Below are 227228 nucleotides of genomic sequence, written 5' to 3' on the forward strand. Positions count from 1 at the left end.
CGACGGCCGGCCGTTTCCGGTGCGATGCCACCGCCGGTAGATCCCCATGCGCACCTCCACCTCCGCCGTGCTGCTCTCCCCGCTCGCCGCGCTCGCCGCGCTGAACCTGTTCCTCGCCGACGTCCGCGACGGGCTTGGGCCGTTTCTCGGCGTGTTCCTGCAGGAAAAGGGCTGGGGACCGGCGGAGATCGGGCTGGTGATGACGCTGGGCGGGCTGGTCGGCATGGCCGCGACCATGCCGATGGGGGCGCTGGTCGATGCCAGCCGCGCCAAGCGGGCGATCATCGTCATCGGTTCGGCGGCGATCCTTGCGGCATCGCTAACCATCCTCGCCGTGCCGTATTTCGCAGCGGTGGCGGCGGCGCAGGCGGTGAACGGCGTCGCTGCCGCCGCGCTGCTTCCGGCCATTGCCGGCCTCACCCTCGGCCTGGTCGGCCCCGCCGGCTTCGATCACCAGCTTGGGCGCAACGAGGCGTTCAACCATGCCGGCAACATCCTCGCCGCCGTGCTGGCCGGCGTGCTCGGCTGGTGGTTCGGCCTGCCGGCGGTGTTCGCGCTGCTGGGCGCCATGGCGCTGCTCGGCGCGCTGTCGGCTCTGGCGATCCCGGCGGCGGCCATCGACCACGAGGCGGCGCGCGGCGGCAGCGGCGCGGAGGTGGCGAAGGGGCATGAGAGTGTCGGCAAGCTGTTGCGGGAACCTGCGCTGGTGACGGCGGCCATCACCTTCGGCCTGTTTCATCTCGGCAATGCGGCGATGCTGCCGCTGTTCGGGCAGGCGATGGTGGCGACCGCAGGCGCCGACCCCAGCGGCCTCACCGCCGCGACCGTGGTGGTGGCGCAGGGTACGATGATCCCGATGGCGCTGGTCGCGGCATGGTTGGGCCAGCGCAGTGGCTACCGGCTGGTGCTGCTGCTCGCCCTCGCGGCGCTGCCGATCCGTGGTGTCATCGCGGCGGCGGCGGTGCATTACGGCGCCGCCTGGGCGTTGATCCCGGTGCAGATGCTGGACGGTGTCGGCGCCGGCCTGCTGGGCGTCGCGACGCCCGGGTTGGTGGCGCGCATCCTCGCTGGATCCGGCCGGTTCAATCTCGGCCTCGGCTTCGCGATGACGGCGCAGGGCATCGGCGCCTCGCTCTCGACCCTGCTCGGCGGGGTGGTGGCGCAGCGTCTCGGCTACCCCGCAGCCTTCCTCGCCTTGGGCGGCGTGGCAGTGCTGGCGGCGGGCGCTTATCTGATCGGTGGCTGCCCCGGTGGCACCGCGCCGAGGCGTCCCGTCGCAGGGTCCGGCACAGCGGCGGCAGCGGCCTGAGCAAAATCCGCGTTTGATCCGGCGCAACGCCCTTCCGTTGCCGTTTCGCCACACTACATGAGGACAGACGGATTGCCGCAACGGGGTCCGTTACGGCGGCCGGGATACGGGCGCCGTCGTCCCGAATGACCGTTCGCGCCTTCATGGGCGGACGGGGGGCCAGGAGGCAACGCGAAATGAATTTCGAAATCTACACCGAGCGCGCGCGCGGATTCGTCCAGTCCGCCCAGTCGCTTGCCCTGCGTGAGGGCAACCAGCAATTCACCCCCGAGCACCTGCTGAAGGTTCTGCTCGACGATCCGGAAGGTCTCTGTGCCGGGCTGATCACCCGCAGCGGCGGCGATCCGCGTATCGTGCTGGCCGACACCGAGGCGGCGCTGAAGAAGCTGCCCAAGGTGCAGGGCTCCGGCGCGGGCCAGGTCTATCTCGCCCCCGCCATGGCGCGCGTGTTCGAGGCCGCCGAGCAGGCGGCAAAGAAGGCCGGCGACGGTTATGTCACCGTCGAGCGCCTGCTCCTCGCGCTGGCACTGGAAAAGGACAGCGAGGCGGGAAAGATTCTCGCCAAGGCTGGCGCCACGCCGCAGAAGATCAACACCGCCATCGAGGCGCTGCGCAGGGGCCGCACGGCCGACAGTGCCACGGCGGAGAACGCCTATGACGCGCTGAAGAAATATGCCCGCGACCTCACCGAGGCGGCGCGCGAGGGCAAGCTTGACCCGGTGATCGGCCGCGACGAGGAAATCCGCCGCACCATTCAGGTTCTCTCCCGCCGCACCAAGAATAACCCGGTGCTGATCGGCGAGCCCGGCGTCGGCAAGACCGCTATCGTCGAAGGCCTCGCCCTGCGCATCGTCGATGGCGATGTTCCGGAGAGCTTGAAGGACAAGCAGCTGCTCGCCCTCGACATGGGCTCGCTCATCGCCGGCGCGAAATATCGCGGCGAGTTCGAGGAGCGGCTGAAGAGCGTGCTCTCCGAGGTCGAGGCGGCCGAGGGCGGCATCATCCTGTTCATCGACGAGATGCACACGCTGGTCGGCGCCGGCAAGACCGATGGCGCCATGGACGCGTCCAACCTGCTCAAGCCGGCGCTGGCGCGCGGCGAGCTGCACTGCGTCGGCGCCACCACGCTCGACGAATACCGCAAGCATGTGGAGAAGGACGCGGCGCTTGCCCGTCGCTTCCAGCCCGTCTTCGTCTCCGAGCCGACGGTGGAGGACACGGTGTCCATCCTGCGCGGCATCAAGGAGAAGTACGAGCTGCACCACGGCGTGCGCATCACCGATAGCGCGCTGGTGGCGGCGGCGACGCTGTCCAACCGCTACATCACCGACCGTTTCCTGCCCGACAAGGCGATCGACCTCGTCGACGAGGCGGCGTCGCGCCTGCGCATGCAGGTCGATTCCAAGCCCGAGGAACTCGACAATATCGACCGCGAGATCGTGCGCCTCCGCATCGAGCAGGAGGCGCTGAAGAAGGAGAGCGACGCCGCTTCCAAGGACCGGCTGAAGAAGCTGGAGAAGGAGCTCGCCAATCTGGAGGAGCAGTCGGCGTCCATCACCTCGCGCTGGAAGGCGGAGAAGGAGAAGCTCGGCGACGCGCAGAAGATCAAGAGCGAGCTGGAGAAGGCCCGCGCCGATCTCGCCATCGCCCAGCGCTCGGGCGAGTACCAGAAGGCGGGCGAACTCGCCTATGGCACCATTCCGGCGCTGGAGAAGAAGCTCGCCGCCATCGAGGCGAAGGACACCGCTGCCGAGGTGAAGGCTGGCGCGATGGTGGAAGAGGCGGTGACGCCCGACCACATAGCTGGTGTCGTCTCGCGCTGGACCGGCGTTCCCGTCGACAAGATGCTGGAAGGCGAGAAGGAGAAACTGCTGCGCATGGAGGACATGCTCTCCAAGCGCGTGGTCGGCCAGAAGGAGGCCGTGGAAGCCGTCTCGACCGCGGTTCGCCGCGCGCGGGCTGGGCTTCAGGACCCGCACCGGCCGATCGGCTCCTTCATCTTCCTCGGCCCCACCGGCGTCGGCAAGACCGAGTTGACCAAGGCGCTGGCGTCGTTCCTGTTCGACGACGACACGGCGCTGGTGCGCCTCGACATGTCGGAATACATGGAGAAGCACTCGGTTGCCCGCCTCATCGGCGCGCCTCCCGGCTATGTCGGCTATGAGGAGGGCGGCGCGCTCACCGAGGCGGTGCGGCGCCGGCCTTATCAGGTCGTGCTGTTTGACGAGATCGAGAAGGCGCATCCGGACGTGTTCAACGTCCTCCTGCAGGTGCTCGATGACGGGCGGCTGACGGACGGGCAGGGCCGCACGGTCGACTTCCGCAACACGCTGATCATCATGACCTCGAATCTCGGGGCCGAATATCTGGTGAATCAGCCCGACGGACAGGACAGCGAGGCAGTGCGCGAGGAAGTGATGGCGGTGGTGCGTGCGCATTTCCGGCCGGAATTCCTCAACCGTGTCGACGAGATCGTCCTGTTCCACCGGCTGCGCCGGGAGCAGATGGGCGCCATCGTCGATATCCAGGCCAAGCGGCTGGAGAAGCTGCTGGAGGAGCGCAAGATCGCGCTGGAGATCACCCCCGAGGCGCGGGACTTCCTGGCCGACAAGGGCTACGACCCGGCCTATGGTGCCCGCCCGCTCAAGCGGGTCATGCAGAAGCTGCTGCAGGATCCGCTAGCCGGCCGCATCCTTGCCGGCACCGTAAAGGATGGCGATGTCGTTCGGGTCGAGCGCGGGGCGAACGAGCTTCTGTTCGACACCCGCCCGCGTAATGTGGACGAAGCGGCCTAACGGCCGCCACACGCCTCATCATCCTGTAGAAAGACCGAAGGGCCCTCTCGCGGGGGCCCTTCTTTCATCCGGGGAGGGGTCGCGATGCCGATGCCGATGGAGTTGCAGCACGCATCCGACGAGTTCGAGCGTTTCCTCGCCGATGCCCGCGATTTCTCCGGGCTCGCCACCCGCAACCAGACCTACACCATGGTTGAAGGCGTGCTGCTGACCTTTCGCCGCCGGCTGGAGGTGCAGCAGGCGCTCGATTTCGCCGATGTGCTGCCGCCGCTGCTGCGCGCCATCTTCGTTTCCGGTTGGGATGTCTCGGAGCCGGTGCGGCCCTTTGCCGACCGGGCGGCGCTGACGCGAGAAGTGCAGGCTCTGCGGCAGCACCATAATTTTGCGCCCGGCAACTGCCTGTCCGATGTCGCCTGGGCGCTGCGCCGTCATGTCGACGCAGAAGCGTTCGACCGGGTGGTGGCCACGTTGCCGGAGGGCGCGGCGGATTATTGGCAGGCGTGAGGCGAGGTGCGCCGGCCAAGCTACGCCAACCAAGCAAAAGGGCGCCGTAGGGCGCCCTTCTTCATGAGATGGCGGCGGCAGGACGGGGGCTCAACTCCGTGCCAGCAGCGCGTCGAGTTCGGGGCGGAAGGCGCCGGAGATTTCCGGGTTGTCGAGCGCGTAGGCGACATTGGCCATGAGGAAGCCGAGCTTCGAGCCGCAGTCGTAGATCGCGCCGTCGAAGGTGACGCTGTAGAAATCCTGCGTCTGGGCCAACTTCAGCATGGAATCGGTGAGCTGGATCTCGTTGCCGGCGCCGCGCTCCTGAGTGGCGAGCAGATCGAAGATTTCCGGCTGCAGGATGTAGCGGCCGGAAATGGCGAGGTTCGAGGGAGCGACCTCCTTCTTCGGCTTCTCGACCATCCGGGCGATCTTATGCACGCCGTCGGCCATCTCCTCACCGAGGCCAACAATGCCGTATTGGTCCGTCTGCTCCGGCGGCACCTCATAGACCGCGATGTGGTTGCCGCCGCCGGTGCGCCGGTAGGCTTCCGCCATCTGGCCGAGGCAACCCTTGCCGTTGGACGGCTTGTGCAGCATGTCCGGCAGCAGCAGGGCGAAAGGCTCGTTGCCGATAATATCGCGGGCGCACCACACCGCGTGGCCGAGGCCGAGCGGGAGCTGCTGGCGGGTGAAGCTGGTGGCGCCGGGACCCATGGTCTCCTCGCGCAGCAATTCCAGCATCTTGAGCTTGCCGCGCTCCTGCAGCGTGTCTTCCAGTTCGTATTGCCGGTCGAAATGGTCCTCGATCACGCCCTTGTTGCGGCCGGTGACGAAGACGATGTGCTCGATGCCGGCGGCGCGCGCCTCGTCCACCACATGCTGAACGACGGGCCGGTCCACCACCGTGAGCATTTCCTTCGGCACCGCCTTGGTGGCGGGCAGAAAGCGCGTGCCGAGGCCGGCGACGGGGAGGATCGCTTTGCGAATAGGTTTTACCATCGGGGGAATATGCCGCTCTTGATGACGCAGGTTCAGGCAGACGGGCGAACTCGTAGCGCAACGAACTTAACGCTTCGCTCCTGTCAATGCACCGGCGGGTTAACGCGGAGGTGGCGGAATAGGTTCCGCGGTGGTCACATCCGCGAAAGAGCCGGGATGCCGCAGCGGAAAGTGACGCCGCGTTAACATCACCGAAACCATGCGGCTGGCCTAATCATCGCCGGTTTCCGCGTTAGGGTAGCGTCATGGTTCATCGCACGGCCTCCGACCGGGGGTATGCCGGCCGCGCGGCTGGCGTCGCCATCGTCTGCTTCGGGCTCGCCGGCTGCGCCGGCGGCGACGACATTACCGGCGCGCTATCCGCGCCGCCGGCCGCCTATGCCAGTGCGGCGCCCGCTCGGCCGGCGCCCACGCGCCCGCAGGTGCGAGCGGAGGCGGCTCCCGCCGCACCGGCCGCCACTGCCAGCCATCCCGACATGACCCCGGCCGCGCTGGCGCGCGACGAGGCGAATTTCAGCCGCTGCATCGCCGCGCTGGAACCGAAGGCGCGTGCCGCCGGTGTCTCCGCCGCCGGGTTCCGCCGCTATACGGCGGGGCTGAAGCCCGACATGGGCATCATGGAGAAGCTGCAGACCCAGCCCGAATTCAGCCGCACCGCCGGCGACTATGTCGACATGCTGGTTTCCGAAACCCGCATCCGCAAAGGCCGCGAGGCGATGGCGCAGAACGCGGCGGTGTTCGCCGAAGTTGAGCGCCGCTACGGCGTCGATCGCTATGTCGTCGCCGCCATCTGGGGCATCGAGACCAATTACGGCAGCGCGCGCGGCTCCTACCCGGTGCTTCAGGCGACCGGTACGCTGGCCTGCGTCGGTCGCCGCAAGGCTTATTTCCGCGACGAATTTGTCGCCGCCCTGCGCATCGTCGATCGCGGCGACATTCCCGAGAGCCATTTGCGCGGCTCCTGGGCCGGCGCGTTCGGTCTCACCCAGTTCATGCCGACCGCCTTTCAGCGCGATGCGGTGGATTTCGACGGTGACGGGCACCGCAACGTGGTCGATTCGGTTGCCGACGCGATGGGCTCTACCGCCAACAAACTGAAGCGCGGCGGCTGGCAGGCGGGCCGCAGCTGGGGCTATGAGGTCGTGCTGCCGCGCCGCTTTGACTATCTGCTGGCCGACAAGAACATCCGCAAGCCGATGCGGGAATGGGCGGCGCTCGGCATTCACCGGCCGGACGGGCGGGCGATGCCACCGGGCAACGAGATGGCCTATCTGCTGCTGCCCGCAGGGGCCAAGGGGCCGGCCTTCCTGATGACGGACAATTTCAAGGCCATTCTCAGCTACAACCCGGCGGATGCCTATGCGCTCGCCATCGGCCATCTTGCCGACCGGTTGCGCGGCGGCGGGCCTTTTGTCCAACCCTGGCCGGAGCAACGCGCGCTCTCGCGCAATGAGCGCTCGGAGCTGCAGCAGCGCCTTGCCTCGCGCGGCTACAATGTCGGCACGCCCGATGGCGCGATCGGCGCGCAGACGCGGGCGGCCGTCCGCGATTATCAGGTCGCGGTCGGCCTGCCGCCTGACGGAATGGCCAGCGGCGAGGTGCTGGATAGCCTGCGCGGTGGCTCCTGATACCGGAACCGGGTCGGAGGGTCTTGAATCAGCCGCGATAATGGGCCACCCGTTCTGGGTGTCACCATTGGGAAATCGGCGCATGGGCCGCAGGCTCGGCTATCGGATCGGAGCGAAGGCGCTGGCGTCGGCCGGGCTGCTTCTGGCCGGCTGCGCTTTGGCCCAGGCGCAAAGCGACTGGTTCCGCCCGCCGGCCGATGTCGGCCAGCCCTCGGCCCGGCCCTCGCAACAACAACAGCAGCGGGCCCGTCCGCAACAGCAGCAGGCGCGCCCGCAGCAGCGCGGCGCACCGCCGCAAGCCGCCGCGCCGAGCCGTTCCTGGTCGCCCTTCCAGCCGCTGATCAACCTGTTCGGCGGCAATGACGCCCGCCCCCGGCGGATGATGCCCGCGGAACCGCAATTCGCGCCGCCCCCGCCCGTGGTGGCGCAGCCACCGGCGGAGCCGCGCGGCAAGGTCTACGCCGCCGCCGGCGAGGCGCGGTCAGCGTCCGACAAGGTGAAGGAAGTCGTGCTGGTGTTCGGCGACGAGCAGGCCGGCACGCTCGCGCAGGGGCTGGCGGATGCCTTCGCTGCCGACCGCGAGAGCGCGGCGGTCGTCGGCCGAACGGAAGCCGGCGCCGGCTTCGCCCCGGGGCGCACGGTGGATCTTCTCGCCGTCGCGCGGCAATTGCCCACGGGCAATGATCAGGCCGACGCCATCGTTGTCCTGGCCGGCGCCAATGATCTGGAGCCGATCACCGATGCGGCGGGGGTGAGGGCCGAACTGTTCGACGAGCGCTGGCGCGAGCTCTATTCCCGCCGCGTCGAGGATTTCCTGCTGGCACTCAAGCTGCAGCGCCGCAACGTGGTCGTAGTCGGTCTGCCGCCGGTGGAAGACAGCATGCGCAGCGAGCAGATCGCCCGCTACAACGCGCTGCTGAAGGAGATGGTGGAGCGCAACGGCTTCATCTTCGTCGACGCTACCGACGGCTTCGTCGACGAGAACGGCAAGTTCATGATGTCCGGCCCGGCGGTGGATGGTCAGCGCCGGCGCCTGCGCACCGCCGACGGTGTCGGCTTCACCCGCGCCGGCGCGCGCAAGCTGGCCTTCTTCGTCGACCAGAAGCTCGACGATCTGCTTTCGGGGCAGGATGTTCCGGCTGCTGCGGCCGACCCGGCGGACACGAGGCCCTCCATCATTATGCTGACCGGCGGCCCGCCGGCCGGCAATGCGCGCAGCCTCGCCGGGGCGCCGGCGCTGGCCGCAGGCAACGATGTCCGCCGCGCCGCCATGGCGGAGGAGGCCAAGCCGGAGCCGGCCAGTGCTCTGGTCGAGGGCACGGCGCCGCCAGCGGTGGCTGGCCGCACGGACGATTTCCGCTGGCCGCCGGGCCAGCCGGTGGAACCGCTGGTTCCCGCCATGCCGCAGGCCCCGCTTCCGGGAGCGGCCCCGTCGCCTTAGAGCCTGATCCGATCAGGTTGAGGCAACCTGATCGGTAAAACGTGCCCTAGCCCGTCCGGACATGAAAAAGCCGGGCGCGAGGCCCGGCTTTGCGTTCTTGCGGGTGATCACTCTCAGCGCGGCAGGACGGAGCTGCCCATCAGGAACGTGTCGATCGACTGCGCCGCCTGGCGACCTTCGCGGATCGCCCATACGACGAGAGACTGGCCACGGCGCATATCCCCGGCAGCGAACAGCTTCGGCACGCTGGTGGCGTAGTCGAGATCGGTCGCTGCCACATTGCCGCGCTTGTCGATTGCGAGCCCCTCCTGCTCCAGCATGCCTTCGCGCACCGGATGGACGAAGCCGAGAGCAATGAAGACGAGATCCGCCTTGATCAGGAACTCGGTGCCGGCGATCGGCTGGCGCTTGGCGTCGACACGGGCGCACTTCACCGCGGTGACATGGCCCTTCTTGCCCTCGATACCGAGGGTCGCGGCGGCGAATTCGCGCTCGGCGCCTTCGGCCTGCGAGGAAGAGGTGCGGAACTTGGTCGGCCAATAGGGCCACACCGCCAGCTTGTCTTCCTTCAACGGCGGCACCGGGCGGATGTCGAGCTGGTGCACCGACAGCGCGCCCTGGCGGAAGGCGGTTCCGACGCAGTCGGAAGCGGTGTCGCCGCCGCCGATCACCACCACATGCTTGCCGGCGGCGAGGATGGGCTGCTCGCGCGACACATCCTCATGGCCGACGCGGCGGTTCTGCTGCACCAGATAGGGCATGGCGTAATGCACGCCTTCCAACTCCTGGCCGGGCAGGGCCGGGTTGCGCGGAGCTTCCGAGCCGCCGCACATCAGCACCGCATCATGGCCTTCCAGCAGTTCGTCGAGCGGCGTGGTGACGCCGACATTGACGTTATAATGGAAGGTCACGCCTTCGCCCTGCATCTGGGCGACGCGGCGGTCGATATAGTGCTTTTCCATCTTGAAGTCGGGAATGCCGTAGCGCAGCAGGCCACCGGCCTTGGGCTCGCGCTCATAGACATGCACCTCATGGCCGGCGCGGGCGAGCTGCTGCGCGGCGGCGAGGCCGGCCGGGCCGGAGCCGACCACGGCGACCTTCTTGCCGGTCTTGTGCGCGGCCGGCTCGGGCTTGATCCAGCCCGCCTTCCACGCCTTGTCGGCGATCGCCTGCTCGACGGTCTTGATGGTGACCGGCACGTCCTCGAGGTTTAGCGTGCAGGCTTCCTCGCAGGGGGCGGGGCAGATGCGGCCGGTGAATTCGGGGAAGTTGTTGGTGGAGTGGAGGTTGCGCGCCGCCTCTTCCCAATTGCCGTGATAGACGAGGTCGTTCCAGTCCGGGATTTGGTTGTGCACCGGGCAGCCATTCGGCCCATGGCAGAACGGCACGCCGCAATCCATGCAGCGCGAGGCCTGGTTGGCGACCTCGGCGTCCGGCAGCGGCAGGGTGAACTCGCGGAAATGGCGAATGCGGTCGGAGGCGGGCTGATATTTCGCCTCGCGCCGATCGATTTCGAGAAAGCCCGTAACCTTGCCCATTGCGCCCTCTTTCGCGGAGCACCGCCACCTTGGAGGCATTCCACCCCCCGGTGCAGATACATCAAACATGCCAGTTGGAAAATGGCGGCGCGGCACCGTACCGCGCCGCGACCGAGCCGCGGCCCTCCCGAAGGGCCGGTCCCGCCGGAAGCTCCGGCAGGTGCGGGCAGACCTATTCGGCTGCCTGCAGGCCGCGCATTTTCTCCATTTCGCGCAGCGCCCGCTGATACTCGACGGGCATCACCTTGACGAACTTGCCGCGATAATCGGCCCAGTTGTCGAGGATCGCCTGCGCCCGCGCCGAGCCCGTATAGTGCAGGTGCTTGGCAATCAGCTGATGCAGGCGCTCCTCGTCGTGGTGGCCCATATCCGCCATGATGTCGATGCGGCCCTTGAATTCCAGGTCACCACCATGGTGGTGCAGGCGCTCCAGCAGGTCCTCTTCCTCTTCCACCGGTTCGAGATCGACCATGGAGAGGTTGCAGCGCTTCTTGAAGGTACCGTCCTCGTCCAGCACATAGGCGACGCCGCCGGACATGCCGGCCGCGAAATTGCGCCCGGTCTGGCCGATGACGACGACCACGCCGCCGGTCATGTATTCGCAGCCATGGTCGCCCGTGCCTTCGACCACCGCGATGGCGCCCGAATTGCGCACGGCGAAACGCTCGCCGGCGACGCCGCGGAAATAGACCTCGCCCGAGGTGGCGCCGTAGAGCACCGTGTTGCCGACGATGATCGACTGTTCCGGCACGATGGCGCTGTCCGCCGCCGGCATCACCACGATCCGTCCGCCCGAGAGGCCCTTGCCGACATAGTCGTTGGCTTCGCCGACAAGCGTCATGGCGACACCGGTGGCGAGGAAGGCGCCGAAGGCCTGGCCGGCGGTGCCTGTCAGATGGATGTTGATCGTGTCGTCCGGCAGGCCGGCATCGCCGTAGCGCTTGGCCACCTCGCCCGAGAGCATGGCGCCGACCGAGCGGTTGATGCTCTTGATCTCGCTGTGGATCACGACCTTCTCGCCGCTCTCCAGCGCCGGCATGGCCTGGTGGATCAGCGTGCGGTCGAGCACATGCTCGATCGGATGGTTTTGCCGCTCGGTGTGGTAGATCGCGACCTCGGGGCCGACCTGCGGCTTGGCGAAGATGCGGCTGAAGTCGAGACCCTTGGCCTTCCAGTGCTCGATCGCCTCGCGCTGGTCGAGCCAGTCGGAGCGGCCGATCAGCTCGTTGAAGGTGCGCACGCCGAGGGCCGCCATGAACTCGCGCACTTCCTCGGCGACGAAGAAGAAGTAGTTGATGACGTGCTCGGGCGTGCCCTTGAAGCGCTTGCGGAGCACCGGGTCCTGGGTGGCGACGCCCACCGGGCAGGTGTTGAGGTGGCACTTGCGCATCATGATGCAACCGGCCGCGATCAGCGGCGCGGTGGAGAAGGCGAAATCATCCGCCCCCAGCATGGCGCCGATCACCACGTCGCGACCGGTCCGCAGGCCACCATCGACCTGCAGAGCGATGCGTCCGCGCAGATTGTTTAGCACCAGCGTCTGGTGCGCTTCCGCGAGGCCCATCTCCCAGGGCGAGCCGGCATGCTTGATGGCGGTGAGCGGGGAGGCGCCCGTGCCGCCCTCGAAGCCGGAGACGGTGATGTGGTCGGCGCGCGCCTTGGCGACGCCGGCCGCGACCGTGCCGACGCCCACCTCGGACACCAGCTTCACCGAGATGTCGGCTTCCGGGTTGACGTTCTTCAGGTCGTAGATGAGCTGCGCCAGATCTTCGATCGAGTAGATGTCATGGTGCGGCGGCGGCGAGATGAGGCCGACGCCCGGGGTGGAGTGGCGCACCTTGGCGATGACCGCATCCACCTTGTGACCGGGCAGCTGGCCGCCTTCGCCGGGCTTGGCCCCCTGCGCCATCTTGATCTGGATCATGTCGGCATTGACGAGGTAGTCCGCCGTGACGCCGAAGCGGCCCGACGCCACCTGCTTGATCGCCGAGCGCATGGAATCGCCGTTGGGCAGCGGCTTGAAGCGCGTCGCCTCCTCGCCACCCTCGCCGGTGTTCGACTTGCCGCCGATGCGGTTCATCGCGATGGCGAGCGTGGTGTGCGCCTCGCGCGAGATGGAGCCGAACGACATCGCCCCGGTGACGAAACGCTTGACGATCTCGGCCACCGGCTCGACCTCGTCGACCGCGATCGGCGCACGGCCGAGCTCGCCGGCCTCGCGGATGCGGAACAGCGAGCGGATGTTCAGCGTCTTGGCGCCGGCCTCGTTCACCAGCTGGGCGAAATGGCGGTACTTGTCCTGCGCGTTGCCGCGCACCGCATGCTGCAGCACTGCGACCGTCTCGGGGTCCCAGGCGTGCTCCTCGCCGCGCAGGCGGAAGGCGTAGTCGCCGCCGACATCGAGCGAGGTGCGGTAGACCGGCGCGTCGCTGAAGGCGTCGCGGTGGCGCATGGCGGTTTCTTCGGCGATCTCGGCAAGGCCGATGCCGCCGACCGAGGAGGCGGTGCCGAAGAAATAGCGGTCGACAACCTCCTGGTTGAGGCCGACGGCGTCAAAGATCTGCGCGCCGCAATAGGACTGGTAGGTCGAGATGCCCATCTTGGACATGACCTTGAGCAGACCCTTGTCGATCGACTTGATGTAGCGCTTGACGATTTCGTACTCGTCGACCTCCTCGGGGATGTCGACGCGCATGTCGATCATCGTCTCGAAGGCGAGATAGGGGTTGATCGCCTCGGCGCCGTAACCGGCGAGACAGGCGAAATGGTGCACCTCGCGCGCCTCGCCCGTCTCGACGACGAGACCGACCGAGGTGCGCAGGCCCTTGCGGATCAGGTGATGATGCACCGCCGCCGTCGCCAGCAGCGAGGGAATCGGGATGCGGTCCGGCCCGACGAGGCGGTCGGAGAGGATGATGATGTTGTAGCCGCCATGCACCGCCGCCTCGGCGCGCTCGCACAGCCGCTCCACCGCATCGCCCATGCCCGCCGCGCCCTTGTCGGAGGGGTAGGTGATGTCGAGCGTGCGGGTGTCGAAGCGCTCCTCCATGAAGCCGATGGAGCGGATCTTCTCCAGGTCCTCATTGGTCAGGATCGGCTGGCGCACTTCCAGCCGCTTGCGGCGGGAATTGCCTTCGAGGTCGAAGATGTTCGGCCGCGGCCCGATGAAGGAGACGAGGCTCATCACCAATTCCTCGCGGATCGGGTCGATCGGCGGGTTGGTGACCTGGGCGAAGTTCTGCTTGAAATAGGTGAACAGCGACTTCGACTTCTTCGACAGCGGCGAGATCGGCGTGTCGGTGCCCATGGAGCCGACCGCTTCCTGGCCGGTGGTCGCCATCGGCGCCATCAGCAGCTTGAGGTCTTCCTGGGTGTAGCCGAAGGCCTGCTGGCGATCGAGCAGCGACACGTCGGTGCGGACCTCGCGCGCTTCCACCGAGCGCAGCTCCTCCAGCACCAGCTGGGTGCGCTGCAGCCACTCCTTATAGGGGTGCGCCTTGGCAAGCGTGGTCTTCACCTCCTCGTCGGGGACGAGGCGGCCTTCTTCCAGGTCGACCAGCAGCATCCGGCCCGGCTGCAGGCGCCACTTGGTGACGATCTCGCTTTCGGGGAAGGTGAGCACGCCCATTTCCGAGGCGAGGACGATCTTGTCGTCCTTGGTGACGAGATAGCGCGCCGGGCGCAGGCCGTTGCGATCCAGCGTGGCGACGATCTGGCGCCCGTCGGTGGCGACGATGGCGGCAGGCCCGTCCCACGGCTCCATCATGGCGGCGTGGTACTCGTAGAAGGCGCGGCGTTCCTCGTTCATCAGCGGGTTGCCGGCCCAGGCTTCGGGCACCAGCATCATCGCCGCGTGCGGCAGCTCGTAGCCGCCCTGAATCAGGAATTCGAGCGCGTTGTCGAAGCACGCCGTGTCCGACTGGCCCTCATAGGAGATCGGCCAGAGCTTGGAGATGTCGTTGCCGAACAGCTCGCTGTCGACGGAAGCCTGGCGGGCCGCCATCCAGTTCACATTGCCGCGCAGCGTGTTGATTTCGCCATTATGCGCGACCATCCGGTAGGGATGGGCGAGCGACCAGGCGGGGAAGGTGTTGGTCGAGAAACGCTGATGCACGAGGGCGACCGCGCTCTCGAACTCCGGGTCGTGCAGGTCGGCATAGTAGGCGCCGAGCTGGTCGGCGTTGAACATGCCCTTATAGACGATGGTGCGGCAGGACAGCGACACGACATAATAGCCGGCCGTGCGCGGGTCCTTGGCGTCGTAGACCGCGTTGGAGATCACCTTGCGCAGGATGAACAGCCGGCGCTCGAAGTCGTCCTCGCTGGCGATCGCCTCGGCGCGGCCGATGAAAACCTGCACATGACGCGGTTCGGTCGGGAGGACAGTGTGGCCGAGCGAGGAATTGTCGGTCGGCACGTCGCGCCAGCCGAGCAGCACCTGGCCCTCTTCCGCCACCACGCGCTCCATGGTGGTGCGGATGATCTCCCGCCCCTCGGCGTCCTGTGGCATGAAGATGTGGCCGACCGCGTAATGGCCGGGCGCAGGCAGCGTGAAGCCGAGCTTCTCCGCCTCCTTGGCGAAGAAGCGGTGCGGCAGCTGCACCAGCATGCCGGCGCCGTCGCCGGCGCGCGGGTCCGCGCCCACCGCGCCGCGATGTTCGAGGTTGAGCAGGATCTTCAGCCCATCCTGGACGATCTGATGCGACTTGCGGCCCTTGATGTCGGCAATGAAGCCGACGCCGCAGGAATCCTTCTCGTGGCGCGGGTCATAGAGCCCTTGCGCGGCCGGGAGGCCCGGGTCGATGTGGGAAATGGATTTGGTGGCACGATCCGCCGCGGCCGGACGAACCGGAGCCTCGTGGACAACGTGCGCGGCGGAGCCGCCCCATTCCTCATTCATTCCCGTCACTCCCTCAAGGGTCGCTTTGATGTCCGGCGCCGAAACGGACTGTTCCCGCGGGGCGCTCTCCCGCAAGGCGTTCCCGCTCGCCGAACTACGCTAGCATCCGCCGTGCCACGCCCTCAGAAGGGCTGGGCCGCGAATTATAGGACAGCATACCTGCCCTATCAACCGCGAAGATGCCAGAATTGACGCGCGCGCACAAGCGCCGCGCGCGTCTTGGCCGGCGCGTTTTTTCACTCTTCTTGCGAAGCGTGCGCGCCGGGCGAAACGAACGGTAAGGCGCCCGGCCTTCGCGCGCAACGCCATTGCGCTTGAAGGTCACCCTTGCCGCCGGCTTGGCCGCGAGGTCGGGCAGGGGAGGAGACATGGGCCAAGGTCTTGCCGATGCCGCATTTTGCGGCTTCGTTGACCGCTCGCCCTTCCGCTTCGGAGATGTCCATGCCGATGCCCTGCGCGCCGACCGCCCGCTTGCCCCGGCGCCTCGCGGCGGCCGTGCCGGTGATGGCCGGCCTGTGCACCCTCATCAGCCTGCCCGCGCAGGCGCAGATGTATGTCCGGCCCTATGGCGGGGTCTATGTGGAGCGCTATTACGGTCCACCGCCGGCCTATTACCCGCCGCCCCCGGTCTATTATCCCCCGCCTGCCGCCTATCCGCCCCCACCGCCGGTTTATCAGGCGCCGGGTCGCTTCCCCTTCGCCGATGTCGCGCCGATGCTGCGTTCCATGGGCATGAGCGCCATCGGCCGCCCGCGCGTCGACGGCAACACCTATCTCGTCGATGCCACCGCGCGCTCGGGGGCGCGCATGCGCGTGCGTATCGATGCCTATAGCGGCGAGGTGATCGCCATGCACGAGATCGGGCAGGGGCCGGTTGGGGGCGCGCCGTCCGCACCTGTTCGTCAGGCGCTGCCGGCGGTGGCGCCGTTGCCGCCCGCACGGCCGCCGGAACTCGCCGCCATTCCGGCGCCGGAGCCTTCGGCCGAAGCGACGCCCACCGCCGCGCCGGATTCCTCGCCGTCGCCCGCTCCGGCGGCACCGGAGCCGGCAGCCAATGCGACGACGCCCGCGTCTCCCTCCGCTGCGACGGGTGCGAGCGAGCCGGCTCCGGGCGCCGCCAGCCCGGTGCGGATCATCCCTGGGACCGCCGTCCCGCCGAGCGCCATGCCCGCCGCAACGGCATCGACTGCGGCTCCCGCGGCCGCACCGCCCGCCGAACCGGCTAAGGCTGCCGCCGCAACGCCCGCCATTCCCCCCGCCGGCAGCGGCACGGGAACCGGCGTCGGGACCGGCAGTACCGTGCCGGCTGGTACCGCCTCGGTCTATGCCCGCGGCGCCTCGGGCAAGCCGGCGCCGACGGAGGACTGAGCTTCCGCCCACAACGCAAAGGGCGCCCCGGTGGTCCGCCGGGGCGCCCTTTTCTGTCAGATGGAGAGCCGGATCGCCGCTGCGGGGACGGTCCTCACCCGCAGCAGGCCGTCGGCTTCGCTAGTGTGGCGTCCGCCTCACGCGGCGTTCACCTCACGCGGCTTGGGCCTCGCTGGCTTTCGCCTCGCTGGTCTTGGCCTCGATCACGCGCGGCGCGCTGGCGCCGGTCGCGATGGGAATGGTGCGGGGCTTCATCGCCTCGGGAATCTCGCGCACCAGTTCCACATGCAGCAGGCCGTTGGCGAGGCTGGCGCCGCGCACTTCCACATGGTCGGCGAGCTGGAAGCGGCGCTCGAAGGCGCGGGCCGCGATGCCCTGATAGAGCACGTCGGACGGCTTGCCGGCCTCGACCTTGCGATCGCCGCGAATGGACAGGCCATTCTCCTTCACCTCGATGGACAGATCGTCCGCGGTGAAGCCGGCGACGGCGACGGTGATGCGATAGGCGTTCTCGCCGGTGCGCTCGATATTATAGGGCGGATAGGTGGGGGCGGTGTCGACGCTGTTCACCTGGTCCAGCAGCGAGAACAGGCGGTCAAAGCCGACGGTCGAACGGTGCAGGGGGGTAAGGTCAAACGTACGCATGGCATATCCTCACGTTAAGCGACATGCAGAAGGGTCCTCTCAATTGAGCCGAACCCGGTTCACGTACCGCCTTCTGGCCGGTACAACAGCGAGATAGGAAAGGCTTGGCGGCGCGCAAGAGCCGCGCGGCGAAATCGGCGGCGCGTCGGTCGCGGCCGGTGCGCGTTGCACCTGAACGAGGGATGAACGAGGGGCTTGGACCCTATTCAGTGCCGGCTGGTTAAGGGATCGAAGGTCGGTACCAATCCGATCGAGGGGTGTGTGGAGTGAGGACGCGGGCACCGGTGGCGCTGGCCGTCGCCGTGGGACTGCTGGTCGGGATGCTTCCCCCGCTGCTGCCGGGGAGCATGACCGCGTTCGCCCAGAATTATCGTCCGCCGCCGGGGCCCTATGCGCCGGGACCGGGCCCCTACGCGCCCTATGACGCGCCGCCCGGCGGCCGGGCGGGCGGGCCGGTCGATGCCGACGCGGCGGTGCGGATGCTGAGCGCGCGCGGCTTTTCCAACATTTCCGTGATCCGTCGGCGTGGGGCCACCATTCTTCTGGAAGCGAATGGCCCGCGCGGGGAGCGCGTGCAGGTGGTGGTGGACGGCGCGTCCGGCGCCATCAGCGGCATGAAAGTGATCGGCTTCGGCGACAAGCGCTATTGAGATGCGCCACGACCCGGCCGGCCTGACGTGGCGGCGCTTTGCGCGCTTTTGCGCCTTTGCCCGGTGCCGGGGCTTCGCTATAAGCCGCAGGGGCAAAAACCAGCGCGCGGCGACATGAGCTTCAAACCCGTTCTCTATTCGACCCGGGATAATCCGGTGCCGGAAGGTGCCCTGTGTGGCGCCGCCACCGCCACGGACGGGATTCGGCTGCGCTTCGCCCGCTGGATGCCGGAGCGCGCGCCGTGTCACGGCACGGTCTGCGTCTTCCCCGGCCGCACCGAGAAGATCGAGAAATATTTCGAGACGGTACGCGACCTGCTGCGCCGTGGCTTCGCGGTGGCCGCGCTCGACTGGCGCGGGCAGGGCGGTTCACAGCGGCTGCTGTCCAACCCGATGAAGGGCCATATCAAGGACTTCGCGGACTATCAGCTCGACATTGAGGCGCTGCTGCGTGAGGTGGTGCTGCCGGATATGCCGGGACCCTGTTTCGCCCTTGCCCATTCCATGGGCGCGGCGATCCTGCTCGATCATGCACGCCGGGGCGGGCAGTCCTTCGAGCGGATGTTCCTGGTCGCGCCCATGCTCGACCTCTCGCTGCTGAAGCACGATGTCGCGGCGCGGCGCATCGCCCGCACCCTGTCGCGCCTCGGCCTCTCGCGCGCCTATGTGCCGACCCGCAAGGTGCGGCCGCTGCACGAGGTGCATTTCGAGGGTAACCGCCTCACCTCCGACGCCACGCGCTTCGCCCGCAACCTCACCATATCCATGGAGCACCCACAGCTGGAAGTCGGCCCCCCGACCATCGGCTGGGTGAAGGCCGCCTTCGACCTGATGGAAACGCTGGCCGACCCGGCCTCGGCGCGGGCAATCCGGCAGCCGCTGCTGATGGTGGGCGCGGGCGCGGACAAGATCGTCTCCACGCCGAGCATCGAGCATCTCGGCACCCGGCTGATCGCCGGGGCCCACATCATCATTCCCGGTGCGCGACACGAATTGCTGCAGGAGCGCGACCTGTTCCGCGAGCCGTTGCTCGCCGCCTTCGACGCCTTCATTCCCGGCAGCGCGGCCGCTTAAAGCCGCGCTGCAGAAGCTCAGCCGCGGTTGAGCACGCTCAGCGCTTCTTCATGCAGGCGGCGGTCGCCCGAGGCGACGACGCGTCCGCCGGAGAGGTCCGAGCCGCCCTCCCAATTGGTGACGATGCCGCCCGCGCCCTGAACGATCGGGGTGAGGGGGAGAATGTCAAAATCGTTCAGATTGGTCTCGATGACGAGATCGACATGGCCGGCGGCCAGCATGCAATAGGCATAGCAGTCGCCGCCATAGCGCGGCAGCCGCACGCGCTTCTCGACTTCCGTGTAGAGGGCGCGGTTGCCTTCCTCCATCAGCAGCGGGCTCGTGGTCATCATGACGGCCTCGCCCAGGGAGGCGCAGGAGCGGACGGTAAGCCGGCGGTCGCCGGCCGGGCCGCGATAGCGCGCCTGCGCGCCGTCGCCGGTGAAGCGCTCGCGGATGAAGGGCTGGTGCATCATGCCAAAGACCGGCTCGCCCTGCCGGCACAAGCCGATCAGCGTGCCCCAGGCTGGCATGCCGCTGATGAAGGACTTTGTGCCGTCGATGGGGTCGAGCACCCAGACATAATCGGCATCGAGGCCCTCATCGGGAAACTCCTCGCCGCGCACGCCATGGCTGGGAAAGGTGCGGCGGATGAGGGTCCGCATCGCCTGCTCGGCGGCGCGGTCGGCGGCAGTGACGGGATCGAACACCGCGCCGCGGCTCTTGTCCTCGACACCCAGGGCGGTGCGGAAGAAGGGCAGGATGGCCTGCCCGGACACGGTGGCGAGTTCGTCGACGAAGCTCTCGAAATCCACCGCGCCCATCTTATCCTGCCCCTGCTGCTGCCCTTCCGGCCCGTTCCGTCCGGCGCTCCTCACTTCCTACCGGGCAGCGCAGGGATCGGCAATTGCCCTATGCGTGGCGCGGGGGGCGGATGCCGCCGCGACCCCTGCGCGAACTGAGGGGCGTCCCTCAATTTTGCTCCGCGCCAAGCGCATGGCTGCCATTCCGGCAGGGTCAAGAAATGGGCAATTCCGTCGTTGCACCGGAGAAGCGAACCTGCCATATTATTGCAGCGCGGTAGAGCGATTGGCGTCGCCTTACCGCCGCCCTCCTTGGGCGTTTCCTCCCTAGACTTGGGCCGCTCCGGCAACGTGAGCGGCCCCTTTCTTTTCCGCCATCTTCCTGAAAATAAATCACATTTTCGGCGACCAGGGCGCGCCGTGCAGATCCGCATGGGGTGGGTCCTCGCGTCCGAGGCCGTGTTCAGGGCGATGACAGGCGGTGCTCAAAAGCACCGCGTGCCGATTCCGGCGCCAGGCGCGCTGAGTGCGCGATTGTCATCATTTGAGCGCCTGCGACCAATTGCCAGTTTCGTTTCTTTCGTTTCGCCGTTGTCACGGCGGCGTCGCAGGTCTATGTTTATTGCGTTGCGGCGGCGTGATTGGCGTCACGCTGCCGCCGCCCTCCTTGGGCGTTTCCTCCCTAGACTTGGGCCGCTTGCGCGCTGCGTAAGCGGCCTCTTTCTTTTCAGCGCCCGCGCAGTCCCGCCGTGGTGAACGGGGCAGGGCAGGTGTGCGATGAGGCTCACCTTCATACCGGCCGAGCACGGCGGCAATCCCGGCCTCAACGTCTCTCTCTTGATGGCAGTGGAGCCGCAACCTGATGAGGGCACCCCTCTTCCTGTCGCATAGCCCGTCTGCCCCGAGCATTCGACGGGATCGGGCATCCGGGTCTCCCCCGGCCGCGCGCAATGTGGCGACGGCTCCGCGACACGTCGTCTCGCAGGTCACGGGCGGGGAAGAGGAGGTCGCGCAGGGCTGCTCCTGGCTGACGGCCTTGAGCCAAGCGGGAAGCCGGAAAGACCGCCCGGTGGGTGATTCCGCTACTCCGTATCACCAGCCGTGCGCCGGGCCTCAAAACGGAAGCGGGCGCTGACGTGCCGCGACCCCCCGGTCGGCTCCGTCAACGCCCGGCAGGGCGCCAAGCGCTCCTGAAAGGTAAATTGATACGGCGAATTGCGGTATTAATGTCACACCGCTCACGTCACCGTATTTGGTATGCCAGAAACTGACGGGGCTTGCCTTGATTATTCCGCAATGCACCTACATCTTGCACTCGCACGCAGCGATTGGCGTCGCTCCGTGCAGCCCTCCTTGGGCGTTTCCTCCCTAGACTTGGGCCGCTTGCGCGCTGCGTAAGCGGCCTCTTTCTTTTGCGCCGGACGAAGACGCCTGCCGTGGCTTCTGCCATCTTGCCGGTCATCCCGTCGCGGTTCCGTGGTCTCTCTGGGAGAGCCCTCTGTCCTTTCGGACCGACCTTTCCCCCCGCTTTTTCAGCGGCTTTGACCGAACAATCGGTGGTGGATTTCAGCCCGGAACCGAGCGTGCAGAATTGGTATAGCTCGCATGTTTAAAATGCAAGGCTCTGCGATGAGGTTTTTTACGTCGCCCCATCAAAAATTTGAAACGTCTCATCAGTGAATTGAAAAATAAGGGTTATTCCGCCGCGGTGCGCAGGGGCGCGAGGTCGAGATGCGGTATCTCGGTCAGCGCGAGCGCGACTTCGAGTAGATCGTTCTGCACGATCTCGAAATTCTCGGAGGGTTCGTAGGTCGCCTCGCGCATATAGAGCGCGCGGTTGATCTCGATCTGCACCGCATGCATCCCGGAGGCCGGGTTGCCGTAATGCTCGGTGATGAAGCCGCCGGCATAAGGCTTGTTGCGCACAACGCTGTAGCCGCGCCGGCGCAACTCGGCTTCGATCGTGTCGGGAATGATGCCGGCGCAGCTCGTGCCGTAGCGGTCGCCGAGCACGATGTCGATGCGCCCGTCCCGCTGGCAGCCGGACGGCATGGAGTGGCAATCCACCAGAACGGCGACGCCGAAGCTGCGCTGCATCTGCGCCATCAGTTGCCGCAGCGAGCGGTGATAGGGCTTGTAGAGCGATTCGATGCGGGCGATCGCCTCGTCCACCGGAATGCGCCGGCCATAGATTTCCTGCGCCTCGCCGACGATGCGGGCGATGGTGCCGAGCCCGCCGGCCACCCGCATGGAGCGCGTATTGGCGTAAGCAGGCAGGCGACCCTCGAACATGCGGGGGTCCAGCTCATAGGGCTCGCGATTCACGTCGAGATAGCAGCGCGGGAAATGCGCCCGCATGAAGCCCATGCCGAATCGGGTCACCTCGGCGAACAGACGGTCGACGAAGCTGTCCTCCGAGCGGCGCAGCACCGGCAGATCGAGCCGCGACTGGCTGACGAAGGCGCGGGGATAGACGATGCCGCTATGGGGCGAATTGAACAGGAACGGGGCACGAAGCGCGGCCGGCTGGACGATCTCGAAGGCGGGGTCGATCGTCTCGGCAATGACGGCCATCATTCCTCAATCCGCTTCCGGCCCCACCGCGCGCGGGCCTAGGCTCCGTCTCTAACATGGCGCATGGCGGGGCGGAATGCGCCCGCGCGCGGGCGCGCCGGTTTTTGCGCACACGTCCGCGCGAGGGAAAGGGGGGCGCGTTCACGATGTGCTAAGGGGCGCTGGAGTACCCAAGGAGAACGTGTACGCGGCGCGGTGCGCGTGTCGGTTCGCCCGATGCTCGCCATGGCCGCCTCAGGACAATCAGGATGCCCGGGATGCTCAAGATCCTGCTCGCCGAAGACGATAATGACATGCGCCGCTTTCTGGTGAAGGCGCTGCAGAATGCCGGCTATGAGGTCGCCGACTTCGACAATGGCCGCTCCGCCTATGACCGGCTGCGCGAGGAGCCGTTCGAGCTTCTCCTCACCGACATCGTCATGCCGGAGATGGACGGAATCGAACTCGCCCGCCGCGCCACCGATCTCGACCCGGATATCAAGGTGATGTTCATCACCGGATTCGCCGCCGTCGCGCTCAATGCCGACAGCCAGGCGCCGAAAGATGCGAAGGTGCTTTCCAAGCCCTTCCATCTTCGCGATCTCGTCAACGAAGTCGGCAAGATGCTGGCGGCCTGACGCTCGCCCGATCGGTGGGGAAGGGTGGCGTCATCCACAGCCACCATTCCCCGCTTGCACCAAGCCGGGCTTCTGGTTATAGGGGAGCCCCGCTCGCAAGAGACCACGGAATGGGCGCGTAGCTCAGCGGGAGAGCACCTCGTTGACATCGAGGGGGTCACAGGTTCAATCCCTGTCGCGCCCACCATTCCTTCTCGCCAGACACTGACAGCCCAGAACGGCCCGGCTCACTCCTGCCGTCGGTTTGCCGAGTCCCGCTGCCGCGCGAATGGATTGCGCCTCCCTCCGCGCCGCTTCTTCTGCCCATCGCCCCGCTCGTAGGACCGCTGCGCCGCGCAACGGCGATAAGTCGCGTGCGATTGCCTTACGTCACGCGCGTGAAAAGTGCGTCCATTCTGGAGGGAATTTCACCCCCATTTTGGAACAGCTTTCCGCCGGCCGCCGCTCACCAAAGCTTGTCGCCCCGCGTGAGCAGGGAGTACCAAAACACCGTGTGCGGAACTGGCGGGCGCATCAGCGATGGTCGCGGCGCGGTGGGTGTCATCCGCCTGTCCGCAAGGCTTTGCATCATCGGTGAGCGGCCGCTGAGCCTACCGGCTGTATGATCGGCAAGCCCCATGAAAGGGGTGAGTCCGGCATGTTGGCGGTATCATAATAGTCATTCCGATATGGGGCTGAGAAGACATCATGACTCGTCTGAATTGGGTAAAGGCGCGCAGCGGCTGCGCGGCGTTGGCGATTGCGGTGGCGCTGGCGTGGGGGGCGGCGGGCTTTGGCGGCGCCTTCGCGGCTGACGCGACCGGCCCGGGTTCGCTGGATAAGAGCTTCGGGGCCGGCACGGCCGATGGCACGCCGGACGGCGTCTCCAGCACCTCGCTGGGTGAAGGCGACGACATCGCCAACGGGATCGCCACCACGCCGGACGGCAAGGTCGTCGTCGTCGGCAACCGCAACAATGGCAAGAGCAACGACATCGTCGTGCTGCGCTACGCCAAGGACGGCGCGCTGGATGCCAGCTTCGGCAAGGCCAATGATGGCACGCCGGACGGCGTGGTCAGCCTCTCGCTCGGTGACGGCGATGACTTTGCCACCGACGTGGCGGTGCAGGGCGACGGCAAGATCGTGGTGGCGGGCTATCATCAGGAAGGCGCCAGCACCAACATTGCCGTGCTGCGGCTCAACACCGACGGCACGCTCGACTCCAGCTTCGGCAAGGCTAATGACGGCACGCCGGATGGCGTGGTCAACATCTCGCTGGGCGATGGCAACGACATCGCCAACGCGGTGGGCCTGACCGCCGATGGCAAGATCGTTATCGCCGGCGCCACGGTCGCCAAGGACGGCACGTCCAATATCGTCATTGGCCGCTTGAACGCGGATGGGACGGCGGACGCCAAGTTCGGCGTCGGTGGCCGCGACGGCACCCCGGACGGCTTCACGGCTGTCTCGCTCGGCGACGGCAATGATGTCGGCGAAGACCTCGCCGTGGCTCAGGACGGCAAGATCGTCGTCGTTGGCACCCATGGGCCGAAGGGCAACACCAACATCGCCGTGCTGCGCTTCACCGCCGATGGCACGCTGGACCCCACCTTCGGCAAGGCCAATGACGGCACGCCGGACGGCGTCGCCAGCTACACGCTGGGCGAAGGCTCGGACGAAGCGAATGCGGTGGCGCTCACCGCCGATGGCAAGATCGTTGTCGCCGGCGACTCCGTCACCAAGGACGGCAGCACCAATGTCATCGTCGCCCGCCTCAACGCCGACGGGTCGCTGGACGAGGCCTTCGGCGTCTCCGAAGACGGCACGCCCAACGGTTTCGTTGCCACGTCGCTCGGCGCCGGCAACGACTACGCGACCGATGTGACGATGGACAAGAACGGGAACATCGTCGTCGCCGGCTATCACCAGGAGGGCAACAGCACCAACATCGCGGTGCTGCGCTACAATCCGAAGGGCGAACTGGACGAGGCCTTCGGCACCGCCAATGACGGCACGCCGAACGGCATCGTCAACCTCTCGCTCGGCGATGGCGACGACATGGCGAGCGGCGTGGTGATGGAGGCCGATGCGCTCATCGTCGTCGGTGGGGTCACCACCGCCAAGGATGGCAGCAAGAACATCGCCGTGGTGCGGCTGCTCGGCCAGTAGGGACAGCGGACGCAAAATCGGGTGTCCCTCACGAAAGCGCCCCGGCCTCCGTCACGGAGCGCCGGGGCGCTGTCATTTTCTGCCTCGCGCGGGCCGCTCAGCCGACGCTTTCGTCCAGCAGCCCATTGGCCTCGCACCACCAGCGGAAGGCGTTCGCGGCCTCGATCAGGTCTTCCTCGCGATGGGCGCCCTGCAGGCGGCGGATCATCCCCTCATAGTCGCCTTCGGGATGCGGGTTGTGTTCGGCGAAGACCAGCGCCTCGTCGAGCGTGCGGATCACCAACCCTTCGGCCTCGTCCTTAAGGCGCAGGGGCGGGGTGAAGGCGGCGGCGGTGGAAGAAGTGATCACCATGGCGTCCTCCGTGGAGTCGGCGAACAACGGCCGGACGCGCGACAGGTTCCCCGCGCGTCGGGGTGTGTCGCGCGACGAGCAATTTGTCGATCGTCGCCGCCTCTATTGGAAACTATTTTCGAGGCTGCGTGTTGTCCGGCCAGAACATCGTTTCTTGAGGAGGTCAACATGACGAAAACTCGGATGAGTTCGGTCGGCGTTGCCGCTCTGGTGGCTGCTGGCCTTGTTTTCGCGGCGGTGCCTGCCAGTGCCACGTCGGTCGGTCCCCGCGACACGGCGCGTTTCGGCGACAACCCCGACCGCACCCAGGTGCGCGAGCATGAGCGCGTGCGCAAGCAGCAGGTGCGCCAGACGGAAGGCCAGTCCAAGACGCGTGCGTTCTTCGGCCCGCTCTACGAGGGCAAGAATTCGCCCTGGCAGAAGATGAAGCGCACTTTCGACTGACCGTGCCGATCCCAAATGGACCTAAACTGAGCGCCCCCGTGGCGCTCTTTTTTTGTCAGGGCCATTCCGCCGAATTCACATTCGGCGGAATGGCCCTAATTTCATGATTATACGCAATTCCTACCGCAAAACCGCTACGCATTTTTGCGGGAATTGCTCCTAGGAGCAGCCGCTGTTCGCCGGCCGGGGCTCCGGCGCCCCCCAGTCATTGGACGGCAAATTGGCATAGGGCTCGGCGAAATACTGCCGCACCACCTCGAACCGGCTGGGCACGGTATCTTCCGGCCGGTCATAGGTGAGGATCCAGAAGAAATTGTAGTTGCTGTCCGGCCAGGTCTTCGGCACGCCGCCCTTGACCCCCTTCACTTGGTCGAGATGCAGCAGCTGGCGCAGCGTCACTTGCTCGCCGGCGAACTCAGTCTCCAGCGCCGCGCTGGCGATGTGGAAATGCTCCCACACCATCACCACCGTCTTTCCGTGCCAGCGCGGATTCGTCAGCAGATCGCGCGCCACGTCGCGGTTGACCACGTTCAGCTTCGAATTGAAGTAGCGATTGTTGCGGATCGGCACATAGCCGATCGGCGGCGCGGTGAGGGGCATGTCCCAGGCACGGGCAATGGGCCGGGCGGTCTCCACCGTGTGCAGCGTCATGGCGAGGATGGCGGCGGGCGGGTCGTTGCGGATCAGGCTCATCGGACTGGTCGGGCTCAGATATTGCGCCGCCAGCGCCTGTGCGCGTTCCTTCCCGAGGCCGCAGAGGGTCAGCGCCGTGTGTTTCTCGCCATGCCGCACGATCACGATCCGGCGGGGCGCCGCCTCGGCCAAGGCGGTACCGAGAGTGGTGAGCAGGGTCAGGCAGGCGAGAATTCGGAGCAGCGGTCGCATTTCTTCCTCGGGGCGCGCAGGTTCAGGAGAGAATGCCGCGCCTTGGCGGCGCTGCCAATTCGCAACGGGATGGTTGATAGCCCGCCAAGGCACACGATATCACTGCCACCTCGCCTTACCCGCCGGAGTGACCATGCAGCGCCGTTTCGATTCCTTCGCCTTCGCGCCCCGTTCGCCGGAGGCGTCCGCCGCCGCCCTTGGCTCCCTCCCGCAATGGGACCTGTCGGATCTCTATCCGGCGATGGATTCGCCCGAACTCGCGGCCGACCTCGCCGCGGTCGCCACCGAGTCGGCGGTTTTCGAGGAAGCCTATAAGGGCAAGCTGGCTGAGGTGCTCGACGGCGCGGATGCCGGCGGACAGATGGCGCTGATCATCGCCCGCTACGAGAAAATCGAGGACCGGCTCGGCCGGCTCTATTCCTATGCCGGCCTCGTCTATTCCGGCGACACGACCGATCCCGTGCGGGCCAAATTCTATGGCGACGTGCAGGAAAAGCTCACCGACGCATCGACGCATCTGCTGTTCTTCACGCTGGAGCTGAACCGGCTCGACGATGCCAAGATGGAATCGGCGCTCGCCGACCCGGCCTTCGCCAAGTACCGGCCGTGGATCGAGGATGTGCGGGCGGAGAAGCCCTACCAGCTGGAAGACCGCATCGAGCATCTGTTCCATGAAAAGGGCGTCACCGGCCGTGGCGCCTGGAACCGGCTGTTTGATGAGACCATCGCCGGGCTGCGCTTCGAGGTCGGCGGCGAGAGCCTGCCGCTGGAGCAGACGCTGAACTTCCTCGCCGAGCCGGAAGAGGAAAAGCGCCGCATGGGCGCCGAGGCGCTGGCCAAGGTGTTCGGCGATAATCTGCGGCTGTTCACCCTCATCACCAATACGCTGGCCAAGGACAAGGAAATCTCCGACCGCTGGCGCGGCTTCGAGGACATCGCGGATTCCCGCCATCTCGCCAACCGCGTCGAGCGCGAAGTGGTCGACGCGCTGGTGTCCTCGGTCCACGCCGCCTATCCGCGCCTGGCCCATCGCTATTACAAGCTGAAGGCCAAGTGGTTCGGCAAGGAGAAGCTGGAATATTGGGACCGCAACGCGCCGCTGCCCAAGGTGGAGACGCGTCCTATCGGCTGGGACGAGGCGCGCGATACCGTGCTCGGCGCCTATTCCACCTTCTCCCCGCGCATGGCCGACATCGCCCGCGACTTCTTCGACAAGAGCTGGATCGACGCCGGGGTGCGCCCGGGCAAGGCCACGGGCGCCTTCGCCCACCCCACCGTGCCCTCCGCCCACCCCTATGTGCTGCTCAACTATATGGGCAAGCCGCGCGACGTGATGACGCTCGCCCATGAACTGGGCCATGGCGTGCACCAGGTGCTGGCGGCGCCGAACGGTGCGCTGATGGCACCGACCCCGCTCACCCTGGCGGAGACCGCCTCGGTGTTCGGCGAAATGCTCACCTTCCGCCGCCTGCTGGCGGCGGCGCCGGATGCGCGCGCCCGCAAGGCGATGCTGGCCTCGAAGGTGGAGGACATGATCAACACGGTGGTGCGGCAGATCGCCTTCTACACCTTCGAGCGCCGCATCCACACCGAGCGCAAGAATGGCGAGCTGACCGCCGAACGCATCTGCGCCATCTGGATGGAAGTTCAGTCGGAGAGCCTGGGCGAGGCCATCCATCTCGGACCCGGTTATGAAAATTACTGGGTCTATATCGGCCACTTCATCCATTCGCCGTTCTATGTCTACGCCTATGCCTTCGGCGACTGCCTGGTGAACTCGCTCTACGCGGTCTATGAGAACGCCCAGGAGGGCTTCGCCGAGCGCTATCTCGCCATGCTGGCGGCGGGTGGCACCAAGCATCACTCGGAACTGCTCAAGCCCTTCGGCCTCGACGCCCGCGATTCCGCCTTCTGGCAGACCGGTCTCGGCCTCATCGAGCGCATGATCGGCGAGCTGGAAGCGATGGAAGAGGCGTGAGCTCGCCTTGGATCATTTCACCGTTTAACGGAAACAGTGAAATGATCTAATTCTTTGTTTTGGCGCGTTTTCTTCACGCGAACCGGTATCCACTTCGCTCGAAAACGCTCGAGCCGGCGCTGCGGATCAACGCGCCGGCTGTTCCGATATCGGCGCGGCCGTGCGCTGCCGCGCCGGATCGCCCGACATCCGCACGCCGCTCAGGCTCCAGGAGGGCGGCGCGCCGAAGGTGTGGCGGAAAGCGCGGGTGAAATGGGCCTGGTCACAGAAGCCTGCCTCGTGCGCAGCGGCCGTCAGGCGGCTGCCGCTCGCGACGGCCCCGATCGCCAGCCGCAGGCGCCGCCACGCCCGGTAGCGGCGATAGGGCACGCCGACCTCCCGCGTGAACAGATGCTGGAAATGATGCGCGGACAGTCCCACCCGTGCACAGGCGTCGGCGACGCCGGGCCAGTCATCCGCTTCGTCGAGCGAGGCCATGATGCGCGCGATGCGCGGGTCGAGCGGGCGCCGCGCCCGTCGCACGCCGAAGCCGAGAAAATCGTCCAGCGCCTCGCCGGCCCAGTCGGCGCTGTCGGCATCCTCCCAGAGCGCGCGTAGCGGCGCGCATTCGCCAGCGGCTCCCAGAAGGGCGCCGCCGCTTTCTTCCGCGTTGCCGGTCAGCGCCGCCAGGCAGGCGGGTCCCGCCAGCGAGGGCTCGATGTACAGCACGCCGATTGGCTGCCCGCCGACGTCGAGCTCATGCACCATCCCGGCCGGGATCATCGCCGTGCGTGCCCGCCGCCAATCGCCGCCCGCGAGCCGCAGAGCGAAATCGCCATAGATGCCAGCGAGAAACACCGGCGCGCCGTGCTGGTGCGGGGCGTTGTAGGTGAGCGGCCCGATGAAGCAGGTGCGCGTCGTGTCGAGATGCCAGAGCGGCCCGGCCGCCAGCCGGGCAGGGGCGGGCGGCGCACGTTCATACAAGCGATCCGGCGGGGCCATGGGTAGCCTCCTCAACGCTGCGCGCCCGACGCGGCCATTTGAACATCAAAAAAGGCCCGCCGCGAAGCCGGCCCGGAGGACGCCCATGCCCAGCCTTTCCACGCCCCCCGCCCGCCAAGGGCTCGCCTTGTCGCGTCGCCAGACGCTCGCCGCCGCCCTCGGCCTCGTTGCCGCCCCGGCGCTGCTGCGGGCCACGCCGGGGCGCGCCGCCGCGCCGGAGCTTGGGCCCTCGACACCCAGCTTCCAGCGCTTCCGGCTCGGTAGCTTCGAGGTGACCAGCCTGCTCGACGCCAGCGTCATGATCGACGGGCCATGGCCCATCGTCGGCGAGGACCGGTTGGCGGGAGAGGTCGAATCGCTGATGGCGGCGAACCTGCTGCCGGAAAAACGCTTCCGCCCCGGCTTCTCGCCCACGCTGGTCAACACGGGCCGCGAACTGGTGCTGTTCGATGCCGGCAATGGCGCCGATGGCTTCGTCCCGCCCCCTGCGGGCGGCCAGCTGATGAAATCGCTCGTCGCGGCAGGCTATGCTCCCGAGCAGGTGGACGTAGTGGTGATCACCCACGCCCATCCCGACCATGTCGGTGGCTTGATGAACGAGGGCAAGCCGACCTTCCCGAACGCCCGCTATGTCATCGGTGCCACCGAATTCGATTTCTGGAAGAGCGACAAGCCGCTGGCGGCGCCGAAGGAAAGCAACGAATACGGCTCCGCCGTCGTGTTTCGCTCGCATGTTCTGCCGCTGGCCGACAAGACGCGTTTCCTCGCGGCGGACGGTGAGGTGCTGCCCGGCATTCGCGCGGTGGCGGCGCATGGGCACACGCCCGGGCATCTCGCCTTCCATGTCGAAAGCGGGGGCAAGCGCCTGCTGGTGTGGGGCGACTGCGCCCACCATGAGGTGGCCTCGCTGGCGCGGCCGGACTGGCACGCGCTGTTCGACCAGGACAAGGAAGCGGGCGCCGCCACGCGGCGGAAAATCTACGACATGGTCGCGACGGACCGCGTGCTGGTGGCGGCCTATCACACCTCCTTCCCCTCGCTCGGCTATGTCGAGCGGCGGGGCGAGGGGTATCGCTGGCTGCCGATCACCTATCAGCTGGCCGAGTGAGGGCACGTGGGGCCGCAGGGCCTTTCCGGCGAACACGGGTTCACCGGAATGGGGCTCGGTTTTCGCCCTTACGGCCGGGCGGCGATGTAGCGCTGTTCCTGGGTGAGGCCGGCATAGCCATAGGCGTCGCCGCGCGCTTCCACCACATGCACATAGCTTTCCGCGTGAAGGGGCCCGAGCATGTCGCCGAAGGCGGCGAAGATCTCGGCGATGAAGGCCGCCTTCTCGTCCTTGGTGTTTGTCCCCTCGGTCACGCGGATATCGAGCCAGAAGCCGGACAGGCCGGCGTCGGCGAGGCTGCGTCCCGCGCAGAACCACTGCTCCGGGTCGGCGCGCTGCACCAGCACCGCGGTGAGTGCCGGGTCCTTGCCGAGCCGCTGCTGCGCGAGCTGCGACGCGCGAGCGGCGAGGGCGGCGTCCAGCCCGGCGGCGGGAGCGGCGGTGGCGTACTTTATCTGGATCATCGGCATGGCGCGTCTCCTGGCAACATTGTGCGGAGACTCGTAGCGCGTCGAGATGCATGATAAAATGATATCATTGAATATATCAGTGATAACATATCATCATGACTGAGCGGCCCCTCGACCTCGAACTGGTTCGCGCTTTTGTCCATGTCGCCGAACTGTCCAGCTTCACCCGCGCGGCGGAGGCGCTGGGTGTCACGCAGGCCGGGGTGAGTCTGAAGCTGCGCAAGCTGGAAGACCGGCTCGGCCGCACCCTGCTGGAACGCACGCCGCGTCTGGTCCGGCTCACCGCGGATGGGTCGGCCTTCCTGGAGCGGGCGCGCCGCCTGCTGGCGGCGGATCGCGACGCGCGGCTGTGGGACGCGGCGCCGTCGCGGCGTCTACGACTGGGCATCAGCGATCACGTCACCGGCGACACGCTGCCCGGCCTGTTGCGGCGGCTGGCGGCGGCGAGTCCCGGCCTCGTCTTCGACATCCGCATGGGCTTTTCGCGGCTCCTGCTGGATGCCTTCGACGCCGGCGATCTCGACGCCGTGGTGGTACGGCGCGAGGGCGACCGGCGCGACGGTCAGATGCTGCGGCAGGATCGCTATGGCTGGTTTGCCGGCCCCGGCTGGCACGCCGATGACGGCCACCTGCCGCTCGCCCTGCTGGCGGCGCCCTGCGGCGTGCGTGCGGCCGCCATCGCCGCGCTCGATTCGGCTGGTATCGGCTGGCGCGAAGCCTTCACGGGCGGCAGTGTGTCCTCGGTCGCTGCGGCGGTGGCGGCGGGGCTTGCCGTCGCGCCCATGGCGGCCCATCTCGCGCCGGCGGGCAGCGTCGAGATCGGCCCGGCGCTGAAACTACCCGTTCTGCCGGCCGCGACCGTCATGCTGGTCGCCCGTGCTGGCGACGCGCCGGTGAAAACCGCGCTCCGCGAACTCGCCGCCTTCCTCCGGGCGTGAGGCGGCACAGCCACCAAAAACGAAAAAGGCCGGTCGAGCGACCGGCCTTGAACATTGCGCGGAATGCTGTGGATCAGGAGCGCCGCTTGGGGCGCAGGCGCACCACCACGTCCACACGCGCGACCTCATAGCCTTCCGGCGGTTCGGGAATCCGCTCCACCTCGACCGAGGCGCTGGGAATGTCGACGAGGTTGTTCTCGCCTTCGAGGAAGAAGTGATGGTGGTCCGACGGGTTGGTGTCGAAATAGGTCTTCGAGCCATCCACCGCCAATTCGCGCAGCAGGCCCACCTCGGTGAACTGGTGCAGCGTGTTGTAGACCGTGGCCAGCGACACCGGGAAGCGCGCCTTGATCGCCTCTTCATGCAGGATTTCCGCCGAGACGTGACGGTCGCCCTTGGCGAAGAGCAGCCAGCCGAGCGCGAGGCGCTGGCGGGTGGGGCGCAGGCCGACATCGCGCAGCATGTGGCGCACATCGTGGAACGGGCAGCCGGTGCGGCCCGCGCCGTCACGCAGCTTGGCGACCGGCAGCACGGGACCGTCCTCTTCCACCACCATGCGGGAGAAGGCTACGTTCTGGGGGCGAAAAACTTCGCTCATCTCGTCTTCCGAACCATCGTTACCGCCTTTCCCCCGAAGGGAGAGACAAGGTCGATCCGCAACTCCGGCCCCGCCACACGCTTCCTGGCAAGGCCGGAAGCGGGCACAGGGCACCTTTTTCACTTGGCATTATATCGGTACGGTGACCGCCGGGGCAATATCGGGCGGAATAATCGTAACAGTTCCAATCTGTGGCGCGTTCGGCGCAGCCTTCGCACGCGCCTGCGCCGGAGGGGACCTCTGCCACTTTCCGGCGCGGCGGTGCACGGGTATTGTCATAGGGATGACATTTTCGGCATAGCCGCAGGCGGCCGGCCGGCTTTGAGCGCGCGGGGCGCTGTGATAGGAAGCGCCCTGCGTCAGGTGGCCGGGCCGGAGAGTGCCCGCGCGTGCCGCACAAAACCGGCGGCTGCGGGCCGCTCAAGGCATGGAAACAGCAAGCGTGGGTAATACCGAGACGATGGTCGAGCGGCAGACGAGCTTCACTTACGAGGAACTGCTCGCGTGCGGGCGCGGAGAGCTTTTCGGGCCGGGCAACGCGCAGCTTCCCGCTCCGCCCATGCTGATGTTCGACCGCATCACCGAGATTTCCGAGGATGGCGGCCCCAACGGCAAGGGCCATGTGCGGGCTGAACTCGACATCAAGCCTGACCTCTGGTTCTTCGGCTGCCACTTCATCGGCGATCCGGTCATGCCCGGCTGCCTGGGCCTCGATGCGCTGTGGCAGCTGGTAGGCTTCCATCTTGGCTGGCTCGGTTCTCCCGGTCGCGGGCGGGCGCTCGGTGCTGGCGAGATCAAGTTCTCCGGTCAGGTGCTGCCCTCGGTGAAGAAGGTCGTGTACGGCATCGACTTCAAGCGCGTGATGCGCTCCAAGCTGGTGCTCGGCATTGCCGATGGCTGGCTGGAGGCCGATGGCGAGGTGATCTATCGCGCGAGCGACCTGAAGGTCGGCCTGTTCCAGTCCTGACCCGCGCGCCCTTGCGGCGCCATCCGGGCGGGGCCATCTCGCCTGTCTCGATCCTCTCGCGTGCTTTGAAGGAAAGGAAGCCTATGCGCCGTGTTGTCGTAACCGGAATGGGCATCGTCTCGTCCATAGGCAACTCCACCCAGGAGGTGCTGGCTTCCCTGCGCGAGGGCAAGAGCGGCATCCGCCGGGCCGACGCCTATGCCGAACTCGGCTTCCGCAGCCAGGTGCACGGCGCGCCGCAGCTCGATGCCAGCGAGGTGGTGGATCGCCGCGCCATGCGATTCCACGGCGGCGGCACGGCGTGGAACCATGTCGCCATGGATCAGGCGATCCGCGACGCGGGCCTCGAAGAGCACGAGATTTCCAACGAGCGCACCGGGCTCATCATGGGCTCGGGCGGCTCTTCCACCCGTACCATCGTCGAGGCCGCGGACATCACCCGCAAGAACACCAGCCCGAAGCGCGTCGGCCCCTTCGCCGTGCCGAAGGCGATGGGCTCCACGGCGTCGGCCACGCTCTCGACCTGGTTCAAGATCAAGGGGTTGAGCTATTCGATCTCGGCCGCCTGCGCGACCACCAATATCTGCATCGGCAACGCCGCCGAGATGATCCAGTACGGCAAGCAGGACATCATGTTCGCTGGCGGCTGCGAGGATCTCGACTGGACGCTGTCCTGCCTGTTCGACGCCATGGGCGCCATGTCGTCGGATTATAATGACCGCCCGGCTGTCGCCTCGCGCCCCTATGACAAGAATCGCGACGGCTTCGTCATTTCCGGCGGCGCCGGCGTGCTGGTGCTGGAAGAGCTGGAGCACGCCAAGGCGCGCGGCGCGCGTATCTATGGCGAGATCGTCGGCTATGGCGCCACCTCGGACGGCGCCGACATGGTCGCCCCTTCCGGCGAGGGCGCGGCCCGCGCGATGAAGCTGGCCCTCTCCGGCGTGAAGGGGGGGATCGATTACATCAACCCGCACGCCACCTCGACCCCGATCGGCGATCTCAAGGAGATCGAGGCGATCCGCGCCGTATTCGGCGACAAGGCGCCGCCGATCTCGGCCACCAAGTCGCTCACCGGCCATTCCCAGGGCGCGACCGGCGTGCATGAGGCGATCTACTCCATCCTGATGATGCAGAACGGCTTCATCTCGGCGAGCGCCCATATTGACGAAATCGACCCGGCCTTCGCCGACATGCCGATCGTGCGCGAGCGCGTCGACAATGCGCGGCTGGAGCGGGTGCTTTCCAACGGCTTCGGCTTCGGCGGGGCCAATGCGGTGCTGGTGTTCCAGCATCCCGAGGCGTGATCGAGGCGGCGGGGCGGAAGGAACCACAAGCATGAGCCTGACGCAGGGCACTTCCCCTCAGGGCAACCTGATGCAGGGCAAACGCGGCCTCATCATGGGTGTCGCCAATGATCATTCCATCGCCTGGGGCATCGCCCGGACCTTGGCCGCGCAAGGGGCGGAACTCGCTTTTACCTATCAGGGCGAGGCGCTCGGGCGCCGCGTGAAGCCGCTGGCCGAGAGCCTCGGCAGCGACACGCTGCTGGCCTGTGATGTCGAGGATCTGGCCTCGGTCGACGCACTTTTCGCGGCGCTGAAGGAGAAATGGGGGAAGCTCGACTTCCTCGTGCACGCCATCGGCTTTTCCGACAAGAACGAGCTGAAGGGCCTCTACGCCGACACCACACGGGCGAACTTCACTCGCACCATGGTGATTTCGTGCTTCTCCTTCACCGAAATCGCCAAGCGCGCCGCGCCGCTGATGACGGAAGGTGGCTCGCTGGTCACGCTCACCTATGGTGGCTCGACGCGGGTGATGCCGAATTACAATGTGATGGGCGTGGCCAAGGCGGCACTGGAGGCGAGCGTGCGCTACCTCGCCGCCGATTACGGGCCGCAGGGCGTGCGGGTGAACGCGATTTCCGCCGGGCCGATCCGCACCTTGGCCGGTGCGGGCATCGCCGATGCGCGGCTGATGTTCAACTACCAGAAGCGCCACGCCCCGCTGCGTCGCACGGTGTCCATCGATGAGGTGGGCGGCGCTGCCCTGTACCTGCTCTCGGACCTTTCAACCGGCGTGACCGGCGAGGTGCATTTCGTCGATTCCGGCTACAACATCATTTCGATGCCACACCCGGACGCGCTGAAGACCATTGAGGACGCCGTCGAGCGTGCGACCGGCGAGGCCGCCGAGTAGGCGCCTTATCGCTCTTGATGAGAACAGGCCCGGCCACGCGCCGGGCCTTTGCGTTTCACGCCCGCAGCGCCACACGGTAGGGGTGGGCGGGATAGACGCCGAGAATCCGCACTTCCTTGGAGAAGAAGGACAGTTCTTCCAGCGCCAGCTTGAGGTTGGCGTCCTCGGGGTGGCCGTCGACATCGGCATAGAACTGGGTGGCGAAGAATTCGCCGTCGAGCTGATAGGATTCCAGCTTGGTCATGTTCACGCCATTGGTGGCGAAGCCGCCCATCGCCTTGTACAGCGCCGCCGGCACGTTGCGCACCCGGAACACGAAGGTGGTGACGGTCGGCCCGTTATTCGCCGGCGCCCAGTCGCCATCCTTGGCGAGGATGACGAAGCGGGTGGTGTTGTGCGCCTCGTCCTCGATGTTCTCGGCGATGATGTCGAGGCCGTAGATCTCGGCGGCGAGGCGGGAGGCGATGGCGGCGCGGCTCGGGTCCTGCGCTTCCGCCACCAGCCGGGCCGAGCCGGCGGTGTCGGCGCCGACAATGGCCTTGAGCCCCAGCTTGCGGATGATGTTGCGGCACTGGCCGAGCGCCATCACGTGGCTTTCCGCCGACTTCACCGTCGCCAGCGTGGCGCCGGGAATGGCCATCAGCTGATGGGAGAGCGGCAGGAAGAACTCGCCGATGATGGTGAGGCCGGACGTCGGCATCAGGTGGTGAATATCCGCCACCCGCCCGGCGACCGAGTTTTCGATCGGGATCATGCCGAGATCGGCCTCGCCATTCTGCAGCGCGGCGAACGCGTCCTCGAAGGTGGCGCAGGGCACGGCCTCGTGGGTGGGATAGACCTCGCGGCAGGCGATATGCGAGTTCGCGCCCGGCTCGCCCTGGAAGACGATGGTGCGGCGGGTCGTCATGGCAGCGTCCTTCACGTTGATTCGCGCGCGAGCATGAGGCGCGCCTTTTCGAGATCGTCCGGCGTGTCGACACCGAGCGGCACCGTGTCGACGATGGCGACATCGATCCGCATGCCTGCTTCCAGCGCGCGCAGTTGCTCCAGCTTCTCGCGGCTCTCCAACGGCGAGGGCGGCAGCGCGACGAAGCGCTCAAGGGCGCGGCGGCGATAGGCGTAGAGGCCGATATGGTGGAACAGCGGGCCCTCGCCATAGGGCGCGGTGGCGCGGGTGAAATAGAGCGCGCGCAGCCGCGCGGCGCTGAGCGGGCTGCCCACCGCCTTCACCACATTCGGGTTGATGCGCTCGCCCGCCTCGGTGATCTCGGCGGCCAGCGTGCCGATATCCACAGCCGGATCGTCGAGCAGATCGAGCGCGGCACGGATGAGGGCGGGGTCGATGGTCGGCAGGTCGCCCTGCACATTGACGATGCGGGCGACCCGGCCTTCCGGGTCGATGCGCCCGAGCGCCTCGAAGATTCGGTCCGAGCCGCTGGCATGGTCGGCGCGGGTCATCGCCACCTCGAAGCCGGCCTTTTCCACGGCGGCGCGCACGCCCTCATCGTCGGTCGCCACCACCACGCGGCCGATCTGCGCCGCGGCGGAACGCCGCGCCACCTCGACGATCATCGGGCGGCCTCCGAGATCGGCGAGCGGCTTTCCCGGCAGCCGGGTCGAAGCCATGCGGGCTGGAATAAGAATAACTGTGTCCTGCGAGGACATTCGGGAGCCCCGTCATCGTGCTAGAAGGTGCCGGCGCCCCTCGCAGAGTGGCGAAACGTAGCACCGCAGCGCGCTTATACGGGTTGCACGTCAACCGTCAAAATGATTAGTTCCCGCGCGCCATTGGCGGTCGCAAGCGAGCGCTGATACATTGCGCGCGGGGTATCGGCAGGCCAGCCGGATGGTCGCGGTGCCGGGTGAGGGAGCGAATATTTCGATGGACAGCTTCGAGCTGAACAAGGTTGCTGGTGCGGTCCTGGGCGTGCTCACGTTCACGCTCGGTCTGAATGTGTTCGCCGACATTCTGTTCTCCAGCCACGGGCCTGAGAAGGCCGGCTACGAGATCGCCGTGCAGGAGGAAATGACCGGCGAGGCACAGGCCGCGCCGGCCGCCGTTCCGCTTGCGCAGCTGCTCGCCGCCGCCAGCCCGGAGAAGGGCGAGGCTCAGGCCAAGAAGTGCGCCGCCTGCCACAATTTCGTGGAAGGTGCCGGCGCCAAGGTCGGTCCGGACCTCTATGGCATTGTCGGCCGCCCGGTCGGTGGCGTCGAGGGCTTCGCCTATTCCGCGGCGATGAAGGCCCATGGCGGCAACTGGACGTTCGAGGACCTCAGCGACTTCATCAAGAATCCGAAGGCCGACATTCCCGGCACGGCGATGGGCTTTGCCGGTATCGCCAAGGACACCGACCGCGCCGACCTGATCGCCTATCTCAACACGCTCTCGCACAGCCCGCTGCCGCTGCCCTCGCCGGAGGCGACGCCCGCCGCTGCCGAGCCCGCCGCCACCCAGCCGGCGTCCGGCGAGACGGGCGGCAATGTTCCGCCGCCGGCTGGCTCCGCCGCGCCCGCCACCACCGTTCCGGCTCCTGCGCCCGCCGCTCCGGCACCTGAGGCGACCCCGGCTCCGGCCGCTCCGGCCCCGGCTGCTCCTGCTCCCGAAGCAGCGCCTGCGGCTCCGGCGGCGCCCGCTCCGGCGGAACCGGCTCCGGCCCAGCCCGCTCCGGCGGCGCCGGCCACGCCCTGAGATACGCGCCCCACGGGGCGCGGCTTTCACGATCACGTCAGGCCGGCGGCGCTTTGCGTCGCCGGCCTTATTCTTTTCCGGACTGGCCTCTTCTTATTCGCAGCCACTGTTCATAATCCGTCGCGAGGGTCGGATCGGCCCCACCTTCAGACGTGCCAGAGGGATGAATGCGCATGACCCGTCTCCGCCGCTCCGACCGCCCCGCCGCTCCCGGCTGGCGTCCCCCGGCATGGAGCGGCACGATGACCCGGTCGCTCGCGCTCGCTCTGCTCGGCATCGGCCTCGCCGGTCCCGTACTGGCGCAGGAGGTGGCGCCCGCCGCCCCGGCCGCCTTCGCCCAGGGGGCGGGCGAATGGAAGCACGGCCTCTCGCTGATGGGCGAGCCGAAATACCCGGCCGGCTTCAAGCATTTTGACTATGTAAATCCGAATGCGCCGAAGACCGGCCTCGTGAGGCAGTCCGTCGATGGCACCTTCGATTCGCTGAACGACATCATCCCGCGTGGCGCGGCGGCGGCTGGGCTGCAGCTCATCTACGACACGCTGATGAGCCCGGCCTATGACGAGGTGGCCACGGAATACGGCCTCATCGCCGAGAGTGTGCGCTATCCCGCCGACTTCTCGTCCGTCACCTATCGCCTGCGCCCGGAGGCAAAGTGGCATGACGGCCAGCCGATCACCGCCGAGGATGTGGTGTGGTCGTTCGAGCAGATGACCAAGAACAACCCGCGCCAAGCCTATTACTACAGCCATGTGAAGGGCGCCGCCGTCACCGGCGAGCGCGAGGTGACCTTCACCTTCGACCAGGCGGGCAACCGCGAACTGCCGCAGATCGTCGGTCAGCTGCGGGTGATGCCGAAGCACTGGTGGACGGCGAACGGTCCAGACGGCAAGCCGCGCGACATCAGCCAGGGCACGCTGGAAGTGCCGCTCGGCTCCGGCCCTTACAAGGTCAAGCAGGTGCAGCCGGGCCGTTCCATCTCGTTCGAGCGCGTGCCGGATTATTGGGGCAAGGACCTGCCGGTGAACATCGGCACCGACAATTTCGCCGAGCAGCGCTACGAGTATTTCCGCGATTCGACGGTGGAGCTCGAAGCCTTCAAGGGCGACCAGTATGATTTCCGCATCGAGACCTCGGCCAAGGACTGGGCCACCGCCTATAATTTTCCGGCGGTGAAGGAAGGCAAGGTTATCCTTGAGGAGTTCCCCAACCGCTCCTTCGGTTCGATGCAGGCGTTCATCCCCAATCTGCGGCGCGAGAAGTTCCAGGACCAGCGCGTTCGGCGGGCGCTGAACTTTGCGCTCGATTTCGAGGGCATGAACCGCACGCTGTTCTTCGGCCAGTACAAGCGCACGTCGAGCTATTTCCAGAACACCGAGCTCGCCTCTTCGGGCCTGCCGACCGGCAAGGAGCTGGAGATTCTGGAGAGCGTCCGCGACAAGATTCCCGAAAGCGTGTTCACCAAGCCTTATGAGAACCCGCCCTCGGGCAGCGAGGGCATTCGCCGCTCCAATCTGCGCGAGGCGGCGCAGCTTCTGCGCGCAGCCGGCTATGAAGTGAAGGACGGCAAGCTGGTGAACGCCAAGGGCGAGCCCTTCACGCTTGAGATTCTGATCGGCAACCCGGCCTTCGAGCGCGTCGCCCTGTTCTACAAGCCGTCGCTGGAACGGCTCGGGATTACCGTCACTGTCCGTCAGGTCGACACGTCGCAGTACATCAACCGCACCCGCGCCCGCGATTACGACATGATCATCACCGGCTGGGGACAGTCGTTGTCGCCCGGCAATGAGCAGCGCGACTTCTGGGGTTCCAGCGCTGCTGACCGCGAGGGATCGGGCAACCACGCCGGCATCAAGGACCCCGGCATCGACGCGCTGATCGAGAAGGTGATCTACGCCAAGGACCGCGAGGAACTGGTCGCCGCCACCCATGCGCTGGACCGGGTGCTGCTGGCGCATGACTATGTCATTCCCAGCTGGAACTACCCCAACACCCGCACGGCGCGCTGGAACCGCTTCAGCCATCCCGAGAACATGCCGGAATATGGCGGCGACGCCTTCCCCACCATCTGGTGGTGGGACGCGGAGAAGGCGGCCAAGACCGGGGCGGCGCGATGAGCGGGCCGCTGCCGGCCTCACTCTCCCGTCGGGCCCTGCTGACCATTGGCGCCGGTACGGCCGTGCTGCCCTGGCTGGGTCATCGGGTGGCGGCGCAGCCGGCGCCCGGCGCGCCGAGCGCGTCCAGTGCCTCATCGGCCTCCACCCTCGGGCCGGAGCGCCATGGCCTCTCCATTTTCGGCGATCTGAAGTACTCCGCCGATTTCGCCCATTTCGACTATGTCGACCCCGCCGCGCCCAAGGGCGGCACGTTCTCGCAGATCGGCCCCACCATCGCCTTCAACCAGTCGTTCCAGACCTTCAACACGCTGAACGGCTATATCCTGAAAGGCGATGCCGCCCAGGGCGTCGAACTGCTCTTCGACACGCTGATGGCGCGCGCCTATGACGAGCCGGACGCGCTCTACGGGCTGGTGGCGCAGAGCGTCGCCGTGTCGGAGGAGGGCACACTCTACCGCTTCCGCCTTCGCCCGCAGGCGCGCTTCCATGACGGCTCGAAGCTCACCGCCGAGGATGTCGCTTTCTCGCTCACCCTGCTGAAGGAAAAGGGCCATCCCGTCATCGGGCAGAATCTGCGTGATCTCGTGAGCGCGCAGGCGGAGGGCGATGAGGTCGCCGTGCTGCGGTTCGCGCCGACGCGAGCGCGCGATGTGCCGCTGTTCGCCGCTTCGCTGCCGATCTTCTCCAAGGCCTATTACAGCGCCCATGCCTTCGACGCGAGCACGCTGGACGTGCCGCTCGGTTCCGGCCCCTACCGGGTCGGCCCATTCGAGGTCGGCCGTTACATCGAGTATCGCCGTGACCCCGACTATTGGGGCAACGAACTGCCGGTGAATGTCGGGGTGAACAATTTCGACGTGCTGCGCTACGAGTATTTCCGCGACCGCGAGGTCGGCTTCGAGGCGTTCAAGGCGCGGGCCTACCTTTTCCGGCAGGAGTTCACCGCGCGCAGCTGGGCCACGGGCTATAATTTCCCGGCGCTGAACGAGGGCAAGGTGAAGCGCGAGATACTACCCGACCGCACGCCCTCGGGGGCGCAGGGCTGGTTCCTCAATCTGCGCCGGCCGAAATTCGCCGATCCGCGCGTGCGCGAGGCGCTGTCCTACGCCTTCGATTTCGAGTGGACCAACAAGAACCTGATGTTCGATGCGTATAAGCGCACGACTTCCTTCTTCGAGAATTCCGACCTGGAGGCGGAAGGCCCGGCCGGCCCGGACGAATTGGCGCTGATCGAGCGCATCGCCGGCCAGCTGACACCCGAGGACATCGCCGTGCTCAAGGCCCCGCCCTGGAGCCCGCCGGTCTCCGACGGCTCCGGCCAGGACCGCGCTTTGCTGCGCAAGGGCACGCAGCTGCTGCGCGAGGCCGGCTGGAGCATCCAGGGCGGTCGGCTGGTGGACGGCCAGGGCAATGGGCTTTCCATCGAATTTCTCGACGACGAGAACGGGCTGGAACGCCACACCGCGCCCTTCATCAAGAATCTCAAGCTGCTCGGCATCGAAGCGCATTTCCGCCTGGTCGATTCGCCGCAATATCAGCGCCGGCTCAACGATTTCGACTTCGACACCACGGTGCGGCGCTTCTCCGTTTCCACCGTGCCGGGCGAATCGCTGCGCAATTATTTCGGCTCGGCGGCGGCCTCCATTCCGGGCTCCAACAACCTCTCCGGCATCGCCGATCCGGTGGTCGATCTGCTGATCGAGGAAGTGATCGCGGCGCCGACGCGCGACCAGTTGCGCACCGCTTGCCGCGTGCTCGACCGGCGCCTGCGCGCCGGGCGCTACTGGGTGCCGCAATGGTACTCGGCCGAGTTTCGCATCGCCTTCTGGGACGAGTTCGGCTGGCCGAGCGCGCCGCGCCCGACTTATGCCCGCGCCATCCCGGACATCTGGTCGCCACGGATGCGGTCGGCCGGGTGAGCCTGCCATACCCATGGTCGCGCATGAACGGACGTTAAGTTGACGCGGCCCCGGCCGCCCGCCACCTTGGACCCGCCTCGCGGAGAAACCCGACCGAATGCTCGCCTATATCGTCCGACGCATCGCGCTGATGGTGCCGACCGTGATCGGCATCATGCTGATTTCCTTCGTGGTGGTGCAATTTGCGCCCGGTGGGCCGGTGGAGCGGATGATCGCCGAACTGACGGGGCAGGGGAGTTCGGCCACCGCCCGCATCTCCGGCAGCGGCGGCGATTTCGGCGGCATGCCGCAGAGTGCGCCGGGTGGGGATCCCGTCTCCTCGAAATATCGCGGCGCGCAGGGGCTGGACCCCGCTTTCATCAAGGAACTGGAACGGCAATTCGGCTTCGACAAGCCGGCGCATGAGCGCTTCTTCAAGATGATGTGGGACTATGCCCGCTTCGATTTCGGCCGGTCCTATTTCCGCGATGTCTCGGTGGTCGACCTCGTCATCGAGAAAATGCCGGTGTCGATTTCGCTCGGCCTGTGGATGATGCTGATCAGCTACGGCATTTCCATCCCGCTGGGCATTGCCAAAGCCGTGCGCGACGGCTCGCGCTTCGATATGTGGACCTCGGCGGTCATCGTGGTGGGCTATGCGATACCGGGCTTCCTGTTCGCCATCCTGCTGGTCATCCTGTTCGCCGGTGGCTCGTTCTTCTCATGGTTTCCGCTACGCGGGCTGACCTCCGACAATTGGGAGCAGCTTTCGCTGACCGGAAAGATCCTCGATTATTTCTGGCACTTGGCCTTGCCCATCACCGCCATGGTGCTCGGGGCCTTCGCTACCACCGCCTTGCTGACCAAGAATTCCTTCCTCGACGAGATCAGGAAGCAATATGTCGTTACCGCGCGGATGAAGGGGCTCTCCGAACGGCGCGTGCTTTACGGCCACGTGTTCCGTAACGCGATGCTGATCGTCATTGCCGGCTTTCCCGGCGCCTTCGTCGGGGCCTTCTTCACCGGCTCGCTGCTGATCGAGACCATCTTCTCCCTCGACGGTCTCGGACTTCTCGGTTTCGAGAGCGTGCTCAACCGCGACTATCCCGTGGTGTTCGCCAATCTCTACATTTTCTCGCTGGTGGGGCTGGTGGTGAACCTCATTTCCGACCTCACCTACACCTGGGTCGATCCGCGCATCGACTTCGACACGCGGGACGTCTGAACATGGACGCCAACGCCGCCGTGCCGACCGAGACCGCCGCCCCCGCCGTGCCGCGCCGCCCGTGGCTGTCGCCGCTGAACCAGCGCCGCCTCGCCAATTTCAAGCGCAACCGGCGCGGCTGGTGGAGTTTCTGGATCTTCTCCGTGCTGTTCATCCTCAGCCTCGGCGCGGAGTTCATCGCCAACGATAAGCCGTTCCTGGTGGAATATGACGGCGGCTATTATTTCCCCGGCCTCGTCGCCTACCCTGAGACCACCTTCGGCGGCGATTTCGAAACCGAGGCGGACTACCGCGACCCCTATCTGCAGAATCTGATCCGAGAGAAGGGCGGCTGGATGGTGTGGCCGCCGATCCGCTACTCCTACTCCACCCATAATCTCGACCTGCCGACGCCGGCCCCTTCGCCCCCGACCTGGATGCTGACGGAGGCGCAATGCGCGCCTGTCGTGGAGAAGCTCGGCCGCACCGGCGGCTGCGACGCGCTGGAGTGGAACTGGCTCGGCACGGACGATCAGGGCCGCGACGTGCTGGCCCGGCTGATCTACGGCTTCCGGCTGTCGGTGCTGTTCGGCCTGATCCTCACGCTGATCTCGTCCGTCGTCGGCGTGGCGGCGGGCGCGGTGCAGGGCTATTTCGGCGGATGGACCGACCTGATCTTCCAGCGGTTCATCGAGATATGGACCGCCATTCCGGCTCTCTATCTGCTGCTCATCATCTCCTCCATCCTCGCCCCTGGCTTCTGGGTGCTGCTCGGCATTCTGCTGCTGTTTTCCTGGGTGGCGCTGGTGGGGCTGGTGCGGGCGGAGTTCCTGCGCGCGCGCAATTTCGAATATGTGCAGGCGGCGCGGGCGCTCGGCGTTTCCAACGCGGTGCTGATGTGGCGGCATATGCTGCCCAACGCGATGGTGGCGACGCTGACCATGCTGCCCTTCATCGTCTCCTCCTCGGTGATGACGCTTACCGCGCTGGACTTCCTAGGCTTTGGCCTGCCGCCCGGCTCGCCTTCGCTCGGGGAGTTGCTGGCGCAGGGCAAGGCCAATGTGCAGGCGCCCTGGCTTGGTCTCACCGGCTTCTTCACCCTTGCCATCATGCTGAGTCTGCTCATCTTCATCGGCGAAGCCGTGCGCGACGCCTTCGACCCGCGGAAGACCTTCCAGTGAGCGAAACGCCGTTGAACGAGGCCCCCCTTCTTTCTGTCCGCGATCTCTCCGTTGCCTTCGCCCAGGGCGGGCGGTCGACGCTGGCGGTGGATCGCGTGTCTTTCGATGTCCGCCGCGGCGAGACGGTGGCACTGGTGGGCGAGAGCGGCTCGGGCAAGTCGGTTACCGCGCTCTCCATCCTCAAGCTGCTGCAATATCCCGCCGCCAGCCACCCCTCCGGCGAGGTGGTGTTCCAAGGCGAGAATTTGCTCGCGATGGAGGAGCGCGAGATCCGCCGGGTACGCGGCAACGACATCACCATGGTGTTCCAGGAACCCATGAGCTCACTCAACCCGCTGCACACGGTGGAACAGCAGATCGCCGAAATCCTGTTCCTGCATCGCGGCATGCGCGGTCCGGCGGCGCGGGCGCGGGTGATCGAACTGCTCACCGAGGTCGGCATTCCCCAACCCGAGACGCGGCTCGGCTCCTATCCGCACCAGCTCTCCGGCGGCCAGCGCCAGCGTGTGATGATCGCCATGGCGCTCGCCAATGAGCCGAAGCTGCTCATCGCCGATGAGCCCACCACCGCGCTCGATGTGACCGTGCAGGCACAGATCCTCAAGCTGTTGAAAGAGCTGCAGCGCCGGCTCGGCATGGCCATGCTGTTCATCACCCATGATCTCGGCATCGTGCGCAAGATCGCCGACCGGGTCTGCGTGATGAATCACGGCCGCATCGTCGAGGAGGGGCTCGTTGGCGAACTCTTCGCCCATCCCCGCCATCCCTATACGCAGGCGCTGATCGCCGCCCAGCCGCGCGGCAACCCCGCCTCACCACATCCCGAGGCGCCGGTGGTGCTGGAGACCACGGGCCTGAAGGTCTGGTTTCCGATCAAGGCCGGGGTGATGCGCCGCACCGTCGGCCACATCAAGGCGGTGGACGGCATTTCGGTGGAGATCCGGCGCGGGGAGACGCTGGGCGTGGTGGGCGAGAGCGGCTCGGGCAAGACCACACTCGGCCTCGCTCTGCTGCGGCTGATTTCCAGCGAGGGGCCGATCGTGTTCATGGGCGATCCCATCGACCGGCTCGGTTTCAAGCAGATGCGCGCCCGCCGGCAGGCGATGCAGGTGGTGTTCCAGGATCCGTTCGGCTCGCTCAGCCCCCGCATGTCGGTGGCCGACATCATCGGCGAGGGGCTGCGCGTGCACCACCCGAGGCTGTCTGCCGACGAGCGCGACGCCCGCGTCGTCGCGGCGCTCACCGATGTGGGCCTGGATCCCGAGGCGCGCCACCGGTACCCCCACGAATTCTCCGGCGGTCAGCGCCAGCGCATCGCCATTGCCCGCGCCATCGTGTTGGAGCCCTCCTTCGTCGTGCTGGACGAGCCGACCAGCGCGCTCGACATGATCGTCCAGGCGCAGATCGTCGACCTTCTGCGCGATCTGCAGACGCGGCGCGGCCTGACCTATCTGTTCATCAGCCATGATCTGCGCGTCGTCGCGGCTCTGGCCTCGCGGGTCATGGTGATGAAGGGCGGCGTGGTGGTGGAGGAGGGGCCGGCGGCCGAGCTGTTTGCCCAGCCGAAGACCGCTTACACCCGGGCCCTGTTCGCCGCGGCCTTCGACATGGAGACGGCGCCGCTATGAGCGGGAGAGCCAAGGCCGACCACCTCGCGGATCGGTCCATCGCCCTCGACCTGACCGAGCCGGAGAATGTGGGGACGGGCTTCCGGCCGTATCACCGTTTCATCGCCACCTTTGCCGGCGCGGGTGGGGCGCCGCTGCGCCAACGGCGGGACATTCTGCGCGTCGGGCCGGTTGTCGGCGTGCTGGCCTATGATCCCACGGCGGCGTGCTTCGTGCTGATCCGCCAGTTTCGCCTGGGGGCAGAGCTGGCGACCGGGCAGGGGGAGTTGGTGGAGATCGCCGCCGGCCTCATCGATCCCGGCGAGGATGCGGAAGCGGCGGCTCGGCGCGAATGCATGGAAGAGATCGGCGTCGTCCCGCGTGCCCTGCTGCCGATGGCGCGCTTCCTCCCCAGCCCCGGCGTGACGGACGAGCACGCCACGATCTATCTCGGGCTGGTCGATTCGGCCGATGTGCCCGACATCGCCGGCGAGCCGGGCGAGACCGAGCTGACCCTGCCGTTTCTGGTGCCGGTGGACGAGGCGCTGGCGGCGCTTTCCGCCCCGGCTCCCGCCCCCGTCGCCAATTGCTTCGTGCTGATCGCCCTGCAATGGTTCGCGCTGAACCGGGCGCGGGTGGAGGCCTTCGTGGCGGCGAACGTGCTCTAGAGACGGCGGACGCTGCGCAGCGGTGTGCCACTGGCCTCGATGCGGGCAAGCGCCGGTGCCAGTGGTTCGCGCACCACGGACATGAAATGCGCGGTGGCGTGCAGCAGCGTCGCGCTATCCTCGACAAGGCCGACATGGCCGGGCCAGTAGAGCAGATCGCCGCGCCGCAGCGCGCCGAGATCGCCGGAGAATGCCACTTCAACCCCTACCGCTTTTTCCTGCATGTCGGTGTCGCGCGGGCAGGCATGGCCGCAGGCGGTGAGCGCCGCCTGCACGAGGCCGGAACAGTCCAGCCCCAGGCTGGAGCGCCCGCCCCAGAGATAGGCGGCGCCGAGATAGCGGGCGGCCACCGAGACAATATCCGCCTCGAAGGCATCGACCGGGGCGAGATGGTCGGCGAAGACGAAGCCGCCCTCGGCCGTTACCGCGAAACGCTCCCGCGTGCCCACGATGACGAGACGGCTGCCGAAGGACAGCAGGTCGATCGGCGGCAGCTTGATCGAGGGGCCGGGAAACACCGGCGTGCGCAGCGCGCTCACCTTATGCGTCGGCGCCGGGCCGGCTGGCGCGAGCGCCTCGGACGGCAGCCAGCCGACATAGGAATCCGCGTCGAGCTGGGCCCAGGCCCAGCCCTCTGCGGTGGTCTCATAGACGGTCACCGCCTCGCCATGGAGCGCTTCCGTCACCAGCGGCGCCAGCGGGTCGGGCGTGGCGCGCACCGGTGCGGTCGGGTGGACGATGCGGCCGGCTGTGCCCTCGACGAAGCGCTCCGCCGTCACCACGCCCTGGAGATGGCGCGCGGCGAGGTCGGGCCGGGCAGGGGTCAGGCGGGGATCGAAGGTCACAGGGCGCTCCTGCGCGAGGTGAGGCGAGGTTCAGCGTGGCAGGCCACGGGCGGTGGCGACGACGAGATCGCCGAGCCGTTCGAGATAGAGCGCGCCTTCCACCGTACGCTGGATGATGACATTGCGTCGATCCGCCTCGTCCCGCCGGCGGGAGACAAGACGCAGCTGGCCCATCGTGTCGAGCGCGCGGGTGATGACGGGCTTGGTGACGCCCAGCCGGGCGGCGAGCCCGCGTACCGTATGCGGCGGCGCTTCCAGATAGACGCTGAGCAGGATCGCGAGTTGGCGCTGGCTGAGATCGGGCGCGTCGTCGCGCACCTGCGCGAGGGAAAGCTCGTGCAGGAGACGCAACGCCTGCGATGGACGCAGCTCGACCGCCATTGGCCTGTCCCCGGATCCGCAATCGTTACGGCTGCGGATTGTTCCGGACTATGGCGGCTCGGCGCCGAAGAAACCATTAACACCCGCGCGAGCGGCGTTCCGATTCTACCGCAGCGTCAGCCGTAGCGCTCGGCCAGCAGAGCGTCGAGGGCGCGGATGGTCTGCGCCTCGCCGCCTTCCGGTCGGCCGGGGCGAGAGGAGGGGTTCCAGGCGAAGATGTCGAGGTGCAGCCACGCACCGGCGCGAGAGACGAAGCGCTGCAGAAACAGCGCGGCGGTGATCGAGCCGGCGAAGCCGCTGCCGGGGGCGTTGTTCAGATCGGCGATCTTGCTGTCGAGCATCGAGGCATAGGGCTGCCACAGTGGCATCCGCCAGGACGGGTCGGCCTCCGCCGCGCCGTGACGGGCAAGGTCGGCGGCCAGCGGCTCGTCATCGGTATAGGCCGGCGGCAGCTGCGGCCCCAGCGCGACGCGGGCGGCGCCGGTGAGGGTGGCGAAGTCGATCAGCAGTTCAGGTGCTTCCTCATCGGCCAGGCTGAGCGCGTCGGCGAGGATCAGCCGGCCTTCGGCGTCGGTGTTGCCGATTTCGACAGTGAGGCCCTTGCGCGAGGGGAATACGTCGCCGGGGCGGAAGGCGGAACCGTCAATGGCGTTCTCCACCGCGGCCACGATCAGCCGCAGACGCACCTTGAGACCGCGCGCCATGATCATCTGCGCGAGGCCAATGGCGTTGGCGGCACCGCCCATGTCCTTCTTCATCAGCAGCATGCCGCTCGACGGCTTGATATCGAGCCCGCCCGTGTCGAAGGCGACGCCCTTGCCGACCAGCGTCACCTTGGGTGCGCTCGGGTCGCCCCAGGAAAGGTCGATGAGGCGGGGCGCGCGCGGGGAGGCACGGCCGACGGCGTGGACAAGCGGGAAATTGGCGGCCAGCAGGTCGTCGCCGGTGGTCACCTTCACCTGCCCGCCAAAGCGCGAAGCGAGGGTGCGCACCGCCGCCTCGATTTCGGCGGGGCCGAGGTCGTTGGCGGGGGTGTTGACGAGGTCGCGGGTCAGCGTCACCGCCTCGGCGGTGCGGCGCAGATAGGCCTCGTCGGCACCCTCAGGCACCACGAGCCGCACATCGGCGCCCGCGCGCTTGCCGTAGCGGGTGAAGCGATAGCCGCCGAGCAGGAAGCCGAGGGCCGCCAGCCGGGGATCGACGGGGGCATGGGCGATGGCATAGTCGCCGGCTGGCAGCGCCGTGGCGAGCTTGCCGAAGCTCAGCGGGTCGCGCGGGGCGCCGTCGCAGCCGAACAGCACGCCAGCGATGGCACCATCAGCGGCCGGCAGCACCAAGAGCGATCCGGCCTCGGCCTTGAAGCCCGTGGTCTCGCCGAAGGCGAGCGCCGGCGCCGGCAGGCCGCTTGCGACCTCGCGCCAGTTTTGCGGCGTGACGCACCAGATCGGACGGGGAGTGCGTGCCTCGTCGGCACGGATCAGCTGGGCGCCCATTGCGTGTACTCTCCTGAAGAAGGTCAGGCGACGGCGAGTTCGAACGCGCCGTTTTCAATGAGATAGACCGCCCCCTGGCGCACCGGCAGCTCCACCGCCTGGCTAGGCGGCATGCCGGCGAAGGCGTGCAGCATGGCGCGCACCACGCCGCCATGGGTCACCACCACCGCATCGCCGGTGAGTTCGGCGACGGCTTCCAGCACCCGCGTCGAAAGCTCGGCATAGCTCTCGCCACCGGGGGGAGAGAAATTCCACGGGTCGGCATCGCGGGCGGCGAGGCTCACCGGGTCGCGCCGGCGCAGTTCCGGCCAGGTGGAACCTTCCCAGCGGCCGAAGGTGATCTCGCGCAGACGGGCATCGCGGCGGAAGGCATCCGGCGGCAGGCCGAGTTCGGCACGCAGGATCGCCATGGTCTGCGCGGCACGGCTGAGCGGGCTCGCGACGAAGTCGAGATGACGCGCGCCGCCGCTGAGACGTTCCACCACCCGCGCCGTCTCCGCCGCCTGCTCGCGGCCGAGGTCGTTCAGCGGGATGTCATGCGAGCCTTGAAGGCGGCCGGCGAGATTCCAGTCGGTCTCGCCATGCCGAACGAGAAAGATGCGTCGGGTCATTTGGAAGGCAGGCTCACCACATGCGTGTAGCTGATCCGCTTGAACGGGTAGGAAACCCGCAGCGTCACCGTGGAGCCGGCGGGCGCGCGGCCCTTGGCCGTGACCAGCACGCCGCCCACGGTGCGACCCACGCAGCGATGCGAGCCGCCATCGACGCCGGTGGCGGTGAACTTGCCGATGCTGAAGTTCAGCTTCACGCCGGGTGGGGCGGAGAGCACCTTCACCTGCGGGGCCTGCGTCATCTGGCACAGCGAATCGGCCGAGCCGGCGGCGAACAGCACCGGTCCCTGGCGACCGCCGGTGAGATAGCCGCGCCGATCCCGGTCGTCGCGTCCGTCGCTGGGGCTGACATAGCCGGGGAAGATGGCGCCGCCGAAGCCGAAAATCCGGTTCATCAGCGGGTATTGCTGGAAGGTCGGCGGCACGCCGCTGTCCTGCGCATCCGGCGGGGGAATATAGGGCAGGTTCGAGAGCCCCGAGCCCGGAGGCGGGTTGACGATGATGGGGCCGGACTGCGCCGCTGCCGGCTGCAGGCCGGCCAGAGCGAGCACCAATGCCCCCGCCGCCAGAGCGGGCAAGGCGTTGCGGCGGAAGAGCGATATCAGGCGGGCCTTCATCATGGCGCGTGCTCCGCTGGGGGGTCGGCTCAGTCCCGGTCGAGGGTGAGGTCGGGCGCGTCCGGGTTTTTCATGCCGACGATATGATAGCCGGCATCGACGTGATGCACCTCGCCGGTGACGGCGCGGCCGAGATCGGAGAGCAGATACATCCCCGTATCGCCCACTTCGTCGATGGTGACGGTGCGGCGCAACGGGGCATTAAGCTCGTTCCACTTCAGGATATAGCGGAAATCGCCGATGCCGGAGGCCGCCAGCGTCTTGATGGGGCCGGCGGAAATGGCGTTGACGCGAATGTTCTTCGGGCCGAGATCGGCGGCGAGATAGCGCACGCTCGCCTCCAGCGCGGCCTTGGCGACGCCCATCACATTGTAATGCGGCATCCACTTCTCGGCGCCGTAATAGGTGAGGGTGAGCATGGAGCCGCCATTGGTCATCAGCTTCTCCGCGCGCTGGGCGACGGCGGTGAAGCTGTAGCAGGAGATCAGCATGGTTTTGCTGAAATTCTCCGCCGTGGTGTCGACATAGCGGCCGTCGAGCTCGTTCTTGTCCGAGAAGGCGATGGCATGGACGAGGAAGTCCAGCCCGCCGAGCTGACGCTCCGTCTCAGCGAAGACCGCGTCGATGGTGGCGGGGTCGGTGACGTCGCAATGGCCGACAATGGCCGCGTCGAGCTCGGCGGCGAGCGGCTCGACACGCTTGCGCAGTGGTTCGCCCTGATAGGTGAGGGCGAGTGTCGCCCCCTGCGCGTGGGCCGCCTTCGCAATGCCCCAGGCAATGGAGCGATTATTCGCCACTCCCATCACCAGGCCGCGCTTGCCGCTCATCAATCCGCCCGATGCCATGCTCGTCACGATGCTCCGTACCGTTGCCCGTCTTTCCGGGCGCAGGTTCCTATCGCACAGCAGCAAGACCCGCTCAAGCGAGCGGTCGCGCGCGAGGGGGACGCGCAGGCGGCGGAACTCAGCCCGCGCCGTCGCGCCGCTTGCGCATCAGCTCTTCCAGCTGCGGGTCCGGCGCCTCGGGGAGCATGATCCGCATGGTGGCGAGCAGATCGCCAAAGCCGCCATCCGCCTTTGGCAGGCCCTTGCCGCGCAGGCGGAAGGTGCGGCCCGACTGGGTATGCGCGGGCACGCTGAGCGAGACCTCGCCGCCCAGCGTCGGCACCCGCACCTTGCCGCCCAGCACCGCATCGGCGAGCGGCAGCGCCACATCTGTGCGCAAATCCGTGCCCTCGATGCGGAAATGCCGGTGCGGGGCATAGGCCACCACCACATAGGCATCGCCCGGCGCGCCACCGAAGGGGCTCGGTTCGCCCTGGCCCTTCAGCCGCATGCGGTGACCTTCGACGGCCCCGGCCGGAATCTTCACCTCGACGGTGCGGCCGTTGGGAAGATGCACCTTCACCGATCCGCCTTCGACGATGCGCTCCAGCGCCACCGGCACGGTGATGTCGACATCGCCGCCGCGCGGCGTCTCTCCGCCCGTGCCGCGTCCCCGGCCGCGCCCGCCAAGGCCGCCGAGAATGTCGGCGATCACGTCGTCGAAGCCGCCGGCATCATGCGGGCCATGGCCGGAGCGGCGGGCGCCCTCGGGGCCGAACGAGAAGCTCTCATAGGCGGCGTCGCCCGGCGGGGGGCGACGGAAGCCGCGCCCGAAGCCGCCGCCGGGGAAGCCCTCGAAGCCGCGTGGCTTGCCTTCGGCGTCGATCTCGCCACGGTCGAACTGGCCGCGCTTCTCCACATCGGAAAGGATTTCGTGCGCGGCGTTCAGCTCGGCGAATTGATCCTGCGCCTTCGGGTTGTCCTTGTTGGCGTCGGGATGCAGCTTCTTGGCGAGCTTGCGGAAGGCTCGCTTGATTTCGTTCTGGTCGGCGTTACGGGCCACGCCGAGAATGTCATAGGGATCGCGCATGAATGGTAATCTCGTCCGGCGGTTCCGGCTTCCCTCCATGTAGGGAGGGTGTTGCGGGGATGCAACGGCTCCGCGGGCCCGCAGGTGCAGAGATCGCCGCGCGAATGGCTCAGCGGTCGAGCAGGCGGGCCTGGTCGACCTTCCAACCGCTTTTGCCGGCGCGGCAGGCCTCGCCCTGCAGCCAGTCTTCCTGTTTCTCGCGCACGAAGCTCATGAGGAATTCGCGGCATTTGCCGTCGTCGCCGGTGGCGCCGAGCGGCGTCACCGTGCCGCGCGTGGCGCTGGCATAGTTCTCCCAGGGCACGCTGGGGGCAGCCTGCTTCTCGTGCAGCGCCTCGGCGAGGGCGGTGCGGGCGGCGGCCCAGTCATCGGGGGCGATGCCTTTCGGTACCGGCTCGCGGGCATAGGCGCTGGGCGCCACCGAGCCGGTCGCCAGCGTGTCGAGGTCTGGCCCGGTGGAACAGCCGGCGACGAGAAGTGCCGCGCCGACCAAAGTCAGCACGCTGGGTGCTGTGCGGAATGATGCCGGAAGCGTATATGGAGGACGCGCGCTGTCCCTTTCGCGCGCCGCCTGCTCTCGCCACCTGTGGAACGTTTCCATGGGTCCCGTACTCGACCGTCCGAAGTTGTCGTTATGGAAGCGTCCGAACAGTTAACATCCGGTGATTTCACCGCGGCCACCGAGCCTTTCCTGCTGTTCGAGGAATGGTTTGCGCAGGCGAAGGAGAGCGAACCCAACGACCCCAACGCCATGGCGCTCGCCACCGTGGACGCCGACGGCCTGCCGGATGTGCGCATGGTGCTGCTGAACCAGCGCGACGCGCGCGGCTTCGTTTTCTTCACCAATACCGGCAGTGCCAAGGGCCGCGAGCTTGCCGCCATGCCCAAGGCGGCGGTGGTGTTTCACTGGAAGTCGCTGCGCCGCCAGGTGCGCGTGCGCGGCCCGGTGGAGCAGGTGAGCGAGGCGGAGGCCGACGCCTATTTCGCCTCCCGTCCGCGCCTGTCGCAGATCGGTGCCTGGGCGAGCCAGCAGTCGCGGCCGATGGAAGGGCGCTTTTCCCTGGAGACGGCGGTGGCGAAAGTGACGGCGCAATATGCGCTGGGCACGGTGCCGCGCCCGCCGCACTGGACCGGCTTTCGCATCCGCCCCCTGCAAATCGAATTCTGGCATGACCGGCCGTTCCGCCTGCATGATCGGGTCGTCTTCGCGCGCGAGACGGCCGAGGCGCCGGAATGGACCAAGACGCGACTTTACCCCTGATCGGCCTTTCCCTGGCGGCCTTGTCCCCTGACACCGCCCCGTCGCTGAGCTAGACATCGCCCATGAACAACCAGCCTCGCCGCACTCTCCTGCTCACCGGCGCCTCCCGCGGCATCGGCCACGCCACCGTCAAGCGGTTCTCCGCCGCCGGATGGCGCGTCATCACCTGTTCGCGCCACGCCTTCCCGGAAAATTGCCCCTGGGAGATGGGGCCGGAAGACCACATCCAGGTCGACCTCTCCGACCCCGCCGACACGCTGCGGGCGGTGGAGGAAATCAAGAACCGCCTGCCCGATGGCCAGCTCCACGCGCTGGTGAACAATGCCGGCATCTCGCCCAAGGGCGCGGGTGGGGCGCGGCTCGGCACGCTGAACACGCCGGAGGAAGACTGGCGGCGCGTGTTCCAGGTGAATTTCTTCGCCCCCATCCTGCTGGCGCGCGGCCTGCTGGAAGAACTGAAGCGCACCCATGGCGCGGTGGTGAATGTCACCTCCATCGCCGGCTCGCGGGTGCATCCCTTCGCCGGGGCGGCCTATGCGACCTCCAAGGCGGCGCTGGCCGGCCTGACGCGCGAAATGGCGGCTGATTTCGGCCCGCTCGGGGTGCGGGTCAACGCCATCGCTCCCGGCGAGATCGACACCTCGATCCTCTCGCCCGGCACGGAGAAGCTGGTGGAGCAGATCCCCATGCAGCGGCTCGGCACGCCCGACGAGGTGGCCAAGATCATCTATGTGCTGTGCACCGAGACCTCGTCCTATCTGAACGGCGCGGAAATCCACATCAATGGCGGCCAGCACGTCTGAGCCGTGCCGGACATCGCGTCATCCCGGAAGGCGCTCGCCTGTCCGGGATGACGGCGCTACAGCCAGCGCTTCCACTTGAAGAACAGATACGGCACCACCGCCGCCGCGAGCATCCCCGCCAGCGCCAGCGGGTAGCCCCAGCGCTCATCCAGCTCCGGCATGTGCTGGAAGTTCATGCCGTAGACGGAGGCGATCAGCGTCGGCGGCATCAGCACCACCGAGAGCACCGCGAAAATCTTGATGATGTTGTTCTGCTCGATGCCGACCATACCGAGCGTGGCGTCGAGCAGGAAGGTGATCTTGTTGCCGAGATAGGAAACGTGGTCGTTCAGCGAGCCGACGTCGCGCTGCATGCTTTTCAAGAGCGCGCGCTGCTCCTTGTCGAATCGCTGCGCCTCGCCCTCGGTGGACAGGAAGGTGACGAGGCGGCCCATCGACACGAGGCTCTCGCGCACCTTGGAGGCCAGATCGCCGCGCCGCCCCAATAGTTTCAATATGGTGCGGAAGCGCCGGCTGTCGCTCGGCCGGTCCGTCGCCTCCTCGAACACCTGGCGCGACACGGCGTCGATATCGCTCGACAGGCGCTCGATGATGTCGGCGGCGCGGTCGATGATAGTGTCGAGCATGATCAGCAGCAGCCGGTCGCCGCGCGTGCCGGGCGGGCATGCGCGATCAAGCTTGGCCACGACGAGGCGGAACGGCGTCGGCTCGTCATAGCGCACGGTGGTGAGCCGGTTGCCGGCGAGGATGAACGAGATTTCGGCTAGGGAAGGGCGTTCGCCGTCGCTGTTGCAGACGATGGCGCCGGTCATGTAGCGCGCGCCGTTCTCCACCCGCAGGCGGCTCGACGGCTCGATCTCGACCATTTCCTCCCGCGTGGGCACGGAAAGGCCGAGCGCCTGCTCGATGATCCGGTCCTCGCCCTCGCAGGGGCGGAACAGGTCGACCCAGACGGCGTCCGCCGGCATGTCATCCACGGTCCGTACGGAAACAGGGGCGAGCAGTCCGTCACGGACGCAATAGGCGGTGATCATGGCTCCTCCGGCACGGTCGCGGCGGCGCCGACCATGCTCTGGATCGCAAATAGATGCCAGCCGGCCCTCCGCGAAAGGCGCAGGGCCGCACCATAGCCGTCATCGCGGCGCGAATCAGGCGAGCCTGTCCGAGCCGGGCGCGCATCTGCGCAGCCCGGAGAGGGCGGTTCGTCGTTCAGCGTCTCTGGGGGAAGAGGCGGCCTCAGGCCGCGAAATATTCTACGTCGCGAAGCGTGACGATTTTGGCTTCCGCATCATCGGTCCGCGCCGCGCCCGAAACGGGGGCATCGGATACCGTCTTCTTGGAGGAGGCGTAGCGGGCCGCAGCGGCAACCGCGGAAATGCCGATCTCGCGCCAATGTGCGCTCTGTTCCGCGCGGTCCCAGCGTTCGCTCGGTCGGGATTCGGGAGCGCGGCTCTGTTGGGCCGGGCTTTCTTCGTCGGTAGACATGACACTCTCCAGGTTGAACTTCCCGCCGTTGCGGGGCGGATGCCGACGAAGTGGGCGTCGACTGCGTCAAAAATATGCAAAGTCGCGGTCGGAGATAAGGCCTCTTGGCGCTTAGCCGGCTTCATCCCGGCATTTTGGACCTCTTCCAACGGAAGTGATGTTTTTCCGCAACAACTTATGGCGACGAACCGGTGGCAGTCATGTGGCCCCTTCAAGGCGGGTCCTACATGGGTTAATCGACGGACAGCGAGCGATTTGACGCGCATGGCGCGTGGCGGGATTCGGAGCTTTGGATATGGTTTTGCGCGGGGCGGCGGTGGTCCTGTTGGCGGTTCTTCTGGCGGCGTGCAGCAATGCGCAGCGGCAGCCGGCTCCTGAGGCGTCGCTGACGCCGCGGGACAAGAAGTTGCTGGCGGACGCACCCTACAAGAAGGTTCAGCCGCCGGAGATGTATCAGCGCGCGATCGTCGACTACGCCGGCACCGAGAAGCCAGGCACGATCGTCGTCGATACCGACAAGAAGTTCCTCTATCTGGTCGAGGACAACGGCAAGGCGATCCGCTACGGCGTGACCGTCGGCGAAGAAGGCCTCGCCTTCAAGGGTGAAGCCAAGGTGGGCCGCAAGGCCGAATGGCCGACCTGGACCCCGACCCCGGAAATCAAGCAGCGCCTCGCCGGCATTCCGAACTTCGTCGGTCCGGGCCCGCACAATCCGATGGGTGCCCGCGCCCTCTATCTCTACCAGGGCAACAAGGACACGCTGTTCCGCATCCACGGCACCAACCAGCCGGAATACATCGGCTGGGCCATTTCCTCGGGCTGCATCCGCATGCTCAACGAGGACGTGATCGACCTCTATACCCGCGTGCCGCAGGGCGCGAACGTCGTCGTTCTCTGACGAACGCGATGGGTTCACATGAAAAGGGCGCTGCCGCTGGCAGCGCCCTTTTTGTTTGTCGGTGCGGTGCTTGAGGAGCTTACCGCCCGCCATTGCATCGGGAAGGGCAGGGCCCCGGCGCTCGGCCGGGGCCGCGTTACGTCAGGCCGCCAGCAGGTTCTCGCGCACGGCGTAGTCCAGCGTCTTGTCGAGCGCGCGGGTGAGGCGGTCGAACAATTCGTCGATCTCCGCCGGGGAGATGACCAGCGGCGGGCAGATGGTGACGGCGTCGCCGAACACGTTGCGCAGGATCAGCCCTTCCTGCTGGCAGAACGCGACGCATTTGGCCGCCATGCCGAGCTTGGGGTCGAACTGGCGCTTGGTCTTCTTGTCCGCCACCAATTCGACGGCGCCCACCAGACCCTTGCCGCGCGCCTCGCCCACCAGCGGGTGATCTTCCAGCGCGGCACGGCGCGCGTCGAACTGCGGGATCTTCGCCCGCACCCGCTCGAAAATGCTCTCGCGCTCGTAGATTTCCAGCGTCTTCACCGCCACGGCCGCGGCCACCGGGTGACCGGAATAGGTGTAGCCATGGCCGAAGCTGCCGAGCTTGCTGCTCTCGGTGAGCATCGCCTCATACATCAGTTCGGGCACCATCACCGCGCCGATCGGCTGGTACGCCGAAGACAGAGCCTTGGCGACCGAGATCGAATCGGGCCGCATCTCCATCGCTTCGCTGCCGAAGGCGGTGCCGAGACGGCCGAAGCCGGTGATGACCTCGTCGCCGATGAAGAACACGTCGTACTTTTTCAGCACGGCCTGAATCTTCGGGTAGTAGGTCGCCGGCGGCACGATCACCCCGCCCGCGCCCATGACCGGCTCGGCGATGAAGGCGGCGACCGTCTCCGGTCCCTCGGCGATGATGAGGGCTTCGAGATCGGCGGCGAGGCGGGTGGCGAAGTCCGCCTCGCTCTCGCCCGGCTCGGCCAGACGATAATGGTGCGGCGCAGTTGTGTGGCGCACGCCAGCAATCGGCAGGTCGAAATCATTATGGTTGCCGGCGAGGCCGGTCAGCGAGGCGGAGGCGATGGTGACGCCGTGATAGCCGCGCATGCGGGCGATGATCTTCTTCTTCTTCGGCCGGCCGAGCGCATTGTTCATGTACCAGACCAGCTTCATCTGGGTGTCGTTCGCCTCGGAGCCGGACGAGGTGAAGAACACCTTGGAGATCGGCACGGGGGCGATCTCCTTGAGCTTTTCCGCCAGTTCGATCGCGGGGTCGTGGCTTTTGCCGCCGAAAATGTGGGTGAAGGGCAGTTTGCGCATCTGCGTCGCCGCCGCCTCGACAAGTTCTTCATTGCCGTAGCCGAGCGCCGTGCACCAGAGACCGGCCATGCCTTCAAGATAGGGCTTGCCGTCGACATCGTGCACCCACACGCCCTTGCCGCGCTCCAGGATCAGCGGCCCGGTCTCGCGCACGGCGACAAGGTTGGTATAGGGATGAATCAGCGTCTCGACGTCGCGAGCCTGAAGATTGGTAAGCATGGCAGCTACTCCGCCGGCCGGGTGGAACCGGCCCCACCCTAGAGCGGCGACGCGCGCGCCGGAAGCCGGCCCTTGGTCGGAACCCCCGACCTATTGACTTGTGCCGGGGTTTTCGCGCCCGTTGGCAGCGGGCGACGCCTCCTCATCCGCCCCTTCCGTAGCGTCCGTCGCGGCGGGCGCGTCCGGCTTGCGCGGCGGGCTCGGGACCTTGGCCGTCGTTTCGGCCACCGCCCATTGGCAAAGCACGGCCCCGCTACGCCGCTCGGCCCGATCCACATGCAGATGCTGCTCGTGATAGCCGTCCGAGCCGGGGCCGAGGATGGTGGTGAAGTCGGCGCAGGCGCTGGCCTTGATCCGTTCCTGGAAGGCCACGGGCATGGCCGAGTCGCCGCTGCCGGGCGCCGGCGTGCCGATGACGAAGCGCCGCCCGTCTTTCAGCACATAGCCCCGCGTGTCCATCGCATTGCCGCGCCCGTGCTCGCTGGTGCGGGCGCCGACAACACGGTTGCGCGGGCGGCATTGCTGCGAGCCGGCGACGAGCACCGTGTCGAGCGGCGCGCCGAGCGTTGCCACCGCAGGCTCGATTCCGTCGCGGACCCAGTGCGCCACGGCGGCAGCCATTTCGCAGCGCAGCGTCGCCGCCGGCTCCAGCTTCACCAGCCGCCCGTCCTTCATCCGTACGGCCGAGAGGGAAACGCCCCGGTCCACCGTGCAGGCGGTGTTGGTGGCGGTCACTGCTACGGGCGTGAACACGCCGAGCGATTCGTTCGAGAGTTCCGGGCAGATAGTGGGCTCCGGCGCGGTTGCCGACGGCTCGGGGGCGGCCGTCGGCGCGGCTGGAGCCGGCGGCGGCAGGGCGGCAAGGCGCGGCTCGGGAGATGGCGGGGGCAGGGGAACGGGAGCCGTCCCTACCGTCGCCTCGTCCGTCGCCGCCTTCTCCGCCGGTGGCTCGGGCGCGGCAGTTGGGGATTCCGGGACGGGCGGCTCTGCCGGCGCGGGTATCGCCGCCGCTGTCTCGGCGGTGGGTGCAGGCTCCGTCGGCGCGCCGCCTCGCTCTGGGCGGGGATCGCGCGGGGGTGAGGCGGGCGCCACCGCCACCGGGGCCAAGGGCTCGGCAATCTCCGGGTTGGCCTCAGGCGTCGACGCCGGGGGCTCGGCGGCGATGTCCTGCGGGCGCGGCGGCGGCAGGGGAATCGCCGGCGCCTTGGGTCGCGTCGCGTTGCGCGCGCGGGCCGGCCGGTCCGGTGCCACCCCCAGCCAGTCACCGAGCTGGCGATTGACCGCCGTGCCGGCCTCGTCAATCGAGCGCTTGAGTTCCTGCACCGGCTCGGCGGCCAGTGGCGCGGCGCCGACGGCCAGCAGGGCGAGCCCTGCGAGGCTGGACAGGGCGCTGCGGGGAGCGGATGGGAGCCGGGGAAAATCCATGCTATCAGGCCTCCATTGTCGGCTTGCCTGCCCGGACGAACTGGATTGCGACAGACTGTGAACGCTCCTCGCGGCATTCTGTTCGACAAGGATGGTACTCTTGTCGACTTCGACCACACCTGGGGACCGGCCGCCGGTGCGGTGATGCGGCGTCTGGCCGGTGAAGAGGGCCCGACGCTGGAACGGCTGTTCGACGCGAGCCATTATGTCGCCGAGGAGCGGCGCTTCCTTCAGACCTCGCCGCTCATCGCCGGGTCCTCGCGCCAATATGGGCCGCTCTGGGCCGACATTCTGGCGCGGGCAGCCGATGCAGCCTTCTATGAACAGGTCGATCACCTGTTCTGCGAGGAAGGCGCGCGCTACCTCACCCCCATCGGCCGTCCTGCCGACACGCTGGCACGGCTGCATGCGGTGGGGTTGCCCCTCGGCATCGCCACCAATGACGCGGAGCCCAATGCGCGGCTGCAGGCCGATCGGCTCGGCCTCTCGCCCTATCTCAGCGCGGTGTATGGGCATGATTCGGGTTATGGCTCGAAGCCCAACCCCGGCATGATCGACGCCTTCGCCGCGCTCACCGGCCTGCCGGCTTCCGCCATCGCGCTGGTCGGCGACACCCGGCACGATCTTGAGACAGCGCGGGCGGCGGGGGCGATGGCGATCCTTGTGCGCTGCGGGCCCGCGCCGGTGGACGACTTCGCGCATGAGGCCGATCTGGTGGTCGATTCGGTGGAGGATCTGGCCGCGCTGTTCCTCGGTGCGCACGCGGCCGGGCCGGCGGTGGCCTGAGACGGGCGGGGGAGGGGCAGCGATGATCCGCCGGAGGCTCTACATCGAGGAACGTATGTCGCGGCTCGCCGTATGGAGCCTGCGCGCCGCCATCTTCGCCTTCCCCGTCACCTTCATCGGCGCCGCGCTGTTTGCCACCGAGACCTTGGATTTCCGCAGCGCGCTCTACACCGTGCTGGCTGGCGTCGCCGTGGCGGTGCTCGCGCTGGTGCTTGCGCTGGCGGGCTTCGTGGTGATCTGGAACGACGGGCTGAAAGGGCTGTGGCGGGTGATCGGCGCGGCGGCGCTCGCGCTGGTGCTGATCATGCCGACAGCGACCGTTGCCGCGCTCGGCATGGGTGTGCGCAACCTGCCGGACGTGACCACCGACACCGAGGACCCGCCGTCCTTCGTCACCCTCGGCACGGTGCGCTCGCGCGCCGCCAACAGCCTCGCCTATCCCGGCGACCGCATGGCGGCACTGCAACTGGACCTTTATCCCGGCATCAAGCCAATGAGCTTCGACGCGCCGCCGGAGGAAATCTACCGCGGCCTGCTGGCGCTGGCGAAGCGGCACAAATGGCTGGTGGTCGAGGCGGTGCCGCCGCGCGACGGGCGCGACGGACGGCTGGAAGCGGTGGCGCGCAGCCTGCCCTTTGGCCTGCGCGACGATCTCGTCATCCGCATCCGCCCCATCGCCACGGGCACGCGGGTCGATATCCGCTCCGCCGCGCGCAGCGGCGACGCCGATTTCGGCTCCAATGCACGGCGCATTTCCCAGCTTTTCGCAGAACTCGCCGACCAGCAGGGCCGACCGCTGCGCCGCTGACGCCTTGGCGGCTCAGGGCAGTCGGTAGAGGCCGGCGAGCACAGCCGGGCCGTCGGTCAGCACGTCGCCGCGTTCCACCAAATCTTCGAGATGCGCCAGGGTGGAGAGCCCCGCCGCGCCGGCGAGCCGGGGATCGAGGCCGAAATAGATCGCCCGCACAATGTCCGGGATGGCGCGCGGCCCCCGCTCCAGCGCCCGCAGGATGGCGGTTTCGCGCGCCAGCCGGTGGCGCAGGAAGCGCTCGACGAAAGCCGGCCCCTGGGTGATGACGCCGCCATGGCCTGGGAAATAGAGCGTCTCCGGCCGCTCCCCCAGCCGCCGCAGCGAGTGCATATAGTCGTTCATCGAACCGTCCGGCGGCGCCACCACCGTGGTCGACCAGCCCATCACATGGTCGCCGACAAAGATCGCCGCGGCCTGTTCCAGCACGAAGGCCATGTGATTGGCGGTGTGGCCCGGCGTGGCCAGCGCGGCGAGCGTCCAGCCGGCGCCTTCCACCCGTGCGCCGTCGGCCAGCGCCACATCGGGGAGAAAGCCCCGGTCGCCGGCCGCGTCGAGCGTGCCGATCTCCTGCGCGTGCAGCGGGCGGGCGGCGCGATGCGGGCCTTCGGCATAGGTCGGCGCACCCGTCGCCGCCTGCAGCGCCGCCAGCGCCCCGCTATGGTCGCGATGGGTGTGGGTGAGGAAGAGATGCGTCACCGTCTCCGCCTCCACCGCCGCTAGCACGGCGGTGACATGCGAGGCGTCGTCCGGCCCGGGGTCGATGACCGCCACCTCGCTGCGTCCGACGATATAGGTGCAGGTGCCGGTGAAGGTGAACGGCCCGGGATTGGGGGCAAGCACGCGGCGCACGCCCGGCGCCACCTCTTCCACAACGCCCGGCACGGCGGTGAAGCGCCGCTCGAAGGGAATGTCGTCCGCCATGCTGAGCCTCCGGCTGCCGCGCTGTGCCTCTTGGGGCATTGCGTTTGCACGCCGGCCCCGGCACGTCTATTCAGCTACTGCGCGGACTGCCTATCGCAAGGGTGAGGGATGGACAAACTGCTCGACGGCTATCACCGCTTCCGTGCCACCGGCTGGCCGGAGCGCAAGGCGCTTTTTGAACGGCTCGCGGCTCTGGGGCAGAAACCACAGACGCTGGTCATCGCCTGTTCCGACAGCCGCGTCGACCCGTCCATGATCTTCGACGCCGGGCCGGGCGAATTGTTCGTCGTGCGCAACGTTGCCAATCTGGTGCCGGCCTATTCGACGCCGGATCACCAGCACCACGGCACCAGCGCCGCCATTGAGTTCGCCGTCCGCGTGCTTGAGGTGCGGGAGATCGTCGTGCTCGGCCATGCGCTGTGCGGCGGCGCCGGGGCGCTGATCGACGGGGCCCCGCCGCAGGCGCAGGATTTTCTGCCCGATTGGATCCGCATCGGCGGGCCGGCGCGCGACATCGCCCTCAATCTCAGCGACGATCCGGCGGAGCGGCGGACCATTGTCGAGTATCAGTGCGTCAAGCTTTCCCTGCGCAATCTCGCGACCTTCCCCTGGGTACGGGAGCGGCTCGACGATGGGCGGCTGGCCCTGCAAGGCGCCTATTTCGCCGTTGCCACCGGCGTTCTGGAGCGGCTGGGTCCGGACGGCACCTTCGCCCCCGCCTGATACTTTCGGTTGAGACGCCCGGAACTTCCACCCCGCACCCGCGTTTGGCGCTCGACCGGCGATGCTGGTCCATCAGCCAAAAGGCGGGAGGATGTGCCGTGGGACTGCTCTCAAAAGACATAAGGTCGCTTGACGATCTCCTCATCCAGGGGCTCGGCGAGCTTCTCTACACCGAGCGCCGGATTGCCAAGACGCTCGCGGCGCTGGCCGGCAAGGTTTCCGATCCGGCGCTGCGCCGCGATCTCGAAGACGGCCTTGCCGCCAGCACCAGTAATATCGCGCAGATCGAGGAAGTCTGCCGCCGCCGCGACTGCCGCCCGCATGTCGCGGAATCCCCAGCGATCGACGGCATCTTCATCAGCGCGGAAGAGTTGGCCGGCGAGATCGACGACGATCATGTGCTCGACATCGCCATCGCCGGCGCCGTGCAGGCGGCTGCGGCCTATACCGCCGCGCGCTATGCCGGCCTCATTGCCAGCCTGGCGGGCGTCGGCCGGACGGATTGCTGCCGCCTGCTGCAGGCCGGGCTGGCCCATCACCAGCGCGTCGCCGACATGCTGCGCCTGCTCGCCGAGAAGCGCCTCAATCCCCGCGCCTTGGGTCGCGGCGGGCGCGGGCCGCTCCCGGTGGCGATCGCCAGCTGAACGGCAGCGATCCGCAAGCCTATCGAAGGGCCTGCCGGCACGCCTCGGCGAGCCGGCCGGGATCAGCGGCCAGCGCCTCCACCGCAACCCAGCGATTCCAGTCGGCGGCCAGGCTCCAGCCCGGCCGGCCGACATAGGCCAGCGGCAGCCGGTAATGCAGCACGGCCCGCGGCTTCACCTTGCCGCTGATGCGGTGCCCGATGGCCGGGAACAGCTCCAGGAACAGCGGCAGCAGATCCAGCGAGCGCTTGCGCGTTGGATTGGCCGCGACATAGTCGGCGCAGAGCGTGGCGAGGTCGGGCCGGTAGTCGGCTGAAAGGACCCGCCTGATATAGTCAGCGGGGTAGGGCGGCGGCGCGTGTAAGCGCATCAGCCGGCTCGTCAGTGTCGCTTGGCGCAAGGCCGGCTCGCTCACCAGATAGGCCTGCAGCAGCCGCAGCAGCGTCCCGGCATCGGTGGCTTCCGGCATGACGTTGAAATGCAGGCCGAGCGAATCGGTGAGGATCACCGCTTCACCCCCCGCTCCTGCTGCGCGCAGCGCCTGAACCACCCCATCCAATTCGCAGAGCCTCTCCACCGGCAAGGGCCCGGTGATGAGTTCGCGCGGCACGAGCGGGCTCACCACCGCGCCGAGCCAGAGCGAGAGCGGCCCCAGTCGCCGACCCGGACCCTCGCGTCCGGGATGGACATGGCGCACGTCGAGTTCGATGCCGAGATCGCCGAGCCGTGAACCCCTGAGTTGGAAGGCGTGCGGGTCTTCCTCCTCCACCGTGCCGCCGATGACGGCGCTGAGGCACTGCGCCGCCCCGTGCTCGGACAGGCGGGTGAATTCGATCTCGATACCCACGAGCCGCGCGCGGCCGTCGCGGGTCAGCGGCGCGGGCAGGGGCTGAAAAAGCGGGGAAGGTGCGCTCACGCGCGGCACCAGGGCAGTTGGCTCATCAGCCGCATATGGTGAAGAACCGCGCCGTGTCCAGACGCTGCGGTCGCTCCGTCCGAGCGTCCTGCCCAGCGTCGGTGCTTGCACGGGCGAGACATCACCACCGACGACGCGTCAGGCCCGCGCAAGCCTTGCGGTCGACCTTTGGGAAGGGGGCGAGGTGTGAGCGCCATTGCATGCTGGCTCCCGCCTCGCCGCATCGCCTCCCACTGTCCGCATCAGCATCCAGCCCACTCCCCGGACGGCCGACAAGCGGCCGCTCGTCATGGCCCCAGAGCCGGAGACCTCGAATGAACGTGAAGAACCTCGCGATCCGCACCAAGATCATGCTGGCATTTGGGCTTGTCCTCATTGCCAGCCTCGTCACCGGCGGAGTTATCCTGAAGGCCGAAACGACGGTCAGCCAGAATGTCGGCTGGACCGTCCACACTTATGAGGTGCTGGACCGTGTCGACGCGATGCTGGCCGCTATGGTCGATCAGGAAACCGGCCTCCGCGGTTATCTCATCACCGGCAAGGATGGCAATCTCGATCCGCTCCGGGCCGGTGAAAGCGCTTTTGTCACCAACTGGAAGGAAGCGAAGTCGCTGACCAGCGACAATCCCGTCCAGCAGCAGCGGCTCGATGCCATCCGCCAGCAGGTCGAGGCCTGGCAGCGCGATGTGTCGGCCTATGCCGTCAATCTCATGAAGGCGGGGCAGGTTGAGGCCGCCCGCGAGGTGGAATATGCCGGCAAGGGCAAGGCCTATTTCGACAAGATCCGTGGCCTTGTCGCCGAGTTGAGCCAAGCCGAGGCGTCCTTGCTCACCGTCCGCCAGGATGACATGCGCGCGGCCGAGTGGATGATCATGATCGCCGTCGGGGTGTCGGTGTTGGTCATCGTTCTCATCGGCGCCGGCGCGGCCTTCACTCTCAACAAGCTGATCGCGTTGCCGATCCGGGCGACGGTGACCAGCATGGAGCGCATTCGCGGCGGCGACTTCGCCACCGCTGTCGATTACACCGAGCGCAAGGACGAGATCGGTGCCATGAGCAACGCGCTGCTCGCTTTCCGCGACAGCCTCGCCCAGGCCGAAGCCGCCCGTCGCGAGGCGACCGCCCGCGCCGAAGCCGAGCGTGCGGCGATGGCCCGGCGCGACCGGCTGGCGCAATCCTTCGTCGCCAATATGGAAAGCATCGTCAATCAGGTCGCTTCCTCCTCCAGCGAGGTGTCGGTGGCGGCGCGCAACCTCTCGGACACGGCCGAGGAAACCTCGCGCCAGGCCGTGGCGGTGACCAATGCGGCGGCGGAAGCCTCTACCAATGTGCAGACGGTGGCCAGCGCGACGGAGGAGATGAGCTCGTCCATCAGCGAAATCGGCTCCCAGGTCACGCAGGCCGCCGCCTTCGCGGCGTCCGGCTCGGACGAAGTCACCCGCGCCGCCGGCGAGATCCGCGAGCTGTCCGAAGCCGCCAGCAAGATCGGCGAAGTCGTTAACCTCATCACCGACATCGCCGCCCAGACCAACCTTCTCGCGCTCAACGCCACGATCGAGGCGGCCCGGGCGGGCGAGGCGGGCCGCGGCTTCGCGGTGGTGGCACAGGAGGTCAAGCAACTCGCCGAGCAGACCGCCCGTGCGACACAGGAAATCGGCGTGAAGGTGCAGGGCATCCAGCAATCGACCAGCCGCACCGTCGGCTCGATCGAGAGGATCGTCGGTACCATCACGCAGATCCGCGACGTCACCACCGCCATCGCCACGGCGGTGGAAGAGCAGGCCGCCGCCACCCGCGAGATCGCCAGCAACACGCATATGGCGGCCAGCGGTACCGGCGCCGTGAACGACAACATGGCCGGCGTCGGTCGCTCAGCCGAGATGACGGGCGCAGCGTCGACCCAGCTCTCCTCGCTGTCGACGTCGCTGTCCTCGCGCGCTGGCGACCTGCAGCGCGAAGTCGCCGAGTTCGTCCAGAACCTGCGTGCGGGCTGAAGGTTCGGCCGGAAGCGGGGCCGCACACGCTGCGGCCCCGGACGGGCCGGGTGCCGTCCCCGCCTCATGCGCGCTTGACCCGCGCGGCCAGAGCGTTCACGAGGGCGGAAGAGGCGCGGGTGGTGAGGCGGCTGGGGGCCTTGAAGGCCCCCTTCGGCGTGTCGCAACGGGCAAGCGCGCTTCAGGTGCGCCGCTGGGCGCCTCGGCTTGATCTGTCAGCGTCCGTTCCGCAGCGAGGGGTCCCACCAAATGTCCACCACCTACTATGTCGTGCTGTCCTTCGTCGCCAATGAGGAAGGCGACCTCATCCCCGAAGAGCCGCGCGAGGCGCAGAGCCGGGGGCAGGCGGAAGCCATGGCACGCGCGCTCAAGGGCCAGAAGGCCGGCGTGGTCGCTTTTTCGCGGACGGGGGATCCGAATACCGGGGATTTTCAGCCGGCGGTCGAGATCGTGCGTTACGGCCTCGTGCCGGACGACCTCGAATAAGGGCTTAGGTTTCTCTGCGCTCTTGGGAGCGCGTCTCTCAAGGGCCCTGGTGCGCCCATGTCCCAAGACATTGATATGTCTCGGGTCCGCGTGGTCGGAGTGGCAGGATTTGAACCTGCGACCCCCTCGTCCCGAACGAGGTGCGCTACCAGGCTGCGCTACACTCCGCCGCGGCGCGCAGCCTGTAACATGGCAATGAGCCGCCCGGCAAGGGCCCCACCACCACTTGCACAGCGAGCAGTGGATAAGCCTGTTGTGGCCGGCGGATGCGTCGAGGTTGAAAGCGGCGTCAAGCTGTGGCTATGTCCGCCCCCACGGAACGCGCCGATAGCGGCGCGACCATTGGGGCGTCGCCAAGCGGTAAGGCAGGGGATTTTGATTCCCCCATGCGGAGGTTCGAATCCTCCCGCCCCAGCCAACAATCTCTTTAAAATCAAAGAGCTGCATTCTCGGCACGGCAGGCATTCGCGAAAAGAAAGCTCGCCGATCCCGGTTCCCACACCCTCTTCCGCCCCGCCGAAGCCGCCGACGCGCTCTGCGTCCCTAGGCCGATGAGGGTCTAACGATGGCGGCCCTTACCTTCATCGGTGCCCTCGTGGTAGCCCTGCTGATCGCCCGTGGTCCTACGTCATGGTTCGATGCCAAGCGTAAAGGAGAAACCGAATGACCCGCGTCGTCTCCCTCGTCACAGGCGGCATCGCGCTCTTGCTCGGCCTCACCCTATTGTTGGGCGGTTGGTATACGATCGATCAGCGCGAGCGTGGCGTCATCCTGCGTAATGGCGCCTTTATCGGCGAGGCAGCGCCGGGCCTGCATTTCAAGCTGCCACTGGTGGACAGTGTCGTTACGGTGCCGCTTGAAACACAGGTCATCAAATACGAGCAGCTGCCCGCCTATTCCCGAGATCAGCAGCCGGCCGAAATCGATCTGTCGGTCATCTATCGGGTGCCTTCGACCGAGGTGGCGGATCTCTACAGCCGCTTCGGCGACACCCAGCGTGTCGCGGATCGCATCATCACACCCAAGGTCAAAGAGCAGGTCAAGAATGTCTTCGGCCGCTACAATGCCGTGACCGCCATTCAGGAGCGAACCCGTCTGAATGCGGACATAGCTGCCGCCGTGCACGAAGGCATCCGCTCGCTCGATGCGCCCGTAACCATCGAGGCCGTCCAGATCGAAAACATCGATTTCAGCGACGCCTACGAGAAGTCAATCGAGCAGCGCATGCTGGCAGAAGTCGAGGTTCAGAAGCTCCGCCAGAATGCCGAGCGCGAGAAGGTGCAGGCCGAGATCGTCGTGACGCAGGCTCACGCCTCCGCCGACGCCGTTCGCGCCGCCGCCCAGGCGGAAGCTGACGCCATACGCCTTCGTGGCGAGGCCGAAGCGCTCGCCATCCGCGCCAAGGGGGACGCCGTGCGCGACAACCCCCACCTTGTGCCGCTCACCACGGCCGAGAAGTGGGACGGAAAGCTGCCGGCCACCATGCCGCCCGGCTCAACGGTGCCCTTCCTGTCTCTTCAGGCGCAGCCATGATCGAGACGCGCAAGCGTACCGACCCGCCCCACAACGCCGCCGGAGCCAGAGCTAGCTCCAGTGACCCGGGCGATCAGGCTGGTCTCGATTGACGGGGGTCTGTTCCAGACTGCGAGCCACAAAAGCGCGCCTCTATCTCGCCGGCCTCGAAGTCTCTCGCTCTGACGCCGTCGCCGAGGGCGGGCGGTTGAACGGCCCTCGCCTAGGGCGCCGGCGCGGAGAGCCTTCCGCTCGGCGTTCGTTGTCCCGCCAGGCCGACGCTGGCTCGCGGAACTCAGACGGCGCATAGCGGCGCTGACCCTAAAGGCTACTCCGCGAAACCGGAACAGGCTCCAGCTGGAAAGCAGGAGCCTGTCACCCGTGTCCCCGCCGGCCCTCCTTTCCGCCTGCGTAATGGCGGCAGTCGGGGCCGGCGGGGGGGCATGGTTCTTCCGCTAACCGCCGCTCATCCCGCCTGCGTTTCCGCGATCTGCGCCATTCCGTCCGATTGCCGTTCGAAAAGGCGCCGGTAGCGACCGCCCCGACGCGCCAGCAGATCGTCATGCCGTCCATCCTCAAGAATGCGGCCATGTTCGAAGACCAGGATGCGGTCCATCGCCCGCACCGTGGAAAGCCGGTGCGCGATGACGATGGCGGTGCGCCCCTGCATCAGCCGCTCCATCGCCTGCTGGATCGCCGCTTCCGATTCCGAATCGAGGCTGGAGGTCGCCTCGTCCAGAATGAGGATCGGCGCGTCGGCCAGGAAGGCGCGGGCGATCGCCACGCGCTGGCGCTCGCCGCCGGAGAGCTTCACGCCCCGTTCGCCGACCAGCGTGCGATAGCCCTTCGGCAGTCGCACGATGAAATCATGCGCATTGGCGAGTCGCGCCGCGCGCTCGATCTCCGCTTCGGTGGCGCCGGGCCGGGCATAGGCGATGTTCTCCGCCAGCGTGCGGTGGAACAGGATCGGCTCTTGCTGCACGATGGCGATCTGCTGGCGCAGAGAGGCCTGCGCCACCTCGCGCACATCGTGCCCGTCAATCGCCACCCGGCCGCCGGTGACATCGTAGAGCCGCTGCAGCAGCTTGACGAAGGTGGTCTTGCCCGAGCCGGACGGGCCGACAAGGCCCACGCGTTGCCCCGCGGGGATCACCACATCCAGCCCGTCGAACAGCGGCGCGGCGTGCCGTCCATAATGGAAGGTGACGTTCTCGAAGCGCACCTCGCCGCCGCGCACCGCCAGGGGCTGCGCCGCGTCGCGGTCGGCGACCCCGGCCGTGAGGGCGTGCAGGTCGACCATCTCCTCCATGTCGTTCACTGCCCGCTGGAGATTGTGCACATGCTGGCCGATCTCGCGGAGATAGCCGTGCAGCACGAAATAGGTGGTGAGCACATAGGTCACGTCGCCCGGCGTGGCGCGCCCCTGCCACCACAGCCACAGCGCCGTGGCGGTGACAGTGGTGCGCACCAGCCAGAGCAGGGCGAACTCGCTGCTGGCGCTCCAGGTCGACAGCATCCAGGTGCGCCGCACCCGCCGGCGCCAGCGCGTGACCACGGCGCCGAGCCGCTCGTCCTCGCGCGCCTCGGCGCCGAACGCCTTCACCACCTGGTTGGCGCCGAGCGTGTCGGAGAGGATGCCACCAATGCGGGTGTCCCAGGCGTTGGATAGCCGCGCCGCCGGCGCGACGACGCGGGTCGCCAGCAGGACGGTGAGCGCGCCATAGGCCAGCGCGCCCGCCGCCATCACCAGCCCCATCACCGGCCAGTGCAGCATCAGCAGCAGCACCGTGCCAGTCAAAACCACTACGGAGGGCAGCAGCGAGAGCAGAAGCACGTCGTTGATGACGTCGAGCGCCCACATGCCGCGAGTGATCTTGCGCACGGTGGAGCCGGCGAAGCTGTTGGCGTGCCAGTCGCTGGAAAAGCGCTGCACGCGGTGGAAGGCCTCGCGCACCACATCCGACATGATGCCCAGCGTCAGCGGTACCACGCCCCACCAGGCGAGATGGCGCAGCAGCACCATGACGAGGCCGAGCCCCGCCATCATGACAAAGGCATGCAGCGCGGCGGGCGCCTCGCTCTTGCCGGCGGTGAGGGCGTCGATCAGCCGGCCGGCATAGAGCGGCACGAAAATCTCGGTCAGCGTTGCCAGCACGATGGCCACACCGATGCCGGCCGCCATGGGCCAGCGGCGCGCCCAGTGACGGAAGGTGAAGGCGAGCACATTGCGCAGCGCGTCGCTGCCGCGTTCAATCGGGAATGACATGGGAAATGCAGGCGCGACAGGCGCGCCTCTCCTGCGAACGGAAATCAGTTCAGAGCGGGAAATAGGTGATGGAGCGGCGGGGGAGCGCGGCTCCTCAGCCTGCCGAACTAGCCGTGCCGGATCACAGCCGGGGTGGGCCGACGAAACAAAATAGTCATGCGCGCCCCTCCCTGGTTCGCAGTGTCACTGTCCGCATCAATACCATGATCTGCCGGCGCGGACAATCGAGCGGGGAGGGGGGCTTCAGCGCACGCGGGCAATGGCGTGGCGGGCGAGCAGATCCGCAGCCAACTGGAGCAGATCCGCCGCCAGCGTCGCCCGCTCCACCTCGAACTCGTCGAGCAGCGTGTCGATGATGTCGGCCATGGAACGTGTGCCGTCCATCAGCGCGACCGCGCTACGCGCCGTCTCGTTCATCTCTGTCGCCTCGTCGCCGGCGGTGTGCGCCGCAACGGCCTTGAACACGGCGGTCTCATCAAGATCGGCACCGTCCGCCTGCGCCGTGCCGTGGTCGCCCGCCTGCCCGTGCACATAGCTCACGCCCTGCGGCGCCAGATCGCCGAAGCGGGCGTCCCGCTCGGGGGCTGCCAGCCGACGCTTGATGCGGTGATCGTCGGTCGCCCGGAGCTTGCCGGTGGGAGACTGGCCCTGCAGGTAGAAGCGCTGCCATTTCTGCGTCTGCGCCTCCGGGTCCTGCTGCGCCAGCTTCCGGTTGAAGGCGAGGCGGGAGTCCCGCCAGCTGGCATATTCCCGCTCCAGATCGGGGTCGGACGCCAGCGGGCGCAGGCGCGGCGTCACATCCTCAAGCGCCACGCTGGGCCAGAGGCTCAAGAAGCAGAACGGCTCTCCGGCCGCGAAGCGCACGCTGCCGGGCTGGAGAAAGCGCCAGTTCATGGTGAAGGTGAAGGGTGCCCAGTTGGTCTCGACGATGCCGTCGAGCGGCGCAATACCGGCCTTCATGCGGTTGGGCGATCCGCGGCACCAGATCACCCAGTCCGGGTCGGTGCGGAAGAGGTAGCCGGTCTGAAAGGTGAGGATGCCGGAGCCGAAATGCGACGACGCATAGGCGGGCACGCTGCCATCGTCGGCACGGACGACGATATCCTCCAGGCTGGCGCCGCCATTCCAGCTCGCGGTCAGGTCGACGGGATTGATGAGTTCCCAGCCGGAGGCATTGGCGATGGAGAGCGGCGTGCAGCGATAGGCGAAGCGGTCCGGCGTGCCGTCCATCCAGTCGCGTTCGGAGGCGCCGGGAACGATGAGCGGCGGGTCCTTGAATAGGGGATAGCAGTCGAGACGCAGCCTAGCCATGTCCGCGTTTCCATGTCAGCCGGCCCGTGAGACGTACATGCCGCTATGAGGTGACGCGCATAAGCAAAAGGCCCATCCCGCCAAGGATGGGCCTGCACGTTCTGAAGCGCAAACACGCGTGGCGCTTACGCCCGCACGTCTAGCCTCACGGCGGCGGCGGCGGAGGAGGAGGCGCCGGCGGCACAAACGGCACTCCGGACACCGGGATAACCGGCGCAGGCGCCGATGCTGAACTCAGCCGAACGGTCTGCATGACCGCTGGCGGCACGTATGGTTTCTTCATTCACTCCCCCAGTTCCGACTTAACTCGCAACATTCATTCACATGTCATTGGCCAATTACGGTGTCAACGATCTCTGAGGCGGAGGTGCGGGGCGGCACGACATCGACGACACAGTGCGATTTTGCTGACACAGCCGTCGTCGTCGCTGTGCGAGAAAGGGAGGCCATGCGCCCCCGGACCGGTGCCCTGGCGCGAAACTGCGCGCGTTGCCAATGCCGCCCATGATGCGGCGCAGAGGTCGAATAATTCGTCAGAAAAAAGGCATCTCAGGCGCCTGTCGTGCCAGAGATGCCCATTTGATAGCAGGACGACAAAGCGCGGTGCGAAAACGCGCGCGCTCCGGCGCTCAGGTCGGCGGCACGAGCGGCGCCCCGGACACCGGGACTACCGGAACGGGTTCTGACGCGGAGGTCAAACGAACCGTCTTCGTGACCGTCGGCGACACATATGTCTTCTTCATTCCCAACCCCAATTTAGAATTAAATCGCAACAATCATTCACATGTCATCGCCCAATTGGGGTGTCAACGCTGCCCAAAAGGGGAAGCAGTGGGCAGAGCGAAGTCGGTGCCTCGCGTCACATTGTCGACACAGCCATTCGGCCCGCCGGTGTGAAATAGGGGGGCCGGGATCGCTCGCAGCGGAAGCAACACATTCGCTTGCGAACTCCGCGCAGGATCTGCGGTCGGAACTGCGTGCCAATCGGGATAGAAGTATCCCCGGCGCCTGACACGTCGGGGATGAGATGTGATCGCGGAGACGGCAACGCGCGGCGTGGAGCGCCTGCGCTCGGATCCTTAGCCTGCCGGTACGACTGGCGCGCCTGACACCGGGACAACGGGATCGACGCCCGACGCATCACTGCTGGGGTAGCGTGTCAACCGACTCCGGAGACGCGCACGGTGGCCCGTTCGCATTTGCAGTTCGACACTACCCAGCCTCTGGTGCGTGTGCCCCGCGCGTGGCATGTGAGACCGCTCAACGTGTCGCCACACGCTGGCGGGGAGGACGAATTGGAATTGGACTGTGTGCTTCGCGTTTCCCCGCTCGCCAGCTTCCAGCCGCTCGGTGACAGCGCCGTCGTGCTGCGAATCGACAGTGGCCAGCTGTACTCGGCGAATACCACGGCGCAGGCGCTGCTCTCCGCCATGGATGGGGAGCGCACCCTGGCCGACATCGCCTCCCTCCTCATGGACGGTTTCGACGTGGACCGCGATGTTCTGGAGCGGGATCTGCTTGCCCTGAGTCGGCAGCTTCTGGACGACGGCATCGTAGAGCAGGTGCCCTCCGCGTCATGACCCGGGAGGCGCTGCGTCGACGGCTGTGGTGGGAGGCGCGCTCGCTGCCGCTTCGGGTGCTGGGCCGGGACTTCGCCGGTCTGCTGGCACTCGCGAATCGCCCGCTCCGCAACATTGACGCGCAGGGCCTGCCGGTGACGGAGATCGTCGCCGCCGTGGTCGCGGCGACGCGGCGGCCGTGGATGATGCGCGACCGGCGTTGCCTGCGGCAGGGGCTTCTGGCCTTCCGCGCCCTTCACAGTGCCGGCCACCGGCCAGCCCTGCATTTCGGCGTCGACGCGGCAGGCCTGAAGGCCCCGGATGGCGTGGTGCATTGCTGGATCGTGATCGGCGACGAGGTCGTTCTCAACCCTCCCAACCCGGGAATGACGACGGTCTTCATCCATTCCTTGCCGGACGTGGGTTGATGCACAGGCTCTGCTTTGCCCTTGGCGCGGAGAACTGGGTGGTCGAAGGTTCCGATGCCTGCCTGCTTCCACCCCTGCGCGCCCTTCTTAACGGGCTTGAACGGGACCCTGCCGGGGCCGCGCCGCCGACATGGCGCCTGGAACGCGGTCGACCCGACAGCGCTGGAGCGCAGGGGCTTGTGCTGCACGAAGGGCAGATGGAAACCGGCTCCCTTTTCCGGCTGTTTGAGACGCCCGACGCGCTCGTCCTGCTTTGCGGGAGCGAACTGCGTATCGAGGCCGATCGCGCGGGTGGCACGGGGCGTGCGATGGTCGCCCCCGGCAGTGAGAGATTGCTGATGGGCCAGGCCGGCGTCTTCATGATGGCGGCTGCGCTCGACAGCGTGGGGCAGCAGCTCGTCCATGCCGCCGCTCTGGTGCGGCCCGGCGGGGCCGGGGCCATTCTGCTGGCGGCGCCGAGCGGGGCGGGGAAGACCACAACGGCGCTCGCTCTGGCCCAACAGGGGTTCGGCCTGATGTCCGATGATGGCGCAGTGCTCTGTCCCGGTGCCGGGGCGTGGACATATGGGGCCTTCCCCGCCGTCCCAAAGTCCACCGGGCGACGGCCGCACTGTTGCCCGCGCTTGCGTCAGGCCTTGGCGGCGACTGGGACTCCGCCGGCGAGCAGCCGCTCGACCTCGCGCCCATCAGCGGGCTCGGCGTGGCGCCGCCCGGCCACGTGCTGCCATTGGAAGCGCTTGTCTGGCTGGGTGGGCGCCGGGCGGGGGGCACGCGCTGCGAGCCGATGGCCCGCGACGTTTTTCTCTCCGGCTTTGCGGCCGACAATCTCAATCGCGCGACGACCGGCGTGCCCCAGCACCAGTTGAGGCGATTCGTGGCCATGAGCCGGGCGGTCGGCCATGCGCCCACCTATGAGCTGCGGGTGGGCGACGATCTCGCCGATGTCGGCGAGGCGCTTCGGCAGGGGCTCGCACAGGCATGAGCCGCACTCCGCTCTGCCCCACTCATGCCCGCTGGCTGCTCGCCCTATCCGACCCTGAGGGGCCGGGTCCGGATCTGTCGACCCTTCCTCCCGCCGCCGTGCCGCAACTGCTGGCGGCGGCGCGAGCACACCTCGTGCTGCCGGTCCTGTGGCGCCGCCTGCGCGACATGCGGACGGCGGAAACCGCGGTGGCGCTCGATAAGGCGCATCGGGAATTGGAACTACTCACCGCCCACGGCCTGCTGCTGACGCATTATGCCGGCCGCATCGCCGCAGGCTTGGCGCCCGCGCAGGTGCGTTTCGCCATCGTCAAGGGCCGCGCCTTCGCGGCGCTCTACCCGCATGCCTCCGACCGGCCCTTCACCGACATCGATATGCTGGTGCAGCCCGAGGACCGGGCGATGGTCGAGGCGACGCTCGAGGCGCTGGATTTCGTGCCGGCTCCGCGCAAGACCATCGACCATTCGGCCGCCTATGGCGAATTCAAATGGACCGCCCGTCAGGCTCCGAATGTGCTGGTCGAGGTTCACCTGAACCTCGTGCATTATCCGCTGCTGCGCCGCACCGTGTCCCTGTCGCTGGACGACCTCGCCGCCTTCGGCGGCGCCGAGGCGCCGGCTGGCCGGCTCATGGTCGCCGTGGCTCATGCGGCCGCCGGCCACAAATTTCACGCGCTGCGGCTCATCGTCGACGTGCTGCAGGCCGCGCGGGCGATGGAGGTGCAGACGGCGCAGGCCTTTGCCGAAACGGCCGTGCGACGGGGCTGGGCGCTGGAGGCCGGCATCGCGCTCGATCTTGCCGCGCGGCTTTATGGCGATGCGCGGACCGCCTCTATCGCAACCCTCCTGCCGTCGACGCCTGCGCGCGCGCTTGCCGCCCGTCTGCTGTCGGAGACGGCGATCCTCGACGCCCCGCAGCATGGCATCGCCTCCCGTCTCCGCCGCACCCTGGTGCGCGGGCTGCAACATGTGCGGCCGGCGCGCCGGCAATGACGGCGGGCATGCGGCCCGTCAGCCGCCCGACCCGTCGCCGGTGATGGAGACGGTCGCCGTCAGCCCGGCGACGAGGGTGATGCCGGCCGGCACAGGATCGAGTACCACGCGCACAGGGACGCGCTGGGCCAGGCGGACCCAGGTGAAGACCGGATTCACCGTGGCGAGGCCGGAACCGTCGGGCTGCGCGTTGGGCACCGCGATGCCGCGCCCGACGCCCGTGACCTTGCCGCTCAACGTGCCGGGATAGGCCATCAGCGCCACCCGCGCCGTATCCCCGACATGGACGCCACTCAGCACCGATTCCTCGAAATAGGCGTCGACCCAGAAGCTGTCGCTGTCCACCACCGACAGCGCGCGCTGGCCGCTGGTGGCATAGTCGCCGGGCTGGACGAGGAGATTGGTGACGTAGCCATTGACCGGCGCGACGATCCGCGTGCGGCTGAGATTGAGCCGCGCCTGGTCGCGATTGGCCAGTGCCTGCTGATAGGCGCCCTGCGCCATTTCGGCGGCGGCGGCAAAGGCCTGCTGCTCCTCCTTGGACACGGCGAGGGCATCGAGATCGGCGCGCCGCTGCGCCTGCGCCTGCTTGTTGTCGAGATCGGCCTTGGCCCGGGTCACGGCGGCGTCGGCATTGGCCAGCGCGATCTGGTAGTCGTCGGGCTCGATCACCATGAGAACATCGCCCTTGTGCACGAACTGGTCGTCCTTGACCGGCATCTCGACGATGCGGCCGGAGACCTGCGGGGTCACCGTCACCACATAGGCGCGCACCGTGCCGTCGCGCGTCCACGGGGTATCCATATAGGTCCGCCAGGTCCACCAGCCGAGCAAGCCTGCGGCGGCGAGGGCGCAGAGCGTGAGCCCCACAGAGAGCAGGGCGCGAAAGGTCGACGGCCGCTCTGCGGCCGGGGTGAGCATGGTCATGGCCGTGGCCCCACAGAAAGGACGATGAGCGAAAGCAGGATGATGTAGATGCAGAGGTTGAACAGGCCGGGGTGCCAGACACGGCGCGGCAGGCTGAAATGATTGGCGATCCGGCTGAGCGGAAAGGTCGCCACCCAGGCCGCCAGCATCATCACGGCGAAGGGGGCGACATAGACCCCGAGAATGTCGATTTCTCTGAACATGTCGTTCGGCCCTTTCAGAGCAATGGGAATCGGCTGGCCGGCGAGGCAAGCAGCGCAGCGTGCAGGTCGAGCGTGTCGAGGATCACCTCGACTGCGGCACGCGCCTTCAGTTGCTGCGGGGCCGAGGTGCCGTCCGTGGGTGTGCCGGCGAGATCGTCCCGCTGGCTCAAGGTCAGCAATGTCGTCCGTGCCGTGCCGAGGCGCCCGGTCGCGAGCGCGTCAAGCGCCTCCGTCAATGCCGGCCCCGCCAGAGAGCGCGGCGCCAGCGCCCGGAGTTGCAGGACGACCTGCCCGAGGGCGAGCAGCGCCATAAGGCTTCCGGCCTGCTCCGGCGTCGCCTGCGGCGGCAGCGCTTCGGCCCGCCGGGTTAGCCGGGCGGTCCAGCGCAGGGCGGTGGTCGCGCCGGGGGAGCGGGGGAGGCGGCGGAAGTCGCGCAGCGAAAGGTCGATGAGCCGGCAGGCGCGCAGCTGTGGCGGGACCATCGGCAGAATGGTGAAGAACAGCGTACCGATGACCGTGCCGGTGACGATCGCCAGAGCGAGGTTGAAATAGGCGGCGGCGTCGTAGCTTGTCGGATTGCCCACCCCTAGCAGCGGCAGCGCAGCGATGGACATGCCGAGAAAGGCGACATTGTGCCAGCTGCCCGCCTGCATCACGCCGAGCGGAACGTAGAGCAGGAACAGCAGGGTCAGTAGGGCGGGGAAAGTCGAGAGGCCCGGCAGCACGGCGAAATAGAGCACGCCGCCTAGCGCCACCATCGCGGCCGCTCCCATCGCGTAATCCTTGGCGAAGGCGCGCGCCTGGTCGCCGAAAGAACCGAAGATCAGCGTGCCGGCGGCGGCGAAGACGATGGCGAAGGCGCCGTTCGGCCAGGCCGACACCACCCAGAAGGCCGAGGTGAGCAGCACTGTGAGGAAGACGCGCAGCCCGTTCAGCAGCGCCGGCAGCGGGTCGGCGATCACGAAGGGGCGGCGTGGCGGCGCGAGGCGCGGGCTGTTGGGTTCCCCTAGCAGGAGGATGGCGTCCGCGAGGCCGGCGAGGCCGTCGACGACCTCGCGCGTGGCATCGAGCGCGATGCGTCCGGCGCCGTCGCGGGCCGGAAGCGTGTCAAGCTGTGCCGCGACCTCCTCGGCCGCCTGCCGCAGCTGCCGGGGGGCGTGGTCGAGCTGTGCCGGGTCGAGGCGTTCCAGCAGCGGGACCAGATGGGCGCGCAGCGGCGCGCGGCTCGGGCGGTGAAGGGTGAGATGCGCGCCGGCATTGCGCCAGCCGACGAGCGCGCCGACCAGCCCGTCCATCATCCGCTGCAGATTGCCGGCGCGCGAGCGCAGATAGGAGGATTCGCCGATGGCGGCGTCGATCTGCGTGTGCAGCAGGCCGAGGCTGCGCGTGAGAGCGCGGCGCCTGGCCACGAGGTCGGGGGGCTCGCCTCCCTGCTGCAGGGTCGCGAGGAAGCCGTCCCTGAGTTGCTCCGCCGTGCCGCGCAGCGTGCCGGCCAGTTGCCGGCGCGCCGCGCCGAAATCGGTCAGCACCATCACCAAGCCGGCCGAGGCGATACCGATGCAGATCTCACCGACTCGGATGACGGCGAGAAAGAACGCGGTGTCCGGATTCGCCAGCGTGTCGGCGAAGATGATCACCGCGGTGATGCCGGAGAGCGCCGCCGCATAGGAGGCGAAATTGCGCAGCAACACCACCGCGACCCCGCACAGGCCGCACCAGAGGGCGAGGCAGAACAGCAGCGCGTCGCGTTGCTGTGGAAACACCGCCAGCATCGCCACCATCATCAGCCCGCCGACAATGGTGCCAATGGCGCGGAAGCGGCCCTTCTGCAGCGAGGCGCCGAGATTGGGCTGGCAGACGATGGCCGCCGTGGTCGCCGCCCAGAACGAGTTCTGCAGTTCGAGATAATAGGTGATGTACAGCGCGAGGCTGACCGAGGTGGCGAGGCGCAGCCCGAAGAGAAGGCGCGGCCGAAACGGGGCGACGAACGACCGTGCCGCCGCCAGAGCGAGTTGCGGACTGCCGAGATTCAGCGCCGGTGCATCGTGAACGTCGCTCATCGTATCGCCTGCCGGGAAAGTGGATGAGCCCAGCATAGGCGGTGCGTCGGCGGCGAAAATTATACGCCCGTTCCAGCCTCTAGCGCTTTGGTATGGCCCGCATTTCCCGCTCGCTGCACGCGAAAAAGCGGCGATGCCCGCGAAGGCATCGCCGCTCATCCGTCACGTCATCTGCGGTTCGCTCAGGCCTGGATGAAGGCGAGCAGGTCCGGATTGATGACATCGGCATGGGTGGTGAGCATGCCGTGCGGGAAGCCCGGATAGGTCTTCAGCGTGCCGTTCTGCACCAGCTTCACCGAGAGATGGGCGGAGTTGCCGATCGGCACGATCTGGTCGTCCTCGCCATGCATCACCAGCACCGGCACGCTGATGGCCTTGAGATCTTCCGTCTGGTCGGTCTCGGAGAAGGCCTTGATGCCTTCATAATGCGCCTTGGCGCTGCCCATCATGCCCTGGCGCCACCAATTATTGATCGCGCCCTGCGAGACCTGCGCACCCTCGCGGTTGAAGCCATAGAACGGGCCGGAGGCGACATCGAGGAAGAACTGCGCGCGGTTGGCGGCGAGCGCGGAGCGGAAGCCGTCGAACACTTCGATCGGCAGGCCGCCGGGATAGGCTTCGGTCTTGGCCATGATCGGGGGAACGGCGGAGACCAGCACCGCCTTGGCCACCCGGCCCTGCGGCTCGCCGAACTTGGCGACATAGCGCGCCACCTGGCCGCCGCCGGTGGAATGGCCGATATGCACCGCGTTCTTCAGGTCGAGATGCTCCACCACCGCCGAGACATCGGCGGCGTAGTGGTCCATGTCGTGGCCTTCGCTGACCTGAGCCGAGCGGCCATGGCCGCGCCGGTCGCTGGCGACGACGCGGAAGCCCTTGCCGAGGAAATACAGCATCTGCGCGTCCCAGTCGTCGGAGGACAGCGGCCAGCCATGATGAAACACGATGGGCTGGGCGTCCTTCGGACCCCAATCCTTGAAGAAGATCTCAACGCCGTCCTTGGTCGTGACGTAACCCATAGCGCTATTCCTTTGATGGAGGGGTGGAACCAGTCTCTTCCTGCGCTTCCGGGGAAGGCGCGGGAAACTCGTGATGCGCGGCCGACATCCGTGAAGCGCCGTTGCATCGTCCGCGATAATATATAGCGCGATATATTTTTTCGTGAAAGCACGAAAGGCGGGCGCAGGCGCCTTTTTGTGTGTGCATGCCTGCATGGCAGATATGCGTGGCGGTTTCGCGAAACCGCCGGCCGGTCAGGTGGCACCGGCAGGGGCGGCAAGCAGGGCGTGCGTCAGAAGCCGATGGCGGCGCGCGTCTCGGTTGCCGCCGCACGGCCCGGCCAGCCGGCGGCCATGAGGGCGAGCGGGGGGTGGGCCCCGTGGTCGCGGCGCGTCGCGGCCTCGGCCTTTTGCGCCTTGAACCGTCGGGCTTCGGCCACCCGCCAGTGGCGCGGCGTGTCACCCGCAACACGTTTGAACACCGTGGTGAAATGCGCCTGCGTTTGGAAGCCGACCGCGAGGGCGATGTCGATCACACGCTGGTTGGTGCCCGCCAGCAGCTCCTGGGCGGCTTCAATCCGGCAGCGCAGCAGATAGTCATGCGGGCGCAGGCCGGTGGCGAGACGGAACTGAGCGGCGAAATGCATCCGGCTCAGCCCGGCGGCGCCGGCCATGTCGGCGAGGGTGATCCGCTCGCCAATATTCATCTTCACATACTCAACGACGCGCTTGAGACGCCATTTCGGCAGTGCCGACTTGACCCGCGCATTACGGTCAATGGCGGTGATCGCGCCGTCTGCTTCCTGAAGGCGTTCTGCGCTCTCGCAATACACGCCGCTGTCGGTGGTGTTCGCTGCGGGGGAATGCATCTGAAATCCTCTCAAGATCATCAGGCAATTCGATGAGTTGAGAGTAGACGGCTGGACGCCAGACAAAATCGTACCAGCGTTTCGTTCGCTATGCTCTTGGGTGTCCGCTCTCATACCTTGGTATGTACGGCGAGCCACCCGGATATACCGAAGGGGGCATCGGCCCGAGGGAACCGCGCCGGTGAGGGATAGACTATAAAAGTACCTCCGAACCAAGGAGCTGCGCGCGGGAGGATGAGGGAGGACGCGCCGCATCGGCGCTGGACCGTGCGAACAGGATAGCTTTAATCAGCCCCTTCAACCGTCATGCGCCGTCTGACGGAACGTCAGGGCGGTGGAGGAACGAGGCGGCATGACGGGAAAATCACCGTATTTCTTTCCAGCTCTGGCCGCTGTCATGGCAGCGCCGATCTTCGCCGTCGACACGCTGACCCCGCTCGATACCGCCATCGCCGTTCTCTACGTCGCCGTCATCATGCCGTCGGCGCATTTCCTCGGCCGTCGCGGCGTGCTGGCCGTCTCGGGCACCTGCATCGCGCTGACGCTCACCAGTTTCGTCATCGTACATCAGGACGATTGGGAGGGGTCGGCGCTGGTGCGGCTGATCGTCAGCCTGTCCGCCATCCTCATCACCAGCCTGCTCACCTTGCGCAACCAGCAGGTGACCTCGGCGCTGCGGGAGCAGGCGAACCTCCTCAATCTCACCCACGACGCCATCTTCGTGCGCGATCTCGCCGACAGGATCACCTACTGGAACCACGGCGCCGAGGAGCTCTATGGCTGGAGCCGGGCGGAGGCGCTGGGCCAGACGGCCGCCAGCCTGCTGCGCACCCGCTTTCCCGACACGCCGGCGCGCATCCACGCGGCGCTACTGGCGGACTCGCAATGGGCGGGCGAGCTGACCCATTTCAAGCGCGATGGTGCGCAGGTCACCGTGCTCAGCCGATGGTCGTTGCAACGCGACAAATCCGGCCGCCCGGTTGCTGTTATGGAGACCAATAACGACATCACCGAACGCAAACGCTCCGAAGCCATGCTGCAAAAGGCCCAGACCGAGCTTGCCCATGCCGCGCGCGTGGCGACCATGGGCGAACTTACCGCCTCCATTGCCCATGAGGTGAACCAGCCGCTTGCCGCCGTCGTCACCAATGGCGAGGCGTGCCTGCGCTGGCTGGGGCGCGAGGTCCCGGACCTTGGTGAGGCCCGTGCCTCGGTGGAGCGCATGATCAGCAACGGACGGCGCGCCAGCAATGTGATTGCCCGGCTGCGGGCGCTGGCCCGGCGCGACGATCCTGATCATGTCGCGCTCAACCTCAACGACATCGTCGAGGACGCGCTGACGCTGGTGGAGCGGGAGGCGGATTCGCACCACATCGCCGTCCAGCTCGACCTCCAGCGCGCGCTGCCGGATGTCTCCGGCGACCGCGTACAGTTGCAGCAGGTGGTCATCAACCTGATGATGAATGCCATACAGGCCATGGCCGGCGTCTCCGGCCGGGCGCGGCGCCTCGCGGTCACGACCCGGCAGGAGGGTGTGGCCGGCGGGGCCGGCTGCGTGGCGGTGGAGGTGCGCGACACCGGCATCGGCGTGGACGAGGCGGGCGCGGAGCATTTGTTTACCGCCTTCTACAGTACGAAGAAGGAGGGTCTCGGCATGGGACTGTCGATCTGCCGCTCGATCATCGAGGCCCATGGCGGGCGCATCGCCTTCGCCGCCAATCCCGATCACGGGATGAATTTCACCGTCAAGCTGCCCGCACTGAAGGAGCCGGCGCCGTGATTTCCCATACCTCGTCCAGTCGCACTCCGGCCGCCGCGCCCGCGCCCACGGTGATTGTCGTCGATGACGACGAGGCGTTGCGCGAGGCGCTGAGCAGCCTGTTCCGCTCGGTGGGACTGCGGGTCGAGCTTTATGGTTCGGCGGCGGAACTGCTCGCCGCCAAGCCGCCCGCCGCGCCGCGCTGCCTGGTGCTCGACATCCGCCTGCCAGGGGTGAGCGGGCTGGACTTCCAGGCCCAGATCGCCGCTTCGCCTATGAACATGCCGATCATCTTCATGACCGGCCACGGCGATATTCCGATGACGGTGCGGGCGATGAAGGCGGGCGCGGTGGACTTTCTCACCAAGCCGTTCCGAGACCAAGACATGCTCGATGCGGTCGCGACGGCGCTGGAGCATGACCGCCGGCAGAGCGAGGCCGACAAGGCGGCGACCGACATACGCGCGCTGTACCAGTCGCTCACCGCCCGTGAGAAGGAAGTGATGGCGCTCGTCACCTCCGGGCTGATGAACAAGCAGGTGGCGGCGCAGATCAATCTGTCCGAGATCACCGTAAAGATCCACCGCGGCCATGTGATGCGCAAAATGAACGCTAAGTCTTTGGCGGATCTGGTGCGGATGGCCGAAGCGCTCGGCCTTGGCATCACAAAGGCTTAAATTGCAAACCTCCGTATGATTTGCATCCCGGACCTTTCGCGCCATCCTTCAGGGAACGCGCCAAGGCGTGCCGCTTTGACCGCGAAAGGAATGCCCCCGTGTCTGAAGTTCCGATGATCGCCATCGTCGATGATGATGAGTCGGTTCGCGTGGCCACCTCCAGCCTTGTCCGGTCCTTCGGCTTCAAGACGACGGTGTTCGCGTCGGCGGAAGATTTTCTCGCCTCGCCGACAATGCCGCGCACCGCCTGCCTCGTCACCGATGTACAGATGCCGACCATGAGCGGCATCGAACTGTTTGAAGCGTTGCGGGCGCGGGGCGTTGGCCTTCCCGTGATCTTCATCACCAGCTTCCCGGAGGAGCGGGTGAAGCGGCGTGCGGAGGAGGCGGGCGCCGCCGGCTTCCTCGCCAAGCCCTTCGACGCCGACACCATCATGGGCTGCGTGTTCGAAGCCCTCAAGGGCCAGCCTCTCCCACGCTAGAGCCGGTCCACCGTCACCGTTCAAGCCGACAAGACGAGCGCCGCCTCGGGGCGCATGCTGACGCTTGTCCTGTTTTCGACCCCATGCGCCCCCGCACCGAGCCTCAGGAGCCTGTTATGGACATCGAAGCTATCAAGAAGCGCCGCCTCGCCCCGCTGGGGACTCCCACCGCGCTGCCCTCCAACGCCGTCGCCGACATCGCCGCCGCGCTGACCACGCTGCTGGCCGACGTGTTCACGCTCTACATCAAGACCAAGAACTTCCACTGGCACCTCTCGGGCCCGCACTTCCGCGATTACCATCTCATGCTCGACGAGCAGGGCGACCAGCTCTTCGCCATGACCGACGACATCGCCGAGCGCGCGCGCAAGCTCGGCGGCGTCACGCTGCGTTCGGTCGGCCACATCGCCCGGCTGTCGCGGCTCGACGACAATGACGCCGATTTCGTCACCGCCCAGGACATGCTGGCCGAACTGTGCAGCGACAACATCGCGCTCGCCGGCTTCCTGCGCGCCACCCACACGCTGTGCGACGAGCATGGCGATGTCGCCAGCGCCAGCCTGATCGAGAACTGGATCGACGAGACCGAGCGCCGGACCTGGTTCCTCTACGAATCCGGCCGCCACGACGAGGCGCGGGGCTGAGCCGCCGCGCCCCACCTGCTTCCTCCCCGAAGACCCACCTGGCCGTCGCTGTGCCGCAGCGGCGGCCGCTTCTTGTCGGCACTGGGCCGCACGGTGCTGGCGCCGGCCGGATCGAACCAACATCGCCGGCAGCCGTTTTCCGCCGGGAGATTGCCGGCAGAAGGAGGCGTTGGCGTGAGCGATTATGATTTCTACTACTGGCCGCTGCCGTTTCGCGGCCAGTTCATCCGGGCGCTTCTGGCCCATGCCGGCAAGAGCTGGGACGAGCACGGGGCGGAGGAGATCGAAGCGCTGATGCAGCGTGATCCGACTGACCAGCCCATCGCCTTCATGGGACCGCCGGTGCTCATCGAGCGCGCCACTGGCCTTGCTTTGTCGCAGATGCCCGCCATCGCGATCTATCTCGGCGAGAGTCTCGGCCTGATCGCCGACGATCCCGCCCGGCGGGCGCTGACAGCGAAAGTGGTCAACGATGCCAATGACGTGCTGGACGAGGTGACGCTGGACGGCGGTCGGCAGATGTGGACGCGCGAGCGTTGGGAGGCTTTCATTCCCCGGCTCGTTCATTGGATGCGGATCGGCGAGGCGATCGGCCGGCGTCACGGCCTGACGGCGGACCGAGGCACGCTGCTCGGCACCCCGGAGCCCGGCGTCGCCGACATTGTCACCAGCACGCTGTGGTGCACCATGGGCGAGCGCTTTCCCGCCATTGACGCGCTGCTGGAAGAGAACGCGCCACGACTCGCCGGCCTGACGCGGCGCGTTGCCGCCATCCCCGCGCTCGTCGCGCTTCGCGAGCGCTCGCGCCAGCTCTATGGCGATGCCTATTGCGGCGGCGAGATCGAAAAATCGCTGCGGCAGGTGCTGGGTGCCCCTATTGACGGTTCCTGACCGTGAGGGCGCGGCTCAGCCGAGCTTGCGCAGCAGCCGCAGCGCTTCCACGCGTTCGCTCGGTGTTAGCGGCTCAAGCGTGGCGGCGCTGATCTCCTCGGCCACTTGAATCGCGACATCGGCGACCGCGCGGCCACGGCCGGAGAGGTCGAGGGTGCGGCGGCGGCGGTCGCTCGGATCGTCGGTTATGGCGAGCAGCGCGCGCGCCTCCAGCCGGTCGACCACGCCCTTGATGGTGGCGGCATCGAGATGGATCAGCCGCCCGAGGTGGTTCTGCGAGCACGGACCAATCTCGCGCAGCTTGGCGAGGGCGGCGAATTGCGGCGGCGTCAGCCCTTCGACCATGCGCGCCGCGAACAGGGCGGTGTGGCGTTGACTGGCGACGCGGATAAGAAAGCCGATCTGTGCGTCGACCTGATAGGCGGCGCCGGGTCCGATGCTGGCGCTGTCCGCGCCCTCGCTGCTCATGACGATGCCCCCCTCTGATACCGTCGTTGCATCAGAGCACAGCCCGGCCACCGTGCAAGAGAAAATTGTGCGTATAGAAGCACTCGCGCGACAGTGGGGCGGCCTATGGCGGTGGCGCCGACGGCGATCCGCGCAGTTCGCCCTGCTCGATCCGCAGAACCCGGTCGCAGAGCCCGGCGCACAGGTCGGAATTTTCCTCGCAGATCAGCAGCGCCAGGCCCGCCGTCTTCAGCCGCGCGAGCGCCCGGCCCATCTGCTCGACCACGATCGGTGCCACCCCTTCGGAGGGCTCGTCGAGCAGCAGCAGCGCCGGGTTGCCGATCAGCGCGCGGGCCACGGCTAGCATTTGCTGTTCGCCGCCCGACATCTGCCCGCCGCGCCGCTCGCGCATCTCGCCGAGCTGCGGGAACAGCTCGAACACAGCGTCCATCGTCCACGCGTGGCCATCGGCGCCGGGCAGAGGCGGGCGGCGGCCGAGATCGAGATTTTCCCGCACCGTGAGCTCGGTGAAGATGCGGCGATCCTCCGGCACATAGCCGATGCCGAGGCGGGCGATGGCGTGGGTCGGCCGTGCGGTAAGGTCAGCGCCGCCGAAGCTCAGCCGGCGTGCCCGCCGCCGCACGAAGCCCATGATCGCCTTGAGCGTGGTCGACTTGCCGGCGCCGTTGCGTCCGACCAGCGCGACGGCTTCGCCGGGAGCTACCTGCAAGGATAGGCCAAACAGGATCTGCGCCTCGCCATACCAGGCGTCGAGGCCTTCCATCTCCAGAAGCGGCGCGAACGTGCTCATGGCGCCTCGCTTGAAGCGGGCGTGACACCCCCGAGATAGGCGGCGCGCACCGCCGGGTCGTTACGCACCTCGTCGACGCTGCCATTGGCGATCAGCCGCCCGCGCGCCAGCACCACTACGCGGTCGGCATAGCCGAACACCACATCCATGGCGTGCTCGGTGAACAGCACGGCGAGGTCCCGCGCCCGGGTGAGGTCGCGCACCAACGCGATCATCGCCTGCCGCTCCTCGCCCGACATGCCGGCGGTGGGCTCGTCCATCAGCAAGAGGGTGGGGTTGCCGGCCAGCGCCATGGCGAGTTCGAGCCGCTTCACATCGCCATAGGCGAGGGCGGCGGCCGGGCGTTCGGCCTGCGCGGCCATGCCGGTCTGTTCCAGCAGTGCCAGCGCCTCCTCGCGCGCCATGCGATGGGCCGGCGCCCACAGGCGAAACACCTGCCCGCGGGCGGCGATCAGCGCCATCTGCACATTCTCCCGCACCGTCATCGAGCCGAACACGCTGGCGACCTGGAAGGTGCGGCCGACGCCCAGCCGGGCGATGCGGCACGGGGGAAGGCCGGTGATGGCGCGGCCCTTGAGCCGCACCTCGCCGGCATCCGGCCGCAGCTGGCCATTGACGATGTTGAAGCAGGTGGATTTGCCGGCGCCGTTCGGGCCGATCAGCGCCAGCAATTCGCCGGGCGCGATGGCAAAGCTCACCCCGTCCAGCGCCCGCACGCCGCCATAATGCTTTGTCAGCGCTGAGACTTCCAGAACAGGCGTGCCCACGCTCATGGCGCGCTCCGCACGCGGCGCAGCCCGCCGGCGAGACCCGCCGGGAAGGCGAGAACGAGGCCTAGTATCAGCAGGCCAAGCAGGCCGCGCCAATAGGGGCTCTCGCGCATCACCATGTCCTGCAGCAGCGTCAGGCCGCCAGCGCCGAGCAGCGGGCCCATCAGGCTGTGCACGCCGCCGAGCAGCACCATCACCAGCCCGTCGATCGAGCGCCCGACCGAGATCGCCTCCGGCGAGATCGAGCCCTTGGCGAAGGCGAACAGCCCGCCCGCCGCCCCGCACAGCGTGCCGGCGACAGTGAAGGCGAGCCAGCGCACCTTTTCCACCGCGATTCCAGAGGCTTCCGCCCGCAGTCGCGAATCCCGCGCCGCCCGCAAGGCGAGGCCGAGCGGGGCGAAGACGAGGCGGCGGAGAAGCACGAGGCCGAGCACGGTGACCGCCAAGGCGGCGAGATAGAGCCCGTTGGCGCTGTCGAAGGGCGGGTTCGGCCACACGCCGAACAGCCCGTTGGAGCCGCCGGTGACCTCTTCCCATTGATGCGCGATCGACCAGACGATCTGGGCGAAGGCGAGGGTGAGCATGGCGAAATACACGCCCTCCAGCCGCACGCAGAACCAGCCGAACAGCACGGCCCCAGCAGAAGCGCTAACGATTCCAACGGCTAAGGCGAGTGGCGTCGGCAGGCCGAGCACGGTCGCGGCATAGGCGGTGCCATAGGCGCCGAGGCCGAAATAGGCGGCGTGGCCGAAGGAGGCGAGGCCGCCCGGCCCCATGAGCAGGTGCAGCGAGGCGGCGAACAGCGCCGCGATCACCAGGTCGAGCGCCAGCACCGGCGCGTAGCTCGACACCAGCCCGAACAGCGGCACGGCGGCGAACAGCACCAGTGCCGCCACCACGACAAGTCGACTACGCTGTCCCAGCGGGGTGAGCGGCGCCTCTATTTCGCTACGCCGGGCGGCGGGCGGCAGCGGCCGACCGAACAGGCCGTGCGGGCGCACCACCAGCACCACAGCCATGACCAGGAATTCCGCCACCAGGGTCAGGCGCGACATGTTGAAGGTGAACCCGGCCACCTCCACAACACCTAGTGCGGTGCACAGCGCCTTCACCTCCGCCACCAGCAGGGCGGCGAGATAGGCGCCGCGGATCGACCCCAGTCCGCCGATCACCACCACCACGAAGGCGTCGCCCAGAACCGAGAGGTCGAGCGCGAGATTCGCCGGCTCGCGCGCCATCTGCAGCGCCCCGCCGAAGCCGGCGATGCCGGTGCCGAGGGCGAAGACGGCGGTGAACAGCACCGCCTCGTTGATGCCGAGCGCGGCGACCATTTCGCGGTCCTGCGTCGCCGCCCGCACCAGCCGGCCGAAACGGGTGCGCGTGAGTACGATGTGGAGGACGATGAGGACGATGGGACCGATGAGAGCGAGAAAAATGTCGTAATCCGGCAGCCGGCGGCCGAGGAGCTCGACCGTCCCCGTCAGCCCCGGCGCGCGCGGGCCGAGAATGTCCTCCGGCCCCCACAAAGCGAGGGTGACGTCGCTGAGGATCAGCAGCAGGGCGAAGGTGGCGAGCAGCTGGTAGAGTTCCGGCGCGGCGTAGATGCGGCGCAGCAGCAGCACCTCCACCAGCGCGCCCAGCGCCGCCGTGATCAGCGCGGCGCCGAGGATCGCGCCCCAGAAGCCGAGCGCATCGCCGAAGACCTCACCGAGCCGGGGCGCCAGCGACACCGCAAGGTGCAACCCCAGCATGTAGAAGGAGCCATGCGCCATATTGACGATGCGGGTGACGCCGAAAATGATCGACAGCCCCGCCGCGACGAGGAACAGGCCGGAGGCCGAGGCGAAGCCGTTGACCGCCTGGAACAGCAGCTGTTCGAACGTCATCGCCTGTTTCCGCCCGCCGCGCTAATTCGCCGCCGGGCGCAGCTTCGAGACTTCGGCGTCCGAGGGCAGGACGCTTGCGCCGTCGATATAGACGGGATCGACCATCACCCCGCGCCCGTCCTTCACCGCCAGCGTGCCGACAAAGGCGCCCATTGTCGCCTGGTGGTCGCTGGCGCGGTAGGTGAAGGGGCCGAACGGCCCGTCCACTTCCAGTCCCTCGAACGCCGCGACAAGCTTCTCGCTGTCGGTGCTGCCGGCCTTGGCGAGGCCGGCGGCGAGCGACTTGATGGTGGCGTAGCCGACGATGGAACCGAGGCGGGGATAGTCGCCATAGGCGGCGCGATAGGCGTCGAGGAACGCCTGGTGCTCGGGAATGGTGATGGCGTACCAGGGATAGCCGGTGACCACCCATCCGGTCGGCGCCTCGTCCTTCAGCGGGTCGAGATATTCCGGCTCGCCCGACAGCAGGCTGACGACGAAAGTGCCGTCCAGCGCCTTGCGGGTATTGGCCTCGCGCACGAAGCGGGCGAGGTCGGCGGCGAACAGCACGTTGAACACCGCGTCGGGCTTGGCGTCGGCGATCGCCTGCGCCACCGGGCCGGCGTCGATCTTGCCGAGCGGGGTCGCCTGCTCGGCGACGAATTCCACATCCGGCTGCGCCGCCTTCAGCAGGGTCTTGAAGGTCTGCGCGGCGGACTGGCCATACTCGTAATTGGGGTAGACGAGCGCCCAGCGCTTGCGGTTGGCCTTCACCGCCTCCGGCATCAGCATCGCCACCTGCATGTAGGTGGAGGGGCGCAGGCGGAACGTGTAGCGGTTGCCGTCCGCCCAGGTCAGCTTGTCGGTCAGCGGTTCGGCGGCGAGGAAGAACACCTTGCGCCGCTTGGCCAGTTCCGCCACCGCCAGCCCGACATGGGAGAGGAAGGTGCCTGTCAGCAGGTCCACCTTGTCGCGGGTCAGCAATTCGGTGGCGACGCGCACCGCGTCGCCGGGATTGCCGCCATCGTCGCGCGAGATCAGTTCAAGCGGCCGCCCGAGCACGCCGCCGGCGTCGTTGACCTGCTTCAGCGCCAGTTCCATGCCCTTGCGATAGGGGTCGAGGAAGGCGGCCTGCGCCTTGTAGCTGTTGAGTTCGCCGATGCGGATCGGCTCCGCCGCGCCGGCCGGCAGAGCCGGCAGCAGCGCGAGGGCGGCGAGGGCGATCAGCGCCGCGCGCCGGCGCAGGAGGGGCGCCGAGGTGAACGGCGCGGCCTTGTGGGGGCGCATCGGAAAACTCCGAGTGGAACGAGGAGGGGAGCCGGGGGCGATTTGCGCCTAACCTACCGCCTTGCGGCGCAGGGTCCAGCCCCGCGCCGTCAAGGGGATTAAGGACCGACCTCGACTTCCGCCTCCTGCAGCCGGCTGCGGCGCGAGGCGATGAGCGCGCCGCCGGCGATGAGCGCGGCGCCGGCCAGCGTGCTCAGCGCGGGAATCTCGCTGAACGCCACCAGCCCGATCACCAGCGCCCACAGGAAGGCGGTGTATTCGAACACGCCGAGCCGGCTCGCATCCGCCCGCCCATAGGCCCAGGCCATGCACAAATGCCCGGCGGTGCCGAGCACGCCGATGAGCACGAACAGCCCGAATTCCCCCGTCGACACCGGCACCCATTGCCAGGCGCCGAGCGGCGTCACCAGCGCGCAGGCGAAGACGTTCTGCAACAGCACGATGGTGGTGATCGGGTCGCGCGCGGCGCGGCTCTTCAGCGTCACCATGGCCAGCGCATAGGTCAGCGCCGACACCAGCGCCGAGAGAATGCCCCAGCCATTGGCGAGGCTGCCGCCGGCGCTCATGTCCAGCTCGTTCCACAGCACCACCAGCACGCCCGCAAAGCCGAGGCCGAGCGCCAGCAGGATCGATTTGCCCGGCCGCTCGCCGAGGAACAGGGCGGCGAACAGGGCGATGAACAGCGGCGAGGTGAAGGAGAGCGCCAGCGCCACGGCGAGCTGCAGCACGGAGAGCGAATAGAAGAAGGTCAGGGCGGTGATCGACACCAGCACCGAGCGCCACAGATGCGGCCGCAGCATCGCCGGGCCGGGCAGGGGGGTGCGGCAGGCGAAGAACACCGCGCCCGCGGCCAAAGCGCCGATGGCGTAGCGCAGCATGGCGATCTGCCCGGTGCCGTGGCTGGCGGCGACATATTTGATGATGCCGTCCATGATCGACAGGATGCCGATGGCGGTGATGGTCACCAGAGCGGGGCCGTTGAGCACGGCGCGCTTGAAGGTTGCCTGCAACATGAGAGTCAGCCTTCGCCCGTCGCGGCCGCCGCAAGGGGCAGGCGGTAGAGATATTCCCAGGTGGCGGAAAGGTCGTGGCACTCGCGCGCCGCGCCATGCCGGGTGAAGCCGCAGCGCTCATAGAAGCGGTGGGCATCGGTGAAGCGCGTGTCGGTCCACAGCCGGATTTCCGGCGCATCGGCGGCGTGGGCGGCGGCGAGGGCGGTGTCGAACAGGGCCCGGGCGATGCCCCGGCGCCGGGCGGCGCGGGCGACATAGACCTTGAAGATCTCCTGCCCGCCGGCCGGGGCGTCGGTGTCGCGGGTGGGGGCCAGCGCCATCGAGCCGATGACGCCTTCCGGCCCTTGCGCCACCCAGATGGTGCCGCCGCGCCCGGCGAAATGGCTGGCGATGGCGTCGAGTTCGGGAAATTCGGCGGCGCGGTCGAACACGCAGCCCTCATATTCGGCGAAGGCGGCGGCGATGAGCACGGCAATGGCATCGCCATCCGCGTCGCTCGCCGGCCGGATCAGGAAATCGGTCACGTCACTCACTCCGGCCCGGCGCGGTCCATTTTCTCGCCGGGTAAGGCTGGGAGAGTTCGACGGCGGGGCGCGGGCGGACTATGTTCGGCTCGTCTTCTGGCGTAAAGACCATTCATTATGCCCGATACATGGATCTGAAATGGCGGGCTGGTGCTTAACCGCTGCTATCCGCCTGTTTGGCCTTCCGTTCCGGAGTGCTCGATGAACCTGCCCCGCCCTGTTCTCCGCCTGGCTTCGGCCGCCGCTCTCGCCGCCCTGCTGGCCGGCTGCGCCTCCGCGCCGTCGCCGCAGCCGATCGAGCCGCCGCGCCCGCAGTTCACCTCGCCGATCACGGCGCAGCAGGTGGAAGGCAAATGGGGGCTGGCCGCCTATCACCGGCCGGAGGACGCGGCGCGCACCGAGGCGCAGGCCCGCCAGGGCTGCCGGCAGCCCTATGTCATCAATATCGGCCCGTCGGGCGGGTTCATGATGTATCTCGCCGACGATTCGTCCCCCTCCGAGGTGGTGTCGAAACAGGTGGGCAACGGCCCGATCTATATCGGCCTGCCGGACGAGCCGCCGGGCGCGCGCTCCGACCGCGAAGTGGTGCGCTTCGACGGGCAGGTGCTGGTGCTCAAATGGCTCGACCCGGAAGTCGCCGGCCGCTACGGCACCATGGTCTATGTCCGCTGCCCGGCGTGAGCGGGCGGGGCTGATTCGCCGCCGCGGGTAGCCGCCCGCGCAGGGCTGGGTTGCTCGCGGCTCCCGGCCGGCGGCTTGGAGGCGCGGGGCCTCTCCGCTATGGTCCGGCCCGATTTCGGATCGAACGCGGGAGCCGCGCAGCCATGGCGGGCGACACACAAATGCTTGGCGACACACAGCAAGGCGCCGACACGCATTTCGGCTTCCGCACCGTGCCGCTGGAAGCCAAGCAGCGCATGGTCGACGAGGTGTTCCACTCGGTGGCGCGCCGCTACGACCTGATGAACGACCTCATGTCGATGGGCCTGCACCGCGTGTGGAAGGACCTGCTGGTCTCGCGCCTGCGCCCGCCCAAGAGCGAGCGCGCCTTCCGCCTGCTCGATGTCGCCGGCGGCACGGGCGATGTCTCCTTCCGCACGGTCGAGGCCGGCGGGCCGGGCACCAGCGCCGTCGTCGCCGACATCAATGGCGGCATGCTCGGCGTCGGGCGGGAGCGGGCGCAGGGGCTCGGCCTTGCCGAACGGGTGGAGTTCGTCGAGGCCAACGCTGAGTCGCTGCCCTTCGCCGACAAGAGCTTCGACGCCGCCACCGTCGCCTTCGGCATCCGCAACGTGCCGCGGATGGACAAGGCGCTTGCCGAGATGCGGCGCGTGCTGAAGCCCGGCGGGCGCTGCTTCGTGCTGGAATTCTCCCGCGTCGACGTGCCGGGGCTGGACGCCATTTACGACGCCTATTCGTTCAAGCTGATCCCCGGCATGGGCAAGCTGGTGACGGGCGACGCCGAGTCCTACCAGTACCTCGTCGAATCGATCCGCAAATTCCCCCCGCCGGAAGCCTTCGCCGATCTGATGCGCGGGGCGGGGTTCCGGCGCGTGGCGTGGCAGCCGCTGACCGGCGGCATCGTCGCGCTGCATTCCGGCGTGCGGATCTAGCGCCGTGGCCACTCCCCTCGGCGATTATCTGCGCCTCGCCCGTGCCGGCTTCGTGATGGCGCGCGAGGGCGTCGCCTCGCGCATCGACCCCGGCGTGCGCCCGCCCGGCTCCGAGCCGCTGTTCGCGCTCGCCGGGCTGATCGCGCGGCGGGGGCCGGCCTCCAGCGCCGCCCGGCTCGGCGCCGCGCTGTCGCGGCTCGGCCCGTCCTATGTGAAGCTCGGCCAGTTCCTCGCCACGCGGCCGGATGTGGTCGGCCCGCAGCTGGCGCGGGACCTGGAACTGCTGCAGGACCGCATGCCGCCCTTTCCGCAGGCGGTGGCGGAGGCGACCATCGCCCGCACCTTCGACCGGCCGGTGCGGGACGTTTATGCCCGGCTCGACCCGCCGCTGGCCGCCGCCTCGATCGCGCAGGTGCATCAGGGCGAGGTGATCGACCCCGACGGCACCGCCCGCCGCGTCGCGGTGAAGGTGCTGCGCCCGGACGTGCAGCGCCGCTTCCGCATCGACCTCTCCTCCTTCTATCGCGCCGCGCGGCTCGGCGAGAGCACCTCGCCGGAGGGCAAGCGGCTGCGGCTGGTGGCGGTGGTCGACACGCTGGCGCGCTCGGTGTCGATGGAGATGGATTTGCGGCTGGAAGCCGCCGCCATGTCCGAACTGGCGCAGAACACCGGCGAGGACGAGGATTTCCGCGTGCCGGCGGTCGACTGGGACCGCACCGGGCGCGAGGTGCTGACCACGGAATGGGTCGACGGCATCAAGCTGAACAATCTGGCGGCGCTGCGCGACGCCGGCCACGACCTGCCGCGCCTCGGCCGGATCGTCATGCAGTCCTTCCTGCGGCACGCGCTGCGCGACGGCTTCTTCCACGCCGACATGCACCCGGGCAATCTGTTCGTCGATGCCGACGGCAAGCTGGTGGCGGTGGATTGCGGCATTATGGGCCGGCTCGGGCAAAAGGAGCGGCGCTTCCTCGCGGAAATCCTGTTCGGCTTCATCACCCGCGACTGGCTGCGCACGGCGCAGGTGCATTTCGAGGCCGGCTACGTGCCGCCGCACCATTCGGTGGAGGATTTCGCCCAGGCGATCCGCGCCATTGGCGAGCCGATCTATTCGCGCCGCGCCGACCAGATTTCCATGGCCAAGCTGCTGACGCTGCTGTTCGAGGTCACAGCGCTGTTCGACATGCAGACGCGGCCGGAGCTGCTGCTCCTGCAGAAGACCATGGTGGTGGTGGAAGGCGTCGCCCGCAGCCTCGACCCGCAGCTCGACATGTGGAAGACCGCCGAACCGGTGGTCCGGGCCTGGATCGAGCGCAATCTCGGCCCTGCCGGGCGGATCGAGGAAGTGGCGGTCGGCATCGGGGCGGTGGGCCGCTCGCTGCAGACGCTGCCGGAACTCATCGCCCATGGCCAGCGCATCGCCGTGCAGCTCGACGCCGCCACGCGCGACGGGCTCACCCTCTCGCCCGCCAGCACCGAGGCCATCGGCCGCGCCGAGGGGAGGGGCAATCGCTGGGTCGCCGGGGCGCTGTGGGCGATCGCGGCGCTGCTGCTGGCGCAGATGCTGTTCTGAGGGCGATCGTCCAGCAGAATTGTGGTTCTAGGATACTGCAACTTAAGAGTGCGCGGCGCGCCGTAATGGTGTAATGGTACTCTCCGCAACCTTTGCGGGGAGATATGCCATGCGTGCCCTTACCATGCTGTGCCTCGCCGGAGCGGTCGGCCTCGCCACCGCCGCCGCGCAATATGCCTACAGCCAGTCGTCCTATGTGCCGGCGGCGCAGTTCTGCGCCAATGACACCAGCGCGCCCTGCTCCATCATCCCGGCCTATATCGGGACCGACAAGATGCTCGCGAACAGCGTTGGCTATAACGGCATCATCGGCGGGCTTCCCACCAGCGCTGCCAGTGATCCGCAGACGCCGTTCGACAACATGTCGTGGCAGAGCTTTGTCGGGCTGAACTGGATGATAAATATGGAATCTGCCCCCGCCGCTGCGGGCCTCGCCGCCGGCGGCGTGCGCGTGTGGCAGAGCTGGCTGAAGGTGAACCAGGTGTTCGGCAATTCGCCGGAGCAGGCCACCTGCGCTAATAAGTCGGGCCTGCCGGTCATTTCCATCGGCAGCGACGGCAATGGCAACCCTTCGCAGAAGAACGACGACTATTACCAAGCGTCCACCGATGTGCCGCTGATCGACATCAACGGCAATTGGACGCTCTATGAGCGGCGGCTGAACTTCATCGAGCTCGCTTATCTCAAAGCTCCCAACGGCAATCTGAACAACACCCTGACAACTGTCCAGGGCCAGACGAATTTTGTCGCTGCCGGACAGACCGTCGCCTTTCCCGCCGTTTCAACCGCTCCGGTCGGGGTGCACGGCGCGATGGAGCTGAAGATCGCCTGGCGCATTCTTGGGCCGAATGACGACGCCGGCCGCTACATCAGCCAGAACGTGCTGCTGGCGGTGGCGCCGGACCTGGTAAGCGGCACGCAACAGATCTGCGCCGAAGTGACGGTCGGCATGGTCGGCATGCACATCATCCAGCGCAACATCGCCAATACTAAGAACGCCGCCCTGCTGCCGGAATGGATCTGGTCGACCTTCGAGCATGTCGACAACGCGCCGCTGGCGGCAACGACCTGCGATCCGGCCGCTCCGGTCGGCTGCGTGAACCTGAATCAGCCCTCCTGTGGCGCGGCGGCGGCGGGAAGCGGGGTCGGCTCCTATTTCGTGCCATCCACCAGCGCGGCGACCAATGTGGCGCCCGCCCCTTCGGCCTCGACCCCCAATTTCCGCTGGAACCCGGTCCAGCCCTACGCCAAGGGTTATGCGCAGCCGGTGAGCGTGGGGACGCAGACGCTGTATTCCGGCCCGCAGGTCGTTCGTTGCTGGCAAATCTATGCTCTCACCGTCGCGCTCAACGCCCAATGGCAGAATGCGCTCGCCGGTTCGCCGCTGGCCAATTACCAGCTGGTCGGCACCCAGTGGGGCGCCCCTATTGACGGCCGGGTCGCCCCTTACCCCAACGACGCCGTGCCCGGCCTGCTCTCCAACGCGACGCTGGAAACTTACATCCAGAACAACGCCCAGCCGACCGCCTCCGGCGGCGTGGGCTCCTGCATTGGCTGCCACCGCGGGGCGACGCTGGTGGACAACAAGACGCCGTCCGATTTCAGCTTCCTGCCGAGCCTTGCCGCAGGTACACCGACGCGGTTTCAGTTCGCGCAGTAAGGCGCGCACCCGTCGCCGGTGTCCTACTGCCGGCGGCGGGCATTCAGCATGTTCGCGGTTGCCCTTCGGCCGAATCGGCGTTTGGCTGTATGAACGCCCGACCTCCCGCTCCGGGCCTTCGGGAAACGCCATGCTCGCCAACAAGCGCCTTCTGCTCATCATCGGCGGCGGTATCGCCGCCTATAAGAGCCTCGACCTGATCCGCCGGCTAAAGCAGCGCGGCGCGGCGGTACGCGTGGTGATGACATCCGCCGCGCAGCATTTCATCACCCCGCTGGCCGCCGGCGCGCTTTCCCATGACACGGTGTTCACCGAGCTGTTCGACCGCGAGGCGGAGCAGGATGTCGGCCACATCCGCCTCTCGCGCGAGGCCGATCTCGTCATCGTCGCCCCCGCCACCGCCGATCTGATGGCCAAGATGGCGCATGGCCTCGCCGATGACCTCGCTTCCGCCGTGCTGCTGGCCAATACCCGCCCGGTGCTGCTCGCCCCGGCGATGAACCCGGCCATGTGGGCGAACCCCGCCACCCGCCGCAACGCGGCGCAGCTCGCCGCCGACGGGGTGCGCTTCGTCGGGCCGAACGCTGGTGCCATGGCCGAGCGCGGCGAGGACGGGGCGGGCCGCATGGCCGAGCCGCTGGAAATCGCCGCCGCCGCCGAGGCGATGCTGGCCGGCGATGGCCCGCTCACCGGGCGGCATGTGCTGGTGACCTCAGGCCCGACGCATGAGCCGATCGACCCGGTGCGCTATATCGCCAACCGCTCCTCCGGCAAGCAGGGCCACGCCATCGCCGCCGCCGCCGCGCAGGCCGGGGCGCGGGTGACGCTGGTGAGCGGTCCGGTGAACCTGCCCGACCCCGCCGGCGTCGATGTCCGCCGGGTGGAAAGCGCCCGCGAGATGCTGGCGGCGGTGGAAGCCGCGCTGCCGGCCGATGTCGCCATCTTCGCCGCCGCCGTGGCGGACTGGCGCGCCGCGCGTGAGGCGAGCGAGAAGATGAAGAAGGATGGCGGCGCCCTGCCGCCGCTGGCGCTGACCGAAAACCCCGACATTCTCGCCACCATCGCGCAGCGGGGGGAGGGGCGCCCCGGCCTCGTGATCGGCTTCGCGGCGGAGACGCAGAATGTGGTGGCGTATGCTGAGGCCAAGCGCGCCCGCAAGGGCTGCGACTGGATCGTCGCCAATGACGTGTCCGCCCAGAGCGGCATTCCCGGCGGGGTGATGGGCGGGGACAGCAACGAAGTCCACCTCATCACCGAGGCCGGGGTGGAGGCGTGGCCGCCGGCCTCCAAGAGCGAGGTGGCCGCGCGCCTCATTGCCCGAATCATCGCCGCCACCGGCCCTGAGGAGACCGCCCCGTGAGTCTCGCTGTCACCGTCCGCATCCTCCCCCATGGCGAGGGCCTGCCGCTGCCCGCCTATGCGACGCCGGGCGCCGCCGGGCTCGACCTGATGGCGGCGCTGCCGGAGGGGGAAGCGCTGACGCTCGCCCCGCTCGCCCGCGCGGCGGTGCCGACCGGGCTGGCGCTGGCCTTGCCGGAAGGCTTCGAGGCGCAGGTGCGCCCGCGCTCCGGGCTGGCGCTGAAACAGGGGCTGACGGTGCTGAACGCGCCGGGCACGGTCGATTCCGACTATCGCGGCGAGGTGAAGGTGATCCTGGTCAATCTCGGCACGGAGCCGGTGGTGCTGGAGCGCGGCCAGCGCATCGCGCAGATGGTGGTGGCGCCGGTCACGCGCATTCATCTCGTCGAGACCGGGAAATTCGACGAAACAACGCGCGGAGATGGTGGATTTGGCTCGACGGGGCTCGACGGCCGGCAAATATCGCGCTAGCCAAGAGCCATGCCGCGCCTCTCCGATAAAAGTCTCCTCGCCATCGCCGCCGTCGTCGACGTGGCGCTGCACGCCCGTGGCGCGCCGGTGGCGGCCAAGGCGCTTGCCGCGCGGCACGAATTGCCGCCGCGCCATCTGGAGCCGGTGCTGCAGGCGCTCGTCCATGCCGGCGTGCTCAAAGGCGTGCGCGGCCCGCGCGGGGGCTATGAACTCGCCCGCGAGCGCCGGCGCATCACCGTGGCCGAAGTGGTCCGCGTGGTCGAGGCGGAAGGGGAGGAGGCGCTGGAAGGCTTCCCGCCCATCGTCCGCGACATCGTCCAGCCGGCGGTGGCCGAGGCCGAGCGCGCCTTCGAGACCGCGCTGGAAGGGGTGACGGTGGAAGACCTCTGCCGCGCCGCCGCGCAGAACACGCTGCGCAAGGGCCTGCCGGAAGGCATAGATTTCACAATTTAGTCTTGTTCAAAATTTGTTTCCTCGACTTGGCAACGTGAATATGGTAGCGCTGCCGGCGACAGGCGTCTGTTGAAGAACGTTCGTCCGAGAACAATTCGCCAATGACGAGCCGTGCCATGTGCCGGCCCGCTTGCTGGAGGCACCCATGGCCGAGACCGCTCCCACCACCACCGCCACCACCGCTGACAAGCCGGGCCGCGGGCGGGTCTATTCCTCGATCACCGAGACCATCGGCGACACGCCACTGGTTCAGCTGAACCGGCTGCCGGCCGAGCGGGGGGTAAAGGCGCGCATTCTCGCCAAGCTCGAATTCTTCAACCCGATCGGCTCGGTCAAGGACCGCATCGGCGTCTCCATGATCGAGGCGCTGGAAGAAGCCGGCGTCATCAAGGCCGGCACTGTGCTGGTCGAGCCGACCTCGGGCAATACCGGCATCGCGCTCGCCTTCGTCGCCGCCGCGCGCGGCTACCGGCTGATCCTCGTCATGCCGGAATCCATGTCGGTGGAGCGCCGCAAGATGCTGGCGCTGCTCGGTGCCGAGCTGGTGCTGACCCCGGCGGCGCAGGGCATGCGCGGCGCGGTGGCGCGGGCGGAAGAGCTGGTGAAGGAACTGCCGGACGCCATCATTCCCCAGCAGTTCCGCAACCCGGCCAACCCGGCCGTGCACCGCCGCACCACGGCGGAAGAGATCTGGAACGATACGGACGGCGCGGTCGACATCGTCATTTCCGGCGTCGGCACCGGCGGCACCATCACCGGCCTCGGCCAGGTGCTCAAGCCCCGCAAGCCGGGCCTGCGTCTCGTCGCGGTCGAGCCCGAGGACAGCCCGGTGCTGTCCGGCGGCCAGCCCGGCCCGCACAAGATCCAGGGCATCGGCGCCGGCTTCGTGCCGGACGTGCTCGACCGTTCCGTCATCGACGAGGTGGTGACCGTCGGCAACCAGACCGCCTTCGAGACCGCCCGCGCCATTGCCCGGCTGGAAGGCATCCCGGTCGGCATCTCCTCCGGCGCGGCCATCGCGGCGGCGCTGGAAGTGGGCGCGCGGCCGGAGAATGAGGGCAAGACCATCGTGGTCATCATTCCCTCCTTCGCCGAGCGCTATCTTTCTACCGCCCTGTTCGAGGGACTTTGACCCGCCGCCACGCCTTGGCCTGTATAGGCCGCCTCCGGCCCTTCTAGAGCACACCCGGCTTCGCTAAAGTCGCGGTGATTCGATGCCCCGCCACGTGCGGGGCGTCTGCCGGAGGTCGGCACGCGGCGAGGGGGAGACGGGCGCGGATGGCGCATCCGGCCGACAACGGCGGGACGGGAGACGACGGGCGCCGCGACGTGCGGGCCGGCTCGCTTTCGCGCCCCTGGCGCCGGCAGCTGCGCCGCCTTGTCCGCCGCTCCGCGCGTCGCATGGCGGCACTGCCCGCTGCGTCCCTTGCCCGCCTCGCGGTTCTCGCCGCCGCCACCCTTGCCGGCGGCGCGCTCGCTTTGTCCGGGGCGCGCGCCTATGCCCAGCCCGCCGGCGACGGCGTGTTCGCCGTTCTCGCTGTGCAGGACCCCAGCGCCCTGATCGGCCTCGCCCTCGTGGTCGGCCTCATCGTCTTCGCCGCCACCACCGCCATCGTGCATCTGCGTTACCGCCGGCAGTCGCTGCTGCGCGAGGCGGAAGCCTATGGCGAGATCGCCCGGCTGGAAGCGCAGATCGACGAGGCGCGCGCGCTGCTGATGGCGGAGCCGCAGATCGTCGTGGTCTGGCGCGATCCCGCCGGCGAGCCGGAAATCATCGGCAATACCCCCGCCTTCACCGGCGTGGTCGCGCCCGCCCGTATCCTCGCCTTCGGCTCCTGGCTGGTGCCGGCGGCGGCGGGCGAGATCGAGGCGGCGGTGGACCGGCTGAGGGCGCGCGGCACGCCGCTCACCGCCACGCTGGCGACGCAGGACGGGCGCTTTGTCGAGGCGGAGGGGCGCCCCGTCGGCTCGGCCGTGGTGCTGCGCCTGCGCGACATTACCGGCGTGCGGCTGGACCAGGCGCGGCTCGAAGTCGCCTATCGCGCCCTCGACGACGAGAGCACGGCGCTGCGGGCTCTGCTCGACGCGCTGCCGGCCCCCGTCTGGGTCGGCGGCGAGGACGGCAAGCTGCGCTGGAGCAATGCCGCCTATGCCCATGCGGTGGAAGCGCGGGACGGGCACGACGCGGCCGCGCGTGACCTCTGGCTGCTCGACCAGCAGAGCCGGGCCAAGGCGCAGAAGCTGCACGCGGCCAGCCTGCCGTTCAAGGCGCGCCAGCCGGTGGTGATCGCCGGCACCCGGCAGGTGCGCGATGTGTTGGAAGTGCCGGTCGGCGGCGGCGCCGCCGGCATCGCGCTCGACGCCACCGAGGCGGAAACGGTGCGGGCCGAACTTGCCCATGTCATCGGTGCGCATCGCCGCACGCTGGACCAGCTCGCCACCGCTGTGGCCATTTTCGGCAAGGACCAGCGGCTGGTGTTCCACAATGCCGCCTATGCCAGCCTGTTCGAACTCGACGCCGCCTTTCTCGACGACCGCCCGACCGATGGCGCGGTGCTCGACCGGCTGCGCGCGGCGCGGCGCCTGCCGGAACAGGCGGATTTCCGCGTCTGGCGCGAAGACCTGCACGCCGCCTACCGCGCCATCGAGCCGCGCGAGCACTGGTGGCACCTGCCGGGCGGGCGCACGCTGCGCGTCGTCACCGCCCCGAACCCGGAAGGCGGCGTCACCTATCTGTTCGACGAGGTGACCGAGCGCCTCGCGCTGGAAAGCCGCTTCAACTCGCTCACCCGCATCCAGAGCGAGACGCTGGATGCGCTCGCCGAGGCGGTGGCGGTGTTCGGCAGCGATGGCCGGCTCGGCCTGTCCAATTCCGCCTTCCAGCGGCTCTGGCGGCTCGACAAGGCCGGGCTCGGCGCCCACCCGCATATCGACTCGGTGGCCGAAGCCTGCCGCCGCCTGACCGCCGACAGCACCGCCTGGCGCAAGCTGCGCGCCGCCGTCACCGGCATAGACGCGCGAGTGCCGACCGAATTCCGCCTGGAGCGCAGCGACGGCATCATTCTCGACGGCTCCACCCAGCCGTTGCCGGATGGCGGCACGCTGGTGACGCTGCGCGACATCACCGACAGCGTGCAGGTGGAGCGCGCGCTGGTGGAGCGCAACGAGGCGCTGGTCGCCGCCGACCACCTCAAGAGCACCTTTGTCGGCCATGTCTCCTACGAGCTGCGCTCACCGCTGACCACCATCATCGGCTTCGCCCAGCTGCTGGACGACACCGGCATCGGCCCGCTCAACCCGAAGCAGCGCGCCTATGTGAACCACATCACCGAGAGCAGCGCGGCGCTGCTCGCCATCATCAACGACATTCTCGACCTCGCCACCATCGACGCCGGCGCGATGACGCTCGAACTCACTGATGTCGATCTGCGCGCGGCGATGGAGGCGGCGGCGGAAGGGGTGCGCGACCGCCTTGCCGAGGGCGACATCCGCCTGTCCATCGAGCTGCCGCCCGCCGCCGGCACCTTCCGCGCCGACGCCAAGCGGGTGCGGCAGGTGCTGTACAATCTGCTGTCCAATGCCGTCGGCTTCGCGCCGGAGGGCTCCACCGTCACGCTCGCCGCCGAGCGGCGGGACGACAAGGTGGTGTTCCGCGTGCGCGACATGGGACCGGGCGTCCCGCCGGAAATCGGCGCGCGGGTGTTCGACCGCTTCGAGAGCCACACCGCCGGCTCGCGTCATCGCGGCGTCGGGCTCGGCCTGTCCATCGTGCGCTCGCTGGTGGCGCTGCATGGCGGTACGGTGAGCCTCAGCGCGGCGCCGGGCGGGGGCACGCTGGTGACCTGCATCTTCCCGCGCGCGGCGGATGCGGGCCGGGACGCGGCGGAGTAGGGCGATGATCGACAGCCGCAACACGGGTTCCGTTCCCACCTCGCCGGTGGCGCATTGGGACGTGGTGCTGCCGGACGAGACCGCCACCGGGCGCCTCGCCATGGACCTCGCCGCCCTGCTGCGGCCGGGCGATCTGGTGACGCTGGGTGGCGATCTCGGCGCCGGCAAGACCACGCTGGCGCGGGCGATCATCCGGGAACTGGCGGGCGACCCGAGCCTCGAAGTGCCGAGCCCGACCTTCACCCTGCTGCAGGCCTATGACCTGCCGCGCCACCGCGTGGTGCATGCCGACCTCTACCGGCTGGGCGATTCCTCCGAGCTCGACGAACTCGGCTGGAGCGAGCAGACCGACGGGGCGGTGACGCTGGTGGAATGGGCCGAGCGCGCGGAAGGCGCCGTGCTGCGGCCGGACCGGATGGAAGTCCACATCACCCTGCCCACCGAGGGCGCGGAGAAGATGCGCCGGGTGCGCCTGCTCGGCTATGGCCGCATGGCGGGCGCTCTCTACCGCATGAAGGCGATCCGGGCGCTGATCGACCAGGTCGGCTTCGGCCCGGCGCAGCGCCGCTTCCTGCAGGGGGACGCCTCCGCCCGCTCCTATGAGCGGCTGATCGGCGCCAAGCGCAACGCCGTGCTGATGAATTCCCCGCGCCGGCCAGACGGCCCGCCGGTGCATAACGGCAAGCCCTACAGCGCCATCGCCCATCTCGCCGAGGATGTGAAGCCCTTTGTCGCCATGGCGCGGGCACTCAGGGCGCGCGGCTTCTCCGCGCCGGCGATCTATGGCGGCGATCTCGATGCCGGGCTTTTGGTGATCGAGGATCTCGGCCATGAGGGCGTGCTCGACGGCACGCCGCCCGCCCCGGTGCCGGAGCGCTACGAGCTGGCGGTGGACGTGCTGGCGGCCCTGCACGCGCAGGACCTGCCTTCGACCGTCGCCGTCACCACCGGCCTCGACCACCACATACCGCCCTATGATCTCGACGCGCTGCTGATCGAGGTCGAGTTGCTGCTCGACTGGTATCTGCCGCATTCCGGCGGAAGGCTGTCGCCCGATGCCCGCCGCTCCTTCCGCCAGCTATGGACGGCGGCGCTGGCGCCGTCGCTGGCGCAGAAGCCGGTATGGGTGCTGCGCGACTACCATTCGCCGAACCTGATGTGGCTGCCCCAGCGCGCCGGGCTGGCGCGGGTCGGGCTGCTGGATTTCCAGGACGCGGTGATGGGCCCGCCGGCCTATGATGTCGTCTCGTTGGCGCAGGACGCGCGGGTCGATGTGCCGGAAGCGCTCGAACTCGCGCTGCTCTCGCGCTATGTGAAGGCGCGGCGCACCGCCGATCCCAGCTTCGATACCAAGGGCTTCGCTGCCTCCTATGCGGTGATGGGGGCGCAGCGCGCCACCAAGATCCTCGGCATCTTCACCCGGCTGAACCAGCGCGACCGCAAGCCGGTCTATCTCAAGCACCTGCCGCGCATCTGGAACTATCTGGAACGCTGCCTGTCCTTCCCCGAGCTGGGCGGACTGGCGAGCTGGTACAAGGACCATGTGACCGCGCCCGGCGCCTCGCGGCTGCCGCCCGGCGTGCGCCCGGCGGTGTTCCCGGTCGCCAAGCCAGCGGCAACGCCTGCTGCCACGCCTGCGCCCGCTTCCACTCCGCCGAATGAGTCCGGCCGTTCATGACCGACATCACCACCGCCATGGTGCTCGCCGCCGGCCTCGGCACGCGCATGCGCCCGATCACCGACCGCCTGCCCAAGCCGATGGTCGAGGTCGGCGGGCGGGCGATGATCGACTTCGCGCTGGACAGCCTGGCGGACGCCGGCGTGACCACCGCCGTGGTCAATCTCCACGCCCATGCCGACCTTTTGCAGCGCCATCTACAAGGGCGCACCCGCCCGCGCATCGTGCTGTCCGACGAGCGCGGCGAGTTGCTGGAAACCGGCGGCGGCATCCGCAACGCGCTGCCATTGCTGGGCGACGCACCCTTCTTCGTGATGAACGCCGACACGGTGTGGATCGAGGGCATCCGCCCCAATCTGCGCAGTCTCGCCAACCGCTTCGACCCGCGGGAGATGGACATCTGCCTGCTGCTCGCCCCGGCGGCGACCTCGATCGGCTATGACGGGCGCGGCGATTTCCTCATGGACGGTCTCGGCCGGCTCACCCCGCGCCCGGAGCGACTCACCGTGCCTTTCGTCTATGCTGGCGCGGCGGTGGTGGCGCCCGCCCTGTTCGAGGACGCGCCGCAGGGGGCGTTCTCGCTGAACCGGCTGTTCCGCCGCGCCGCCGAGGCCGGCCGGCTGTTCGGCCAGCGCATGGAAGGGGTGTGGATGCATGTCGGCACGCCGGAGGCCATCGCCGAGGCCGAAGAGGCCATTGCCCGTTCCAAGGACTGAGCGCATGGCGGCCTCCCGAGGCGCGCGCTCATGAGCACGGACGCGCCGCGCCGCCATCCCCGGCTGTTCTCGATTCCCTCCTCCGCGCCCTTCGTCGCGGTGCTGGCCGACGCGTTGCTCGACGGTGTGCTGGTGGAGGGCTTCGCCCCGCGCGGCGATCCGCTGCGTCTTGCCACCGCCACCGTCTATCTGCCGACCCGCCGCGCCGGACGCCTGCTGGCCGAGGCGCTGCGCCAGCGCATGGGGGCGGGGGTGACGCTGCTGCCGCGCATCGTGCCGGTCGGCGATGTCGACGAGGACGCGCTGGCCTTCGCCGAGACCTTCACCGATCCGCCGCGCGCCGTGCCGCCGACCACCCGCCGGCTGGCGCTGGCGAGCCTGATCCGGCTGTGGCGGCGGGCGCTGGCCGGCGATGACGGGCGCACCGCCGTCGCCGCCGGGCCGGGGGCGGAATTCGCCCTCGCCGACGAGCTGGCGCGGCTGATCGACGAGATGGTGGCGCAGGAAGTGCCGTGGGAGCGGCTGGACACGCTGGTGCCCGGCGAGCATGACCGCTACTGGGACATGGCGCTGGACTTCCTCAAGATCGCCCGCGCCTTCTGGCCGGGCTTCCTGGAGGAGCAGGGGCAGGTGGACGCGGCGGTGCGGCGCGACCAGCTGATCGCCGCCGAGGCGGCGCGGCTGGCGAACACGCCCGAGGGCGGCCCGGTCATCGCCGCAGGCTCCACCGGCTCCATGCCCGCCACCGCGCGGCTGCTGGCGACGGTGGCGCATCTGCCGCGCGGCGCCGTGGTGCTGCCGGGGCTGGATTTCGCGCTCGACGAGCCCTCCTGGGCGGGGCTGACCGACGAGGAGACCAGCGCCCCGAGCCACCCGCAATACGGCCTCGCCTTGCTGCTGAAGCGCCATATGCGCGTGCCGCGCGACGCGGTGCGCGAGCTGGCGCCGTCGGCCGCGCATGGGCGCGAGTCTCTTCTGTCGGAGGCGCTGCGCCCCGTCGCCTCCACCGAGCAATGGGCGAGCCTTTCCGACCGGCTCGGCCCCGCCGCCATCGACGCCGCGCTCGCCGAGGTGAGCGTGATCGAGGCGGAGGATGCGCGCGAGGAGGCGCTGGCCATCGCGCTTGCGCTGCGCGAGGTGCTGGAGGTGCCGGGGCGTACCGGCGCGCTCATCACCCCCGACCGCGACCTTGCCCGCCGCGTGGCGGCGGAATTGCTGCGCTTCGAGGTCGCCATCGACGATTCCGCCGGCGAACCCTTGTCGGAAAGCGGGCCGGGCCGCTTCGCCCGGCTGGTGGCGGATGCCTGCCGCGACGCGCTGGCGCCGCTGCCGCTCTCCGCCTTACTGCGCCATCCGCTCGCCCGCTTCGGGCTGGAGCGCGCCACGCTCAATGCCGGCGCCGACGCGCTGGAAATGATGGTGCTGCGCGGCCCGCGCCCGGCCGCCGGGGCCTCCGGGCTGACCGAGGCGGTGGCGGGCTTCAACCCGTCCGATTTCCACCCGCGCGACCCCCGCGCCCGGCTTGGCGAGGAGCGCCGCACGCTGGCCGAGGCGCTCGCAAACCGCCTTGCCGCCGCCCTCGCGCCGCTGCTGGCGCTGGGGGAGGGGGAGCACCCCTTCGCCGCCCTGCTGGAGGCCCACCGCGCCGCCATTGCCGCCGCGTGGAGCGGGCCGGAGGCCGACGGGCCCGGGATCGACTCGCCCGCCGAGGCGACGGCCTTGGCTGAACTCGCCCGCGCCTTCGAGGCGCTGGCGGAGGGCGCCGCCCATGCGCCCGCCATGACGCTGGCGGATTATGCCGCCGCGCTGGTGCTGCTGCTCTCCAGCCAGCCGGTGCGCCCGCCGCTGGTGCCCGGCGCGCGGCTGCGCATTCTAGGGCCCCTGGAAGCCCGCCTGGTCGGCGTCGACCGCGTGGTGCTGGCCGGGTTGGTCGAGGGCACCTGGCCGAACGCGGTGCGCGCCGACCCCTGGCTCAGCCGGCCGATGCGCGCCGCGCTGGGGTTGGAGGCGCCGGAGCGGCGCATCGGCCTTTCCGCGCATGACTTCGCCCAGGGCTGCGGCGCGCCGGAACTGGTGCTGTCCTATCCGCGCAAGCTCGGCGGGGCGCCGACTGTGCCCTCGCGCTTTTTGCAGCGGCTGGCGGCGGTGAGCGGGGAGGCGCGCTGGAAGGCGGCCATCGCCCGCGGCGACCGCTTCCGCCGCCTCGCCGGTTTCATCGAGGAGGAGCCGCCCGCCGCCCGCATCGCCCGACCGGAGCCGGCGCCGCCGGTGGAACTGCGGCCGCGCCAGCTCAGCGTCACCGAGATCGAGACCTGGCTGCGCGACCCCTACACCATCTATGCCCGCCATGTGCTGGGCCTCGCCCCGCTCGACGGGCTCGACGAGGCACCGGGCGCGGGGGAGCGCGGCAGCGCCATTCACGACGCGCTCGGCACCTTCGCGCAGGCGTTCCCGGAGGCACTGCCCGAGCAGGCGGAGGCGGCGCTGCTCGCCTTCGGCCGGCGCGCTTTCGCGCCGCTGGAGCGCTTCCCCGCCGAGCACGCGCTGTGGTGGGCGCGTTTCGAGCGGCTGGTGCCGCGCCTCATCGGCTGGGAACGCGCCCGGCGCACCCGCACGCGGCGCGTCTTCGCGGAGAAATATGGCCGGCTGGCCCTCGCCGGCGGGCGCTTCACCCTCACTGGCCGCGCCGACCGCATCGAGCAACTCAGCGACGGCGGGCTGGCGATCCTCGACTTCAAGACCGGCGCGGTGCCGACCGCCAAACAGACGGCGGTGCATTATTCCCCGCAGCTGCCGCTGGAAGCCGCGATGGCGGCTGAGGGGTGCTTCCCGGACGTGCCGGGCGAGGAAGCGGCGGCGCTGGCCTATATCCGCCTCGGCACGGCGGAGGTGAAGGAGGTGAACGCGGTGGACAAGGAGACGACCGCCGCCGGCCTCGCCACCGACACGCTGGCGCGGCTGCAAACGCTGATCGCCGCCTTCGAGAACCCCTCGCGCGGCTATGCCTCGCTGGCACGGCCGATGTTCGGCGGGCGCTATGGCGATTACGACCATCTGGCGCGGGCCAAGGAATGGTCCACCGGCGGGGAGGGTGAGGAATGAGCGACATCACCGACCTCGCCCCCGGCGCGCTGCGGGCGGCCACCGTGCTGCAGACCTCGGCCTCCGACCCCATGCTCTCGGCCTGGGTCTCGGCCAATGCCGGATCCGGCAAGACCCATGTGCTGGCGCGGCGGGTGATCCGCCTGCTGATGCGCGGCGTGAAGCCGGGGCGCATTCTCTGCCTCACCTATACCAAGGCGGCGGCCGCCAACATGGCCAACCGCGTGCTCGGCGAATTGCGGCGCTGGACGACGCTGGACGACGAAGCGCTCGACGCCGAGATCGTCCGCACCGACGGCGGCGAGCCCGGCCCGCTGCGCCGGGCGCAGGCGCGGCGGCTGTTCGCGCAGGCGCTGGAAACGCCGGGCGGGCTGAAGATCCAGACCATCCACGCCTTTTGCGGCGCGCTGCTGCACGCCTTCCCCTTCGAGGCCGGCGTGCCCGCCGGCTTCGGCGAGCTGGAGGAGGCGGCGCGGCTGGAACTGCTGGCGCGAGTGCGGGCGGAGGTGGTGCTGCAAGCGGCAGGCGCTCCGGCGAGTGACCTCGGCCAGGCGCTGGCGCTGATCGTCGGCCAGACCTCCGATGCCGGCATCAACGAACTGCTGAAGGAGCTTGTGGCGGATGCCCCGGCACTGGCGGCGAGCGAGGACGACCTCGCCCGCGCCGTCGGGCTCGACGCGCCCATCGCTTCCGCCGACATCGAGCGGGCGATCATCGAGGCGGCGCTGATCCCGCCCGGGGCGTGGCTGGGGCTGGCGGAGGCGCTCATGCTGGAGGGGGGCAATTGCGCCAAGCGCGGGCAGGCGTTGCGCGCCGCTGTGCTGGCGCCGCCGGAGGCGGTGGCGGAGACCTATGCCGGCGTATTTCTCAAGGAGGATGGCGAACCTTATTCCGACGGCCAGTTCGGCAATGCGGCGGCGCGGGCGAAATACCCGCAATTGATCGCCGAGCGCGACCGCATCGCCCCGTTGGCGCGCCAGCTGACGGCGGCCCGCGCCTTCGAGCGCAGCCGGGCGGTGCTGATCCTCGGGCGCGAGGCGGCGCGGCGCTATGAGCGGGCCAAGGCGGCGCGCGGCGTGCTCGACTTCGCCGATCTCGTCAACGCCGCCCGCCGGCTGCTGGCCTCCGGCGCCTCGGCCTGGGTGCATTACAAGCTCGACCAGGGCATCGATCATGTGCTGCTGGACGAGGCGCAGGACACCAGCCCGGAGCAATGGGAGGTGATTCGCCCGCTGGTGGCCGAGTTCTTCGCCGGCGAGGGCGCGCGCGAGGACCGCCAGCTGCCGCGCACCCTGTTCGTCGTCGGCGACGAGAAGCAGTCGATCTTTTCCTTCCAGGGCGCCGATCCGCGCCGCTTCGACACGGTGCGGCGCGACTTCGAGGCGGCGGGCGGGGCCGGCTTCGTGCATGTGGAACTGCAGCACTCCTTCCGCTCGGCGCCGGGCATATTGGAGGCGGTGGACGCGGTGTTCGGCCGCGAGGCCTCCTATCGTGGGCTTTCCGCCGAGGCCAAGCCCCCGGTGCATGCGCCGATCCATGCTGCCTTGCCGGCGCTGGTGGAGATGTGGGAGCCGGAAGCGCCGAGCGAGAAGGTGGATGTCGACGCCTGGCAGCGCCCGCTCGACGCGCCCGGTGCCGACGACCCCAAGGGAAGGCTGGCGAAGAAGATCGCCGCCCATATCGCCGCCCGCATCCGCGAAGGCTTTCCCGTCACCGGCCGCCACGGCACGCGCCCGGCACGGCCGGGCGATTTCCTCATTCTGGTGCGCCGGCGCGACGGGCTGTTCACCTCCATCATCCGCGAGCTGAAACAGGCGCGGGTGGAGGTGGCCGGCGCCGACCGTCTGGTGGTGGCCGAGCATATCGCGGTCATGGACCTGATGGCGCTGGGCGATGCGCTGCTGGCGCGCGACGACGAGCTGGCGCTGGCGAGCGTGCTGAAAAGCCCGCTTTTCGGCTTTGACGACAATGACCTGATGAAGCTGGCGCCCGGCCGCGCCGGGCTTCTGGAAGATGTGCTGGCGGCCCGCGCGCTTGAGAACCCGACATGGCGCGCCGCCGCGATGCGGCTGGCGCGGCTGCGCGACGAGGCGCGGCGGCTGCGGCCGTTCGATTTCTACACCCGCGTGCTCGGGCGCGAGCGCGGCCGCGCCGCCATGCTCGCCCGGCTGGGGCCGGAGGCGGCGGACGCGCTCGACGAGATGCTGGCGCTGGCGCGGTCCTATGAGAGCCTGGAGGCGCCCTCGCTCGCCGGGTTCCTCGCCTTTCTGCGCCGCGGCGGCGCCGAGGCAAAGCGCGACATGGAAGCCGGGCGCGACGAGGTGCGGGTAATGACCGTGCACGGCGCCAAGGGGCTGGAGGCGCCCTATGTCCTCCTCGCCGACACCACGTCGGGCCCGATGACCCGCCGCAGCGCCGGGCTGCTGCGCGTGGAACTGCCCGACGGGCGCCGCGTGGCGCTGCACGCTCCGGCGAAGAAGGGCGACACGCCGGCCATGGCCGCCGCCCGCCAGCGCGGCGACGACGCCCAGCAGGACGAATATCGCCGCCTGCTCTATGTCGCGCTGACCCGCGCCGAGACGGCGCTGGTGCTGTGCGGCGCCGATGGCGCGCGCCAGCGCCCGGCCGATTGCTGGTACGATCTCGTGCGCTCCGCGCTGGAGCCGGAGGCTCTGGAAGTCCCCGCCAGCGGCTTTGCCGGCACGGTGCTGCGCTGGCGCGCCGGCGCGGCGGACGCCCCGCTGCCACCGTTGCCTGTTCCCCCGCCGCCCGCCGGTGCCACCGAGGAGCGCGCCCTGGCGCGAGCGCTGGCCCGGCCGGTGCGCGAGACGCTGGCGCCAGTGAGCCTTCGCCCCTCCGGTGCGGATGTCTTCGGCCTGGCGCCCACCGGCGATGCCGCCCGCGCGCTGGAACGCGGCGACCTGCTGCACCGGCTGATGGCGGCGCTGGCGCCGCTGCCCGAAGCTGGGCGGCCCGAGCCCGGCCGCCGCCTGCTGGCGTCGAGCACCGACTGGCCGGAGGCCGCGCGCGAGGAACTGCTCGCCGAGGCGCTGGCGACGCTCGCTCTGCCGGAACTCAGCCCCCTGTTCGCGCCCGGCAGCCTCGGCGAAGTGCCGCTGGCCGGCGAACTGGAGGACGGCACCCCGGTGTCCGGCCGCATCGACCGGCTGAGCGTGACCGAGGGGCTCGTGCTGCTCGCCGACTTCAAGACCGACCGGCATGTGCCGCGCGACGCATCAGCCCTGCCGCCGGCGCATATCCGTCAGGTCGCGCTCTATGCGCGACTCATCGCCAAGCTATTCCCAGGCAAGCCTGTGCGGGCATTGCTGGTCTATACCGCCGGCCCTCTCGTGCATGCGCTCGACGGCGCGGCGCTGGAGCGGGCGGTGGAAAGAGTCACGTTGGGGTGACGCTGCCTTGACGCATGGGGGGGCGGCTACCTACCTTCCTGTCAACTTTGTGGAAATCCACGATTCTAGAAAGGTGTCCAAATGGGCGTCGAAAAAGTATCGGATCAGAATTTCGAGTCCGAGGTGCTGAACTCCTCTTCTCCCGTCATCGTCGACTTCTGGGCGGAATGGTGCGGCCCGTGCCGCATGGTGGCCCCGGTGCTCGACGAGATGGCGAGCGAGCTCGGCGACAAGGTGAAGATCGTCAAGCTGAACGTCGACGAGAATCCGGCGACGGCCTCGAAGTACGGCATCATGTCGATCCCGACCCTGCTGCTGTTCAAGGACGGCCAGCTGGCCTCCCGCCAGGTCGGCGCGGCGCCGAAGGCGAAGATGCTGAGCTGGGTCGGCGGCGCGATCTGATCGCCTGACTGTCTCCGGTTCCGATCAAACCCCGGCCGGTCCTCCGCGCCGGGGTTTTTCGTTCCGACCGCCGCGCTCCCGATGCCCTCAGAAGATGCTCTGGCGCGGGCGGTCCTGTCGCATTCCCCTTCTGGAGACTTCCATGCCGCTTTCCATGTATGACGCCTCCATTCCCGTGTTCCAGCGCGCGCTGGGCAATCTCGACGCGATCTTGCGCAAGGGCGAGGAACACGCCGCCGCCGCCGGGCTCGATCTCGCGGAACTCGCCGCCGCGCGGCTTGCGCCGGACATGTTTCCGCTGACCGGCCAGATCCAGAGCGCGTGCGATTCCGCCAAATTCGCTGCCGCACGGCTGACCGGCACCACTGCGCCGAGCTTCCCCGATACCGAGACGACCTTCGAGGAACTGCACCAGCGCATCGCCGCGACGCTGGACTATCTCGCCAACGTCGATCCGGCCGGCTTCGCGGGCAGCGAGACGCGCGAGATCGTGCAGAAGTCGCGGCGCGGCGAAAGGCACTTCGTCGGGACGAGCTATCTGCTGACCTTCGCGCTGCCGAACTTCTTCTTCCACGTCACCACCGCCTACGACATTCTGCGCCACAAGGGCGTGCCGGTCGGCAAGATGGACTATCTCGGCGCTTTCTAACGCGCCGGTGCGTCAAGTGCGGGCGGCGGGAAGGCCAGCGTCTCGCGCGTGTAGCTCTCCACCAGCGCGCTGAACGGCGTGCCGTCGGGCAGGGTCAGCACGGCGCGGTGTTCCAGCACGAAGGGCGGGATGGCGAGGGTGCCGGCCGCGGGCGGCAGCGGCGCGCCCATCGCCCAGCCCTCGGGCAGTGGCTGCCACAGCAGCCGGGCGCCGAGCGTGGTGCGGCGGAAATCGAGCGGCTTCACCACCCGGCCGAAAGACGTGTCGGTAGTCTCCAGCGTCGCGTTCATCGCCGGCGTCAGAAGCGCCGGCAGATACCAGTTGTCGGCTTCCGACAATACCTTGTCGCCGCAGGTGAGCCGGACCCGGCGGTAATTCACCGGCGCGTCCGCGTCGACCTTGAGCAAGGCGCGAATCTCCGGGCTGGCCGGCTTGTCCTGCCCGCGCATGCGGTCGGCGACGATGGTCGGCTTCTCCGCCAGCCTATGGGCGGCGCACCAGCGGTCCAGCGTCAGCGTGGCGCTGGGATGGGACAGCAGTTCGGCGTTCAGCGTCTGCACCAGCGCCAGCGCCGCCAGCCGGTGAACGGCATCGTCCGGCCAAAGGGGCGGCTCGGCGGCGCGGGCCGGCATGCCGAGGGCGAGGCAAACAAGGCCCACAACCGCGACGCGGCGTCCGGCCTTCATCCATACGTCCCGCATCCGTCCCTCCCGCACCGGCGCCCGTGGCGATCGGGGAGGGAATGGCGTAAACCGCGCCTGCTGTCGAGACGGGCGATCCCCTCCGTAATCCCCCGCTTGTCGGCGCCTGCCGGCCGGGCCGATAGTCCGCCCCTGCGGTCAGTTGGGCCGGAAGGCACGCAGCCCGAGGGATTGAGGCCGGCCATGGACGAGATGGACATCTTCCGGCGTCTGGCGCTGGCGATCGCCATCGGCGCGCTGGTGGGGGTGGAGCGCCATTGGCGCGAGCGCGACGAGGATGAGGGCGCCCGCACCGCCGGCATCCGCACCTTCACGCTCATCGGCATGCTGGGCGGCGTCGCCGGCCTGCTGGAACGGCTGCTCGCGCCCGCCGGGGCGCCGTCGGGGCTGGTGCTGGTCGGCTTCCTCGTCACGCTCACCGCCGTCATCGCCCTGTTCCAGTACCGCGAGGGCGTGGTGGAGAACCGTTTCAGCGCCACCGCCGTGGTCGCGGCGATGCTGACCTTCGCGCTCGGCGCGCTGGCGCTCGTCGGCGACATGACGCTGGCCTCGGCCGGCGGGGTGGTGCTGGCGGTGATCCTCGCCAGCCGCGACATGCTGCACCGGGCGATCAAGCGCCTGCGCTGGGCAGAACTGCGCTCGGCGCTGATCCTGCTGGCGCTCGCCTTCGTGCTGCGGCCCATCGTGCCGGCGGAGCCGATCGGCCCGTTCGGCGGCGTGTCGCCGGCGCGCATCCTCGCCATGGCCATCGTGCTGGCGGCGATTTCCTTCTGCGGCTACATCGCCGTCCGCCTGTTCGGCGCTACGCGCGGGGAACTGCTCGCCGGCAGCATTGGCGGGCTCATCTCCTCCACCGCCACCACTATCACCAATGCCCGCCGCTCGCGCGAGAGCCCCGCCGTCGGGGCGTTGGCCGCCGGGGCGGTGAGCGCGGGCGGGGTCTCGCTTGTGCGCACCGCGCTGCTGGTGTCGGCGCTGCTCCCCGCGCTGGCGGACCGCCTGCTGCTGCCGCTGGCCGTCGGCGCGGCGGTGATGTTCGCCGCCGCCCTGCTGCTGACCCACTGGGGCGGGACGGGCACGCCGCCGGCACAGCGGCCGGAGCCGGGCAACCCGTTCGATCTCCTCGCCGTGTTCAAGATGGCGCTGCTGCTGGTGGCGGTGGCCTTCGCCGCGCGGGTGGCGAGCGAGATATGGGGCACGGGCGGGCTCTATGCCGCCGCCGCGCTCTCGGGCCTCGCCGATGTCGACGCGGTGACGGTGACGGTGGCCGGCATGCTGCCGACGCTCGACGCCAGCGTGGCGGCGCGGGCGCTCGGCCTCGCCGTCGTCGCCAACATGCTGGCGAAGACGGCCTATGCCGGCCTGTTCGGCACGCGGCGCTTCGCCCTCACTTTGGCGGGCGCCAGCCTCCTCGCCCTGATGGCGGCGGGAGGCGCGGCGCTGCTGCGGTGAGGGCGACGCGGGCGGCTTGCGTCAGCGCGGCAGCAGGTTCTGCCTGGCGAGGTCGAGCACCTCGTCGCCGCGCCCGCTCAACACCGCGCGGATCATCCACAGGCCGAAGCCCTTGGCCTGCTCAAGGCCGATGGTCGGCGGCATGGACAGTTCCTGCTTGGCGGTGACCACGTCGAGCAGAGCCGGGCCGTCATGGTCGAACACCTGCCGCACGGCGCCGGGAAGGTCGCCGGGGTCTTCCACCCGCACCCCCATCAGCCCCATGGCACGGGCCATGGCGGCGAAATCGGGGTTCTCAAGGTCGGTGCCGAGCCCGACGAAGCCCGCAGCCTTCATCTCCATCGCCACGAAGCCGAGCACGCCATTGTTGAAGATCACGATCTTCACCGGCAGCTTCTCCTGCACCAGCGTGATGAGATCGCCCATCAGCATGGCGAAGCCGCCATCGCCGGAGAGCGAGACCACCTGCCGGCCGGGCTGCGCCGCCTGGATGCCGATGGCCTGCGGCATGGCGTTGGCCATCGAGCCATGCACCAGCGAGCCGACCAGCCGGCGCTTGCCGTTCATGGCGAGGTAGCGCGCGGCCCAGATGGTCGGCGTGCCGACATCGAAGGTGAAGGCGGCGTCCTCCGCGGCGAGATCGCTCACCACCTTGGCGAGATATTGCGGGTGGATGGGCTTGCGGCCGGGCGTGCCCACGGCGAGAGCGTCGAGCCCCTCGCGCGCCCGCTTGTAGCGGGCCAGTGCGTCGTCGAGATGCGCCCGGTCAGTCTTGGCTCGCAGGAGCGGCAGCACAGCCGTGAGCGTCGCGCGCACATCGCCGACCAGACCGAGATCGAGCGTGCAGCGCCGGCCGAGCTGCGCGGCGCGGATGTCGACCTGCACGGTCTTCACGCCCGTGGGCAGGAACTGCTTGTAGGGGAAATCCGTGCCGAGCAGCACCAGCAGGTCGCAGGCATGCATCGCCTCATAGCCGGAGGCGAAGCCGATGAAGCCGGTCATGCCGACATCATAGGGGTTGTCGTATTCGACATATTCCTTGCCGCCCAGCGCATGCACGATGGGGCTCTTCACCGCCTCGGCCAGCGCCATCAGCTCGGCATGGGCGCCGGCGCAGCCGCGTCCGCAGAACAGCGTCACGCGGCGGGCGCCGTTGAGCAAATCGGCGAAAGCCTCGATCTCGGAGACGGCGGGTGTCACCACGGGCACGGGCGGCAGCAGGCCGGCGGGCGGCGAGATCACCCGCGCCGGCGCCGGGCGCAGCGCCACGTCGCCGGGCACGACGATGACGGCGACGCCGCGCTCGCCCACCGCCGCGCGGATGGCGTTTTCCAGCACAAAGGGCATCTGCGCGGGGTCGGAGACCATCTCGCAATAGACGCTGCATTCGCGGAACAGGTTCTGCGGGTGCGTCTCCTGGAAATAGCCGCCGCCGATTTCCGAGGAGGGGATCTGCGCGGCGATGGCGAGCACCGGCGTGCGGCTGCGCTGGGCATCGTACAGGCCGTTGATCAGGTGCAGATTGCCCGGCCCGCAGGAGCCGGCGCAGACGGCGAGCCTGCCGGTGATCTGCGCCTCGCCCGCCGCGGCGAAGGCGGCCGCCTCCTCGTGGCGGACATGCACCCATGTGATGCGGTCGCTGTCGCGCAGCGCTTCGGTCATTCCGTTCAGACTGTCGCCAACGACGCCATAGATGCGCGCGACGCCGGCCTGTTCCAGCGTGTCGATCATGAGTTCTGCGATGTTTCGTGACATGGTCCGGTCTCGCTTGGGGGGAGGCATGAAGGTCTTCACGAAAGGGTTCCGGGCTGGCGTGTCCCGGCAGGGGCGTCATAGGCGCCGTGCTCCGTCAGGGTCTTGCCGCGGAACACCCAGTAGGCATGCGCCTGATAGGCGAGGACGACCGGCAGGACGATGGCAAGGCCGAAGCTGATGAAGGTCAGGGATTGCGGGTCGGCGAGGCCATCCCAGACGGTGACGGCGCGCGGCACGACATAGGGCCACAGGCTCACCACCAGCCCGATGAGGCCGAGGGCGAACAGCACCAGCGCGAGCGCGAAGGTGCGCATCTCCGCCCCGGTCCAGATGCCGCGCCAGAGCGCGACGATGACCGCCAGCGTCACCAGCGGCACCGGCGCCAGCAGCACGATATTGGGCAGGCTGAACCAGCGCGCCGCCACGTCCGGCACGGTGAGCGCGCTCCAGCCGCTGACCACCAGCATCATCACCGCGACAAGGATGAGTGCGGCATGGGCGATCTCGCGGGCGAAGATCTGGGTGCCGCCTTGCGTCTTCAGGATCAGCCAGCCGGCGCCGATCAGCGCGTAGCCGCCGACAAGGCCGATGCCACAGAGCAGGCCGAGCAGGCTGAGGAAGCTGAACGGCCCGCCGGCGAACATGCCGTCCGCCACCGGCACGCCGTCGATCAGTCCGCCGAGGATCAGCCCCTGGCACAGCGCGGCGAGGATGGAGCCGCCGGCGAAGGCGAGGTCCCAGACGAAGCGGAACCGTGTCGCCTGCAGGCGGAAGCCAAAGGCGACGCCGCGCAGGATCAGCGCGAACAGCATGGTGACGATGGGCAGGTAGAAGGCCGGCAGCAGGATGTAGTAGCCGGCTGGGAAGGCGGCGAGCAGCAGCGTGCCGCCGGCCACCAGCCAGGTTTCGTTGCCGTCCCAGACGGGTTCGATGCTGGCCATCATCACGTCGCGGTCCGCGTCGCGCGGCGCGGCGAGAAACAGGATGCCGACGCCGAGGTCGAGGCCGTCGGCCAGCACATAGACCACGACGCAGAACACGGCGAGCGCGGCGAAGACGAGCGCGACATGCGCGGTGAGAAGGGCGATCATGGGTCAGGCTCCCGCAGCATGGGGCGCGCCCGGCAGGGCCGGCGCATCGGGGGCAGGGGGAAGGGCGGCGCGGCGGCCGCTGTTGGTGCCGTCCAGGCCGGGATGTATCTCGACCGGCACCGGCAGGTCGGTCGGCCCGGCGATGGCGGCGCGGCCGGCGAACCAGAGGAAGGTCAGCATCAGCACATTGTAGAGGAGGAAGAAGCCGACGAGGCTCGCCCCCACCGCGCCGGCGCTCACCGGGGCGACCGCGTCCGCCGTCCGCAGCTGGCCATAGATGACCCAGGGCTGCCGGCCGGCTTCCGTCACCGTCCAGCCGGCGATGACGGCGATGAAGCCGAGCGGCGTGGTCGTCATCGCCAGCCCGAGGAACCAGCGCGTTTCAAACAGCCGGTGGCGCAGGCGCAGCACGAGCCCGGTGATGGCGGTGGCGAGCAGCACCATGCCGATGCCGGCCATGATGCGGAAGGCGAAGAACACGACGGGCACATTGGGCTGGTCGGCCGGCGGCACCGCCTTCAGCCCTTGCACCTCGCCGTCCCAGCTATGGGTGAGGTAGAGGCTGGCGAGATGGGGAATGTCGAGCGCGTAGAGGTTCTTCTGCGCCGCCATGTCCGGCCAGGCGATCAGTGTCATCGCCGGGCCCTTCGTGGTCTCCCACAGCCCTTCCATCGCGGCGAGCTTGGTCGGCTGGTGCTCCAGCGTGTTGCGGCCGTGCAGGTCGCCGAGCGCGATCTGCGTCGGGGCGAGGATCAGCGCCATCCACAGCGCCATGGAGAAGGCGGTGCGCGAGGCTTCGACCTGCCGCCCGCGCCAGAGGTGGAAGGCGGAGACGCCGGCGACGACGAAGGAGACGGTGAGGAAGCTCGCGCACACCATATGCGCCAGCCGGTAGGGGAAGGAGGCGGTGAACACCACGTCCCACCAGTTCACCACATGGAAGATGCCATCGGCACCGGCCACGGCACCGGCCGGCGTCTGCATCCAGCTATTGGCGGCGATGATCCAGGTGGCGCTGAACAGCGCGCCGACCGACACCATCAGGCTGGCGAAGACATGGGCGCCCTTCGACACCCGCCCCTCGCCGAACAGCATGATGCCGATGAAGCCGGCCTCCAGGAAGAACGCGGTCAGCGTCTCATAGAGAAACAGCGGGCCGAGCACATTCGAGGCCGAGCGCGAGAAGCCGGCCCAGTTGGTGCCGATCTCATAGCTGAGCACGATGCCGGTAACGACGCCCATGCCGAAGCCGAGGGCGAAGATGCGCATCCAGAAGCGCATGAGCTGGCGGTACACCGGCTTGCCGGTGCGCCACCACAAGGCGCTGAGGCAGGTGACGAACCAGGCGAGACCGATGGTGAGGGTCGGCCACAGAATGTGGAAGCCGACGGTGAAGGCGAATTGCAGGCGGGCGAAAGCGACGGCGTCCATGGGATCACTGGGCTCCCGGCTGAAGGGTTGATTTGGCGATCCGCACCGGCACGCCCTTGGAAGACGGCGTGAAGCTCTGGGGATCGTGCGCGTAGAGCGGAACCAGGGGGTTGGTCTCGGGGTAGTAGGCGGCGCAGCTGCCGGCCGGGAAATCGTAGGCAATGAGCCGGAAGCCGCGCAGGGTGCGCTCCACCCCGTCCGCGGAGAGGGTCGCGATGTCGACCCGGTCGCCGTCCGCAAGGCCCCGGCGGGCGATCTCGTCGCGGTTGAGGAACAGCACGTCGCGCTGGCCATAGACGCCGCGATAGCGGTCGGAGAGCGAATAGAGCGTGGTGTTGTACTGGTCGTGGCTGCGCATGGTGGACAGCCACAGCGCGTCGGGATCGACCACGGCCGGGTCTTCGCACAGGCCTCCGCAGACGAGGAACTGCGCCTTGCCGCTCGGCGTCGCCCAGATGCGCTCGCGGGCGAGCGAGGTGAGATGGAAGCCGCCCGGCGCCTCGATCCGCGTGTTGTAGCCCTGGAAGATCGGGAAGATCGCCTCGATCTCCGTGCGGATTCGCGCGTAATCGCCGACGAGCCCTTCCCAGTCGATCGCGACCCTGCTGCCCAGCGTCGCCCGCGCCATGCCGGCGACGATGGCGGGCTCGCTCTTGAGATAAGGCGAGGCGGGCGGGTTGTGGCCGGTGGAGGCGTGGACCATGGACATGGAATCCTCCACCGTCACCGACTGCGGGCCGGTGGCCTGCAGGTCCTGCTCGGTGCGGCCGAGGCAGGGCAGGATCAGCGCCTCGCGGCCATGGACGAGATGGCTGCGGTTGAGCTTGGTGGCGATGTGGACGGTGAGGTCGAGCCGCCGCAGCGCCTCCTGCGTGCGCGGGAGATCGGGAATGGCGGCGGCGAAATTGCCGCCGAGGCCGATGAAGACCCGCACCTCGCCGCGCAGCATCGCCTCCAGTGCCGTGACGACGTTGTGGCCATGCGCGCGCGGCGGGGCGAAGCCGTAGCGCGCTTCCAGCCGGTCGAGGAAGTCGGTCGAGGGAACCTCGGTGATGCCGACGGTGCGGTCGCCTTGCACATTGGAATGACCGCGCACCGGGCAGATGCCGCTGCCCTCGCGCCCGACATGCCCGCGCAGCAAAGCGAGATTGGCGATCTGCTGCACATTCTGCGTGCCGTGGCGGTGCTGGGTGATGCCCATGCCATAGACGAGAATGGCGCGCTCGGCCTTGGCATAAGCCGCGCCCGCGCTTTCGATGTCGGCGCGCGACAGGCCGCTTTTGGCGGTGATGGCCTCCCAGGGGGTGGCGTCGAGATCGGCGATCAGCGCCTCGATGCCGGCGCTGTGGCCGCGGATGAAATCCCAGTCCAGCACCGGCGCCCCGCCCGCCGCCTGCGCGGCGCGGTCGGCGGCGAGGAGATATTTCATCATCCCCTTGAGCACCGCGACATCGCCGCCGACCTTGACCTGGAAGATGCGGGAGGAGATCGGCGTCGAGGTCAGCGTCGCCATCTCCACCGGGTTCTGCGGCGCCTGGAAGCGCTCCAGCGCCCGTTCGCGGAACGGGTTGAAGGAGAGGATGGTCGCCCCGCGCCGCGCGGCGTTGCGCAGCTCGGTCATCATGCGCGGGGAATTGGTGCCGGGATTCTGGCCGAAGATCAGGATGGCGTCGGCCTTGTCGAAATCCTCCAGCAGCACCGTGCCCTTGCCGACGCCGATGGAGTGCGGCAGGCCGACGCTGGTGGCCTCGTGGCACATGTTGGAGCAGTCAGGAAAATTGTTGGTGCCGACGGCGCGGGCGAACAGCTGATAGAGAAACGCCGCTTCGTTCGAGGCGCGGCCGGAAGTGTAGAACTCGGCCATGTCCGGGTTAGGCAGGGCGTTGAGATGGCGCCCCACGGTGGCGAAGGCGTCTTCCCAGCTCACCGGCACATAGCGGTCGGTCAGCGCCTCATAGCGCAGGGGATGGGTGAGCCGGCCCTGCATCTCCAGTTCGAAATCGGTGAAGGCTTCCAGTTCGCTCACGGTGAAGCGGGCGAAGAAATCCGGCGTGCAGCGCTTTGCCGTCGCCTCCCACGCCACCGCCTTGCCGCCATTCTCGCAATATTCGAACGGCGAGGGGTTCTTCGGGTCGGCCCAGCCGCAGCCGGGGCAGTCGAAGCCGCCGGGCTGGTTCATGCGCGCGAGCGTCGCCATGCCGGAAACCGCGACATGCTGCTCGACCAGCGCGGCGCCCATCGCCTTGAGGGCGCCCCAGCCCCCGGCGGGTTCATGATAGGGACGAATACTCTTCGCGATGCCCATTTGTGTCTCCGACTGCGACCGACGCCGGCTCCGGCGCCTCGGTCACAATGGCCAACAGGCAGAGACCCCTCCATTCTACATCGGGCTGTCGTCGGGAATGGTTGGTTTGGTCTGGCAATACCTATGTATGATTTACCTGCCGGCCGTTTCTTCTTGGTGGCTGCGGTAGGTATTTCGTTAGCGCCGGCGCTCTTCGGCCCGGCGGCCGCGAGGTCCACCCGTCCCGCCTGCGCGCTTCGCGCCCGCCGTGCCTTCCTGCAAGACGGCCCGCATCGCGGCTTCTATCTCTCAAGGCCGCCGCATGCCGGCACCGGCCCGGCGCTCCGCCCTGATGGCGGCACCCGAGAATGGCAATGGCCGGCACGAAGGGATCTTCCGCCATGAACTCTCGCATCCTCATCATTGGCGGGTCGATGGGCGGCCTGTTCGCCGCCGTCCTCCTCGCCCGCGCCGGCTTCGACGTGCAGGTGCGCGAGCGCTCGCGGCACGGCCTCGAAGGGCGCGGCGCCGGGCTGGTGGCGCAGCGCGAAGTGTTCGACATGCTGCGCGAGATCGGTGTCGAGCACGTCGCCCGTGTCGGCGTCACCGCGCCGGAGCGCATCTATCTCGATAGCGACGACCGCATCATCCACCGCCAGCACAGTCCGCAGACGCAGCTTTCCTGGGATGTGCTGTGGCGCAGTTTTCGCACGCAGGTGCCGGAGCAGAGCTACCGCATCGACGCCCGCGCCGTCGCGGTGAGCCCGGCACCCGCCGGGGCGCGCGTGCGCTATGAGGACGGCACCGAAGAGGAGGCGGACCTCGTCATCGGCGCCGACGGTATCGGCTCGCGGGTCCGTGCCGCCGTCTCCGGCCCGTCGGCGCAGCCGGCCTATGTCGGCTATGCCACCTGGCGCGGGCTGGTGCCGGAAGCGGACATGCCGAAGGTCGCGGCGCGCCAGCCGTTCGAGCGCTTCGCCTTCTGCGACGCGCCGGGCTCGCACATATTGGGCTATCTCGTCCCCGGCGCCGACGGCGCCACCGGGGTCGGACACCGGCGCTACAACTGGGTCTGGTACCGCCGCTACATGCCGGAGGAACTGGGCGACGTGCTGACCGATCGCGACGGCGTGCGACGGCCCTTCTCCCTTGCCCCCGGCCGCGTGCGGCCCGAACGCGTGGCGGCGCTCAAGGCGCAGGCGCAAGAGGTGCTTCCGCCCTCCTTCGCGGCGGCGGTGGCGGCGGAGCCGGAGCCCTTCATCCACGCCATTTTCGATTATGCGCCGGACCATATGGTGAAGGGGCGGGTCGCGCTGATGGGCGATGCCGCCTTCGTCGCCCGGCCGCACACGGCGATGGGCGTCGCCAAGGCGGCGGGGGATGCCTTCGCCCTGCGCGACGCGCTGCGCCAGCATGCCGATCTCGACGCCGCGCTGAGCGACTATGCGCGGGTCCGCGTGCCGGCCGGACAGGCGATCGTCGCCTATGGCCAGCGCCTCGGCCGCAACCTCGCGCTCAACGCCGCCTGAGCCCGCCGCGCCTCAGCCGGCCGCGTCGGTGTGAAGGGGGAGGCGGATGCGGAAGGCGCTGCCTTCTCCCTCCACCGACCGCGCGTCCAGTGTGCCGCCATGCAGCTCGACGATGGAGCGGCAGATGGCGAGCCCCACCCCCATGCCGGTGGCCTTGGTGGTGAAGAAGGGCTGGAAGATCCGCCCCAGCAGGTCCGGCGCCATGCCGCAGCCGCTGTCCTCCACCGTCACCTCGACCCGGTCCCCGGTCGTGGCGGTGGTGATGCTCAACATGCGTTTCTCGCGTGCCGGGTCGCCCATGGCGTGCAGCGCGTTGGTGACGAGGTTGAACAGCACCTGCTGCAACTGCACCCTGTCGGCCAGCACGGCGCGGCTTTCCGGGGCGAGGGCGGTGGCGAGCGTCACCCCGGCGGCGGCAATCTCCGGTGCCAGCAGCGCCAGCACCTCCTCGACCACGCTTTCGATCCGCAGCGGGGCAAGAGAAGAGGGCGCCTGCCTCACCAGCGCGCGCAGGGCCTGGAGGATGTCGGCGGCCCGCCGCCCGGCAGTGCGGATGCCGAGCAGGTTGCTTTTCACCTCCTCCAGATCCGGCTCCGGCCGGTTCATCCAGCGCAGCGCCGCCTCGGCATAGGAGACGATGCTGCCGAGCGGCTGGTTGATCTCATGGGCGATGGCGGAAGCGAAGCTGCCCATCGCGGTCAGTTGGGTGGCGCGCGCCAGTTCGCTGCGGGCCTCGCGCAGGTCGAATTCCGCCCGCGCGCGGCGCAGGTTCTCTTCCATCAGGTCGCCATAGAGCCGGGCGGCATCCAGCGAGATCGCCGCCTGTGGGGCCAGCACGTCCAGCATGGCCATGCGGCGCGGGGTGAACACCTCGGCCGCGAGCGCGTTTTCGAGGTAGAGAATGCCGATGAGTTCGCCGCGCTTGAGCAGCGGGATACAGGCGAGCGAGCGGATGCTGCTCCGGCCCATCGACAGGCCGCGATCGGGGGCTTCCAGCGCCGCATCGGCGAGCGTCACCGGCTTGCCGGTGCGCCACACCGTCTGCAGCACGGAGGAGGGCATGAGCTGTTCCGGCACCGCGTCCGGCCGCAGCTCGATCTCGACCGTCTGCTGACGCACCCGCGCCGTCGCCTCGATGACCGGCGCGCCGCCGCGCAGCAGCAGCAGCAGGCCGAACTGCGCCCCCGCATGCACCACCATGCTCTTCATCAGCGTGCGGACGACCTGTTCCAGCCCGATTTCTTCCGCCAGGGCCTGTGAGGCCGACCTGACCACGGCGAGGTCGAGCTCGTTCTGCATCCGCTCCGGCGCGGCGACGCGCGCGTCGGCATCGTCCATGGGCTCCGGCGCGGCACCGAGCCGCGCGGCCTTGCCATGGGCGCCCCATTGCCGGTAAGCGCGCGCCGCCGCGCGCATGCATCCCTGCGCCGGCGCCACCAGACGCGCGCCCAGATAGAGCTGCGCCGCCAGTTCGTGGGCGAGAGCCTGGTCGTGGATGAAGCCGGCGGCACCTGCGGCACCGGCGGCCTGTTCGAAAAGCGCCGCCGCGCTTTCGAAGCGCCCCTCAAGGCGTGCCGCTTCGGCTTCCAGCAGCAGATGCTTGCCGCCGAAGGTTTCGGGATTGAGCCGCGCCCAGCCGGCAAAGCGCGCGCGGGCCTCGCTCAGGCCGTCGAGGCGTGCGGCGAGCGGCGCCTCGGCCGGCAGGCTACGCAGCCGCGCGAGGGCGAGGAAGAAGCAGGATTGCGCCGTGTCGATATGCGCCGCCGCCGCCCAGGCGAGAGCGTCCGCGCGGGTGAGATGGCGCGCGGCGGCATCGTAATCGCCGCGATAGAAACAGCGCAGCCCGGCATAGTGCTCGGTCCAGAAGCGGGTGGCGACGGAAAAGCTGTGCGAGGCCGGCTCGGCCGGGACGGGCGCGCGGTCCGTCGAGGCGAGATCGTCGACGAAGGCGAGCTGTGCGGCGAGGATCTGCTCGATATCGGCATAGCCCACCTCCGCGGTCTTCGCGAGGCTGTCCACCAGCTCCGCCCGCAGCCGGTCCAGCCGCTCGCCGAGGATGAGCAGGTTGGAGGCGATATGGTTGCGGGCGTAGCAGGTCATGCCGACATCGCCGGCCGCCTGTCCGATCCGGGCGCCTTCGCGGGCATGGTCGAGCGCGGTGCGGATCGGCTGGGTCCAGGCGCTGACCTGATCGAGGGCGATGAGCGTCGCGGTCCGCTGCGCTTCATAGCCGTCGCGGGCGGCGAGGGTGGTCGCCGCCGCTGCGAGTTCGGCGCCGCGCTCATAGGCGGCGTAATGCTGGGCGCTCTGCATGCCGAAAAAGGCGAGGCCATAGGCGGTTTCGGGCGCCAGCCCATGGGCGAGGGAGAGTTCGAGAATACAGATCGTGTGCAGGAAGCGCAGCTCGCCCTCGACGAAGAAGGACGAGACGAGGGTGGACAGCAGTGCCAGCGCCGCGCGCGCCCGCCGGTCGGTCATGTCCGGCAGCGCCAGCAGCGCGTCGAGGCCCATGGCGTCGAGCCGCTCCTGGCAGGCGCGGTAGCGGGCATCGATCTGGTCGAGGGTCGGTGCCGCGTCGAGCGCGATGTCGAGCCTCCTCAGCCCGTCCAGCGCCGCCGCGATCGCCTCGGGATAGGCGCTCTTGACCGTCAAGGCCAGCGCGCGCAGGCGGTGGATGTCGGCGAGGTCGAAGGCGTCGCGCGCCAGCGCCGGCAGGGCGTCCAGCGCGTCGAGCGCTTCCTCGACCTGCGCCAGCGCCAGCAGGCAGTCGCAGCGCAGCCACTCGACCTCGAAGCCGGGTCGTGCGCCGGCGACGGCCGGATCGGCGGCCATGCGCCGGATCAGGTCCACGCAGTGCAGCGCGCGCTCGGCATCGCCCGCGCTCCGGCACAGCCGCGCGGCCACCATGACGATGTCGGTGAAACGGGCGCGGTCCTGCGCGGAAAGGCTGTCGAGTTCGCAGCGCTCGATCTGCGCGGCGATGTCGAGGGCGAGGTTGCGGTCGGCCTCGATGTCGCCGGCGGCCAGGAGCCGCGCATTGTTGAGATGCTCGCGCGCCCGGTGTTCCGGCGTCATCCGCGCATAGGCCGCTTCCAGCACCCGGTCATGGACGATGGCATAATCCGCCCCGACCCGCTGCAACAGCCCGGCGGCCACGAGCGCGCCGGCGGCGCTCGCGGCCTGCTCGACGCTGATGCCTGACAACCGCGCCGCCGCGTCCACCGAGCAGCGCCCGCCGAGACTGGCGCAATGTTGGAGGACGCCCCGCTGGAGCGGTGTCAGCGCATCGATGCGCCGGTTCATCAGGTCGGGAATGTCCTGCGGCTGGCCGAGGCGCTCCGCGTCCCATACCCATTCATAGCGATCCGCGTCGAACCGCAGAATGCCCTCGTCGCGCAGCCTTTGCAGCAGCTGGCCGGCATGGAAGGGATTGCCACCGGCCTCGCGATGAACGATCGCGGCGAGGCCGCGCACCTCCTCCGCCGTGCTCTTGAGCGTGAAGGCGACCAACTCGGCCGTGTCGCGGGCCGCGAGCGGTGGCAGGCGCACGTCCGGGGCCGCACGGCCGGCCACATCGAGCAGCTCGCGCAGGTTCATCCGATGGCGGGTCTCCGTGCGGTAGGAACCGATCACCAGCACATGGGCGGGCGGCGCGTCGCAGAGCTGGCGCAGTACGGCGAGGCTGGCGTGGTCGAACCATTGCAGATCGTCGAAGAACAGCACCACGGGGTTCTCCGGCGCGGCGAGGGCGCCGAAAGTCTCGATGAAGATCCGCGCCAGGCGCGCCTGCGCCAATTGGGCGGGCACCTCGCGCGGGGCGGAGGCGTCCGGCGGCAGGAAGGGCAGGTCCGGCGCCAGTTCGGCAAGGAGCCGACCGCATCCGCTCACTGTGGCGAGGCGCGCCTGTGCGGCTTTGAGCGCGGTGGCATCCCCCGCCATCAGTTGCGCCAATGTCCGCCGCAGTGCCTGCCGCAGCGGGGCGAGCGGGGCGCCCTGCCGCAGCTGCACGCCCTTGGCGGCGGCGCAGACCACGCCCTGGCCCCGCAGTTCCGCCAGAAAGGTCTCGACCAGCGTGGATTTGCCGGCGCCGGGTGGGCCGGAGACCATCAGCACATGCGGCGCCGCGACGGCACGGAAGGCCGCATAGCCTTCGGCCAGAGCCCGGCTCTCCTCCCGCCGCCCAAACAGCCGTAGGGCGACCTGCGCGGCGTCGGCGAACTCCCCGCGCGCGAGCGGGAAAGTTTCCGCCTGTCCCTTGCCGTCGAGAGCGCGTGCCACGCGCCGCAGATCGGCCGCCAGCGCCTCGGCGGTCTGGTAACGCGCGCGGGCGTCCTTGCTCAGCAGTTTGAGCAGGAGGGCGTCGAGCACGGGCGGCACGTCCGGCCGGCTCTGCCGCACCGAGGATGCCTCCATCGCCACGTGAGCATGAAGCCAGCCGGCGATGCCGTCGGCCGCCAGCGGCAGCGCACCGGTCAGCCGCTCATAGAGAATGACGCCGATGGCGTAGAGGTCGGCGCGGGCATCGGCCGGCGCCGGGTCGGTGCGCAGCAATTCGGGCGCGGCATAGGGCAGCTCCTGCCGCAGCACCGCGTAGTCCTGCGCCGGGCCGGAGCCCTCGCAGGCACCGGCCTCGAACTCGGCGAAGCGCACACGCATGTCCGCGTCGAGCAGCAGCCGCGCCGGCACCAGCGCGCCATGAACGACGCCCGCCGCGTGCAGCCGCGCCAGCGCGGTCGCCACCGCCACGGCGAGGGCGAGAAAATCGGCAAGGCTCTCGCCCCGGGCGAGGTCCAGGAGGGTGCGGCGCGCCGGCTGAGGATAGACGAGGGCGAACCTCTCCGGCGCGCCGAGAAAGGCCGGCACCTCGGCGAGGTCCTCGCCCAGCCGCAGGGCGAGAGCGGCCCCAAGCTGCAGCCGGCAGGCCGCCGCGCTGTTCCAGCACGCGCTGCGGATGCGCCAGCTTCCGCCCTCCGCGTCGCGCGCGTGCCAGCTGTCGACCCCCGCCTCGACGGTCCGTGCCGTCACCCTCAGGCGCCCCCACCATTCGTCGCGCTTGACGCCGAGCCGGCCGACGAGCTCATTACTGAGAAGGTAGGCGGTGCCGGGGGCGCTGGCGATGCCGGCGTCCTCAACATGCTGCGCGGGGGTCCTGGAGTTCATCACCATCTCCGTCCGCTCCGCTCCACCCTGCCGGCGCCGTGTCGCAAGGGGGAGCGGACGCTACAGGATTACGGTGCCGCATCCGCGTGGGCGCGTCTTTGCCGGGATCGGCATTGTGTTTGCTTGGATTGACGTGGTTGATCCCGGCGCCGCCCGGCCTCGGGATTGAAAAATGAGAGTGCAGCCCATGCGAACGAGGATGTGACACATGGCGAGCGTGCACGATTTTGGCCGCCGCAAGTTTCCCCGGGCCGAACTTCTGTTCAGTTCCGCGCGGCGCAACTGGTCGGGGATGGCGGCCGAGATCCGCAACCATCCGGCGGGCGAGATCCCGCCGCCGGTGCCGCAGCAGATGGAAATCACCCTGGCCCTGCGTGGCGCGGAGGGCGCGCGCGTGCAGCGCCGGGCGAGCGGAGAACTTCAGGACACGGCGGTGCGGCGGGGCACGGTATGGCTGTGCCCTATCGGGGTCGTCGAAGATTCCATCCGCATCACCGACGACCTGCAGGACGTGCTGCACATCTATATCGGCCGCGAGGTGTTCGCCGACATGTCGCGCGACCTCTCGCGCCCGGTGCTACCGGAAGAGATCGCCTATCGCGCGGATGTCGACGATGATTTCCTCCGGCAGGTCGGCTTCCGCGTTCAGGCCGAGCTGGAACAGGAAAGCTCGGCCGGCCGGCTGCTGGTCGACAGCCTGACCCGCGCCCTCGCGGCGCATCTCGTCTCGCTCTATGCCGGCGAGCGGCGCCCGCCGCCGGGCGACGTGTCGCTCGACCGCAACCGGCTGCGCCGTGTCATCGACTACATCAACGACAACATCGAATCCGAACTGCTGCTGGCCGAGCTTTCGGATATTGCCTGCCTGAGCGTGCATCATTTCGCCCGCGCCTTCCGCTCCGCCATGGGCGTGCCGCCGCACCGCTTCATCAGCACTCTGCGGGTGGAACGGGCGCAGGATTTGCTGCTGCACAGCGATTTGAGCCTGGCGGAAATCGCCCACGCCTGCCGCTTCTCCTCGCAATCGACCTTCACGCGGGCCTTTCGCCGCCATGTCGGCGTCTCCCCCGGCGAGTTCCGGCGCGGAGCGAGGTGAGGCAAGGCAAGGCAAGGCAAGGCAAGGCAAGGCAGGACTCGGTGTTGGATCGTGGCCGTTGAGCCGAGCCGGGAGAAACCCGCCCGCTCCGAACGTCGTCGCCTTCCCGTAGATCGCGCGGAGCAAGCCGCAGCTGCGTGGAGCGGGAACGCGCGCTGGGCCTTGCCGTCCTTGCAGCGTATAGGCGGTTAGGTCGAGACGGGAGAAGCCCATCTCGTCGGCCTTTAACGGTCAGGGCGCATCACCCGTCACCACTCGCCACCAAACAGATATTACAATTCTGTCTGGGGTTATTGACTTGAGAGCGCTTCTAAGATGATCTGATGGTTCTGTGGCGGAGCCGGGGGCGTCAATACATGAGTGACCCTGATTTTCGCGGCGAGATATGCTCGGTCCACGTGGATGAACGTCCACGTGACGCGCATCTAAATACCATTTATGATTTAGTTTTGCATAATTGCGCAGTGCTCACCTGAAAGAACAACTTATGCGACCCTCGCGCCGCGATTTTCTCAAGCTGGCTTCGGTCTGCGGCATTTCGCTTTCCGTCTCTCCGGTCGCGAGCGCTCAGGTGCCGGAGTTCGTGGCGCGCGAGACTCTTCCGGGTCGTGGCGTCTCGCACCCGGCCCTGGGCCGCGTCGACGGCGTCGCCAAAGTCACTGGCGGCAAGCTTTACGCCGCCGATTTCCGGGCCGCCGATCTGCCGGGGTGGCCGGCCACGACCCACCATGCGCTGCTGGTGCGGGCGCCAGACGCCACGCATGTCTATGAAGGCCTCGATCTCACGGCGCTCCCGCCGGAGGCGACGCCAACGCTGGTGGTGACGGCGGAAGACATCAAGCGCATCGGCGCGCGTGTCCCGGAGTTCTATGCCGGCGACCTGTTCTGCCCGGCCGGCACCACGCCGCTCTATCTCGGCCAGCCCGTCGCCTTGCTGCTGTTCGAGACCTTCGATGCCTATGATCTCGCGCGCGTGGCTTTCCGAGACGGCAACCTCCTGAAATTCGGCAAGGAGACCGGGCCGCAGAAGGGGGCGAATTATGGCGCGTTTCGCTTCACCCGTGTCGCCAGTCCTGAACCCGGTGCGCCCGACATCTACTCGCCGCTACAGGAAGGCTGGATCAGCCCCGGCTTCGTCGACGGCGGTTCCGGCCGGCCGATCTGGCGGGTGCTGCCGGATGAGAAGGGGCCCGACTATGTCAAAGGCGCCGCCTATGGCGAGGCGATCCGCGCAGAACTCGACGCCGCCAATCCGGCGGTGCTGACGCTAGAGCGTTCGTTCGAGACGCAATCGGTCGATCCGATGTTTCTTGAACCGGAGACCGGGCTTGCCTGGTACGACCCGGCGACCAAGACGCTCGACATGGTCATTGGCGTGCAGTCGCCCTTCGAGGCGGCGGAGGCGGTGGCCCATCTGCTCGGCGAGGCGCAGGCAGACCACAAGCCCGCCACGATCAACACACGCTTCTGCTATGTCGGGGGTGGTTTCGGCGGGCGGGACCATACGCCCTTTCCGCTCTATGTCGCGCTGGCGGCACTGTTCTTTCCCGGCCGCCCGGTGCGGCTCGCGCATGATCGGTTCCAGCAGTTTCAGGGCGGGGTGAAACGCCACGCGTTCAAGATGCGCTCGCAGATCGGCGTCGACCGGAAGAGCGGCCTGATCACCGCCTTTGCGGCCGATCATGTGCTCGATGGCGGTGGTCTCGCGAACTATTCCGTCAGCGTCGCTGTGGTCGGGGCCACCGGCGCCATCGGCATGTATGCCATCCCCAAGGTCGACGTCACCACCGTTGCCGAGCATACGCGCGGCGTCACCGCCGGCTCGATGCGCGGCTACGGCACGCTGCAGACGATGACGGCGCTGGAAACACTGGTGGATGAAGCCTGCACGGCGCTTCCGCTCGACCCTATCGAGTTCCGCCGGAGGAACGCGCTCAAGGTCGGGGCGCGCACCATGACCGGCAATCCTTATTCCGTCTCGGTCCGCGCGCCCGAAATTCTCGACAAGCTGCAGACGCAGGCGATCTGGAGAGATCGGGCCAGGGAGAAGGCGGCGGCACGCAGCGGGTTCCTCGTCGGCACCGGCGTCGCGTGCGCGGCGAAAGACTACGGCACCGGCGCGGATTGCTCGCTCGGTGCCGTCTCGATCGACCCGCAGGGGCGCGTCTCGATCAATGGTGACGCGGTCGAGATGGGCAACGGTATCGGCACGGCCCTGGCGAACCGGGTCGCAACCCATATCGGCGCGATTGCCGACCAAGTGACCGTCGCGCAGATCGACGTGTTCGACGCACTCGACCTTGTGACCTCGGGCGATCCCTATTCGATCTCGCAGGCCGATCAGGATCAGGCCGCGCGGGACCCGCATTGGGTGCCGGCCATCTCGTCCGCCACCAGCGCCTCCATCGGCGCGCATGTCGGCACGCAGGCGGCGGCGGAGGCCGCCCGTGTGGTGTTCCGCTTTGGCTTGTGGCCGGCGGCGCTGGCGCTGTGGGGTGTCGCGCCCTATGATCCGCGCGCCGAGCGGTGGACCGAGGCCTATTGGCAGGGCGAGACGCTGCTGTTCTCGGGTCTATCGCCGCTGCCGCTGAAAGCTCTTGCGGCGAAAGCCCACGAGCAGGGGGGCGTGACCGGCGCGATGGCGCACGCCTTCTCGCGCTGGGCCTGGGCGGAGGCGACCTTTGCACTCCCCGAGGGCGAGTGGAGCGCCGAGATCGACGCGCTGGCCGTGCGGCGCGGCAGCGGCCGCTATCAGCGTCTGGACCGCAAGGCGGTGGCTTTCCCGCCGGCCGACTACAACCGCATCGGCACCGCCTTCGCCTCGATGTGCGGCACATCGGTGCGGATCGAGATCGAGCGCGCGACCGGCACTCTGCGGATCGTCAAGGCGTATAGCGTGCTTGAGTGCGGCAAGGCGCTGGTTCCGGAGGTCGTGCTCGGCCAGGCGCAGGGTGGCTTCGCCATGGGCGTTGGCTATGCGCTGCTGGAGGATCTGCCGCCCTTCGAGGATGGGCCGGGCAATGGCACGTGGAATCTCGGCCAATATGTCGTCGCGCGGGGCTCCGATCTGCCGCTGCACGATCTCGATATCGAGGTGCTGCCGCCGCTCGCCCCCAATGAGCCGCCCAAGGGAATGGCCGAGGTGGTGATGATCCCTGTCGTGCCGGCGCTGCTCAACGCGATCTTCGATGCGACGGGTCATCGCTTCTATGCGCTGCCGGTGACGCCCGAGATGATCAAGGGAGTTCTCGCGTGACGATGTTGTCGCTGACGATCAACGGTCGCGCGGTCGGCCCGCTGGACGTTCGCCCCGACCTGTCGATGAACGACTTCCTGCGCGAAGTGCTCGGGATGACCGGCACCAAATTCGGCTGCGGGGCAGCACAGTGCCTGAGCTGCGCGGTGATCGTCGATCTCGACGACGGCACCAGCGTGACAAAGCCGACCTGTGTCGCCCCGGCGCTCGCCTTCAACAACCACAAGATCAGGACCGTGGAAGGCCACGCCGTCAACGGCGTGCTGACGCCGCTGCAACAGAGCTTTGTCGAGCATTTCGCCTTCCAGTGTGGTTATTGCACCCCCGGCTTTCTCAATGAGGGGCAGGTGCTGCTGGAGCGGCTGGAAAAGCAGAAGGTGGCGCGCGCGGATCTCGAGCGCACCATCATGGAAGCGCTGGACGGCCATATCTGCCGTTGCTCCGGCTATGTGAAATACCATCAGGCGGTGCGCGATGTGATCCTTGCCGATCCTTCGCGCTTCCTCACGGCGTGACGGTGGCCATGACAATGAACAAGCGCCATCTGATGCTGTTGGGGGTGGTGGTGACCGTCAGCGTGCTGACCGCCGGCATCACCAGCCGGAGCGGGCTGGCGACCCCGACCGACACCCCGGCGAATGCGCTGGCGTCCCCTGAGAGCTTTGCGACGATCGCGGATCCCGCCACGCGCTCGGCGGCCTATTTCACCGAACTCGGCAAGGTCCTGACCAGCCCGCGCTGCACCAACTGCCATCCGGCCACGGATCGTCCCCGGCAGGGCGACACCAAGCGCCCGCATCAGCCGCCGGTCTACCGTGGCGTCGACGGCATGGGGCTGGCCAGCCTGCGCTGTTCCAATTGCCATGGCGGGGCGAATTTCGATCCGGCCGGGATGCCGGGGCATCCCGCCTGGCATCTCGCGCCGGCGGAAATGGCGTGGGAAGGCAGGACCGTCGCGCAGATCTGCCAGCAGATCAAGGATCCCGCCCGCAATGGCGGCAGGTCGCTGCAGGATCTGATCGAGCACATCGGCGATGACACGCTGGTCGGCTGGGCGTGGCATCCCGGTCCCGGACGGACGCCGGCACCTGGCACGCAGGCCGAAGCCAAGGCGCTGGTGACCGCCTGGGTCGAGAGCGGAGCCGCCTGCCCCTGACAGGGGACAGAACATCGAGCGTGTCGGAAGGTCGGGGCGCGGCGTGACTTCAGCGTGTCGTACAGCTGCACCAGGCGCAAAGGTCCTCTGGGAGGCAAGAGGGTAGGGGCGCCGGACTGCCTTCCGCAGGACGCGCCACGGCTTGCCGGTCTATCCACACTTGCCGCCGTCGTCGCGGGAGCAGCCTTCGTCAGTTCATCCACAAGCCGCCGGTGACGTTGATCGCCTGCCCGGTCATGTAAGCGGCTTCGTCCGAGGCGAGGAAGGCGACCACGCGGGCGATGTCGTCGGGCTCGCCGACCCGGCCGAGGGGGATGAGGTGGGCACGCTCCCGGGCGGTGGGCAATCCCTGCTCGCGCGACATCCGGTCGGCGTCCTCGCGCATCCGCGTGCCGACGATCGAGCCGGGGCAAACGGCGTTAACGTTGATGCCGAGCGGCGCGACCTCGGCGGCGAGAGACTGGGTGAAAGCGATGACCGCCGCCTTGGAAGCGGAATAGGCGGCGTAGCTCGGCTTGCCGATCTTGCCGAACCAGGAGGCGATGTTGACGATCTTTCCGCCGCGCCGGGCGATCATGTCCGGCAGCACGGCCTGCGCGACATGGAAGACGCTGTCGGTGTTGATGGCGAACATGCGCCGCCAGGCGGCGGGCTCCAGATCGACCACCCTGCCGACACCGGTAATGGCGGCATTGTTGACGGCGATGTCGACGGGTCCCAGCGTGGCCCGCACCTGCGCCACGCCCGCCGCCACGGCCGCGCCATCGGCGACATCGACGGCGAGTGCCAGGGCCCGTCGGCCGGAGGCCTGAACCATCGCGGCCGTTTCCTGCGCGCCGGCGAAATCGAGGTCGACGATGGCGATATCGCAGCCCTCCTGCGCGAGGCGGGTGGCGATGCCGCGGCCGATGCCGACCGCTCCGCCGGTGACGAGGGCGACGCGCCCGTCGAGATGGTACATGTGCTTCCCGCCTCAGTGCGTGCCGTGGCTGTCGAGGCCCGGCAGATAGATGTCCTTGATACGGGGGTCGGCGGCCATCTTCGCGGCCGGGCCTGAGCATTGCAGCGCGCCGTGCTCAAGCGCGTAGACGAAATCGGCCACCTCGAAGGACAGGTCGATATTCTGCTCGACGAGGATGATCGACACCCCGCTTTCCGCGAGCTTCAGCACGATCTCGAAGATCTGGTGGATGATGATCGGCGCGAGGCCGAGCGAGGGTTCGTCGAGGAGCAGAAGCTCCGGGCTGCCCATCAGCGCGCGGCCGATGGCCACCATCTGCTGCTGGCCGCCCGACAGCCGGCCTGCCGACTGGTGACGCCGCTCGCCGAGGATCGGGAACAGGCCGTATACCTCGTCGCGCAGCTCGGCGAAGCTCTTGCCACGGCCGGGGATGTAGCCGGTGATCAGGTTTTCCTCGACCGAGAGCTGGAACACCCGCCGCCCTTCCGGGCAATGGCCGATGCCACGCCGCACCATCTGGTGCGGCTTCAGTCCGACGACCTCCTCGCCCTTGAAGCGGATGGTGCCGCGCGTGGGGCGGTTCAGCCCGCTGATGGTGCGCAGCAGCGTGGTCTTGCCGGCGCCATTGGGGCCGATGAGGCAGACGATCTCGCCGGGCAGGACCTCAAGGCTGATGCCATGTAAGACCTTCACCCTCCCGTATCCGGACTCGATTGCGTCGACCGCGAGCAGCGGCCTCGATGTCCTTGATGGCTCCTGGCTGGCCAAGATACGCCTCCTGAACTTCAATGTTGGCGCGGATGTCCGCCGCAGTGCCCTGAGCAAGGACACGCCCGCGATTCATCACGACGATGGTGTCGGAGATGGACATGATGAGCTTCATGTCGTGCTCGATGAGCACCATGGCGAGGTCGGGGGCGCGCAGGTCGAGAATGTGTTGCTTGAGCTGCTCGGTCTCGCCATGGTTGAGCCCGGCCGCCGGCTCGTCCAGCAGCAGCACGCGGGGTTCCGCGACCACCGCCCGGGCCAGTTCGACCAGCTTCTGCTGGCCATAGGCGAGGCTTCCCGCCGGCCGCTCGGCGTGAGCGGCAAGGCCCAGGCGCTCAAGCACCGCGTGGCAGCGCGCGCGCCGCTCCTCGGCTGCCGCCCGCGGCGTGAGGCCCAGCGTGTCGGCGACCAGCCGGCCGATGCGTGGCGGGACGAGCGCCACTTCGAGGTTCTTCACCACGCTCATGGCGTCGAACAGGCGGATGTTCTGGTAGGTGCGGGCCAGCCCGGCATGGGCGATGCGGTGCTTGGGCAGCCGCTGCAGCTCGACGCCATCGACCAATATGCGGCCGGAACTGACCGCGTAGGAGCCGGCCGCCATGTTGACGAGGGTGGATTTGCCGGCCCCGTTCGGCCCGATCACCGCGGTGATGATGCCGGGCTTGACCTCGAAGGACACGTCTTCGATCGCCTTCAGTGCGCCGAACTGTTTGGTCACGTGGTCGAAAGTCAGCATTTGCCGCCTCCCAGCCGTCGCATCAGCCAGGTCGGGCCGAACGGGCGGCTGATGATGCCGCGCGGCCGGGCGAGGATGATGATGACCAGCGCCATCCCGTAGAGCAGCAAACGATAGTCGGCGTAGGCGCGCAGCAGCTCGGGAATGAGGATGAGAAGCGTCGCGCCGAGCAGCGCGCCGAACGGGTTGCCGAGGCCGCCGATGACGATCACCAGCACGATGATGAGCGACTCCCAGAAGGTGAAGCTCTCCGGGCTGACGAAGCGCTGCATCGCGGCGAACACCACGCCGCAGCCGCCGCCGATAAAGGCGCTGAGCGCGAAGGCGACCAGCTTCACCCGCGTCGTGTCGATGCCGCAGCCGCGCGCCGCGTCCTGATCTTCCCGCACCGCGGACAGGGCGGTGCCGAGCGCGCTCTCCTGGATGCGCCAGACGAACAGGAAGACGACGACCAGCATCGCCACGAGCAGATAGAGGAAATCGTGGGGCGTGCTCAGCGTCCAGCCGAACAGGTGCGCCTCGTCGATGCGCGCGATTCCCTGCGGGCCGTTGGTCACCCCGTCCAGATTGTTCATCAGCACGCGGATGATCTCGCCGAAGCCGAGCGTGACGATGGCGAGATAGTCGCCGCGCAGCCGCAGCACCGGAATGCCGAGCAATATGCCGGCGAGGCCCGCCAGGCTGGCGCCGATCAGCAGCACGAGCGCAAAGGGCAGGTGGATGTCGAACTGGCCGGAGGCCAGCAGCGCCCAGGAATAGGCGCCGATGGCGTAGAAGGCGACATAGCCGAGATCGAGCAGGCCGGCATAGCCGACGATGATGTTCAGCCCCAGGCCGAGGATGGCGTAGAGCAGGATCATGTCGAGGATGCGCAGCGGATAGGTCGGCAGGAACTGGCCGGCGGCCAGCGCCAGCACCGGCAGCAGCGCCATCGCCAGCGCGCCAGGCCAGATCCGCATGGTTCGGGCAGAGGACGCGCTGCGCGTGCCGGCCGCCGCTCCGCCTGGGTTCGGTGCGTCAGAAGTCACTCTTGTACACCCTGGTTTCTTCGCTGACATGCTCGCCGAGCAGGCCGGCGGGGCGGAACAGCAGGATCAGGACGAGGACGGAAAAGGCGAAGATGTCGCGATATTCGGTGCCGATGACGCCGCCGGTCAGCACCGGCATCCAGGCGGTGCCGAAGGTCTCGATGGCGCCGAGCAGGAAACCGCCGAGCACCGCGCCGGGGATCGAGCCGATGCCGCCGAGAATAGCGGCGGTGAACGCCTTCATGCCGATGACGAAGCCCATGGTGAAGGTCGCGACGCCGTAGAAGGACGAATAGAGGATGCCGGCGACGGCGCCGAGGCCGGGGCCGATGAAGAAGATCAGCGAGATCGCCATGTTCGGGTTGATGCCGACCAGCGACGCGGTTTCGGCGTTCTCGGCCACCGCCCGGATGCGCACGCCGAGATTGGTGCGGTTTACGAACAGTTCGAGACCGACCATCAGCACCACGGCGACGACGAAGATGGTGATCTGCTTGTAGCTGACGATGGCGCCGAAAACGTCGATGACCCCCGTCGGCAGGAAGGAGGGGTAGATCAGCGGCCGGCGGCCGCCGATCAGCATCACCGCGTTCTGGATCACCACCGCCATGCCGAGGGCGGAGAGCATCGGCGCGAGGCGCGAGGTGCCGCGCAGCGGGCGGTAGGCGACGATCTCGACGCTGACGCCGGCAAGGCCGATCAGCACGAAGGTGATGAGGCCGACGAGCAGCCCGCCCGTCGGGTGGCCGGCAACGCCCAGCGCCCCGGCAAGCGCGAGGCCGATAAAGGCGCCGGCGGTGAAGAGTTCGCTATGGGCGAAGTTGATGAGGCGCAGAACGCCGTAGACCATCGTGTAGCCGAGCGCGATGAGCGCGTAGATCGACCCGACGGTGAGGGCATTGATCGCCTGCTGGAGAATGAGCGCGCCCATGTCAGCCTTTCGGTCCGTTGCGTGCGGTGGCGGGCGGGAAAGGGGCCCGGCGCGCGCGGGGGGCGCAGGCGCCGGGCCAGGAGGCTTCACGACCAGAGGGGGTCTGTCGGTGAAGCGAACCCGCGTCGGGAAGGCTGCGCGCTACTGAACGAGCGCGAACTTGCCGTCCTTGACCGCGTAGAGGAACAGGAACGGCTTCTGGAGTTCGCCCGCCGGGGTGAAGGCGACATGACCGACCAGCCCGTCGAAGTCGCTCTTGGCGATTTCGGACGCAATGCCGGCGCGGGTGAGCGGTGTCGGAGCCTTCTTCATCGCCTCGATGATGATGGTGGCTTCGACAAAGCCATAGGCCGAGTACGGGCCGGGATCCTCGCCGAAGGCGGCCTTGTAGTCGGCCGCGAACTTCTGCAGGGCCGGGGATGAATCATAGGGCGGGGCCTGGAAGGACACGACCGCGCCTTCCGACGCCGGGCCGGCGCCGGCGATGAAGTCCGGCGTGAAGGCGCTGTCGGCGGCGAAGAAGGTCGCCTTGATGCCCAGCTCGCGGGCCTGCTTCACAAACAGGCCGACCGCCGGCATGACGCCACCGAAATAGACCACATCGGGGTTTTCGGCGCGGATGGAGGACAGCAGGGCGCTGAAGTCGACATCGGTCTGGGCGATGCCGGAGAAGGAGGTGATGGTGCCGCCGCCCTTGGTGAAGTTCTCGCGGAACACCTCGGCGACGCCCTGGCCGAAGGCCTGCTTGTCATGCACGACGGCGGCCTTCTTGGCGCCGAGCTTGGCGAGCGCGTAATCGGCCGGGGCCGCACCCTGCGAGAGGTCGTTGGCGATAGGGCGGAACAGGTTCTTGTAGCCGGCCTTGGTGACCTTGGGGTTCGAGGCGTTGGTCACCTGCGGCATGCCGCAGCGGTTATAGACATCCGAGGACGGGATGGTGACGCCGCTGTTGAAGTTGGCGACGACGGCGAGCATGCCGGTCTCGTCGCAATGCTTCTGCGCGATCAATGTGCCCTGCTTGGGATCGCCGCCATCGTCGTCGCGCACCAGGACCAGCTTCTGGCCATGAACGCCGCCGGCCGCATTGGCCTGGCGCACGGCGAGTTCCATGCCGTTCTGCCACGTGGTGCCGAAGAGGGCCTCGGCATTGGTCGTCGGCCCCGCCGTGCCGATGAGGATATCGGCGCGCGCCGCTCCCGTCAGCGCGGCCACGGCAACGGCAGCGTAGAGTATGCTCTTGATACGCATGTCAGTTCCCTTCTCTCTGGGGTCCGTTCCGGACCATTGCGCAGGGTGCCAACACGCGCCGGCAGCCTGGTCGTTAAGCGATGTCGCGTGCCTTTCCGAGCCGACCCTCGGCCAGAGACGCGATGAGATTGCGCGAGACGCGCTGGATATGCGCCCGCAGCGTGTCGACGCCCCGGCGGATGTCGCCCAGCCGGGCGAAGGCGATGAGGGCGCGGTGGTCGGAAAGCTCGCGTTCCACGTCCTCCGCCACGGCGATCTGCAGGTTCACGTAGCGGTTGGCGTTGTCGTGCACGGTGCGCAGCAGCTTCAGCGCGATCAGATGGCCGCTGGGGCGATAGAGCGTTTCGTGGAAACGCCAGTTCAGCTCGCCCCAGTTTTCGACGCTGCCTCTCGCCATGGCCTCGTCGGTGACGGCCTCGGCAAGGGCGAAATCCTCTTCCGTCAGGCGCGGGATGGCCACCTCGAACAGCCAGGTTTCCATGCGCGCCCGGATTTCGAACAGTTCCTCGATTTCCTCCAGCGACAGCGAGGACACGACCGTCCCCTTGTGCAGTTCCGATACGACGAGGCCCTCCGCCTCCAGCTGGCGGATCGCCTCGCGCAGCGGCACGCGGGAGACCCCCAGTTCGGTGGCCAGCTTCTCCTGGCGCAGCGGCGCGCCCTCCGGCAGCTGGCCGATAATGATCTGGCGCCGCAACTCGGTGACGATTTGGTCCGTCAATGACTGGCGGCCGACTTTCACAACCATTCGATTGGCTCCATATTGAATACGATATTCAATTGATCGAGATCAACAAGCCTAATTAATAGGCATTATCACGCCATTATTGCCTATTCTTTCATCTTTAATTCTCCATTCGCGGTGTCTAGCCTGAATATTGTATTCAATCCTCTCCCCGGACGAGCGGAGCAGACCCATGTCGGAACAGGCGGGCCACACGGCCCAGACGGACGCGACCTCCCATCTCGGCGATGTGCTGGTGAAGCAGCCGGGCGAGGAGGTCAGCTACTGGCAGCCCGTGCCGGCCAACGGCCATATCGATGTGATCTTCGCCCCGCATCTCGTGCCGATGGAGTTTCCTATCGGCTTCGGGACCCAGACCGTGCCGCCGGGCGGCTATGTGCGCGAGCATGCCCATGACCGGAACGAGGAAGTTATCTTCGTGATCCGTGGCAAGGGCCGTGCCGTGGTCGATGGCGTCAGCCATGAGATGCAGCCGGGCTCCGCCTTCTTCATCGGCCGCAACCGCCGCCACATGTTCATCAACGAGGGCACCGAGGACATCCTCTGGACCTGGCTGATCGTGCCGAACGGGCTGGAAGACTTCTTCCGCCTGATCGGTCGCCCCCGCCAGCCGGGCGAGCCGACGCCGGAGCCGTTCCCGCGGCCCGAGAACGTGCTGCAGATCGAGCGCGACACCGTCTTCGCCGCGCAGCCGATCGACCAGCGCCAGCCCTGAGCTGGTCCAGCCAGCGTTCGTGCCCTTCCCGACGATCGAGGACTCCATGCGTCTCAAAGACAAGGTCGCCATCATCACTGGCTCTGCCGCCGGCATCGGTGAAGCGGCGGCCGAACTGTTCGTGCGGGAAGGTGCCCGCGTCCTGCTGGCGGACCGCAACGGCGAGGGAGCCGCGCAGGTCGCCGAACGACTTGGGCCCCATGCCACCGCCATCGCCGTCGACGTCAGCCGCAGCGACGAGGTGAAGCGCATGGTGGAGTACGCGGTGGAACGCTTCGGCCGGCTCGACATCCTCGCCAACAATGCTGGCTACGGCATCCCCGGTACGGTTGTAAATACCGAGGAGGACGCCTGGGACGCCCTGATGGCGGTCAACCTCAAGGGCGTCTTCCTGTGCTGCAAGCATGCGATCCCGGTCATGGCGGCGCAGGGCGGCGGCACCATCGTCAACACCGCCTCCAATGTCGCAACCGTCGGCATCTTCGACCGCGCGGCCTATGTCGCCTCCAAGGGCGGCGTCGCGGCGCTGACCAAGGCGATGGCGCTGGACCACGCCGAGCAGAACATACGGGTGAATTGCGTGGCGCCGGGCGTCACCTGGTCGAGCTATTTCGACAAGATGGTTGCCGGCCATCCCGACCCCGACAGCTTCAAGGCCAAGCTCAAGGCGCGCTCGCCGATCAACCGCTGGGCGCAGCCGGTGGAAATTGCCAACGCCATCTTGTGGCTCGCCTCGGATGAAGCCTCCTTCGCCACCGGTGCCATGTTCACCGTCGATGGCGGCATGTCGGCCTGGTGAGCCGATGAGCGCCACGCGGGACGTTGCTCTCATCGGCTTCGGCGCCATCGGCCAGGCGCTGGCCGCCGACCTCGGCCGCGATCCCGCCTATCGCCTTGCGGTACTGACGCATGACGTGGCGCAGCTTCCCTCCACCCTCCGCGCGTTGCCCGATGTCGCGGCGCTGATCGCCGCCCGGCCGGCGTTGGTCGTCGAGGCCGCCGGCCAGAGCGCCGTCGCGCAGTACGGCCCGGAGCTGCTCGACGCCGGCATCAGCCTCGTTATCGCCTCCACCGGGGCTCTGGCCGATGATGGGCTGTTGCAACGCCTTGCCGAGTCTGCGCAGGCGAGCGGCGCCCGGCTCATCGTCCCGGCCGGCGCCATTGGCGGGCTCGACTATCTGGCCGCCGTGGCCGGCATGGCGGGCGCCACGGTGCGCTACATCTCCCGCAAGCCGCCGGCGGCGTGGCGCGCCGAACTGGCGGCGCTGGGTCACGCGCCGGAGCGCCTCGGCTCGGCGGTCGTCCTGTTCGAGGGAAGCGCGGCAGAGGCGGCCCGCCGCTACCCGCGCAATCTCAATGCGGGGCTGACGGTGGCGCTGGCGGCGGGTCCTGCCGTTGTGAACGTGCAGGTCGTCGCCGACCCGGCGGTCAGCTGCAACACGCATGAGATCGAGATCGAGAGTCCGGCGGGGAGCGCCAGGCTGCGCTTTGCCAATCAGCCCTCGCCCGACAACCCCAAGACATCGGTCGTCACCGCGCTCAGCCTCGCCCAGGTGGTGCGGCGCCATTTCGCTTCGCTGGTCATTTGAGAGAGCCACCCGACATGTCGCGCATCCTCATTATCGGCGCCGGCATTGTCGGCCTCTCCTGTGCCCGGGCGCTGCGGGCAGACGGCCATGAGGTGACGGTGCTCGACCGCGAGCCGGCCGGGGACAAGTGCTCCTTCGGCAATGCCGCCGGCATCGGCATCACCGAGATCATCCCCGCCTCCGTGCCCGGTCTCGCCTGGAAGGTGCCCGGCTGGCTGGCCGACCCGCTCGGCCCGTTGTCGCTGCGCCTCGGCCATTTCCCCCGTCTGGTGCCCTGGCTGCTGCGCTTTCTGAAAGAGGGGCGCTGGGACCGTGTGGAGGCGATCACGGCCTCGCTCGCCACGCTGTCGGCCCGCACCTATGACGACCTGCTGCCGCTGCTCGCCGAACTCGACCTCATGGGCGACCTGCACCGCGTCGGCGCGCTGTGGGTCTATGAGACGCGCGAAGGTTTCGAGGCCGACCGGCGCTTCCATGACCTGCGCCGCCGCCACGGCCTCATCTGCGAGGAGATGGACGGCGCGGCCGCGCAGGCGCTGGAGCCGGCGCTCGCCAGTACGATCCGCCACGCCATCATGACCCCGCAATGGTCGCATGTGTCCGATCCCAAACGCATCGTCGATCGACTGCGCACCCATCTCGAGGCGCGGGGCGTGGCGATGGTTCGGGGCGAGGTCGCCGGCATCGCTGGCCGCGACGTGCTGACACGGGACGGGCAGCGCATTCCCTTCGAGCGGCTGGTGATCGCCGCCGGCGCCTGGTCCGGCCGGCTCGCCCGGCAGATCGGCGACCGGGCGCTGATCGAGAGCGAGCGCGGCTACAACACCACGCTTCCCACGCCGGGCGTCTCCCTGACCCGCGAGGTGATCTTCGCCGAGCGCGCCTTCGTCGCCACCCCGATCGAGGCCGGGCTGCGGATCGGCGGCGCGGCCGAGTTCGCCGGGCTGGAGGCCGCCCCGAACTTTGCGCGCTCCGACGCGCTCGCCCGGCTTGGCCGCCGCTATCTGCCGGGGCTGAACATCGAGGGCGGCACGCGCTGGATGGGTCATCGGCCGACCACGGCGGATTCGCTTCCCGTCATCGGCCGCTCGCCCCGGCGCGACGACGTGTTCTACGCGTTCGGCCATGGCCACACCGGGCTCACCTTCGGCCCGACCACGGGGCGCCTGATCGCCGAACTGGTCGCCGGCCGTCCGCCCGCTGTCGACGTCGCCCCCTTTGCCATCCAACGCTTCAACTGACACGCGGAGCCCGCGATGAACCCGCATACCTTTCTCTGCGTCGACGCGCACACCTGCGGCAACCCGGTGCGTGTGGTCGCCGGCGGCGCTCCGCTGCTGCCGAACGTGTCCATGGCGGAGAAGCGGCAGATTTTCCTCCGCGACCATGACTGGGTGCGCAAGGCGCTGATGTTCGAGCCGCGCGGCCATGACGTGATGTCCGGCTCGATCCTCTACCCGCCCTCGCGGGAGGATTGCGAGCTGGGCGTGCTGTTCATCGAGGTGTCCGGCTGCCTGCCCATGTGCGGTCACGGCACCATCGGCACCGTCACCGTGGCGCTCGAACAGGGCTTCGTGGTCCCAAAGGTCGAGGGCCGTCTGGCGCTGGAAGTGCCCGCCGGGCGGGTCGACATCGAGTACACGCGCAATGGCCGGTTCGTCGATCAGGTGCGGCTGTTCAACATTGCCAGCTACCTGCATGCCGAGGGCGTGACGGTGGATGTCCCCGGCATCGGCGAACTCGTCGTCGATGTGTCCTATGGCGGCAATTACTACGCCATCGTCGAGCCGCAGAAGAACTGGCCCGGCCTCGACGGCATGAAGGCCGAGGACATCCTCCGCTTGAGCCCGGCGGTGCGCGCGGCGGTGCAAGCGGCGGTGGCTCCGGTGCATCCCGAGGACCCCCGCATCAAGGACGTGAGCCATGTGATGTGGGCGGATGGGCCCAAGCACCCGGAGGCCCATGGCCGTAATGCGGTGTTCTATGGCGACAAGGGCATCGACCGCTCGCCCTGCGGCACCGGCACCTCCTCGCGCATGGCGCAGCGCGTCGCCAAGGGGCTGCTCAAGGTGGGCGACGACTTCGTGCATGAGAGCATCATCGGCACGCTGTTCCACGGCCGGGTCGAGAGTGCCGCCGAGGTCGCGGGACGCCCGGCGATCCGCCCCAGCATCGGGGGGTGGGCGCGCGTCTATGGCCACAACACCATCACCGTCGATGAGCGCGACCCGCTCGCCTTCGGCTTCCAGCTGGCATGAGGCGGTCATGATCCTCGAAGAGCGCGACTACCACATCGTGCCGGGCCGGATGGGCGATTTCCTCAATGCCTATGAGACGCTCGGCCTCGACATCCAGAAGCGCTTTCTCGGCACGTTGATCGGCCATTTCGTGACCGAGATCGGCGAGCTGAACCATGTCGTCGCGCTGTGGCGCTACGACAGCATGGCCGACCGCGAGGCGCGCCGGGCGCAGATGCTCGCCCATGCGCCATGGCAGGATTATCTCGCCGCGATCAAAGGCATGATCCAGAGCCAGCAGACGCGCATACTCGCCCCCACCGCGCTCTCGCCGATGCGCTGACAGAGGTCGCCGATGATCGCGCCGCTTCCCTCCCGCGACCAACTGGTTCCGCCGACGCTCCGGCCGGGCGGGGAACTCGTTGCCGAGGGTCGGGCGCTGGCACGGGATTGGACGGTCGGCCGCAACGCCTTCCTCGACGCGCAGGGCGTGGCCAGCGAGGCCGAATACAAGCGCCGGGAGGCGCTTGCCGGGCGCATCATGCAGCACGCCCATATCGGCTTTCGCAGCGTGGAGCGCACCGTCGCCGCGATCGCCGAAGTGCATGCCGCCTGCGCCCGCCACGGCGCCCGGGTGGACCGCTTCGGCATCACGCTCGACATGTCGATGGGCTACCCGCCGCACCTGCGCAAGGGCAGCCGGCGCGGCACCGGCATCGTGCTGGAAGGGGCGGAGAGCTTCGCCCGCATCACCAATGCGGCGCCCGCCGCCGCGCATTTCGGCGACTTCATGCTGGGCCTGCCGGGAGCGCTGGAGAACACCAAGGGCGCGCTCGCGGCCGGCGCCACGGCCATCGGCAATCTCGGCCAGTACTTCACCTTCCGTCTGCCCGACTGGGACGACGATGTCGCCACCACCCATGCCACCGTGACCGCGCTCGGCCTCATCGCCGCGCAGCCGGTCGAGGTGCTGGTGCATTCCAATCTCGACGACGGATTCGCCGGCCTGTTCGCCGATATGAGTTCGGCGCTCGGCATGGTGCTGGTGGAGAAGCACATCGTCGAGACGCTGATCGGCGCCCGGCTGTCGCACTGCTTCGGCCACCACTTCACCGCACCGCGGGTGCGCCTCGCCTTTCATGCCGCGCTGGCGCAGGTAACCGACACGCCGGGGACCATGATTTTCGGCAACACGGTGAGCTACAAATCCACGCCCGCCGGCAACTATGCCAGCCTCGCCAGCTATCTGCAGGCGGACATCTGGGCATTGGGCCGCCGGCACACCGGCCATGCGGTCAATCCGGTGCCGGTGACCGAGAATGAGCGTATCCCCGACATCGACGAGATCATCGACGCGCAGATGTTCGCCGCTCGGCTCGCCCAGCAGGCGGCCGATACCGGGGGGCTGATCGACTTCACCCCCGTCGACGCGCTGGCCGACCGGCTGGTGGAGGGCGGTCGGCTGTTCGCCGCGCGGGTGCTGGCGGGCCTCGGGCAAGTGGGCGTCGACACGGCCGACCCGGCCCAGGCCATGCTGGCGTTGCGCCGCATCGGGCCCAAGCGGCTGGAGGCCGCCTTCGGCGCCGGTGCGCCGGACGCGAAGGCGTGGAGCGGGCGCCTCCCGGTGGCGCAGGCCGAATGGGTGGACGAACTGGAGCACGCCGCCCGCGACTGGGCGGAACGCGTTCCGGCGGAAGCTGCCGCGCGCCTTGCCGGGGGGAAGCTCATCGCCTGCGTCGCCTCCAGCGACGTGCACGAGCACGGCAAGAACCTGATCGAGCGAACCCTCGGCCATCTCGGCGTCGAAACGGTAGACGGCGGCACCTCAGTCGATGCCGACGACCTCGTCGCCACCGCAGTTGCGGCCGGCGCGGATGTCATCGCCATCAGCACCTATAACGGCATCGCGCTACGCTATGCCCGCGAGGTGAAGCAGGCGCTCGCCCGCGCCGGGGCCGACATTCCGGTGTGCATCGGCGGGCGGCTGAACCAAGTGCCGGACGATTCCAATTCCGGCCTGCCGGTTGATGTCGTCGCCGACATCGCCGCGCTTGGGGTCGTGCCCTGCCTCACCCCCATCGGCCTCATCGATCACCTCACTGCACTCATCGGCCACCCCACAGCTGCCCCTGCTGTCTCCTGAAAGGACACGCGATGACCCGCTGGACCGGAGTCTTTCCCGCCGTCACCACCAAGCTCAAGGAGGACGAAAGCCTCGACCTCGCCGCGACCCAGGCGAGCATCGACCGCCTGATCCAGAATGGCGTGTCGGGCGTTATCGTGTTGCCGATGCTGGGAGAAAACGCCTCGCTGAGCGCCGCCGAGCGCGAGAGCGTCATCCTCGCCGCCAAGGAGGTGGTGGCCGGCAGGGTGCCGCTGCTCTCCGGTCTCGCCCATGTCGGCATGGCCGACGCGCTGGCTTCCGCCCGCCATTACGAAAAGCTCGGCGCCGAGGGGCTGATGGTCTTTCCGTCCATCGCCTATAAGAGCGACCCGCGCGAAACGGCATCTTGGTACCGTACGCTGGGCGCCGGCTGCGGCCTGCCGATCATGATCTACAACAACCCGATCGCCTATGGCGTCGATGTAACGCCCTCTATTCTCAACGAAATCGCAGATGTGCCGACCATCGTCTGCATCAAGGAGGAGACCGGCGACATCCGCCGCGTCACCGACCTCTACAATGAATGCGGCGATCGCTTTTCGGTGTTCTGCGGCGTCGACGATCTGCTGCTGGAAAGCGCCGCGCTCGGCGTCACCGGCTGGGTATCGGGCATGACCAACGCCTGGCCCGCCGAATGTGTCGAGCTTTTTAACCTTTGCATGGCCGGACGTTACAATGAGGCCCGCGCGCTGTACCGCATCCTCACGCCGGCCTTCCACCTCGATACGGACGTTAAGCTGGTGCAATACATCAAGCTGGCGGAGAAGGTGACCTATGGCGCGCCCGAATGGGTGCGCGCGCCGCGCCTGCCGCTCATCGGGACGGAGCGCGAGCGGGTGCTCGGCGTGCTTGAGGCGACGGTCCGCGCGCTTGCCGCCGCCCCGCTTTCGGCAAGCTGAGGACAGTCCGATGCGCTTCAGCCGTATGATCACTGTCGTCGGCGCGCACGCCGCCGGCGAACTCAACGAGGTCATCACCGGGGGCGTCCGCGACGTGCCCGGCAAGACTATGTTCGAGAAAATGCAGTATGTGCAGGCACATCGCGACGAACTGCGCCGGTTTCTCTTGAACGAACCGCGCGGCCGTGTCTCGCAATGCGTCAATCTGGTGCTGCCGCCGACGACGCCGGAAGCCGACGCCGGCTTCGTCATCATCGAGTCCAACTATTACGTCCCGATGTCGGGCACCAACACGATCTGCACCGTCACCGTGTTGCTCGAGACGGGTATCATTCCGATGCAGGAGCCCGTCACCCATCTGGTGCTGGAAGCGCCCGCCGGGCTGGTGAAAGTCTCCGCCGAGTGCCGCGACGGCAAATGCGTGAATGTCACCTTCGACAACGTTCCGGGCTTTGCCTTCGCGCTGGACCGCGAGGTCGACGTGCCGGGCCTCGGCCGCATTACTGTGGATGTCGGCTATGGCGGCATGATCTACGCCATCGTCGACGCGGCATCGCTCGGCTTCCGACTGGAGCTGAAGGAGGCCGCACAGCTGGTGGAGGTGGGCGAGCGCATCAAGGCGGCGGCGGCCGAGCAGATACCCTGCGTGCATCCGGAAAATCCGGAGATTCACACCATCAACCAGACATTGTTCGCCGGGCCGCTGGAACGCGACGATCAGGGTCTTGTTTCAAAGAACACCGTCATCGTCTCGCCGGGCCGGCACGACCGATCGCCCTGCGGCACCGGCACCTGTGCGCGGATGGCGGTGCTGCATGCCAAAGGACAGCTTCAGGTGGGCGAGCGATTCCTGCATCGCTCGCTGATCGGTACCGAGTTCATCGGCCGGCTGCGCGGCACCACGGAACTTGCTGGCCTGCCTGCCGTCTTGCCGACCATCACAGGGCCGGGCTGGATCACCGCCTTCCATCAATATGTGCTTGATCCGACCGACCCGTTTCCCGATGGCTTCCGGTTGGGCGACACTTGGCCTGGATATACGGGCGAGCAGCCGATCTGAGGTTCAGCTATGCCCTTGGTGATGACGTCCGATGGTTGCCGTGTGCATTACGAGATGCGGGGCACCGATGGCTCCGCCGTGGTGCTGATCCCGGGTCTTGGTGGCGATGGGCGCTTCTGGCAGCCGGTCGCGGAGCGGCTGGAATCGCGCTTCCGGCTCCTGATTGTCGATCATCGTGGTGCGGGTCGCAGCGACCGGCCGGAGGGAACCTACACAGTCGAGGGCATAGCGCGCGACGTTGGGGAGATCATGGACGGGGTCGGATGGGCGAAAGCCCACCTTGTCGGCCACTCCACCGGCGGCGCCGTGGTCCAGACCATGGCCATTGATAGTCCCGCGCGGGCCGACCGCCTCGTGATTTCCGGGAGTTGGTCTGCGTCGGATGCGCGTTTTCGTGCCCTGTTCGAGGCCCGGCTTGCGCTTCTCGACGCCGCCCGGCCGGATATCTATCAAGCCTTTACCCACGTGCTCGGCTATGACGCGGCTTGGATCGCCGCCCATGAGGCCGAGCTCGACGAGGCCGTCGCGCGGGCAGGGGAGATTCTGGCGCCGCTTTCCGTGGCGATGGCCCGCATCCGCATGCTGCTCGCTTTCGACCGGGCGGAGGAACTCGGCCGCATCCGGGCGCCGGCACTCGTCCTGGGCGCGCGCGACGATGAGATGATCCTGTTCGCCCAATCCGAGCGCCTTGCGCACGCCATTCCGGGCGCCAGACTTGTCGCGTTGGACGGCGGACATTTCTACCCGCGCACGCGCGCAGAGCTGTTCGCCCAGCACGTCGCGCATTTTCTTCAGCCTCAAAGCGCCTCCTGAGCCCGGCGGCGCTTTTCCGCGATCGGGCAACTGTCGCAGAAGCCGTTGCCGTCCTGCAATCGGTAATGCAGGCAGCAGGTTCGCCTTGTCATGCCTGCCTTTCCCCGCGTGGTCGGCAGGAAAGGGGTGCTCAGAATATTGCGCGCGCCGTCGGGCCAGGTCTTCGCGGTCGAAAGCGGGCCCACATCGCAGCTGAGAGGATACCGCGACCGGAGTGCCGCTGTCGCAATGTCATCCGCAATCATCTTGAACGTGACCGCGGCATCGCCGTGCAGCACCGTGAGCGGCGCTCTCATGTGGCGGGCGACCGCGTCCAGCACGGGGCCGAGATGGTCCCGGATTGCAGTTTGCAAGCGCAGGAAGGGGTCGTCGGTTTCAACCATTCGGCCAGCATGTGGCACCTGCAGGCACAGCGGACAGCCATCGCGGGGATCGAGCGCCATGCGCGTCTCGTCGAGAGCGGTCGGCAGGTGCCGGTCAAACAGCGCCGCCGGCAGGGCCGCCGCGAGGAGGCGGAAGCCGTACATCCGCGCCCAGAGCACGGCGAGGTCGGCAGGTCTTGCCTCGGGATAGCTGTTCCGCAGTCGCAGGACCGCTTCGCCGAGCACGTCGCGTTCGAGAAAGCGGCAACTGGGCAAGGCATGAGGGCTTTCGTCGACCAGCGTTACCGAGGCGGCCAGATGCTCAAGCCCGGCCGGCAGATCGAGAGCCGGCAGACCGCTCATGACGGGCGCCGCCACATCAGCCAGAGAAAATACGGCGTGCCCACCAGCGCGGCAAGCATCCCGGCCTGTATTTGATGCGGAAACAGCAGGTTACGGCCAAGCCAGTCGGCTGCTACCAGGATGTCGGCGCCAAGGATGGCGGACATCAGCATCTGGTGCAGCGGCTGGCGAAAGCCGGCCATGCGGGCGAGATGGGGCGACATCAGGCCGACAAAGCTCATCGGGCCGATCGTCAGCACGGCCGCGCCCGTGAGAAGCGCGGCGACCAGGATCAGCAGCAGCCGGCTGCGACCGACATCCACGCCGAGCGCACGCGCGGTTCTCTCACCGAGCGGAAGGATGTCGAGCCAACGCCGGGTCAGCGGCACGACCGGCGCCAGACCGAGCGCGAGGCCGGCCAGGATGAGCGCGCTGGTCGCCGAGACCGGATAGGTGGAGCCGGCCATCCAGGACAGCAGGCTGACGATGCGCGGATCGAAGCGGACGGTGATCGCCGCGAGGAATGCGCCGAACACTGTGGCGAGTGCCACGCCGGTCAGCAGAAGGCGTTCCGGCGCGCCCGACGCATTGCGCATTAGTCCCATGAGGAGGGCGAGGACGACAAAGGCGCCGCCAGTGGCCGCAAGCACCCGTAAGGCCTGACCTGCGGCGGGGTCGAACAGGAAAAGAGTGGCAACGCCGAAGGCCGCTCCCGAACTGACACCGAGCACTTCCGGGCTGGCGAGCGCATTCGAGGACACCCGCTGGACGATGACGCCGGCCACCGCCAGCATGGCCCCCGCCAACGCGGCGGCCAGGACGCGGGGCCAACGCCATTCCAGCCCGTTGCCCATCTCCCAGATATCGCGCCACACCCAGCCATCGAGCCGCCGGCCAAACGCCAGCGCGGTCCACACCAGCAGCAGCAGGACGAGCGCCGACACGGCAATGCGCAGGGCGGGGCGCGACGGCATAACGCTCGGGGGCGCTTCGACAGGAATTGGGGGCGGGGCGCCGGTGCCGCTCCGCAGCTGTTGCAGCATCCACAGCATCAGCGGCCCGCCGAGAAGGGCGGTGATCACCCCGGTCGGAAGTTCGGTCGGGCTCAGCGGATTGATCTGCGTGAGCTGGTCCGCGAACCACAGCAGCGTCGCTCCGAGCAGCGGGGTCACGACCAGCCGGGACCGGAAGCTCCGAACTCCGGCTAGCTGCGCGATGGCCGGCGCGGCGATGCCGATGAATCCGATGGCGCCGACCGCAGCGATGGTGACGGACGCCAGCATCACAGCCAGCAGCACCCCCGCCAGCCGCACGGCGGCGACGGGCACGCCGAGCCCCCGCGCACTTCCGGTTTCAAGCTCCAGAAGCGCGAGCGGGCGGGCGAGCAGCAGCACCAGCAGCGTGCAGGCCCCCAGCGCGGGCGCGATGGCGCCGGCGGCGTCCCAGCCGAGATTGGCAAGCGAGCCGGCGTTCCAGAGAAAGACGCTGCGCAGCTGCTCATGGAAGAACAGCGCCAGTACCGCATTCGCCACACCGCAGAACAGCCCGACGACGAGCCCCGCCAGGATCAGTCGGAACGGCGAGGACAGATTTCGCGCGGCGAGCGCCAGCGTCAGTGCCATCGTCGTAGCGGCTCCGAGAAACGCGACGAGGGTCGGAGGCCATGCCAGCGACGGTGCCATCACGGCCGACGCCTGCAGGGCGAGGCCGGCACCAGCGGAGACGCCCAGCGTCGACGCCTCGACCAGCGGATTGCGCAGCACCTGTTGGAAGATGAGGCCCGACAGGCCGAGCGACGCGCCGGCCAAAAGGCTCGCCGCCAGGCGGGGCAGCGTGACATAATGGACGAGCATCTGCGCCGCCTGCTCGCTCGCCGGCGCGATCACAGCTTGCCACCACTCGGCCGGCGGCAGGTCCTGTCCGAGCTGATGCAGGCTGAGCAGCGTGGCGATGACGGCGGGCAGGCACAGCAGTACCCCCCACGCAGGCGCCCCGAGCTTGCGAAACGGGTCAGTTGAGGGAAGGATGGGGCGCTCCCTCAAGGCCTTTGACCAGCAGATGGGCGATGCGTTCCGCCTCGGGCAGCCCACCGAACATCCAGCTGGGCGGCAGGACAATGAGCTGCCGTCGCCGGACGAGGGGAAGAGCTTGCCAGAACGGATTGTCGTCGAGCGCCGCCGGCACGGCTCCGAAGTGCAGGACGATCATGTCGTCCAAAGCCGCTAGCTGGTGCAGCGTCACGGGCAGCCATCCCCAGATGTCGCCGACCTCGCTCGCCGCGTTCCGAAGCCCGAGTTGCGCGACGACATCGTGGACCAGGCTGGCGCTGCCGAGGGTCCAGAAGTCGCGCGACGTTGCCGCCCACAGCACCATGACGCGCCGGCCCGTGAACGGCGTGAGGCGCAGACGCGCCTCCGCCATCCGCTGGTCGAAACCGGCGAGATAGTCGTCGGCCTGCCTTTCCCGGCCGGCGAGGGCGGCGATGCGCAGCAGCGCCTGGCGCGCCCGTTCCAGCGGCCCAGGCGCACCGGTGTAGATCGACAGTTCCACCAGCGGGGCAATTCGCCGGAGCTGCGCCGTGTCCGTCGGCCATTCGCGGGAATAAAGGATGGCGCGTGGCCGGATTTCGGCCAGCAGTTCGAGATTGGGCTCGGAAAACGTGCCGATGTCGAACACGGCCGGTGGAAGGCGCGGTTCCCTGACGAACCGCTCATAGCGCCAGCGTTCGGCGAGGCCGAACGCGTCGACGCCGAGCGCGAGGAGCGATTGCGCATGGGCGAAGTCGAGCGTGACCAGCGGGCCGTCCGGCGGCACGGCGGCGCGCGCCCGCCGGCTGCCGGACGCAGTGGCAAGCCCGGCGCCGACCGCCAGCCCCAGCAGTTGCCGGCGGCTCGGCCGAGCGCCGCCCGCACCCGCCCTCATGCTCAGAAATCCATGGTCGCGGAGAGCTTGAAGGTACGCGGCAGGCCCATGGTGACCCAGCCGTCGCTGACCGCCGCCCAGTAATTGGTATCGGCGACATTCTCGAAGGCCGCGCGCAGCACCAGCGGATTGCCGAACGCCTCGGTGCGGTACTGGGCGCCGAGATCTATGCGGGTCCAGCCGGGGATCGTCTGCGTGTTGGCCTGATTGACATATTGGGAGCTCGTCGCGATCAGCCGGCCCGACAGGGTCAGCCCTTCCACCAACTCGGGGTCCCATTCGAGGCCGATATTACCCTGCCAGCGCGGCACGCCGACGGCTGTGTTGCCGTTGTAGAGGCCGTCATCGGTCTTGGTCAGCGTGCCCTGCGTATAGGCGACGCCGCCGAGCAGGCGCAGGCGGGCGGTCAGCTCGCCGAACAGGTTGACCTCAACGCCGCGATTGCGCTGCTCGCCATTGACGCTGAACACCGAGGCGCCGGACGAGTCCGTGGTGATGATGCTGCTGGGCTTGGTGATCTCGAACACGCTGACGGTGGCGGTGAAGGTGCCGAAATCGTATTTGACGCCGACCTCCATCTGCTCGGTCAGCATGGGCGGGAACACCTGGCCCGCATTCTCTGTGCCGGGCCAGGCCACCGGACCCTGCTGCAGCCCCTCGATGTAGTTCGCGTAGACGGACATGTGCTCGAGCGGCTTGACGACGAGCCCGAAGGCGGGCGTCACGGCCTGCTTGTCATAGCCTTGCGAAAGGCTGCCATCGGGGTTGAAGACATCGACCTTGATCTGCTGGTAGCGCGCGCCGGCGGTGAAGAGAACGCGATCCTCAAAGAAGGACATGGTGTCGGCGATGGTCACGGCCGGGGCGTTGATGTCCCAGTATTTCGGCGGGTTGTCGCTGAAACCTGCCGTCGAGGGGCGAGGGATGACGGGAGCGTTGTAGATGTTCGTCTCGAACGCGTAGAACCCGTAGTAATTACTCTCCTGGTTCATCGTCTGGTAGAGATAGGACGTGTTGAGATTGACCTGGTGGCGGACGGTCCCGGTGTCGAATTCGCCACGGACGCCGGCCTGGGCCGAGGCGGCCCGGCCCTGGATCGGGCTGTAATAGGCCGTCGCGATGGCGTTGCCGGCGAGATCGGTGACATAGATGTCGGTTGCGAGCATCTCCTGGTCGTACTGGCTGAAGCCGGCGCCGCCATAGACCGTCCAGGACGAGTTCAGGTCATCTTCGAACTTGCCGAGGGCGTAGCTGCTCTTGGATTCCGCATATTCCCAGTCCTGATAAATCTGCTTGCTCAGATCGGGCGCGCGCGGAATCGGCATGTCGGGCGCAAAGCTGAAGCCGGCGGCGCCGGTCGGGGCGATGGTCTTCTGGTCGATATAGCCGACATCGAGGCTGGCCCGCAGCGACTCCCCGCGATAGTCGAGGGCCAGGGTCGCGACACCAAGCTGGGTCGACTGGCCGTCAATGGCGGTGTCACCGTCGCGATACACGCCGTTGACGCGGACGCCCCATTCCTTGTTTTCCCCGAAACGGCGCCCATAGTCGATATGAGTGCCGAAAAGTCCGTCTGAGGCGTAGCTGGCGGTCAGGCGCGTGATCGGGTCGTCGGTGGCCCGCTTCGGCACCACGTTGATCGAGCCACCGAGCGAGCCATATTGCGTGTAGCCGTTCAACAGGGCGTTCGGCCCTTTCAGGATTTCCACGCTCTCCATGGTCTCGACGGGAATGATGCGGTCCGCGGAAATGCCGCCATAACCGTCGAGCAGGATGCTGTAATTGCCGACCGAGAAGCCGCGGATGAAGAAGGAGTCGCCGACGCCGGCCGAGGAGGCGAGCCCGTTGGTGTAGACCCGGACGGACGGGTCGTTGGCGACGACATCGGCGACGGTCACCGCCTGCTGGTCTTCGATGGTCTTGGAGGTGTAGCCGGCAATGTTGAACGGGGCGTCCATCACGCTGGTATTGCCGAGGATGCCGAGCTTGGCGCCGGTGGCCACCTGACCGCCGGCATAGCTCGGCGGCGCATTCCAGTTGTCGATGGCCTCGCCCTCCACCGAGATCGTATCGAGCGCGATCGATCCGTCTTCGGTGGCGCCGCCATCACTCCGGGCCGACGGATCGACGATGGCGGCGGTTGTGGGACCGGAGATGCTGACGCTCAGACCCGTGCCGGCCAGCAGGGCCTCCAGAGCCTCGGCCGGAGGCAGCGTGCCGCCGACGGGGCTGGAGCGCTTGCCGGCGATGGCCTGCGAGGTGAAGCCGACCTCCCATCCCGTCGACCGGGTAAAGGCATTGATCGCGGCCCGCAGCGGCTGCGCGGGGATGTCGAAACGCATCGCCTGGGTGGAAGCCGGCTGTTGGGCCGAGGCGCCCTGCGGTGCAAGCAGGCCGGCGGTGCCCAGAAGCGACGAGCACAAGAGCAGCGAGGTCAGTGAGCGACCTGCGCGCCGCGGCTGGTTCCGCTTCCCCGCCCGGCACTGCGTCGCGCCGTCTCTCTCCGCCCACGCAAGCCGCGCCATGAGTGACCCTTTTCGCCAGAAATGGGGGCCGACGCTTCACGCGTTCTGCTGGCCCATACCCACCTGACAAAGAGCTGCGGGGCATCTCACAAAAAACTCTAGCGAACGATCAGAATCCCCCCGGGAAGCCGGGTGACCGAGGCACCGGCCGCGGTCGCCAGCGAGCGGACCGCGCGTTCCGGGTCGTCGAGACGGTAATTGCCATTGACCCTGATCTGCGCCAGACCGCTAGTGGCGGCGATGATGGCGTGGCCGTAATAGCGCGCGACCTCGTCCAGCACCTCGTCGAACGGCTTATCCTCGAACACCAGCTGTCCGCGCAGCCAGGCCAGGGACGTTTCCGGGTCCGCCCGCCGGATCGGCGAGAGCGACGCGGCGGTGGCGACGATGCTCTCGCCGGGGTTGAGCGCGGCCTGAACGCGCCGGCCGGGAAGCTGGGCGACGTCGATATGACCGCGTTCGAGCACGACCACGTCCTGCGTGCCGTCGGTGCGCACGGAGAAGGCGGTTCCCTTGACCTCAACCACCGAAAAATTCGACGTCACCGTGAACGGGCGCGACGTGTCGCGCACGACATCGAAATAGGCCTCTCCCTGAAGCAACGTGACCGAGCGCGTCGCACCGTCGAAGTTCAAGGCGACGGCGGAGGCGGTGTTCAGTGTCATGCGCGAGCCGTCGGGAAGAACGACAAGCTGGCGTGCCCCGGCGAGCGTCAGATAATCGGCCTTCCAGCGCAGCGCGAGGCCCGGATAGAGCTGCACGCCCAGCGCCAGCACCAGCGCCGCCGCCATGGCCAGGGCGAACTTGGTCCAACGGCCGCGCGGGGGCGGGCGGCGCGCGGCTAGCCCTCCGCGCCCGCTCTCGGCATGTCGCTTCTGGCTGACAAGTCCGCGCGCCACCTCGTCCATCTCCGGCAGAGACCAAGCCTGCGCCACGCGGGCGAAGGCCGCCTCATGTGCGCTGTCGGCCTGCCGCCAGGCATCGAAACGCGCCTTCAGCGCTGGATCATCCGGATGCGCCTGCAGGGTGAAGAGCCAGTCCAGCGCGGCGTCGGTCTGTGGATCCGGATGGCTGAATTCCGGTTCCGGTTCGCCGCGCCCGGCCTCATCGCGTTCCACGCAGGTCACACCCTCTGAAAGGCCGGAAGCGGAGCGGCCTGTGGCCTGGACACGCCGCCGGCCGAAATCCCGTAAAGGCCCCCGCAAGCGCCTGCCATGTGTTGTTCATGCCAGTCTCGTTATAGAGAGTCGCCGGGCGGACGCCAGAAGGTCGCGTCCGGCAGGGCTCAGGCCCGATCGAGCTTCGCCAGCGCATCCATGCAGTGCGCATGGGCCAGCTTCATGTCGTTGAAGACGGTGTTGGGCGAGACGCCCAGATGCGCCGCGATCCGGGGGTAGGGCCATTTCTCGATCCGGCTCAGCAGCCAGACTTTCTGCGCCCGTTCGGGAAGGCTGCCGATGGCGGCGTGCAGGCACCGCAGGCGCTGCCGCTGGATGAGGTCGGCTTCGGCAGAGGGCGTTGCCGAAGCCACGTTCTCGATAGCCTCTTCCGGCAGGTCGGTGCGCTCGATCCGGCCGCGCAGGTCGCGGCGACGCCGGTAGTTGAGGGCGAGATTGCGCGCGGTGTGATGCAGATAGGCCTCGATATGCTCGATCGTCCCCTTTTCCAGCGCGCCAACCGCCCGGACATAGGTTTCCTGCGCCAGGTCTTCCGCCGCCTGAGCATCGCGCACAATGCGCATCACGCTCCAGATCAACGAGCGGCGATGGCTCAGGAAAATGTCGGCGAGGGTCGCGCTCAATTCAGGCCTGCCGGCAAGCGCTATGCGAGGGAGCCGGGCGGCCAAGGGGCCCGCTGGGGTCGGCAACGGCCGCGGAGAGACCGTCCCGGCATTCGAGCATGTTCGGCGGCGTCGACATCAAGGGGTGCTCACATCGCTAAGCCCCGCCCAAAGGGGCGGAGAGCATCCACTAGCAGAGGGGAAATATTCTGCAATAGCAATGAATTAGAAGGAATCTAGAGTGGTGCAGGGAAAATGCGGCATCCTCCTATTTCGCCATGGCACCGGGTGTTACATGCGCCGGCGCCGAACCGGCTCTGGCTCTCGGACTTCACCTATGTCAGCACTTGGGCGGGCTTCGTCGACGTCGCCTCGCGACAAATGCTCCGCATTTGTCCTGACGTGACGACGCCTGTGCACGCCGGATCGTCGGCTGGCGAGTGAGCCGAGGCGCTCATGCCGGCTTCGTACTGGATGCGCTGGAGCAGGCCTTTCACGAGCCGCAGCCGCTCGTCGCGGCGGCCAGGTGCATCATAGCGACCGCTGTTCGCAATATGTGAGCATTCGCTCCACCGAACGGCTGGCCGAAGCCGGGGCCCCGGCGCTCCTTCGAGGCTGTCGAGTTCGCACGCTGAATTGGGTTGACTGGCCAACCATCGCCGGCTGCTGGCGCCTACCGGCACCATCCCGCCGGCCGAAGCCAAGGCGCGCGGCTACGTCATGCTCGGTGAGCGGAATATGGCGGCGTAGATTAAACCAAACGGTCTTGGGCGAAGCCGGGGCGGTTCGGCATGACTGAGCCGACGAGATGCTCAAGGAGCAGGTTGCCAAGCTGCTGCGAAGGGCCGTGCCCACCGACCGGGCCACCCAGTCGGGTGTTCGCTGTTCTGTACCGAAGTGGCGCGCCCACGGGGAATCGAACCCCGGTTTTCGCCGTGAGAGGGCGACGTCCTGACCGCTAGACGATGGGCGCATCTAGGCAGGCCGGTCTCTTAGAGCGCTTTGCTGGCGGGATCAAGGGGGCGGGTGAATTGAGACGACTTTTTCAACCGGCCAACCCGCTAAGTCATTGTTAAGGGCGCGCGGCGCCGGGTGAAGTGCTTCAGGGCGTGCTGGCGAAACCGAGCATCCCACGCGGGGCCCGGGTTTCGAGATCGAACAGATGCGTCTCGACCCGGCCCTCTCGGGAAACCGTCACCGCGATCAGGTCGCCGGAAACGACGGCCGCGCGCACCTCTGCCCCCTTGGGCAGTTGGATCGTGCCGGTGATTTCGGCGGGGGCGCTTTTCCTGCCGCTCATCAGCTTGTATCCGATGGCCCCGAAGACGGCGAGAAAGCCCAGAAGCATGATAAGCCCGGAAAAGGCGGCGAAGCGGCGCATGCGGCGCAGCACGCGCTCGGCGGCGGGGTCGAGCGTGTCGTCGGAATCAGGAGAAGTCATGCCGGCACCGGAACTCAACGAGGAGATGGACGATGACGCGCCGGAGGCGGTCGCGAGCCGCGTCGATATCACCGTCGGGCCGGAGGATGAAGGGCTTCGCCTCGATCGCGTGCTGGCGCGCCATTTGCCGGAACTTAGCCGTACCCGCCTGCAAGCCTTGATCGGCGAGGGAAGGGTCCTGCGCGGCGGTGTGCCGGTGACCGGCGGATCGGCCAAGGCGATCGCCGGTGACACCTATAGCGTCGAGGTGCCAGAGCCCGAGGACGCCACGCCGGCCGCGCAGGACATTCCTCTCGCCATCGTCTATGAGGACGATCATCTCATCGTCGTCGACAAGCCGGCCGGCATGGTGGTGCATCCTGCCCCGGGCAGCCCCGATGGCACGCTGGTCAATGCGCTGCTGTTCCATTGCGGCGCCAGCCTGTCCGGCATTGGCGGCGTGCGCCGGCCCGGGATTGTCCATCGGCTGGACAAGGACACGTCGGGCCTCCTTGTTGTCGCCAAGAACGACCGTACGCATAAGGCGCTCGCCGCCCAGTTCGCCGATCATGGCCGTACGGGGCCCCTGGAGCGCGCCTATCTCGCTTTCGTCTGGGGCACGCCGGACCTGCCGAGCGGGACGGTGGATGCGCCGCTCGCCCGCCATCCCGTGGCGCGGGAGCGCATCGCGGTGCGCAGCGGCGGGCGCTTCGCCATCACCCATTGGCAGCGTCTTGCGGCGTACACGGACACGCTCGGCCGCCCGATCGCCACGCTGGTGGAGTGTCAACTGGAAACCGGCCGCACACATCAGATTCGCGTGCACATGGCCCATATCGGCCATCCCCTGCTTGGGGACGCGCTCTATGGCGTCGGCCAGCGCACGCGCGCGAGCCGGCTTCCCGAGGCGGCGCGCGAGGCGCTCGACGGGCTCGGTCGGCAGGCGCTGCATGCGGCCCGGCTGGGCTTCGAGCATCCCGTCACGGGCGACGTCCTGTCGTTCGAAAGTCCTCTGCCGGCGGACCTTGCTCGCCTTGAGGAGGCGCTGGCCGCGGGCAGTTGACGGGCGCCGCCTCAACGTATCGTGACCCCGTAACGCCTTGCGCTTTCGCAAATTCGGCTTCTTCCTGCTATTATAAATTCGAGGCCGGCTGACAAGCGGCCGCATGGCGGTCGCCCGCTGATGGGGACCGCGAGAGAAGGAGGGTGCAGTCATGGCCCGTTCCGCTATGAGCCTACCGTCCGCCGAAGGTGGCCTGAGCCGCTACCTCGCGGAAATCCGCCGGTTCCCGATGCTGGAGCCGCAGGAAGAATATATGCTCGCCAAGCGCTGGCGCGAGCATGAAGATCCCGACGCCGCGCACCGTCTCGTCACCAGCCATCTGCGTCTCGTGGCCAAGATCGCCATGGGCTATCGCGGCTACGGCCTGCCGATTTCCGAGGTGATTTCGGAGGGCAATGTCGGCCTGATGCAGGCGGTGAAGCGCTTCGAACCCGACAAGGGCTTCCGCCTTGCCACCTATGCCATGTGGTGGATCAAGGCCTCGATCCAGGAGTACATCCTGCGCTCGTGGAGCCTGGTCAAGATGGGCACCACGGCGGCGCAGAAGAAGCTTTTTTTCAACCTGCGCAAAGCAAAGAGCCAGATTTCGGCGCTGGAGGAAGGGGATCTTCGTCCCGACCAGGTGCAGCAGATCGCAACCAAGCTCGGCGTTACCGAGCAGGAAGTGATCGAGATGAACCGGCGTCTTGGCGGAGACGCTTCTCTGAACTCGCCTCTTCGCGGCGATGTCGAGGGGGGAGGGGAGTGGCAGGACTGGCTGGCGGATGATCGCGACAGTCAGGAGTCCGTTCTGGTCGAGCATGAGGAGATGGACAACCGCCGCAGCGCACTCTCGGGCGCGCTTTCCGTGCTCAATGAGCGTGAGCGGCGCATCTTCGAGGCAAGGCGGCTGTCCGACGACCCGATGACGCTGGAAGACCTCGCCGCCGAGTTCGGCGTGTCGCGCGAGCGCGTGCGGCAGATCGAGGTGCGCGCCTTCGAGAAGGTGCAGAAGGCGGTCATCGACCGCGTGCACCAGATGGAGACGGCGCCGATGCGGCAGGATCATTCCCCCGCCATGTGACCGCGGCACGCGCCGCAGAAACACCGAGCCGCCCGGAGCGATACCGGGCGGTTTTTCTTTTATCTCAAGGCCTTACGCCGGCAACGCCGCCGGCGTCATGCTCGCCAGCCCCGCGCCCGACAGCGTCGCCGCGGCGCGGACATCGTGCGAGAGCACGTCGCGGATGCTGAGCACGCCGACCAGCTGGTGCTCCTCCATGACCGGGAGATGGCGCACATGGTGCTGCTCCATCAGCGCGCGCACATGGTCGACGCTGTCCTCCATGCGGCAGGAGATCATGTTGCGCGACATCAGGTCGCCGACCGGCAGGCGCAGCGCGGCCGCACCGCGCTCGGCGATGGCGCGGACAACATCGCGCTCAGAGAAGATGCCGACGACGGTGACGCCTTCCGAGCCGCAGGCGTCCTTCACCACCACGGCGCCGATGCGCTCGCGGTTGAGCAAAGTCGCTGCCATTTCAACGGTTTCGCCCATCCGAACGGTCGGCACGCGGGCATTTTTGAGCTTCATGAGATCGGCGACAAGCATGGCGTATCCCTCTGGTGGAGCCTCGACTGTCACGCTTCTTATTCTTTGGTCTAAGTCTGGTATGCAATACACACGCCGTCAATGAAATCCGTTGCGGCAGCGCAGCATCCACGCCGCTCCGACACGAAAAAGGCCCGCCGGGAGGCGGGCCTTTTCGCGTGTTCGGGGCGTGGACGATGAGTGCGGTGAGGTGGACGATGAGACCGATCCGCCTCACGCCCTCTCCGCCCGGGCGCGGGGCGGCCGGGCCGCCCCTTGCCGTCCTCAGTGGTTGAGGTTCTTGACCACGTCCTCGACCATCTTCTTGGCGTCGGCGAACAGCATCATCGTGTTGTCGCGGAAGAACAGCTCGTTCTCGACGCCGGCATAGCCCGCCGCCATGCCGCGCTTGATGAACAGCACGGTCTTCGCCTTCTCCACGTCGAGGATCGGCATGCCGTAGATCGCAGACGTCGGGTCGGTCTTCGCCGCCGGGTTGGTCACGTCATTGGCGCCGATGACGAAGGCCACATCCGCCTGCGCGAACTCGGAGTTGATGTCCTCCAGCTCGAACACCTCGTCATAGGGCACGTTCGCTTCCGCCAGCAGCACGTTCATGTGCCCGGGCATGCGGCCGGCGACGGGGTGGATGGCGTACTTCACCTCGACGCCTTCCTCCTTCAACTTGTCGGCCATCTCGCGCAGCGCGTGCTGGGCCTGCGCCACCGCCATGCCGTAGCCCGGCACGATGATGACCTTGGAGGCGTTCTTCATGATGAAGGCCGCGTCCTCGGCCGAGCCCTGCTTCACCGGGCGCGTTTCCACCGCCCCGGCCGGGCCGGAGGCGCTGTCGCCGCCGAAGCCGCCCAGGATCACCGAGATGAAGGAGCGGTTCATGCCCTTGCACATGATGTAGGACAGGATCGCGCCCGAGGACCCCACCAGCGCGCCGGTGATGATCAGCGCGGTGTTGGACAGGGTGAAGCCGATGCCCGCCGCCGCCCAGCCGGAATAGGAATTGAGCATCGACACCACGACCGGCATGTCGGCGCCGCCGATCGGGATGATGATCAGCCCGCCGAGGATCAGCGAGGCGATGACGATGAGCCAGAACACGGTGTGGCTCTCGGTCGCCACCAGCACGCCGATCAGCACCACGATCAGGCCCGCGAGCGAGGCGTTGATGAGGTGGCGCGCCGGCAGCAGGATCGGCTTGCCCGACATGTTGCCGTTGAGCTTGGCGAAGGCGATGACCGAGCCGGTGAAGGTGATGGCACCGATGGCGACGCCGAGGCTCATCTCGATCAGCGCCTGGGCGTGGATATGGCCGGGATCGCCGATATGGAACGCCGCCGGCGCGTAGAGCGCCGCCGCCGCCACCATCACGGCGGCAAGGCCGACCAGCGAGTGGAACGCTGCCACCAATTGGGGCATCTGCGTCATCGCGATCTTGCGGGCGATGACCGCGCCGGCGCCGCCGCCGAGCGCGAGGCCGCCGAGCACCAGCGCCCAGCCGCCCGGGCCGGCCGGCGGGGAGGAGCCGAGCGTGGTGAGAATGGCGATGGTCATGCCGACCATGCCGAAGATGTTGCCCTGGCGGGAGGTGACCGGGCTGGAGAGCCCGCGCAGCGCCAGGATGAACAGGACACCGGAGACGAGATAGAGCAGCGCGACCAGATTGGCGTTCATGTTCGCGCTCACTTCTTCTTCGAGTACATGGCGAGCATGCGGCTGGTCACCAGGAACCCGCCGAAGATGTTCACCGCCGCCAGGACCAGGCCGACAAAGCCGAAGCCGCGCGCCCAGCCCGTGCCTTCCGCCACCGTGTCGACGCCGACCGCGAGCAGCGCGCCGACCACGATCACCGAGGAGATGGCGTTGGTCACGCTCATCAGCGGCGTGTGCAGCGCCGGGGTCACCGACCACACGACGTAATAGCCGACGAACACCGCCAGCACGAAGATGGCGAGCTGGAACACGAAGGGGTCGATCGCCCCGCCGGTCAGCGCATGCGCAGCGTTGCCGGCGAGTTCCGCATAGCTCTGCTGCGCCGCCGCGGCATAGGCCTGCGCCGCTTCCGCCGCCTGCCGCGCCACTTCCGCCGCCATCCGCGCCCCTTCGGCCGCGTTCTGCGCCATCGCCCCCTGCGCCGCGTCCGAGACGCCAGGCGCGTTCTGGGCGAGTATCACGCCCCCTGCCGGATTGGCCATTTCCTCGATTCCCTTATCTCTGTCTCTGCCGGGCCGTCCCACTCCCCGAAGCCGGAGGCCCGCTTTGTTCCGTGATGCGGTCGTCTTGCCGAAGCCGCACGCGGCGGCCATTGGAGCAGCCGGCAAACCGGCTGGCGTCGTGCCGAACGCTTCCCCCTTCGCGCCCTCATCCCCGGGCTTGACCCGGGGACCCAGCCTGAAGCCGGGCCACCCGGAAGACCTGGGTGCCCGGGTCAAGCCCGGGCATGAGGGAAGAAAGTGAAGCCCGAAGGCCGCGTCATCGCCGGCCCTCAGCCCGCCCGGCTCACGCCGCCGACGCGCCCTCGGCCGCCGGCGCCGGCGCCGGCGCCGATTCCTGCGGCGCGAAGCCGGGATGCACCACCGCCCCGTCCTTGGTCAGCAGCGTCGCCTTCACCAGCTCGTCGTCCCACTTCACGCTGAGCGCCTTCGATCCCTTGTCCACCAGCGTCTCGACGAAGGCGTAGAGGTTCTTGGCGTAGAGCTGCGAGGCGGTCGCCGCCAGCCGGCCCGGCACGTTGAGATGCCCGACGATCTTCACCCCGTTGGCGGTCGTCACCACCTCGCCCGGCACCGCGCCCGCGACATTGCCGCCACGCTCCACCGCGAGGTCGATGATGACCGAGCCCGGCTTCATCGACGCCACCATGTCGGCCGAGACCAGCTTGGGGGCCGGGCGGCCGGGGATCAGCGCCGTGGTGATGACGATGTCCTGCTTGGCGATGTGGCTGGCGGTCAGCGCCGCCTGCTTGGCCTGGTACTCCGCCGACATCGCCTTGGCGTAGCCGCCGGAGGTTTCCGCCTGCTTGAACTCCTCGTCCTCGACGGCGATGAACTTCGCCCCGAGGCTCTCGACCTGTTCCTTCGCCGCCGGGCGCACATCGGTGGCCGAGACCACCGCGCCGAGGCGCCGCGCCGTGGCGATGGCCTGCAGCCCGGCCACGCCCGCGCCCATGATGAACACGCGCGCCGCCGGCACCGTGCCGGCCGCCGTCATCATCATCGGGAAGGCCCGGCCGAACTCGGACGAGGCGTCGATCACCGCGCGGTAGCCGGCGAGATTCGCCTGGGAGGACAGCACGTCCATCACCTGCGCGCGGGTGATGCGCGGCATCAGCTCCATGGCGAACAGCGACACGCCGGTGCCGGCGATCTCGCCGAGCGCGGCCTCATGGCCGTGCGGGTCGGCGATGGCGATGACCAGCGCGCCCTTGTTGGCACCCTTGAGCGCGGCGGCTTCCGGCCGGCGCACGGCGAGCACGATGTCCGCCCCGGCGACGGCGGCAGCGTTATCCGCCACCACGGTCGCCCCCGCGCCCTCATACTCCCCGTCGCCAATCCCCGACGCCGACCCCGCACCCGAGGCGACAAACACCGCCGCACCAAGCCCGATATAGCGCTTTACCGTGTCGGCAGACGCGGCGACCCGTGGCTCCGAAGCAGAGCTCTCTTTGACAATCGCGATACGCATGGCTGGTCTCAGGAGGTGATGATCAGGGCGAGCACGAGAACGCCGAGCAGGCCGAACAGCAGCTTGGGCTTGCCGTCTTCCGAGGCGAGGCCGATGGCGCAGGCGGCGACCGAGGCGAGGGTGCCGATGGTGAAGATGCCCCAATGGCCGTTGGCGCCGCCAATGGCGAAGGACACCATGAAGCTGCACAGGGCCAGCGTGCTGACGAGGGTCATCTTGGTGAAGAAGTGGTACGTGCCCCGGTGCTCGGCATAGTCGTTGCCATCCGCCTTGGCGTATTCGGTCACTCCGTGATCGGCCATGTCGACCCCCTCCCAAAGAATAATGATCGCGCGATGCTCCGCTTTAGCGGAAGACTCCGCCTGCGGCAACGGCGCGCGCCGGGGCAGGTCAGCGCAGTCCGGCCTCCGCCAGCGCGGCGCCTTGACGCGCCGCCACCGCCTCGGTGGAGAAATCGGCGATCGCTTCCTCGAACAGAGCATGGAAATTCAGCTCCGCCTTGAGGTGCAGGAACACCCCGCCAAGGCCGATGGCGGCGCGGTCCATGAAGACGAATTCGCGCGGCACGCGGACCGGGCCCTGTTCCTTCAGCGCGCGGTGCACGGTGAAGGCCTCGCGCCGCCCATAGTCGCCCGGCGCCACGCCGTCGGCGATGGTGCGGACGCGATCGTCGAGCAGCGGGCCATAGATGAAGCGGGCCCAGATGTTGAGCACGTCGATCAGCGCGCGGGAGAGGCCGCGGAAGCCCCAGATCTCATAGGCATGGACGATGCGGGCCTCGTCCCCCGACTGCAGGCCGCGATAGAGATCGACCACGCCGCCGACGAAGCTCGGCGGGAAGATGCGTATGCAGCCATAGTCGAGCAGGTTGATCCCGGCCGGCTGCCCCGCCTCCTCGAACACGGTGTAATTGCCGAGATGCGGGTCGCCATGGATGACGCCGAAGCGGGAGAAGGGCTGCCACCATGCGGCGAACATGGCGCGGGCGATGGCGTTGCGTTCCTCCAGCGAGTGATCGACGAAATCGAGCAGCCGCCGGCCCTCCAGCCAGTCGAGGGTGAGCAGGCGGCCGGTGGAGAGGTCCTTATGGACGCGCGGCACCCGCACCTGCGGCGCGTCCGCCAGCATGGCGGCGTAGAGCCCGGCATGGGCGGCCTCGCGCTTATAGTCCAGCTCCTCGCGCACCCTTTCGCCGATCTCCTCGGCGATCTCTGTCGTGTCGATGACCGGGTCCATCCGCCGGTGGATGGACAGCAGCAGGCCGAGCTGCTTGAGGTCCGCTTCCACCGCCGACTGCATGTCGGGATATTGCAGCTTCACCGCCAGCGCCGTGCCGTCCAGCGCACGGGCACGGTGAACCTGGCCGAGCGAGGCGGCGGCGGCGGGCTCCTTGTCGAAGGAAAGAAAGCGCGCCTGCCAGTCCGGGCCGAGCTCGGCCATCATCCGCCGCTTGACGAAAGCCCAGCCCATGGGCGGGGCCTGGTTCTGCAGCGTGGCGAGTTCCTTGGCGTATTCCGGCGGCAGCGCGTCGGGGATGGTCGCCATGAGCTGGGCGACCTTCATGATCGGCCCTTTGAGCCCGCCCAGCGCGGCGGCGAGCGCGGCGGCGTCGCCCTGCTTCGCGCCATTGCCGAACAGCCTGGTGCCGGCCATGCGCGCGGCGACGCCGCCGACGCTGGTGCCGACACGGGCATAGCGCAGAGCGCGGGCGGAGAGGCGGTTGGCTTCGCGGTCGGGGGAGGCCGGGTCGGGGGAATCGCGGTCGGGGGCGTTCGGGTCGGTCAAGGCAACCTCATCTGTTGCCCCTCAGTTAGGGCACGGCGGACCGCGCGCAACCTTCCACGCCTGGGCGGGCCATCACCTTTGCGGTACGGGCCCGAGCACGCGCTGGATCAGCAGCAGGCCGAGCACGGCCAGCGGCGTGAGGAAATCGGTGTAGAAGATCGGCCCGGCATTGCCGCTGGCCATATTGCCGGTCTCCTCGATCTGGATGGCGTGGCCGATGCCGGCACCGCCGAGAAAGCCGAGCGCGACGATGCCCACCGCCGCGCGGAAGCCCGGCGAGCCGAAAAAGGCGCCGATCACCCCGGCGACGCCGATGCCGAGATTGGCCATGCCGACCTCGAACTGGAACGGGCTCGGCGCCCAGCCGATGGAGGCCGCCGCCTGGCCGGGGAAGAACACATGCCCCAGAAAGGCCCACAGCCCCATCAGCCCGACCGGCAGCAGCAGGATGTAGCGCAGCAGCTGGTCCACCACGAGGGCGAGTGAGAACGGGTGCGGCCCGCGCCACGACATCAGCAAGGCGAGGCCGATGGCGAGCGCCCAGGCGATCAACGGAACCCAGAAGACCATCGGCCTTTCCCCCCAAATGCGCGGCCGGTTCAGCCGCCCGCCGCCAGCCTTTCCAGCGCCGCCGCCACGGCGTCGCGGTGCTCGGTTAGTCCCTTATACGCGAGCTGGTCGGCGTCGAGGCCGAGAATCTGCTCGCGCAGCGAGGCGGCGAGGGTGCGCCCTTCCGGGTGGCGACGGAAGGCGAGGAACGGGTCGACATGAATGCGGATGGTGAACAGCATGTCGCCGCTCTCCGGCAGGCGGCGCAGCGTCTGGCGTTCCACGCGCACGAAGGCTTCCGGGGCGAGATGGGCGGGGTCCTCGAACCAGTGGCGCGGGCGCTCCTTCGATTCGGGGTGGTGCCGTTCGTCATCGGGATAGATCGACCAGTTCACCCGCCACACCGGCTGGTCGACCTTCAGATTCTCGAAGATGCGGTTCATCACGCGCGCGAGCTTGCTCTCATAGCCCGGCACCGCGCGGTGGAGTTCGTCCAGCGACTGACCGAATTTCTCGGTGAGCGACCAGGCGGAGGGAAAGCACAGCACGGCGGCGACGAGCCGGTAGCCGGCCTCGCCTTTGCGCAGCAGCACGAGATCGTCGGAGACGATCTGGCCGGCGACGACCAGCGGTGCCTCGCTCTCGTCGTCGAGATCAACGGTCCGGCCGGTCGCGGTCACGGTGAGCTGGCGGCCCTCCAGCCGGTACTGATCGGGAAAGCGCGCGGTGAGATGGGCGACGAGCAGCTCCAGCGTCTCGCGCTGCGCCGCGCGGGTGTCCGGCTCCTCGCACACCACGATGTCGCGCTTGTCGCGGATCAACGCCGCGCGCTCGGCCAGCGTGGTGGCGAGATGGGCGTCGGGCTCGATCCATTCCGCGAGGTCGAGCGGGGCGAGGCCGACGGAAAACGCCTTGCGCGACCCGTCATAGGGCGTATGGGCGAAGGCGTCGGCAACCGGCTCTGCGGCGGGGGAGGTCGGGGGGGCGGCGATGTTCATCGAAGCGTGCTCGGCTGGCGGAGACGGGCAGGGGCCCGCGTGGGGTTAGCTTAGAACCTGTGCAGGGTTTTCGTCAGCCCAAATTGTCGCCAGCCGGCGCCTGGTGCCATGCTGAAAACGCAGGGCCGGAGCCGAGCGCGGAGGCGGGCGTCAGCCCTCGCGCGTTAGGCGTCGGGCGTTTCGTCCTGCCATCGCAGTTGCGAGCGCCCGCTGGTGAGGTCGGACAGCAGCCGCTGCACAGGCTCCATCTGCGCGGCCGGCGACACAATCGACAGGGTGGCGCCGCTCGCGGTGAAGGCCTCGACCGCGACCTCGACGCCGGGCAGGGCGCCGAGGCGCGCCTGCACCAGAGCGAGATCGCTGAAGCCGCAATCCGCCGTGCCGGCCACGGTTTCCACCAGCACCACCTTGGCGGCCTCGCGCAGGCATTGCGCGGCGGTGCCGCCATAGGCGCGCACCAGCCCGCCGCTGCCGAGCAGAATGCCGCCGAACCAGCGCGTGACCACCACGGCCACACGGTCGAGACCCTGCCCGTCGAGCGCGGCGAGGATCGGCTTGCCGGCGGTGCCCGAGGGTTCGCCGTCATCGCTGAAGCGGTAGGCGGCGCCGATCCGCCACGCCCAGCAATTGTGATTGGCCCCGGGATCGGACTGCGCGGCGATGAACGCCTTCGCCGCCGCCTCGTCCGCCACGGGCGCGGCCGCCGCGCGGAAGCGGCTTTTCTTGATCTCCTGCTGGCACAGGGCCACGTCAGTGAGGGTGAAGCGCTCGACCATGGCCTCGTCTAGAGCACGTTCCGATCCGATTGCACCGCAATCAGATCGGAACGTGCTCTATCCATAAATTTGAGCCTCATCCGGTCAGGCTGTTTCAACCGGATCGGATCAGGCTCTTGAGCAATTCCGGCGAAAATGCTTCCGCCGGATCGAAGAGGCGCGGCGCGTCAGGCGGTGGCGCCGTGGGTCCGCGTCTGGTGGATCTCGATCAGGCTCGGCCCGTTGCGCTCCTTGGCGGCGGTGAGCGCCGCGCCGAGCTCGCTCACATCCGACAGGCGCAGCGCGGGCACGCCAAAGGCCCCGGCCATGCCGAGGAAATCCGGCGGCGAGGGCTTCACACCCTCCGGGGTGATGCCGTTCGAGACCATGTAGGTCTCAATTTCCTGATAGCCGTCATTGTTCCAGACGAGGAAGATCACCCGCGTTCCGGCATCGACCGCCGAGCCGATTTCGGCGAGGGAGAACTGGAACCCGCCATCGCCGGTGAGGCAAACGACGGGACGATCCGGCGCGCCGAGTGCCGCGCCGATGGCGGCGGGCGGGCCATAGCCCAGTGCGCCGAAGCCGGTGGCGGCATTGAACCAGGCGCGCGGGCGGGCGAGATCGAGATAGAGATTGCCGGCATAGACGGCCTGGGTTGAATCGCCGACCACGAGCGCGTACGGCAGCGCGGCGTAGATCGCCTCGATCACGCCGATCTCGGTGCGGATTTTCGGCGTCAGCTCCTGCCACGCCGCCTCGCGCGTCGCCGCCGCCCGCGCCGCGCCATCGCCGCTGCGGGCGGCAACAAGCGGGAGCAGGCCATCGACCGCCGCTTCCACCGTCGATAGCACGGGAAGGTCGGCGCGTGGCGCGCGGGCGAGCTGGAGCGGATCGATGTCGACGCGCACGAAGTTGGCGAGCGGCGGGAAGCGGCCGTCATCATACATGTCGTAATCGGTCTGGCCCATTTCGGTGCCGAGACCGATGACGAGGTCCGCTTCGGCGATGAGCCGGCGGGTGGCGGCAAGGCTCGGGCTCGCGGGCACGCGCAAGGGGTGGCCGGCCAGCAGGCCGCGCGCGTTCACCGTCATGACCACGGGCGCGTCGAGCTTTTCCGCCAGCGCTTCGATCGCGTCCGCCGCCGCGACGGCGCCACCGCCGCACATCAGCACGATGCGTTGGGCCTCATTACACAGCGTGGCGAGCTGATGCAGCGTCGCCGCCGCCGCGCCGGGACGGGCCGGCACGGTGGCCTTGGCGACGATCTCGCCGGCCGGCAGGGGCATCACATCGGTGGGGATTTCGATATGCACCGGCCCCGGCCGCGCCGAACCCATGACCGCGAAGGCCTGCGCCACCACGGAGGCGAGGTCCGCCGGATCGTTCAGCGTCCAGGAGGCGGTGGCGAAACTCTTCATCAGCGCTGCCTGATCCGGCAACTCGTGCAGATAGCCGAGGCCCTGGCCGAGCGAGGCGCGCCGGTTGACGCCCGAAATCACCAGCATCGGCACGGAATCCTGCCGCGCCTGCGCCATGGCGGTGATGGTGTTGGTCAGCCCCGGCCCGGTGATGACCAGCGCCACGCCGGGCTTGCCGGTGACGCGGGCATAGCCATCGGCCATGAAGCCCGCGCCCTGCTCATGGCGCGGGGTGATGTGGCGGATCTTCGCGCCGGCGAGGCCGCGATAGAGCTCGACCGTGTGCACGCCGGGAATGCCGAACACCACCTCGACGCCATTGGCTTCCAGGAGGTCGATCAGCGCCTCCCCAACCGTTTTCGTACCCATGACCGCTCCTCCCAACCCGCCTTGCCCGGCCGCGACCGGCGCCACCGAATCCTAGGCCCGTCTCGCCTTCGGCAGACCCGAGCGCGCGGCCAGAGCCGCCATGCGCCGGCACGCCTCTTCGATCTTGTCGTCCGGCACCGTCAGGCTGATGCGGATGAAATCGCGGGCCTCGGCACCGAAGGCGGAGCCGGGCATGACCGCGACCTCCTCTTCGTTCAGCAGCGCCCAGGCGAAGGCTTCGCCATCCATGCCAGTGCCGCTGACATCGACGACGATGAACATGCCGGCCTCGGGCGGGAACGGCACCAGGCCGGGCGCTTCCGCCAGCATGGTGGCGATGAGGCCGGCACGCCGGCGATAGGCGGTGCGCATGAGCGCGGAGGTGCCGATGGGGTTGTCGAGCGCATGCGCGGTCATGTCGGCGATGAAGGGCTGCTGGCCGAACAGCATGGTTTCCGACACCGCCAGCAGCCGGGCGCAGAACTCGGCCGGCCCGATGGCCCAGCCGCTGCGGAAGCCCGGCGCGGCGTGCGATTTCGAGATGGAGGAGCAGACGATGGTGCGCTCGGCCAGTGCCGGATCGTCGAAGGGCGAGGCGAAGCGGCCTTCGAGGATCAGTTCCTCATAGACCTCGTCGGAGACGATCCACAGATCGTGGCGGCGGCAGACCTCGCCGATGGCGGCGATCTCCTCGGCGGTGAGCACGGCGCCGGTGGGGTTGTGCGGCGTGTTGAGCAGCAGCACGCGAGAATGAGGGGTGATCGCCCGCTCCAGATCCGCCGCCTGCATGTGGAAGCCTTTTTCCGGGCGCAGCGGCACGGGGATCATCTCGGCGCCGGTGGCGCGGACGACGCCCTCATAGGTGGCGTAGAGCGGATCGCCCACCAGCACCGCGTCGCCGGTCTCGACCAGGCCGAGCATGACGGCGAACAGCGCGGTCTGGGTGCCGGGAAAGCAGAGGACGTTTTCGCTGGTCACGTCCGCCCGGCGCTTGGCGTATTTGCGCACCAGCGCGTCGACCACCACCTGCTCGCCGCGCCCGTTGGAATAGCGGTGCCGGCCGGCCGCCATGGCACGCGTCGCCTCCGCGATCAGCCGCTCATGCGGCGGCAGGTCCGGCTCGCCGATGGTCAGCTCGATGATGGGCCGACCGGCGGCCTTGCGGCGGCGGCCCTCGACATGGACGGCCCATTTCTCGGAGCCGAGGCGGGCGAGCCTGTCGGTGATGGATGCGTAGCGCATTGGGCTACTCCCGGTCGCGAGCGGTGGGGGTTGGCGCGGCGATCGGGTGGCCGATCAGCGCCTCGACGGAGGAAAAGGCGATCGAGACCAGTTCGCTTTCCTCGAAGAGTTCGCCGGCGAGGCAGCCTTCCAGCCAGAGGCCGTCGAGGATGCCGTTGATGGCGATGGCCAGTGCGCGGATGCGCGCCGGGGAGACGGGCGCGCCCCGGCCGGCGAGGAAATCCGCCAGCAATTCTTCCAGCTCGGCCCGGAAGCTCAGATAGCCCTCGCGATGGATCGCCGCGAGCGCGGGATCGACGCTGACCCGGCTGATGAACGCCGCCCAGAGCGAGAGGCTGCGGCTGTTGGCGACCGGCTCGGTCAGGTTGACGAAGATGAACTCCGACAGCCGCTGCTCCGGCGTGCCCTCAAGGTTCTTCGCCTTCTCGGTCAGCCGGGCGATGAGGACCTTGTAGGCTTCCTGGAGGATGATGTCCTTGGAGGCGAAATAGTGCCGGATCAGCCCCGCCGTCACCCCGGCCCGTGTCGCGATCTGGCGCACGGTGGCGCCCTGCAGCCCGGCCTCCGAAATGCAGTCGAGCGTCGCCTCGATGAGGTCGTGCCGACGCTCGGCCTCGGTGCCCCTATGGAAATCCCGGCGGGTCATGCCGCACGACGCAGCACGGGCCGCGTCAGGCAGGTGGGGCCGCCCTCGCAGGCGATGCACAGCGCGTCCGCCGCGAAGGTCGACACCGTGCAGCCGGCGGCCTCCATCGCCGCCTTTGTGGCGGGGAAGCCCTCGACCATGATCACCTCGTTCGGGCGTGTCGGCAGCACGTTGAGCGAAAGGCCGTTGCTGGCGTGGAACTCGTCGGCGGGGGCCTCGATCAGGCGGATGCCGCGCGCCTTCAGCAGCTGGTAGAACGCGGCCGGCAGCAGCGGCGCGAAGACGAGGGCGAGATCGTCGGCCAAGGGGCTGATGACGCTCATGAGATGCAGGCAGGCCGCTTCCCCGTGCCAGAGCGGCAGGTCGAAGCCCAGCACGGCGATGCCATAGGGCGCGAGCAGGGCGCCGAGCTGGTCGATGCCGGATTGATTGGTGCGCACGCCGCGCCCGACAATGAGGGTGCGCGCATCCAGCCACACGCAGTCGCCGCCTTCCACCGTGCCGGGAGCCTCGATGCGCCCGAGGATCGGAATCTGCCGTTCCGCATAGGCCCGCTCATGCAGCGCCGGTTCGCCAGCGCGCAGCGGCTTGCCCATGCGCAGGATGACCGCGCCAAGGTCCGTCATCAGCGAGGGATCATGGGTGAACATGGCGTCGGCGAGCCCGTCGCCCGCATCGTCCAGCCAGAGGATCTCGGCGCCGGACTGTTCGACCAGGCGGGCGAAGGCGCCATATTGCTCGACGGCTTTCGCGCCATTGAAGGTCGGGCCGTAATGCCACTCTACCGGGTCCGCCCGGAGGAGGCTCGGGCCCGGGCGGCGCATGAGCACGCGCTGCAGCGGCGCCGACATTTCCTGCGACCCGAAAGGCGACATATGATACCTCTTGGCGATCAACTGCCAAATTTTTGGCACTGCACAAAAACGTTGCGGTGCGATTAGTTATACGCTTGAATAACTGCGAAGGAAAGTGCATCGTTACCCCGTGGAATGACACGGCGCCCGCAGGCGTCGCCCCTGGCCGGTCCCGCGGCGGGGCGCGCGAGGGCGTCGGAAGGAAAGAGGGACGGCATGAGCGATATGCCTTGGTCTCGGCCTGCGGAGGCGCCCATCCGATGACGGAGCGCGCCGAGGCCATCGCCATTCGCGACCTGCACAAGCACTTCGGTGCGCTGGAGGTCCTCAAAGGCATCTCGCTCACGGCGCATGAAGGCGATGTCATCGCCATCATCGGCGGTTCCGGCTCCGGCAAATCGACGCTGCTGCGCTGCATCAACATGCTGGAAGTGCCCAGCCGTGGTTCGGTCGCCATTCGCGGCGAGGAGATCGCGCTGAAGCCGAACGGGCTCGGCGGGCTGGCGACGGCGGACCGGCGGCAGGTGCAGCGCCTGCGCTCCCGCCTCGGCATGGTGTTCCAGAGCTTCAACCTCTGGCAGCACATGACCATTCTGCAGAATGTCATCGAGGCGCCGGTGCATGTGCTCGGCGTGCCGAAGGCCGAGGCGGTGGCGCGCGGCGAGGCGCTGCTGCGGCGTGTCGGCCTGTTCGACAAGCGCGACGCCTATCCCGCCTTTCTCTCGGGCGGCCAGCAGCAGCGGGCCGCGATCGCCCGCGCCCTCGCCATCCAGCCGCATGTGATGCTGTTCGACGAGCCGACCTCGGCGCTCGACCCCGAACTGGTCGGCGAGGTGCTGACCGTCATCGGCGATCTCGCCCGCGAGCAGCGCACCATGATCCTGGTGACGCATGAGATGAAGTTCGCCCGCAATGTCGCCAGCCACATCGTGTTCCTGGCCCACGGCGTGATCGAGGAACAGGGCCCGCCGGAACAGATTTTCGGCGATCCAAAATCGGAGCGGCTGAAGAAGTTCATCAGCTCCAGCCACTGAAAAAGCCCGAAAACCAGAGGGGACAAGCATGAAACACGCATTCAGGACGATGATCGCCGCCGCCGTCATCGGCATCGCCGGCATCTGCGGCGCGGCCGCCGAGCCGCTCAAGGTCGGCTTCGCCGCCGAGCCCTATCCGCCCTTCGCCTCGCCGGACGCCAGCGGCAAGTGGGAAGGCTGGGAAGTCGAGTTCATGGAGGCCATCTGCAAGCAGGCCAAGCTCGAATGCGTGATCACGCCGGTCGCCTGGGACGGCATCATCCCGGCGCTGACCTCGAAGAAGATCGATATGATCGTCGGTTCGATGTCGATCACGCCCGAGCGGCTGAAGACCATCGACTTCTCCGACAAATACTACAACACGCCGACCGGCGTGATCGGCCCGAAGAGCGAGAAATTCACCGCGACGCCCGAGGGGCTGAAGGGCAAGACCATCGGCGTGCAGGTCGCCACCATCCACCAGGACTATGCCAACAAGTATTTCGGCAAGGCCGGCGCGACCGTGAAGGAATACCAGACCCAGGACGAGGCCAATGCCGACCTCGCGGCCGGGCGGCTCGATGCGGTGCAGGCCGACGCCATCGCGCTCGCCGCCTTCCTCAGTACCGACCAGGGCAAGCAGTGCTGCGACCTCAAGGGCAATGTGAAGGATGACCCGGAAATCCTCGGCGCCGGCGTGGGCGTCGGCCTGCGCAAGGGCGACACCGAGCTGAAGGACAAGATCAACGCCGCCATCAAGGCGATCCGCGCCAACGGCACCTACGACACTTTCTCCAAGAAGTATTTCGACTTCGACATCTATGGCGGCTGATCCTGTGCGGGCCGGGCCGGCAACTGATGCCGGCCCGTGCCCGCCGGAGCCCGGGAGGGGCTGATGGCGGCCGACCTGATCAATTGGGGCCTGCTGGCACTGGAGCCGCCCGGCTGGGGCGGTGTGCTGCTCGGCGGGCTGATGAACTCGCTCAAGATCGCCTTTGGCGGCTACGCGCTCGGCCTCGTGCTCGGCACGGGCGGCGCCTTCGGCAAGCTCTATGGCGGGCCGGTGACCAAGGACCTGATGGAGGTCTACACCACGCTCGTGCGCGCGGTGCCGGAACTGGTGCTGATCCTGCTGCTCTATTACGCCGGCACGGATCTGCTCAACCGCCTCTCCGCCGCGTTCGGCTATGGCTCGGTGGACATTAGCGGGCTGGCGGCCGGCATCTTCGTCATCGGCGTGGTGCAGGGCGCCTATTCGACCGAGGTGCTGCGCGGCGCCATTCTCGCCGTGCCGGCCGGGCAGATCGAGGCGGCGCGTGCCTTCGGCATGTCGCCGCTGATGGTGCTGCGGCGGGTGACGCTGCCGGCCATGCTGCCGCATGCGCTGCCGGGGCTGTCCAATCTCTGGCTCATCTGCACCAAGGACACCGCGCTGCTCGCGGTGGTCGGCTTCAGCGAGCTGACGCTGGTGACGCGGCAGGCGGCGGGCACCACCAAGGCCTATATGCTGTTCTTCTGCGCCGCGGGCGTGCTGTATCTGCTGCTGACGCTGGCCTCCACCCTTGTCATCCGTCTCATCGAGGCCCGCGCCCGGCGCGGTTGGGTGGCGCGATGACGCCCGAAGGCCGCGCCGGCGCGCCGGAACCGCTGGTGGAGCTTCCGCCGGAGGAGAGCACGCTGGAGGCCACGGCGCTGACCCGGCTGCCGAGCGGGCGCGGTTTGCTTGAGCTGCACCGCCTCGCGCTGATGGCGGTGGCGGGCGTGCTGGTGTTCTGCGCCGCGTGGTTCATGCGCTGGGACTGGCTGCCGACCTATGCCGGCGCGCTCGTCTCCGGCGTCGGCGTCACGCTGCTGATGCTGGTGAGCACGGCGCTGCTCGGCTTCGTGCTGGCCGTGCCGATCGGGCTGGTGCAGGTGACGGGGCCGTGGTGGCTGAGCCTGCCGGCGCAGGGCTTCTGCACCATCATCCGCGGCACGCCGCTGCTGCTGCAGCTCTGGCTGCTCTATTACGGGCTCGGCTCGCTGTTTCCGCAATTTCCTGAAATCCGCCAGTCCTTCCTCTGGCCCTATCTGCGCGAGGCCTGGCCCTATGGCGCGGCGGCGCTGACCTTTTCCTTCGCCGCCTATGAGGGCGAGGTGATGCGCGGCGCCTTTGCCGGGGTGCCGAGGGGCGAGCTGGAAGCGGCCCGCGCCTATGGCATGGGCCGCTGGAAACTGTTCTGGCGCATCTGGCTGCCGCGCGCCGTTCACCGCGCCCTGCCCACGCTCAATGGCGAGACGGTGCTGCAGCTGAAGGCGACCCCGCTCGTCGCCACCATCACGGTGATCGATGTCTATGCCGTCATTTCCAAGATCCGGCAGGTCACCTATCTCACCTATGAGCCGCTGCTGCTGCTGGCGCTGATCTACCTCATCCTCACCGCCCTGCTGGTGGCGGGATTCCGCTATTTCGAGAACAGAATACCCAACCGGAGTGCCTGAACATGAACGCGCGCGCCACGCTCACCAATGCGATGCCGGAATTGGTCGCGCTGCGCCGGGACCTTCATGCCCATCCCGAACTGGGGCTTGAGGAGGTGCGCACCTCCGATCTCATCGCCCGCGAACTGACCGCGCTCGGCTACCAGGTCACGCGCGGGCTCGCCAAGACCGGGCTGGTGGCGACGCTCACCCAAGGCAGCAGCGGGCGCTCGGTCGGGGTGCGGGCCGATATCGACGCGCTGCCGATCCTGGAAGAAACCGGCCTGCCCTATGCCAGCACGACGCCCGGGCTGATGCATGCCTGCGGCCATGACGGGCACACCGCCATGCTGATCGGCGCGGCGCGCGCCATCGCCGAGCGGCGCAATTTCGACGGCACGGTGCATCTCATCTTCCAGCCGGCGGAGGAGAATTTCGGCGGCGCGAAGATCATGGTGGAGGAGGGGCTTTTCGACCGCTTCCCCTGCGACGCGGTGTTCGCGCTGCACAACGATCCCGACGTGCCCTTCGGCACCTTCGTGTTCCGCGACGGGCCGATCATGGCGGCGGTGGACGAATGCCGCATCACCGTCCATGGCCGGGGCGGGCACGGGGCGGAGCCGCAATCGACCGCCGATCCCATCCTTGCCGGGGCGTCCATCGTCATGGCGCTGCAGTCCATCGTCGCGCGCAATATTCACCCCATGGACCCGAGCGTGATCACCGTCGGCGCCTTCCATGCCGGGGCGGCGAGCAATGTCATTCCCGAACGGGCCGAGCTGGTGATCGGCATCCGCTCCTTTGATCCGGGCGTGCGCGACGAGCTGGAGCGCCGCATCCGCCTGATCGCCGAGGGACAGTCGGCAAGCTACGGCATGAGCGCGACGGTGGACTATCAGCGCAGCTATGACGCCACCATCAACCATGCGGCGGAGACGGACTTCCTGCGCGCGCTCGCCACCCGTTTCGCCGGGGCGGACAAGGTGCGCGAGATGGCGCGCCCCAGCATGGGCAGCGAGGATTTCGCCTATATGCTGAAGGAGCGGCCGGGCAGCTATTTCTTCCTCGGCGGAAGGGTGTCGGAAGCCGACCGCCCGCTCCACCATCCCGGCTACAATTTCAACGACGATCTGCTGCCGATCGGCGCCGCCTTCTGGACCGAGCTGGTCGAGACCTATCTGAAACCGGCGTAAGCGGGCCGGTTTGCGGCGGGCGAAAGACGAGGTTTCATGCGAGTGCCCTCGACACAGGCGCTGCGGGCGCTGGAAGCTTTCGCCCGCCATGGCACGGTCTGGCAGGCGGCGGCGGAGCTGAACATCACCCGCAGCGCCGTCAGCCACCAGCTGCGTTTCCTCGAACAGGATCTCGGCTTCGCCCTGCTGCAGCGCGCCGGCAAGGGCGTGAGCCTGACGCCGCAGGGCAAGCGCTACGCCGCCGATGTGCGCACCGCTCTGGCCTTGCTCGCCGACGCGGCGGTGCAATATGGCGATCGCGGGCTGTTGCAGGGGGCGATCACCATCAGCTCGACGCCGGGCTTCGCCACCTTCTGGCTCTGCACCCATATCGCCGAGTTCCGCCAGCTCCACCCCGGCGTGACGCTGCGCATCGTCACCCCGTCGCGGCTGGAGGATGTCGACGCGCCGGGCGTCGACGCCTTCATCGCCTATGGCGACGGCGACTGGCCGCGCCACAGCGTGGAACTGCTCAGCGTGGTCGATTTCATGCCGGTGTGCAGCCCGGTGCTGCTCAACCAGCTTGGCGGCTTGAGCGAGCCGGTGGACGTGTTCCGCACGGTGCTGCTGCATCTCGACGGCCTGGGCGACTGGTTCACCTGGCTGTCGGCGGCCGGCGTCGTGGCGCCGCGCACCGACCAGGGCGTGATCTTCTCCGACATGAATCTCGTTCTGGCGGCGGCGCTGGCGGGGCAGGGGATCGCCATCGGCGACAATTTCGTCTGCCGGCAGGCGGTGGAGACCGGGCGGCTGGTGGTGCCGTTCGATCTCACCATCCGCGCCTCGCGCGCTTACTACTTCGTCACGCCGCGCGACCGCCCCGGCAATCCCGCGATCGAGGCCTTCGCGGACTGGCTGAAATCGCGCCTCGTGCAGACCGCGCCGGTCATGCGGCTATGAATGCTGAATTGATAGGCGTCGCAAGATCCGTGCTCAGTACGTCAACAATGGCGTGAATTTATAGCTACAGCATTCGGCATTTTTATTCATTTGAGGTGAGTGGATCACGAGATTAGGATTTCTACATATACAGGGAGCACGCGGCAAACGTGAGCAAGCGCGCGGTCGGGTTGCAGGCGGTCGGGATCGGCAAAACCTTCGGCCACTTCACGGCGCTGGAGGACATCACGCTCGACATCGCGGCGGGTGAGTTCCTGACCCTGCTCGGCCCCTCAGGGTCCGGCAAGACCACCTTCCTCATGGTGCTCGCCGGTTTCCAGGCCGCCACCACAGGCCGGCTGCTCAGCGACGGCACCGACATCACCCGCAGCCGGGCGGAAGACCGTTCCTTCGGCATGGTGTTTCAAGGCTACGCGCTGTTTCCGCACAAGAGCGTCGCGCAGAACATCGCCTTCCCGCTTCAGGTGAGGGGCGTGGCGCGCGAGGACATTGCCCGCCGCGTCGACGCCATCATCGCCCGGGTGGGGCTGGTGGGGCACGCGCACAAACGCCCCGCCCAACTCTCGGGCGGGCAGCAGCAGCGCGTGGCGCTGGCCCGCGCGCTGGTGTTCGAGCCGCCGGTGCTGCTGCTGGACGAACCGTTTTCCGCCCTCGACAAGCATTTGCGCGGCCGCATGCAGGACGAGGTGGCGCGCCTGCATGGCGAATTCGGCACCACTTTCGTCTTCGTCACCCATGACCAAAGCGAGGCGCTGTCGCTGTCCTCGCGCATCGCCATCTTCAACCATGGCCGGCTGCTTCAGGTCGGGGCGCCGCGCGACATCTATGAGCGCCCGTCCAGCCGCTTCGTCGCCGAGTTCCTGGGCGAGATCAACCTGCTCCCCGTCGACGGCATCGGCCATTGTTCGCGGGGCACCAGCGGCCGGTTCGAGGAGGTGCGCCTCACCGCGCCGCGGCATGAGAACCTCAATGGCAGCGCCGTGCTGGCGGTGCGGCCCGAGCATATGTCGGTCAGCCCCGAACCGCCGGCGGAGGGCAATGGCGTTCCCGCTCGGCTCGCCGGCACCACCTATCTCGGCTCGGCGATGCGCCTTGCCTTCGCCACAAGCAGCGGCACCCCGCTGACCGTCACCCTGCCGAGCGAGGCCGCCGGCCGCATCCTCGCCCACGGGCCGGATTTCTGGGTCACCTGGTCCTTCGACAATGGCTTCCTTCTTCCAGAGCAAAGCTGAAAACAGCAGGAGCACGCCGTGAACGACGCATTCCAGAAAGACTGCCTCGACATTCTCGCGGCGAAGGCCGCGCGTGGCGAGATCGACCGACGCCGCTTCACCCAGCTCGCCGCGATGGTCTTCGGCGGCGCGGCCCTGCTGCTGCGCACGCCGGAGGCGCTGGCGCAGGTGCGCCAGCTCGTGCTGGTCAATTGGGGCGGCGACGCGCTGAAGGCCTATGACAAGGCCTATGGCCAGCCCTTCGAGAAGGCGACCGGCATCGTCGTCAAGGAGGACGGCACCGGCCCGACCGAGGGCGCTATCGCCGCCCAGTTCAAGAGCGGCAAGCCGACCTGGGATATCGTCGATGCCGATCCGTTCTCGGCCATCTCGCTCGGCAAGCAGGGGATGATCGAGCCGATCGACTACACGATCGTCGACAAGGCGAAGATGCGGCCCGGCTTCGACTGGGAATACGCCGCTTCGACCTATTTCTTCTCCTATGTCCTCGCCTATGACGCGGAGAAATACGGCGCCAACCCGCCCAAGACCATGGCCGACTTCTTCGATGTGAAGACATTCCCGGGCAAGCGCACCATGTATAAATGGGGTGCGGGCATGTGGGAGGCGGCGCTGCTGGCCGATGGCGTCGCGCCGGACAAGCTCTACCCGCTCGATCTCAAGCGCGCCCATGCCAAGATCGCCGCGCTGAAGCCGGATGTCGCGGCCTATTGGGGCGGCGGCGCGGAGAGCCAGCAGCTGATGCTGAGCGGCGACGCCTCGATGGGGCTGATCTGGTCGACCCGCGCCTCGCTGATCGAGAAGGATTCCGGCGGGCAGATCAAGTTCACCTGGAACCAGGGGCTGTTGTCGCCGGGCGCGCTGGCGGTGATCAAGAACAATCCCGGCGGCAAGGAGAACGCGATGAAGTTCATCGCCTCCACCTCCGTGCCCGAGCGCCAGCTGGTCATGTTCGAAATGCTCGGGCAGGGGCCGGCCAATCCGGCGACCGATGCGCTGATTCCGGCCGACCAGCGCCGCTACAACCCGGTCGACCCGGCGAACATGAAGGGCCAGGCCGTGCTCGACATGCCTTGGTACGCCGACAATTACGGCCCCGCGCTCGACGAGTTCACCAAGGTCATTTCGGCCTGAGGCACGCGCCCTCCCGCGCGCCGCGCGGGAGGGCTGTTCCCCCGACGGATTTCCCCCAATGCGCCCGCGCTCCGCCTTCTGGCCCGCACTCGCCCTGACAGCGCCTCTGGTGCTGTTCCTGGCGTTTGCCTATGCGCTGCCCTTCCTCGGCGTCGCGCTGTGGAGCGTGACGCTGCCGGAGCCGGGGGTGGGGCAGTATGAGCGGCTGGTGAGCGATCCGCTGGTGCTCTCGGTGTTCCTGCGCACCTTCCGCATCTGCTTTCTCGTCACGCTGATCGCGGTGGCCTGCGCCTATGCCGTCACCTATGTCTGGGTGCGGGGCTCAAGGATGCAGCGCCGGCTCATCGAGATCTGCATCTTCGTGCCGTTCTGGATTTCGCTGCTGACGCGCGCCTTTGGCTGGCTGGCGCTGCTGTCCAATCGCGGCATCGTCAATAGCGGACTGCAGGCGCTCGGCCTCATCGATGCGCCGCTGGCGCTGGTGCGCAACGAGCCGAGCGTGATCGCCGGCATGGTGCATGTGCTCATCCCCTTCGCCGTGCTGCCGCTCGCCTCCGCGATGCGGGCGGTGGACGAGCGGGTGCTGCTCGCGGCGCGTGGCATGGGCGCCTCGCGCCTGCGCATCTTCTGGTCGGTGTTCTTTCCCATGACGCTGCCCGGGGTGATCGGCGCGACGCTGATCGTCTTCGTGTTCAGCCTCGGCTTTTTCGTCACCCCGGCCATTCTCGGCGGCGGCCGGTCCATCATGGTGGCCGAGCTGGTGTATCTGCGCATGTTCCAGAGCCCGGATTGGGGGTTGGGCGCGGCGATCAGCGTGGCGCTGGTGGTTCTCGTCGCCGCGCTGATGGGCCTGCTGGCGCGCTTCGCCCGGCTCGGGCTGATGGGGAGCGGGCGATGAGGCTGCAGCGTCCCGGACTCGTCGCCGTCGTGCTCGCGCTGCTGGTGGGGGTGTTCCTGCTGCTGCCGCTGCTGGCGGTGGTGCCGATCTCCTTCACCCCCGGCCGGCTGCTGACCCTGCCCAAGGGCAGCCTGTCGCTGACCCATTACCGCACGCTGTTCGAGAATCCGGACTGGCTCGCAAGCATCCTGCTGAGCGCCCGCATCGCGCTGTTCACCAGCGTGATCGCGACCGGGCTGGCGACCAGCTTCGCGCTCGGCATCTGGATGCTGCAGCCGCGCTTCTCCCAGCTTCTGGTCGGCTTCGTGCTGCTGCCGATGATCGTGCCGCCGGTGGTGTCGGCGATGACGCTGTATTTCCTGCTCACCGGCATGTCGCAGGTCTCGCACGCCATCGGCTTCGACAGCGTGATCGGCGTGACCCTCGCCCATGTGGTGATGACGGTGCCCTTCGCGGTGGTGATGGTGCTGGTGGCGCTGGCGCAGGTCGACCGGCGCATCGACCTCGCCGCGCGCGGCATGGGGGCGGGCGTCGTCCAGCGCATCGTGCACGTCATCCTGCCCAATATCGGCTTCGGCGTGGCGACGGCGGCGCTGCTGGTCTTCGTCCTGTCCTGGGAGGAGATCGGCGTCACGCTGTTCATCACCAGCGTCGACGCGATCACCCTGCCGCGGCTGATGTGGATGGGGCTGCGCGACAATGTCGATCCCGCCGTCGCCGCCATTTCCGTCGTGCTGATCGTGGTCACGACGCTGATCCTGCTGGCCCGCATGGCGCTGCAGCGCCGCCCCGATTTCGAGGAGGAATGAGATGGACGAGGTATTCGGCCGCAAGGACATGATCAGCCCTTCCCGGCTCAAGGAACTGAGCGCGAAATCGGATGTGTCGGGCTTCATCCAACTCGGCAGCCATCTCGGCGCGCTGGCGATCACCGGCACGGCGCTGTGGTTCAGCTGGGGCACGTGGTGGATGGTGCCGGTGTTCATGCTCCACGGCGCGCTGATCAATTTCCTCTATGCCGGCCAGCATGAGATGAGCCATTCCACGGTCTTCAAGACCAAGGCGCTCAATGAGTTCTTCGGCCGGCTGTTCGGCTTCGTGCTGATCTACCCGCGCGATTTCGACCAGATCCAGCATTTCGCCCATCACCGCTACACCCAGGACTGGGAGGGCGACGGCGAGTTGGGGCGCGAGCGCTACTCGATGCTGTCCTATCTGCTCTGGGTGCTGGGGCCGACCTATTGGTACAGCCGTATCCGCCGGGTGCTGCGCTTCGCCTGCGGCATCGTCAGCGAGCACTACATTCCGCAGGACCAGAACGCGAAGGTGATCCGCGAGGCGCGCTGGCATCTGGCGGGCTACGCGCTGATCGCGGTGCTGTCGGTGGCGACGGGCAGCTGGATCGCGGTGAAGCTGTGGCTGCTGCCGATGATCGTGATGAAGCCGGTGCACCAGCTGCAGAACACCATCGAGCATCTCGGCCTGCCGCATGTCGACCAGATCACCGAGAACACCCGCACCACCCGCACCAACGCGCTGATGCGCTGGATGTGCTGGAACATGCAGTTCCACACCGCCCACCACGCCTTTCCCGGCGTGCCGTTCCACCGGCTGCCGGACCTGCACCGCACCATCTTCGTGGAGAAGGGCCGCAAGCCGCATTCCATGACCTATCTCGGCTTCCAGCTGGCGGTGATCAAGGCGTTCTGGAACGGGCGGACCGAGGCGGACTATCCCGACGACAAGATCTGGATCATGGACGACACCGACCTCGAACCGGTCGGCCCGCGCGCCGCCAAGCGGGTCTGAGCCATGCCGCTCAAGGTCTACCAGTCGCTTTGGGCCACCGAGCAGCGCCGCCCCGGCGCGCCGGAGCGGCCGGTGGCCGAGCGCTTCGATGCGGTGAAGGCGGCCGGCTTCGACGGCATGGCCATCGACCTCGGCGCCATGGATATCGACGCCGCGCGCGGCACGGTGCCGGAATTCGCCCGCACCGGCCTTGGCGGGCTGCTGACCGCCTTTCCCCGCTCGATCGAGGAGCTGCGCCCGGCGCTGCACCTCGCCAAGGAGATCGGTTCGCCCTTCGTCATCGTCATCGGCCAGGTGATGCCGCTCTCCGTGGCGGAGATGGTGCCGGTCATCGAGGCGTGGATGCGGATCGGGCGGGAGGAGGGCGTCCCGCTGCAGTTCGAGACGCACCGCAACTGCATCACCAACGACATGTTCGCCACGCTGCTGCTGATGGACGCCATCCCCGAGCTGCGCCTCGCCGCCGACCTGTCGCATTACGTGGTCGACCGCGAAATGATGCTGCCGATCAGCGCCGACTACCAGGCGCAGGTCGGCCGGCTGCTGGCGCGCTCGGACAGCTTCCAGGGCCGGGTCGCCAATCGCTGCCAAGTGCAGCTGCCGCTGCATTTTCCGCAGCACCAGCCCTGGGTCGCCGTGTTCCGCGACTGGTGGCGCCGGGGGTTCACCTCATGGCAGGCGCGCCACGGCACGGACGCCGACTGCCTGTTCCTGTGCGAACTGGGTCCCCGCGACTACGCCATCACCGATGCGCAGGGCGAGGAATTGTCGGACCGCGCGCAGGAAGCCCTGCTGCTGCGTCAATGGGCGCTTGAGGACTGGGCTGCGGCCGCCGCGCGCCCCGTCGCCGAACCGAACTGAGGAGAAGCCGTCATGGTCGTCGCCCGCCTGAGCCCGGAGATGAGCGCCGCCGAATGGCAGCAGCGGGTCGACCTCGCCGCCTGCTACCGGCTGCTCGCGCATTACCGGATGACCGACCTCATCTACACCCATTGCACCGTGCGGGTGCCGGGCGAGCCGGGGCGGTTCCTCATCAACCCCTATGGGCACCGCTGGGAGGAGATCACCGCTTCCTCGCTGGTGAAGATCGACGTGGACGGCAACAAGGTGGGCGACAGCCCGCACCGGGTAAATCCGGCCGGCTTCACCATCCATTCCGCCGTGCATATGAGCCGGCACGACGCGGCCTGTGTCATCCACACCCATACCCGCGCCGGCATGGCGGTGGCCTCGCTAAGGGAGGGGCTGCTGCCGCTCAACCAGATCGCGCTGCAATTCTATGGCCGGCTCGGCCTGCATGACTATGAGGGCATCGCGCTCGACCTCGACGAGCGCGAGCGCATCATCGCCGACCTCGGCACGCATTGCGGCCTGCTGCTGCGCAATCACGGCCTGCTCACGGTCGGGCGGAGCGTCGCCGAGGCGTTCAACCTGATGTTCTATCTGGAGCGCGCCTGCGAGGTGCAGGTGGCGACGCTTTCCATGGGCCGCGAGATCGTGCTGCCGCCGCGCGAGGTCTGCGAGAAGGTCGGCGCGCAATACGACCAGATGAATTTCGACGACGGCGACCTGCAGCTCGAATGGGACGCGCATCTGCGCCTGCTCGACGCGCTCGATCCGTCCTACCGCACCTGAACATTCAAGGGATCAGCAAGATCCGAACGCCTGGGAGCACGCACATGACCACCGAGACGAGTGCCGCCGCCGGCAGCTTCGACTGGACCCTGCCGGCCAGCGATTATTGCGATCCCGCGCTTTACGAGCGCGAGCGCAAAGAGATATTCGCCCGCAACTGGATGTTGTTCACCTGGTCGGAGCGGCTGCAGAAGCCGGGCGACTATGTGACCGGCACGCTGGCGGGCTATCCCGTCTTCGTCATCCGCGACGATGACGGCGTGGTGCGCGCCTTCCACAATGTCTGCCGCCATCGCGGCGCGCAGCTCCTGGAAAAGGAAGAGGGCCATTGCGGCAAGCTGGTGGTCTGCCCCTATCACAGCTGGAGCTTCACCCGTGACGGCGCCCTGAACAAGGCGGTGGATTTCGGCGAGGGCATCACGTTCGACCCGAAGGCGTGGGGGCTCTACGCCATCGACGCCGAGGAATGGCGCGGCCTCGTCTTCCTGCGCATCGCCCGCGGCGGCGAGAGCCTCATCGACTGGCTCGGCCCGATCCACGCCATGGCGGCGGATTATCCGCTGGAGCAGCAGCATTATTTCATGTCGAAGGACCGCGACTGCGCCGTCGACTGGAAGGTCTATGGCGAGAACTATCTCGAATGCTACCACTGCCGGACCATGCATCCGGGCCTGTGCCAGTCGCTGGATATCGACAATTACCGCATCGACACCTATCCCAAAGACAAGTTCTTCCACCTGCACGCGCCCAAGCGCGATGGCGGGCTGACGCGGGGGCTTTATTTCTATCGTTTCCCCTTCCTCATGCTGAACCTCTATGACTGGGGCTCGTCCATCGCCACCATCGAGCCGCTGGGGCCGGGGCGCATCCGCCACATCAACTGGTACTTCTTCACCGATATCTCGCCGGAGAAGGCGGAAGAGAACCGCCGTTCGGCGGAGTGGTCGGCGCAGATCGTGACCGAGGATCTCGACATCATCACCGGCGTGCAGCGCAATCTCGCGGCGGGAATCTACACGCGCGGGCCGCTGTCGCCGAAAAATGAGTATTCGGTCAAAGCCTTCCAGGACATGTGCCGCGAAGGACTGGAGCCCAAGGCCCCGCTGCGCGGCGTCGCCGCGGAATAAGTCGTGCCGTCCTTCGGAATGCGATCCGTCAGCGTGGGGTTGAAGCGATGAATGCCGACGTTACCGTGGGCAAGGTTTACGACGCCATCATTATCGGCGCCGGGCATAATGGGCTGGTCTGCGCCAATTATCTCGCCAAGGCGGGGCAGAAGGTGCTGGTGCTGGAACGCCGCGATGTCGTCGGCGGGGCGGCGGTGACGGAGGAGATCGCGCCCGGCTTCCGGGCGTCGATCTTCTCCTACCTCATGAGTCTGCTGCACCCGCGCATCATCCGCGAGCTGGAGCTGAAGAAGCACGGGCTGGAAGTGCTGCCCTGCTCGGACATGGTCTCCCCGCTGGACGGGGAGGACTACATCCTGTTCTCCGACAATATCGCCAAGTCGCAGGCGAGCTTCGCCCGCTTCTCCAAGCACGATGCGGACATCTATCCCGAGTTCGACCGCTATCTGAACGAGGCGGCCAACATCGTGCGCAAGCTGCTGTGGGAGACGCCGGTCGATCCGACCAAGCGCGACTGGCGCACCTTCAAGGACGGGGCGTCGCTGCTGTGGCGGCACCGGAAGATCGGGCGGAAGATGTACCGCATCGTCGATATGCTGACGATGAGCGCCTATGACTTCCTGCGTGAATGGTTCGAGGATGACCGCGTGATGGCCGTGCTGGCCTATTACGCCTCCATCGGCACCTTCGCCGGGCCGAAATCGCCGGGTTCGGCCTATGTCATCATGCACCACATCATGGGCGAGCATGAGGGCGCCGGTGGCTGGGGCTTCATCAAGGGCGGCATGGGCGCCATCACCCAGGCGTTGGCCTCTTCCGCGCGCGAGAAGGGCGTCGACATCGTCACCGGCGCGCCGATCCGGGAAGTGCGGGTGCAGAATGGCCGCGCCACGGCGGTCTCGACCACCACGGGCGAGACCTATGCCGCCAAGACCATCATCTCCAATGCCAGCGCCAAGACGCTCTATCTCGACCTCGTCGGCGAGACGCATCTGCCGGAGGAGGTGGTGCGGGAGATCAAGGGCTATCGCACCTTCTCCACCGCTTTCAAGATGAACATCGCCTGCGAGCGCCCGCCGCAATACCGCATCCTCGACCGGGTGCGGCGCGAGGGGACGCTGGGGAATTTCGACTACCCCACCTATATGCACATCGCGCCCGACATCGACTATCTGGAGCGCGCCTATGACGACGCCAAGCATGGCTGGTACTCGTCGCGCCCCTTCATCACCCCCGTGGTGCCGACCATGGTGGATACGACGCTGGCGCCGCCCGGCAAGCATGTGGTCAATCTGTTCGGCGGCCACGCGCCCTACACGCTGAAGGGCGGCGACTGGGCCACCGAGAAGGAGAATTTCCGCAAGACGGTGTTCGACACCATCGAGGAATACGCCCCCGGCTTCCGCGACGATGTGATCGAGGCGCAGCTGCTCGTCGCGCCCGATATCGAGAACATCGTCAACCTGCCGCAGGGCCACATCTTCCATGGCGAGCTGTCGACCGACCAGCTGTTCTTCCAGCGGCCGGTCTCCGGTTATGCGGATTACCGCACGCCGGTGAAGGGGCTTTATATCTGCGGCTCCTCCATGCATCCCGGCGGCGGCGTTTCCGGCATCCCCGGCTTCAACGCCGCCCGCGAGGTGATGCGGGACATCAAGGCGAAGCGGAACTGACGGCAATACGAGAGGCCCGGACCGGGCCTCTCGCGGCCCGGCTCAGCCGAGCGTGGCGGCGACCGCCTCGACCGCGCCGCGCGTCGCCTCGACCACGACATCGGCTTCCTCCCGCGTCAGGCACAGCGGCGGGGCGAAGCCGATGATGTCGCCCTGCGGCATGGCGCGGGCGATGACGCCGCGCTCCAGCATGGCGGCGGCGATGCGCGGGCCGACCTTCTCCGCCGTGTCGAAGAAGGCGCGGTCGTCCTGGTCCCGCACCAGTTCCACCGCCGCCAGCAGACCCTCGCCGCGCACCTCGCCGACGAAGCGGTGGCCAGCGAGCGCGTCCTTCAGCGCGGCGTTGAAATAGGCACCGGTCTCGCGGGCATTGGTGACGAGGTCGAGTTCGTCGACCAGTTCGAGATTGGCGACGCCGGCCGCCGTGCACAGCGGGTGCGACGAATAGGTCCAGCCATGGCCGATGGGGCCGTATTCGTCCGAGCCCTGCTCCAGTATCCGCCAAACCTTCTCCGAGACGATGACGCCGGAGAGCGGCGCATAGGCGGAGGTGAGGCCCTTGGCGATGGTGATGAGGTCCGGTTCGATGCCGTAATGGTCGGAACCGAACATGCTGCCGAGCCGCCCGAAGCCGGTGACCACCTCGTCGGCGATCAGCAGGATGTCGTATTTCGTCAGCACCGCCTGGATCTTCGGCCAGTAGCCGGCCGGCGGCGGCACGATGCCCCCGGTGCCCAGCACCGGCTCGCCGATGAAGGCGGCGATGGTTTCCGGCCCTTCCGTGAGGATCATGTCCTCCAGCCTGTCGGCGCAGTGCTGGGAGAACTGCTCCTCGCTCATGGAACGGTCCGGCCGGCGGAAATAATAGGGCGCCTCGGTGTGCAGGATCGGCGCGCGCGGCAGGTCGAACAGGTTGTGGAAGCCGGCGAGGCCGGTGAGGCTGCCGGTCATCAAGCCCGAACCGTGATAGCCGCGCCAGCGCGAGATGATCTTTTTCTTCTGCGGCCGACCGAGCACGTTGTTGATGTACCAGACCAGCTTGATGTTGGTCTCGTTGGCGTCCGAGCCGGACAGGCCGAAGAACACCCGGCTCATGCCTTTGGGCGCGCGCTCCACCACCATGCGGGCGAGGTTGATCGACGGCTCGGAGCCGTGGCCGGCATAGGCGTGGTAATAGGCGAGCTTGGACGCCTGTTCGGCGATGGCGTCGGTGATCTTGCGCCGGCCATAGCCGACATTCACGCAGTAGAGTCCGCCAAAGGCGTCGAGGCTGCGCCGCCCCTCGCGGTCGACGATATAGACACCCTCGCCGCCGGTGACGATGCGGTTGGGCGTCTCGCCGCGCGCGTGCTGGGCCATATGGGTGGACGGGTGGAAGAAGTGGTCGCGGTCCCAGCTTTCCAGTTCGTTGCTGGCGGGGGCGGCATGATCGAGCATGGCAGACTCCTTATTTCCCCGCCTCAGCCGAGGTCGAGGCAGACATATTTAAGGTCGGTGAAGGCTTCGAGGCCGTGGCGCGAACCTTCGCGGCCGAGGCCGGACTGTTTCACGCCGCCAAAGGGGATGGGTGCGCCGGTGATCTTCACCCGGTTGACCGCGACCATGCCGTAGTCGAGCGCCTGCGCCATCCGCGCCGCCCGGGCGCCGTCGCGTGTGACGACATAGGCGACCAGCCCATATTCCGTGGCGTTGGCGCGGGCGATCACCTCCTCCTCGTTGTCGAAGGGGGCGAGGGCGGCGACGGGGGCGAAGGTCTCCTCGTCCATGATCAGCGCGTCTTCCGGAACGTCGGCGAGAACGGTGGGGGCGAGGAAGAGCGGGCCGGGCACCGCGCGCTCCGGCGTCAGGCGGCGGGCGCCTTGCGCCAGCGCGTCGTCGATCTGCGCTTGCGCCTTGGCGACGGCCCCTTCATGCATCAGCGGGCCGATCTCACTCGACGGATCGAGGCCGGGACCGACCCGTAGTGCCGCGACCCGTTCGGCGAAGGCGGTGCAGAAGCGGGGATAGAGCCCGCGCTGCACGTAGATGCGGTTGGCGGCCAGGCAATCCTGGCCGGAGGTGGCGAATTTGGCATCGACGGCGATGGCAACGGCACGCTCAAGATCGGCATCGTCGAACACGATCAGCGGCGCATGGCCGCCAAGTTCCATCACCACCCGCTTCAGGCTGCTCGCGGCGTTGCGGGCGACGATCCGGCCGATCTCGGTCGATCCGGTGAAGCTCACCGCCCGCACCCGCAGATCGGCGCAGAAGGTCTCGGCGATCGGCGCGGGTTCGCCGGTGACGACATTGAACACGCCGGCCGGGAAGCCGGCCCGCTCCGCCAGCTCCGCCAGCGCCAGAGCCGAGAGCGGCGTGTGCGAGGACGGATGCGCAACGACGGTGCAGCCGGCTGCCAGCGCCGCCGCTGCCTTGCGGGTGAGCATCGCGGATGGGAAATTCCACGGCGTGAGCAGTGCGGCGACGCCGACCGGGACACGGGCGAGCGACATCTGCGCGCCGGGGAGATGGCTAGTGACACCCTCCACATTCACCCGCAGCGCCTCCTCGGCGTAATAGGCGATGAACGAGGCGGCATAGGCGATCTCGCCGCGCGATTCCGCCAGCGGCTTGCCTTGCTCAAGGGTCATGAGCAGCGCGAGATCGTCGGCGGCATCGAGCATGAGCCCATGCCAGCGGCGCAGAATATCGGCGCGCGCCTGGGGGAGAAGCCCTTTCCAGGCCGGGAAGGCGCGGTGGGCGGCGTCGACCGCCCGCGTCGCCTCGGCCGCACCCAGCGCCGCGACCTCGGCGATGGCGCTGCCATCGGCCGGATCGGTGACGGTGAAGGTCCGGCCTTCCGGCGCGCCGGTCCATTTTCCGTCGATATAGGACAGGCTGCGCAGCAGACGCGGATCGGACAGCCGCCCCAGCGCCGGGTGGCCGGCGGCGCGGGCGAAGCGTTCGTTGCGGGCGCGTTCATTGCGGGCGGGCGCGATCATGGCGGCTCCTTTCTCTCGTTCCCTGAAGCCTAGGGGGGCGGGGGCCGAGAGGGTTTCCGAACATCCCGGCGACCGCCGACAGGCCGCCGGAACTTTGCCGGTCCGCCGAAGAACTATCGGCGGGCGCGGCTGCTAGCGCAGCACCGAGGCCAGGAACTCGCAGGTGCGCGGGTGGGTGGGGGCGGTGAAGATCGCCTCCGGCGCGCCCTGCTCGCAGATGCGGCCCTTGTCGAAGAAGCACACGCGGTCCGAGACCTCGCGGGCGAAGCGCATCTCATGCGTCACCAGCAGCATGGTCAGGTCGTGCTCATGGGCGAGGTCGCGGATGACGGCGAGCACCTCGCCGACCAGCTGCGGGTCCAGCGCCGAGGTCGGCTCGTCGAACAGCAGCACGCGCGGGCGCATGGCGAGCGCTCGGGCGATGGCGACGCGCTGCTGCTGGCCGCCGGAGAGCTGGGAGGGGAAATGGTCCTTCTTGTCCGCGAGCCCTACCAGCGCCAGCAGCTCCGTCGCCCGCGCTTCCGCCTCGGCACGCGAGAGGCCGAGCACGCGCACCGGCGCTTCCGCCACATTGCGCATCACGCTCATATGCGGAAACAGGTTGAAGCTCTGGAACACCATGCCGACATGGCTGCGGATTTCGTGCAGATGGCGTTCCGACGCCTGGAACGGGCCGGTGCCGTGAGGCTCGTGATAGTCCTTGCCCGCCAGAGTGAGGCGGCCCTCCTGGAACGGCTCCAGCGTCATCAGGATGCGCAGCACGGTCGATTTGCCCGAGCCGGAGGGGCCGATGAGCGTGACCTTCTCGCCCGGCGCGACCTCGAAGTTGAAGTCGTCGAGCACGGTGAGCGCGCCGAAACGCTTGGTCACGCCGGCGAACTGGATCAGGGGCGCGGGGGCGTTTTCGGTCATCGCAGCGGGATTCCTGCCTTGGGGAGCACTTTCTGCAGCCGGTGCAGGCCGGCCGAGCAGATCAGCGTCAGGATGAGGAAGATGAGGCCGACCATGGTCAGCGGCACGAGATACTCAAAAGTCCGCTCGCCGATCATGTTGGCCAGCGCCATCATGTCGAGCACGGTGATGACGGAGAGCACGGGCGTCTCCTTGATCATCGCGACCATGTAATTGCCCATGGCCGGCAGGATGCGCGGCACGATCTGCGGCACGATAATGTCGCGATAGGTCTGCATCCGGGTCATGTTGAGCGCGGTGGCGGCTTCCCACTGGCCGCGCGGCACCGCCTCGATGCCACCGCGATAGACTTCCGACGTGTAGGCCGAATATTGCAGCCCCAGCGCTAGCGCTCCGGTGAGGAAGGCGGGCAGGGTCACGCCATATTCTGGCAGCACGTAGTAGAGGAAGAACAGCTGCACCAGCAAAGGTGTGTCGCGCAGGAATTCGACGATGCAGGCCGTGGTCCAGGAGACGCTGCGGAAACGGCTACGCCGGAGCATGGCGAAGACCAGGCCCAGCCCGAGCGCGATGGCGAAGCCGGCCGCCGCCGCTTTCAGCGTCACGGTGAGGCCGATGAGGATGATGGGCAGGATCGACCACGCATAGGTGAGCGGGGTCGTCGTGTCCCAGGCGTAGCCGTACATCATGCCGGGGCCCTCACGAATGCGCCGCGCGCGGGAAGGCCGCGCCACGCCGGGCAAGCCGTTCGATGAGCCGCATCAGCAGCATCAGCACCAGCGACATGGCGAAATAGCCGAGCAGCGTCAGCGTGTAGACGCCGGCACTGTCGAGGGTGAGGTTGCGGATCGACTGGGCGCGGAAGGTCAGGTCGGCGATGGAGATCAGGGAGACCAGCGACGACAGCTTCAGCGTCTCGATGGCGAGGTTGCCGAAGGCCGGCAGCATTTCGATGAGCGCCTGCGGCAGGGTGATGTGGATGAGCGTGTGCAGCCGTCCGAAATTGAGGGCGCGGGCCGCCTCGTGCTGCTGCACCGAGACGGAGGCGAGCGCGCCGCGGACGATTTCCGAACCATAGGCGCCGACATGCAGGGCCAGCACCAATATGCCAGTCGCCACCGGCTCGAAGCTGATGCCGACCAGCGGCAGCGCGTAATAGAACCAGAACAGTTGCACCAGCAGCGAGGTGCCGCGAAACAGTTCCGTGTAACACAGCGCCAGCAGGGAGACGGCCCGTCCGCCCTCGACACGGGCGATGCCGGCGGCAAAAGCCAGCACCGCGCCGATGGCGATGGCCGCCAGCGTGATCCACGCGGTGACGAAGGCGCCCTGCGCCAGCGAGGGCAGATAGGAGACCCACGACATCGACAGCTCCCGATGTGAGCGGCGGAAACGGCATGCCCTCCGCCGTGGCCAGGCCGCCGGCGGAGGGACGCGGGTTCAGGCGGCGCGGTCTACTTGCCGGCGCAGAGATCGGCGACCTTGCGGTCCGCCGCGGCCTTGATGCTCTCCGGCGAGAGGCCGTAGCCGGCGAGGATCTTCTTGTACTCGTCGGTGGTGCGGAACTCGACCAGCGCGGCGTTGAAGGCCTGATAGAGGTCCTTGTCCTCGGGGCGGAAGGCGAAGCCGCCGTAATTGCGCACCGGCTTGCCGTCGACGACCGGGTCGGTGAACGGCGCCGCCTGCTCGACATTGGCCTGCCCCTTGGCGAGCGCGGCGACGGTGAGCTCGGTGGCGGCATAGGCGTCGGCGCGGTTCTGCACAGTGGCGAGCGCGTCGGCGTTGGCGGTGATGAAGATCACCTGGTCGTCCTTCACACCGACGGCGCGGAGGAAGTCGATATTGTTGGCGCCGGAGACCACCGCCACCTTCAGCGACGGGTCCTTGGCGATGTCGGCATAGGTGGTGAGCTTCTTCGGATTGCCCTTCTTCACCAGCAGCCCCTCGCCATAGGAGGAATTCGGCTCGGTGAAGGCCACCTGCTTGCAGCGCTCGGGCGAGATGTTCTGCTCGGCGGCGACGAAGTCGAAACGCTTGGCCTTCAGGCCGGGGATCAGCGTGCCGAAGGGCGTCACCGTCCAGGTGACATCGGTGATGCCCATCTTCTTGAGCACGGCATTGGCGACATCGGGGCCGATACCGGCCGAGGTGCCGTCATCCTTCATGTAGGAATAGGGCACCTCATTGGCGGTGGCGGCGCGGATATAGCCCTGGTCCTTCACCTCCTTCAGCGTGGTGGCGCTTGCGGTGGAGAGGCCGGCGGCGAGGGCAAGGGCGGAAAGCCCGGCGAGCTTGAGATACGACATTTTCTTCTCCTCTGGTCGGTTTGGAGCGAAAGGCGGTGCGCCGTGTGTCGGCGTCCGTGTTGGGCCGCGCGGCGGCCGGTTCGATCAGGCCGCCGTCACCACGGCGAGAACGGAAAGGCAGTCGCCCGCCTTGATCAGGCCCGGCACGTGACGGGCGGCGAGCACGCCGTCCATGGCGGCGCGGTATTCGGCGGGCGTCTCGCCCGTGCGCCCGATGGGGTAGACGCGGGCGATGAGGTCGCCCTTGCGCACCGGGGCGCCGAGATCGACCGCGAAGGCGATAAGCCCATCGTCCCCGGCGAAGGCGAAGCAGTCGGCGGATGGCATGTCGAGCCAGCGCGTTGGCGCGGGTTCCGGCTCGCCCCGCATGATGCCGGCATGCCGCAGCAGGTTGGCGACGCCGCGCCTTGCGATGCCGATGCTGGTGGCGCTGGCCGTGCCGGCACCGCCGAGTTCGGTGGTGACGAACACCTTGCCCATGTCCTCGACCGTGGTGTCGAGCATGCCGACGGCGTCGATCTCCAGCATTTTCATCGAATAGGGAGCGGCGAAGGCGGCCACGGCGGCGAAGCACGCCGCCTCCTGCGCCTTGTCCGCCAGTTCGTGCGCGGCGGCATAGGGCAGGAAGTCCAGCGTCCTGCCGCCGGAATGGAAGTCGAGCACCAGATCGGCGAGCGGCACGAGGTGGCGGGTGACGTAATCGGCGATCTTCTCCGTCACCGTGCCGTCCGGCCGGCCGGGAAAGCTGCGGTTGAGATTGCCACGGTCGATGGGCGAGGTGCGGGTGCCGGCGCGAAAGGCGGGGTAGTTCAGCGCCGGCACGAGGATGACGCGGCCCTGCACCTCCTCCGGCCGCAGGGTCCGGGCCAGCTCGAACAGGGCGGACGGGCCCTCATATTCGTCGCCATGATTGGCGCCGGTGAGCAGCGCGGTCGGCCCTTCGCCATTGGCGATGACGCAGATCGGGATCATCACCGAGCCCCAGGCGCTATCGTCGCGGCTGTAGGGCAGACGCAGATGGCCGTGCTGCACGCCTTTCGCGGCGAAATCGACCGTCGGCGTGATCGGCGAGGGGCGAGGCGAGGCGGTCAGCATGGCCATCAGCCCTTCACGAAGAGCTGGCGCGGCACGTTGGACAGGCATTCATGCCCGGCCTCGGTGATGGCGATGCTCTCGGTGATCTCCAGCCCCATATCCTCCAGCCACAGGCCGGTCATGAAGTGGAAGGTCATGCCGGGCTTCAATTCGGTGCGGTCGCCGGGGCGCAGGCTCATGGTGCGCTCGCCCCAGTCCGGGGGGTAGCTGAGCCCGATCGGGTAGCCGGTGCGGTTGTCCTTGATGATCCCGTATTTCTTCAGCACCGCGAAGAAGGCGTTGGCAATGTCCTCGCAGGTGTTGCCGGGCCGGGCGGCGGCGAGACCGGCCTCCATGCCTTCCAGCGTCGCCTTTTCGGCGTCGAGAAAAGCCTGTGTCGGCGTGCCGAGAAAGACGGTGCGCGAGAGCGGGCAGTGATAGCGCTTATAGGCGCCCGCGATCTCGAAGAAGGTGCCTTCCCCGGACCGCATCGGCTTGTCGTCCCAGGTGAGATGCGGGGCGGAGGCGTCCGCACCCGACGGCAGCAGCGGTACGATGGCGGGATAGTCGCCGCCGAATTCGGCCGTGCCACGAATGCCGGCATCGTAGATTTCGGCCACGAGGTCGCATTTGCGCATGCCGGGCTCGACCACCTCGACGATGCGCTTGTGCATCAGTTCGACGATGCGGCCGGCCTTGCGCATGTAGTCGAGTTCGGTCGGGCTCTTGACCGCGCGCTGCCAGTTCACCAGGCCGCTGGCATCCTGGAAGCGGGCATTGGGCAGGTGCTTCTGCAGCGAAGCGAAGGCGGCGGCGGAGAAATAGTAATTGTCCATCTCGACCGCGATGGAACCCTTGTCCCAGCCGCGATCCGCGATGATCTGCGAGAGCAGGTCCATCGGGTGGCGCTCGGTCGACTGCACGTAATGGTCGGGATAGCCGATGATGTTGTCGTGCCCGAGATAGGCGGTGCGCTTCGCGCCATTGGCATCTTGCTTGCGGCCATACCAGATCGGTTCGCCGGTCGGCGGCACGAGAACGCACTGGTGGACATAGAACGACCATCCATCATAGCCAGTGAGCCAGTGCATGTTGGAGGGGTCGGTGACGACCAGAAGGTCGATGCCGGCCTTGCCCATCGCCGCGCGGGTCTTGGCGAGGCGCTCGGCATATTCCTCGCGGGTGAAGTTGAGGGTGACGGTCACGCGATGTCTCCGGCTGCGGCCTTGGTGTCGATGGGGCGCCCCGCACCGGCGTCGCGCGCACGGGCAAGGGCGAGATTGGCGATAGCGGTGTCCTGCACGCCGGTGCCGGTGAGGTCGGCCAGCGTGATCTCGTCCGGGCGTGTGCGGCCCGTCGCGGTGCCGGCGATGACTTCGCCGAGTTCGGCGAAGCTCTTGTCTGCGCTGACAATTCCGGCAGCGATGGCGTGGTGCAGCTCACCGAGGCGCCGTGTCTGGCTCAGCCGGTCGGCGACGTAGGTGACGCGGGCGAAGGCGGCGGGGTCGATCTCGTTCTTGTGCTCGCTGTCGGCGCCCATGGCGGTGATGTGCTGGCCGGGTTGCAGCCAGTCCGCCATCAGGATCGGCCGCTCGGCCGGCGTGGTGGTGACGACGATGTCGGCGCCGCGCACCGCTGCTGCCGGGTCTTCCACGGCAGTGACGGAAAAACCGAGGCGCGTCGTGAGATCGCGGGCGGTGGCGGCGGCCTTGGCGGCATCGCGCGCCCAGATCCGCGCCTCGCGGATCGGGCGCACCAGCGTCAGCGCCTCCAGTTGCAGCCGTGCCTGCATGCCGGCGCCGAGGATCGCCGCAACGGCGGAGTCAGGGCGCGCGAGATGCCCGGCGGCGACCGCGCCTGCGGCGGCGGTACGCACATCGGTGAGGTAGCCATTGTCGAGCAGAAGCGCATCGACGAGGCCGGTGCGGGTGCTCAGCAGGATCATCAGCCCGTTGAGGCTCGGCAGGCCCAGCAGCGGATTGTCGAAGAAGCCGGGGCTGATCTTGATGGCGAAGCCGTCGAGGCCGGGGACATAGGCGGTCTTCACATCGACTTCGCCGCGATGCTCGGGGATGTCGAGACGCAGGATCGGCGGCATCGCCACCGGCTTGGTGGCGAGCGCGGCGAAGGCCTGCTCGACGCTGTCGACGGCGCTGGCGTCGAGGCGGACGATCGGGCGGAGATCGGTTTCGGTGAGGACGAGCATGCGGCTCATGCGGACGCTCCGTTGACGAGGCGGCTGTGCAGGGCGGGGTCGATATTGCCGCCGGAGAGGATGAGGGCGGCCGGCCCTTCCGGGTGGACCTTGCCGGCGCGCAGGGCGGCGATGCCGACGGCGCCGGCGCCCTCCACCGTTTCGCCCTCGGCCGTCGCGGCATGGCGAATGCCGGCGGCAATCTCGTCCTCGCCGACGAGGACCACTTCGTCGAGCAGGGCGCGGCAGAGTGGGAAGCTGTAGCGATTGGCGAGGCCGATGCCGCCGCCGAGCGAATCCGCCAGCGTTTCCTCCTCCACCACCTCGACCGGCCGGCCGGCCTTCAGCGCGGCCGCCATGGCGGCGCCTTTCTCCATCGACACGCCAATGAGGCGAACGTTCGGGCGCAACGTCTTCACCGCCAGCGCGATGCCGGCGGCGAGGCCGCCGCCCGACAGCGGCACCAGAACCGTGGCGAGGTCCGGCAGGTCTGCGACCAGTTCGAGGCCGATCGTGCCCTGGCCGGCGATGACGTCAGGGTGGTCGAAGGGCGGGAGAGCGGTGAGGCCGCGTTCGCGGACCAGACGCTCCACCTCGGCCTGCGCGTCGTCCTGCGAGCGGCCGACGATCCGCACCTCGGCGCCGAGCGCCCGCACCGCCTCGACCTTGTTGGCCGGCACCAGTGCCGACATGCACACCACCGCCGGCACGCCGGCCTCGCGCGCGGCATAGGCGACGGCGCGGCCGTGATTGCCGGTGGAGGCGGTGACCAGCCCGCGCCGGCGCGCCGTCTCGTCCAGCGCCAGCAGCGCGTTCATGGCACCGCGCAGCTTGAAAGCGCCGACGGGCTGGCGGGTTTCCAGCTTGAGATGGACGGGCTGTCCCGTTAGCGCCGCCAGCGACGAGGAGGCGATCAGCGGCGTGCGCGCCACGCGGCCGGCGATCCGCTCCGCCGCCGCTTCGATCGCCGCGAAGGCGACCGGCAGCTCCTGCGCGGCGGAACGAATGGCGGCTGAGGCTTGTTGCGACATGAACTGAAATTCCCTCTCGCTTGTGATGGTGAGAGGCATCAAAAATCATGTCAATTATTATATTGTAATGATCCAATGATGTGCGGCCACGGCGCGCCCGCGCGCGGGACCGGATCGTCAGCCGATGGCGCCGATGTCGAAGACCGGGGGCAACTGCTCGAAAGTCTGCCGCACCGTGGTCAGCGCCTGCGCCAAGGTCGCCGACGTGAAATGCCCGCCGAGGCAGATGCGGATGCCGCCGCCATGATTGCTGCCGGCGATGAAGGGGTCGGAAGGCGTCACCGCCACGCGCCGCTCCGCCAGCGAGCGCACCAGCCCGTCCTCCGTCCAGTGCGGCGGCACGGCGAGCCAGGCGCACAGCGAGAGCGGGTGGCTGGCAGCGATGTAAGGGCCGAGGGTCTGCGCCACCAGCACCTGACGGGCCTGCGCTTCCTCGCGCTGCACGGCGAGCAGGCGCCGCGCCGTGCCGTCCTCCACCCAGCGGCTGGCGATCTCGGCAAGCAGATAAGCCCCGCTCCAGCTGGTGACGCGCAGGATCGAGGCGGCACGGATGGAATAGTGTGGCGGCACGACGAGATAGCCGACGCGCAGCCCGGTCAGCACGGTCTTGGTGAAGCTGGTGACGAAGAAGCCGAGGTCCGGCACCATCTGGCTGATGGCGGGCAGGGGCGTGTCGATCAGCGGCTTGTAGACTTCGTCCTCGATCACGAACACGCCGTGCCGGCGGGCGATAGCGGCGATGGCCTCGCGCCGGGCCGGGCCGGCCACATGGCTGGTGGGGTTGTTCAGCGTCGGGATCAGCACCAGAGCGCGCGGGCTGCCGGCGAGGCACGCCGCCTCGAACGCCTCCGGGAGAATACCCTCCGCGTCGGTGGGGAGTCCCTTCAGACTGAAGCCCAGTACATTGGCGAGGCCGATCACGCCATGGTCGGTGAGGTTCTCCGTCAGCACCACATCGCCGGCGCGCACGATGCAACTCAGCGCGAGAAACAGGCCATGGGCCGCGCCGTTGGTGATGAGGATGCGCTCGATTCCCGCCTCGATGCCGAGCGGCGCCAGCCAGGACCGCGCCGCCTCGCGGTGGTGGTCGAGGCCGGCGATCGGCCGGCAGCTGCTGAGGAAGGAATCATTATCCGCCTCCGCCAGCGCCGCCAGCACGGCGCGCGCGGCTTCCTCATGGGCTTTGGTGTAGACGCCGCGGACGATGGAGAGGTCGACCGCCTCATCCGGGTTGCGGTCCAGCATCAGGCGGCCGGCGCGCTCGGTGACGCGGGTCCTGACAAAGGTGCCGCGCCCGATCTCGCCGGAGAGATAGCCGAGCCGTTCCGCCTCGCGGTAGCTCAGGCTCACCGTCTGCACCGACAGGCCGAGCGCGCGGGCGAGGTCGCGATGCGTCGGCATGCGGTCCATGGGCTTGAGCACGCCGGACTCGATGTCGGCGATGATGCGCTCCGTCAGCGCCGCGTGCTTGGTCTGGCCTTTGGTCTTGGTGAGCCGGGGCTGCCAGTCCACGCTTTTGCCCATCGCCGCGCCAGCAGGCAGGGCGGCCGCAGGGTGGACTTGACGCAGCATGGAATTGTCTCGTTCTTAGGGGACGGTATTCATGACATTATGCACCCCCGGTCGCAAAAGATGAAGCTCGATGCCATCGACCACCGCATTCTCGCGGCGCTGCGCCGCGACGGGCGCATCACCAAGCTGAAACTGGCGGAACAGGTGCATCTCTCCCCAGCCGCCTGCTGGGAGCGGCTGCGCCGGTTGGAGACCGCCGGCATCATCAAGGGCTATACCGCGATCATCGATCTCGGGGCGGATGAGCCGCGCACCACGGTCATCGTCGAGATCAGCCTTTCCGGTCACCAGCAGGCGGATTTCCGCCGCTTCGAGGAGGCGGTGACGCGCGAGCCCGCCATCATCGCCTGCGATGCCACCGGCGGCGGCATCGACTATGTGCTGCGCGTGGTCGTGCCCGACATCGACAGCTACCAGCGCCTGATCGACCGCCTGCTGGAGCAGGAGGTCGGGATCGCGCGCTATTTCAGCTATGTCGTGACCAAGAGCGTGAAGCGTGAGCGCGGGGATGGTTGAGCCGCGCGCCGCTCACTCCGGCCCGAACACCGTGCGCAGGCTTGCCGCGATGTCCGGCACCACCTGCGCCAGCACGGTCGCGCCCTTTTCCGCCGAGGAGGATTTGGCGGAGGACAGAACGCCGGTGGGCGGGATCGGGCGGGTGTCGAAGGGGTACACGTCGTAAGGCGGGAACACGGCGGCGGGGTCGTCGGGGATCTTGTCGTCGCGCACCAGATCGGGCCGCACATGCAGCATGATCGAGGTTTCCATGACGGCGGCGTGTTCGAGTTCCCAGCTGGGGAATCCGTCGGGAAACAGCACGGCCTCGGTCGCCTTGTTGATGAAGTCCCAATAGCCGAGCTTGACGATCTTCACGTCGCTGCGGCCGAGCATCGCCTGGTCGCGCAGCGCGAGATCGGCGGCTTCCACCAGGAACCACGCATTTTCCATATGCCCGTCGAACAGCACGATCTTGCGCGCGCCGTGGCGGACGAGTTCGTTGACGATGTTGCGCACGAGCGCGATGAACACGCTGGCGTCGAGGCTCAGCGTGCCGGGGAAATGGTTGCCGCCACCGGATTTCGGCTGCGACTTGTAGCCATAGCTCACCGCCGGGGCGACCATGCCGCCCACCTCCGCCGCCACCGCCTCCGCCACGCTGACGGGCAGGATCACATCGGTGAGCAGCGGCAGGTGCGGGCCGTGCTGTTCCACCGAGCCGGTGGGCAGGAAGACGATGGGGTCTTCCTTCATCCGGTCGGCGAATTCGTACCAGGTCATGTCGGCGATGCGGACGGTGGGGGTGCTCATGGCGGGGGCTCCGTCGGGGGTCAGGCAGGCCACATGTCGCTGGTGCCGACCAGGCGATGAATGCCGAGATCGACCTGGTTGCAGCGGCGGTGGATGGCATCGAAAGCTGGGGCGAAGGCGCGGTTCGCCGCCTCGACGCCGGAATGGTAGTCATTGAAGGCCGGCATCAGCGACCGCAGCTCGGCCAGCAGCGCCTTCTCGTCGATCCTTGTCAGCTGGCCGTTTTCGACCACGATCTCGCCATTCACCATCACCTTCTCGATGGAGGAGCCGTTCTCGCTGTAGACGAGGTGGTTGAGGATGTCGTGGCGCGGGGTGAAGCACACCGTGTCGAGATTGATGACCAGCAGATCGGCCTTCTTGCCCGCTTCCAGCGAGCCGGTCTCATGGCCGATGAGCGCGCTCTTCGCCCCCGCCAGCGTGCAGGCGTGCAGCACCTCGGCGGAGCTGAGCCACTGGCTGTAGTCGGGCGTCGTCACCTTGTGGATCAGGCCGCAGGCATGCATCACGTCGAACATGCGCGGCGTGTCATTGGTGGAGATGCCGTCCGAGCCGAGCGCGACATTGACCCCGGCGCTGAGCAGCTGGCGCACCGGGGCGACGCCGGCGCCGAGCTTCTGGTTGGAGATGGTGTTGTGCACCACCGAGACGCCGGCCTCGCCCATAAGCGCGATGTCGTCAGGCGTCACCCAGATGGAATGGGCGATGGTGGTGCCGGGATGCATCAGGCCGAGATCGGCCATGTAGCGCATCAGCGACTTGCCATACATCGCCGGGCCGGTGACGCCCTGCACCTTGGTCTCGACGATATGGGTGTGGAACGGTACCTGCCATTCCAGCGCCAGCGCGTTCACCGCCTGCATCAGCTCCGGCGTGCAGCGCTGCGGGGCGGAGGGGGCGAGCATGAAGCGGATGCGCCCGGAGCGGCCATGGAACTGCGCATAGGCCTCCTTGGCGAAGGCGAGATACTCATCCGTTGTCGGCGGGGTGAGCTTGGCGACTTCCGCCTGCAGCTCGGCCGAGACATGCTCGCGCGAGAAGGGGATGGAATCGAGAAAGTCGCGGTCCATCACATGGCCGGAGACGGTGGCGCGGATGCCGGCATCGTCATAGGCCGACACCGCCGCGCCGAGCTGCGCCAGCGACTGGCGCGGGGCCTCGAAGATGTCGTCGGTCAGGCAGGTGACGCCGGTTTTCAGCGACTCGATCGCCACCACCATGCTGCGCAGATAGATCATGCGCTCGCTCAGCGCCTTGGCGCCGAGGATCGGGTAGGCGTAGAGCATCCACAGTTCGAGCGGCAGGTTGTCGTAGCGGCTCTTGAACAGCGCTTCGCCGGAATGCAGGTGCGCGTTGATGAGCCCGGGCATCACCAGCTTGCCGCTGCCGTCGATGACCGTGGCGCCTTCCGGCACCGGCAGGTCCGGGCCGATGGCCTTGATGCGGTCGCCCTCGACATGGACATCGCCGAGGAAGGGTGTACTGCCGGTCGGGCCGCCCATGGCGAGCACGGTGGCGCCGCGGATGAAGAGGGACATTAGCGAAGCTCCACAGGTTCGCGCGGAAAGGGGGCGTCAGCCCGGCAGGAAGAAGCCCTGGCTGGGCGACCAGCGGGCGACGACCGGCTGGCCGACGGCGAGCGGCGTGTTCTCGATTTCGTGCAGCGAGCGCTGGGCGCGCAGTTCGCCGCCGCCCTCGGTTTCCAGGAAGACGGTGACGGTCGAGCCGACGAATTCCACGGTGACGACGCGCGCCGCCACCTCATTGCCGGTGCCGGTGCCCGCGCTCGCCAGTTCGATGCGGTCGGCCGGCACCACCAGCGTCGCGGTGGCGCCGGAGACGGGGCCGCCCTCACTGGGCGCCGGGGCGTGGACGGTGCCCACCGGGCCTTCGAGCGCGATGGCGCCGTTCGCCTCCAACCGCGCCGTGCCGGTGAACAGGTTGTTGCCGCCGACGAATTCGGCGACGAAGCGGTTGGCGGCGCGGCGGTGGATTTCGCGCGGCGCGCCGATCTGCTGGATGCGTCCTTCATTCATGATCACCACCCGGTCGGCCATGGCGAAGGCCTCGGAATGGCTGTGGGTGACGCAGATGAAGGTGATGCCGAGTTCGCGGTGCAGCCGCACCAGTTCCGACTGCATGCGCACCCGCAGATGCGGGTCGAGGGCGGAGAGCGGCTCGTCGAGCAGCAGCATTTCGGGTTCGAGGGCGAGCGCGCGGGCGAGGGCCACGCGCTGGCGCTGGCCGCCGGAAAGCTGGTCGATGCCGCGCTCGGCAAAGCCGGCGATGCCGAGCCGCTCCATCCACTCCTCCGCCTTCTTGCGGCGCTCGGGTGCCGGCAGGCGGCGCTGCTTGAGGCCGAATTCGACGTTCTTGCGCACGGAGAGGAAGGGGAACAGCGCGTAGCTCTGCCACACCAGCGGCGCGTCGCGCTCCCAGGGGGCGTCCTCGTTGAGCCGCCTTCCCCACAGGCGGATTTCGCCTGAGGTCGGCTGGTCCAGCCCGGCGATCATCCGCAGCGTGGTGGTCTTGCCGCAGCCGGAGGGGCCCATCAGCGCGATGAACTCGCCCTTGTCGATGGTGAAGGAGACGTCGGCGACGGCGGCCTGGCCGCCATAATGCTTGGCGACGCGGTCGAGTTCGATCATGGGGGCGGCCATGCGCGTCATCCTTTCCGGCGGGCCGCGCGGCCGGAGAAGCGGCCGAGCAGCAATTGGGCGAGCACGATGAGGGTGATGCTGACGCCGAAGACGATGGCGCCGATGGCGTTGATGCGCGGGCTGACCTGCCCCTGCAGCATGGCGAGCACGCGCACTGGCAGGGTCTCGTTCACCCCGGAGACGAACCAGGCGATCATGAATTCGTCGAAGGAAACGGCCGCCGTGAGAAACACCGCTGCGAGGATCGCCGGCAGGCAGAACGGCACGATGACGCCGAACATGGTCGCCCAGGGCGAGGCGCCGAGATTCCACGCGGCGCGCTCGATATCGGGGTCGAGATCGGCGAGCCGCATCCGCACCAGCGCCATGGCGAAGGGGGTGCTGAGCACGACATGGCCGACGATGATGCCTGTCAGCGTGCCCGACAGCCCGACCCGCCCCTCGAAAGTGAGCAACGCCACGCCGAGAATGACCACCGGCACGGTCGGCGGCAGGGCGGCGAGGGCGAGATAGACCGACTTGCCGAGGAAGCGGTAGCGGTAATCGATATAGGCGGCGGAGAAGCCGAGAAAGGTGGCGATGACGCAGGTGACGCCGGCGACAACGAGGCTGTTCATCAGCCCCCGCTGGATGGTCGCGTCGGCGAAGATCGCCTCGTACCATTGCAGGCTGAACCCGCCCCAGGGCAGGCTGGGGAAACGGTCGGCATTGAACGAGAACACGATGGTCGAGACGATGGGCGCGAAGATGAAGGCGAACACCAGAGCCGTGTAGACGACCAGCAGGAGGCGGCGGAGCGCGGCCATGCTCATGCCCTGCCTTTCCGCCGGCCATAGGCAAGGCCGATCATCACCAGCATCACCACCATCAGCGTCACGATCATCATCACCGCGACCACGGAGGCGCGCGGCCAGTTGTTGCCGGACTTCACCTGGTCGGCGATGAGGATGCTGAGCGTGGGCGGCTTGGAGCCGCCGAGATAGGTCGGCGCGACGTAGTCGCCGAAGGCCAGCACGAAGGCGAAGGTGCCAGCGACGATGAGCCCGATGCGGGCCGAGGGGATGATCACCGTCGCGATGGTGCGAAAGCGGCCGCAGCCGAGATTATGCGCGGCTTCGATGAGGGTGCGCGGCACATTGGCGAGGGCGAAGGTCTGCAGCAGCACCACGAGCGGCAAGGTGAGCACGAGATAGCCCACCACCGTGCCGGTCGGCGTGTTCAGCACGTGCAGCGGGCCGAGGCCGAGCGGCACGAGCACGGTGTTGATGATGCCCTGCGGGCTAAAGAAGATCTGGGTGGAATAGATGCGCACGGGATAGCTGGTGAAGAACGGCACCACCAGCATGAAGATCATGAAGCGCCGCGCCGCCGGGCTCACCTTGTAGGCCAGCGTATAGGCCGCCGGGAACGCCGCCACGCTGGCGATGACGGCGGTGAGCACCGAGAGCCAGAAGGTGTAGACATAGGCGTTGCGGAAGAAGCTGGCGTTGAGGATGAACACCCAGTTGGCCAGCGTCGAATCCGGCGTCAGGCGGAAGTTCTTCACCGACCAGAAGGTCATGGCGACGAGGAAGCCGAGCGGCACCAGGAAGAACGCGGCCTGCCACAGCGCCGGCGGCGCGCCCCAGAACAGGGCGAAGCGTGCGCCGGTGGCACGGCGCGACGGCACCGTCGCAGGCGGGGGCGTCGAGGAGGCAGGTACGGTTTCGCTCATGAAGCCTTCGGGGCTCGTGCCGGGCAAAGCAAGACCGGCGGGCGGCGCGCGGCCGCCCGCCGGGGCGGGTCACATCGCCTTGAATTCCGACCAGACATCGTTCCACTGCTCGATGCTCTGCTGCACCGGCGTCTTGCGGATGAAGATCTTGCCGTCCTTGTACTCGTCCATGACGTTGCGAGCGTCGAAGGTGTGGCGCAGCGCCTTGGCCTCGGCGAGGTGCTGCTTGTTGAGCAGTTCCCAGCCCTTCTTGTTGGGGATCGAGGCCCAGTAGGCCGGCATGATCGAGGAGCGCACCTGTCCCTCGGGCGAGGACATGTACTGGATGAAGGCCTTGGCGAGGTCCTTCTTGGTGGAGGAGGAGACGATGGACATCGATTCCGTCCACTGGATGCCGCCCTCGTCCGGCACGGTGGCGGAAACCGGCACGCCGTTCTTCTGCAGGAGCAGCACCACCCAGTCGCCGACGCCGGGAATGGCGGCGGCGGTGCCGTTGGTCAGCATGGAGAACTGGTCGGCCATGGAATAGAAGCCGGCGGTCTGCGGCTTCAGCGAGAACAGCGTCTCCTTCAGCTTGCCGAAGGCGGCGTCGGAAATGTCGAAGGGCGGCTTGTTGCCGTCATAGAGGCTGAGGCAGCCCATGGTCGGCAGGTACCAGTCGAAGAAGCCGAGCTTGCCCTTGATCTTGGGGTCCCACAGCGCCTTGTAGGACTTCACGTCGGCTTCCGAGAATACGTCGGTGCGGTAGGCGATGCCGAGATAGCCGAAGCGGATCAGCACCGAATAGAGATCGTCACCGACCCAGTGCGGCTCGAACTTCTGGAACTCCGGCCAGTAATCGGCGAGCGGGTAGTCGGCCGGGTTCATCTTGTCGATGAAGCCGCCCTCTTTGAGCATGTGGATATATTCGGCATCGGCCAGCACCACGTCGAAGGAGCCCGGGGGCGACTGGTTCATCAGCGCCAGCATCGGCTCACCGCCAACATATTCCTTCGCGACGACCTTGACGCCGTATTTGTCCTCGAAAGGCTTCACCACCGCCGGGTCGGCATGGCCGGGCCAGGACAGCAGGTTCAGCACCTTGTCCTGCGCATAGGCGGGTTCCGGCGCGGTGGCGGTGACGCCGAGCGCGGCGGCGCCGGCGAGCGCACTGGCGCCCTGCAGCAGGCGGCGCCGGTTCATCGGGTGCAGCAGCGCGCGGAAATCGGTGATCGGACCGTCGAACTCGTTCATGTCGTCGTCTCCATCGGGAAGGGCGTTCGGGATTGGGCCGGCACTCACTGGAACGGGCTGAAGCCGGGCGAGGCCGCCCATTCGTCGAGGACCTCGCGGGCCTCGGTGGGGAGCAGGCGTTCGGCGGGGAGGGTGCGCTCGTGCAGATCGCTGCGGACCATGGTCGTCAGCGGCTCCAGCTTGAAGCCGATCTCGGCGCAGTCCTTCAGTGTGTTGGCGTAGTAGAGCCTGCGGATCTTCGCCCAGAACATGGAGGCGACGCACATCTCGCAGGGCTCGCAGGTGGTGTAGAGGTCGCAGCCCGAGAGATCCCAGGTCTTGAGGTTCCGCCCGGCGTCGCGGATCGCCTCGACCTCGCCATGCGAGGTGGCGTCGTGGTTGTTGATGACGTTGTTCACGCCCTCGCCGACGATCACCCCGTCCTTGACGATGACGCAGCCGAACGGCGCGGAGCCGTCCGCCCGCATCTTGTCGCGGCTGATCTCGATGGCGCGGCGCATGAAGGTTTCGTGGGGGCTCGGATCGACGACGCGGGACATGGGCGCTCCTTAAACGCTGGGGAGGGTGCCGGCGCACGGCCGAACGTCGCCGTCGCCGCCAGAAGCTGGCAGCGCTGGGTTCGTGCGGAAGGCATGGGCGCATCTCCCGAGGCCACGGGTTGCGGGGGGCTCTGCGTGGCTCGACGAGGCAGAGGCTAGAGACAAGCAGCCGCCATCGGCAAAGACGATTTTCCGATCACATATATAGGTTGAGCCTATGGTTTTTATTTATAGGCAGCAATGATCAAACCCCTGTTTGCGTAACGTATTGTTTGAAAACGAGTATTGGAAAATTCCTGCCTATAGATCATGCAAATGATGATTTGTTAGTCAGTTTGACAATTGGGCGATGGCGCGCAGAGTTGCCGGGTGAGCCGGGGCGATCCATGGATCTTCGTAAGCTGAAATACTTCGTGCAGATCACCGAAAGCGGCAATTTCTCCCGTGCCGCCGAAATGCTGCGCATCGCCCAGCCTTCGCTCAGCCAGCAGGTGAAGAACCTGGAGGACGAGCTGGGCGTCGAGCTGCTGCGGCGTCACGCGCGCGGCGTGACGCCGACCGAGATGGGCCAGCAGCTCTATGATCATGCCCGCCGTATCCTCGAAGAGGTGGAGCGGGTGAAGGACGTGGTGCGCTCGCAATCGGTCAACCCGTCCGGCCGCGTCGCTGTCGGGCTGCCGACCTCGGCCTGCCGCGGGCTCTCCATCCCGCTGATCACCGCCATGGCCGAGCGCCAGCCCAACATCACCCTGCGCGTGGTGGAGGCGATGACCGGCTATCTCGACGAGTTCCTGCAGGTGGGCCGGCTCGATGTCGCGCTGCTCTATGACCGGCGGGCGTTCGAGACCGTCGCCTGGACCGAGCTGATGGTCGAGGAGCTGATGCTGTTCGTGCCGCCGGGCCATGCGCTGGCGGCGAGCGGCGGGGTGACGCTGCGCGCCCTGTTCGAGCATCCCATCGTCCTGCCGGGCGCGCCCAATGTTCTGCGCACCGTCATTGAGCAGGTCGCCGCCCGCCACGACATCACGCCGGTGGCGATGGATTGCGACAGCCTGCCGGCCATCGCCCAGCTGGTGCAGCAGGGCCGGGCGCTGGCCGTCATGCCGCATTTCGCCTTTGTCGAGGAGATGCGGCGCGGCGAGATGGTGGCCGTGCCCATTCTCGACCCGACGCCATCCTGGCGCCTGTCGGTGGTGGTGTCGCCGCGCACCATGAACCCGCGCGGCAGCGACGCGGTGGCCAAGGTGATGGCGGATGTGATCGCGGGCCTGGTCGAGGCCGGTGTCTGGCGGGCGCGGCTGCGCTCCGACAAGGCCCGGGGCGAGGCCGCGCGCGCCGCCTCCCGTTGAGTGGGCGACCGCTCAGCCGAGGCCCGGCCCGCAGCTGGTCGCCACCAGCACCGGCGCGAGGCTGAACAGGGTGGCACCCAGACCGATCCACAGGCCGAGCCGGGGGAGGTCCGCCTCCGGGCCGAGCGCGGTCTTCACCCGCCCCAAAAGGCCGAGGCAGATCAGCGCTCCGGCGAGGGCGGGGAGGGCGATGGCGAGCCGGTGCAGGCTGACCGGCCCGACCGCGACCGCCGGCCAGCCGAGTTCGCACCCCATGCCGTGCAGGCCATAGGCGAGGGAGAACGCCGCCGCCCACACCGTCGGCCCGGCGATCAGCCAGCCGAGCCAGACCATGCCGCCCGCCGGCCTCACGACGCCGCCTCCTGCGCCCACAGCGCGGCCAGCGTCACCGCGGCGGCGGCGACGGTGTAGCTCTGCCAGAGCCCGGCATTGCGCAGCGCGCCAGCGCGGCCCGGGGCCAGTTCGCCCCGCTTCGCCTGATCGAGCGCGAAGGCGGTGAACAGGGTAGCGATGGCGGTATGCAGGCCGATATAGGCGACCAGCGCGGCCCGCACCGCGTCCGCCGCGTGGCGCGTGGGGTCGGGCAGCTGCCAGAGCGCGAGCGCGAGGAGGAGGGCGAGCGCCAGCAGATTGGCGGCGAAGGCGGCCGGCAGCGCCGCCCCGGCGGAGCGCCCCGCTTCGATCCGCGCGAGCGCCCGGGGCAGACCGAGCGCGGCGACCGCCAGCAGGGCCAGGACCACTCCGGCGGCGAGGAGCAGCGTGCCATCCGCTTCCCAGCCCGGCCGGGCCGGGCCGGGCGAGACCAGCGCCAGGAAGGCTACCCCGAACAGCAGCGAGGCGAAGAAGGTGCCATTGGCGAACAAGAGGCTGACGAGGCCGCTGCGCGTCAGCGTCGCGCCATCGCCCGGCTGGACCGGCAGCATCAGCCGCGGCGCCACCTCGATCGGCGTGGCGTCGAGCGGCGCTACGGCGCGCCGCGCCCAGATCCAGATCAGCGTCACGACCGGGATCAGCGCCAGCGGCGCCAGCGTGTAGAGCCCGGCCAGCATCAGCAGCACAAAGGCGCAGATGGCGAGCGCCAGCAGCAGCGGCAGGCCGGTGTTGAAGGGCAGGATCGCCACATGTTCCGGCCGCGCCGTGCCCACCGAGGTGACGAGGATCTCGCGCCGGCCGCGCGGGGCGCCGGGCAGCAGGCCCTCGCCCTTCGCCAGATTCAGCATGGCGACGTCGGCCCCGGCCTGTTGCAGCGCCGGCCCCGGCAGCGAGGCGAAATTATAGTTGGGCGGCGGCAGCGCCATCGCCCAGTCGAGCGACGGCGCCTTCCACGGGTTGCGCACGCTGCGCTTGCCGAAGCCCGCCTGCAGAATCAGGTCGATGGCGAACAGCGCGAAACCGATGGTCATGACGAAGCCGAAGAAGGACGAGGAGAGGTTCAGCGCCGTCCATTCCGGGTTGTCGGGATAGGAGGGGATGCGGCGTGCCATGCCCATCAGCCCGGTGAGGTGCATGAGGAAGAAGGTGCCGTGGAAGCCGACGAGGATGAACCAGAACGCGGCTTCGCCCAGCCCGCGCACCCGGCGGCGGCCGCTCATCAGCGGCGTCCACCAGGCGACGCCGGCCAGCATGGGGAAGACGAAGCCGCCGATCAGCACATAATGCAGATGCGCGGTCACAAAAGCGGTGTCGTGCGCCTGCCAGTTGAATGGCACCACCGCCAGCATGACGCCGGTGAGGCCGCCCATGACGAAGGTGAAGAAGAAGCCGAGAATATAGAGCATCGGCAGCTTCAGTTCCGGCCGGCCGCGCCACAGCGTGGCGATCCAGGCGAAGATCTGCACGGCGGTGGGCACCGCCACCAGCATGGAGGCGGCGGAGAAGAAGGCCAGCGCCAGATGCGGGATGCCGACCGTGAACATGTGGTGCACCCACAGGCCGAAGCTGAGGAACACCATACCGAGAATGGCGGCGACGATGGCGCCATAGCCGACGATCTGTGTGCGGCACAGCACCGGAATGACGGTGGAGAGCACGCCCGCCGCCGGCAGGAAGATGATGTAGACCTCGGGGTGGCCGAACAGCCAGAACAGGTGCTGCCACAGCAGCGGGTCGCCGCCGCGTTCGGGATCGAAGAACGGCCAACCGAAGGCGCGCTCCATCTCCAGCAGCACTGAGCCGAGGATGAGCGGGGGAAAGCCCGCCAGCATCATCGCCGCCGTACCCAGCATGTACCAGGCGAAGAGCGGCATCTGCGTCAGCTTCATGCCCGGGGCCCGCAGGCGCAGGATGGAGACCATCAGCTCGATCGCCGCCGACAGCGCCGAGATTTCAACGAAAGTGACGCCGAGCAGCCAGACATCGGCATTGATGCCCGGCGAATAGGTCTTGCCGGACAGCGGCGTGTACATGAACCAGCCCTCGCCGGGGGCGACGCCGGCGAGCAGGGCGGCGATGAGGATGCAGCCGCCGAGCAGGTAGCACCAATAGCCCAGCGCCGAGAGGCGGGGGAAGGCGAGGTCGCGCGTGCCGAGCATCTTCGGCAAGAGATACATCGCCAGCCCTTCCAGCATGGGAATGGCGAACAGAAACATCATGATGCTCCCGTGCATCGTGAAGATCTGGTTGTAGAGCGCGGTGTCGAGAAAGGCCCCGTTGGGGGTCGCCAGCTGCGCCCGGATCAGCATGGCCAGCAGCCCGCCAATGCCGAAGAACACGAAGGCCGTCACCATGAAGCGCAGGCCGAGCGTGGTGTGGCTGACGGCGGTGACCTGCCCCCACAGGCCCGGCGCGTTGCGCCAGACGCGGTCCAGCTCCCGGTGAAGGCCGAGCGCGCGCTGCGGCGGATTGGCGGGGATGGCGGCGGGGTCGGGGGGCGTGTTTATGGGGGTGCTCATGGACGTGTTCATGGGCGCGGGCCCTCCGGCGACACGGGCGGCCATTGGGCGGGATCGTGCGCGATCACCTCGAAGCGCATGGCCGCGTGTTCCAGCCCGCAGAACTCGGCGCACAGCCCCTCATAGGTGCCGGGCTGCGCGGCTTCGAGGCGCAGCCGGTTCTCGCGGCCGGGGATGGCGTCCATCTTGCCGCCGAGCTGCGGCACCCAGAAGGAATGGATCACGTCGGACGAGGTAATGAGCACATCCACCGGCCGGCCGGCGGGAATGTGCAGCACGCCCTCGGACGTAACCGGACCTTCCGCGCCGGGATGGCTGAAGCTCCACGCCCATTGCCGCGCATGGGCGCGCACTTCCAGCGCCGGGCCGTGCGGCAGGATGCGCTCGCCGACCCAGAGCGCGGCGACGAGGATGAGGCTGAGCACGCCGAGCGAGAACCACACCCCCATGCCGAACACCCAGCGCCCTTCCGTGATGGCGCGCGGCCGGCCGAAGCCGAGGGCGACGAGCACGAACACCATCAGCGCCAGCGCCGTCGCCCCGGCCAGCAGCCCCCACCACAGAAAGGCAATGTCCTGCGCAATGGGTCCCGCCGGGGTCAGCGTGGAAAGCGGGCCCTTGCATCCCGCGAGGACAAGGGGAACCAGCGCGAGGGCTGCGCACTTGCCCGGTGAGAACGACCGCCATGCGAAGGAGGCCAGATGGACGCCCGCCCCGACCTGTTCGACCCGCTGGAAGAGCGGCGCGCGCTTGAGGACACGGAATCGAAGATCGCGATTTCCGGCCATCCCCTGCATGCCATGCTGGTCACCTTCCCCATCGCGCTGTCCTTCAGCACGCTCGGCGGCGATCTGCTCTATCTCTGGACCGGCAACAGCTTCTGGTCGCATGTCTCGGCCTATGCGGTGTTCGGCGCCTTCGCCATGGGCGTGCTGGCGGGGATCACCGGCGCGGCCGAACTCTTGATGGTGCGCGGCATCCGCAACCGTTCCGCCAGCTGGACGCATTTCATCCTGGCAGTGATGCTGCTCTCGCTCATCGGCATGAACTGGATCATCCGCATCGGCGATCCCGACGGCGCGGTGCTCCCCGTCGGGCTGGCGCTGTCGCTGGTCATGGCCGGAATGACCGCCTTGACCGGCTGGCATGGCGGAAAACTCGTCTTCGACTATCAAATCGGCACCAGAGCGTCGGGCAGTGAGCGGCCCTGAGGGGTGGTGAGCGCCGCCGGCAGCGCCTCGATCAGCGGCTGCAGGTCCGGCTTGGCGAGCACGAGATAGAGCACCGCGCTCATGCAGATGAGGCTGGCGGGGAGGGCGGCGATGGCGTGCGGCATCTGGTAGGAGCCGCGCCCCTCAGAAGCCTCGACATTGAGATGGCCGAGCCAGGCATGGGCGAGCACCATGCCCGCCACCGCCACCAGCTTCGCCACCAGCCAGGGCTGGGTGATGTCGGCGGCGAAGATCAGCGCCGTGCCGGCGGCGATGGCGATGATCGCCGCCGGGGTGACGATGCGCGTATAGGCGGCGTGCATTAGCAGGCGGAATTCGGTGAAGCCCGCTTGGGTGCGGACTTCCTCTCGCCGGCCATAGATCTGCAGCACCAGCGGCATGGCCACCAGCCCGGCGCACCACAGGCTGAGGGCGGCGATGTGCAGCGTCTTCAGCAGCGCGATCATGTCAGGCTCGCCTCGCGCCAGCCGCGCCGCAGCAGCAGCGCGCCGAGCAAAGCAAGGGGCAGCATGCCCGGCACCCACATGATGAGCCCGGCCAGTTGCTGGTCGGCGAGGGCGCTGAGTCCATAGGCCTCGGTGACGCCGAGATGCTGGAGATAGAGCAGGCGCGGGGCGAAGGTGAGGATGGCGCCGATCAGCCCCATCTGCCCGGCCAGCGCCAGCACCAGCCCGACGGAGGCGACGCGTTCAGCCGGACGCTCCGCCGCGAACAGCGACGACCAGAAGGCGAGGCCCGAGACAAGCAGGCCCGCCTGCATCAGCCAATAGGCGCCATGGCTGTTCCAGGCCAGCGTGTAGGCCGCCGGCAGGTGCCAGAGCCAGAGGAACAGCGACAGGCCGAGAAAGCCGCCGATGCGGGCGAAGGGCAGGCGGAGCGGGAAGGCCAGCGCCAGTGCCGGCGCCGCGACGAGCACCAGGACGAGGTGATGCAGCCCGCGCGCGGAAAACAGCGCCACTGTGAGCGCGCAGAGCGGCGAGACGAAAGCGAGGAACAGCGCCCCCGCCGCCAGCGCCGCCGGCCCGCGCGGCACATCCCGGCGCAGGGCGGCGAGCACAAGCGGCGCCGCGCAGAGGGCGAGCGGCAGCGGCGCGAGGTTCCACGCCGTCAGCAGGTTTTCAGGCGGGGGACCGCAATAGGGAACGATCGGGTCCAGCTGCGACCTCCGTAGCTTGTCGTGGCGCCGAGCCTCCCCCGCCAAGGCGCGCGGTAGCGAGAAACGCCGCGCGGTAGCGGGAAACGCCTTCGCCTAACGCGCCGCTGCGGCAGGGGTTCCGGTGGAAAGCGTGGCGTCTTCCCTAACGGCACGTCCGTCCGGCCGGACCCGAATCGGCACCGATTTCGCCGCCGGGGTCTTGCTGCCCTCGGCATGGTGCCAGAGCGGGATCAGCGCGTTGCATTCCGGGAAATAGGCGGCGCAGGTGCCGGGCGGCAGGTCGTAGTCGATGACCTGGAAGCCGCCCATGGCGCGGTGGATGCCGTCATCCACCGCCGTCACCAGCTGCGCTTGGCCGTCCTCGGTGAGGCCGAGGCGGATGCGGTCGTCGCGGTTCATCATCACCACCCTGCGCGAGCCATGAATGCCGCGCAGCCGGTCGGCATAGCCATAGACCGTGGTGTTGAACTGGTCGTTGGAGCGCAGCGTGATCAGGCGCAGCACATCGGCATCGCGGCCGTCGTCGAAGCTGGCGGAAAGCGCCTTGGGCCGGGTGAAGTTCGCCTTGCCCGATTCCGTCTCCCAGCGCCGCTCGCGCGCCGCGACCGGCCGGGGAAAGCCGCCGGGCGTGTCGAGCCGGGCGTTGAAGGCGCGGAAATCGGCGGGGAAGGTCTCCTCGATCGCCTCGCGCACCCGAGCATAATCCTCCACCCAGCGGTCCCACGGCACGCGCGGATTGGGTGGCAGCGTCGCCTTGGCGATCTCGGCGACGATGCGCGGCTCGGAGAGCAGCGTGTCGGCGGCCGGCTCGAACTTTCCACGCGAGGCATGGATGCAGGTGGTGGAATCCTCCATCGTCACCACCTGCGGCCCGGTGGCCTGCCGGTCGATTTCGGAGCGCACCAGCGTCGGTAGCAGATAGCTGGTCTTCGCGGTGATGAGATGGCTGCGGTTCAGCTTGGTGGCGATCTGCACGCAGAGGTCGAGATCGCGCCACTTTTCCTCCATCAGCTCGCGCTCGGGGATGGCGCGGACGAAATTGCCGCCGAGGCCGATAAACGCCCGGACCTTGCCGGCGATCACCGCCTCGCAGGCTTCCACCGTGTTCATGCCGTCGGCGCGCGGCGGCTCGAAGCCGAACTGCGCGGCGAGGCGGTCGAGCGGCACGAGTTCCGCCTTTTCGGCGATGCCGACGGTGCGCTGGCCCTGCACATTGGAATGGCCGCGCACCGGGCAGATGCCGGCGCCGGGCCGGCCGATATGCCCGCGCATGAGCAGAAGATTGACCAGCATCTGCACGGTATCGACGCCGAGCCGATGCTGGGTGAGGCCCATGCCATAGATCGCGATCACCGCCCGGGCATGGGCGAAGGTGTGGGCGGCGGCCTCGATTTCCGCCTGGGCGAGGCCGGATTCGTGCTCGATCTCCGCCCATTCCGTCGCCCGCACCATCGCCTCGAAGGCGGGGAAGCCGTCCGTGTGCGCGGCGATGAAGTCCGCGTCCAGCACCCGCGCGCGGCCGAGCGCCTGCGCCTTGTCGTCCAGCGCCAGCAGCGTCTTGGCCATGCCGATCATGGCGGCAATGTCGCCGCCGGCGCGCACCTGATAATATTGCGTCGCGATGGTGGTCGGCTCGTTGGTCAACATCTGGCCGGGCCGCTGCGGGTTGACGAACTCCTCCCAGCCCTTTTCGCGCAGCGGATTGAACACCACCACCGGCACGTCGCGTTCCCGCGCCTCCTGAAGCTGGTGCAGCATGCGCGGCGAATTGGTGCCGACATTCTGGCCGAAGGAGAGGATGCAGTCGGTCTCCTTGAAGTCGTCCAGCAACACGGTGCCGACGGGCGTGCCCAGCGTCGGCGGCAGGGCGACCGACGTGGTCTCGTGGCACATGTTGGAACTGTCGGGCAGATTGTTGGTGCCGTAGAGCCGGGCGAGCAGCTGGTACATGTAGGAGGTTTCCAGCGAGGCGCGGCCGGAGGCGTAGAACACCGCCTCATCGGGCTGATAGCCGCGCAGCTTCGCGCCGATATCGGCGAAGGCATCCTCCCACGCCACTTCGACATAGCGGTCGAGGCGGGCGTCGTAGCGCATCGGATGGGTGAGACGGCCTTCGTTCTCAAGGTCGTAATCCGACCAGTCGAGCAGTTCGGAGACGGTGTGCTGGGCAAAGAAGTCCGGCGTTGTGCGCCGGGAGGTCACGTCCCAGAAGGTGGCCTTGGCGCCGTTCTCGCAGAATTCGGCCGCGTGCGGCTGGGCCGGCTTCGCCCAGGCGCAGCTGGTGCACATATAGCCGCCGGTCTTGTTGTGGTCCTTCACCAGCGCCGCCACGGCGGAAACGGCGTGCTGCTCGGTGGAATGTTTGAGCAGGGACTTTGCCGACCCCCAGCCGCCGACGGGTTGATCATAGGTGGCGTGCCGGGCGCGCTCGGTCATATCGGTCTCCTTGGCTGTGAGACGCTAATGGCCTGGCGGCGCTTCCGTTCCGGCGGCGCTCGCGCGCCGGCCGGACACTTCGGTGTGAGGGGGCAGGGGCGGAGGCCCGCTCAGCCCCCGGCCTGCGGCCCCTCGCCGGCGAGGCGGGCGCGCAGCGCGGCATTCTCCGCCTCCAACTCCGCCAGCCGGTCGCGCAGTGGGCGGACGGCCTCGGTGATCTCGGCCTCGGTGAAGCGCGGGGTGATGTGCTGCGGGCAGTTCCAGTCGAACGCGTCGAGCCGCAGACGGAACAGGCGCTCGGGCCGGGCGCGGTAGCCCTGCGGGCTCAGCTTTTCCGTCAGCTCCGCGTCGGCGTCGAGCGTGAGAACCTCGGCATGGGCATAAATCTTGAGCCGGGTGCGCCTGGGATAATCCATCAGGAACAGGCAGGTGCGGCTGTTGGCGGCGACATTGCCGGTGCTGATATATTGCCGGTTGCCGCTGTAATCGGCGAAGGCGAGGGTGCGCTCGTCGATGACTTTGAGAAAACCGCGCGGCCCGCCGCGATGCTGCACATAGGGCCAGCCGGTTTCCGACACGCTGGCGATGTAGAAGCTGTCGCGCTGGGCGATGAAGGCTTCTTCGCTGCGCGAGAAGCGGTCGGAGGCGCGGTCGCCGCGAAAATCCTCCCAGAGATGCGCGACGCCCATTTCCTCCTGCGCCGCCCGGACGCTGGGGGTGATGGCGATGTCGAGAAAGCCGTAGGACATGGCGAACCTCCGGGCGCTGTGCCAGCGGCACGCCCTTGCTTGGGCAGCAAGAGTGGGGGCGGGGGCGCTGGCGCGCAAGGCTTAGCTGTCCGCCGTCGGCCGGCGCGGCTGGCGGCGCGGCGGGAATGAGTTGTAAGCTGCGGCCGATTCGAGGATCCCCGATGGCCATGACCCCCACACGACGCGGCAGCGGTTCGGCCCGCGATATCGCCGAAGCCGCCTTCAAGAGCGCGACCGCCAAGCCGGCACCGGTGGTGGAAAAGCCTGCGCCGGCGCGGGCCACCTTGTCGCTGCCCAATGCCAAGGAGCTGGTCTCGCTGCGTCTCGACCGGGATGTGCTGGAGCATTTCCAGCAGGACGGCCCCGGCTGGCAGGAGCGGATGAACGCCGCGCTGCGCAAGGCGGCAGGGCTCTAGATCATTCCACCGTTTCACTGAATCCGTGGAATGATCTCATTCGTTGTTTTATCGCGTTTTCTTCACGCGATCCGGTAGCCACTTCGCTCGAAAATGCTTCACGCCCCGTCGTCAGGAGGCAGGGCGAGGCACGCCGGCCCCGGACTCAGGAAGCCGGTTTGCGGATCACCGGCGCGGCGTTGCAGGGCAGGGTCACGCAGCTTGGATTGGGATTGAGCTGACGCGAGGCCGGAGTCGGCTGCGCCGCGGGCTCCCAAGTCTGCGGCGGCTTGCCGGCCTGCTTCGGCACGGGGGTCGTCGCCCCCGGATTGCGCAGGCCGGGATTGCCCGAATATTGCGCCGAGGCGACGATCGCGCTGGCCGGAAGGGCCAGGGCGACGAGAACGGCCGTAAGCGGAAGGCGATTTTTCATGGCGTTTCCTTGCACGCGCCCCGGTTCCTAATCAAGCGCATCCTGCGTCGGCGTCAAGGGACGCGCCGCTCTGTTGCGTTTCGGTCGTGCGCCGCGCGGAACCGTTCTGCCTAAATGGCGTTCACTCCTCACAATTTGTGATCGGAGGGCCATCAGATGAAGCGCATTCTGCCTATTCTTGCTGCAATGGCGATCGCCGCGCCGGCTTGGGCGCAGACCCCGCCGGCGGCGCAGGACCCCAACACTCCCGCCGTGACCACCGAGAGCACGCCCCAGCCGGCGGAGCCCGCCAAGGGCGCCAACAGCTTCACCGAAGCGCAGGCGAAGGAGCGCATCGAGGCGCGCGGCTTCTCCGACGTGACCGGCCTCGCCAAGGACCAGGACGGCGTCTGGCGCGGCAAGGCGATGAAGGGCGGCGCCTCGCATGACGTGGCGCTCGACTATCAGGGCAACGTCTTTCCGAACTGATCTCACGCTGGCCCCTTAGGGAGGACCTATCATGGCGACTGTTTCCGGACTTTTCGACAATTACGACGACGCGCTCACCGCGGTGAACAAGCTGCAGGCTCTGGGCATCGACCGCGCGCAGATCAGCCTCGTGGCCAATAATTCCGACGACTGGTATGGCCGCGACAGCGCGACCACGACGACCGGCACCACCGCCACCCATGCCGATGGGCGTACGCATGAGCACCATGAGAGCCATGCCGGCGAGGGCGCGGCCACCGGTGCCGGCATCGGCGCCGTGCTCGGCGGCGCGGGCGGCCTGCTCACCGGCCTCGGCCTGATGGCGATCCCCGGCGTCGGCCCGGTGGTGGCGGCCGGCTGGCTGGTGGCGACCGGCGCTGGCGCGGTGGCCGGCGCGGCGGCGGGTGGCGCGGTCGGCGGCCTCGTCGGCGCGATGACCTCGGAAGGCGTGCCCGAGGAGCGGGCGCATGTCTATGCCGAGGGCGTGCGTCGCGGCGGCACCGTCGTTTCCGCCCGCGTGCCGGATGAGCGCGAGGCCGAAGCGCAGGCCATTCTCGACGCCGAGTCGGCCGTGGATGTGACCGCGCGCGAGCGCGTGTACCGTGACGAGGGCTGGACCCGCTTCGACCCCGACGCTCCCGCCTATACCGCGCCGGAAGTGCAGCGCGAGCGTTCCCGCTACCGCGCGTGATCGGCACGCGCTGCGGCGCGTGACGCGTGAATGATCAGGATGCCGGGCTCTCGGAGCCCGGCATTTCCTTTTGTCCGACGGGTCATAGGCACAATCTGCCGGCTTCTTGGGCAGGATTAATTCTAAAGCAGCCGACCAAGCTTCGCCTCTTCACGATACTCCCCCCGGGTGTCGCGCCCTTAACCTCTCCTGCGTGCCGGCGGAAGTCGGCGTGCGGATCAGGACAAAGGTGCGTGCATGACGGCGAATCCCTTCCATCTCGCCTGGTTTCTCCAGGGTTCCAGCGTCCAGGCCTGGGGCGAGCCGTGGACCGGCAATATCGGCCAGGACTGGATGAGCGCCGATCTCTTCGTCGACCTCGTGCGGTCGATGGAGCGCGCCTGCTTCGATTATCTGCTGATCGAGGATTCGATCTATGTCGGCGAGAACTGGCAGAATTCGCGCGACATCTTCCTGAAGGGCGGCATCTGCATCCCCCGGCAGGAGCCGAGCGTGGTGGCGACGCTGCTCGCCGCCTCCACCCGCAAGCTCGGCATCGTGCCGACGCTCTCGACCTTCGCCTATCACCCCTATCTCACCGCCCGCATCGTCTCCTCGCTCGACCAGATTTCGGGCGGACGCGCCGGCTGGAACATGGTGACCGGCTCGTCCGACTTCTCCGCCCAGAATTTCGGCATGGAGAAGCTGCCCGAGCACGATGAACGCTATCTGATGGCCGAGGAATATATCGACATCGTCAAGGGGCTGTGGGGCTCGTGGGAGCCGGGCGCCTTCCTCGACGACCGCGAGAACGGGGTGCTGATCGACCCCGCCAAGGTCCACACCATCGACTATGCCGGGAAATACTACGCCTCGCGCGGGCCGCTGAATTCGGGTCCGTGCCCGCAGGGCCAGCCTGTCATCGCGCAGGCCGGCGGCTCCAAGAGCGGGCGCAAGATCGCCGCCACCCATGCCGACACCATCGTCGCCGCGCCCAATGGCGTCGCCGCGATGAAGCAGTACCGCGACGATGTCCGCGCGCAGATGGCCGGGATGGGGCGCAACCCCGACGATTGCAAGATCCTGTTCCTGCTCTCGCCCATCGTCGCCGAGACCGAGGAACAGGCGAAGTGGGCGGCCGACCAGCGCCGCGTCTCCGCCGCGCAGAACCTCGATGCGCGCATGGCCCGCTTCGGCTGGAGCACCAATCTCGATCTCTCCGGCCTCGACCTCGACACGCCGGTGAGCCAGCTGACGCTCACCACAAACGGCCACCAGTCGAGCCTCTCGCAATTCCTCACCCGCGCGGGCGACAAGCCGCTGCGCCAGGCGATGATCGACCATGTGAGCTGCGGCTATTGCGTCGATGTCGTCGGCACCCCGGACAGCGTCGCCAGCCAGATGGACGAGATCATGCAGGAGGTGGGCGGCGACGGCTTCCTCATTGCCCTCGGCGATGTCTCGCGCCGCTCGGTGGCGACGATCACCGACGGGCTGGTGCCGGTGCTGCAGCGCCGGGGCCTGACCCGCGCCGCCTACACCCACCAGCATCTGCGCGACACGCTGACCGAATTCTGACCCCCCAGCATCCACCCCCGCCCCCCACCAGGACATGACGCCGATGATCTCCCGCCTTCCGCATCATCCTCTCCGCCGGGCCGGTACCCTCGCGCTCGGCCTGTTGCTGGCGACGGCCGGCCTCTCGGCCGCCTCCGCCGAGAAGCTCAAGCTCGGCAATGAGGGCGTCTATCCGCCCTTCTCCATGGTGGATTCCTCGGGCAACCTCACCGGCATGGAGCCGGAACTGGCGCGCGAGATGTGCAAGCGCATCGGCGCGGACTGCGACATCGTCGTGATGGATTTCAAGGCGCTGATCCCGTCCATGCTGCAGGGCAAGTTCGACGGCATCGTCACCCAGATTTCCCCCACGCCGGAGCGGATGGATAAGGCGCTGTTCGCCATGCCCATCGTCTATAATCCCGCGACCTTCGTGGTGAAGAAGGGCAGCAACTACACGCTGACCAAGGAAGGCGTCACCGGCAAGGGCCTGCGCATCGCGCTGCAGCGCGGCGCCTCCATGGTGCCCTACATCCACAAGCATTTCGGCAAGGACACCTTCGTCGAGGTCTATTACGACAATCCCGACCAGATGAAGCTCGACCTGCTCGCCGGCCGGCTGGACCTGATCTTCGATTCCAAGATCAACTGGACGCTGGAACTGATCGCCAAGCCCGAGGGCAAGGATTACGAACTCGCCGGCGGCGATCACTGGCTGGGCGACCCGTCCATCCCCGAGGCCGAGCGCGGCTATAGCTGGATCTTCCCGAAGAAGAGCGAGGCGCTGGTCAAGCGCGTCAACACCGCGCTCGCCGAGATGATCAAGGACTGCACCTACACCACCATCCGCAAAAAATACGTGCCGGTGGCGACGCTCTCGGCGGAAGCCGCCTGCGAGAAGACCAACTGACCGCGCGCCCAGCGGAGCCCGGCCGATGACCAATCTCTCCCCCGCCGACCTCGCAGGCTATCTGCGCCAGCTCGGCGAGGGAGCGCTGATCACGCTGGAGCTGTTCCTCACCAGTTTCGCGCTCGCCTTCACGCTGGGCGTGGCGATCGGCGTCGCCACGCTCTCGCGGAACCGGATCATCCGCGCGGCATGGCGGGTCTATGCCTCCATCTTCATGGGCGTGCCGTCGCTGCTGGTGATCTTCCTCATCTTCTATGGCGGCAGCGCCATGCTCGGCGCGGTGCTTGGCGAGTTCGGTTCCCGCATCGACATCTCGCCCTTCGGTGCCGGCGTGGCGGCGCTCGGCATCGTCTATGCCGCCTATATCGCTGAACTTGTGCGCGGGGCGATCGAGAACCTGCCCAAGGGCCAGTTCGAGGGCGCGCGGGCGCTTGCCATTCCCCCGCTCATCATGTGGGGGCGGGTGATCCTGCCGCAGGTGATGCGGCTCGCGCTTCCCGGCCTCGTCAATGTGTGGAGCTTCATGCTGAAGGAGACGCCGCTGGTGTCGCTGGCCGGGTTGCAGGACCTCGTCGCCGCCGCAAAGATCGCCGCCGGGGCGACCAAGGAGCCCTTCGTCTTCTTCATCGCCACCGCGCTGGTGTTCATCGCCTTCAGCGCCGCCAGCCTTTGGGTAGCGAACCGGCTGGAGGCCCGTCTCGACCGCGGCCAGCGCCGCGCGCCGCGTTCACCGAGCCGGGCCGAGGCATGAGCGCGCTGCCCATCGACTTCGCCCTCGCCTGGGAAAGCCTGCCGGCGCTGTTCGCCGGCCTGCGCGTGACGGTGTTCCTCACCGTGCTGCCGCTGATCATCGGGCTGATGCTGGCCTTTCCCATCTGCTTCGCCCGCATGTCGCCCCGGCGTGTGCTGTCGCTGTCGGCGGAGATCTTCGTCGTGTTCTTTCGCGGCGCGCCGCTGCTGATCCTGCTCTATCTCGTCTATTACGGCCTCGGCCAGATCGAGGCGCTGCGCGAGGGGCCGTTCTGGGTGCTGTTTGGCTCGCCCTTCGGCTGCGCCATCGTGGCGCTGAGCCTCAACCATGCCGCCTATATGGTGGAGGTGCTGCGCGGCAGCCTGCTCGCCGTGCCGCACGGGCTGGTCGAGGCCAGCGAGGCGCTCGGCATCACGAGGCGCAACATCTTTCTCTGGGTGCGCATGCCGCTCGCCCTGCGCTATGGGCTGAAAGCCTACCAGAACGAGGTGGTGAGCTTCGTCAAGGGCACGGCCATCGTCTCCGTGGTGACGATCACCGACCTGATGGCGGTGGCGAATGCGATCTTCGAGCAGACTTATGATCCGTTCACGCCGATCCTGTGCGCGGCGGCCTTCTACTGGGCCTTTGTCAATGTGCTGCGCCTCGGCTTCCAGTTCTGGGGCCGCTGGCTCAATCGCCACAGCGCCGAGGACGTCGCCGCCGTGCCGGCCGGGGGGAAGGTGACACCATGAGCCCGCGCGCGCTCCCCGCCGACCTCGCCGCCGTGCCGGCGATCCATCTCGCCGGGGTGGTGAAGCGCTATGGCACGCACCGCGCCCTGTCGGGGGTCGATCTCGATGTGCGGCGCGGCGAGAGGGTGGTGATCTGCGGCCCCTCGGGCTCGGGCAAGTCGACGCTGATCCGCTGCATCAACGCGCTGGAACGCCATGATGCCGGGCGGATCGTGGTCAATGGCGTCGAACTGACGGGCGATGAAGGCACGGTGCAGGACATCCGCCAGGAAGTCGGCATGGTGTTCCAGCACTTCAACCTGTTCCCGCACCTCACCGCGCTGGAAAACTGCATGCTGGCGCCGCGCCTCAACCGCGGGCTGTCAAAGGCGCAGGCGGAAAAGCTGGCCATGGCGCATCTGGAGCGGGTGCATCTGGCCGATCAGGCGCGCAAATACCCGGCGCGGCTTTCCGGCGGGCAACAGCAGCGCGTCGCCATTGCCCGCGCGCTGTGCATGGAGCCGCGCATCCTGCTGTTCGACGAGCCAACCTCGGCGCTCGACCCGGAAATGGTGAACGAAGTGCTCGGCGTGATGGAGGAACTCGCCGCCAGCGGTGTCACCATGGTCTGCGTCACCCATGAAATGGGCTTCGCCCGGCGCGTGGCGGATCGCTGCGTGTTCATGGACCGGGGCGAGATCGTGGAGGCGGGCGACGCCGCGCGCTTCTTCGACGCGCCGGAAAGCGAACGGCTGCGCCACTTTCTCGCGCAGATCCTGCGCTGAGGGGGCGGGCACCTCGACGACCCGTTCCCGCTTGAACCGTCATCCCGGCCGCGGCCGCAGGCGGCGAGCCGGGATCGCCCACCGGGCTACGCCAGCGATCCCGGACAGGACCTTCGGTCCTTCCGGGATGACGCTTTTGCAGGCCCACCGATGCCTTTTCAGAATTCCCGCAGCATCTGCCGCAGTGTGGCGCCTTCGGTGTAACTTGTGCGGGCGAGGCCGCGCCGCTGCAAGGCCGGCACCAGCCCCTCGCAGATATCGGTGATGTATTGCCGGCTGATATTGGCGGTAAAGGGCCGGGTGATGAGGAACCCGTCGCCGCCGACTTCCGCCATCACCTCGCCCATGCGCTCGGCCACTTGGTCGGGCGTGCCGATCAGCCCGTCGAGCCCGCGCGAGAGCTGGTCGGCACAGAGCTGGCGCAGCGTCTTGCCCGAGCCCCATTGCTGGAAGGCGTCGAGCGAGCCCTGCTCGCCATTGGTGGTGAGGTGGGGCAGGGGGGCGTCGAGGTCGAATTTCGAGAAGTCGATGTCGGTGATGGCGGCGATCAGCGCCAGCGCCTTCTCGCAATAATCCGGCGCCTCGATGATGCGCGCGGCCTTGGCCTTCGCCTCTTCCTCGGTCTCGCCGAGAATGGGGGCGACGACGAACAGCACCTTGATCTCGTCCGGGTCGCGCCCGCCGGCCTGTGCCCGCGCCCGCACGTCGTCGCGATAGGCTTTGAGCCCGGCGACGCCCATGGAGGGGGCGATGATGCTGTCGGCGGTCATCGCCGCGAATTGCCGCCCGCGCGGCGACCCGCCGGCCTGCACAAAAGCCGGGCGCTGCTGCGGCGAGGGCACGCAGTTGAGCGGGCCGCGGCTCTTGAAATACTTGCCCTCGAAATGGATCGGCCGGACCTTGGAGGCGTCGGCATAGGTGCCGGTGGCGCGGTCGCGCACCACGGCGTCGGCATCCCA

Annotated in this window: 204 protein-coding genes, 4 tRNA genes and 1 pseudogene (1 of these 209 cut by a window edge); 105 read left to right on the forward strand and 104 right to left on the reverse strand. The window is 68.1% G+C overall.

Features of this window, described 5'->3' with window-relative positions:
- Positions 1–46 precede the first annotated feature (46 nt).
- The 3 genes from ACO07Z_RS17925 (at position 47) to ACO07Z_RS17935 (ending at position 4608) form a co-directional block, all read left to right on the forward strand.
- On the forward strand, positions 47–1309 hold the full coding sequence (locus tag ACO07Z_RS17925) for an MFS transporter (protein ID WP_421699944.1): 1263 nt from the start codon (positions 47–49) through the stop codon (positions 1307–1309).
- Positions 1310–1485: 176 nt separating this feature from the next.
- Entirely contained in the window at positions 1486–4104 is a 2619-nt protein-coding gene (clpB, locus tag ACO07Z_RS17930) for an ATP-dependent chaperone ClpB (RefSeq protein WP_421699945.1), read from the forward strand.
- A gap of 84 nt (positions 4105–4188) precedes the next feature.
- Positions 4189–4608 carry a DUF2267 domain-containing protein gene (locus tag ACO07Z_RS17935; RefSeq protein WP_421699946.1) on the forward strand — a complete coding sequence of 140 codons (420 nt, stop codon included), beginning with the start codon at positions 4189–4191 and terminating at the stop codon, positions 4606–4608.
- A gap of 90 nt (positions 4609–4698) precedes the next feature.
- Here the strand turns inward: ACO07Z_RS17935 and ACO07Z_RS17940 are convergent, their stop codons facing one another.
- Positions 4699–5589, reverse strand: coding sequence for a UTP--glucose-1-phosphate uridylyltransferase (locus tag ACO07Z_RS17940; RefSeq protein ID WP_421699947.1), 891 nt, complete (start codon positions 5587–5589; stop codon positions 4699–4701).
- A gap of 245 nt (positions 5590–5834) precedes the next feature.
- Between ACO07Z_RS17940 and ACO07Z_RS17945 the strand changes: the two genes are divergently transcribed.
- Entirely contained in the window at positions 5835–7217 is a 1383-nt protein-coding gene (locus ACO07Z_RS17945; protein WP_421699948.1) for a lytic murein transglycosylase, read from the forward strand.
- An 82-nt stretch (positions 7218–7299) separates the two neighbouring features.
- The gene (locus tag ACO07Z_RS17950; RefSeq protein ID WP_421699949.1) at positions 7300–8658 is read left to right on the forward strand and encodes a GDSL-type esterase/lipase family protein; all 1359 of its coding nucleotides are present in this window, start codon (positions 7300–7302) and stop codon (positions 8656–8658) included.
- A gap of 113 nt (positions 8659–8771) precedes the next feature.
- On the opposite strand, the gene ACO07Z_RS17955 is transcribed toward ACO07Z_RS17950, so the two are convergent.
- From ACO07Z_RS17955 to ACO07Z_RS17965, 3 genes are all read right to left on the reverse strand, one after another.
- Positions 8772–10196, reverse strand: a complete 1425-nt coding sequence (locus tag ACO07Z_RS17955) for a glutamate synthase subunit beta (RefSeq protein ID WP_421699950.1) — start codon at positions 10194–10196, stop codon at positions 8772–8774.
- Between the two features lie 172 nt (positions 10197–10368).
- The gene (gene gltB / locus ACO07Z_RS17960) at positions 10369–15105 is read right to left on the reverse strand and encodes a glutamate synthase large subunit (protein ID WP_421699951.1); all 4737 of its coding nucleotides are present in this window, start codon (positions 15103–15105) and stop codon (positions 10369–10371) included.
- Between the two features lie 227 nt (positions 15106–15332).
- Positions 15333–15539 carry a hypothetical protein gene (locus ACO07Z_RS17965; RefSeq protein ID WP_421699952.1) on the reverse strand — a complete coding sequence of 69 codons (207 nt, stop codon included), beginning with the start codon at positions 15537–15539 and terminating at the stop codon, positions 15333–15335.
- Here ACO07Z_RS17965 and ACO07Z_RS17970 point away from each other — a divergent pair.
- Complete coding sequence (locus ACO07Z_RS17970; RefSeq protein WP_421699953.1) at positions 15538–16464, forward strand: hypothetical protein; 927 nt, start codon at positions 15538–15540, stop codon at positions 16462–16464. The genes ACO07Z_RS17965 and ACO07Z_RS17970 overlap by 2 nt on opposite strands.
- Before the next feature lie 153 nt (positions 16465–16617).
- Here the strand turns inward: ACO07Z_RS17970 and ACO07Z_RS17975 are convergent, their stop codons facing one another.
- Complete coding sequence (locus ACO07Z_RS17975) at positions 16618–17109, reverse strand: Hsp20 family protein (RefSeq protein ID WP_421699954.1); 492 nt, start codon at positions 17107–17109, stop codon at positions 16618–16620.
- Between the two features lie 266 nt (positions 17110–17375).
- On the opposite strand from ACO07Z_RS17975, the gene ACO07Z_RS17980 reads away from it, so the two are divergent.
- A complete protein-coding gene (locus ACO07Z_RS17980) occupies positions 17376–17759 on the forward strand; it encodes a hypothetical protein (RefSeq protein ID WP_421699955.1) in 384 nt (127 codons plus the stop codon).
- Positions 17760–17873: 114 nt separating this feature from the next.
- Complete coding sequence (locus tag ACO07Z_RS17985; protein WP_421699956.1) at positions 17874–18833, forward strand: alpha/beta fold hydrolase; 960 nt, start codon at positions 17874–17876, stop codon at positions 18831–18833.
- 17 nt (positions 18834–18850) lie between these two features.
- On the opposite strand, the gene hisN is transcribed toward ACO07Z_RS17985, so the two are convergent.
- Positions 18851–19636, reverse strand: coding sequence for a histidinol-phosphatase (gene hisN / locus ACO07Z_RS17990; protein ID WP_421699957.1), 786 nt, complete (start codon positions 19634–19636; stop codon positions 18851–18853).
- Between the two features lie 1674 nt (positions 19637–21310).
- Positions 21311–22192, reverse strand: coding sequence for an N-formylglutamate amidohydrolase (locus ACO07Z_RS17995; RefSeq protein WP_307021132.1), 882 nt, complete (start codon positions 22190–22192; stop codon positions 21311–21313).
- A 254-nt stretch (positions 22193–22446) separates the two neighbouring features.
- Between ACO07Z_RS17995 and cpdR the strand changes: the two genes are divergently transcribed.
- The 3 genes from cpdR to ACO07Z_RS18010 all read left to right on the forward strand — a co-directional run bounded on the left by cpdR (position 22447) and on the right by ACO07Z_RS18010 (position 24954).
- The gene (gene cpdR, locus ACO07Z_RS18000; protein WP_244450848.1) at positions 22447–22806 is read left to right on the forward strand and encodes a cell cycle two-component system response regulator CpdR; all 360 of its coding nucleotides are present in this window, start codon (positions 22447–22449) and stop codon (positions 22804–22806) included.
- Positions 22807–22918: 112 nt separating this feature from the next.
- A tRNA-Val gene (locus tag ACO07Z_RS18005) sits at positions 22919–22993 on the forward strand.
- A 500-nt stretch (positions 22994–23493) separates the two neighbouring features.
- Positions 23494–24954, forward strand: coding sequence for a hypothetical protein (locus ACO07Z_RS18010; protein ID WP_421699958.1), 1461 nt, complete (start codon positions 23494–23496; stop codon positions 24952–24954).
- 97 nt (positions 24955–25051) lie between these two features.
- Here the strand turns inward: ACO07Z_RS18010 and ACO07Z_RS18015 are convergent, their stop codons facing one another.
- A complete protein-coding gene (locus tag ACO07Z_RS18015; protein ID WP_421699959.1) occupies positions 25052–25306 on the reverse strand; it encodes a hypothetical protein in 255 nt (84 codons plus the stop codon).
- Between the two features lie 168 nt (positions 25307–25474).
- Here ACO07Z_RS18015 and ACO07Z_RS18020 point away from each other — a divergent pair, with 168 nt between their 5' ends.
- Entirely contained in the window at positions 25475–25750 is a 276-nt protein-coding gene (locus ACO07Z_RS18020; RefSeq protein ID WP_421699960.1) for a hypothetical protein, read from the forward strand.
- A gap of 159 nt (positions 25751–25909) precedes the next feature.
- On the opposite strand, the gene ACO07Z_RS18025 is transcribed toward ACO07Z_RS18020, so the two are convergent.
- A complete protein-coding gene (locus tag ACO07Z_RS18025; protein ID WP_421699961.1) occupies positions 25910–26635 on the reverse strand; it encodes a histidine phosphatase family protein in 726 nt (241 codons plus the stop codon).
- A 133-nt stretch (positions 26636–26768) separates the two neighbouring features.
- On the opposite strand from ACO07Z_RS18025, the gene ACO07Z_RS18030 reads away from it, so the two are divergent.
- Positions 26769–28613, forward strand: coding sequence for a M3 family oligoendopeptidase (locus ACO07Z_RS18030; protein WP_421699962.1), 1845 nt, complete (start codon positions 26769–26771; stop codon positions 28611–28613).
- A 126-nt stretch (positions 28614–28739) separates the two neighbouring features.
- On the opposite strand, the gene ACO07Z_RS18035 is transcribed toward ACO07Z_RS18030, so the two are convergent.
- Entirely contained in the window at positions 28740–29594 is an 855-nt protein-coding gene (locus ACO07Z_RS18035) for a helix-turn-helix domain-containing protein (protein ID WP_421699963.1), read from the reverse strand.
- A gap of 85 nt (positions 29595–29679) precedes the next feature.
- On the opposite strand from ACO07Z_RS18035, the gene ACO07Z_RS18040 reads away from it, so the two are divergent.
- Positions 29680–30702, forward strand: coding sequence for an MBL fold metallo-hydrolase (locus ACO07Z_RS18040; RefSeq protein ID WP_421699964.1), 1023 nt, complete (start codon positions 29680–29682; stop codon positions 30700–30702).
- Between the two features lie 68 nt (positions 30703–30770).
- On the opposite strand, the gene ACO07Z_RS18045 is transcribed toward ACO07Z_RS18040, so the two are convergent.
- Positions 30771–31172: a tautomerase family protein gene (locus ACO07Z_RS18045; protein WP_421699965.1), complete on the reverse strand. Its 402-nt coding sequence runs from the start codon at positions 31170–31172 to the stop codon at positions 30771–30773.
- Positions 31173–31267: 95 nt separating this feature from the next.
- Here ACO07Z_RS18045 and ACO07Z_RS18050 point away from each other — a divergent pair, with 95 nt between their 5' ends.
- A complete protein-coding gene (locus ACO07Z_RS18050; protein WP_421699966.1) occupies positions 31268–32110 on the forward strand; it encodes a LysR family transcriptional regulator in 843 nt (280 codons plus the stop codon).
- Positions 32111–32183: 73 nt separating this feature from the next.
- Here the strand turns inward: ACO07Z_RS18050 and irrA are convergent, their stop codons facing one another.
- Positions 32184–32708 carry an iron response transcriptional regulator IrrA gene (gene irrA / locus ACO07Z_RS18055; protein ID WP_279613732.1) on the reverse strand — a complete coding sequence of 175 codons (525 nt, stop codon included), beginning with the start codon at positions 32706–32708 and terminating at the stop codon, positions 32184–32186.
- A gap of 460 nt (positions 32709–33168) precedes the next feature.
- Here irrA and fabA point away from each other — a divergent pair, with 460 nt between their 5' ends.
- From fabA to fabI (ACO07Z_RS18070), 3 genes are all read left to right on the forward strand, one after another.
- Entirely contained in the window at positions 33169–33675 is a 507-nt protein-coding gene (gene fabA, locus ACO07Z_RS18060; protein WP_371349055.1) for a 3-hydroxyacyl-[acyl-carrier-protein] dehydratase FabA, read from the forward strand.
- An 83-nt stretch (positions 33676–33758) separates the two neighbouring features.
- Positions 33759–34979, forward strand: a complete 1221-nt coding sequence (gene fabB / locus ACO07Z_RS18065; protein ID WP_421699967.1) for a beta-ketoacyl-ACP synthase I — start codon at positions 33759–33761, stop codon at positions 34977–34979.
- 31 nt (positions 34980–35010) lie between these two features.
- Positions 35011–35874: an enoyl-ACP reductase FabI gene (gene fabI, locus ACO07Z_RS18070; protein ID WP_421699968.1), complete on the forward strand. Its 864-nt coding sequence runs from the start codon at positions 35011–35013 to the stop codon at positions 35872–35874.
- 55 nt (positions 35875–35929) lie between these two features.
- Here the strand turns inward: fabI (ACO07Z_RS18070) and ACO07Z_RS18075 are convergent, their stop codons facing one another.
- Positions 35930–36781, reverse strand: coding sequence for a prephenate dehydratase (locus ACO07Z_RS18075; protein ID WP_421699969.1), 852 nt, complete (start codon positions 36779–36781; stop codon positions 35930–35932).
- An 11-nt stretch (positions 36782–36792) separates the two neighbouring features.
- A complete protein-coding gene (locus tag ACO07Z_RS18080) occupies positions 36793–37539 on the reverse strand; it encodes a 3-deoxy-manno-octulosonate cytidylyltransferase (protein WP_421699970.1) in 747 nt (248 codons plus the stop codon).
- Positions 37540–37756: 217 nt separating this feature from the next.
- Between ACO07Z_RS18080 and ACO07Z_RS18085 the strand changes: the two genes are divergently transcribed.
- From ACO07Z_RS18085 to ACO07Z_RS18115, 7 genes are all read left to right on the forward strand, one after another.
- Positions 37757–38563, forward strand: a complete 807-nt coding sequence (locus ACO07Z_RS18085; protein WP_421699971.1) for a c-type cytochrome — start codon at positions 37757–37759, stop codon at positions 38561–38563.
- Positions 38564–38805: 242 nt separating this feature from the next.
- Complete coding sequence (locus ACO07Z_RS18090; protein WP_421700840.1) at positions 38806–40680, forward strand: extracellular solute-binding protein; 1875 nt, start codon at positions 38806–38808, stop codon at positions 40678–40680.
- Positions 40677–42599, forward strand: a complete 1923-nt coding sequence (locus tag ACO07Z_RS18095; RefSeq protein WP_421699972.1) for an extracellular solute-binding protein — start codon at positions 40677–40679, stop codon at positions 42597–42599. The genes ACO07Z_RS18090 and ACO07Z_RS18095 overlap by 4 nt, the downstream gene beginning before the upstream one ends.
- Positions 42600–42696: 97 nt before the next feature.
- The gene (locus ACO07Z_RS18100) at positions 42697–43803 is read left to right on the forward strand and encodes a microcin C ABC transporter permease YejB (RefSeq protein WP_421699973.1); all 1107 of its coding nucleotides are present in this window, start codon (positions 42697–42699) and stop codon (positions 43801–43803) included.
- Between the two features lie 2 nt (positions 43804–43805).
- Complete coding sequence (locus ACO07Z_RS18105; RefSeq protein ID WP_421699974.1) at positions 43806–44963, forward strand: ABC transporter permease; 1158 nt, start codon at positions 43806–43808, stop codon at positions 44961–44963.
- Positions 44960–46591, forward strand: a complete 1632-nt coding sequence (locus ACO07Z_RS18110) for an ABC transporter ATP-binding protein (RefSeq protein WP_421699975.1) — start codon at positions 44960–44962, stop codon at positions 46589–46591. The genes ACO07Z_RS18105 and ACO07Z_RS18110 overlap by 4 nt, the downstream gene beginning before the upstream one ends.
- On the forward strand, positions 46588–47238 hold the full coding sequence (locus tag ACO07Z_RS18115; RefSeq protein WP_421699976.1) for an NUDIX domain-containing protein: 651 nt from the start codon (positions 46588–46590) through the stop codon (positions 47236–47238). Before ACO07Z_RS18110 ends, ACO07Z_RS18115 begins: the two co-directional genes overlap by 4 nt.
- Here the strand turns inward: ACO07Z_RS18115 and ACO07Z_RS18120 are convergent.
- The 8 genes from ACO07Z_RS18120 to ACO07Z_RS18155 form a co-directional block, all read right to left on the reverse strand.
- Positions 47235–48083, reverse strand: a complete 849-nt coding sequence (locus tag ACO07Z_RS18120; protein ID WP_421699977.1) for a C40 family peptidase — start codon at positions 48081–48083, stop codon at positions 47235–47237. The genes ACO07Z_RS18115 and ACO07Z_RS18120 overlap by 4 nt on opposite strands.
- Positions 48084–48113: 30 nt before the next feature.
- On the reverse strand, positions 48114–48464 hold the full coding sequence (locus tag ACO07Z_RS18125) for a MarR family transcriptional regulator (RefSeq protein WP_421699978.1): 351 nt from the start codon (positions 48462–48464) through the stop codon (positions 48114–48116).
- Positions 48465–48580: 116 nt separating this feature from the next.
- On the reverse strand, positions 48581–49957 hold the full coding sequence (locus ACO07Z_RS18130) for a leucyl aminopeptidase family protein (protein ID WP_421699979.1): 1377 nt from the start codon (positions 49955–49957) through the stop codon (positions 48581–48583).
- 23 nt (positions 49958–49980) lie between these two features.
- On the reverse strand, positions 49981–50568 hold the full coding sequence (locus ACO07Z_RS18135) for a histidine phosphatase family protein (RefSeq protein WP_421699980.1): 588 nt from the start codon (positions 50566–50568) through the stop codon (positions 49981–49983).
- On the reverse strand, positions 50565–51188 hold the full coding sequence (locus tag ACO07Z_RS18140) for a hypothetical protein (protein WP_421699981.1): 624 nt from the start codon (positions 51186–51188) through the stop codon (positions 50565–50567). The genes ACO07Z_RS18135 and ACO07Z_RS18140 overlap by 4 nt, the downstream gene beginning before the upstream one ends.
- Before the next feature lie 26 nt (positions 51189–51214).
- The gene (fabI, locus tag ACO07Z_RS18145; protein ID WP_421699982.1) at positions 51215–52012 is read right to left on the reverse strand and encodes an enoyl-ACP reductase FabI; all 798 of its coding nucleotides are present in this window, start codon (positions 52010–52012) and stop codon (positions 51215–51217) included.
- A 136-nt stretch (positions 52013–52148) separates the two neighbouring features.
- Entirely contained in the window at positions 52149–53099 is a 951-nt protein-coding gene (locus tag ACO07Z_RS18150) for a DnaJ C-terminal domain-containing protein (RefSeq protein WP_421699983.1), read from the reverse strand.
- Between the two features lie 109 nt (positions 53100–53208).
- Positions 53209–53601: an RT0821/Lpp0805 family surface protein gene (locus tag ACO07Z_RS18155; protein ID WP_421699984.1), complete on the reverse strand. Its 393-nt coding sequence runs from the start codon at positions 53599–53601 to the stop codon at positions 53209–53211.
- A 132-nt stretch (positions 53602–53733) separates the two neighbouring features.
- Between ACO07Z_RS18155 and pdxH the strand changes: the two genes are divergently transcribed.
- Complete coding sequence (gene pdxH / locus ACO07Z_RS18160; RefSeq protein WP_421699985.1) at positions 53734–54360, forward strand: pyridoxamine 5'-phosphate oxidase; 627 nt, start codon at positions 53734–53736, stop codon at positions 54358–54360.
- Positions 54361–54422: 62 nt separating this feature from the next.
- Positions 54423–55163 (forward strand): SDR family NAD(P)-dependent oxidoreductase, encoded by a 741-nt coding sequence (locus tag ACO07Z_RS18165; protein WP_244375222.1) that lies wholly within the window; start codon positions 54423–54425, stop codon positions 55161–55163.
- 56 nt (positions 55164–55219) lie between these two features.
- Here the strand turns inward: ACO07Z_RS18165 and ACO07Z_RS18170 are convergent, their stop codons facing one another.
- Both ACO07Z_RS18170 and ACO07Z_RS18175 read right to left on the reverse strand, forming a co-directional pair.
- Positions 55220–56197 carry a magnesium transporter CorA family protein gene (locus ACO07Z_RS18170; RefSeq protein ID WP_421699986.1) on the reverse strand — a complete coding sequence of 326 codons (978 nt, stop codon included), beginning with the start codon at positions 56195–56197 and terminating at the stop codon, positions 55220–55222.
- A 202-nt stretch (positions 56198–56399) separates the two neighbouring features.
- Entirely contained in the window at positions 56400–56648 is a 249-nt protein-coding gene (locus ACO07Z_RS18175; protein WP_421699987.1) for a hypothetical protein, read from the reverse strand.
- Positions 56649–56943: 295 nt separating this feature from the next.
- On the opposite strand from ACO07Z_RS18175, the gene ACO07Z_RS18180 reads away from it, so the two are divergent.
- Complete coding sequence (locus ACO07Z_RS18180) at positions 56944–57546, forward strand: L,D-transpeptidase (RefSeq protein WP_244375225.1); 603 nt, start codon at positions 56944–56946, stop codon at positions 57544–57546.
- Positions 57547–57687: 141 nt separating this feature from the next.
- Here ACO07Z_RS18180 and ACO07Z_RS18185 read toward each other — a convergent pair whose 3' ends face one another.
- Complete coding sequence (locus ACO07Z_RS18185; protein ID WP_421699988.1) at positions 57688–59070, reverse strand: aminotransferase; 1383 nt, start codon at positions 59068–59070, stop codon at positions 57688–57690.
- 90 nt (positions 59071–59160) lie between these two features.
- Positions 59161–60495: an extensin family protein gene (locus ACO07Z_RS18190; protein ID WP_421699989.1), complete on the reverse strand. Its 1335-nt coding sequence runs from the start codon at positions 60493–60495 to the stop codon at positions 59161–59163.
- Positions 60496–60552: 57 nt separating this feature from the next.
- Between ACO07Z_RS18190 and ACO07Z_RS18195 the strand changes: the two genes are divergently transcribed.
- Together ACO07Z_RS18195 and ACO07Z_RS18200 are read left to right on the forward strand one after the other, a co-directional pair.
- Positions 60553–61281, forward strand: coding sequence for an HAD family hydrolase (locus ACO07Z_RS18195; RefSeq protein ID WP_421699990.1), 729 nt, complete (start codon positions 60553–60555; stop codon positions 61279–61281).
- Positions 61282–61303: 22 nt separating this feature from the next.
- Positions 61304–62089 carry a DUF1499 domain-containing protein gene (locus ACO07Z_RS18200; protein WP_421699991.1) on the forward strand — a complete coding sequence of 262 codons (786 nt, stop codon included), beginning with the start codon at positions 61304–61306 and terminating at the stop codon, positions 62087–62089.
- A 12-nt stretch (positions 62090–62101) separates the two neighbouring features.
- Here ACO07Z_RS18200 and ACO07Z_RS18205 read toward each other — a convergent pair whose 3' ends face one another.
- Entirely contained in the window at positions 62102–63013 is a 912-nt protein-coding gene (locus ACO07Z_RS18205; RefSeq protein WP_421699992.1) for an MBL fold metallo-hydrolase, read from the reverse strand.
- A gap of 108 nt (positions 63014–63121) precedes the next feature.
- Between ACO07Z_RS18205 and ACO07Z_RS18210 the strand changes: the two genes are divergently transcribed.
- Both ACO07Z_RS18210 and ACO07Z_RS18215 read left to right on the forward strand, forming a co-directional pair.
- Entirely contained in the window at positions 63122–63736 is a 615-nt protein-coding gene (locus tag ACO07Z_RS18210) for a carbonic anhydrase (protein ID WP_421699993.1), read from the forward strand.
- A gap of 98 nt (positions 63737–63834) precedes the next feature.
- A complete protein-coding gene (locus ACO07Z_RS18215; RefSeq protein WP_421699994.1) occupies positions 63835–64380 on the forward strand; it encodes a ferritin-like domain-containing protein in 546 nt (181 codons plus the stop codon).
- A 19-nt stretch (positions 64381–64399) separates the two neighbouring features.
- Here ACO07Z_RS18215 and ACO07Z_RS18220 read toward each other — a convergent pair whose 3' ends face one another.
- Entirely contained in the window at positions 64400–65296 is an 897-nt protein-coding gene (locus tag ACO07Z_RS18220) for an amidoligase family protein (RefSeq protein WP_421699995.1), read from the reverse strand.
- A 314-nt stretch (positions 65297–65610) separates the two neighbouring features.
- Between ACO07Z_RS18220 and ACO07Z_RS18225 the strand changes: the two genes are divergently transcribed.
- Together ACO07Z_RS18225 and ACO07Z_RS18230 are read left to right on the forward strand one after the other, a co-directional pair.
- On the forward strand, positions 65611–67290 hold the full coding sequence (locus ACO07Z_RS18225) for a methyl-accepting chemotaxis protein (protein WP_421699996.1): 1680 nt from the start codon (positions 65611–65613) through the stop codon (positions 67288–67290).
- A 249-nt stretch (positions 67291–67539) separates the two neighbouring features.
- Complete coding sequence (locus ACO07Z_RS18230; RefSeq protein ID WP_421699997.1) at positions 67540–67776, forward strand: hypothetical protein; 237 nt, start codon at positions 67540–67542, stop codon at positions 67774–67776.
- A 91-nt stretch (positions 67777–67867) separates the two neighbouring features.
- On the opposite strand, the gene ACO07Z_RS18235 is transcribed toward ACO07Z_RS18230, so the two are convergent.
- A tRNA-Pro gene (locus tag ACO07Z_RS18235) sits at positions 67868–67944 on the reverse strand.
- Between the two features lie 175 nt (positions 67945–68119).
- Here ACO07Z_RS18235 and ACO07Z_RS18240 point away from each other — a divergent pair.
- Both ACO07Z_RS18240 and ACO07Z_RS18245 read left to right on the forward strand, forming a co-directional pair.
- Positions 68120–68194, forward strand: a tRNA-Gln gene (locus tag ACO07Z_RS18240).
- Between the two features lie 245 nt (positions 68195–68439).
- Positions 68440–69309 (forward strand): prohibitin family protein, encoded by an 870-nt coding sequence (locus tag ACO07Z_RS18245; RefSeq protein ID WP_421699998.1) that lies wholly within the window; start codon positions 68440–68442, stop codon positions 69307–69309.
- Between the two features lie 445 nt (positions 69310–69754).
- Here the strand turns inward: ACO07Z_RS18245 and ACO07Z_RS18250 are convergent, their stop codons facing one another.
- Positions 69755–71554 (reverse strand): ABC transporter ATP-binding protein, encoded by a 1800-nt coding sequence (locus tag ACO07Z_RS18250; RefSeq protein ID WP_421699999.1) that lies wholly within the window; start codon positions 71552–71554, stop codon positions 69755–69757.
- A gap of 243 nt (positions 71555–71797) precedes the next feature.
- On the reverse strand, positions 71798–72865 hold the full coding sequence (locus ACO07Z_RS18255) for a DUF6065 family protein (RefSeq protein WP_421700000.1): 1068 nt from the start codon (positions 72863–72865) through the stop codon (positions 71798–71800).
- A 1184-nt stretch (positions 72866–74049) separates the two neighbouring features.
- Here ACO07Z_RS18255 and ACO07Z_RS18260 point away from each other — a divergent pair.
- The 4 genes from ACO07Z_RS18260 (at position 74050) to ACO07Z_RS18275 (ending at position 76826) form a co-directional block, all read left to right on the forward strand.
- Positions 74050–74445, forward strand: coding sequence for a PqqD family protein (locus ACO07Z_RS18260; RefSeq protein ID WP_421700001.1), 396 nt, complete (start codon positions 74050–74052; stop codon positions 74443–74445).
- On the forward strand, positions 74442–74852 hold the full coding sequence (locus ACO07Z_RS18265) for a lasso peptide biosynthesis B2 protein (protein WP_421700002.1): 411 nt from the start codon (positions 74442–74444) through the stop codon (positions 74850–74852). The genes ACO07Z_RS18260 and ACO07Z_RS18265 overlap by 4 nt, the downstream gene beginning before the upstream one ends.
- 613 nt (positions 74853–75465) lie before the next feature.
- Complete coding sequence (locus ACO07Z_RS18270; RefSeq protein ID WP_421700003.1) at positions 75466–75834, forward strand: hypothetical protein; 369 nt, start codon at positions 75466–75468, stop codon at positions 75832–75834.
- Positions 75831–76826 carry a nucleotidyltransferase family protein gene (locus ACO07Z_RS18275; protein WP_421700004.1) on the forward strand — a complete coding sequence of 332 codons (996 nt, stop codon included), beginning with the start codon at positions 75831–75833 and terminating at the stop codon, positions 76824–76826. The genes ACO07Z_RS18270 and ACO07Z_RS18275 overlap by 4 nt, the downstream gene beginning before the upstream one ends.
- 18 nt (positions 76827–76844) lie before the next feature.
- Here the strand turns inward: ACO07Z_RS18275 and ACO07Z_RS18280 are convergent, their stop codons facing one another.
- The 5 genes from ACO07Z_RS18280 to ACO07Z_RS18300 form a co-directional block, all read right to left on the reverse strand.
- The gene (locus ACO07Z_RS18280) at positions 76845–77753 is read right to left on the reverse strand and encodes an efflux RND transporter periplasmic adaptor subunit (RefSeq protein WP_421700005.1); all 909 of its coding nucleotides are present in this window, start codon (positions 77751–77753) and stop codon (positions 76845–76847) included.
- Positions 77750–77956, reverse strand: a complete 207-nt coding sequence (locus tag ACO07Z_RS18285; RefSeq protein WP_421700006.1) for a DUF1656 domain-containing protein — start codon at positions 77954–77956, stop codon at positions 77750–77752. Before ACO07Z_RS18285 ends, ACO07Z_RS18280 begins: the two co-directional genes overlap by 4 nt.
- Positions 77957–77970: 14 nt before the next feature.
- Positions 77971–80016 (reverse strand): FUSC family protein, encoded by a 2046-nt coding sequence (locus ACO07Z_RS18290; protein ID WP_421700007.1) that lies wholly within the window; start codon positions 80014–80016, stop codon positions 77971–77973.
- 182 nt (positions 80017–80198) lie between these two features.
- Positions 80199–81035 (reverse strand): alpha/beta fold hydrolase, encoded by an 837-nt coding sequence (locus tag ACO07Z_RS18295; protein WP_244375242.1) that lies wholly within the window; start codon positions 81033–81035, stop codon positions 80199–80201.
- A 272-nt stretch (positions 81036–81307) separates the two neighbouring features.
- Positions 81308–81997: a helix-turn-helix domain-containing protein gene (locus ACO07Z_RS18300; RefSeq protein WP_421700008.1), complete on the reverse strand. Its 690-nt coding sequence runs from the start codon at positions 81995–81997 to the stop codon at positions 81308–81310.
- Between the two features lie 283 nt (positions 81998–82280).
- Here ACO07Z_RS18300 and ACO07Z_RS18305 point away from each other — a divergent pair, with 283 nt between their 5' ends.
- From ACO07Z_RS18305 to ACO07Z_RS18325, 5 genes are all read left to right on the forward strand, one after another.
- Entirely contained in the window at positions 82281–83663 is a 1383-nt protein-coding gene (locus ACO07Z_RS18305) for a two-component system sensor histidine kinase NtrB (RefSeq protein ID WP_421700009.1), read from the forward strand.
- Positions 83660–84319: a response regulator transcription factor gene (locus ACO07Z_RS18310; protein ID WP_421700010.1), complete on the forward strand. Its 660-nt coding sequence runs from the start codon at positions 83660–83662 to the stop codon at positions 84317–84319. The genes ACO07Z_RS18305 and ACO07Z_RS18310 overlap by 4 nt, the downstream gene beginning before the upstream one ends.
- 113 nt (positions 84320–84432) lie before the next feature.
- Positions 84433–84801 carry a response regulator transcription factor gene (locus tag ACO07Z_RS18315; protein ID WP_421700841.1) on the forward strand — a complete coding sequence of 123 codons (369 nt, stop codon included), beginning with the start codon at positions 84433–84435 and terminating at the stop codon, positions 84799–84801.
- 116 nt (positions 84802–84917) lie between these two features.
- Positions 84918–85445: a Dps family protein gene (locus ACO07Z_RS18320; protein ID WP_421700011.1), complete on the forward strand. Its 528-nt coding sequence runs from the start codon at positions 84918–84920 to the stop codon at positions 85443–85445.
- Between the two features lie 174 nt (positions 85446–85619).
- The gene (locus ACO07Z_RS18325; protein ID WP_421700012.1) at positions 85620–86336 is read left to right on the forward strand and encodes a glutathione S-transferase; all 717 of its coding nucleotides are present in this window, start codon (positions 85620–85622) and stop codon (positions 86334–86336) included.
- Between the two features lie 15 nt (positions 86337–86351).
- Here the strand turns inward: ACO07Z_RS18325 and ACO07Z_RS18330 are convergent, their stop codons facing one another.
- The 7 genes from ACO07Z_RS18330 to ACO07Z_RS18360 form a co-directional block, all read right to left on the reverse strand.
- On the reverse strand, positions 86352–86804 hold the full coding sequence (locus tag ACO07Z_RS18330; RefSeq protein ID WP_421700013.1) for a MarR family winged helix-turn-helix transcriptional regulator: 453 nt from the start codon (positions 86802–86804) through the stop codon (positions 86352–86354).
- A gap of 103 nt (positions 86805–86907) precedes the next feature.
- Positions 86908–87594, reverse strand: coding sequence for an ABC transporter ATP-binding protein (locus tag ACO07Z_RS18335; RefSeq protein WP_421700014.1), 687 nt, complete (start codon positions 87592–87594; stop codon positions 86908–86910).
- Entirely contained in the window at positions 87591–88367 is a 777-nt protein-coding gene (locus ACO07Z_RS18340) for an ABC transporter ATP-binding protein (RefSeq protein ID WP_421700015.1), read from the reverse strand. Before ACO07Z_RS18340 ends, ACO07Z_RS18335 begins: the two co-directional genes overlap by 4 nt.
- Positions 88364–90250 carry an ABC transporter permease gene (locus ACO07Z_RS18345; RefSeq protein ID WP_421700016.1) on the reverse strand — a complete coding sequence of 629 codons (1887 nt, stop codon included), beginning with the start codon at positions 90248–90250 and terminating at the stop codon, positions 88364–88366. The genes ACO07Z_RS18340 and ACO07Z_RS18345 overlap by 4 nt, the downstream gene beginning before the upstream one ends.
- 21 nt (positions 90251–90271) lie before the next feature.
- Positions 90272–91516: an ABC transporter substrate-binding protein gene (locus tag ACO07Z_RS18350; protein WP_421700017.1), complete on the reverse strand. Its 1245-nt coding sequence runs from the start codon at positions 91514–91516 to the stop codon at positions 90272–90274.
- Positions 91517–91614: 98 nt separating this feature from the next.
- Entirely contained in the window at positions 91615–92529 is a 915-nt protein-coding gene (locus ACO07Z_RS18355; protein ID WP_421700018.1) for a DMT family transporter, read from the reverse strand.
- A gap of 5 nt (positions 92530–92534) precedes the next feature.
- Entirely contained in the window at positions 92535–93053 is a 519-nt protein-coding gene (locus ACO07Z_RS18360; protein WP_421700019.1) for a GNAT family N-acetyltransferase, read from the reverse strand.
- A gap of 201 nt (positions 93054–93254) precedes the next feature.
- Here ACO07Z_RS18360 and ACO07Z_RS18365 point away from each other — a divergent pair, with 201 nt between their 5' ends.
- From ACO07Z_RS18365 to ACO07Z_RS18435, 15 genes are all read left to right on the forward strand, one after another.
- Positions 93255–93734 carry a hypothetical protein gene (locus ACO07Z_RS18365; protein ID WP_421700020.1) on the forward strand — a complete coding sequence of 160 codons (480 nt, stop codon included), beginning with the start codon at positions 93255–93257 and terminating at the stop codon, positions 93732–93734.
- A gap of 143 nt (positions 93735–93877) precedes the next feature.
- A complete protein-coding gene (ubiE, locus tag ACO07Z_RS18370; protein ID WP_421700021.1) occupies positions 93878–94666 on the forward strand; it encodes a bifunctional demethylmenaquinone methyltransferase/2-methoxy-6-polyprenyl-1,4-benzoquinol methylase UbiE in 789 nt (262 codons plus the stop codon).
- Positions 94667–94670: 4 nt separating this feature from the next.
- On the forward strand, positions 94671–96239 hold the full coding sequence (gene ubiB / locus ACO07Z_RS18375; RefSeq protein ID WP_421700022.1) for a 2-polyprenylphenol 6-hydroxylase: 1569 nt from the start codon (positions 94671–94673) through the stop codon (positions 96237–96239).
- 109 nt (positions 96240–96348) lie between these two features.
- Positions 96349–97899 carry a hypothetical protein gene (locus ACO07Z_RS18380; protein ID WP_421700023.1) on the forward strand — a complete coding sequence of 517 codons (1551 nt, stop codon included), beginning with the start codon at positions 96349–96351 and terminating at the stop codon, positions 97897–97899.
- A 130-nt stretch (positions 97900–98029) separates the two neighbouring features.
- Complete coding sequence (gene coaBC, locus ACO07Z_RS18385; RefSeq protein ID WP_421700024.1) at positions 98030–99259, forward strand: bifunctional phosphopantothenoylcysteine decarboxylase/phosphopantothenate--cysteine ligase CoaBC; 1230 nt, start codon at positions 98030–98032, stop codon at positions 99257–99259.
- A complete protein-coding gene (gene dut, locus ACO07Z_RS18390; protein ID WP_421700025.1) occupies positions 99256–99729 on the forward strand; it encodes a dUTP diphosphatase in 474 nt (157 codons plus the stop codon). Before coaBC ends, dut begins: the two co-directional genes overlap by 4 nt.
- 9 nt (positions 99730–99738) lie before the next feature.
- Positions 99739–100182, forward strand: a complete 444-nt coding sequence (locus ACO07Z_RS18395; RefSeq protein ID WP_421700026.1) for an RrF2 family transcriptional regulator — start codon at positions 99739–99741, stop codon at positions 100180–100182.
- A 145-nt stretch (positions 100183–100327) separates the two neighbouring features.
- Positions 100328–101314: a cysteine synthase A gene (cysK, locus tag ACO07Z_RS18400; RefSeq protein ID WP_421700027.1), complete on the forward strand. Its 987-nt coding sequence runs from the start codon at positions 100328–100330 to the stop codon at positions 101312–101314.
- A gap of 146 nt (positions 101315–101460) precedes the next feature.
- A complete protein-coding gene (locus tag ACO07Z_RS18405) occupies positions 101461–104073 on the forward strand; it encodes an ATP-binding protein (protein WP_421700028.1) in 2613 nt (870 codons plus the stop codon).
- Positions 104074–104077: 4 nt separating this feature from the next.
- Positions 104078–105751, forward strand: coding sequence for a tRNA (adenosine(37)-N6)-threonylcarbamoyltransferase complex ATPase subunit type 1 TsaE (gene tsaE / locus ACO07Z_RS18410; RefSeq protein ID WP_421700029.1), 1674 nt, complete (start codon positions 104078–104080; stop codon positions 105749–105751).
- A complete protein-coding gene (locus ACO07Z_RS18415) occupies positions 105748–106467 on the forward strand; it encodes a nucleotidyltransferase family protein (RefSeq protein ID WP_421700030.1) in 720 nt (239 codons plus the stop codon). The genes tsaE and ACO07Z_RS18415 overlap by 4 nt, the downstream gene beginning before the upstream one ends.
- A gap of 30 nt (positions 106468–106497) precedes the next feature.
- On the forward strand, positions 106498–109569 hold the full coding sequence (addB, locus tag ACO07Z_RS18420) for a double-strand break repair protein AddB (protein ID WP_421700031.1): 3072 nt from the start codon (positions 106498–106500) through the stop codon (positions 109567–109569).
- Positions 109566–112979 (forward strand): double-strand break repair helicase AddA, encoded by a 3414-nt coding sequence (gene addA / locus ACO07Z_RS18425; protein WP_421700032.1) that lies wholly within the window; start codon positions 109566–109568, stop codon positions 112977–112979. The genes addB and addA overlap by 4 nt, the downstream gene beginning before the upstream one ends.
- Before the next feature lie 81 nt (positions 112980–113060).
- Positions 113061–113381 carry a thioredoxin gene (gene trxA, locus ACO07Z_RS18430; protein ID WP_421700033.1) on the forward strand — a complete coding sequence of 107 codons (321 nt, stop codon included), beginning with the start codon at positions 113061–113063 and terminating at the stop codon, positions 113379–113381.
- A 142-nt stretch (positions 113382–113523) separates the two neighbouring features.
- Positions 113524–114030: a DUF1993 domain-containing protein gene (locus tag ACO07Z_RS18435; RefSeq protein WP_421700034.1), complete on the forward strand. Its 507-nt coding sequence runs from the start codon at positions 113524–113526 to the stop codon at positions 114028–114030.
- Here ACO07Z_RS18435 and ACO07Z_RS18440 read toward each other — a convergent pair.
- Positions 114027–114716 carry a hypothetical protein gene (locus ACO07Z_RS18440; protein WP_421700035.1) on the reverse strand — a complete coding sequence of 230 codons (690 nt, stop codon included), beginning with the start codon at positions 114714–114716 and terminating at the stop codon, positions 114027–114029. The two genes, ACO07Z_RS18435 and ACO07Z_RS18440, sit on opposite strands and share 4 nt — an antisense overlap.
- Before the next feature lie 198 nt (positions 114717–114914).
- Between ACO07Z_RS18440 and ACO07Z_RS18445 the strand changes: the two genes are divergently transcribed.
- A complete protein-coding gene (locus tag ACO07Z_RS18445) occupies positions 114915–116183 on the forward strand; it encodes an MgtC/SapB family protein (protein WP_421700036.1) in 1269 nt (422 codons plus the stop codon).
- A gap of 21 nt (positions 116184–116204) precedes the next feature.
- On the opposite strand, the gene poxB is transcribed toward ACO07Z_RS18445, so the two are convergent.
- The 4 genes from poxB to ACO07Z_RS18465 are packed head-to-tail and all read right to left on the reverse strand — an operon-like array spanning position 116205 to position 122765.
- The gene (poxB, locus tag ACO07Z_RS18450) at positions 116205–117938 is read right to left on the reverse strand and encodes a ubiquinone-dependent pyruvate dehydrogenase (protein WP_421700037.1); all 1734 of its coding nucleotides are present in this window, start codon (positions 117936–117938) and stop codon (positions 116205–116207) included.
- 35 nt (positions 117939–117973) lie between these two features.
- A complete protein-coding gene (cydB, locus tag ACO07Z_RS18455; protein WP_421700038.1) occupies positions 117974–119029 on the reverse strand; it encodes a cytochrome d ubiquinol oxidase subunit II in 1056 nt (351 codons plus the stop codon).
- Positions 119030–119032: 3 nt separating this feature from the next.
- The gene (locus tag ACO07Z_RS18460; RefSeq protein WP_421700039.1) at positions 119033–120460 is read right to left on the reverse strand and encodes a cytochrome ubiquinol oxidase subunit I; all 1428 of its coding nucleotides are present in this window, start codon (positions 120458–120460) and stop codon (positions 119033–119035) included.
- Between the two features lie 4 nt (positions 120461–120464).
- Complete coding sequence (locus tag ACO07Z_RS18465) at positions 120465–122765, reverse strand: FdhF/YdeP family oxidoreductase (protein WP_421700040.1); 2301 nt, start codon at positions 122763–122765, stop codon at positions 120465–120467.
- Between the two features lie 380 nt (positions 122766–123145).
- On the opposite strand from ACO07Z_RS18465, the gene ACO07Z_RS18470 reads away from it, so the two are divergent.
- Positions 123146–124273: an FAD binding domain-containing protein gene (locus ACO07Z_RS18470; protein WP_421700041.1), complete on the forward strand. Its 1128-nt coding sequence runs from the start codon at positions 123146–123148 to the stop codon at positions 124271–124273.
- Between the two features lie 12 nt (positions 124274–124285).
- Here ACO07Z_RS18470 and ACO07Z_RS18475 read toward each other — a convergent pair whose 3' ends face one another.
- Entirely contained in the window at positions 124286–129433 is a 5148-nt protein-coding gene (locus ACO07Z_RS18475; RefSeq protein ID WP_421700042.1) for a trifunctional serine/threonine-protein kinase/ATP-binding protein/sensor histidine kinase, read from the reverse strand.
- Between the two features lie 208 nt (positions 129434–129641).
- On the opposite strand from ACO07Z_RS18475, the gene ACO07Z_RS18480 reads away from it, so the two are divergent.
- The 4 genes from ACO07Z_RS18480 (at position 129642) to ACO07Z_RS18495 (ending at position 134941) form a co-directional block, all read left to right on the forward strand.
- A complete protein-coding gene (locus tag ACO07Z_RS18480; RefSeq protein ID WP_421700043.1) occupies positions 129642–130529 on the forward strand; it encodes a helix-turn-helix domain-containing protein in 888 nt (295 codons plus the stop codon).
- A gap of 487 nt (positions 130530–131016) precedes the next feature.
- On the forward strand, positions 131017–133785 hold the full coding sequence (locus ACO07Z_RS18485) for a xanthine dehydrogenase family protein molybdopterin-binding subunit (protein WP_421700044.1): 2769 nt from the start codon (positions 131017–131019) through the stop codon (positions 133783–133785).
- Positions 133782–134300 (forward strand): (2Fe-2S)-binding protein, encoded by a 519-nt coding sequence (locus tag ACO07Z_RS18490; protein ID WP_421700045.1) that lies wholly within the window; start codon positions 133782–133784, stop codon positions 134298–134300. Before ACO07Z_RS18485 ends, ACO07Z_RS18490 begins: the two co-directional genes overlap by 4 nt.
- A gap of 8 nt (positions 134301–134308) precedes the next feature.
- A complete protein-coding gene (locus ACO07Z_RS18495; protein ID WP_421700046.1) occupies positions 134309–134941 on the forward strand; it encodes an Isoquinoline 1-oxidoreductase subunit in 633 nt (210 codons plus the stop codon).
- 190 nt (positions 134942–135131) lie between these two features.
- Here ACO07Z_RS18495 and ACO07Z_RS18500 read toward each other — a convergent pair whose 3' ends face one another.
- The 7 genes from ACO07Z_RS18500 to ACO07Z_RS18530 form a co-directional block, all read right to left on the reverse strand.
- On the reverse strand, positions 135132–135902 hold the full coding sequence (locus ACO07Z_RS18500) for an SDR family NAD(P)-dependent oxidoreductase (RefSeq protein ID WP_421700047.1): 771 nt from the start codon (positions 135900–135902) through the stop codon (positions 135132–135134).
- Positions 135903–135914: 12 nt separating this feature from the next.
- Positions 135915–136595 carry an ABC transporter ATP-binding protein gene (locus tag ACO07Z_RS18505; protein WP_421700048.1) on the reverse strand — a complete coding sequence of 227 codons (681 nt, stop codon included), beginning with the start codon at positions 136593–136595 and terminating at the stop codon, positions 135915–135917.
- Positions 136567–137406, reverse strand: coding sequence for an ABC transporter ATP-binding protein (locus tag ACO07Z_RS18510; RefSeq protein WP_421700049.1), 840 nt, complete (start codon positions 137404–137406; stop codon positions 136567–136569). The genes ACO07Z_RS18505 and ACO07Z_RS18510 overlap by 29 nt, the downstream gene beginning before the upstream one ends.
- Positions 137400–138365: a branched-chain amino acid ABC transporter permease gene (locus ACO07Z_RS18515; RefSeq protein WP_421700050.1), complete on the reverse strand. Its 966-nt coding sequence runs from the start codon at positions 138363–138365 to the stop codon at positions 137400–137402. The genes ACO07Z_RS18510 and ACO07Z_RS18515 overlap by 7 nt, the downstream gene beginning before the upstream one ends.
- 58 nt (positions 138366–138423) lie before the next feature.
- Positions 138424–139365 carry a branched-chain amino acid ABC transporter permease gene (locus ACO07Z_RS18520; protein ID WP_421700051.1) on the reverse strand — a complete coding sequence of 314 codons (942 nt, stop codon included), beginning with the start codon at positions 139363–139365 and terminating at the stop codon, positions 138424–138426.
- A 141-nt stretch (positions 139366–139506) separates the two neighbouring features.
- Positions 139507–140613, reverse strand: coding sequence for a branched-chain amino acid ABC transporter substrate-binding protein (locus ACO07Z_RS18525; RefSeq protein WP_421700052.1), 1107 nt, complete (start codon positions 140611–140613; stop codon positions 139507–139509).
- Between the two features lie 73 nt (positions 140614–140686).
- Positions 140687–141361, reverse strand: a complete 675-nt coding sequence (locus ACO07Z_RS18530) for a GntR family transcriptional regulator (protein WP_421700053.1) — start codon at positions 141359–141361, stop codon at positions 140687–140689.
- Positions 141362–141530: 169 nt separating this feature from the next.
- Here ACO07Z_RS18530 and ACO07Z_RS18535 point away from each other — a divergent pair, with 169 nt between their 5' ends.
- From ACO07Z_RS18535 to ACO07Z_RS18580, 10 genes are read left to right on the forward strand one after another with little or no spacing between them, the layout of a single operon-like run.
- Positions 141531–142073 carry a cupin domain-containing protein gene (locus ACO07Z_RS18535; RefSeq protein ID WP_421700054.1) on the forward strand — a complete coding sequence of 181 codons (543 nt, stop codon included), beginning with the start codon at positions 141531–141533 and terminating at the stop codon, positions 142071–142073.
- Between the two features lie 46 nt (positions 142074–142119).
- Positions 142120–142872, forward strand: coding sequence for an SDR family oxidoreductase (locus tag ACO07Z_RS18540; protein ID WP_421700055.1), 753 nt, complete (start codon positions 142120–142122; stop codon positions 142870–142872).
- A gap of 4 nt (positions 142873–142876) precedes the next feature.
- Positions 142877–143662, forward strand: a complete 786-nt coding sequence (locus tag ACO07Z_RS18545; RefSeq protein WP_421700056.1) for an aspartate dehydrogenase — start codon at positions 142877–142879, stop codon at positions 143660–143662.
- A 14-nt stretch (positions 143663–143676) separates the two neighbouring features.
- Positions 143677–144903: an NAD(P)/FAD-dependent oxidoreductase gene (locus ACO07Z_RS18550; protein ID WP_421700057.1), complete on the forward strand. Its 1227-nt coding sequence runs from the start codon at positions 143677–143679 to the stop codon at positions 144901–144903.
- A 15-nt stretch (positions 144904–144918) separates the two neighbouring features.
- Positions 144919–145920, forward strand: coding sequence for a 4-hydroxyproline epimerase (locus ACO07Z_RS18555; protein ID WP_421700058.1), 1002 nt, complete (start codon positions 144919–144921; stop codon positions 145918–145920).
- Between the two features lie 7 nt (positions 145921–145927).
- Entirely contained in the window at positions 145928–146242 is a 315-nt protein-coding gene (locus tag ACO07Z_RS18560) for an NIPSNAP family protein (RefSeq protein ID WP_421700059.1), read from the forward strand.
- Between the two features lie 12 nt (positions 146243–146254).
- Positions 146255–148042: a cobalamin-dependent protein gene (locus tag ACO07Z_RS18565; protein ID WP_421700060.1), complete on the forward strand. Its 1788-nt coding sequence runs from the start codon at positions 146255–146257 to the stop codon at positions 148040–148042.
- Positions 148043–148053: 11 nt separating this feature from the next.
- Positions 148054–148962: a dihydrodipicolinate synthase family protein gene (locus ACO07Z_RS18570; RefSeq protein ID WP_421700061.1), complete on the forward strand. Its 909-nt coding sequence runs from the start codon at positions 148054–148056 to the stop codon at positions 148960–148962.
- Between the two features lie 10 nt (positions 148963–148972).
- Positions 148973–150022: a proline racemase family protein gene (locus tag ACO07Z_RS18575; RefSeq protein ID WP_421700842.1), complete on the forward strand. Its 1050-nt coding sequence runs from the start codon at positions 148973–148975 to the stop codon at positions 150020–150022.
- 9 nt (positions 150023–150031) lie between these two features.
- Positions 150032–150835, forward strand: a complete 804-nt coding sequence (locus ACO07Z_RS18580) for an alpha/beta fold hydrolase (protein ID WP_421700062.1) — start codon at positions 150032–150034, stop codon at positions 150833–150835.
- Here ACO07Z_RS18580 and fhuF read toward each other — a convergent pair.
- From fhuF to ACO07Z_RS18610, 6 genes are all read right to left on the reverse strand, one after another.
- Positions 150820–151560: a siderophore-iron reductase FhuF gene (fhuF, locus tag ACO07Z_RS18585; protein ID WP_421700063.1), complete on the reverse strand. Its 741-nt coding sequence runs from the start codon at positions 151558–151560 to the stop codon at positions 150820–150822. The two genes, ACO07Z_RS18580 and fhuF, sit on opposite strands and share 16 nt — an antisense overlap.
- The gene (fhuB, locus tag ACO07Z_RS18590; RefSeq protein WP_421700064.1) at positions 151557–153581 is read right to left on the reverse strand and encodes a Fe(3+)-hydroxamate ABC transporter permease FhuB; all 2025 of its coding nucleotides are present in this window, start codon (positions 153579–153581) and stop codon (positions 151557–151559) included. The genes fhuF and fhuB overlap by 4 nt, the downstream gene beginning before the upstream one ends.
- Positions 153550–154461 carry an ABC transporter substrate-binding protein gene (locus ACO07Z_RS18595; RefSeq protein ID WP_421700065.1) on the reverse strand — a complete coding sequence of 304 codons (912 nt, stop codon included), beginning with the start codon at positions 154459–154461 and terminating at the stop codon, positions 153550–153552. The genes fhuB and ACO07Z_RS18595 overlap by 32 nt, the downstream gene beginning before the upstream one ends.
- Before the next feature lie 2 nt (positions 154462–154463).
- The gene (locus ACO07Z_RS18600) at positions 154464–156884 is read right to left on the reverse strand and encodes a TonB-dependent siderophore receptor (RefSeq protein ID WP_421700066.1); all 2421 of its coding nucleotides are present in this window, start codon (positions 156882–156884) and stop codon (positions 154464–154466) included.
- 200 nt (positions 156885–157084) lie between these two features.
- A complete protein-coding gene (locus tag ACO07Z_RS18605; protein ID WP_421700067.1) occupies positions 157085–158104 on the reverse strand; it encodes a FecR family protein in 1020 nt (339 codons plus the stop codon).
- Positions 158105–158271: 167 nt separating this feature from the next.
- The gene (locus tag ACO07Z_RS18610) at positions 158272–158832 is read right to left on the reverse strand and encodes an RNA polymerase sigma factor (RefSeq protein WP_421700068.1); all 561 of its coding nucleotides are present in this window, start codon (positions 158830–158832) and stop codon (positions 158272–158274) included.
- A 216-nt stretch (positions 158833–159048) separates the two neighbouring features.
- Here ACO07Z_RS18610 and ACO07Z_RS18615 point away from each other — a divergent pair.
- Positions 159049–159516: pseudogene (locus tag ACO07Z_RS18615) on the forward strand (DDE-type integrase/transposase/recombinase); the annotation flags it as partial.
- A gap of 148 nt (positions 159517–159664) precedes the next feature.
- Here ACO07Z_RS18615 and ACO07Z_RS18620 read toward each other — a convergent pair.
- Positions 159665–159739: transfer RNA gene (locus tag ACO07Z_RS18620), tRNA-Glu, on the reverse strand.
- Positions 159740–159868: 129 nt separating this feature from the next.
- On the reverse strand, positions 159869–160207 hold the full coding sequence (locus tag ACO07Z_RS18625) for a DUF6476 family protein (protein ID WP_421700069.1): 339 nt from the start codon (positions 160205–160207) through the stop codon (positions 159869–159871).
- Between ACO07Z_RS18625 and ACO07Z_RS18630 the strand changes: the two genes are divergently transcribed.
- Entirely contained in the window at positions 160206–161249 is a 1044-nt protein-coding gene (locus ACO07Z_RS18630) for an RluA family pseudouridine synthase (RefSeq protein ID WP_421700070.1), read from the forward strand. The two genes, ACO07Z_RS18625 and ACO07Z_RS18630, sit on opposite strands and share 2 nt — an antisense overlap.
- A 151-nt stretch (positions 161250–161400) precedes the next feature.
- A complete protein-coding gene (gene rpoH / locus ACO07Z_RS18635; RefSeq protein ID WP_244375281.1) occupies positions 161401–162312 on the forward strand; it encodes an RNA polymerase sigma factor RpoH in 912 nt (303 codons plus the stop codon).
- 72 nt (positions 162313–162384) lie between these two features.
- Here rpoH and ACO07Z_RS18640 read toward each other — a convergent pair whose 3' ends face one another.
- The 13 genes from ACO07Z_RS18640 to ACO07Z_RS18700 all read right to left on the reverse strand — a co-directional run bounded on the left by ACO07Z_RS18640 (position 162385) and on the right by ACO07Z_RS18700 (position 175158).
- Positions 162385–162840, reverse strand: a complete 456-nt coding sequence (locus ACO07Z_RS18640; protein ID WP_421700071.1) for a CBS domain-containing protein — start codon at positions 162838–162840, stop codon at positions 162385–162387.
- Between the two features lie 264 nt (positions 162841–163104).
- A complete protein-coding gene (locus ACO07Z_RS18645) occupies positions 163105–164508 on the reverse strand; it encodes an NAD(P)(+) transhydrogenase (Re/Si-specific) subunit beta (protein ID WP_421699550.1) in 1404 nt (467 codons plus the stop codon).
- 8 nt (positions 164509–164516) lie between these two features.
- Positions 164517–164957, reverse strand: coding sequence for a proton-translocating transhydrogenase family protein (locus ACO07Z_RS18650; RefSeq protein WP_244450829.1), 441 nt, complete (start codon positions 164955–164957; stop codon positions 164517–164519).
- A 376-nt stretch (positions 164958–165333) separates the two neighbouring features.
- Positions 165334–166518, reverse strand: a complete 1185-nt coding sequence (locus ACO07Z_RS18655; RefSeq protein ID WP_421700072.1) for a Re/Si-specific NAD(P)(+) transhydrogenase subunit alpha — start codon at positions 166516–166518, stop codon at positions 165334–165336.
- An 8-nt stretch (positions 166519–166526) separates the two neighbouring features.
- The gene (locus ACO07Z_RS18660) at positions 166527–166820 is read right to left on the reverse strand and encodes an aa3-type cytochrome c oxidase subunit IV (RefSeq protein WP_244375285.1); all 294 of its coding nucleotides are present in this window, start codon (positions 166818–166820) and stop codon (positions 166527–166529) included.
- An 88-nt stretch (positions 166821–166908) separates the two neighbouring features.
- Positions 166909–168303 (reverse strand): ABC1 kinase family protein, encoded by a 1395-nt coding sequence (locus tag ACO07Z_RS18665; protein ID WP_421700073.1) that lies wholly within the window; start codon positions 168301–168303, stop codon positions 166909–166911.
- 72 nt (positions 168304–168375) lie between these two features.
- Entirely contained in the window at positions 168376–168873 is a 498-nt protein-coding gene (locus ACO07Z_RS18670) for a DUF6790 family protein (RefSeq protein ID WP_421700074.1), read from the reverse strand.
- Positions 168874–168902: 29 nt separating this feature from the next.
- Positions 168903–169850, reverse strand: a complete 948-nt coding sequence (locus ACO07Z_RS18675; RefSeq protein WP_421700075.1) for a heme-dependent oxidative N-demethylase family protein — start codon at positions 169848–169850, stop codon at positions 168903–168905.
- 164 nt (positions 169851–170014) lie between these two features.
- Positions 170015–170626, reverse strand: coding sequence for an IMPACT family protein (locus tag ACO07Z_RS18680; protein ID WP_421700076.1), 612 nt, complete (start codon positions 170624–170626; stop codon positions 170015–170017).
- Between the two features lie 167 nt (positions 170627–170793).
- On the reverse strand, positions 170794–172395 hold the full coding sequence (locus ACO07Z_RS18685) for a 5-guanidino-2-oxopentanoate decarboxylase (RefSeq protein WP_421700077.1): 1602 nt from the start codon (positions 172393–172395) through the stop codon (positions 170794–170796).
- 51 nt (positions 172396–172446) lie between these two features.
- Complete coding sequence (locus ACO07Z_RS18690; protein WP_421700078.1) at positions 172447–173637, reverse strand: pyridoxal phosphate-dependent aminotransferase; 1191 nt, start codon at positions 173635–173637, stop codon at positions 172447–172449.
- 4 nt (positions 173638–173641) lie between these two features.
- Complete coding sequence (locus ACO07Z_RS18695) at positions 173642–174283, reverse strand: TetR family transcriptional regulator C-terminal domain-containing protein (RefSeq protein ID WP_421700079.1); 642 nt, start codon at positions 174281–174283, stop codon at positions 173642–173644.
- Positions 174280–175158 carry a dimethylarginine dimethylaminohydrolase family protein gene (locus ACO07Z_RS18700; RefSeq protein ID WP_421700080.1) on the reverse strand — a complete coding sequence of 293 codons (879 nt, stop codon included), beginning with the start codon at positions 175156–175158 and terminating at the stop codon, positions 174280–174282. Before ACO07Z_RS18700 ends, ACO07Z_RS18695 begins: the two co-directional genes overlap by 4 nt.
- A 239-nt stretch (positions 175159–175397) precedes the next feature.
- Between ACO07Z_RS18700 and ACO07Z_RS18705 the strand changes: the two genes are divergently transcribed.
- The 15 genes from ACO07Z_RS18705 (at position 175398) to ACO07Z_RS18775 (ending at position 190250) form a co-directional block, all read left to right on the forward strand.
- Positions 175398–176171 (forward strand): ABC transporter ATP-binding protein, encoded by a 774-nt coding sequence (locus tag ACO07Z_RS18705; protein WP_244375294.1) that lies wholly within the window; start codon positions 175398–175400, stop codon positions 176169–176171.
- A gap of 28 nt (positions 176172–176199) precedes the next feature.
- A complete protein-coding gene (locus ACO07Z_RS18710) occupies positions 176200–176982 on the forward strand; it encodes a transporter substrate-binding domain-containing protein (RefSeq protein ID WP_421700081.1) in 783 nt (260 codons plus the stop codon).
- A 63-nt stretch (positions 176983–177045) separates the two neighbouring features.
- Entirely contained in the window at positions 177046–177765 is a 720-nt protein-coding gene (locus ACO07Z_RS18715) for an ABC transporter permease (protein WP_421700082.1), read from the forward strand.
- Entirely contained in the window at positions 177762–178631 is an 870-nt protein-coding gene (locus ACO07Z_RS18720; RefSeq protein ID WP_421700083.1) for an ABC transporter permease, read from the forward strand. The genes ACO07Z_RS18715 and ACO07Z_RS18720 overlap by 4 nt, the downstream gene beginning before the upstream one ends.
- Before the next feature lie 2 nt (positions 178632–178633).
- Positions 178634–179803 carry a M20 aminoacylase family protein gene (locus ACO07Z_RS18725; RefSeq protein WP_421700084.1) on the forward strand — a complete coding sequence of 390 codons (1170 nt, stop codon included), beginning with the start codon at positions 178634–178636 and terminating at the stop codon, positions 179801–179803.
- Between the two features lie 36 nt (positions 179804–179839).
- Complete coding sequence (locus tag ACO07Z_RS18730) at positions 179840–180742, forward strand: LysR substrate-binding domain-containing protein (RefSeq protein ID WP_421700085.1); 903 nt, start codon at positions 179840–179842, stop codon at positions 180740–180742.
- Positions 180743–180891: 149 nt separating this feature from the next.
- Positions 180892–181974, forward strand: a complete 1083-nt coding sequence (locus ACO07Z_RS18735) for an ABC transporter ATP-binding protein (protein ID WP_421700086.1) — start codon at positions 180892–180894, stop codon at positions 181972–181974.
- A gap of 18 nt (positions 181975–181992) precedes the next feature.
- Positions 181993–183108: an ABC transporter substrate-binding protein gene (locus ACO07Z_RS18740; RefSeq protein WP_421700087.1), complete on the forward strand. Its 1116-nt coding sequence runs from the start codon at positions 181993–181995 to the stop codon at positions 183106–183108.
- A 58-nt stretch (positions 183109–183166) separates the two neighbouring features.
- The gene (locus ACO07Z_RS18745; protein WP_421700088.1) at positions 183167–184006 is read left to right on the forward strand and encodes an ABC transporter permease; all 840 of its coding nucleotides are present in this window, start codon (positions 183167–183169) and stop codon (positions 184004–184006) included.
- Positions 184003–184815, forward strand: a complete 813-nt coding sequence (locus ACO07Z_RS18750) for an ABC transporter permease (RefSeq protein ID WP_421700089.1) — start codon at positions 184003–184005, stop codon at positions 184813–184815. Before ACO07Z_RS18745 ends, ACO07Z_RS18750 begins: the two co-directional genes overlap by 4 nt.
- A gap of 1 nt (position 184816) precedes the next feature.
- Positions 184817–185815, forward strand: a complete 999-nt coding sequence (locus tag ACO07Z_RS18755; protein ID WP_421700090.1) for a fatty acid desaturase — start codon at positions 184817–184819, stop codon at positions 185813–185815.
- A gap of 3 nt (positions 185816–185818) precedes the next feature.
- Complete coding sequence (locus ACO07Z_RS18760) at positions 185819–186676, forward strand: sugar phosphate isomerase/epimerase family protein (RefSeq protein ID WP_421700091.1); 858 nt, start codon at positions 185819–185821, stop codon at positions 186674–186676.
- 12 nt (positions 186677–186688) lie between these two features.
- A complete protein-coding gene (locus tag ACO07Z_RS18765; RefSeq protein ID WP_421700092.1) occupies positions 186689–187450 on the forward strand; it encodes a class II aldolase/adducin family protein in 762 nt (253 codons plus the stop codon).
- 44 nt (positions 187451–187494) lie between these two features.
- A complete protein-coding gene (locus ACO07Z_RS18770) occupies positions 187495–188577 on the forward strand; it encodes an aromatic ring-hydroxylating oxygenase subunit alpha (RefSeq protein ID WP_421700093.1) in 1083 nt (360 codons plus the stop codon).
- Between the two features lie 47 nt (positions 188578–188624).
- Positions 188625–190250, forward strand: coding sequence for a phytoene desaturase family protein (locus tag ACO07Z_RS18775; RefSeq protein WP_421700094.1), 1626 nt, complete (start codon positions 188625–188627; stop codon positions 190248–190250).
- 42 nt (positions 190251–190292) lie between these two features.
- Here ACO07Z_RS18775 and ACO07Z_RS18780 read toward each other — a convergent pair whose 3' ends face one another.
- The 11 genes from ACO07Z_RS18780 to ACO07Z_RS18830 form a co-directional block, all read right to left on the reverse strand.
- Positions 190293–191687 (reverse strand): aspartate aminotransferase family protein, encoded by a 1395-nt coding sequence (locus tag ACO07Z_RS18780; RefSeq protein ID WP_421700095.1) that lies wholly within the window; start codon positions 191685–191687, stop codon positions 190293–190295.
- Between the two features lie 23 nt (positions 191688–191710).
- Positions 191711–193231, reverse strand: coding sequence for an NAD-dependent succinate-semialdehyde dehydrogenase (locus ACO07Z_RS18785; protein ID WP_421700096.1), 1521 nt, complete (start codon positions 193229–193231; stop codon positions 191711–191713).
- 132 nt (positions 193232–193363) lie between these two features.
- Positions 193364–194143: an ectoine/hydroxyectoine ABC transporter ATP-binding protein EhuA gene (gene ehuA / locus ACO07Z_RS18790; RefSeq protein ID WP_421700097.1), complete on the reverse strand. Its 780-nt coding sequence runs from the start codon at positions 194141–194143 to the stop codon at positions 193364–193366.
- Complete coding sequence (ehuD, locus tag ACO07Z_RS18795) at positions 194140–194832, reverse strand: ectoine/hydroxyectoine ABC transporter permease subunit EhuD (RefSeq protein WP_421700098.1); 693 nt, start codon at positions 194830–194832, stop codon at positions 194140–194142. The genes ehuA and ehuD overlap by 4 nt, the downstream gene beginning before the upstream one ends.
- Before the next feature lie 10 nt (positions 194833–194842).
- Positions 194843–195508 (reverse strand): ectoine/hydroxyectoine ABC transporter permease subunit EhuC, encoded by a 666-nt coding sequence (ehuC, locus tag ACO07Z_RS18800; protein ID WP_421700099.1) that lies wholly within the window; start codon positions 195506–195508, stop codon positions 194843–194845.
- An 89-nt stretch (positions 195509–195597) separates the two neighbouring features.
- Positions 195598–196449 (reverse strand): ectoine/hydroxyectoine ABC transporter substrate-binding protein EhuB, encoded by an 852-nt coding sequence (gene ehuB / locus ACO07Z_RS18805; protein ID WP_421700100.1) that lies wholly within the window; start codon positions 196447–196449, stop codon positions 195598–195600.
- Positions 196450–196533: 84 nt separating this feature from the next.
- On the reverse strand, positions 196534–197544 hold the full coding sequence (doeB, locus tag ACO07Z_RS18810) for a N(2)-acetyl-L-2,4-diaminobutanoate deacetylase DoeB (RefSeq protein ID WP_421700843.1): 1011 nt from the start codon (positions 197542–197544) through the stop codon (positions 196534–196536).
- 5 nt (positions 197545–197549) lie between these two features.
- Positions 197550–198728, reverse strand: coding sequence for an ectoine hydrolase DoeA (doeA, locus tag ACO07Z_RS18815; protein ID WP_421700101.1), 1179 nt, complete (start codon positions 198726–198728; stop codon positions 197550–197552).
- The gene (eutC, locus tag ACO07Z_RS18820; protein WP_421700102.1) at positions 198725–199738 is read right to left on the reverse strand and encodes an ectoine utilization protein EutC; all 1014 of its coding nucleotides are present in this window, start codon (positions 199736–199738) and stop codon (positions 198725–198727) included. The genes doeA and eutC overlap by 4 nt, the downstream gene beginning before the upstream one ends.
- Positions 199735–200748, reverse strand: coding sequence for a hydroxyectoine utilization dehydratase EutB (gene eutB / locus ACO07Z_RS18825; RefSeq protein ID WP_421700103.1), 1014 nt, complete (start codon positions 200746–200748; stop codon positions 199735–199737). Before eutB ends, eutC begins: the two co-directional genes overlap by 4 nt.
- Positions 200749–200865: 117 nt before the next feature.
- Positions 200866–202320: a PLP-dependent aminotransferase family protein gene (locus ACO07Z_RS18830; protein WP_421700104.1), complete on the reverse strand. Its 1455-nt coding sequence runs from the start codon at positions 202318–202320 to the stop codon at positions 200866–200868.
- 60 nt (positions 202321–202380) lie between these two features.
- Between ACO07Z_RS18830 and ACO07Z_RS18835 the strand changes: the two genes are divergently transcribed.
- Complete coding sequence (locus ACO07Z_RS18835; RefSeq protein ID WP_421700105.1) at positions 202381–202836, forward strand: Lrp/AsnC family transcriptional regulator; 456 nt, start codon at positions 202381–202383, stop codon at positions 202834–202836.
- Positions 202837–202848: 12 nt separating this feature from the next.
- Here the strand turns inward: ACO07Z_RS18835 and ACO07Z_RS18840 are convergent, their stop codons facing one another.
- The 7 genes from ACO07Z_RS18840 to ACO07Z_RS18870 form a co-directional block, all read right to left on the reverse strand.
- Positions 202849–203628, reverse strand: a complete 780-nt coding sequence (locus ACO07Z_RS18840) for a creatininase (RefSeq protein WP_421700106.1) — start codon at positions 203626–203628, stop codon at positions 202849–202851.
- A 20-nt stretch (positions 203629–203648) separates the two neighbouring features.
- Positions 203649–205166: an amidohydrolase gene (locus ACO07Z_RS18845; protein WP_421700107.1), complete on the reverse strand. Its 1518-nt coding sequence runs from the start codon at positions 205164–205166 to the stop codon at positions 203649–203651.
- A gap of 36 nt (positions 205167–205202) precedes the next feature.
- On the reverse strand, positions 205203–206288 hold the full coding sequence (locus tag ACO07Z_RS18850; protein ID WP_421700108.1) for an ABC transporter ATP-binding protein: 1086 nt from the start codon (positions 206286–206288) through the stop codon (positions 205203–205205).
- A 5-nt stretch (positions 206289–206293) separates the two neighbouring features.
- Entirely contained in the window at positions 206294–207100 is an 807-nt protein-coding gene (locus ACO07Z_RS18855) for an ABC transporter permease (RefSeq protein ID WP_421700109.1), read from the reverse strand.
- Positions 207097–208002, reverse strand: a complete 906-nt coding sequence (locus tag ACO07Z_RS18860; protein ID WP_421700110.1) for an ABC transporter permease — start codon at positions 208000–208002, stop codon at positions 207097–207099. Before ACO07Z_RS18860 ends, ACO07Z_RS18855 begins: the two co-directional genes overlap by 4 nt.
- Before the next feature lie 69 nt (positions 208003–208071).
- Positions 208072–209235 (reverse strand): ABC transporter substrate-binding protein, encoded by a 1164-nt coding sequence (locus ACO07Z_RS18865; protein WP_421700111.1) that lies wholly within the window; start codon positions 209233–209235, stop codon positions 208072–208074.
- A 44-nt stretch (positions 209236–209279) separates the two neighbouring features.
- Positions 209280–209774: a nucleoside deaminase gene (locus ACO07Z_RS18870; protein ID WP_421700112.1), complete on the reverse strand. Its 495-nt coding sequence runs from the start codon at positions 209772–209774 to the stop codon at positions 209280–209282.
- Positions 209775–210160: 386 nt separating this feature from the next.
- Between ACO07Z_RS18870 and ACO07Z_RS18875 the strand changes: the two genes are divergently transcribed.
- Positions 210161–211123, forward strand: a complete 963-nt coding sequence (locus ACO07Z_RS18875) for a LysR family transcriptional regulator (RefSeq protein WP_421700113.1) — start codon at positions 210161–210163, stop codon at positions 211121–211123.
- A 12-nt stretch (positions 211124–211135) separates the two neighbouring features.
- Here the strand turns inward: ACO07Z_RS18875 and ACO07Z_RS18880 are convergent, their stop codons facing one another.
- The 3 genes from ACO07Z_RS18880 to coxB are packed head-to-tail and all read right to left on the reverse strand — an operon-like array spanning position 211136 to position 214811.
- The gene (locus ACO07Z_RS18880) at positions 211136–211474 is read right to left on the reverse strand and encodes a hypothetical protein (RefSeq protein WP_421700114.1); all 339 of its coding nucleotides are present in this window, start codon (positions 211472–211474) and stop codon (positions 211136–211138) included.
- On the reverse strand, positions 211471–214014 hold the full coding sequence (gene ctaD, locus ACO07Z_RS18885) for a cytochrome c oxidase subunit I (protein WP_421700115.1): 2544 nt from the start codon (positions 214012–214014) through the stop codon (positions 211471–211473). Before ctaD ends, ACO07Z_RS18880 begins: the two co-directional genes overlap by 4 nt.
- An 8-nt stretch (positions 214015–214022) precedes the next feature.
- Positions 214023–214811, reverse strand: coding sequence for a cytochrome c oxidase subunit II (gene coxB / locus ACO07Z_RS18890; protein ID WP_421700116.1), 789 nt, complete (start codon positions 214809–214811; stop codon positions 214023–214025).
- Here coxB and ACO07Z_RS18895 point away from each other — a divergent pair.
- Positions 214716–215225 carry a DUF2231 domain-containing protein gene (locus ACO07Z_RS18895; RefSeq protein ID WP_421700117.1) on the forward strand — a complete coding sequence of 170 codons (510 nt, stop codon included), beginning with the start codon at positions 214716–214718 and terminating at the stop codon, positions 215223–215225. The genes coxB and ACO07Z_RS18895 overlap by 96 nt on opposite strands.
- On the opposite strand, the gene ACO07Z_RS18900 is transcribed toward ACO07Z_RS18895, so the two are convergent.
- The 4 genes from ACO07Z_RS18900 to ACO07Z_RS18915 all read right to left on the reverse strand — a co-directional run bounded on the left by ACO07Z_RS18900 (position 215186) and on the right by ACO07Z_RS18915 (position 219587).
- Positions 215186–215692: a CopD family protein gene (locus ACO07Z_RS18900; protein WP_421700118.1), complete on the reverse strand. Its 507-nt coding sequence runs from the start codon at positions 215690–215692 to the stop codon at positions 215186–215188. The genes ACO07Z_RS18895 and ACO07Z_RS18900 overlap by 40 nt on opposite strands.
- Complete coding sequence (locus ACO07Z_RS18905; RefSeq protein ID WP_421700119.1) at positions 215689–216447, reverse strand: cytochrome c oxidase assembly protein; 759 nt, start codon at positions 216445–216447, stop codon at positions 215689–215691. The genes ACO07Z_RS18900 and ACO07Z_RS18905 overlap by 4 nt, the downstream gene beginning before the upstream one ends.
- A 48-nt stretch (positions 216448–216495) precedes the next feature.
- Positions 216496–218838 (reverse strand): FdhF/YdeP family oxidoreductase, encoded by a 2343-nt coding sequence (locus ACO07Z_RS18910; RefSeq protein WP_421700120.1) that lies wholly within the window; start codon positions 218836–218838, stop codon positions 216496–216498.
- A 110-nt stretch (positions 218839–218948) separates the two neighbouring features.
- Positions 218949–219587, reverse strand: a complete 639-nt coding sequence (locus ACO07Z_RS18915) for a pyridoxamine 5'-phosphate oxidase family protein (protein WP_421700121.1) — start codon at positions 219585–219587, stop codon at positions 218949–218951.
- A 161-nt stretch (positions 219588–219748) separates the two neighbouring features.
- On the opposite strand from ACO07Z_RS18915, the gene ACO07Z_RS18920 reads away from it, so the two are divergent.
- A complete protein-coding gene (locus ACO07Z_RS18920; protein WP_421700122.1) occupies positions 219749–220003 on the forward strand; it encodes a BrnA antitoxin family protein in 255 nt (84 codons plus the stop codon).
- Positions 220004–220148: 145 nt separating this feature from the next.
- Here ACO07Z_RS18920 and ACO07Z_RS18925 read toward each other — a convergent pair whose 3' ends face one another.
- The gene (locus ACO07Z_RS18925) at positions 220149–220415 is read right to left on the reverse strand and encodes a hypothetical protein (RefSeq protein ID WP_421700123.1); all 267 of its coding nucleotides are present in this window, start codon (positions 220413–220415) and stop codon (positions 220149–220151) included.
- Positions 220416–220571: 156 nt separating this feature from the next.
- On the opposite strand from ACO07Z_RS18925, the gene ACO07Z_RS18930 reads away from it, so the two are divergent.
- The 7 genes from ACO07Z_RS18930 (at position 220572) to ACO07Z_RS18960 (ending at position 226269) form a co-directional block, all read left to right on the forward strand.
- A complete protein-coding gene (locus ACO07Z_RS18930) occupies positions 220572–220883 on the forward strand; it encodes a PepSY domain-containing protein (protein WP_421700124.1) in 312 nt (103 codons plus the stop codon).
- A gap of 31 nt (positions 220884–220914) precedes the next feature.
- The gene (locus ACO07Z_RS18935) at positions 220915–221574 is read left to right on the forward strand and encodes a hypothetical protein (protein WP_421700125.1); all 660 of its coding nucleotides are present in this window, start codon (positions 220915–220917) and stop codon (positions 221572–221574) included.
- Positions 221575–221811: 237 nt separating this feature from the next.
- A complete protein-coding gene (locus ACO07Z_RS18940; RefSeq protein ID WP_421700126.1) occupies positions 221812–223131 on the forward strand; it encodes an NtaA/DmoA family FMN-dependent monooxygenase in 1320 nt (439 codons plus the stop codon).
- Between the two features lie 43 nt (positions 223132–223174).
- Positions 223175–224020 carry a transporter substrate-binding domain-containing protein gene (locus ACO07Z_RS18945; protein ID WP_421700127.1) on the forward strand — a complete coding sequence of 282 codons (846 nt, stop codon included), beginning with the start codon at positions 223175–223177 and terminating at the stop codon, positions 224018–224020.
- A gap of 25 nt (positions 224021–224045) precedes the next feature.
- On the forward strand, positions 224046–224771 hold the full coding sequence (locus ACO07Z_RS18950; protein ID WP_421700128.1) for an ABC transporter permease: 726 nt from the start codon (positions 224046–224048) through the stop codon (positions 224769–224771).
- Positions 224768–225505, forward strand: a complete 738-nt coding sequence (locus tag ACO07Z_RS18955; protein ID WP_421700129.1) for an ABC transporter permease — start codon at positions 224768–224770, stop codon at positions 225503–225505. The genes ACO07Z_RS18950 and ACO07Z_RS18955 overlap by 4 nt, the downstream gene beginning before the upstream one ends.
- Positions 225502–226269: an amino acid ABC transporter ATP-binding protein gene (locus tag ACO07Z_RS18960; RefSeq protein WP_421700130.1), complete on the forward strand. Its 768-nt coding sequence runs from the start codon at positions 225502–225504 to the stop codon at positions 226267–226269. The genes ACO07Z_RS18955 and ACO07Z_RS18960 overlap by 4 nt, the downstream gene beginning before the upstream one ends.
- A 158-nt stretch (positions 226270–226427) precedes the next feature.
- Here the strand turns inward: ACO07Z_RS18960 and ACO07Z_RS18965 are convergent, their stop codons facing one another.
- Positions 226428–227228, reverse strand: partial view of an NtaA/DmoA family FMN-dependent monooxygenase gene (locus tag ACO07Z_RS18965; RefSeq protein ID WP_421700131.1) — the 3' portion only. Its footprint extends 513 nt past the window's final position; 801 of the gene's 1314 nt are visible here — the last part of the coding sequence; the start codon falls outside the window, past its right edge; its stop codon occupies positions 226428–226430.

The organism is Ancylobacter sp. (assembly GCF_965229075.1).
In the GTDB taxonomy this organism is placed as follows: Bacteria; Pseudomonadota; Alphaproteobacteria; order Rhizobiales; family Xanthobacteraceae; genus Ancylobacter.

Coding starts and splice junctions, on each gene's coding strand:
- ACO07Z_RS17925 (WP_421699944.1), top strand. CDS start 47: ATGCGCACCTCCACCTCCGCCGTGCTGCTCTCCCCGCTCGCCGCGCTC.
- clpB (WP_421699945.1), top strand. CDS start 1,486: ATGAATTTCGAAATCTACACCGAGCGCGCGCGCGGATTCGTCCAGTCC.
- ACO07Z_RS17935 (WP_421699946.1), top strand. CDS start 4,189: ATGCCGATGCCGATGGAGTTGCAGCACGCATCCGACGAGTTCGAGCGT.
- ACO07Z_RS17940 (WP_421699947.1), bottom strand. CDS start 5,589: ATGGTAAAACCTATTCGCAAAGCGATCCTCCCCGTCGCCGGCCTCGGC.
- ACO07Z_RS17945 (WP_421699948.1), top strand. CDS start 5,835: ATGGTTCATCGCACGGCCTCCGACCGGGGGTATGCCGGCCGCGCGGCT.
- ACO07Z_RS17950 (WP_421699949.1), top strand. CDS start 7,300: ATGGGCCGCAGGCTCGGCTATCGGATCGGAGCGAAGGCGCTGGCGTCG.
- ACO07Z_RS17955 (WP_421699950.1), bottom strand. CDS start 10,196: ATGGGCAAGGTTACGGGCTTTCTCGAAATCGATCGGCGCGAGGCGAAA.
- ACO07Z_RS17970 (WP_421699953.1), top strand. CDS start 15,538: ATGCCGATGCCCTGCGCGCCGACCGCCCGCTTGCCCCGGCGCCTCGCG.
- ACO07Z_RS17965 (WP_421699952.1), bottom strand. CDS start 15,539: ATGGACATCTCCGAAGCGGAAGGGCGAGCGGTCAACGAAGCCGCAAAA.
- ACO07Z_RS17975 (WP_421699954.1), bottom strand. CDS start 17,109: ATGCGTACGTTTGACCTTACCCCCCTGCACCGTTCGACCGTCGGCTTT.
- ACO07Z_RS17985 (WP_421699956.1), top strand. CDS start 17,874: ATGAGCTTCAAACCCGTTCTCTATTCGACCCGGGATAATCCGGTGCCG.
- hisN (WP_421699957.1), bottom strand. CDS start 19,636: ATGGGCGCGGTGGATTTCGAGAGCTTCGTCGACGAACTCGCCACCGTG.
- ACO07Z_RS17995 (WP_307021132.1), bottom strand. CDS start 22,192: ATGATGGCCGTCATTGCCGAGACGATCGACCCCGCCTTCGAGATCGTC.
- cpdR (WP_244450848.1), top strand. CDS start 22,447: ATGCTCAAGATCCTGCTCGCCGAAGACGATAATGACATGCGCCGCTTT.
- ACO07Z_RS18010 (WP_421699958.1), top strand. CDS start 23,494: ATGACTCGTCTGAATTGGGTAAAGGCGCGCAGCGGCTGCGCGGCGTTG.
- ACO07Z_RS18015 (WP_421699959.1), bottom strand. CDS start 25,306: ATGGTGATCACTTCTTCCACCGCCGCCGCCTTCACCCCGCCCCTGCGC.
- ACO07Z_RS18020 (WP_421699960.1), top strand. CDS start 25,475: ATGACGAAAACTCGGATGAGTTCGGTCGGCGTTGCCGCTCTGGTGGCT.
- ACO07Z_RS18025 (WP_421699961.1), bottom strand. CDS start 26,635: ATGCGACCGCTGCTCCGAATTCTCGCCTGCCTGACCCTGCTCACCACT.
- ACO07Z_RS18030 (WP_421699962.1), top strand. CDS start 26,769: ATGCAGCGCCGTTTCGATTCCTTCGCCTTCGCGCCCCGTTCGCCGGAG.
- ACO07Z_RS18035 (WP_421699963.1), bottom strand. CDS start 29,594: ATGGCCCCGCCGGATCGCTTGTATGAACGTGCGCCGCCCGCCCCTGCC.
- ACO07Z_RS18040 (WP_421699964.1), top strand. CDS start 29,680: ATGCCCAGCCTTTCCACGCCCCCCGCCCGCCAAGGGCTCGCCTTGTCG.
- ACO07Z_RS18045 (WP_421699965.1), bottom strand. CDS start 31,172: ATGCCGATGATCCAGATAAAGTACGCCACCGCCGCTCCCGCCGCCGGG.
- ACO07Z_RS18050 (WP_421699966.1), top strand. CDS start 31,268: ATGACTGAGCGGCCCCTCGACCTCGAACTGGTTCGCGCTTTTGTCCAT.
- irrA (WP_279613732.1), bottom strand. CDS start 32,708: ATGAGCGAAGTTTTTCGCCCCCAGAACGTAGCCTTCTCCCGCATGGTG.
- fabA (WP_371349055.1), top strand. CDS start 33,169: ATGGTCGAGCGGCAGACGAGCTTCACTTACGAGGAACTGCTCGCGTGC.
- fabB (WP_421699967.1), top strand. CDS start 33,759: ATGCGCCGTGTTGTCGTAACCGGAATGGGCATCGTCTCGTCCATAGGC.
- fabI (WP_421699968.1), top strand. CDS start 35,011: ATGAGCCTGACGCAGGGCACTTCCCCTCAGGGCAACCTGATGCAGGGC.
- ACO07Z_RS18075 (WP_421699969.1), bottom strand. CDS start 36,781: ATGACGACCCGCCGCACCATCGTCTTCCAGGGCGAGCCGGGCGCGAAC.
- ACO07Z_RS18080 (WP_421699970.1), bottom strand. CDS start 37,539: ATGTCCTCGCAGGACACAGTTATTCTTATTCCAGCCCGCATGGCTTCG.
- ACO07Z_RS18085 (WP_421699971.1), top strand. CDS start 37,757: ATGGACAGCTTCGAGCTGAACAAGGTTGCTGGTGCGGTCCTGGGCGTG.
- ACO07Z_RS18090 (WP_421700840.1), top strand. CDS start 38,806: ATGACCCGGTCGCTCGCGCTCGCTCTGCTCGGCATCGGCCTCGCCGGT.
- ACO07Z_RS18095 (WP_421699972.1), top strand. CDS start 40,677: ATGAGCGGGCCGCTGCCGGCCTCACTCTCCCGTCGGGCCCTGCTGACC.
- ACO07Z_RS18100 (WP_421699973.1), top strand. CDS start 42,697: ATGCTCGCCTATATCGTCCGACGCATCGCGCTGATGGTGCCGACCGTG.
- ACO07Z_RS18105 (WP_421699974.1), top strand. CDS start 43,806: ATGGACGCCAACGCCGCCGTGCCGACCGAGACCGCCGCCCCCGCCGTG.
- ACO07Z_RS18115 (WP_421699976.1), top strand. CDS start 46,588: ATGAGCGGGAGAGCCAAGGCCGACCACCTCGCGGATCGGTCCATCGCC.
- ACO07Z_RS18125 (WP_421699978.1), bottom strand. CDS start 48,464: ATGGCGGTCGAGCTGCGTCCATCGCAGGCGTTGCGTCTCCTGCACGAG.
- ACO07Z_RS18130 (WP_421699979.1), bottom strand. CDS start 49,957: ATGGGCGCCCAGCTGATCCGTGCCGACGAGGCACGCACTCCCCGTCCG.
- ACO07Z_RS18135 (WP_421699980.1), bottom strand. CDS start 50,568: ATGACCCGACGCATCTTTCTCGTTCGGCATGGCGAGACCGACTGGAAT.
- ACO07Z_RS18140 (WP_421699981.1), bottom strand. CDS start 51,188: ATGATGAAGGCCCGCCTGATATCGCTCTTCCGCCGCAACGCCTTGCCC.
- fabI (WP_421699982.1), bottom strand. CDS start 52,012: ATGAGCGGCAAGCGCGGCCTGGTGATGGGAGTGGCGAATAATCGCTCC.
- ACO07Z_RS18150 (WP_421699983.1), bottom strand. CDS start 53,099: ATGCGCGATCCCTATGACATTCTCGGCGTGGCCCGTAACGCCGACCAG.
- pdxH (WP_421699985.1), top strand. CDS start 53,734: ATGGAAGCGTCCGAACAGTTAACATCCGGTGATTTCACCGCGGCCACC.
- ACO07Z_RS18165 (WP_244375222.1), top strand. CDS start 54,423: ATGAACAACCAGCCTCGCCGCACTCTCCTGCTCACCGGCGCCTCCCGC.
- ACO07Z_RS18170 (WP_421699986.1), bottom strand. CDS start 56,197: ATGATCACCGCCTATTGCGTCCGTGACGGACTGCTCGCCCCTGTTTCC.
- ACO07Z_RS18175 (WP_421699987.1), bottom strand. CDS start 56,648: ATGTCTACCGACGAAGAAAGCCCGGCCCAACAGAGCCGCGCTCCCGAA.
- ACO07Z_RS18180 (WP_244375225.1), top strand. CDS start 56,944: ATGGTTTTGCGCGGGGCGGCGGTGGTCCTGTTGGCGGTTCTTCTGGCG.
- ACO07Z_RS18185 (WP_421699988.1), bottom strand. CDS start 59,070: ATGCTTACCAATCTTCAGGCTCGCGACGTCGAGACGCTGATTCATCCC.
- ACO07Z_RS18190 (WP_421699989.1), bottom strand. CDS start 60,495: ATGGATTTTCCCCGGCTCCCATCCGCTCCCCGCAGCGCCCTGTCCAGC.
- ACO07Z_RS18200 (WP_421699991.1), top strand. CDS start 61,304: ATGATCCGCCGGAGGCTCTACATCGAGGAACGTATGTCGCGGCTCGCC.
- ACO07Z_RS18205 (WP_421699992.1), bottom strand. CDS start 63,013: ATGGCGGACGACATTCCCTTCGAGCGGCGCTTCACCGCCGTGCCGGGC.
- ACO07Z_RS18210 (WP_421699993.1), top strand. CDS start 63,122: ATGGACAAACTGCTCGACGGCTATCACCGCTTCCGTGCCACCGGCTGG.
- ACO07Z_RS18225 (WP_421699996.1), top strand. CDS start 65,611: ATGAACGTGAAGAACCTCGCGATCCGCACCAAGATCATGCTGGCATTT.
- ACO07Z_RS18230 (WP_421699997.1), top strand. CDS start 67,540: ATGTCCACCACCTACTATGTCGTGCTGTCCTTCGTCGCCAATGAGGAA.
- ACO07Z_RS18245 (WP_421699998.1), top strand. CDS start 68,440: ATGACCCGCGTCGTCTCCCTCGTCACAGGCGGCATCGCGCTCTTGCTC.
- ACO07Z_RS18250 (WP_421699999.1), bottom strand. CDS start 71,554: ATGTCATTCCCGATTGAACGCGGCAGCGACGCGCTGCGCAATGTGCTC.
- ACO07Z_RS18255 (WP_421700000.1), bottom strand. CDS start 72,865: ATGGCTAGGCTGCGTCTCGACTGCTATCCCCTATTCAAGGACCCGCCG.
- ACO07Z_RS18265 (WP_421700002.1), top strand. CDS start 74,442: ATGACCCGGGAGGCGCTGCGTCGACGGCTGTGGTGGGAGGCGCGCTCG.
- ACO07Z_RS18275 (WP_421700004.1), top strand. CDS start 75,831: ATGAGCCGCACTCCGCTCTGCCCCACTCATGCCCGCTGGCTGCTCGCC.
- ACO07Z_RS18280 (WP_421700005.1), bottom strand. CDS start 77,753: ATGACCATGCTCACCCCGGCCGCAGAGCGGCCGTCGACCTTTCGCGCC.
- ACO07Z_RS18285 (WP_421700006.1), bottom strand. CDS start 77,956: ATGTTCAGAGAAATCGACATTCTCGGGGTCTATGTCGCCCCCTTCGCC.
- ACO07Z_RS18290 (WP_421700007.1), bottom strand. CDS start 80,016: ATGAGCGACGTTCACGATGCACCGGCGCTGAATCTCGGCAGTCCGCAA.
- ACO07Z_RS18295 (WP_244375242.1), bottom strand. CDS start 81,035: ATGGGTTACGTCACGACCAAGGACGGCGTTGAGATCTTCTTCAAGGAT.
- ACO07Z_RS18300 (WP_421700008.1), bottom strand. CDS start 81,997: ATGAGAGCGGACACCCAAGAGCATAGCGAACGAAACGCTGGTACGATT.
- ACO07Z_RS18305 (WP_421700009.1), top strand. CDS start 82,281: ATGGCAGCGCCGATCTTCGCCGTCGACACGCTGACCCCGCTCGATACC.
- ACO07Z_RS18315 (WP_421700841.1), top strand. CDS start 84,433: ATGATCGCCATCGTCGATGATGATGAGTCGGTTCGCGTGGCCACCTCC.
- ACO07Z_RS18320 (WP_421700011.1), top strand. CDS start 84,918: ATGGACATCGAAGCTATCAAGAAGCGCCGCCTCGCCCCGCTGGGGACT.
- ACO07Z_RS18330 (WP_421700013.1), bottom strand. CDS start 86,804: ATGAGCAGCGAGGGCGCGGACAGCGCCAGCATCGGACCCGGCGCCGCC.
- ACO07Z_RS18335 (WP_421700014.1), bottom strand. CDS start 87,594: ATGAGCACGTTCGCGCCGCTTCTGGAGATGGAAGGCCTCGACGCCTGG.
- ACO07Z_RS18340 (WP_421700015.1), bottom strand. CDS start 88,367: ATGAGCGTGGGCACGCCTGTTCTGGAAGTCTCAGCGCTGACAAAGCAT.
- ACO07Z_RS18345 (WP_421700016.1), bottom strand. CDS start 90,250: ATGACGTTCGAACAGCTGCTGTTCCAGGCGGTCAACGGCTTCGCCTCG.
- ACO07Z_RS18350 (WP_421700017.1), bottom strand. CDS start 91,516: ATGCGCCCCCACAAGGCCGCGCCGTTCACCTCGGCGCCCCTCCTGCGC.
- ACO07Z_RS18355 (WP_421700018.1), bottom strand. CDS start 92,529: ATGTTGCAGGCAACCTTCAAGCGCGCCGTGCTCAACGGCCCCGCTCTG.
- ACO07Z_RS18365 (WP_421700020.1), top strand. CDS start 93,255: ATGAACCTGCCCCGCCCTGTTCTCCGCCTGGCTTCGGCCGCCGCTCTC.
- ubiE (WP_421700021.1), top strand. CDS start 93,878: ATGGCGGGCGACACACAAATGCTTGGCGACACACAGCAAGGCGCCGAC.
- ACO07Z_RS18380 (WP_421700023.1), top strand. CDS start 96,349: ATGCGTGCCCTTACCATGCTGTGCCTCGCCGGAGCGGTCGGCCTCGCC.
- coaBC (WP_421700024.1), top strand. CDS start 98,030: ATGCTCGCCAACAAGCGCCTTCTGCTCATCATCGGCGGCGGTATCGCC.
- ACO07Z_RS18395 (WP_421700026.1), top strand. CDS start 99,739: ATGCCGCGCCTCTCCGATAAAAGTCTCCTCGCCATCGCCGCCGTCGTC.
- cysK (WP_421700027.1), top strand. CDS start 100,328: ATGGCCGAGACCGCTCCCACCACCACCGCCACCACCGCTGACAAGCCG.
- ACO07Z_RS18405 (WP_421700028.1), top strand. CDS start 101,461: ATGGCGCATCCGGCCGACAACGGCGGGACGGGAGACGACGGGCGCCGC.
- tsaE (WP_421700029.1), top strand. CDS start 104,078: ATGATCGACAGCCGCAACACGGGTTCCGTTCCCACCTCGCCGGTGGCG.
- ACO07Z_RS18415 (WP_421700030.1), top strand. CDS start 105,748: ATGACCGACATCACCACCGCCATGGTGCTCGCCGCCGGCCTCGGCACG.
- addB (WP_421700031.1), top strand. CDS start 106,498: ATGAGCACGGACGCGCCGCGCCGCCATCCCCGGCTGTTCTCGATTCCC.
- addA (WP_421700032.1), top strand. CDS start 109,566: ATGAGCGACATCACCGACCTCGCCCCCGGCGCGCTGCGGGCGGCCACC.
- trxA (WP_421700033.1), top strand. CDS start 113,061: ATGGGCGTCGAAAAAGTATCGGATCAGAATTTCGAGTCCGAGGTGCTG.
- ACO07Z_RS18435 (WP_421700034.1), top strand. CDS start 113,524: ATGCCGCTTTCCATGTATGACGCCTCCATTCCCGTGTTCCAGCGCGCG.
- ACO07Z_RS18440 (WP_421700035.1), bottom strand. CDS start 114,716: ATGAAGGCCGGACGCCGCGTCGCGGTTGTGGGCCTTGTTTGCCTCGCC.
- ACO07Z_RS18445 (WP_421700036.1), top strand. CDS start 114,915: ATGGACGAGATGGACATCTTCCGGCGTCTGGCGCTGGCGATCGCCATC.
- poxB (WP_421700037.1), bottom strand. CDS start 117,938: ATGTCACGAAACATCGCAGAACTCATGATCGACACGCTGGAACAGGCC.
- cydB (WP_421700038.1), bottom strand. CDS start 119,029: ATGATCGCCCTTCTCACCGCGCATGTCGCGCTCGTCTTCGCCGCGCTC.
- ACO07Z_RS18460 (WP_421700039.1), bottom strand. CDS start 120,460: ATGGACGCCGTCGCTTTCGCCCGCCTGCAATTCGCCTTCACCGTCGGC.
- ACO07Z_RS18465 (WP_421700040.1), bottom strand. CDS start 122,765: ATGGGCATCGCGAAGAGTATTCGTCCCTATCATGAACCCGCCGGGGGC.
- ACO07Z_RS18470 (WP_421700041.1), top strand. CDS start 123,146: ATGAACTCTCGCATCCTCATCATTGGCGGGTCGATGGGCGGCCTGTTC.
- ACO07Z_RS18475 (WP_421700042.1), bottom strand. CDS start 129,433: ATGAACTCCAGGACCCCCGCGCAGCATGTTGAGGACGCCGGCATCGCC.
- ACO07Z_RS18480 (WP_421700043.1), top strand. CDS start 129,642: ATGGCGAGCGTGCACGATTTTGGCCGCCGCAAGTTTCCCCGGGCCGAA.
- ACO07Z_RS18485 (WP_421700044.1), top strand. CDS start 131,017: ATGCGACCCTCGCGCCGCGATTTTCTCAAGCTGGCTTCGGTCTGCGGC.
- ACO07Z_RS18495 (WP_421700046.1), top strand. CDS start 134,309: ATGACAATGAACAAGCGCCATCTGATGCTGTTGGGGGTGGTGGTGACC.
- ACO07Z_RS18500 (WP_421700047.1), bottom strand. CDS start 135,902: ATGTACCATCTCGACGGGCGCGTCGCCCTCGTCACCGGCGGAGCGGTC.
- ACO07Z_RS18510 (WP_421700049.1), bottom strand. CDS start 137,406: ATGCTGACTTTCGACCACGTGACCAAACAGTTCGGCGCACTGAAGGCG.
- ACO07Z_RS18515 (WP_421700050.1), bottom strand. CDS start 138,365: ATGCGGATCTGGCCTGGCGCGCTGGCGATGGCGCTGCTGCCGGTGCTG.
- ACO07Z_RS18520 (WP_421700051.1), bottom strand. CDS start 139,365: ATGGGCGCGCTCATTCTCCAGCAGGCGATCAATGCCCTCACCGTCGGG.
- ACO07Z_RS18525 (WP_421700052.1), bottom strand. CDS start 140,613: ATGCGTATCAAGAGCATACTCTACGCTGCCGTTGCCGTGGCCGCGCTG.
- ACO07Z_RS18530 (WP_421700053.1), bottom strand. CDS start 141,361: ATGGTTGTGAAAGTCGGCCGCCAGTCATTGACGGACCAAATCGTCACC.
- ACO07Z_RS18535 (WP_421700054.1), top strand. CDS start 141,531: ATGTCGGAACAGGCGGGCCACACGGCCCAGACGGACGCGACCTCCCAT.
- ACO07Z_RS18540 (WP_421700055.1), top strand. CDS start 142,120: ATGCGTCTCAAAGACAAGGTCGCCATCATCACTGGCTCTGCCGCCGGC.
- ACO07Z_RS18545 (WP_421700056.1), top strand. CDS start 142,877: ATGAGCGCCACGCGGGACGTTGCTCTCATCGGCTTCGGCGCCATCGGC.
- ACO07Z_RS18550 (WP_421700057.1), top strand. CDS start 143,677: ATGTCGCGCATCCTCATTATCGGCGCCGGCATTGTCGGCCTCTCCTGT.
- ACO07Z_RS18555 (WP_421700058.1), top strand. CDS start 144,919: ATGAACCCGCATACCTTTCTCTGCGTCGACGCGCACACCTGCGGCAAC.
- ACO07Z_RS18560 (WP_421700059.1), top strand. CDS start 145,928: ATGATCCTCGAAGAGCGCGACTACCACATCGTGCCGGGCCGGATGGGC.
- ACO07Z_RS18565 (WP_421700060.1), top strand. CDS start 146,255: ATGATCGCGCCGCTTCCCTCCCGCGACCAACTGGTTCCGCCGACGCTC.
- ACO07Z_RS18570 (WP_421700061.1), top strand. CDS start 148,054: ATGACCCGCTGGACCGGAGTCTTTCCCGCCGTCACCACCAAGCTCAAG.
- ACO07Z_RS18575 (WP_421700842.1), top strand. CDS start 148,973: ATGCGCTTCAGCCGTATGATCACTGTCGTCGGCGCGCACGCCGCCGGC.
- ACO07Z_RS18580 (WP_421700062.1), top strand. CDS start 150,032: ATGCCCTTGGTGATGACGTCCGATGGTTGCCGTGTGCATTACGAGATG.
- fhuF (WP_421700063.1), bottom strand. CDS start 151,560: ATGAGCGGTCTGCCGGCTCTCGATCTGCCGGCCGGGCTTGAGCATCTG.
- ACO07Z_RS18595 (WP_421700065.1), bottom strand. CDS start 154,461: ATGAGGGCGGGTGCGGGCGGCGCTCGGCCGAGCCGCCGGCAACTGCTG.
- ACO07Z_RS18630 (WP_421700070.1), top strand. CDS start 160,206: ATGCCGGCACCGGAACTCAACGAGGAGATGGACGATGACGCGCCGGAG.
- ACO07Z_RS18625 (WP_421700069.1), bottom strand. CDS start 160,207: ATGACTTCTCCTGATTCCGACGACACGCTCGACCCCGCCGCCGAGCGC.
- rpoH (WP_244375281.1), top strand. CDS start 161,401: ATGGCCCGTTCCGCTATGAGCCTACCGTCCGCCGAAGGTGGCCTGAGC.
- ACO07Z_RS18640 (WP_421700071.1), bottom strand. CDS start 162,840: ATGCTTGTCGCCGATCTCATGAAGCTCAAAAATGCCCGCGTGCCGACC.
- ACO07Z_RS18645 (WP_421699550.1), bottom strand. CDS start 164,508: ATGAACGCCAATCTGGTCGCGCTGCTCTATCTCGTCTCCGGTGTCCTG.
- ACO07Z_RS18650 (WP_244450829.1), bottom strand. CDS start 164,957: ATGGCGCAGAACGCGGCCGAAGGGGCGCGGATGGCGGCGGAAGTGGCG.
- ACO07Z_RS18655 (WP_421700072.1), bottom strand. CDS start 166,518: ATGCGTATCGCGATTGTCAAAGAGAGCTCTGCTTCGGAGCCACGGGTC.
- ACO07Z_RS18660 (WP_244375285.1), bottom strand. CDS start 166,820: ATGGCCGATCACGGAGTGACCGAATACGCCAAGGCGGATGGCAACGAC.
- ACO07Z_RS18670 (WP_421700074.1), bottom strand. CDS start 168,873: ATGGTCTTCTGGGTTCCGTTGATCGCCTGGGCGCTCGCCATCGGCCTC.
- ACO07Z_RS18675 (WP_421700075.1), bottom strand. CDS start 169,850: ATGAACATCGCCGCCCCCCCGACCTCCCCCGCCGCAGAGCCGGTTGCC.
- ACO07Z_RS18680 (WP_421700076.1), bottom strand. CDS start 170,626: ATGGTCGAGCGCTTCACCCTCACTGACGTGGCCCTGTGCCAGCAGGAG.
- ACO07Z_RS18685 (WP_421700077.1), bottom strand. CDS start 172,395: ATGGGTACGAAAACGGTTGGGGAGGCGCTGATCGACCTCCTGGAAGCC.
- ACO07Z_RS18690 (WP_421700078.1), bottom strand. CDS start 173,637: ATGCGCTACGCATCCATCACCGACAGGCTCGCCCGCCTCGGCTCCGAG.
- ACO07Z_RS18695 (WP_421700079.1), bottom strand. CDS start 174,283: ATGACCCGCCGGGATTTCCATAGGGGCACCGAGGCCGAGCGTCGGCAC.
- ACO07Z_RS18700 (WP_421700080.1), bottom strand. CDS start 175,158: ATGTCGCCTTTCGGGTCGCAGGAAATGTCGGCGCCGCTGCAGCGCGTG.
- ACO07Z_RS18705 (WP_244375294.1), top strand. CDS start 175,398: ATGACGGAGCGCGCCGAGGCCATCGCCATTCGCGACCTGCACAAGCAC.
- ACO07Z_RS18710 (WP_421700081.1), top strand. CDS start 176,200: ATGAAACACGCATTCAGGACGATGATCGCCGCCGCCGTCATCGGCATC.
- ACO07Z_RS18715 (WP_421700082.1), top strand. CDS start 177,046: ATGGCGGCCGACCTGATCAATTGGGGCCTGCTGGCACTGGAGCCGCCC.
- ACO07Z_RS18720 (WP_421700083.1), top strand. CDS start 177,762: ATGACGCCCGAAGGCCGCGCCGGCGCGCCGGAACCGCTGGTGGAGCTT.
- ACO07Z_RS18725 (WP_421700084.1), top strand. CDS start 178,634: ATGAACGCGCGCGCCACGCTCACCAATGCGATGCCGGAATTGGTCGCG.
- ACO07Z_RS18730 (WP_421700085.1), top strand. CDS start 179,840: ATGCGAGTGCCCTCGACACAGGCGCTGCGGGCGCTGGAAGCTTTCGCC.
- ACO07Z_RS18745 (WP_421700088.1), top strand. CDS start 183,167: ATGCGCCCGCGCTCCGCCTTCTGGCCCGCACTCGCCCTGACAGCGCCT.
- ACO07Z_RS18750 (WP_421700089.1), top strand. CDS start 184,003: ATGAGGCTGCAGCGTCCCGGACTCGTCGCCGTCGTGCTCGCGCTGCTG.
- ACO07Z_RS18755 (WP_421700090.1), top strand. CDS start 184,817: ATGGACGAGGTATTCGGCCGCAAGGACATGATCAGCCCTTCCCGGCTC.
- ACO07Z_RS18760 (WP_421700091.1), top strand. CDS start 185,819: ATGCCGCTCAAGGTCTACCAGTCGCTTTGGGCCACCGAGCAGCGCCGC.
- ACO07Z_RS18765 (WP_421700092.1), top strand. CDS start 186,689: ATGGTCGTCGCCCGCCTGAGCCCGGAGATGAGCGCCGCCGAATGGCAG.
- ACO07Z_RS18770 (WP_421700093.1), top strand. CDS start 187,495: ATGACCACCGAGACGAGTGCCGCCGCCGGCAGCTTCGACTGGACCCTG.
- ACO07Z_RS18775 (WP_421700094.1), top strand. CDS start 188,625: ATGAATGCCGACGTTACCGTGGGCAAGGTTTACGACGCCATCATTATC.
- ACO07Z_RS18780 (WP_421700095.1), bottom strand. CDS start 191,687: ATGCTCGATCATGCCGCCCCCGCCAGCAACGAACTGGAAAGCTGGGAC.
- ACO07Z_RS18785 (WP_421700096.1), bottom strand. CDS start 193,231: ATGATCGCGCCCGCCCGCAATGAACGCGCCCGCAACGAACGCTTCGCC.
- ehuA (WP_421700097.1), bottom strand. CDS start 194,143: ATGACCGAAAACGCCCCCGCGCCCCTGATCCAGTTCGCCGGCGTGACC.
- ehuD (WP_421700098.1), bottom strand. CDS start 194,832: ATGATGTACGGCTACGCCTGGGACACGACGACCCCGCTCACCTATGCG.
- ehuC (WP_421700099.1), bottom strand. CDS start 195,508: ATGTCGTGGGTCTCCTATCTGCCCTCGCTGGCGCAGGGCGCCTTCGTC.
- ehuB (WP_421700100.1), bottom strand. CDS start 196,449: ATGTCGTATCTCAAGCTCGCCGGGCTTTCCGCCCTTGCCCTCGCCGCC.
- doeB (WP_421700843.1), bottom strand. CDS start 197,544: ATGCTGACCGCCTCGCCTCGCCCCTCGCCGATCACGCCGACGGTCGAT.
- eutC (WP_421700102.1), bottom strand. CDS start 199,738: ATGAGCCGCATGCTCGTCCTCACCGAAACCGATCTCCGCCCGATCGTC.
- eutB (WP_421700103.1), bottom strand. CDS start 200,748: ATGTCGCAACAAGCCTCAGCCGCCATTCGTTCCGCCGCGCAGGAGCTG.
- ACO07Z_RS18830 (WP_421700104.1), bottom strand. CDS start 202,320: ATGCTGCGTCAAGTCCACCCTGCGGCCGCCCTGCCTGCTGGCGCGGCG.
- ACO07Z_RS18835 (WP_421700105.1), top strand. CDS start 202,381: ATGAAGCTCGATGCCATCGACCACCGCATTCTCGCGGCGCTGCGCCGC.
- ACO07Z_RS18840 (WP_421700106.1), bottom strand. CDS start 203,628: ATGAGCACCCCCACCGTCCGCATCGCCGACATGACCTGGTACGAATTC.
- ACO07Z_RS18845 (WP_421700107.1), bottom strand. CDS start 205,166: ATGTCCCTCTTCATCCGCGGCGCCACCGTGCTCGCCATGGGCGGCCCG.
- ACO07Z_RS18850 (WP_421700108.1), bottom strand. CDS start 206,288: ATGGCCGCCCCCATGATCGAACTCGACCGCGTCGCCAAGCATTATGGC.
- ACO07Z_RS18855 (WP_421700109.1), bottom strand. CDS start 207,100: ATGAGCATGGCCGCGCTCCGCCGCCTCCTGCTGGTCGTCTACACGGCT.
- ACO07Z_RS18860 (WP_421700110.1), bottom strand. CDS start 208,002: ATGAGCGAAACCGTACCTGCCTCCTCGACGCCCCCGCCTGCGACGGTG.
- ACO07Z_RS18865 (WP_421700111.1), bottom strand. CDS start 209,235: ATGAACGAGTTCGACGGTCCGATCACCGATTTCCGCGCGCTGCTGCAC.
- ACO07Z_RS18870 (WP_421700112.1), bottom strand. CDS start 209,774: ATGTCCCGCGTCGTCGATCCGAGCCCCCACGAAACCTTCATGCGCCGC.
- ACO07Z_RS18875 (WP_421700113.1), top strand. CDS start 210,161: ATGGATCTTCGTAAGCTGAAATACTTCGTGCAGATCACCGAAAGCGGC.
- ctaD (WP_421700115.1), bottom strand. CDS start 214,014: ATGAGCACCCCCATAAACACGCCCCCCGACCCCGCCGCCATCCCCGCC.
- ACO07Z_RS18895 (WP_421700117.1), top strand. CDS start 214,716: ATGGACGCCCGCCCCGACCTGTTCGACCCGCTGGAAGAGCGGCGCGCG.
- coxB (WP_421700116.1), bottom strand. CDS start 214,811: ATGCAGGGGATGGCCGGAAATCGCGATCTTCGATTCCGTGTCCTCAAG.
- ACO07Z_RS18900 (WP_421700118.1), bottom strand. CDS start 215,692: ATGATCGCGCTGCTGAAGACGCTGCACATCGCCGCCCTCAGCCTGTGG.
- ACO07Z_RS18910 (WP_421700120.1), bottom strand. CDS start 218,838: ATGACCGAGCGCGCCCGGCACGCCACCTATGATCAACCCGTCGGCGGC.
- ACO07Z_RS18915 (WP_421700121.1), bottom strand. CDS start 219,587: ATGTCCTACGGCTTTCTCGACATCGCCATCACCCCCAGCGTCCGGGCG.
- ACO07Z_RS18920 (WP_421700122.1), top strand. CDS start 219,749: ATGGCCATGACCCCCACACGACGCGGCAGCGGTTCGGCCCGCGATATC.
- ACO07Z_RS18925 (WP_421700123.1), bottom strand. CDS start 220,415: ATGAAAAATCGCCTTCCGCTTACGGCCGTTCTCGTCGCCCTGGCCCTT.
- ACO07Z_RS18930 (WP_421700124.1), top strand. CDS start 220,572: ATGAAGCGCATTCTGCCTATTCTTGCTGCAATGGCGATCGCCGCGCCG.
- ACO07Z_RS18935 (WP_421700125.1), top strand. CDS start 220,915: ATGGCGACTGTTTCCGGACTTTTCGACAATTACGACGACGCGCTCACC.
- ACO07Z_RS18940 (WP_421700126.1), top strand. CDS start 221,812: ATGACGGCGAATCCCTTCCATCTCGCCTGGTTTCTCCAGGGTTCCAGC.
- ACO07Z_RS18945 (WP_421700127.1), top strand. CDS start 223,175: ATGATCTCCCGCCTTCCGCATCATCCTCTCCGCCGGGCCGGTACCCTC.
- ACO07Z_RS18950 (WP_421700128.1), top strand. CDS start 224,046: ATGACCAATCTCTCCCCCGCCGACCTCGCAGGCTATCTGCGCCAGCTC.
- ACO07Z_RS18955 (WP_421700129.1), top strand. CDS start 224,768: ATGAGCGCGCTGCCCATCGACTTCGCCCTCGCCTGGGAAAGCCTGCCG.
- ACO07Z_RS18960 (WP_421700130.1), top strand. CDS start 225,502: ATGAGCCCGCGCGCGCTCCCCGCCGACCTCGCCGCCGTGCCGGCGATC.